General features: G+C 59.2%; 193 protein-coding genes, 4 tRNA genes, 3 rRNA genes and 3 pseudogenes (1 of these 203 running past the window's edge). 61 read left to right on the plus strand and 142 right to left on the minus strand.

Features of this window, described 5'->3' with window-relative positions:
* Positions 1-2,756, plus strand: partial view of a hypothetical protein gene (locus PMI27_RS15420; RefSeq protein WP_008151208.1) — the 3' portion only. The gene continues 1,387 nt to the left of window position 1, outside the view; the window shows 2,756 of its 4,143 coding nt (coding positions 1,388-4,143); its start codon lies off the left edge, out of view; the stop codon is at positions 2,754-2,756.
* 1 nt (position 2,757) lies between these two features.
* Here the strand turns inward: PMI27_RS15420 and PMI27_RS15415 are convergent, their stop codons facing one another.
* From PMI27_RS15415 to PMI27_RS15395, 5 genes are all read right to left on the minus strand, one after another.
* Positions 2,758-4,575 (minus strand): ABC transporter ATP-binding protein, encoded by a 1,818-nt coding sequence (locus PMI27_RS15415; RefSeq protein ID WP_008151210.1) that lies wholly within the window; start codon positions 4,573-4,575, stop codon positions 2,758-2,760.
* Positions 4,568-5,170, minus strand: a complete 603-nt coding sequence (locus PMI27_RS15410; protein WP_177327861.1) for a DsbA family protein — start codon at positions 5,168-5,170, stop codon at positions 4,568-4,570. Before PMI27_RS15410 ends, PMI27_RS15415 begins: the two co-directional genes overlap by 8 nt.
* A gap of 39 nt (positions 5,171-5,209) precedes the next feature.
* On the minus strand, positions 5,210-6,151 hold the full coding sequence (gene trhO, locus PMI27_RS15405) for an oxygen-dependent tRNA uridine(34) hydroxylase TrhO (RefSeq protein WP_008151214.1): 942 nt from the start codon (positions 6,149-6,151) through the stop codon (positions 5,210-5,212).
* 313 nt (positions 6,152-6,464) lie between these two features.
* A complete protein-coding gene (locus PMI27_RS15400; RefSeq protein ID WP_008151216.1) occupies positions 6,465-6,764 on the minus strand; it encodes a BolA family protein in 300 nt (99 codons plus the stop codon).
* Positions 6,765-6,776: 12 nt separating this feature from the next.
* Positions 6,777-7,301, minus strand: coding sequence for a DUF2059 domain-containing protein (locus tag PMI27_RS15395; RefSeq protein ID WP_008151219.1), 525 nt, complete (start codon positions 7,299-7,301; stop codon positions 6,777-6,779).
* 192 nt (positions 7,302-7,493) lie between these two features.
* Between PMI27_RS15395 and PMI27_RS15390 the strand changes: the two genes are divergently transcribed.
* The gene (locus PMI27_RS15390; protein WP_033053219.1) at positions 7,494-8,888 is read left to right on the plus strand and encodes a class II fumarate hydratase; all 1,395 of its coding nucleotides are present in this window, start codon (positions 7,494-7,496) and stop codon (positions 8,886-8,888) included.
* 145 nt (positions 8,889-9,033) lie between these two features.
* On the opposite strand, the gene PMI27_RS15385 is transcribed toward PMI27_RS15390, so the two are convergent.
* Positions 9,034-9,993 carry a DMT family transporter gene (locus PMI27_RS15385; RefSeq protein ID WP_008151223.1) on the minus strand — a complete coding sequence of 320 codons (960 nt, stop codon included), beginning with the start codon at positions 9,991-9,993 and terminating at the stop codon, positions 9,034-9,036.
* A 211-nt stretch (positions 9,994-10,204) separates the two neighbouring features.
* Between PMI27_RS15385 and PMI27_RS15380 the strand changes: the two genes are divergently transcribed.
* Entirely contained in the window at positions 10,205-10,399 is a 195-nt protein-coding gene (locus PMI27_RS15380; protein WP_008151226.1) for a DUF6316 family protein, read from the plus strand.
* A 136-nt stretch (positions 10,400-10,535) separates the two neighbouring features.
* On the opposite strand, the gene PMI27_RS15375 is transcribed toward PMI27_RS15380, so the two are convergent.
* Both PMI27_RS15375 and pap read right to left on the minus strand, forming a co-directional pair.
* Positions 10,536-11,720: a thiolase family protein gene (locus PMI27_RS15375; RefSeq protein WP_008151229.1), complete on the minus strand. Its 1,185-nt coding sequence runs from the start codon at positions 11,718-11,720 to the stop codon at positions 10,536-10,538.
* A 101-nt stretch (positions 11,721-11,821) separates the two neighbouring features.
* A complete protein-coding gene (pap, locus tag PMI27_RS15370; RefSeq protein WP_008151231.1) occupies positions 11,822-13,345 on the minus strand; it encodes a polyphosphate:AMP phosphotransferase in 1,524 nt (507 codons plus the stop codon).
* Between the two features lie 253 nt (positions 13,346-13,598).
* On the opposite strand from pap, the gene mnmC reads away from it, so the two are divergent.
* The 5 genes from mnmC to PMI27_RS15345 all read left to right on the plus strand — a co-directional run bounded on the left by mnmC (position 13,599) and on the right by PMI27_RS15345 (position 20,971).
* Positions 13,599-15,581 carry a bifunctional tRNA (5-methylaminomethyl-2-thiouridine)(34)-methyltransferase MnmD/FAD-dependent 5-carboxymethylaminomethyl-2-thiouridine(34) oxidoreductase MnmC gene (gene mnmC / locus PMI27_RS15365; RefSeq protein ID WP_008151234.1) on the plus strand — a complete coding sequence of 661 codons (1,983 nt, stop codon included), beginning with the start codon at positions 13,599-13,601 and terminating at the stop codon, positions 15,579-15,581.
* A 124-nt stretch (positions 15,582-15,705) separates the two neighbouring features.
* Positions 15,706-17,478 carry an N-acetylglutaminylglutamine amidotransferase gene (locus PMI27_RS15360; protein ID WP_008151236.1) on the plus strand — a complete coding sequence of 591 codons (1,773 nt, stop codon included), beginning with the start codon at positions 15,706-15,708 and terminating at the stop codon, positions 17,476-17,478.
* 3 nt (positions 17,479-17,481) lie between these two features.
* The gene (gene ngg, locus PMI27_RS15355) at positions 17,482-19,230 is read left to right on the plus strand and encodes an N-acetylglutaminylglutamine synthetase (protein ID WP_008151238.1); all 1,749 of its coding nucleotides are present in this window, start codon (positions 17,482-17,484) and stop codon (positions 19,228-19,230) included.
* Positions 19,231-19,392: 162 nt separating this feature from the next.
* Entirely contained in the window at positions 19,393-20,583 is a 1,191-nt protein-coding gene (locus PMI27_RS15350) for an osmoprotectant NAGGN system M42 family peptidase (protein ID WP_008151241.1), read from the plus strand.
* 160 nt (positions 20,584-20,743) lie between these two features.
* Complete coding sequence (locus PMI27_RS15345) at positions 20,744-20,971, plus strand: YheU family protein (protein ID WP_003199186.1); 228 nt, start codon at positions 20,744-20,746, stop codon at positions 20,969-20,971.
* Positions 20,972-20,975: 4 nt separating this feature from the next.
* Here the strand turns inward: PMI27_RS15345 and csrA are convergent, their stop codons facing one another.
* The 3 genes from csrA to PMI27_RS15330 all read right to left on the minus strand — a co-directional run bounded on the left by csrA (position 20,976) and on the right by PMI27_RS15330 (position 22,527).
* Positions 20,976-21,161 (minus strand): carbon storage regulator CsrA, encoded by a 186-nt coding sequence (csrA, locus tag PMI27_RS15340; protein ID WP_008151243.1) that lies wholly within the window; start codon positions 21,159-21,161, stop codon positions 20,976-20,978.
* Positions 21,162-21,314: 153 nt separating this feature from the next.
* Complete coding sequence (locus PMI27_RS15335; RefSeq protein WP_008151244.1) at positions 21,315-21,647, minus strand: YnfA family protein; 333 nt, start codon at positions 21,645-21,647, stop codon at positions 21,315-21,317.
* Between the two features lie 64 nt (positions 21,648-21,711).
* Entirely contained in the window at positions 21,712-22,527 is an 816-nt protein-coding gene (locus PMI27_RS15330; protein WP_008151246.1) for an SDR family oxidoreductase, read from the minus strand.
* Positions 22,528-22,807: 280 nt separating this feature from the next.
* Between PMI27_RS15330 and PMI27_RS30460 the strand changes: the two genes are divergently transcribed.
* A complete protein-coding gene (locus PMI27_RS30460) occupies positions 22,808-22,966 on the plus strand; it encodes a DUF3309 family protein (protein WP_174602692.1) in 159 nt (52 codons plus the stop codon).
* A gap of 61 nt (positions 22,967-23,027) precedes the next feature.
* Here the strand turns inward: PMI27_RS30460 and PMI27_RS15320 are convergent, their stop codons facing one another.
* The 10 genes from PMI27_RS15320 to PMI27_RS15275 all read right to left on the minus strand — a co-directional run bounded on the left by PMI27_RS15320 (position 23,028) and on the right by PMI27_RS15275 (position 33,483).
* The gene (locus PMI27_RS15320) at positions 23,028-25,121 is read right to left on the minus strand and encodes an LTA synthase family protein (protein WP_008151248.1); all 2,094 of its coding nucleotides are present in this window, start codon (positions 25,119-25,121) and stop codon (positions 23,028-23,030) included.
* Between the two features lie 1,057 nt (positions 25,122-26,178).
* Positions 26,179-26,784 carry an START domain-containing protein gene (locus tag PMI27_RS15315; RefSeq protein WP_008146976.1) on the minus strand — a complete coding sequence of 202 codons (606 nt, stop codon included), beginning with the start codon at positions 26,782-26,784 and terminating at the stop codon, positions 26,179-26,181.
* A 41-nt stretch (positions 26,785-26,825) separates the two neighbouring features.
* Positions 26,826-27,080, minus strand: coding sequence for a YkgJ family cysteine cluster protein (locus tag PMI27_RS15310; RefSeq protein WP_008146977.1), 255 nt, complete (start codon positions 27,078-27,080; stop codon positions 26,826-26,828).
* 163 nt (positions 27,081-27,243) lie between these two features.
* Positions 27,244-27,711 (minus strand): hypothetical protein, encoded by a 468-nt coding sequence (locus PMI27_RS15305; RefSeq protein WP_033053222.1) that lies wholly within the window; start codon positions 27,709-27,711, stop codon positions 27,244-27,246.
* Positions 27,712-27,799: 88 nt separating this feature from the next.
* Positions 27,800-29,239, minus strand: coding sequence for an aminotransferase-like domain-containing protein (locus PMI27_RS15300; protein ID WP_008146981.1), 1,440 nt, complete (start codon positions 29,237-29,239; stop codon positions 27,800-27,802).
* A 354-nt stretch (positions 29,240-29,593) separates the two neighbouring features.
* Positions 29,594-30,406 (minus strand): OmpA family protein, encoded by an 813-nt coding sequence (locus tag PMI27_RS15295; protein WP_008147009.1) that lies wholly within the window; start codon positions 30,404-30,406, stop codon positions 29,594-29,596.
* Positions 30,403-30,759, minus strand: a complete 357-nt coding sequence (locus PMI27_RS15290; protein ID WP_008147008.1) for a DUF4398 domain-containing protein — start codon at positions 30,757-30,759, stop codon at positions 30,403-30,405. The genes PMI27_RS15295 and PMI27_RS15290 overlap by 4 nt, the downstream gene beginning before the upstream one ends.
* A gap of 9 nt (positions 30,760-30,768) precedes the next feature.
* Complete coding sequence (locus PMI27_RS15285; protein WP_008147005.1) at positions 30,769-31,605, minus strand: substrate-binding periplasmic protein; 837 nt, start codon at positions 31,603-31,605, stop codon at positions 30,769-30,771.
* Between the two features lie 198 nt (positions 31,606-31,803).
* Positions 31,804-32,733 (minus strand): electron transfer flavoprotein subunit alpha/FixB family protein, encoded by a 930-nt coding sequence (locus PMI27_RS15280; protein WP_024164569.1) that lies wholly within the window; start codon positions 32,731-32,733, stop codon positions 31,804-31,806.
* Positions 32,734-33,483, minus strand: a complete 750-nt coding sequence (locus PMI27_RS15275; protein ID WP_024164570.1) for an electron transfer flavoprotein subunit beta/FixA family protein — start codon at positions 33,481-33,483, stop codon at positions 32,734-32,736.
* Between the two features lie 550 nt (positions 33,484-34,033).
* On the opposite strand from PMI27_RS15275, the gene PMI27_RS15270 reads away from it, so the two are divergent.
* Positions 34,034-35,698 carry an electron transfer flavoprotein-ubiquinone oxidoreductase gene (locus PMI27_RS15270; protein ID WP_008152265.1) on the plus strand — a complete coding sequence of 555 codons (1,665 nt, stop codon included), beginning with the start codon at positions 34,034-34,036 and terminating at the stop codon, positions 35,696-35,698.
* A 164-nt stretch (positions 35,699-35,862) separates the two neighbouring features.
* Here the strand turns inward: PMI27_RS15270 and PMI27_RS15265 are convergent, their stop codons facing one another.
* Positions 35,863-36,753, minus strand: a complete 891-nt coding sequence (locus tag PMI27_RS15265; protein ID WP_008152267.1) for an AraC family transcriptional regulator — start codon at positions 36,751-36,753, stop codon at positions 35,863-35,865.
* A 190-nt stretch (positions 36,754-36,943) separates the two neighbouring features.
* On the opposite strand from PMI27_RS15265, the gene PMI27_RS15260 reads away from it, so the two are divergent.
* Complete coding sequence (locus PMI27_RS15260) at positions 36,944-37,996, plus strand: NAD(P)-dependent alcohol dehydrogenase (RefSeq protein WP_008152269.1); 1,053 nt, start codon at positions 36,944-36,946, stop codon at positions 37,994-37,996.
* Here the strand turns inward: PMI27_RS15260 and PMI27_RS15255 are convergent.
* The 6 genes from PMI27_RS15255 to PMI27_RS15230 all read right to left on the minus strand — a co-directional run bounded on the left by PMI27_RS15255 (position 37,993) and on the right by PMI27_RS15230 (position 43,870).
* On the minus strand, positions 37,993-38,796 hold the full coding sequence (locus PMI27_RS15255; protein ID WP_008152270.1) for an IclR family transcriptional regulator: 804 nt from the start codon (positions 38,794-38,796) through the stop codon (positions 37,993-37,995). The genes PMI27_RS15260 and PMI27_RS15255 overlap by 4 nt on opposite strands.
* 60 nt (positions 38,797-38,856) lie before the next feature.
* On the minus strand, positions 38,857-40,167 hold the full coding sequence (locus PMI27_RS15250; RefSeq protein WP_008152272.1) for an MFS transporter: 1,311 nt from the start codon (positions 40,165-40,167) through the stop codon (positions 38,857-38,859).
* Positions 40,168-40,354: 187 nt separating this feature from the next.
* Positions 40,355-41,503 carry a galactonate dehydratase gene (dgoD, locus tag PMI27_RS15245; protein ID WP_008152275.1) on the minus strand — a complete coding sequence of 383 codons (1,149 nt, stop codon included), beginning with the start codon at positions 41,501-41,503 and terminating at the stop codon, positions 40,355-40,357.
* 62 nt (positions 41,504-41,565) lie between these two features.
* Entirely contained in the window at positions 41,566-42,186 is a 621-nt protein-coding gene (locus PMI27_RS15240; protein ID WP_008152276.1) for a 2-dehydro-3-deoxy-6-phosphogalactonate aldolase, read from the minus strand.
* A 19-nt stretch (positions 42,187-42,205) separates the two neighbouring features.
* Positions 42,206-43,198, minus strand: coding sequence for a 2-dehydro-3-deoxygalactonokinase (locus tag PMI27_RS15235; RefSeq protein WP_008152277.1), 993 nt, complete (start codon positions 43,196-43,198; stop codon positions 42,206-42,208).
* 192 nt (positions 43,199-43,390) lie between these two features.
* Positions 43,391-43,870 carry a GNAT family N-acetyltransferase gene (locus PMI27_RS15230; protein ID WP_008152279.1) on the minus strand — a complete coding sequence of 160 codons (480 nt, stop codon included), beginning with the start codon at positions 43,868-43,870 and terminating at the stop codon, positions 43,391-43,393.
* A gap of 142 nt (positions 43,871-44,012) precedes the next feature.
* Between PMI27_RS15230 and PMI27_RS15225 the strand changes: the two genes are divergently transcribed.
* The 4 genes from PMI27_RS15225 (at position 44,013) to PMI27_RS15210 (ending at position 46,827) form a co-directional block, all read left to right on the plus strand.
* Positions 44,013-44,666 (plus strand): HD domain-containing protein, encoded by a 654-nt coding sequence (locus PMI27_RS15225; RefSeq protein WP_008152280.1) that lies wholly within the window; start codon positions 44,013-44,015, stop codon positions 44,664-44,666.
* 112 nt (positions 44,667-44,778) lie between these two features.
* Positions 44,779-46,041 carry an MFS transporter gene (locus tag PMI27_RS15220; RefSeq protein ID WP_008152283.1) on the plus strand — a complete coding sequence of 421 codons (1,263 nt, stop codon included), beginning with the start codon at positions 44,779-44,781 and terminating at the stop codon, positions 46,039-46,041.
* A gap of 45 nt (positions 46,042-46,086) precedes the next feature.
* Positions 46,087-46,341 carry a hypothetical protein gene (locus tag PMI27_RS15215; protein WP_008152285.1) on the plus strand — a complete coding sequence of 85 codons (255 nt, stop codon included), beginning with the start codon at positions 46,087-46,089 and terminating at the stop codon, positions 46,339-46,341.
* A gap of 105 nt (positions 46,342-46,446) precedes the next feature.
* A complete protein-coding gene (locus PMI27_RS15210) occupies positions 46,447-46,827 on the plus strand; it encodes a Rho termination factor N-terminal domain-containing protein (protein ID WP_008152286.1) in 381 nt (126 codons plus the stop codon).
* Positions 46,828-46,942: 115 nt separating this feature from the next.
* Here the strand turns inward: PMI27_RS15210 and PMI27_RS15205 are convergent, their stop codons facing one another.
* The 10 genes from PMI27_RS15205 to PMI27_RS15160 form a co-directional block, all read right to left on the minus strand.
* Entirely contained in the window at positions 46,943-47,872 is a 930-nt protein-coding gene (locus PMI27_RS15205; RefSeq protein ID WP_008152288.1) for a PfkB family carbohydrate kinase, read from the minus strand.
* Entirely contained in the window at positions 47,865-49,331 is a 1,467-nt protein-coding gene (locus tag PMI27_RS15200) for a purine-cytosine permease family protein (RefSeq protein WP_008152290.1), read from the minus strand. Before PMI27_RS15200 ends, PMI27_RS15205 begins: the two co-directional genes overlap by 8 nt.
* Positions 49,332-49,545: 214 nt before the next feature.
* Positions 49,546-50,544, minus strand: a complete 999-nt coding sequence (locus PMI27_RS15195) for an ADP-ribosylglycohydrolase family protein (RefSeq protein ID WP_008152293.1) — start codon at positions 50,542-50,544, stop codon at positions 49,546-49,548.
* Positions 50,541-51,254 carry a GntR family transcriptional regulator gene (locus tag PMI27_RS15190; RefSeq protein ID WP_008152295.1) on the minus strand — a complete coding sequence of 238 codons (714 nt, stop codon included), beginning with the start codon at positions 51,252-51,254 and terminating at the stop codon, positions 50,541-50,543. Before PMI27_RS15190 ends, PMI27_RS15195 begins: the two co-directional genes overlap by 4 nt.
* Before the next feature lie 273 nt (positions 51,255-51,527).
* Entirely contained in the window at positions 51,528-52,496 is a 969-nt protein-coding gene (araH, locus tag PMI27_RS15185; RefSeq protein WP_008152297.1) for an L-arabinose ABC transporter permease AraH, read from the minus strand.
* A 9-nt stretch (positions 52,497-52,505) separates the two neighbouring features.
* Positions 52,506-54,062: an L-arabinose ABC transporter ATP-binding protein AraG gene (gene araG / locus PMI27_RS15180; RefSeq protein ID WP_008152301.1), complete on the minus strand. Its 1,557-nt coding sequence runs from the start codon at positions 54,060-54,062 to the stop codon at positions 52,506-52,508.
* Between the two features lie 64 nt (positions 54,063-54,126).
* Positions 54,127-55,131, minus strand: coding sequence for a substrate-binding domain-containing protein (locus PMI27_RS15175; protein ID WP_008152303.1), 1,005 nt, complete (start codon positions 55,129-55,131; stop codon positions 54,127-54,129).
* Between the two features lie 122 nt (positions 55,132-55,253).
* A complete protein-coding gene (locus tag PMI27_RS15170; protein WP_008152305.1) occupies positions 55,254-56,072 on the minus strand; it encodes an SDR family oxidoreductase in 819 nt (272 codons plus the stop codon).
* 198 nt (positions 56,073-56,270) lie between these two features.
* Positions 56,271-57,146 carry an SMP-30/gluconolactonase/LRE family protein gene (locus PMI27_RS15165; RefSeq protein ID WP_008152306.1) on the minus strand — a complete coding sequence of 292 codons (876 nt, stop codon included), beginning with the start codon at positions 57,144-57,146 and terminating at the stop codon, positions 56,271-56,273.
* A 132-nt stretch (positions 57,147-57,278) separates the two neighbouring features.
* The gene (locus PMI27_RS15160) at positions 57,279-57,995 is read right to left on the minus strand and encodes a FadR/GntR family transcriptional regulator (protein WP_008152308.1); all 717 of its coding nucleotides are present in this window, start codon (positions 57,993-57,995) and stop codon (positions 57,279-57,281) included.
* 211 nt (positions 57,996-58,206) lie between these two features.
* Between PMI27_RS15160 and PMI27_RS15155 the strand changes: the two genes are divergently transcribed.
* The gene (locus PMI27_RS15155; protein ID WP_008152310.1) at positions 58,207-59,079 is read left to right on the plus strand and encodes an esterase/lipase family protein; all 873 of its coding nucleotides are present in this window, start codon (positions 58,207-58,209) and stop codon (positions 59,077-59,079) included.
* A gap of 58 nt (positions 59,080-59,137) precedes the next feature.
* On the opposite strand, the gene PMI27_RS15150 is transcribed toward PMI27_RS15155, so the two are convergent.
* From PMI27_RS15150 to PMI27_RS15070, 17 genes are all read right to left on the minus strand, one after another.
* Complete coding sequence (locus PMI27_RS15150; RefSeq protein ID WP_008152312.1) at positions 59,138-59,698, minus strand: DUF1285 domain-containing protein; 561 nt, start codon at positions 59,696-59,698, stop codon at positions 59,138-59,140.
* Between the two features lie 17 nt (positions 59,699-59,715).
* Positions 59,716-60,324, minus strand: coding sequence for a DUF4823 domain-containing protein (locus PMI27_RS15145; RefSeq protein WP_008152315.1), 609 nt, complete (start codon positions 60,322-60,324; stop codon positions 59,716-59,718).
* A 193-nt stretch (positions 60,325-60,517) separates the two neighbouring features.
* Positions 60,518-61,486, minus strand: coding sequence for a GTP 3',8-cyclase MoaA (locus PMI27_RS15140; protein ID WP_008152316.1), 969 nt, complete (start codon positions 61,484-61,486; stop codon positions 60,518-60,520).
* A 139-nt stretch (positions 61,487-61,625) separates the two neighbouring features.
* On the minus strand, positions 61,626-62,264 hold the full coding sequence (locus PMI27_RS15135) for a TetR/AcrR family transcriptional regulator (RefSeq protein ID WP_008152317.1): 639 nt from the start codon (positions 62,262-62,264) through the stop codon (positions 61,626-61,628).
* A gap of 342 nt (positions 62,265-62,606) precedes the next feature.
* Complete coding sequence (locus PMI27_RS15130; RefSeq protein WP_008152319.1) at positions 62,607-63,392, minus strand: TatD family hydrolase; 786 nt, start codon at positions 63,390-63,392, stop codon at positions 62,607-62,609.
* 14 nt (positions 63,393-63,406) lie between these two features.
* Positions 63,407-63,763, minus strand: a complete 357-nt coding sequence (locus PMI27_RS15125; protein WP_008152321.1) for a PilZ domain-containing protein — start codon at positions 63,761-63,763, stop codon at positions 63,407-63,409.
* A 42-nt stretch (positions 63,764-63,805) separates the two neighbouring features.
* A complete protein-coding gene (locus PMI27_RS15120; protein ID WP_008152323.1) occupies positions 63,806-64,795 on the minus strand; it encodes a DNA polymerase III subunit delta' in 990 nt (329 codons plus the stop codon).
* The gene (gene tmk, locus PMI27_RS15115; protein WP_008152325.1) at positions 64,788-65,420 is read right to left on the minus strand and encodes a dTMP kinase; all 633 of its coding nucleotides are present in this window, start codon (positions 65,418-65,420) and stop codon (positions 64,788-64,790) included. The genes PMI27_RS15120 and tmk overlap by 8 nt, the downstream gene beginning before the upstream one ends.
* A 19-nt stretch (positions 65,421-65,439) precedes the next feature.
* A complete protein-coding gene (mltG, locus tag PMI27_RS15110) occupies positions 65,440-66,699 on the minus strand; it encodes an endolytic transglycosylase MltG (protein WP_008152327.1) in 1,260 nt (419 codons plus the stop codon).
* A gap of 3 nt (positions 66,700-66,702) precedes the next feature.
* Positions 66,703-67,518 carry an aminodeoxychorismate lyase gene (gene pabC / locus PMI27_RS15105; protein ID WP_008152329.1) on the minus strand — a complete coding sequence of 272 codons (816 nt, stop codon included), beginning with the start codon at positions 67,516-67,518 and terminating at the stop codon, positions 66,703-66,705.
* Entirely contained in the window at positions 67,518-68,762 is a 1,245-nt protein-coding gene (gene fabF / locus PMI27_RS15100; protein ID WP_008152330.1) for a beta-ketoacyl-ACP synthase II, read from the minus strand. The genes pabC and fabF overlap by 1 nt, the downstream gene beginning before the upstream one ends.
* Before the next feature lie 109 nt (positions 68,763-68,871).
* Positions 68,872-69,108 (minus strand): acyl carrier protein, encoded by a 237-nt coding sequence (acpP, locus tag PMI27_RS15095; protein WP_003442511.1) that lies wholly within the window; start codon positions 69,106-69,108, stop codon positions 68,872-68,874.
* Between the two features lie 191 nt (positions 69,109-69,299).
* Complete coding sequence (gene fabG, locus PMI27_RS15090; protein ID WP_008152333.1) at positions 69,300-70,043, minus strand: 3-oxoacyl-ACP reductase FabG; 744 nt, start codon at positions 70,041-70,043, stop codon at positions 69,300-69,302.
* A gap of 16 nt (positions 70,044-70,059) precedes the next feature.
* The gene (fabD, locus tag PMI27_RS15085; RefSeq protein ID WP_008152335.1) at positions 70,060-70,998 is read right to left on the minus strand and encodes an ACP S-malonyltransferase; all 939 of its coding nucleotides are present in this window, start codon (positions 70,996-70,998) and stop codon (positions 70,060-70,062) included.
* Between the two features lie 125 nt (positions 70,999-71,123).
* Positions 71,124-72,134 (minus strand): phosphate acyltransferase PlsX, encoded by a 1,011-nt coding sequence (plsX, locus tag PMI27_RS15080; protein WP_081757410.1) that lies wholly within the window; start codon positions 72,132-72,134, stop codon positions 71,124-71,126.
* 4 nt (positions 72,135-72,138) lie between these two features.
* Positions 72,139-72,321 (minus strand): 50S ribosomal protein L32, encoded by a 183-nt coding sequence (gene rpmF, locus PMI27_RS15075; protein WP_008152339.1) that lies wholly within the window; start codon positions 72,319-72,321, stop codon positions 72,139-72,141.
* Positions 72,322-72,334: 13 nt separating this feature from the next.
* Positions 72,335-72,862, minus strand: coding sequence for a YceD family protein (locus PMI27_RS15070; RefSeq protein ID WP_008152342.1), 528 nt, complete (start codon positions 72,860-72,862; stop codon positions 72,335-72,337).
* Positions 72,863-72,968: 106 nt separating this feature from the next.
* Between PMI27_RS15070 and PMI27_RS15065 the strand changes: the two genes are divergently transcribed.
* On the plus strand, positions 72,969-73,547 hold the full coding sequence (locus PMI27_RS15065) for a Maf family protein (RefSeq protein ID WP_008152344.1): 579 nt from the start codon (positions 72,969-72,971) through the stop codon (positions 73,545-73,547).
* Positions 73,548-73,592: 45 nt separating this feature from the next.
* Here PMI27_RS15065 and PMI27_RS15060 read toward each other — a convergent pair whose 3' ends face one another.
* From PMI27_RS15060 to rluC, 3 genes are read right to left on the minus strand one after another with little or no spacing between them, the layout of a single operon-like run.
* Positions 73,593-74,582 carry a S49 family peptidase gene (locus PMI27_RS15060; RefSeq protein ID WP_008152346.1) on the minus strand — a complete coding sequence of 330 codons (990 nt, stop codon included), beginning with the start codon at positions 74,580-74,582 and terminating at the stop codon, positions 73,593-73,595.
* Between the two features lie 24 nt (positions 74,583-74,606).
* Positions 74,607-75,269: an HAD-IA family hydrolase gene (locus PMI27_RS15055; protein ID WP_008152348.1), complete on the minus strand. Its 663-nt coding sequence runs from the start codon at positions 75,267-75,269 to the stop codon at positions 74,607-74,609.
* Positions 75,256-76,218 (minus strand): 23S rRNA pseudouridine(955/2504/2580) synthase RluC, encoded by a 963-nt coding sequence (gene rluC / locus PMI27_RS15050; RefSeq protein WP_008152351.1) that lies wholly within the window; start codon positions 76,216-76,218, stop codon positions 75,256-75,258. Before rluC ends, PMI27_RS15055 begins: the two co-directional genes overlap by 14 nt.
* A 700-nt stretch (positions 76,219-76,918) precedes the next feature.
* Between rluC and rne the strand changes: the two genes are divergently transcribed.
* Entirely contained in the window at positions 76,919-80,149 is a 3,231-nt protein-coding gene (rne, locus tag PMI27_RS15045; protein ID WP_008152353.1) for a ribonuclease E, read from the plus strand.
* A gap of 244 nt (positions 80,150-80,393) precedes the next feature.
* Entirely contained in the window at positions 80,394-81,293 is a 900-nt protein-coding gene (locus tag PMI27_RS15040) for a LysR family transcriptional regulator (protein WP_008152356.1), read from the plus strand.
* A 15-nt stretch (positions 81,294-81,308) separates the two neighbouring features.
* Here PMI27_RS15040 and PMI27_RS15035 read toward each other — a convergent pair whose 3' ends face one another.
* The 15 genes from PMI27_RS15035 to PMI27_RS14965 form a co-directional block, all read right to left on the minus strand.
* Entirely contained in the window at positions 81,309-82,205 is an 897-nt protein-coding gene (locus PMI27_RS15035) for a hypothetical protein (RefSeq protein ID WP_008152358.1), read from the minus strand.
* Entirely contained in the window at positions 82,205-83,122 is a 918-nt protein-coding gene (locus tag PMI27_RS15030; protein WP_008152359.1) for a DMT family transporter, read from the minus strand. The genes PMI27_RS15035 and PMI27_RS15030 overlap by 1 nt, the downstream gene beginning before the upstream one ends.
* A gap of 11 nt (positions 83,123-83,133) precedes the next feature.
* Positions 83,134-84,495 (minus strand): acyltransferase, encoded by a 1,362-nt coding sequence (locus tag PMI27_RS15025; RefSeq protein WP_008152361.1) that lies wholly within the window; start codon positions 84,493-84,495, stop codon positions 83,134-83,136.
* A 193-nt stretch (positions 84,496-84,688) separates the two neighbouring features.
* Positions 84,689-85,279, minus strand: a complete 591-nt coding sequence (locus tag PMI27_RS15020; RefSeq protein WP_008152363.1) for a nucleotidyltransferase family protein — start codon at positions 85,277-85,279, stop codon at positions 84,689-84,691.
* A complete protein-coding gene (locus PMI27_RS15015; protein WP_008152365.1) occupies positions 85,276-86,259 on the minus strand; it encodes an XdhC family protein in 984 nt (327 codons plus the stop codon). The genes PMI27_RS15020 and PMI27_RS15015 overlap by 4 nt, the downstream gene beginning before the upstream one ends.
* Positions 86,259-88,580, minus strand: coding sequence for a xanthine dehydrogenase family protein molybdopterin-binding subunit (locus PMI27_RS15010; protein WP_008152367.1), 2,322 nt, complete (start codon positions 88,578-88,580; stop codon positions 86,259-86,261). Before PMI27_RS15010 ends, PMI27_RS15015 begins: the two co-directional genes overlap by 1 nt.
* Positions 88,577-89,047, minus strand: coding sequence for a (2Fe-2S)-binding protein (locus PMI27_RS15005; RefSeq protein ID WP_008152370.1), 471 nt, complete (start codon positions 89,045-89,047; stop codon positions 88,577-88,579). Before PMI27_RS15005 ends, PMI27_RS15010 begins: the two co-directional genes overlap by 4 nt.
* A 243-nt stretch (positions 89,048-89,290) precedes the next feature.
* Entirely contained in the window at positions 89,291-90,310 is a 1,020-nt protein-coding gene (gene murB, locus PMI27_RS15000) for a UDP-N-acetylmuramate dehydrogenase (protein WP_008152373.1), read from the minus strand.
* On the minus strand, positions 90,307-90,771 hold the full coding sequence (locus PMI27_RS14995) for a low molecular weight protein-tyrosine-phosphatase (protein WP_008152375.1): 465 nt from the start codon (positions 90,769-90,771) through the stop codon (positions 90,307-90,309). The genes murB and PMI27_RS14995 overlap by 4 nt, the downstream gene beginning before the upstream one ends.
* The gene (gene kdsB, locus PMI27_RS14990; RefSeq protein ID WP_008152377.1) at positions 90,771-91,535 is read right to left on the minus strand and encodes a 3-deoxy-manno-octulosonate cytidylyltransferase; all 765 of its coding nucleotides are present in this window, start codon (positions 91,533-91,535) and stop codon (positions 90,771-90,773) included. Before kdsB ends, PMI27_RS14995 begins: the two co-directional genes overlap by 1 nt.
* Positions 91,532-91,717, minus strand: coding sequence for a Trm112 family protein (locus tag PMI27_RS14985; protein ID WP_007945752.1), 186 nt, complete (start codon positions 91,715-91,717; stop codon positions 91,532-91,534). The genes kdsB and PMI27_RS14985 overlap by 4 nt, the downstream gene beginning before the upstream one ends.
* Before the next feature lie 23 nt (positions 91,718-91,740).
* Positions 91,741-92,751, minus strand: a complete 1,011-nt coding sequence (gene lpxK / locus PMI27_RS14980) for a tetraacyldisaccharide 4'-kinase (RefSeq protein ID WP_008152380.1) — start codon at positions 92,749-92,751, stop codon at positions 91,741-91,743.
* A complete protein-coding gene (locus PMI27_RS14975; RefSeq protein ID WP_008152382.1) occupies positions 92,751-93,182 on the minus strand; it encodes an ExbD/TolR family protein in 432 nt (143 codons plus the stop codon). Before PMI27_RS14975 ends, lpxK begins: the two co-directional genes overlap by 1 nt.
* The gene (locus tag PMI27_RS14970) at positions 93,179-93,814 is read right to left on the minus strand and encodes a MotA/TolQ/ExbB proton channel family protein (RefSeq protein WP_166675897.1); all 636 of its coding nucleotides are present in this window, start codon (positions 93,812-93,814) and stop codon (positions 93,179-93,181) included. The genes PMI27_RS14975 and PMI27_RS14970 overlap by 4 nt, the downstream gene beginning before the upstream one ends.
* A 98-nt stretch (positions 93,815-93,912) precedes the next feature.
* The gene (locus tag PMI27_RS14965; protein WP_008152386.1) at positions 93,913-96,135 is read right to left on the minus strand and encodes a DNA internalization-related competence protein ComEC/Rec2; all 2,223 of its coding nucleotides are present in this window, start codon (positions 96,133-96,135) and stop codon (positions 93,913-93,915) included.
* Between the two features lie 135 nt (positions 96,136-96,270).
* On the opposite strand from PMI27_RS14965, the gene PMI27_RS14960 reads away from it, so the two are divergent.
* Positions 96,271-96,789 (plus strand): DUF2062 domain-containing protein, encoded by a 519-nt coding sequence (locus PMI27_RS14960; RefSeq protein WP_008152388.1) that lies wholly within the window; start codon positions 96,271-96,273, stop codon positions 96,787-96,789.
* Positions 96,790-96,932: 143 nt separating this feature from the next.
* On the opposite strand, the gene PMI27_RS14955 is transcribed toward PMI27_RS14960, so the two are convergent.
* The 4 genes from PMI27_RS14955 to PMI27_RS14940 form a co-directional block, all read right to left on the minus strand.
* The gene (locus PMI27_RS14955) at positions 96,933-97,712 is read right to left on the minus strand and encodes an ABC transporter permease (protein WP_008152390.1); all 780 of its coding nucleotides are present in this window, start codon (positions 97,710-97,712) and stop codon (positions 96,933-96,935) included.
* Positions 97,709-98,641: an ABC transporter ATP-binding protein gene (locus PMI27_RS14950; RefSeq protein WP_008152392.1), complete on the minus strand. Its 933-nt coding sequence runs from the start codon at positions 98,639-98,641 to the stop codon at positions 97,709-97,711. The genes PMI27_RS14955 and PMI27_RS14950 overlap by 4 nt, the downstream gene beginning before the upstream one ends.
* Before the next feature lie 133 nt (positions 98,642-98,774).
* On the minus strand, positions 98,775-99,398 hold the full coding sequence (locus PMI27_RS14945; RefSeq protein WP_008152394.1) for a glutathione S-transferase family protein: 624 nt from the start codon (positions 99,396-99,398) through the stop codon (positions 98,775-98,777).
* A gap of 43 nt (positions 99,399-99,441) precedes the next feature.
* Positions 99,442-100,101, minus strand: a complete 660-nt coding sequence (locus PMI27_RS14940; RefSeq protein WP_008152396.1) for a transglutaminase-like domain-containing protein — start codon at positions 100,099-100,101, stop codon at positions 99,442-99,444.
* 249 nt (positions 100,102-100,350) lie between these two features.
* Between PMI27_RS14940 and PMI27_RS14935 the strand changes: the two genes are divergently transcribed.
* Positions 100,351-102,798, plus strand: a complete 2,448-nt coding sequence (locus PMI27_RS14935; RefSeq protein ID WP_008152398.1) for an acyl-CoA dehydrogenase — start codon at positions 100,351-100,353, stop codon at positions 102,796-102,798.
* A gap of 87 nt (positions 102,799-102,885) precedes the next feature.
* The gene (locus PMI27_RS14930; RefSeq protein ID WP_008152400.1) at positions 102,886-103,293 is read left to right on the plus strand and encodes a PA2817 family protein; all 408 of its coding nucleotides are present in this window, start codon (positions 102,886-102,888) and stop codon (positions 103,291-103,293) included.
* Between the two features lie 148 nt (positions 103,294-103,441).
* Here the strand turns inward: PMI27_RS14930 and PMI27_RS14925 are convergent, their stop codons facing one another.
* A complete protein-coding gene (locus PMI27_RS14925) occupies positions 103,442-104,440 on the minus strand; it encodes a LysR family transcriptional regulator (protein ID WP_008152401.1) in 999 nt (332 codons plus the stop codon).
* Between the two features lie 91 nt (positions 104,441-104,531).
* Here PMI27_RS14925 and PMI27_RS14920 point away from each other — a divergent pair, with 91 nt between their 5' ends.
* The 6 genes from PMI27_RS14920 to PMI27_RS14895 all read left to right on the plus strand — a co-directional run bounded on the left by PMI27_RS14920 (position 104,532) and on the right by PMI27_RS14895 (position 109,651).
* Positions 104,532-105,158 carry a hypothetical protein gene (locus PMI27_RS14920; RefSeq protein ID WP_008152402.1) on the plus strand — a complete coding sequence of 209 codons (627 nt, stop codon included), beginning with the start codon at positions 104,532-104,534 and terminating at the stop codon, positions 105,156-105,158.
* 92 nt (positions 105,159-105,250) lie between these two features.
* Positions 105,251-106,021, plus strand: coding sequence for a 2OG-Fe(II) oxygenase (locus PMI27_RS14915; protein WP_008152404.1), 771 nt, complete (start codon positions 105,251-105,253; stop codon positions 106,019-106,021).
* A gap of 1 nt (position 106,022) precedes the next feature.
* On the plus strand, positions 106,023-106,664 hold the full coding sequence (locus PMI27_RS14910) for a LysE family translocator (RefSeq protein ID WP_008152406.1): 642 nt from the start codon (positions 106,023-106,025) through the stop codon (positions 106,662-106,664).
* A 636-nt stretch (positions 106,665-107,300) separates the two neighbouring features.
* The gene (locus PMI27_RS14905) at positions 107,301-108,533 is read left to right on the plus strand and encodes a type II and III secretion system protein family protein (protein WP_008152410.1); all 1,233 of its coding nucleotides are present in this window, start codon (positions 107,301-107,303) and stop codon (positions 108,531-108,533) included.
* A gap of 119 nt (positions 108,534-108,652) precedes the next feature.
* Entirely contained in the window at positions 108,653-109,363 is a 711-nt protein-coding gene (locus PMI27_RS14900) for a hypothetical protein (protein WP_008152413.1), read from the plus strand.
* A gap of 18 nt (positions 109,364-109,381) precedes the next feature.
* Complete coding sequence (locus tag PMI27_RS14895; RefSeq protein WP_008152415.1) at positions 109,382-109,651, plus strand: DUF3613 domain-containing protein; 270 nt, start codon at positions 109,382-109,384, stop codon at positions 109,649-109,651.
* A gap of 299 nt (positions 109,652-109,950) precedes the next feature.
* Here PMI27_RS14895 and PMI27_RS14890 read toward each other — a convergent pair whose 3' ends face one another.
* The 12 genes from PMI27_RS14890 to PMI27_RS14840 all read right to left on the minus strand — a co-directional run bounded on the left by PMI27_RS14890 (position 109,951) and on the right by PMI27_RS14840 (position 120,231).
* Positions 109,951-110,913: a type II secretion system F family protein gene (locus PMI27_RS14890; protein WP_008152417.1), complete on the minus strand. Its 963-nt coding sequence runs from the start codon at positions 110,911-110,913 to the stop codon at positions 109,951-109,953.
* A 29-nt stretch (positions 110,914-110,942) separates the two neighbouring features.
* Positions 110,943-111,929 (minus strand): type II secretion system F family protein, encoded by a 987-nt coding sequence (locus PMI27_RS14885; RefSeq protein WP_008152419.1) that lies wholly within the window; start codon positions 111,927-111,929, stop codon positions 110,943-110,945.
* Entirely contained in the window at positions 111,926-113,359 is a 1,434-nt protein-coding gene (locus PMI27_RS14880) for a CpaF family protein (RefSeq protein ID WP_008152421.1), read from the minus strand. Before PMI27_RS14880 ends, PMI27_RS14885 begins: the two co-directional genes overlap by 4 nt.
* A 3-nt stretch (positions 113,360-113,362) precedes the next feature.
* Entirely contained in the window at positions 113,363-114,583 is a 1,221-nt protein-coding gene (locus PMI27_RS14875) for an AAA family ATPase (protein ID WP_008152423.1), read from the minus strand.
* Positions 114,577-115,071, minus strand: a complete 495-nt coding sequence (locus PMI27_RS14870; RefSeq protein WP_008152425.1) for a TadE/TadG family type IV pilus assembly protein — start codon at positions 115,069-115,071, stop codon at positions 114,577-114,579. Before PMI27_RS14870 ends, PMI27_RS14875 begins: the two co-directional genes overlap by 7 nt.
* Complete coding sequence (locus PMI27_RS14865; RefSeq protein ID WP_008152427.1) at positions 115,071-115,550, minus strand: TadE/TadG family type IV pilus assembly protein; 480 nt, start codon at positions 115,548-115,550, stop codon at positions 115,071-115,073. The genes PMI27_RS14870 and PMI27_RS14865 overlap by 1 nt, the downstream gene beginning before the upstream one ends.
* An 8-nt stretch (positions 115,551-115,558) precedes the next feature.
* On the minus strand, positions 115,559-116,899 hold the full coding sequence (locus tag PMI27_RS14860; protein ID WP_008152429.1) for a TadE/TadG family type IV pilus assembly protein: 1,341 nt from the start codon (positions 116,897-116,899) through the stop codon (positions 115,559-115,561).
* Between the two features lie 78 nt (positions 116,900-116,977).
* Positions 116,978-117,793 carry a Flp pilus assembly protein CpaB gene (gene cpaB, locus PMI27_RS14855; protein ID WP_008152432.1) on the minus strand — a complete coding sequence of 272 codons (816 nt, stop codon included), beginning with the start codon at positions 117,791-117,793 and terminating at the stop codon, positions 116,978-116,980.
* 15 nt (positions 117,794-117,808) lie between these two features.
* Positions 117,809-119,137, minus strand: coding sequence for a hypothetical protein (locus tag PMI27_RS14850; protein ID WP_008152433.1), 1,329 nt, complete (start codon positions 119,135-119,137; stop codon positions 117,809-117,811).
* Positions 119,138-119,139: 2 nt separating this feature from the next.
* On the minus strand, positions 119,140-119,670 hold the full coding sequence (locus PMI27_RS14845) for an A24 family peptidase (RefSeq protein ID WP_008152435.1): 531 nt from the start codon (positions 119,668-119,670) through the stop codon (positions 119,140-119,142).
* Positions 119,671-119,696: 26 nt separating this feature from the next.
* Positions 119,697-119,894 carry a Flp family type IVb pilin gene (locus PMI27_RS0229450; protein ID WP_033053370.1) on the minus strand — a complete coding sequence of 66 codons (198 nt, stop codon included), beginning with the start codon at positions 119,892-119,894 and terminating at the stop codon, positions 119,697-119,699.
* A 142-nt stretch (positions 119,895-120,036) separates the two neighbouring features.
* Complete coding sequence (locus PMI27_RS14840; protein ID WP_008152440.1) at positions 120,037-120,231, minus strand: Flp family type IVb pilin; 195 nt, start codon at positions 120,229-120,231, stop codon at positions 120,037-120,039.
* A gap of 410 nt (positions 120,232-120,641) precedes the next feature.
* Here PMI27_RS14840 and PMI27_RS14835 point away from each other — a divergent pair, with 410 nt between their 5' ends.
* Positions 120,642-121,511, plus strand: a complete 870-nt coding sequence (locus PMI27_RS14835) for a helix-turn-helix transcriptional regulator (RefSeq protein ID WP_008152443.1) — start codon at positions 120,642-120,644, stop codon at positions 121,509-121,511.
* A 57-nt stretch (positions 121,512-121,568) separates the two neighbouring features.
* Here PMI27_RS14835 and PMI27_RS0229455 read toward each other — a convergent pair.
* The 4 genes from PMI27_RS0229455 to PMI27_RS0229470 all read right to left on the minus strand — a co-directional run bounded on the left by PMI27_RS0229455 (position 121,569) and on the right by PMI27_RS0229470 (position 121,983).
* Positions 121,569-121,644 (minus strand) — tRNA-Gly (locus tag PMI27_RS0229455).
* Positions 121,645-121,647: 3 nt separating this feature from the next.
* Positions 121,648-121,723, minus strand: a tRNA-Glu gene (locus tag PMI27_RS0229460).
* Positions 121,724-121,828: 105 nt separating this feature from the next.
* Positions 121,829-121,904: transfer RNA gene (locus PMI27_RS0229465), tRNA-Gly, on the minus strand.
* A gap of 3 nt (positions 121,905-121,907) precedes the next feature.
* Positions 121,908-121,983, minus strand: a tRNA-Glu gene (locus PMI27_RS0229470).
* Between the two features lie 393 nt (positions 121,984-122,376).
* On the opposite strand from PMI27_RS0229470, the gene PMI27_RS14830 reads away from it, so the two are divergent.
* Positions 122,377-123,135 (plus strand): hypothetical protein, encoded by a 759-nt coding sequence (locus PMI27_RS14830; RefSeq protein ID WP_033053231.1) that lies wholly within the window; start codon positions 122,377-122,379, stop codon positions 123,133-123,135.
* Between the two features lie 730 nt (positions 123,136-123,865).
* On the opposite strand, the gene PMI27_RS14825 is transcribed toward PMI27_RS14830, so the two are convergent.
* The 5 genes and pseudogenes from PMI27_RS14825 to PMI27_RS14810 all read right to left on the minus strand — a co-directional run bounded on the left by PMI27_RS14825 (position 123,866) and on the right by PMI27_RS14810 (position 130,362).
* Positions 123,866-125,044, minus strand: a complete 1,179-nt coding sequence (locus PMI27_RS14825; protein ID WP_024164571.1) for an integrase core domain-containing protein — start codon at positions 125,042-125,044, stop codon at positions 123,866-123,868.
* A gap of 216 nt (positions 125,045-125,260) precedes the next feature.
* A complete protein-coding gene (locus tag PMI27_RS32485) occupies positions 125,261-126,142 on the minus strand; it encodes a methyl-accepting chemotaxis protein (RefSeq protein WP_443200786.1) in 882 nt (293 codons plus the stop codon).
* Positions 126,122-127,225: pseudogene (locus tag PMI27_RS32490) on the minus strand (HAMP domain-containing protein); the annotation flags it as partial. The pseudogene PMI27_RS32490 and the gene PMI27_RS32485, both read right to left, overlap by 21 nt.
* A 108-nt stretch (positions 127,226-127,333) precedes the next feature.
* Entirely contained in the window at positions 127,334-128,725 is a 1,392-nt protein-coding gene (locus PMI27_RS14815; protein WP_008154606.1) for an aminotransferase-like domain-containing protein, read from the minus strand.
* Between the two features lie 875 nt (positions 128,726-129,600).
* Positions 129,601-130,362: an SDR family oxidoreductase gene (locus tag PMI27_RS14810; protein ID WP_008148064.1), complete on the minus strand. Its 762-nt coding sequence runs from the start codon at positions 130,360-130,362 to the stop codon at positions 129,601-129,603.
* A gap of 235 nt (positions 130,363-130,597) precedes the next feature.
* On the opposite strand from PMI27_RS14810, the gene PMI27_RS14805 reads away from it, so the two are divergent.
* Positions 130,598-131,602, plus strand: a complete 1,005-nt coding sequence (locus tag PMI27_RS14805) for an NADP-dependent oxidoreductase (protein WP_008148062.1) — start codon at positions 130,598-130,600, stop codon at positions 131,600-131,602.
* 84 nt (positions 131,603-131,686) lie between these two features.
* Here PMI27_RS14805 and pyrF read toward each other — a convergent pair whose 3' ends face one another.
* Entirely contained in the window at positions 131,687-132,385 is a 699-nt protein-coding gene (gene pyrF / locus PMI27_RS14800; protein ID WP_008148060.1) for an orotidine-5'-phosphate decarboxylase, read from the minus strand.
* Between the two features lie 292 nt (positions 132,386-132,677).
* On the opposite strand from pyrF, the gene PMI27_RS14795 reads away from it, so the two are divergent.
* The 3 genes from PMI27_RS14795 to xopAW all read left to right on the plus strand — a co-directional run bounded on the left by PMI27_RS14795 (position 132,678) and on the right by xopAW (position 135,453).
* Positions 132,678-133,436 (plus strand): response regulator, encoded by a 759-nt coding sequence (locus PMI27_RS14795; protein WP_033053235.1) that lies wholly within the window; start codon positions 132,678-132,680, stop codon positions 133,434-133,436.
* Positions 133,436-134,485 carry a sensor histidine kinase gene (locus PMI27_RS14790; protein ID WP_008148055.1) on the plus strand — a complete coding sequence of 350 codons (1,050 nt, stop codon included), beginning with the start codon at positions 133,436-133,438 and terminating at the stop codon, positions 134,483-134,485. The genes PMI27_RS14795 and PMI27_RS14790 overlap by 1 nt, the downstream gene beginning before the upstream one ends.
* A gap of 113 nt (positions 134,486-134,598) precedes the next feature.
* Positions 134,599-135,453 carry a XopAW family type III secretion system calcium-binding effector gene (gene xopAW / locus PMI27_RS14785; RefSeq protein ID WP_008148053.1) on the plus strand — a complete coding sequence of 285 codons (855 nt, stop codon included), beginning with the start codon at positions 134,599-134,601 and terminating at the stop codon, positions 135,451-135,453.
* Positions 135,454-135,579: 126 nt separating this feature from the next.
* On the opposite strand, the gene PMI27_RS14780 is transcribed toward xopAW, so the two are convergent.
* The 10 genes from PMI27_RS14780 to PMI27_RS14735 form a co-directional block, all read right to left on the minus strand.
* On the minus strand, positions 135,580-136,635 hold the full coding sequence (locus PMI27_RS14780) for an AI-2E family transporter (protein WP_008148051.1): 1,056 nt from the start codon (positions 136,633-136,635) through the stop codon (positions 135,580-135,582).
* A 69-nt stretch (positions 136,636-136,704) separates the two neighbouring features.
* A complete protein-coding gene (locus PMI27_RS14775; RefSeq protein WP_008148049.1) occupies positions 136,705-137,511 on the minus strand; it encodes a DUF4892 domain-containing protein in 807 nt (268 codons plus the stop codon).
* A gap of 8 nt (positions 137,512-137,519) precedes the next feature.
* Positions 137,520-138,179, minus strand: coding sequence for a glutathione S-transferase family protein (locus tag PMI27_RS14770; protein WP_008148047.1), 660 nt, complete (start codon positions 138,177-138,179; stop codon positions 137,520-137,522).
* A gap of 50 nt (positions 138,180-138,229) precedes the next feature.
* Entirely contained in the window at positions 138,230-139,084 is an 855-nt protein-coding gene (locus tag PMI27_RS14765; RefSeq protein WP_008148045.1) for an alpha/beta hydrolase, read from the minus strand.
* Positions 139,081-139,887, minus strand: a complete 807-nt coding sequence (locus tag PMI27_RS14760; RefSeq protein ID WP_008148042.1) for an alpha/beta fold hydrolase — start codon at positions 139,885-139,887, stop codon at positions 139,081-139,083. The genes PMI27_RS14765 and PMI27_RS14760 overlap by 4 nt, the downstream gene beginning before the upstream one ends.
* Positions 139,888-140,219: 332 nt before the next feature.
* The gene (locus PMI27_RS14755; RefSeq protein WP_008148040.1) at positions 140,220-140,663 is read right to left on the minus strand and encodes a hotdog fold thioesterase; all 444 of its coding nucleotides are present in this window, start codon (positions 140,661-140,663) and stop codon (positions 140,220-140,222) included.
* A gap of 32 nt (positions 140,664-140,695) precedes the next feature.
* Positions 140,696-142,363 carry an AMP-binding protein gene (locus tag PMI27_RS14750; RefSeq protein WP_008148038.1) on the minus strand — a complete coding sequence of 556 codons (1,668 nt, stop codon included), beginning with the start codon at positions 142,361-142,363 and terminating at the stop codon, positions 140,696-140,698.
* 198 nt (positions 142,364-142,561) lie between these two features.
* On the minus strand, positions 142,562-143,014 hold the full coding sequence (sixA, locus tag PMI27_RS14745; protein ID WP_008148035.1) for a phosphohistidine phosphatase SixA: 453 nt from the start codon (positions 143,012-143,014) through the stop codon (positions 142,562-142,564).
* Complete coding sequence (locus PMI27_RS14740; RefSeq protein WP_008148033.1) at positions 143,011-143,358, minus strand: DUF4389 domain-containing protein; 348 nt, start codon at positions 143,356-143,358, stop codon at positions 143,011-143,013. The genes sixA and PMI27_RS14740 overlap by 4 nt, the downstream gene beginning before the upstream one ends.
* Before the next feature lie 19 nt (positions 143,359-143,377).
* A complete protein-coding gene (locus PMI27_RS14735) occupies positions 143,378-144,403 on the minus strand; it encodes an NAD(P)H-dependent glycerol-3-phosphate dehydrogenase (protein ID WP_008148031.1) in 1,026 nt (341 codons plus the stop codon).
* Between the two features lie 196 nt (positions 144,404-144,599).
* On the opposite strand from PMI27_RS14735, the gene PMI27_RS14730 reads away from it, so the two are divergent.
* The 6 genes from PMI27_RS14730 (at position 144,600) to PMI27_RS14705 (ending at position 152,134) form a co-directional block, all read left to right on the plus strand.
* On the plus strand, positions 144,600-146,723 hold the full coding sequence (locus PMI27_RS14730) for a TonB-dependent receptor plug domain-containing protein (RefSeq protein ID WP_008148029.1): 2,124 nt from the start codon (positions 144,600-144,602) through the stop codon (positions 146,721-146,723).
* A gap of 1 nt (position 146,724) precedes the next feature.
* The gene (locus PMI27_RS14725; RefSeq protein ID WP_008148026.1) at positions 146,725-147,657 is read left to right on the plus strand and encodes an ABC transporter substrate-binding protein; all 933 of its coding nucleotides are present in this window, start codon (positions 146,725-146,727) and stop codon (positions 147,655-147,657) included.
* On the plus strand, positions 147,654-149,555 hold the full coding sequence (locus PMI27_RS14720) for an ATP-binding protein (protein WP_008148024.1): 1,902 nt from the start codon (positions 147,654-147,656) through the stop codon (positions 149,553-149,555). The genes PMI27_RS14725 and PMI27_RS14720 overlap by 4 nt, the downstream gene beginning before the upstream one ends.
* A gap of 247 nt (positions 149,556-149,802) precedes the next feature.
* Positions 149,803-150,318: a 3-hydroxyacyl-[acyl-carrier-protein] dehydratase FabA gene (fabA, locus tag PMI27_RS14715; RefSeq protein ID WP_008148022.1), complete on the plus strand. Its 516-nt coding sequence runs from the start codon at positions 149,803-149,805 to the stop codon at positions 150,316-150,318.
* Positions 150,319-150,329: 11 nt separating this feature from the next.
* The gene (gene fabB / locus PMI27_RS14710; RefSeq protein ID WP_008148020.1) at positions 150,330-151,550 is read left to right on the plus strand and encodes a beta-ketoacyl-ACP synthase I; all 1,221 of its coding nucleotides are present in this window, start codon (positions 150,330-150,332) and stop codon (positions 151,548-151,550) included.
* 395 nt (positions 151,551-151,945) lie between these two features.
* The gene (locus PMI27_RS14705) at positions 151,946-152,134 is read left to right on the plus strand and encodes a hypothetical protein (RefSeq protein ID WP_008148017.1); all 189 of its coding nucleotides are present in this window, start codon (positions 151,946-151,948) and stop codon (positions 152,132-152,134) included.
* A gap of 70 nt (positions 152,135-152,204) precedes the next feature.
* Here PMI27_RS14705 and PMI27_RS14700 read toward each other — a convergent pair whose 3' ends face one another.
* From PMI27_RS14700 to PMI27_RS14665, 8 genes and pseudogenes are all read right to left on the minus strand, one after another.
* Complete coding sequence (locus tag PMI27_RS14700; RefSeq protein ID WP_008148015.1) at positions 152,205-152,747, minus strand: DUF2058 domain-containing protein; 543 nt, start codon at positions 152,745-152,747, stop codon at positions 152,205-152,207.
* A gap of 28 nt (positions 152,748-152,775) precedes the next feature.
* Positions 152,776-153,609: a nucleoside triphosphate pyrophosphohydrolase gene (gene mazG, locus PMI27_RS14695; RefSeq protein WP_008148014.1), complete on the minus strand. Its 834-nt coding sequence runs from the start codon at positions 153,607-153,609 to the stop codon at positions 152,776-152,778.
* A 149-nt stretch (positions 153,610-153,758) separates the two neighbouring features.
* Entirely contained in the window at positions 153,759-156,002 is a 2,244-nt protein-coding gene (gene relA / locus PMI27_RS14690; protein WP_008148011.1) for a GTP diphosphokinase, read from the minus strand.
* Between the two features lie 123 nt (positions 156,003-156,125).
* On the minus strand, positions 156,126-157,478 hold the full coding sequence (gene rlmD / locus PMI27_RS14685) for a 23S rRNA (uracil(1939)-C(5))-methyltransferase RlmD (RefSeq protein ID WP_008148009.1): 1,353 nt from the start codon (positions 157,476-157,478) through the stop codon (positions 156,126-156,128).
* Positions 157,478-158,380 (minus strand): cysteine synthase CysM, encoded by a 903-nt coding sequence (gene cysM / locus PMI27_RS14680; RefSeq protein WP_008148007.1) that lies wholly within the window; start codon positions 158,378-158,380, stop codon positions 157,478-157,480. Before cysM ends, rlmD begins: the two co-directional genes overlap by 1 nt.
* Before the next feature lie 140 nt (positions 158,381-158,520).
* Positions 158,521-158,868, minus strand: a pseudogene (locus PMI27_RS14675) (DUF1016 N-terminal domain-containing protein); the annotation flags it as partial.
* A 116-nt stretch (positions 158,869-158,984) separates the two neighbouring features.
* The gene (locus tag PMI27_RS14670; protein ID WP_008148003.1) at positions 158,985-160,481 is read right to left on the minus strand and encodes a sensor histidine kinase; all 1,497 of its coding nucleotides are present in this window, start codon (positions 160,479-160,481) and stop codon (positions 158,985-158,987) included.
* Positions 160,468-161,190, minus strand: a complete 723-nt coding sequence (locus PMI27_RS14665) for a response regulator transcription factor (protein ID WP_008148001.1) — start codon at positions 161,188-161,190, stop codon at positions 160,468-160,470. The genes PMI27_RS14670 and PMI27_RS14665 overlap by 14 nt, the downstream gene beginning before the upstream one ends.
* 214 nt (positions 161,191-161,404) lie before the next feature.
* On the opposite strand from PMI27_RS14665, the gene PMI27_RS14660 reads away from it, so the two are divergent.
* The 4 genes from PMI27_RS14660 to PMI27_RS14645 all read left to right on the plus strand — a co-directional run bounded on the left by PMI27_RS14660 (position 161,405) and on the right by PMI27_RS14645 (position 166,292).
* Positions 161,405-164,158, plus strand: coding sequence for a response regulator (locus tag PMI27_RS14660; RefSeq protein WP_008147998.1), 2,754 nt, complete (start codon positions 161,405-161,407; stop codon positions 164,156-164,158).
* Positions 164,159-164,383: 225 nt separating this feature from the next.
* Entirely contained in the window at positions 164,384-165,376 is a 993-nt protein-coding gene (locus PMI27_RS14655) for a 2-hydroxyacid dehydrogenase (RefSeq protein ID WP_008147996.1), read from the plus strand.
* 77 nt (positions 165,377-165,453) lie between these two features.
* Positions 165,454-165,888: a hypothetical protein gene (locus PMI27_RS14650; RefSeq protein WP_008147995.1), complete on the plus strand. Its 435-nt coding sequence runs from the start codon at positions 165,454-165,456 to the stop codon at positions 165,886-165,888.
* Positions 165,888-166,292, plus strand: coding sequence for an META domain-containing protein (locus PMI27_RS14645; RefSeq protein ID WP_008147994.1), 405 nt, complete (start codon positions 165,888-165,890; stop codon positions 166,290-166,292). Before PMI27_RS14650 ends, PMI27_RS14645 begins: the two co-directional genes overlap by 1 nt.
* 240 nt (positions 166,293-166,532) lie before the next feature.
* Here the strand turns inward: PMI27_RS14645 and PMI27_RS14640 are convergent, their stop codons facing one another.
* The gene (locus PMI27_RS14640) at positions 166,533-167,000 is read right to left on the minus strand and encodes a TlpA disulfide reductase family protein (RefSeq protein WP_008147992.1); all 468 of its coding nucleotides are present in this window, start codon (positions 166,998-167,000) and stop codon (positions 166,533-166,535) included.
* Positions 167,001-167,114: 114 nt separating this feature from the next.
* Here PMI27_RS14640 and arsC point away from each other — a divergent pair, with 114 nt between their 5' ends.
* From arsC to PMI27_RS14625, 3 genes are read left to right on the plus strand one after another with little or no spacing between them, the layout of a single operon-like run.
* Complete coding sequence (gene arsC / locus PMI27_RS14635) at positions 167,115-167,468, plus strand: arsenate reductase (glutaredoxin) (protein ID WP_008147991.1); 354 nt, start codon at positions 167,115-167,117, stop codon at positions 167,466-167,468.
* On the plus strand, positions 167,465-168,061 hold the full coding sequence (gene wrbA, locus PMI27_RS14630; RefSeq protein WP_008147989.1) for an NAD(P)H:quinone oxidoreductase: 597 nt from the start codon (positions 167,465-167,467) through the stop codon (positions 168,059-168,061). Before arsC ends, wrbA begins: the two co-directional genes overlap by 4 nt.
* Before the next feature lies 1 nt (position 168,062).
* Positions 168,063-168,488, plus strand: a complete 426-nt coding sequence (locus PMI27_RS14625) for a DUF2069 domain-containing protein (RefSeq protein WP_008147986.1) — start codon at positions 168,063-168,065, stop codon at positions 168,486-168,488.
* 88 nt (positions 168,489-168,576) lie between these two features.
* Here PMI27_RS14625 and PMI27_RS14620 read toward each other — a convergent pair whose 3' ends face one another.
* Together PMI27_RS14620 and ttcA are read right to left on the minus strand one after the other, a co-directional pair.
* Positions 168,577-169,251 (minus strand): DNA-3-methyladenine glycosylase I, encoded by a 675-nt coding sequence (locus PMI27_RS14620; RefSeq protein ID WP_008147984.1) that lies wholly within the window; start codon positions 169,249-169,251, stop codon positions 168,577-168,579.
* Between the two features lie 131 nt (positions 169,252-169,382).
* Positions 169,383-170,207, minus strand: a complete 825-nt coding sequence (gene ttcA, locus PMI27_RS14615) for a tRNA 2-thiocytidine(32) synthetase TtcA (RefSeq protein WP_008147982.1) — start codon at positions 170,205-170,207, stop codon at positions 169,383-169,385.
* A 426-nt stretch (positions 170,208-170,633) separates the two neighbouring features.
* Here ttcA and PMI27_RS14610 point away from each other — a divergent pair, with 426 nt between their 5' ends.
* Both PMI27_RS14610 and PMI27_RS14605 read left to right on the plus strand, forming a co-directional pair.
* Entirely contained in the window at positions 170,634-171,236 is a 603-nt protein-coding gene (locus tag PMI27_RS14610; protein ID WP_008147981.1) for a Yip1 family protein, read from the plus strand.
* Between the two features lie 158 nt (positions 171,237-171,394).
* Positions 171,395-171,889: a SprT family zinc-dependent metalloprotease gene (locus tag PMI27_RS14605; protein WP_008147979.1), complete on the plus strand. Its 495-nt coding sequence runs from the start codon at positions 171,395-171,397 to the stop codon at positions 171,887-171,889.
* A 119-nt stretch (positions 171,890-172,008) separates the two neighbouring features.
* On the opposite strand, the gene PMI27_RS14600 is transcribed toward PMI27_RS14605, so the two are convergent.
* Together PMI27_RS14600 and PMI27_RS14595 are read right to left on the minus strand one after the other, a co-directional pair.
* Positions 172,009-173,190: a CaiB/BaiF CoA transferase family protein gene (locus PMI27_RS14600; protein WP_008147977.1), complete on the minus strand. Its 1,182-nt coding sequence runs from the start codon at positions 173,188-173,190 to the stop codon at positions 172,009-172,011.
* Positions 173,191-173,334: 144 nt separating this feature from the next.
* Positions 173,335-174,669 carry a dicarboxylate/amino acid:cation symporter gene (locus PMI27_RS14595; protein WP_008147976.1) on the minus strand — a complete coding sequence of 445 codons (1,335 nt, stop codon included), beginning with the start codon at positions 174,667-174,669 and terminating at the stop codon, positions 173,335-173,337.
* 339 nt (positions 174,670-175,008) lie between these two features.
* On the opposite strand from PMI27_RS14595, the gene PMI27_RS14590 reads away from it, so the two are divergent.
* A complete protein-coding gene (locus tag PMI27_RS14590; protein ID WP_008147975.1) occupies positions 175,009-176,007 on the plus strand; it encodes an AraC family transcriptional regulator in 999 nt (332 codons plus the stop codon).
* A gap of 164 nt (positions 176,008-176,171) precedes the next feature.
* On the opposite strand, the gene PMI27_RS14585 is transcribed toward PMI27_RS14590, so the two are convergent.
* The 3 genes from PMI27_RS14585 to PMI27_RS14575 form a co-directional block, all read right to left on the minus strand.
* Positions 176,172-177,518 carry an ATP-binding protein gene (locus PMI27_RS14585; RefSeq protein ID WP_008147974.1) on the minus strand — a complete coding sequence of 449 codons (1,347 nt, stop codon included), beginning with the start codon at positions 177,516-177,518 and terminating at the stop codon, positions 176,172-176,174.
* A complete protein-coding gene (locus tag PMI27_RS14580; RefSeq protein WP_008147973.1) occupies positions 177,515-178,192 on the minus strand; it encodes a response regulator in 678 nt (225 codons plus the stop codon). Before PMI27_RS14580 ends, PMI27_RS14585 begins: the two co-directional genes overlap by 4 nt.
* A 189-nt stretch (positions 178,193-178,381) precedes the next feature.
* Positions 178,382-178,984: a hypothetical protein gene (locus tag PMI27_RS14575; protein ID WP_008147972.1), complete on the minus strand. Its 603-nt coding sequence runs from the start codon at positions 178,982-178,984 to the stop codon at positions 178,382-178,384.
* Between the two features lie 148 nt (positions 178,985-179,132).
* Here PMI27_RS14575 and PMI27_RS14570 point away from each other — a divergent pair, with 148 nt between their 5' ends.
* Both PMI27_RS14570 and PMI27_RS14565 read left to right on the plus strand, forming a co-directional pair.
* Positions 179,133-179,924, plus strand: a complete 792-nt coding sequence (locus PMI27_RS14570; protein WP_008147971.1) for a dienelactone hydrolase family protein — start codon at positions 179,133-179,135, stop codon at positions 179,922-179,924.
* A 55-nt stretch (positions 179,925-179,979) separates the two neighbouring features.
* On the plus strand, positions 179,980-180,705 hold the full coding sequence (locus PMI27_RS14565; RefSeq protein ID WP_202962620.1) for a 4'-phosphopantetheinyl transferase family protein: 726 nt from the start codon (positions 179,980-179,982) through the stop codon (positions 180,703-180,705).
* Positions 180,706-180,834: 129 nt separating this feature from the next.
* Here the strand turns inward: PMI27_RS14565 and PMI27_RS14560 are convergent, their stop codons facing one another.
* Both PMI27_RS14560 and PMI27_RS14555 read right to left on the minus strand, forming a co-directional pair.
* Positions 180,835-182,445, minus strand: coding sequence for an ATP-binding protein (locus tag PMI27_RS14560; protein ID WP_008147969.1), 1,611 nt, complete (start codon positions 182,443-182,445; stop codon positions 180,835-180,837).
* Positions 182,442-183,155 (minus strand): winged helix-turn-helix domain-containing protein, encoded by a 714-nt coding sequence (locus PMI27_RS14555; RefSeq protein WP_008147968.1) that lies wholly within the window; start codon positions 183,153-183,155, stop codon positions 182,442-182,444. Before PMI27_RS14555 ends, PMI27_RS14560 begins: the two co-directional genes overlap by 4 nt.
* A gap of 739 nt (positions 183,156-183,894) precedes the next feature.
* Here PMI27_RS14555 and PMI27_RS14550 point away from each other — a divergent pair.
* Positions 183,895-186,789 (plus strand): ribonucleoside-diphosphate reductase subunit alpha, encoded by a 2,895-nt coding sequence (locus tag PMI27_RS14550; protein ID WP_008147967.1) that lies wholly within the window; start codon positions 183,895-183,897, stop codon positions 186,787-186,789.
* 260 nt (positions 186,790-187,049) lie between these two features.
* Here PMI27_RS14550 and flgE read toward each other — a convergent pair whose 3' ends face one another.
* The 6 genes from flgE to PMI27_RS14520 all read right to left on the minus strand — a co-directional run bounded on the left by flgE (position 187,050) and on the right by PMI27_RS14520 (position 192,133).
* Positions 187,050-188,342 (minus strand): flagellar hook protein FlgE, encoded by a 1,293-nt coding sequence (flgE, locus tag PMI27_RS14545; RefSeq protein WP_008147964.1) that lies wholly within the window; start codon positions 188,340-188,342, stop codon positions 187,050-187,052.
* A 31-nt stretch (positions 188,343-188,373) separates the two neighbouring features.
* The gene (gene flgD, locus PMI27_RS14540; protein ID WP_008147962.1) at positions 188,374-189,096 is read right to left on the minus strand and encodes a flagellar hook assembly protein FlgD; all 723 of its coding nucleotides are present in this window, start codon (positions 189,094-189,096) and stop codon (positions 188,374-188,376) included.
* 15 nt (positions 189,097-189,111) lie between these two features.
* Positions 189,112-189,555: a flagellar basal body rod protein FlgC gene (flgC, locus tag PMI27_RS14535; protein ID WP_007937507.1), complete on the minus strand. Its 444-nt coding sequence runs from the start codon at positions 189,553-189,555 to the stop codon at positions 189,112-189,114.
* A 3-nt stretch (positions 189,556-189,558) separates the two neighbouring features.
* Positions 189,559-189,966, minus strand: coding sequence for a flagellar basal body rod protein FlgB (flgB, locus tag PMI27_RS14530; protein ID WP_008147960.1), 408 nt, complete (start codon positions 189,964-189,966; stop codon positions 189,559-189,561).
* A gap of 360 nt (positions 189,967-190,326) precedes the next feature.
* Positions 190,327-191,154 carry a protein-glutamate O-methyltransferase CheR gene (cheR, locus tag PMI27_RS14525; RefSeq protein ID WP_008147958.1) on the minus strand — a complete coding sequence of 276 codons (828 nt, stop codon included), beginning with the start codon at positions 191,152-191,154 and terminating at the stop codon, positions 190,327-190,329.
* A 46-nt stretch (positions 191,155-191,200) separates the two neighbouring features.
* Complete coding sequence (locus tag PMI27_RS14520; RefSeq protein ID WP_008147956.1) at positions 191,201-192,133, minus strand: chemotaxis protein CheV; 933 nt, start codon at positions 192,131-192,133, stop codon at positions 191,201-191,203.
* A gap of 82 nt (positions 192,134-192,215) precedes the next feature.
* Here PMI27_RS14520 and flgA point away from each other — a divergent pair, with 82 nt between their 5' ends.
* The 4 genes from flgA (at position 192,216) to PMI27_RS14500 (ending at position 194,809) form a co-directional block, all read left to right on the plus strand.
* Positions 192,216-192,977 carry a flagellar basal body P-ring formation chaperone FlgA gene (flgA, locus tag PMI27_RS14515; RefSeq protein ID WP_033053239.1) on the plus strand — a complete coding sequence of 254 codons (762 nt, stop codon included), beginning with the start codon at positions 192,216-192,218 and terminating at the stop codon, positions 192,975-192,977.
* A gap of 150 nt (positions 192,978-193,127) precedes the next feature.
* Complete coding sequence (gene flgM, locus PMI27_RS14510) at positions 193,128-193,454, plus strand: flagellar biosynthesis anti-sigma factor FlgM (RefSeq protein WP_008147951.1); 327 nt, start codon at positions 193,128-193,130, stop codon at positions 193,452-193,454.
* A gap of 48 nt (positions 193,455-193,502) precedes the next feature.
* Positions 193,503-193,970, plus strand: coding sequence for a flagella synthesis protein FlgN (locus tag PMI27_RS14505; RefSeq protein WP_008147949.1), 468 nt, complete (start codon positions 193,503-193,505; stop codon positions 193,968-193,970).
* A 92-nt stretch (positions 193,971-194,062) separates the two neighbouring features.
* Entirely contained in the window at positions 194,063-194,809 is a 747-nt protein-coding gene (locus tag PMI27_RS14500; RefSeq protein ID WP_008147947.1) for a flagellar brake protein, read from the plus strand.
* Between the two features lie 72 nt (positions 194,810-194,881).
* Here PMI27_RS14500 and PMI27_RS14495 read toward each other — a convergent pair whose 3' ends face one another.
* The 4 genes from PMI27_RS14495 to PMI27_RS14480 form a co-directional block, all read right to left on the minus strand.
* Positions 194,882-196,246, minus strand: a complete 1,365-nt coding sequence (locus PMI27_RS14495) for an MFS transporter (protein WP_008147946.1) — start codon at positions 196,244-196,246, stop codon at positions 194,882-194,884.
* 71 nt (positions 196,247-196,317) lie between these two features.
* Positions 196,318-197,559 carry a glutamine synthetase family protein gene (locus PMI27_RS14490; RefSeq protein ID WP_177327862.1) on the minus strand — a complete coding sequence of 414 codons (1,242 nt, stop codon included), beginning with the start codon at positions 197,557-197,559 and terminating at the stop codon, positions 196,318-196,320.
* Between the two features lie 201 nt (positions 197,560-197,760).
* Positions 197,761-198,453 carry a sensor histidine kinase gene (locus PMI27_RS14485; RefSeq protein WP_008147944.1) on the minus strand — a complete coding sequence of 231 codons (693 nt, stop codon included), beginning with the start codon at positions 198,451-198,453 and terminating at the stop codon, positions 197,761-197,763.
* A complete protein-coding gene (locus tag PMI27_RS14480) occupies positions 198,450-200,054 on the minus strand; it encodes a tetratricopeptide repeat-containing response regulator (RefSeq protein ID WP_008147943.1) in 1,605 nt (534 codons plus the stop codon). The genes PMI27_RS14485 and PMI27_RS14480 overlap by 4 nt, the downstream gene beginning before the upstream one ends.
* A gap of 380 nt (positions 200,055-200,434) precedes the next feature.
* Here PMI27_RS14480 and PMI27_RS32260 point away from each other — a divergent pair, with 380 nt between their 5' ends.
* A complete protein-coding gene (locus tag PMI27_RS32260) occupies positions 200,435-205,450 on the plus strand; it encodes a calcium-binding protein (RefSeq protein WP_008147942.1) in 5,016 nt (1,671 codons plus the stop codon).
* 259 nt (positions 205,451-205,709) lie between these two features.
* A complete protein-coding gene (locus PMI27_RS14475) occupies positions 205,710-209,846 on the plus strand; it encodes a CheR family methyltransferase (protein ID WP_008147940.1) in 4,137 nt (1,378 codons plus the stop codon).
* A 7-nt stretch (positions 209,847-209,853) separates the two neighbouring features.
* Here the strand turns inward: PMI27_RS14475 and PMI27_RS14470 are convergent, their stop codons facing one another.
* The 4 genes from PMI27_RS14470 to PMI27_RS0229490 all read right to left on the minus strand — a co-directional run bounded on the left by PMI27_RS14470 (position 209,854) and on the right by PMI27_RS0229490 (position 215,560).
* A complete protein-coding gene (locus PMI27_RS14470; protein WP_024164573.1) occupies positions 209,854-210,393 on the minus strand; it encodes a hypothetical protein in 540 nt (179 codons plus the stop codon).
* Positions 210,394-210,541: 148 nt separating this feature from the next.
* Positions 210,542-210,657: ribosomal RNA gene (gene rrf / locus PMI27_RS0229480) — 5S ribosomal RNA — on the minus strand.
* A gap of 157 nt (positions 210,658-210,814) precedes the next feature.
* A 23S ribosomal RNA gene (locus PMI27_RS0229485) occupies positions 210,815-213,706 on the minus strand.
* 315 nt (positions 213,707-214,021) lie between these two features.
* Positions 214,022-215,560: ribosomal RNA gene (locus tag PMI27_RS0229490) — 16S ribosomal RNA — on the minus strand.
* The 16S, 23S and 5S rRNA genes sit together here, the layout of an rRNA operon.
* Positions 215,561-216,312: 752 nt before the next feature.
* Between PMI27_RS0229490 and PMI27_RS32495 the strand changes: the two are divergent.
* Both PMI27_RS32495 and PMI27_RS14465 read left to right on the plus strand, forming a co-directional pair.
* Positions 216,313-216,519: pseudogene (locus PMI27_RS32495) on the plus strand (chemotaxis protein CheB); the annotation flags it as partial.
* Positions 216,520-217,160: 641 nt separating this feature from the next.
* A partial coding sequence (locus tag PMI27_RS14465; RefSeq protein ID WP_024164574.1) for a beta strand repeat-containing protein occupies positions 217,161-220,275 on the plus strand: 3,115 nt, incomplete at its 3' end.

Genomic DNA, 220,275 nt, shown 5'->3' on the forward strand with positions numbered 1-220,275 from the left:
AGTTTGCAACCGACTTCACAAACTACCTCTCGAAAATCAGGACGGCCTATCAGACTCTGATCGTCAGTCTGCTGACCTCGCTGCCACTGGCCGACCGCCAGGCCCTTGAGTGGGGTGACGTCCGCTTGCTGAGCCTGCGCCTGGAAGAAACACACATCCAATTATCGGGAGACATCCGGCCAAGAAAAGGCTTCGTTCTACAGGTGACACACAATCGTGAAATCACCTATTACGAACTGATCCCGAGTGCTGGCGTCATTCGTTGCCGACCCCACTTGAGGTACTCAACAGTCAACGGGGTTCGCACCACGTTTCCCTTGCACGCTTCAATCCCCGGACAAACATATACGGCTGAAGTCAGCACTTCTCTGCTTCTCGATTGGTCAGCGCACTTAAACGGCACGCGGCCTGCTGACAGGGCGTACTGCATAGCGATCCTCGGCGTGGTAGGTAACGTGCCCGCTGCTGTATCGCCAAGCGGAACGGACCGGGTATCCCGTTTGAATGCAGTGGCCCACTACATTGCAACGAACTTTCTGTACATAGATGAACGGCAGTTGCATACCCAAGCCCGCGGCATGACGGTATTCGACACCATCAGGGCCAGAAACCAACAACGGCGGGATACGTTCGTAGAATTGGCCAAAGGGTTTGTGCCCTTCTGGGGCAGTATTGAGGACCTTTTGTCGGGCAAAACCGACCGGATCCTCCTAGGCGCGATCGGACTCGTATTCGACCTTGCTTCATTCCTCAGTCCTATCGGGAAATTCATGTCGGGTTCGGTGCGTTTGATCAGGGCCGGGGCCACGGCCTCACGCATGACCGTCAAAGCAAGTCTGCCCTCCTTTTCAACGTTGACCCGAAAGCTGCTGACCGCCTCGCTGAAAAACCTGAACCCGCTGGACGGGGTTCCGACACTGCTCAAGACAATGGGCACCGGTGCGTGGAAAGGACTGTACACGGTGGGCCGCATGGGTGTTGGCGGGTTCAAAAAACTGACAGGACACGCCGACAGCTACCGACTGGTCCGCAACCTGCCCCAGACAACCGATCCGGGGCGCTGGAAACCGCTGACAAACAGCGATCGACTGGCAACGGTCAACGGCGTCGATGATGTACTTGTGCGCAATACCAACCCGTCGGACCTGACCCGATTCCACCCCGTCGACCCGGTGACGTCCTTGCCTTATGGCCCGCGCCTGAGCAATAACCACAGAAACTTCATGCGGGGCCGGTCAACCTTCAAGACGTTACCGCCTACCGAATCGCACACCCTGGTAGAACTCCCGGAATACGCCAAAATCCGTGAAGTACTTGAGGTCGATGGTCGAACCACACTGTTCGTCGATGACATTCCCTATCGTCTGGACGGCAACCAACTGCGCCGTGCCGACTTGATTGATGATCAGGCGATGTTCAGATCCTTGCCTTGCCGGGTACGGCGTAGCCCGCCGGTTGCCGATAAATGCATGACCACATTCGTCACCGCTGATCCGGCACCGACGCCGGCCATTGGCAGTTTTGATGAAAACAAAGGTTGGGCACCGTGGTTCGGAGACAGTATCTATACGCCAGCCACTGCGGATCGGGCGATGTTGCTTAATACCCTGAAGAATAAAAGACGGCTCCCGGCTACGGTGGCGTTCCAAAAAGGGATTTATGGGAGGATCAACGTGAGTATTCCCTACGGGACCCAGAATCAATTTGATACCTTCGAGGCCGGTGCCATCATCATCCCGGCGATAGACGATTCAAAGCACTATGTGTTCACCCGACTGGATGCCGGCAATTTTTATGTTGCCGAACTGGCACAAGGTCAAAGCATAAGAGACACGCTGAATCTCAAGAAAGCTTCCACATTGCCGGAAGATCTCAAAGCAGAATTGATGACTGTCTACACCGGATCGTTGAATGCCAACAATATGGCGAGGATTCACGGTACGGAAGCGGTGGAACGTGCGTTGAAAACAATGGAAGACATTGCCATTCCGATTGGCGGCCACGTGAACCCGCCCGATACGCTCAAGTTGCTCAAGGTCGATACCAGTCCAGGCGAAGCGGTGCTGTTCGATCACTCGACCCGAATGATTGTCACGGAGCTGCCGAAAGGTGCGACAAGCTGGTCGCGCAGCAAGGTCGCACCAGAAGCGCTCCGTCAAAGAACAGTGGAAATTTTCGATACATTGTTCCTTGAGCCGACCATTGTGCTGAACAAAGCCGACAGCGCATTGAGGATCGACAGGACGATGAAAAAGCTTCACAAGCTTATCCCTCGTGACCAGCGCTCGTTCAATCCTAGAAACATCGCCTATGCCGAGGTCGTTACCGCCACCGGGAAGCGGGAGGTTTATGTCAGTGTTTCGGGAGCGCAGGGGGCGACCGGACATCTGCCTTTGTTCAAGAAACATCCTGACGCAGATCAGGTCAAGGTAGGCGAAACGACCTACTTCAATGTTGACAAGAACGAAGTTTTTCCCAGCACATCACTACTTGTGTCTGATCAAGGCAAATTACTCGCTGTGCCAGCGACAATAAAAGATATTGATAACTATCGCCCGGCACTGACTCTCAAACCCACGTCACTGGACAGCGAAAGCAAGTTGATCAGCGTGATTCGCAAAAAATACCCCGATCCCGCATCGATCGAAACAGTTAATGTCGCCACCACCATGCCACCCTGCGAATCCTGTTCGGTTGCGGTCAAGGGATTCGGTTACGACGGTGGTGAAAATGCTCTGCACGTCACATGGCACTGATCTAATGTTGCTGCAAATGCCCATATAGTTTGGCGTACAAACCACCCTCGGCAATCAATTGCTGGTGGTCGCCATCCTCGGCAATTTGTCCGCCGTCGAACACTAGCACCCTGTCGGCCTGTTTCACGGCCGATAATCTGTGCGCAATGATCAGCGTGGTGCGGTTGCTCAGGAACCGCACCAGCGCCTGGTGCAGGTTGTATTCGGTGGCGGCATCCAGTGCCGAGGTGGCTTCGTCGAGGATCACTACCTTGGGCTCGGCCAACACCATCCGCGCAATGGCCAGGCGTTGGCGCTGCCCGCCGGACAAACGCACGCCGGAACGTCCGACGATGCTGTCCAGGCCATTGGGCAACTCACGAATCGTGGCGTGCAATTGCGCGATTTCCAGCGCTTGCCAGCAGGCTTCGTCACTGCGTTCACGGCCCATGGTCAGGTTGGCGCGCACGGTATCGTTGAACAGCGCCGGATGTTGCAGGACCACGGCGACGTTCTCCCGCACGGTTTCCAGGCCGATCTCTTGCTGGGTCGAACCACCGAAGCGGATCGTCCCGGCAAGCGGCGTGTACAGGCCCAGCAGCAACTGCACCAAGGTGCTTTTTCCGCCACCGCTGGCGCCGACAATCGCGACTTTTTCGCCGGGGGCGATCGACAGGTTCATCTGGTTCAACACCAGCTCGTCGCCGTAACCGAAACTCAATCCCTGGACTTCGATGCCCACGGTTTCGCGACCGTTGAACGGGTCGACACCGCCCGGGTATTCAGGCTCATCGGCCCGGGCCAGCAACTCGTTGATCCGCGATAGCGCGCCGCCGGCCGCGTAATAGGCGTACTGCAGATTCAGCAGCTGTTCCACCGGACCGATCATGAACCACAGGTAGCTGAACACCGCGAGCATCTGGCCGATGGACAGGTCGGAAAACAGCACGGTGAGCATCGCCGCCGCACGGAAAATATCGATGCCGAACTGGAACAGCAAGCCGCTGGCACGGTTCGACGCATCGGTTTTCCACTGCGAGTTCACCGCGTAATCGCGCACTTCCCGGGCGCGCTGACCCAAGCGCCCGAGGAAAAAACCCTGACGGTTGCCGGCACGCACTTCCTGAATGGAATCGAGGGTTTCGGTGAGTGCCTGGGTGAAACGCGAAGTGCTGTCGTTCTCGAGTTTCTTCAGGTGCTTGACCCGCTTGCCCAGCAGTACCGTGGCGTAGATCACCAGCGGGTTGAACAGCATGATCAGCAGCGCCAGCTTCCAGTGCATCCAGATCAGAATGCTCGCGGTGCCGACCAGGGTCAGCATGGCGACCAGGAAACGGCTGAGGGTTTCGCCGACGAATTTGTCCACCGTGTCCAGGTCGGTGACCAGATGCGTGGTCACTGTGCCGCTGCCCAGGCTTTCGTATTCGCCCAGGGAAATGCGCTTGAGCCGTTCGATCAGCCGTGTGCGAATTCGATACACGATGTCCTTGGCCAGTGCCGCAAACAACTTTGCCTGAACCACGTTGAAGAACAAGGCGCCACAACGTAGCAACAAGGTCACCAACAGCATCAGGCCGATGTAGCCCACCGCTTTCTGCCAGTCGTCGGGCAACGCGTGGTTCATGACTTTCAGTGCGGCGTCACCGTGGCCCAGCAGCACTTCGTCCACCAGCAACGGCAAGAGCAAGGGAATTGGCACGCTACACAAGGTTGCCAGCACGGCCACGCCGTTGGCGATCCACAGGGATTTTTTGTGATGCAGCGCCAGGCGACGGATTTCCGCCCAGCTCAGACGGTCGACACGTGTAGCGGTTGCGGTGTCGTCAGGCTGGTCATGCACAGGCAGCGCGCTCCAGCCAGCGGCCGAGCAACGGAGACAGTACGCTGAGCGGCTGATAGCCATTGGTCAACAGCGCCAATTGACCATTACGCTCAGCCAGCAAGGTAGGGAAACCGGCAATGCCCAGGTCCTGGACCCAGGTGAAATCGGCCGCCGTCGCGGCGTGCTGATCGGCACGGTCGAACGCGGCGGCGAACTCGATGCGCGGCAGACCGGCCTGCTCCGCCAGCTCCACCAGAACACTGGCGTGGGTGACGTCGCGCCCTTCGGCGTAAAACGCGTGCTGAATCAGCCCGAGCAGTTTCCACGCGCAATCCGGCGCCAGGCTGCGTGCGGTCACCAACGCCCGACAGGCAGGTTCGGTGTCGTAGACAAACCCGTCGGGCAACGCGCCTTCCAGCTTGAACGGTTGACCCGTGGCTTCGGTGACTGCTTGCCAATGCTCAAGGATGTAGCGCCGGGTGGTCGGTTCCAGCGCGGAACCGCTGCCGGTACGCAAACCGCCCACCACTAGGTGCACGTCCACCCCCGCTGCTTGCGCCTGCTCGACCAGCGCGTTGGCCACCGGCGCGAAGCCCCAGCACCAGGAACACATCGGGTCCATCACATAGAGCAGGCGTTGCGCAGACATGGTTCAAGCCTCGGAAGGAGTTTGCTTGTAGTTGTAGCCGATCGGGTGAGGCAGGTTGCGAGCCTTGGCCAGTTCGATCTGCTTTTGCCGGTCGATGGCACTGCGACGGGTCTTCTCGCTCAGCTTATCCCAGCAATGCGGGCAACTGATGCCGGCCACGTAGTGCTCGGATGTGCGGTCTTCGATGCTGATCGGGGTACGACAGGCATGACATTGATCGTAGTCGCCTTCGCTGAGGTCGTGGCGCACGGTCACGCGGTTATCGAACACGAAGCAGTCGCCCTGCCATTTGGTTTCTTCCTGCGGCACCTCTTCGAGGTACTTCAGAATGCCGCCCTTGAGGTGATAGACCTCGTCGAAACCCTGGCTGAGCATGTAGCTCGAGGCCTTTTCACAACGAATGCCGCCGGTGCAGAACATCGCGACTTTTTTGTGCACAGCCGGGTCGAAATTGGCTTTGATGTAGTCGGGGAATTCGCGAAAACTGGTGGTCTTCGGGTCGATGGCGCCTTCGAAGGTGCCGATCGAGACTTCGTAGTCGTTGCGGGTGTCGATCAACAGCACTTCCGGATCGCTGATCAGCGCGTTCCAGTTCTCTGGATCGACGTAGGTGCCGACCTTTTTGTTCGGGTCTACGCCTTCGACGCCGAGGGTGACGATTTCTTTCTTGAGTTTGACTTTGGTGCGATAGAACGGCTGGTCGTCGCAGTACGACTCTTTGTGGTCGATGTCGTCCATGCGCGGGTCGTTCTTGAGCCAGGCCATCAGCCCGTCAATGCCTTCGCGGCTGCCGGACACGGTGCCGTTGATGCCTTCTTCGGCGATCAGCAGCGTGCCTTTGATGCCGTTGTCGACCATCGCTTGCAGCAGTGGCTCGCGCAGGGCGACGTAATCTTCCAGGGTGACGAACTTATACAGTGCCGCCACGACAATCTGTTGTGTCATGGGTGATTCTCCAGGTGGCTACCCTCGTAAGGGGTGAACCGGATGCGAAAAAAAACGCGCCGGGTGAGCGGCGCGTTGCGGATTCTAGCAAAAACCGTGTGGTTTTAGGACTGCGATCTGTAAGGTCTGGCACAAACCCTGTGGTGAGGGGATTTATCCCCGTTGGGCTGCGAAGCAGCCCTGAAATATCAGCATCTACGAGGCGTGCCAGGCAAACCGAGTTGTCTGGTTTTACGACTGCTTCGCAGCCGAACGGGGATAAATCCCCTCGCCACAACAGCCCATCAGCCCATCAGCCCATCAGCCCTTCACATTAATGTTTGCTGCCACCGGCACAGGTCGGCGAGGCCGGAGCCGCGTCGATCTGTGCCCATTCCTCTGGCGTGTAGGTATGCAGCGCCAACGCATGGAACTCGCCCATCAGCTCGCCGAGCGTGCCGTAGACTTTCTGGTGACGCTTGACGCGGTTGAGCCCTTCGAACTGCTGGCTGACCACCACGGCCTTGAAGTGGGTCTGCAACCCACGGCTGTGCATGTGGCTTTCATCCAGCACTTGCAGATGCTGCGGCTGCAACAGGCCCAGCGTCGATTCGATGCGTTGTTGCATGGTCATACCGAACTCCGCTTAAGGCTTTTTCTTGGCAGGAGCGGCGGCGCCTTTAGGCTCCAGCTCGGCGGTCATATCAGCCAGCAGTTTGTTGACCACAGGCACGGCGCTTTCCAGCTTGGCTTGAGTCATCTGGGCCGATTGCTGAGTCAGCTGCGGCATTTTTTCCAGGACTTTCTTGCCCAGTGGCGACTGGTAGAACGCGACCAGGTCTTTCAGCTCGGATTCGCTGAAGTTGGTGGTGTAGAGCTTGACCATGTCTGGCTTCAGCTTGTCCCAGCCAATGGCTCGGTCCAGCGCGGCGTTGGCTTTGGCCTGGTAGGTTTCCAGCAAGGCCTTCTTCGATTCAGGGGCTTTGGTTTGTACAAAGCGCTGAGCGAACATTTGCTGCACTTGCATGTACACCGGAGTGCCCAATTTGTCAGCGTGCGCCAGAGTCAGGAAAGCTTCGGCACTGGCGTTGTGGCTGGCGGTATCGGCAAAAACAGGGCCGCTGGCGCAAACCAGTGCAACCGCGGTACAGATGGCACGAAGACGAGTCATCGAGTTTCCTTTTCTAGCAGGCGAGGTCATTACCCCAAGGGCGACCATTCTGCACCTAAAAAAGTGTGTCGCTCAACCCCAAGCCTTGTCTGGCCTGATTTAGAGGGGTTGAATGGTCAAAAAACAGACTGATGGAACCACGGCCGGCGATCACGGCCTAAACTGCGCTATCGACCTACAGGAGTGTGCATGATGAGCCGTATCGAAACCGACAGCCTTGGCCAGGTGGAAGTCCCGGATGAAGCCTACTGGGGCGCTCAGACGCAACGCTCACTGATTAACTTCGCCATCGGCAACGAAAAAATGCCGCTGGCGGTGCTGCATGCCCTGGCGCTGATCAAGAAAGCCGCGGCGCGGGTCAATGACCGCAACGGTGACCTGCCCGCCGACATCGCCCGGCTGATCGAGCAGGCCGCCGACGAAGTGCTCGACGGCAGCCATGACGACCAGTTCCCGCTGGTGGTCTGGCAGACCGGCAGCGGCACCCAGAGCAACATGAACGTCAACGAAGTGATCGCCGGTCGCGCCAACGAACTGGCCGGTAATGCTCGCGGTGGCAAGTCGCCCGTTCACCCTAACGATCACGTCAACCGCTCCCAGAGCTCCAACGACTGTTTCCCGACCGCCATGCACATCGCGGCAGCCCAGGCGGTGCAACAGCAATTGCTGCCGGCGATCAGCGAACTGTCGGGCGGATTGGCCGAGCTGTCCGCGCGGCACATGAAACTGGTCAAGACCGGCCGCACCCACATGATGGACGCGACGCCGATCACCTTCGGTCAGGAACTGTCGGCATTCATCGCGCAACTGGATTACGCCGAACGGGCGATCCGTAGCGCGCTGCCGGCCGTCTGTGAACTGGCCCAGGGCGGCACCGCGGTCGGCACAGGGCTGAATTCGCCCCACGGTTTTGGCGAAGCCATCGCTGCCGAGCTGGCCGCCCTCTCCGGCTTGCCGTTCGTCACCGCCCCCAACAAATTCGCCGCCCTGGCCGGCCATGAGCCGCTGACCACGCTGTCCGGCGCGCTGAAAACCCTCGCCGTGACCCTGATGAAAATCGCCAACGACCTGCGCCTGCTGGGCTCCGGGCCGCGAGCAGGCTTCGCCGAAGTCAAACTGCCGGCCAACGAACCAGGTAGTTCGATCATGCCGGGCAAGGTCAATCCGACTCAGTGCGAAGCCCTGTCGATGCTGGCGTGTCAGGTATTGGGCAACGACGTCGCCATCGGGTTTGCCGCGAGTCAGGGGCACCTGCAACTGAACGTGTTCAAACCGGTGATCATCCACAACCTGCTGCAATCAATTCGCTTGCTCGGCGATGGCTGCAGCAACTTCCAGCAGCATTGCATCGCCGGCCTGGAACCGGATGCAGAGAAAATGGCTGAACATCTGGAGCGTGGGTTGATGCTGGTGACAGCGCTGAATCCGCACATTGGTTATGACAAGTCGGCGGAAATCGCCAAAAAGGCTTACGCAGAAGGGCTGACCTTGCGTGAGGCGGCGTTGCAGTTGGGGTATCTGACGGATGAAGAGTTTGATGCGTGGGTAAGGCCGGAGAATATGCTTGAGGCCGGTGCCAAGGGCTGAGTTTTGTAGCGCCTGACAGTCAGCCATCGCGGGCAAGTCGGATCGCCGCACCGCTTGCTCCTACGGGTTTTGTGTCGATACCGGATATTTTGATCGACGCAAAACCTGTAGGAGCGAGCCTGCTCGCGATGAACGATAACGCGGTCTAACTGGCCGCCACCCGAACCCGCCGAGCCCTGAGCCCCGCAATCAACGACGGCCCCAACGCCACCAGCGCCGATCCCAGCACCACCAGCACCGCTCCGCCATAACCCAGACCATTGATCGTCTCGGCATGCACATACTCCGGCCACAACCACGCAGCCACTGCCACCGCAGCAAACGTCACCAACGGCGTAATCGCCAGTGTCGCACTGACCCGCGACGCCTCCCAATGCGCCAGAGCCTCAGCAAACGCGCCATAGGCGATCAGGGTGTTCATGCAGCACGCCAGCAATAGCCAGCCTTGCAGCGGGCTCAGTTGCAGCGCTTCCAGCGGATGCACCCACGGCGTCAGCAACAGCGCGCAGAACAGGTAGATCACCATCATTACCTGCAACGAATTCCACACCGTGAGCAATTGCTTCTGGCCCAAGGCGTAGAACGTCCAGACTGTGGACGCCAACAGCACCAGCAACACGCCGGCGGTGTAATCGCTCAGCGAGGTCAGCAACTCGGCCAGCCGCTGATTGAAAAACAGGCCAAAGCCGATCAACAGCACCAGCAGGCCAACCCCCTGCCCCACGCTGAACCGTTCCTTGAACACAAACAGACTGGCGATCAGCAACATGATCGGGCCCATCTGCACCACCAGTTGCGCGGTGCCGGGGCTCAGCAGGTTCAGGCCCATCAGGTACAACACGTAGTTGCCCACCAGGCCGAGCACCGCCATCACCACTAACCAGCCACCACGCGGCCCGAGCACCTTGCGGCTCGGCAGGCGTTTGGTCGCCGCCAGATAAATGAACAGGCAGCCGCCGGATACGATCAGGCGAAACCAGGTCACCGTGACCGGGTCCATCACCAGCAGCACTTGCTTGAGTTTGATTGGCAGGATTCCCCACAGCAGCGCGGTCACCAAGGCCAGGAACAGACCGTAAACCCAGCGACCCGATGAAATGTGCATTGCGAACCCCGCAGCCAAGTAGCAAGAACGGTCATTCTAGGCTTAGAGCTGTTCGGCACACAGGGACAGTTGGGCGTTGGCCGCGAATGAAACTGTGCAGGTCGCACCATTAAATTGGCGCTATGCCGTCGATCGGTTGGCCAGGCGTTACAAGTGGTTCATGCATAAGCTCATGGGATTCGCCAACAGGTACATTCCTCAGGAGATCGCCATGTACGGCAAGCGCGCCCAGGACAATGCCCCCGCCACTCACTTTCGCTGTGACCGGGTGTGTCGCGTGAATGGAGATTTATATTTCAGCACCCGGGAAAACACCCTTGAGGGGCCGTTTGAAAATCCGGAGAAGTTGGCGCGGGAGGTACAGGCTTACATTGAGCGGATGCTGGTTTTGCGGATGAGCCTGTAGACCGCGGCGCTGCCATCGCGAGCAGGCTCACTCCCACAGGGATCTGGTGTGCGACATAGATCCAATGTGGGAGTGAGCCAGCTCCGGGCGGCGATCCGACGATAGCGGTTAACCAGACAACACAATTCTTGCAGTCTTAACGCACCGCTTCAAACAACCCGGTCGCCCCCATCCCGCCACCCACACACATGGTGACGATGCCGTAACGCACGTTGCGGCGTTGCAATTCACGCACCAGATGCCCGACCTGACGCGAGCCGGTCATGCCGAACGGATGGCCGATGGAAATCGAGCCGCCATTGACGTTGTACTTGTCGTTATCGATCTCCAACCGAATGCGGCTGTACAGGCACTGGGATGCAAACGCTTCGTTGAGTTCCCACAGATCAATGTCGGAAATCCGCAAACCCTTGGCCTTGAGCAGCTTCGGCACCGAGAACACCGGGCCGATGCCCATTTCATCCGGCTCGCAACCGGCCACGGTGAAACCACGGAAGAACGCCTTGGGCTTCAACCCCAGTTGCAGTGCTTTTTCCAGGCTCATCACCAGCGTCATCGACGCGCCATCGGACAGCTGCGAAGAATTGCCCGCCGTCACCGAACCGTCTTCGGCAAACACCGGTTTCAATCCCGCCAGGCTTTCCAGAGTGGTGCCCGGGCGGTTGCAGTCATCGTGATCGACGATGCCGTCAAGGATCTGCACCTGACCGGTGGCCTTGTCTTCAACCCGATACTTCACCGCCATCGGCACGATTTCATCGTCAAACAATCTATCGGCCTGTGCCTGAGCGGTACGTTGCTGACTTTGCAGCGCGTACAGATCCTGTTCTTCACGAGTAACGTCGTAACGACGAGCGACGATTTCGGCGGTCTGCCCCATCGGGAAATAGATACCGGGCACCTGCTCTTTCAGCAGCGGGTTGATCAGGTTGTCGGTGTTGATGCTTTTCATGGTCAGGCTGATCGACTCGACGCCACCGGCGACGATGATGTCGCTGCAACCCGAGGCGATCTGATTGGCCGCAATGGCGATCGCTTGCAAGCCCGACGAGCAAAAGCGGTTGAGGGTCATGCCGGCAGTGCCGGTGCCCAGGCGCGACAGCACCGCGATGTTGCGTCCGATGTTGAAGCCCTGGCCCCCTTCGTTGGAACCGGCACCGACGATGCAGTCCTCGACGCTGGCCGGGTCGATGCCCGAGCGCGCCAGCAGTGCATTGACGCAATGGGCCGCCATGTCGTCCGGGCGGGTCAGGTTGAACTTGCCGCGAAAGGATTTGGCCAGGCCGGTCCGCACGCTGTCGACGATCACCACTTCACGCATGGCATACCTCATTGTTGTTGTCGGTTGGGAGTGGACCGAGCATAAGTCCACTGCATTACCGACCGCGACAATCATTCACCCCGCGTATGCGTAACCATCGCTCACTTCTTGTGCTGTTTCACTTTTCTGTCGTGCTTGTCGGACTTTTCGAAAGCCTCTTCCAGCGCCAGATTGATGGTGCGCAGGACTTTGACCCGCGCCCAGCGCTTGTCATTGGCTTCCACCAGCGTCCAGGGCGAGATCTCGGTGCTGGTGCGATCGACCATGTCACCAACCGCCGCGCGGTAGTCATCCCATTTATCACGATTGCGCCAGTCATCTTCAGTGATCTTGAAACGCTTGAAGGGAATTTCTTCCCGCGCCTGGAAGCGCTCCAGTTGTGTCTGCTTGTCGATGGCCAGCCAGAACTTGACCACGATCACCCCGGCCTCGGCGATCAGCTCTTCAAAGTCATTGATTTCACTGTAGGCCCGCAACCAGTCAGCCGGCGGGCAGAAGCCTTCGACGCGTTCCACCAGCACCCGCCCGTACCACGAACGATCGAACACCGTGAACTTGCCCTTGGCCGGGATGTGCCGCCAGAACCGCCACAGATAAGGCTGCGCACGTTCCTCTTCGGTGGGCGCGGCAATCGGCACGATGTTGTACTGGCGTGGATCGAGGGCTGCCGCAACCCGGCGGATCGCCCCGCCCTTGCCGGCCGCATCATTGCCCTCGAACACCGCCACCAAGGCGTGTCGACGCATACGTTTGTCGCGCATCAGGCCGGAGAATCGTGCCTGTTCGGTAATCAATTGTTCTTCGTAATCGTCCTTGTCCAGGTGCTGGGTCAAATCCAGGCTGTCGAGCAGGTTCAACTGATCGACATGGATGGGCAACGGCGCGGCATTGACCTTGGAAGGATTGACCTTGTGTCGCTTCAGGGCACTTTGCAGGCCTTCGAGCAGGATCTTGCCCACCGCCAGGCTGCGGTAATGAGGGTCCACCCCTTCGATCACATGCCAAGGCGCGTAGTCGCGGCTGGTACGGCGCAACACGCGTTCGCCGTATTTCACGAATTTGTCGTAGGTTTGCGATTGTTGCCAGTCCAGCGGACTGATGCGCCAACTGTGCAGCGGGTCATCCGCCAGGGCCTTGAGCCGCGCCTTCATTTGCTTCTTGGAGAGGTGGAACCAGAACTTGAAGATCAGCGCGCCTTCGTCGCAGAGCATTTTTTCAAAGCGCTCGGACTGGTTGATGACCTGATCCAGCACCGGGTCCTTGAACAAGCCATGAACCCGGCCTTGCAGCATCTGGCTGTACCAGTTGCCGAAGAAAATCCCCATGCGGCCCTTGGCCGGAAGCATCCGCCAGTAGCGCCAGGCCGGTGGCCGCGCCAGCTCTTCGTCGGTCTGCTGATCGAATGTGCGGACCTCGATCAGGCGTGGGTCCATCCATTCGTTGAGCAACTTGACCGTCTCGCCCTTGCCGGCGCCTTCGATGCCATTGATCAGAATGATCACCGGAAAGCGGCGCTGCTGGTGAAGTTCGAACTGCGCTTCGAGCAAGGCTTCGCGCAGGACCGGTTCTTCGGCGTCGTAGGTTTCTTTGTCGATGGCGTGACCGATTTCGGCGGATTCGAACATGGGACGGCTCCTTCCAGGGTTGAGCAAGACTAGCGGAAGTTAAAGGTTTGCGGTGATGCAAAAATGGCCGAAAGATCGCAGCCTGCGGCAGCTCCTACGTGGGATTGGCGTACAACCGTAGGAGCTGCCGCAGGCTGCGATCTTTTGCGGTCACCACCATTTTGAACAAGCACGCCATCCTGAGGCTTGCCTTGGATCAAGCACCGCTCCGGCGATCGGCTAGAATGGCCGCCTTGCCGTTGCCGAGCCAGCCATGAAACCTGTATTGCCCCACGCCCAGCTCGACTGGGACGACCAAGGGCTCCCGCGTTCGCGGGTGTTCGATGATGTGTATTTCTCCGACCTGTCGGGGCTGGACGAAACCCGCTACGTATTCCTCGAACAGAACGCTTTGCGTGAACGCTTTGCCGCGTTGCCTGTGGGCGGTCGATTGGTGATTGGCGAGACCGGTTTCGGCACCGGGCTGAATTTCCTTTGCGCCTGGCAGCTGTTCGAACAGCACGCGGTGGCCGGGGCGCGGCTGCATTTTGTCAGTGTCGAAAAGTACCCGCTGAGCCTGCCCGATCTGCAGCGCGCCTTGGCCTTGTGGCCGGAGCTCAAGCCGTTTGCCGATCAACTGCTGACGCAATACGTCGCGATCCACCCAGGCTTCCAGCGCCTGGTGCTGGACAACGGCCGCGTGACCCTGACCCTGCTGATCGGCGATGCGCTGGAGCAATTGCCACAACTCGACGCGCAGATCGACGCCTGGTTTCTCGACGGTTTCGCCCCGGCGAAAAACCCTGATATGTGGACCGCCGAGCTGTTTGCCGAACTGGCACGTCTGGCGGCCCCCGGCTCGACCATCAGCACCTTCACCAGCACCGGTTGGGTGCGCCGTCTGCTGAATGCGGCGGGCTTCAAGATGAAGCGCACGCCCGGCATTGGCCACAAATGGGAAATCCTGCGGGGCGTGTTTCTCGGCTGGCCTGAAGAAGTCCCGGCGCCCGCCGCGGCCAAACCATGGTTCACGCGCCCGACGCCACTGACCGGCGAACGTCGGGCACTGGTGATTGGCGCCGGCCTGGCCGGTTGCGCCACGGCCGCCAGTCTCGCGGCGCGGGGTTGGCACGTCAGCCTTCTGGAGCGTCACAATGCACTGGCGCAGGAAGCCTCGGGCAATCCACAGGGCGTGCTGTACCTCAAGCTTTCGGCCCATGGCACTGCGTTGTCGCAGTTGATTGTCAGTGGTTTCGGTCACACCCGGCGTTTGCTCGAACATTTGCAACGGGGCGTCGACTGGGACGATTGCGGGGTCTTGCAACTGGCCTTCAACGCCAAGGAAGCCGAGCGCCAAGCGCAATTGGCCGCCGCCTTTTCGCCAGACCTGGTGCACTTGCTCGATCAACCGCAAGCCCAGGTTCAGGCCGGCATCGCCCTGGAGCACGGCGGATTATTCTTCCCGGAGGGCGGCTGGGTTCATCCGCCGGCGTTGTGCCATTGGCAGGCATCTTCGGCGAACATCCAGTGGCTGCCCCATCGCGATGTCCTGGAACTGCGCAAGGTTGATGATCAATGGCAGGCCTGGGACGGTGATGATTTGCTGGCCAGTGCCCCCGTGGTGATCCTGGCCGGCGCCGCCGAGATCAAGCGTTTCCCTCAAAGCGCCGAGCTGCCCCTCAAACGCATTCGTGGCCAGATCACCCGACTGGCGCAAACCCCTGAAAGCCAGAGCCTGGCCACCGTCGTCTGCGCCGAAGGCTATGTGGCGCCGGCTCGACTGGGCGAACACACCCTCGGCGCCAGCTTCGACTTCAAGAGCGATGACCTGACCCCGACCCTCGCCGAACACCTCGGCAACCTGGCCTTGCTCGAGGAAATCTCCCCCGACCTGGCCACGCGACTGCATGCACAGGCACTGGACCCGCAACAGCTTGAAGGACGCGCCGCGTTCCGCTGCACCAGCCCGGACTACCTGCCGATCGTTGGCCCGTTGGCCGAACCAGCGGCCTTCGCCGAGGCCTACGCCGTACTGAGCAAGGACGCCCGGCAAGTACCGGATATTCCCTGCCCCTGGCTTGAGGGTTTTTACGTCAACAGCGGCCACGGCTCTCGCGGTTTGATCACCGCGCCGCTATCGGGTGAATTGCTCGCGGCATGGATCGAAAACGAACCGCTGCCCCTGCCCAGAACGGTCGCCGAGGCCTGCCATCCCAACCGTTTCGCCGTGCGCCAGTTGGTCCGCGGAAAAGTCTGACGGCGCGACTTATAACTTATCGGTCTAAAACTCCGGGGATTCAGCCGGGTCAGTTTCTGAGTACCCGCCGTTTTTGGCGCGGTATCGATTGACCCTCCCCAACGGAAAAACCGGTAAGGAATTTATGTGCGGATTAGCTGGCGAGTTACGTTTTGATCATCAACCTGCAGACCTTGCAGCCATCGAGCGAATCACCCATCACCTGGCCCCTCGCGGCCCTGACGCATGGGGCTTTCATGCCCAAGGGCCGATTGCCCTGGGCCACCGTCGCCTGAAAATCATGGACCTGTCGGACGGCTCGGCGCAGCCGATGGTCGACAACCAACTGGGCTTGTCCCTGGCCTTCAACGGCGCGATCTACAACTTCCCGGAACTGCGCACTGAGCTTGAAAGCCTCGGTTATGCCTTCTATTCCGGTGGTGACACCGAAGTGCTGCTCAAGGGTTATCACGCCTGGGGCGAAGCCTTGCTGCCCAAGCTCAACGGCATGTTCGCCTTCGCCATCTGGGAGCGCGATGCCCAGCGTCTGTTCATCGCCCGTGACCGCCTCGGCGTGAAGCCGCTGTACCTGTCGCGCACCGGCCAGCGCCTGCGCTTTGCCTCGGCACTGCCGGCATTGCTCAAGGGCGGCGATATCAATCCGATCCTCGACCCGGTGGCACTCAATCATTATCTGAATTTCCACGCCGTGGTCCCGGCACCTCGCACCTTGCTGGCCGGCATCGAAAAACTGCCACCGGCGACCTGGATGCGCATCGAAGCGGACGGCACCACCGAGCAGAAAACCTGGTGGACCCTGCCCTACGGCCCACACGCCGACGAGATGAATCTGACACTCGAAGACTGGCGTGACCGTGTACTCGACAGCACCCGTGACGCGGTGGCGATCCGTCAACGTGCGGCAGTCGATGTCGGTGTGCTGCTGTCGGGCGGTGTCGATTCGAGTTTGCTGGTCGGTCTGTTGCGTGAGGTCGGTGTTGAAAACCTGTCGACCTTCTCCATCGGTTTCCAGGATGCCGGCGGCGAGCGCGGCGACGAATTCCAGTATTCAGACCTGATCGCCAAGCACTACGGCACGCAGCATCACCAATTGCGCATCGACGAAAAAGAGATCATCGAGCAATTGCCCGCAGCGTTCCGCGCCATGAGCGAACCGATGGTCAGTCATGACTGCATCGCCTTCTATCTGCTGTCCCGCGAAGTGGCCAAGCATTGCAAAGTGGTGCAGAGCGGCCAGGGTGCCGACGAGTTGTTCGCCGGTTATCACTGGTACCCACAAGTCGACGGTGCCGAAGATCCGTACGCCGCCTATCGCGATGCGTTTTTCGACCGCAGTTACGACGACTACGCCGCCACCGTGCAGCCGAAATGGCTGACAGCGAATGACGCCGCTGGTGACTTCGTGAAGGAACATTTCGCACAGCCCGGCGCTGATGCAGCGGTAGACAAAGCCTTGCGTCTGGACAGCACGATCATGCTGGTGGACGACCCGGTCAAACGCGTCGACAACATGACCATGGCCTGGGGCCTGGAAGCGCGCACACCGTTTCTCGACTATCGCCTGGTGGAATTGTCGGCGCGCGTGCCGGGCAAATTCAAACTGCCGGATGGCGGCAAGCAAGTCTTGAAAGAAGCGGCGCGGCTGGTGATTCCGAGTGAAGTGATCGATCGCAAGAAAGGTTACTTCCCGGTCCCCGGCCTGAAGCATTTGCAGGGCGACACGCTGAACTGGGTGCGCGAACTGCTGCTCGATCCGAGTCAGGATCGCGGCCTGTTCAAGCCTGAGATGCTCGACCGCCTGCTGACCGATCCACAAGGTCAATTGACCCCGTTGCGCGGTTCCAAGCTGTGGCAATTGGCTGCCCTGAACCTGTGGCTCAGCGAACAAGGAATCTGATCGATGAAACCCCACGCCACGGCCTACAGCCAACGCTTGTTGCGCGGTCAGGCGCCCTCTTACGAACGCTTGCAGGCCCGCCTGGCCGAAGACGGCAGTGAATTGGGCGCCGCACCGATTGCCGTGCATTGCGGTTGGGGCCGGTTGCTGATCGGCCACACCTTTCCGGATGCGGCGAGCCTGGCCCAAGAGCTGCTCAATGAGCACACCGGTGAACGCGACATCGCCCTGTACGTGGCGGCGCCTCAGCAAGTGCTGGGGCTGGAGCCGGCACAGTTGTTTCTTGACCCGTCCGACACCTTGCGCCTGTGGTTCAGCGATTACCGCCAGTCCACTCGGGTGTTTCGCGGCTTTCGCATCCGTCGCGCCCAGAGCGACGCGGACTGGCAGGCGATCAATCAGCTGTATCAGTTGCGCGGCATGTTGCCGATCGACGCGAGTCTGCTGACTCCGCGTCATCAGGGCGGGCCCGTCTATTGGCTGGCCGAAGATGAGGACAGCGGCGCGATCATCGGCAGCGTCATGGGCCTCAATCACCACAAGGCGTTCAACGATCCGGAAAATGGCAGCAGCCTGTGGTGCCTGGCGGTCGATCCGCAATGTTCGCGTCCGGGTGTCGGTGAAGTGCTGGTGCGACATTTGATCGAGCACTTCATGAGCCGTGGGCTGAGTTACCTGGACCTGTCCGTGCTGCACGACAACCGTCAGGCGAAAAGTCTTTACGCCAAGCTGGGGTTTCGCAACCTGTCGACCTTCGCGATCAAGCGCAAAAACTGCATCAATCAACCGCTGTTTCTGGGCCCGGGTCCCGAAGCCGAGTTCAATCCTTATGCACGGATCATCGTCGAGGAAGCTCACCGTCGCGGCATCGAAGTGCAAGTCGATGACGCCGATGCCGGCCTGTTCACCTTGATCCATGGCAGTCGCCGCGTACGTTGCCGTGAATCCCTCAGCGACCTGACAAGCGCCATCAGCATGACGTTGTGCCAGGACAAAAGCCTGACGCACAAAGTGCTCAAGGCCGCCGGTTTGAACTTGCCGTCGCAGCAACTGGCCGGCAATGCCGATGACAATCTGGCGTTTCTCGACGAGCACGAACGGGTGGTGGTCAAACCGCTGGATGGCGAACAGGGCCAAGGCGTCGCGGTGGATCTACAGACCATCGAAGAGGTCCAGCAAGCCATCGAGTCCGCTCGCCAGTTCGACAGTCGAGCACTGCTGGAGAGCTTTCACGAAGGCCTCGACTTGCGGATTCTGGTGATCGGTTTTGAGGTGGTCGCCGCGGCGATTCGCCGTCCGGCAGAAGTGGTCGGTGATGGTCAGCATTCCATCGGTGCGCTGATCGAAGCGCAGAGCCGGCGTCGTCAGGCGGCGACCAGCGGTGAAAGCAAGATTCCGTTGGATCATGAGACCGAGCGCACCTTGCAGGCGGCGGGTTATGACTACAGCAGCATTCTGCCGGCGGGCGAGCATCTGTTCGTACGCAAGACGGCGAACCTTCATACCGGCGGGATTCTTGAGGATGTGACGGCGATCCTGCATCCGACGCTGGTGGATGCGGCGGTGCGCGCGGCGCGGGCGCTGGACATTCCAATGGTCGGGCTCGACCTGATGGTGCCTGCTGCCGATCAACCGGAGTATGTGTTTATCGAAGCCAATGAGCGCGCCGGGCTGGCCAACCATGAACCGCAGCCGACGGCTGAGCGGTTTGTGGATTTGTTGTTTCCGCACAGTCAGCCGGCGGTTTCTTAGTGATGTAGTGCCTGGGCTGGCGCCTTCGCGAGCAAACCCGCTCCCACATTTGACCGCACTCCACTGTGGGAGCGAGCCTGCTCGCGATGGGGCCCTGACAGACAACGACGATTCTTTCCCTTCATCGAAACCATCGATAGCCTCGACTCATCAGGAGTTTCCATGACCAGCAACATTCCCGAACCGGATCTGAACTACCTGCAAAAAGTCCTGCTGGAAATGCTCGCCATTCCCAGCCCGACCGGGTTCACCGACACCATCGTGCGTTACGTCGCCGAGCGGCTTGAAGAGCTGGGCATTCCCTTTGAGATGACCCGCCGCGGCACTATCCGCGCCACCCTCAAGGGCAAGAAGAACAGTCCCGACCGCGCGGTCTCCGCTCACCTCGACACCATCGGCGCGGCGGTTCGCGCGATCAAGGACAACGGTCGTCTGACCCTGGCGCCTGTCGGCTGCTGGTCCAGCCGTTTTGCCGAGGGCAGCCGGGTCAGCCTGTTTACCGACAACGGTGTGATCCGTGGCAGCGTGCTGCCGTTGATGGCTTCCGGGCATGCGTTCAATACCGCCGTGGATGAAATGCCGATCAGTTGGGATCACATTGAACTGCGCCTGGACGCCTATTGCGCCACCCGCGCCGATTGCGACTCGCTGGGGATCAGTGTCGGTGATTTTGTCGCCTTCGACCCTTTGCCGGAATTCACCGAAAGCGGCCACATCAGCGCCCGACATCTCGACGACAAGGCCGGCGTTGCCGCATTGCTGGCGGCGCTGAAAGCGATCGTCGACAGCGGCCAAGAGCTGATGATCGACTGTCATCCGCTGTTCACCATTACCGAGGAAACCGGCAGTGGCGCGGCGGCGGCGTTACCGTGGGACGTCAGCGAATTCGTCGGCATCGACATTGCCCCGGTCGCGCCGGGTCAGCATTCCAGCGAACACGCGGTGAGCGTGGCCATGCAGGATTCCGGTGGACCTTACGACTATCACCTGTCGCGGCATCTGCTGCGCCTGGCCAGTGACAACGAGTTACCGGTGCGCCGTGACCTGTTCCGCTATTACTTCAGCGATGCCCATTCGGCGGTCACTGCCGGGCATGACATTCGCACCGCCCTGCTCGCCTTCGGCTGCGACGCCACGCACGGCTACGAACGCACCCACATCGACAGCCTCGCAGCACTCAGTCGCCTGCTCGGCGCCTACATTCTGAGCCCGCCGGTGTTTGCCAGCGATGCACAACCGGCCAAGGGGTCGCTGGACCGGTTCAGTCATCAGCTCGAACATGAGACGCAGATGGAAAGCGATACGCGGGTGCCGTCGGTGGATAGTCTCGTAGGGCAGCGGTCGGAGGGCTAAAGCGAACGTAAAACCGTAGGAGCTGCCGCAGGCTGCGATCTTTTGATTTTCAGCGATGCAACTAACACCAAAGATCAAAAGATCGCAGCCTGCGGCAGCTCCTACTGGTCCTGTGCGTTCAACCGCCGTAGCATCGCGCCATTGTTTAGCCGAGGTGCCTATGCTGATCCCCCACGACCAACTTGAAGTCGACACCCTCACCCGCCTGATCGAGGATTTCGTGACCCGTGACGGTACGGACAACGGCGATGACACGCCGCTGGAAACCCGTGTTCTGCGTGTTCGCCAGGCATTGACCAAGGGCCAGGCGCTGATTGTCTTCGACCCGGAAAGCGAGCAATGCCAGTTGATGCTCAAGCACGATGTGCCCAAGCACCTGTTCGACTGAGACCTCAGCGTCCTTTGTTTTTCGCCAGTTTGACCTGGATGCGGTCGTAGACCTCGGAGCGGTGCACGTTGACGTTTTGCGGCGCTTCGACACCGAAGCGCACACTGCCTCCGTTGACGGCAAGAATGCGCACGGAAATGTTGTCACCGATGGAAATCAATTCGCCCACAACGCGACTGAGTACAAGCATGGCATTCGTCCTTCAGGGTTATCGAACCCTGAAGATGCCCTGCACTGAGTAGGGCTTCAATGCGACAGCGGCAAATCAGTCCCGCCCTACAGCGCCGTCCGAACAGTTCCTATGGAAACGTCTGACAAACCCGTTAAATGAAGGACCGATCCTTCAGGAAGCGGAGAAGCGCGGGCCGAAAAGGATGACGCTGGCCCCGGTTACACACAGCGCCACGCCGAGCCAGTCCGAGCCCAGCGGACGAATCCGCTCGACCACTGCCAGCCAGCCGATCGACGCGATGATGTAGATGCCACCGTAAGCGGCATAGGCGCGGCCGGCGTAGGTCGCTTCGATGCGGGTCAGCAGCAGCGCGAACAAGGTCAGACTGAGCAGAGCGGGCACGACCCACCAGGCGCTTTTACCCTGGCGCAGCCACATCCAGAAGGCAAAGCAGCCGGCGATTTCGAACAGCGCGGCGAGGAAAAACCACAGGTAATTGAGCATGCATACATCTCGCGAGGATGGCCGATGGCGGCCACCCTAACGACGGTGTTGCGTACGGGCAAGTTCAACCTGCGGTTTGTTTGGCCTTGGCGCGCATTTTGTCGGCCATGACGGTCATTTCGTCGTAGAGCAGTTGCGGGTTCTTCTGCTTGAGCGCCCAGGCCATGCGGCCCTGTTCGTGCGGCAGGATCAAGAATTCGCCAGCGGCGACGTGCTGATAGATGTAATCGGCAATGTCGGCTGCGGTGATCGGCGAGCTTTCCAGCAACTTGCCGACCTGGGCTTTCATGGCCGGCGTCGGGCCACGGAACGAGTCCAGCAGGTTGGTCTGGAAGAACGACGGGCACACCACATGCACGCCGACTTCCTGATGCGCCAGCTCGACCAACAAGCTTTCGGACAACGCCACCACGCCAGCCTTGGCCACGTTGTAGTTGCTCATGGCCGGGCCTTGCATCAGGGCGGCCATCGACGCGATGTTGATGATCTTGCCTTTGCTTTTTTCCAGCAGCGGCAGGAAGGCTTTGCAGCCCTTGACCACGCCCATCAGGTTGATCGCGATCTGCCAGTCCCAGTCTTCCAGCGACAGTTCACTGAAGAACCCGCCCGAGGCAACGCCGGCGTTGTTGACGATGACATCGATGCCACCGAGTTTCTCTTCGCAGGCCTGGGCGAAAGCGGTCAGCTGGCTGTAATCGCGCACGTCGCAACGCTGGATAAAACCGTCGCCACCGGCTTCGCGAACCAGTTTCAGGGTTTCCTGCAGACCGGGTTCGCTGACATCCGACAAGGCCAGCTGCCAGCCTTCACGCGCCCAGCGCAGCGCGATTTCGCGACCCAAGCCCGAGCCCGCACCAGTGATCATCATGCGATTTTGCATAGCAAACAGCCTTGTTGTTCCGGGGAAGATGCATCGAGTGTAGCGAAGGACAATGCCCGACCCACGCTCCATCAGATTGCTGAATGGCCCGAGCAAACCATGGCAGCGCCTGAACCAACTAGACTCATTAAAAACGAAATAAGCCTTTCTTCGAAAAACATTAAAAAAACTTGGAATTTTCTTTCATACGCCACAGTCGGATTTTGTAAGCAGCCCGGTTTTATAGCAGTCCGGCTGACCGTTAAACGCCAGGTAATTCCAGAACACTTCCAACAAGGAAATAGACATGGGCACAATTCTTATCATTATTCTGATCCTCCTGCTGGTAGGTGGTTTACCGGTCTTCCCGCACTCCAGAAGTTGGGGTTATGGCCCGTCGGGTATCATCGGCGTGGTGTTGGTGGTGCTGTTGATCCTGCTGTTGCTCGGCAAGATATAAAGGTTTAACAGGCAAAAAAAAGAGGCCCTTTTCAAGGGCCTCTTTTTTATTGCATCAAGACTTAGTCCGGCTTGCCATCAACCACACCGGCGGTGTTGTCGATCAGGCTCTTGGTCGCCGTTTGCAGGAACGCTTCGAGCTTGAGTTTCAGCTCAGCGGTACGCGGTGCATCCGGAACGATCTCGGCGTGAGGTGTCGCGCCCAGTTCGTACTGGTACATCTTCGGCGCCATTTCCTTTTCCTTCGGCAGCACCAGAATCTGATCAGCCGTGATGATGGCGGTGGTCTGCTCGCTACCCGACGGCTTGATCACGCCGAAACCAGTGTCGCCTTCAGGCAGGTTGAGCAAATCGCGGCCCCAGCACTGATGACGTACTTCACCACCAATACGGCCCATGATGGTTGGCACGATGTCGATCTGCGTGCCCACGGTATGGTCACGCTCGCCGAACTTTTCCTGGATGCCCGGTGCGATCATCAGCATCGGCACGTTGAAGCGGCCCAGGTCCATTTCGGTGATCTGACGCTCGTTGCCAAAACCGTGGTCGCCGACGATCACAAACAGGGTTTCCTTGAAATACGGCTCCTTGCGGGCCTTTTCAAAGAACTGGCCCAGCGCCCAGTCCGCATAACGCATGGCGGTCAAATGCTCGTTCAGGCTACCGCGATCGGTCACGCGCTCAACCGGCAATGGGGTCGGCAAGGCGTAAGGCGTGTGGTTGGACAGGGTTTGCAGCAGCGCATAGAACGGCTTGCCGTTTTCCCGTGCCTTGAGCTCTACCAGACCACGGTCGAACATGTCCTGGTCGGACACGCCCCAGGTCGGATCGGAGAACACCGGGTTCACGAAGTCGTTACGACCAATGAAGTTGGTCATGCCCTGGTTGCTGAAGAAACCCGACTGGTTATCCCAGGCGAAGTCGCCATTATAGACGTACACGTCGTCATAGGCACGGGCACTGAGCAATTGCGGCAGGCCGGACAACTTGTGGCTGCCTTCCGGCGTCTGCATCAGATATTCGAAACCCGGCAGGTTCGGGAAGCAGGCCATGGTGGCGAACATACCCTGGTGGGTATGGGTCCCGTTGGAGAAGAAGCGGTCGAACATCAGGCCTTCCTTCGACAGTTTGTCGAGGTACGGCGTGATGTTGCCCGGTGCGCCCAAGGCGCCCACCGAGTGACCGGCCATGCTTTCCATCAGGATCACGACGACGTTCTTGATCGGCAGGGTCTTGTCGGCGGGTGGCGTGTAGTCACGACGCACGGCTGCGGTTTCGGCATCCACCAGTTTGTCGTCCGGCATCACCAGCATGTCACGCACGATTTTCTGCGCTTCAGGCTGTGGCAACGTGGCCTTCCAGACATTGTCGCGATCTTCGGACATGCGGCTCTTGGCCGCGGCGACCAGCGACAAGGTGCCGTTGAGGCCCAACTGGTTGGCGAAGTTCGAGTTGGTGGTGTAAACGTCACCCCAACGCAGTGGCGGGCCCTGACGCAGGGTGCCACGAGCGGCGACTACGCAGACCAGCAGGCAGACGACAAACACCGCGATGCGTGCGTACCACGGGGCGACCTTGCGCGTGCCGATGCTGCCGCCGCTGAAGGGGCCACGAGGCCGGGTGGCGCGGTCGGCGCCCTTGAACGCCAGGGTCAGGATCAACGTGCCCACGGCCCAGGCCAGCAGGTAGCGAACTACCGGAAAACCGTACCAGAGCATGCTCATCACGGTTTTCGGGTCTTCCTTTACATATTGGAAGACCAGGCCGTTGAGGCGCTGGTGGAACTCGCGGTAGAAGTCCATCTCCATCAGGCCGAGGAACAGGGCGATACTCGAGGCAATGGTCAGCCAGAACCGGAAGAATCCACGTGCGGCCATCGCCCGGGCGCTGAACAACGCCAGCAGCAATGGAATGCTGAGGTAGACCACCAGGCGCAGGTCGAAACGCAGACCGTTGGCGAACGCTTCGAGAAAGGTCGAGGCCGGGGTGTCGAGGATCATCTCGCGGTTGTAAACCAGCAGCGCAACGCGCAGCAGGCTGAACATGACCATCATGACCAGGGCACACAGCAGCGTGTAGGCCAGATGCGATTTGACGGTCGGTTGCAGCAGGCGACTAGAAGCTCGCTGCTGACTCAGGGCGTCCGGGTTTGCCATGTCGTTTTAGGACCCATTGGAAGTTGAAGTTGCAAAAATACAGCGGCGCCTTGCCCTCTGTTGGCCAGTACTCGGCCCCGGGGCTTGCACGGTGCGCAAATGTTGCACGATCACTCGCGGCATTGCTATTGATTACTGTCCGGCATGTTTGGCGCGGGCGAATTGTCTTGGAGGCTTTGTGAAAATTTCGTGCAACGCATATTCGGAAACAAAATAAAGTCCCCCTGATTCGAATGACCGTTAGTTTGGGGCGTATTCGTTTCAGTTGTGCTCTTTGATCGGGGGCATATCCGTTTCTGCGGTAATGGCGGCTGGCGGTTTCGCTTTTACAGCGAGTCACTTGGAAAAGCCCCAAGTAACCAAGGGCTCTTGCCCCGCCATTCGGTGCCTCGCCCAGGCTCGGCATGCCCTCACTCCGGCATTGCTCCGGGGGCCCGCCGCCATCGGCCATCCATGGCCGGGGGCGGCTACCGCGGCATCCTTGCCGCGGTGCCCCCTGCGCAACGCCTGCGTTCGGCCTCTGGGAAAGGGGCAAGCAGATCAAGATCAAGATCAAGATCAAGATCAAAAGCCAAAGCAACGGCAACAGCAAGATCAACAGCTTCGCGAGCAAGTCGAATCGTCGCACCGCCGCTCCCACATAAAGCAGATCGGCGTACAGCTTTTGCTTCTCACCACTCATCAGGCCGAGCGTTAGCTCGCCTCCAGCTTTTGATCTTGAGTTGTACGCCCCATCGGGAGGCCGAGTGGAGGTTCTGCGCAGTGGGCAACCCGGCATGGATGCCGGGTTAGCCGCCCCCGGCCATGGATGGCCGATGGCGGCGGGCCCACGGAGCAGGACCGGAGCGAGGGCATGCCGAGCCTAGGCGAGGCACCGAACGAAAGGGGCAAAAGCCCTTTGGTTACTTTGGGGCTTTTCCAAAGTGACTCGCTGTAAAAGCGAAACCGCCAGCAGCCGTGACCGCAGAAACGGATATGCCCCCGATCAAATAAACCGCCCTACCAAATAGCAAACGCCCCGAACAAAGTCAGGGCGCATTATCAAAAAACGGAGCGATTACTTCTCAGCGCGTGCCTTCAGGGCTTTCAAAGTATTAAACGGCGCATCCACCACAAACTTGTTGGCCACCATCGGCGGAATGCTACCGCCCGGCTCGGTATGCACCTGATAGGTCACTTCAACCTGATCGCCCTTGGGCACAAACTTCCAGAAACCGTCGACCTTGGTCACCCGGACGAAGCCTTTTTCTTCAGGAAGGTACTTCGGCACACCTTCGAGTTTGCGGGTCAGGCTGCCATCAGCACCCTCGGTGGTGGTGACATGCAACACCGAGTCACGCGCGGTAACCGGCCAAGGCGTATTGAACTGGGTGTAAGTCCAGCTTTGGTCGCCTTCGTGCTTGAGCAGCTTCTGGGTTTTGCATTCGTGAATCCAGGTGCAAGCGCCTGACACGTCTTCCTGCAGCGCGCGCAGTTTGGCGATGGTGGTTTTCATCAGCGTGACGCCCTGGTAAGCCTTGTAATCGGAGCCAGCCACTTCACTCAAGGAAACCTTGATGCCGTCTTCGTTCTTGGCGACTTTCCAGTCTTCTGCCTGAGCGGCCGTGGAAGCCAGCAAAACCGTCAAACCACACAGCACAGCCATACGTTGCAGCGAACCCATAGTCTTATTCCTTATTGTTGAAGATCCGTTCGTTGAACACATCACGCCGCCGTCATTTGCTCCCACCAACCCAACAATTTGATCGCTTCGTCACGGCTGCTTCCGCAGACTTCGATGTCGGCTTCGAACGCCGAACACACTGCAGGACGTTCCGGTTTGCCGAAAATGCCGCACAGGTTATCGACAGAGAGTTGTACGCAACGTTCTCCCGCGGGCTTGCCATTGGGCATGCCTGGAATCGGTGAACTGATGGAAGGGGCAATGCAACAGGCGCCACAGCCTTCACGGCATTTCATGACGACGAGCTCCTCGACGGGCGATGTGTTAAAGGACGTGGCACAGAGTAACCGCTAAAACGCTTGTTTAAAATTGTCTGGACCCGGGTTTTTTCGCTTAACCGAGCGTGACTGACCAGTCTCCGACAAAGCGTCTGGCCAGCGGGTCACGGACGGGAAGAAATTATCGTTTGAACTCGAATTCCAGGGCTGCACCTTCGACTTCACGGCGCTCTTCGTTGCGCAGTTGCAACTTCATTTCGTTGCTGATCAGCCTCCCGTTGAGCTGAAACGGACCAGCCTTGTCACCAAACATTTGCGGCAATACTGCATCGTGCCGTGGCAACGCCACCGTACCGATCGGTTTCAGCTCCTCGGCCATGTCTTGGGGCAGGCTCAAATCCAGGTCGACCGAAGGAAGCTTGGTTTTCGCGATTTCACTGGCGGATTTGGACTTGGAGGCAATCGGCGGTCGCTTTTTCACCTTGGCCGCTTTCTTTTTGACCGGCGCGGCTTTCTTGACCAGTGCCGGTTTTTTCGAAGTGGCGCTGGCTGCCGGTTTTTCTTGAACGGAAGCCGCTAATACACCTTCGGCCTGGAAGGTCATCAGCAGGCAGATCGATAGCCATACGGCGGGAAAAATCGGCTTCATGGACCCAACGGTACAAACGGCAGGAGCCATATGCTCGCCTGTTGCAGGCGACATGACAAGCTCGGGCAGGAATATCCTGCCCGCCCCCTCAAAAGCCGCCGACCATCTCCTGACAGAGTTGGGTGGCGAGCATGCCCAGGGTCATCAATGCACGCTCGGCTTCACGGTTCCAGGGTGTGCCGCAGTTCAGTCGAATGCAGTGGTTGAACTGCTCGGTGTTACTGAAAATCAGCCCCGGCGCGATGCTGATGCCCTGTTGCAACGCACGAACGTGCAGCTCCTGCGTGTTGACCCGCCCCGGCAGGCTGACCCACAGAATGAAGCCGCCGGTCGGCCGGGTCATCTGCGTGCCTTCCGGGAAGTATTGCTGCACCGCCAGCTGGAAAGCGCTGAGGTTCTTGCGGTACTCCTGACGGATGTAGCGCAAATGCCGGTCGTAACCACCGTTCTCCAGGTACGCCGCAATGCCCATCTGCGTGACGCTACAGGCCGAATGGGTGCTGAAGGTCTGCAAACGCTGGATTTCCTGCTGGTACTTGCCGGCAATCATCCAGCCGATCCGCACGCCCGGCGACAGGGTTTTGGAAAAGCTTGAGCAATAGATCACCCGATCCAGCCGATCGTAGGCTTTAAGTGATTTGGTGCGACCCTGCTCGAACATCAGTTCGCCGTAGATATCGTCTTCGACAATCTGGATATCAAAATCCGAGGCCAGGCGAAGCAGTTGCTTCTGCCGCTCTTCGGGCATGGTGCCGCCCAATGGATTGCTCAGACGCGTGGTCAGCACCAGCGCCTTGATCGACCACTGGTTGGCCGCCAGTTGCAGGGCTTCGAGGCTCATACCGGTGGCCGGATCGCTCGGGATCTCGATGACCTTGAGGCCCAGCAGGTCAGCCAGTTGCAGCAAACCGTAGTAGGTCGGCGACTCGGCGGCGATCAGGTCGCCCGGGCGAGTCAGCACACGCAGGGACATCTGCAAGGCATCAACGCAGCCGTGGGTAATGACCACTTCCGACGGATCGACCACCACGCCGGCGTCGCGCATGCGGATCGCCACTTGTCGGCGCAACGGTTCGAAACCCGGGCTGAACATGTAGCTGAACGCCCGCGGGCTATGGAAACGGGTGACTTTGGCCAGTTGCTGATGCAGCGCCCGCACCGGCAGATAATCAACGCTCGGTACCGCCGCGCCCAAGGGAAACACACCCTCGCGGCGGGATTCGACCAGGACTTGTTGGATGATGCTGCTGCGAGTGACCAGACCTGGACGCTCGACCCGGGCGATGTCCGGTGTCGGCGCGGTCAGGGCCGGAGTCTGGTGCACGTAGTAACCCGACTGCGGCCGGGCGCGGATCAGCCCCTGATCCTCGAGGTTGGCGTAAGCCTGCAACACCGTCGCATGGCTGACGTTGAGCTGCGAACTCATCTTGCGCACCGAAGGCACGCGCTCCCCCGGTTGATAGACGCCACGGCGGATGTCTTCGGCCAGTTGTTGAGCAATACGTTGGTAGAGCAAGAGATTGGTCATGACGCAGCACTCGATTTCACGGGCATTTTATTCTTGTGTGAAACAATACCGGAACAGTTTAGAAGTGTACTGGGACAGTTGCCACAATAGTCGACCGTACAGTGCAGTGTCAGCAAAAACTGTACTGTTTTTTGGAGTTGATCAGCAGGCGTAAAAAAACCCGGCGCTGACGGGCAGGCCGGGTTGTAGGAGCTGGGTAGGAGCTGTCGAGTGAAACGAGGCTGCGATCTTTTCGAGTTCACTTGAGTATCAAGAGCAAGATCAAAAGATCGCAGCCTCGTTTCACTCGACAGCTCCTACAGGATTTCTGGCGTCACCCGTTTTCGTAGGGTGTCTTGTCCAGTGACGTAGCCCTTAACGGGCAGCGCCGAGCTGGCCTTTTTCGTCAGAAAACACAATTTCCACCCGACGGTTCTGTGCACGTCCCCGTTCGGAGGCGTTCACGTCGACCGGATATTCATCGCCGTAGCCTTCGACCTGAATGCGTTTATCGTCGATGCCCAAATCCATCAGCACGTCTGCCACCGATTGCGCACGGTCACGGGACAGCTTGAGGTTTTCCTGCTTGCCGCCGGTACTGTCGGCATAACCTTCGATGCGCACCACGCGCTTGGGGTTGAGCTGCAGGAACTGCACGATCTTCAACACCACGCGGTTCGCCGAGTTTTTCAACTCCGCTTCGCCCGTGTCGAACAGCACGTCGCCCAAGGTCATCACCAGGCCGCGATCGGTCTGGGTGGTCGCCAGCGCGACAATCTGTTCTTCGAGCCACTTGCCCTGCTGCTGCACGCTGAGCAGTTTGGATTCGCGCAAGGCCAGTTGCAGGCGCTGACGCTCCAGTTCGAGCTTCGCCGCACGTTCTTCGTTGAGCACCTGATTGGTGTGTTCGCGCGCGATTTTGCTATAGCGTTCACTCAGGTAAGCGTAATGCAGCACGTCCGATCCACTGCCCCAATAGGTGGACAGACGATCGGCACGGGCTAGCGACTCACCGGCGCGAATCACATCCTTGGGCGCGATTCGCAGCACGCTGGAATCTTCCTTGACCTTCTGGAAGTCAGTACTGGCCTGCTGCAACGCGGCCTCGCTGTGCTGACCGGCACAACCATAGAGGCTGGCGCAACCTGCCAGGATCAAACCGCCCAGGGCTTTGGTCTTGAGGCTCATTGGGCATCTCCCAGTTGCTTGCGCAGGCGAGTGATGCGGGTGTTTAGCACGTTCAACTGCTCCTCGCTCTTGAGGGTCAGAACCCGGGCTTCGGCCAGTCGCGCGTCCAGCTCGGCCTGCTCGGCCCGCATGCGCGCGTTCTTGAAGGATTGGTCGTTCATGCTGCCCTTGGCGCGGTTGAACTTGTCTTCGGCCAGTTTCATTTCCGGCACGTCGGCGGCGGTGGCGCCCACGGCCTTGGCCTGCTCGAGTGCCTGTTCGGTCAGGCGCATTTGTTCATTCGGCGCCGGATCGGCTGCACAACCCGCCAGAGCCAGAACGGCCAGGGCAGCGAAAAGAGGTCGAATACTCACTAAAAATCCCTACTGTTTTGGGGTACTGACAGGTGGTTGCTGCGGCTGTGAGCGCTGCGCCTTCCAGCGCTCGATATTGCGTTGCAGCACGGCTTCCGTCAGTCCGGACGCGGGCAATTCTGTCATCTTTTTGGCCAGCTGTCCGCGCAACCACGGATCGTTGCAGGCGGAGTTGTGGGAAACCGCGAGGAACAGGCCGGGTTTGTCGATCGGTTGTGGACGGGCGACCAGGTCGTTGGCCAGGTTAAGTGTCTGCGCGGCCGCCATGCCCGAGTAGCGTCCGGCAAGGACAAATTCCACCTCACCCAGCAGCAATTTCTGAAAGGCCTGGGTCAGATTTGGCGTGCGTGCGAGGGACAATTGCTGCTCGGCGAACACGCCAAATGCCTGGGTCATACGAGACTTTTCCGACAACGCGCCGGGATGACCGTGAAGGTCCTGCGCTTCGTTGTAGACCAGCGTCGAGTCTTTGCGGGTCCAGACCAGGTAATCGTTTTCCAGTAACGGAGGATGAATGTAATCCAGAGTGTCCAGTTCACTGACCGTCAATGACGCATCCGCCAGCATGTCCATTCGCCCACTGCGCACTTCGTCCAGGGCCTGGGAGCGTTTGCCGGCGTAAAGCAGTTCGACCTTGATCCCCAGCTCCCCCGCCACCTGCTGCAACAGGTCAGCACTGGCGCCGATCAGGTGCTTGGGGTGTTGCGGGTCTTGCCACAGGTACGGCGGCGCATCCGGGCTGCCGGTCACCACCAGGCGTTCGCACTTGCCCGCGGCGACTGACAGCGCCGGCAACACCGTCAGACCCAGCAGCAATGACCAGCCGTAAACGCGGTGCAGATCCATGGCGACACTCTCCACTCAAACCCGGTTATACCCTGTAGGAGCTGTCGAGTGAAACGAGGCTGCGATCTTTTCGAGTTCACTTGAGTATCAAGAGCAAGATCAAAAGATCGCAGCCTCGTTGCACTCGACAGCTCCTACAGAAGAACAAAAAAAAAGCCCGACCAAAAGGTCGGGCTCTTTATAAGTCAGGCCGCTGGATTAGACTAGCTTCTCGAACTCAGGGATGGCTTCAAACAAGTCCGCCACCAGGCCGTAATCGGCCACCTGGAAGATCGGCGCTTCTTCGTCCTTGTTGATCGCAACGATCACTTTGGAGTCTTTCATGCCGGCCAGGTGCTGGATCGCGCCAGAGATACCGACGGCGATGTACAGCTGTGGAGCAACGATCTTGCCGGTCTGACCGACCTGCATATCGTTGGGTACGAAACCTGCGTCGACCGCGGCGCGGGAAGCACCGACAGCAGCGCCCAGCTTGTCAGCCAGGGCGTACAGGTGTTTGAAGTTGTCACCGTTCTGCATGCCACGGCCGCCGGAAACGACGATCTTGGCAGCGGTCAGTTCCGGACGATCGGACTTGGCCAGTTCTTCGCCGACGAAGCTGGAGATGCCAGCGTCGTGTGCAGCGCCAACGGCTTCAATCAAAGCAGATCCACCTTCAGCCGCCACCGGATCGAAACCGGTAGCACGCACGGTGATCACTTTGACCGCAGCGTTCGATTGAACGGTTGCGATGGCGTTACCGGCGTAGATTGGGCGCTTGAAAGTGTCAGCGCTTTCGACCGAGATGATCTCAGAGATCTGGTCAACGTCCAGCTGAGCGGCAACGCGCGGCAGGATGTTTTTGCCGTTGGAAGTGGCAGCCGCCAGGATGTGGCTGTAGCCCTTGCCCAACTCGGCAACCAGAGGAGCAACGTTTTCCGGCAGTTGATGCGAGTAAGCAGCATTGTCAGCCGACAGTACTTTGCTCACGCCAGCGATTTTCGCCGCGGCTTCAGCCACGGCGCCAGCGCCCTGACCTGCAACCAGAACGTGGATGTCACCACCGATTTTAACGGCGGCAGCCACAGTGTTCAGCGTGGCCGGGGCCAGCACTTTGTTGTCGTGTTCAGCAATAACCAAGATAGTCATTTAGATTACCTTCGCTTCGTTTTTCAGTTTCTCGACCAGTTCAGCCACCGACTTGACCTTGATGCCTGCGCTGCGTGCAGCCGGCGCTTCGACTTTCACGGTCTTGTTGGTGGAGGCGGTGGAAACGCCCAAAGCGTCCGGAGTCAGCACTTCGAGAGGCTTCTTCTTGGCTTTCATGATGTTTGGCAGGGACGCGTAGCGCGGCTCGTTCAAACGCAGGTCAGTGGTGACGATGGCTGGCAGTTTCAGGGAAACCGTCTGCGCGCCGCCGTCGACTTCGCGAGTCACGGCAACGCTGTCGCCGCTGATTTCGACTTTGGACGCGAACGTGCCCTGACCATAGCCGCTCAATGCTGCGAGCATCTGGCCAGTCTGGTTGTTGTCGCTGTCGATGGCTTGTTTGCCAAGGATCACCAGCTGAGGCTGTTCCTTGTCGACAACAGCCTTGAGCAGCTTGGCAACGGCCAGCGAAGTCAGGTCTTCAGCGGATTCGACGAGGATGGCGCGGTCGGCACCCAGAGCCAGCGCGGTGCGCAGTTGCTCTTGAGCGGTGGACGGGCCGATGGAGACGACGACGATTTCAGTCGCAACACCTTTCTCTTTCAGGCGTACGGCTTCTTCCACTGCGATTTCGCAGAACGGGTTCATCGACATCTTGACGTTGGCGAGGTCGACGCCGGAATTGTCCGCCTTGACGCGAACCTTGACGTTGTAATCCACAACGCGTTTGACAGCTACAAGAACCTTCATGGATTCCTCGTTACTCTCCGGTGAAAAGAAAGTCGCCTAGGCGAACCTGGCGGTTTGATGCTCATCGGCGCAAGGGCACCTCTAAAAACGCTGGCAAAGGTGTCAAGTGACAAGCGCTCACGATGAAGATGACCGTTCGTCAGTGGTGACTGACGAGTCATTCATTATCGCGGCGTGTAAACTGCGCGCCGGAACCTGCGCTGCGCATCACCTTGTACTGCCATCGCCCTGTCTTTAGAGGTGCTCTTGAAACCAACAGTCAGCCTACGGCGAGCGCAAAACCGACCGTATCTTGACCGGAACGCCTATTCCGGTCAATACGGCAAAATGGCCAGTCATAAGCCGCGTGACTTTGATTTCTCTGGCTTTGAGCCGATTCAAACAAACGTTTGTATTGGACGCTAGGAGTGGTGTAGATATAATGCGCCACCTTAGAGAGAAAGGTGGCTCATCGATTGTCCTCTTCCTGCATTGCGCAGGAATTCATGGATGCGACACCAAACCTCCAATTAGAAAAAAAAACTGTTGAGCCTTGAGTAGGAGATAACCTGTGGAACGCGAATACATGGAATTCGACGTGGTCATCGTCGGTGCCGGCCCCGCTGGTCTTTCCGCCGCCTGCCGATTGAAGCAGAAGGCCGCCGAAGCCGGTAAGGAAATCAGCGTCTGCGTGGTCGAAAAAGGCTCCGAAGTCGGTGCTCACATCCTGTCCGGCGCCGTGTTCGAACCACGCGCCCTGAACGAATTGTTCCCTGACTGGAAAGAACTCGGCGCCCCGCTGAATACGCCAGTCACCCGCGACGACATCTTCGTTCTCAAGAACGCCGACAGCGCGCAAAAGATTCCTGACCTTTTTGTGCCCAAGACCATGCACAACGAAGGCAACTACATCATCTCCCTGGGCAACCTGTGCCGCTGGCTGGCCCAGCAGGCCGAGAACCTGGGCGTGGAGATTTATCCAGGCTTCGCCGCTCAGGAAGCACTGTTCGACGAAAACGGCGTGGTTCGCGGGATCATCACCGGCGACCTGGGCGTTGACCGCGAAGGTAACCCGAAAGAAGGCCTGTACACCCCGGGCATGGAACTGCGTGGCAAGTACACGCTGTTCGCCGAAGGTTGCCGTGGCCACATCGGCAAGCAACTGATCAAGCGCTTCAACCTCGACAGCGATGCCGACGCCCAGCACTACGGCATCGGCCTGAAAGAAATCTGGGAAATCGACCCGGCCAAGCATCAACCAGGCCTGGTGGTCCACACCGCCGGCTGGCCGCTGGACATCATGGGCACCGAGAACACCGGTGGCTCGTTCCTCTATCACCTGGAAAACAACCAGGTCGTAGTCGGTCTGATCGTCGATCTTTCCTACAGCAACACCTTCCTGTCGCCGTTCGACGAGTTCCAGCGCCTCAAGCATCACCCGGTGCTCAAGCAGTACCTGGAAGGCGGCAAGCGCATCAGCTACGGCGCTCGCGCCATCTGCAAAGGCGGCCTGAACTCGCTGCCGAAAATGGTCTTCAAGGGCGGCGCGCTGATCGGTTGCGACCTCGGCACCCTGAACTTCGCCAAGATCAAAGGCAGCCACACCGCGATGAAGTCCGGCATGCTCGCCGCTGAATCCGTGGCCGAGGCGCTGTTCGCTGAAAAGGACGGCACCGAAGAGCTGACCACTTACGTCGACGCGTTCAAGAAGAGCTGGCTCTACGACGAACTGTTCGCCAGCCGCAACTTCGGCCCGGCGATCCACAAGTTCGGCGCCATCGTCGGCGGCGGTTTCAACTGGCTCGACCAGAACATCTTCGGCGGCAAACTGCCGTTCACCTTGCACGACACCAAGCCGGATTACGCTTGCCTCAAGCTTGCGGCCGACTGCAAGAAGATCGATTACCCGAAACCGGACGGCAAGATCAGCTTCGACAAACTCAGCTCGGTGTTCATCTCGGGTACCAACCACGAAGAAGAGCAGCCGTGCCACCTGAAGCTGACCGATCCGAGCATCCCGATCGCCAAGAACCTGCCGCTCTACGATGAGCCTGCCCAGCGTTACTGCCCGGCCGGCGTGTACGAAGTGGTGACCATGGAAGACGGCGAGAAGCGCTTCCAGATCAACGCCCAGAACTGCGTTCACTGCAAGACCTGCGACATCAAGGACCCTGCACAGAACATCACCTGGGTGGCGCCGGAAGGCTCTGGCGGCCCGACCTACCCGAACATGTAAGTCGAATGCCTGAACATCAAGGCTCCCGAAATGGGGGCCTTTTTGTTGCCTGCAATTGTAGGAGCCGAGCTTGCTCGCGATGGCGGTGTGTCAAACAACGATGATGTCGGATGATAAACCGCTATCGCGAGCAAGCTTTGCTCCTACAGGGGATCAGTGGTGTATCAGGCAGCGCGTTCGTCACCGGGATTACGCTCGAAGTAGCGCTTGTACTCGCGACTGAACTGCGACGTACTTTGATACCCGACCCGATGCGCCACCTGCGCCACGCCCAAACCTTCGGCCACCAGCAACGTCTGCGCCTTGAGCAAGCGCAAGCGCTTCAAGTACTGCACCGGCGACAACAACGTGCTGCGTTTGAAATGCTCGTGAAAGGTCGACGCACTCATGTTCGCGCAACTGGCCAGGGTTTCGACGTTCAGCGGCTCGGTGTAATGCGCATGCAGATGGCTGAGCGACGCCGCGATCCGGGCGAACTGCCCCTGCTGCTCGACCAGCGCCCGCAGCACATCGGCTTGCGGCCCGCGCAAGGCGACGAACAACAACTCACGCAACCGCGCCTGCCCCATGACCTGGCATTCCAGCGGATCGTGCAGGCAACGCAGCAGCCGTTCAACACAACCACGCATCGCATCGTCGAGCACCGCCGAGGTCATGGACGCTGGCGTTTGCGCCGCAATACTACGCCCCGGCGCCAGCCCCATGGCCAAGACCAACTCACCGAGCAACACCCGGTCAATGGCGATGGAAACACCCAGCATCGGGCCATCGGGGGCTGAAAACGTCTCGCATTCAAACGGCACCGGCAATGCCTGAATCAAATAATGCCCGGCACCGTACTCCAGCGTACGCGGCCCCAGATACGCCAGTTTGCTGCCCTGGGCGATGATGACCAGACTCGGCTCGTAAATCTGCGGACCACGCGCCACATCACAACTGGCCCGCAAAACCTGCACACCCGGCAACGCCGTGGAAACGAAACCGTCGCGATTAGTCAAAGGCTGAATCAGCGAAACCAGCGTGGCATTGGCATCCAGATGACGGGTCAACAACATGAGGGCTCTTCACAAAAAAGTCGCGGAAATAGGGATGAAAGCATCATCGCAGGTCTGATGGCCAATGCGACCCATTGAAGGCTGATGCCGGAGGATTAGGCATGACACCCGGAGGAATCGCCATGGCCGGTGGCCGGTGCGGCGCCCAGAATGCGCCACCTCACCCGTCACAGCTTTTGCGAGGTTCATCATGTACACCGCCATCGGATACGCCGCCCAGTCGGCCACCACTCCCCTCGCCCCCGTGAAATTCGAGCGCCGCAGCCCACGGCCCGACGACGTAGCGATCGATATTCTCTACTGCGGCGTCTGCCATTCCGACATCCATCAAGCACGCAACGAGTGGGGCATTGCCGTTTACCCACTGATGCCCGGCCACGAGATCGTAGGCAAAGTTACCGCCGTCGGTGCGAACGTCACCCAACATAAAGTCGGCGATCTGGTCGGTGTCGGCTGCATGGTCGATTCGTGCCGCAGCTGCGAAGCCTGCCAATCGAACCTCGAGCAATACTGCCTCGAAGGTCCGACCATGACCTACGCCACCCCGGATCGCGTTGATGGCAGCAACACCATGGGCGGCTATTCCGACAGCATCGTGGTCAGCGAACACTTCGTGGTGCGCATCCCCGAGAAACTCGATCTGGCCAGCGCTGCGCCAATCCTCTGCGCCGGCATCACCACCTATTCACCGCTCAAGCACTATGGTGTGAAGGCGGGTGACAAGGTCGGGATTCTCGGCATGGGTGGCCTCGGCCACATGGGCATCAAGTTCGCCAAGGCGATGGGCGCCGAAGTCACGCTGTTCACTCGCTCGGCGAGCAAGGCTGAAGAAGGTCGTCGCCAGGGTGCGGACCACGTGATCGTGTCCACCGATGCCGAACAGATGAAGGCCGCCGCAGGACATTTCGACTTCCTGCTGGACACCATTCCGGTGCAGCACGACCTCAATCCCTACCTCGATACGTTGCGTTTCGACGGCGTGCACATTCTGGTGGGCTTGATTGAACCGATCGACCCACCGGTCCACGCTGCGAAACTGGTATTGGGCCGTCGTGTGCTGGCCGGCTCGCTGATCGGCGGCATCGCAGAAACCCAGGAAGTGCTGGACTTCTGCGCCGAACACAACATCACCTGCGACATCGAAATGCTCGACATCCGCCAGATCAACGAGGCTTACGCCCGCATGATCGCCGGTGATGTGAAGTATCGTTTCGTGATCGACATGGCAACGCTGAAGGTCTAAACCTTAGCGCCAAGCTCCGCCGAAAGCCGAGCCGTGACCCCTTTGATCAGGGGAATCAGCTCGGCCATTTTCTCCAGCGGCATGTACGGCACGGTGCTGGCGATGCTGATGCCGGCAACGATGCGCTTGCTGGCATCACGGATCGGCGCCGCCACGCAGCGGATCGACGGTTCGTTGTCTTCCAGATCGAACGCATAACCGCCCGCCACATACTCGACCATGCGCTGCTGAAACTGCTCCCAGGACTGCTCCGGGTGCTGCGGCCAGAACTGATTTTTCCCACCCGCCGGCAAGCTGACTTCGTACAGCCGCTGCCATTCTTCCTGCGTGTCATCGAGCATCAGCGCCTTGCCGATCCCGGTGCGCGCCAACGGCATGCGATGGCCGACCCGCGAACGCATTTCCGGGCCATTGCGCCCCGGATTCTTGTGCAGGTACAGCACCTCGTCACCTTCACGAATCGCCAGGTGAATGGTGTCGCCGGTCAACGCCGACAACTCATCCAGATAAGGCCCGGCCAATGTGACCAGCGGCAATTCTTCACGCGCCTGGAAGCCCAGCTCGATCAACTTCGGCCCCAACAGATAACCGACTTGCGGCACCACACGCAGATAACGCTCGTCCACCAGGCAACTGGCCAGACGATGAGTGGTGCTGCGCGTCGTGCCGATCAGCCGGGCGATCTCCTTGAGATCGCGGGCACCACTGGCCACGGCCTGAACCACACCCAAACCACGAAGCAGTGTCTGGGTGCCGGTCGGGGCGGCGTCCTTGGCGATTTTTGGGGCGTCTTCCTGCATATCCAGCCTTTACCGTTGAGCGAGTGAACGGGCGGCATTATGGTCGCCCGCATGCCGCAACTACAACTTGATACGCTCGACTTTGCCGACCAGCAAGATGTAGGAAAGCGCACCAATCAACGCCAGAACCGAGATATAGGTGATCGCGGGAGCGAACGAATCACCGGTAGCCAGGAAACCGATGACGATCGGCGTGGTAATCGCCGACAGGTTGCCGATGAAATTGAACACCCCGCCGGTTAACCCGAGCAATCGCGCCGGGGCCAACGTTGACACCAGCGACCAGGTGATCGAAGCCAACCCGTTACCGAAGAACGCCAACGCGAGGAAGGCAATCACCAGCGGTGTCGACTCGACGAAGTTGGCGCCGATGATCGAGGTGGAAATCAGCAGGCCGCCAATGATCGGCAACTTGCGGGCGAAACCCACGGTGTAGCCGCGGCGGATCAGCCAGTCGGAAAAGAACCCCGAACACAGCACACCGACGAAGGCGGCGAGAAACGGCAGCGACGCCAACAGGCCGGACTTGATGAAGTCCATGCCGCGATATTTCACCAGGTAGGTCGGGAACCATGTCAGAAAAAACCACAACGTCGAGTTGAGGCAGAACTGGCCAAGGTAGATGCCCCATAACTTGCGCTTGGTCAGAACGATGCCGAGGTCGACCCAGCTGAATTTGGCTTTGACTTTGGCTTGTTCAGCCTGGATATCCACCAGCCCGCCGCCCTCGCGGATCAGGTCGATTTCGGCGTCATTGGCGCCTTTGAAATCCCGTGGCTCGCGATACACCGCGTACCAGATCACGGCCCAGAGAATGCCCACCGCACCGGTGCTGACAAACACCATGTGCCAGCCATATTGATGCTGCAGCCAGGCCAATACCGGCGTCAGGAACGCCAGGCCGACGAATTGCCCGGAGGTATAGAAACCGATGGCCGTGGCGCGTTCGCGCTCGGGGAACCAGGTGGTGACCACACGGCTGTTGATCGGGTACGCCGGCGCTTCCAGCGCACCGACTGCCATGCGCAACACGAACAGTGCGATGAAGCTGGCGGCGAAGCCGAGCATGACGGTGGCGATCGACCACAGCAGCAGTGCGACGCTGTAGAGGATACGCGGTGGAACCCGATCCACCAGCCAGCCGCCGGGGATTTGCATGGCGGCGTAGGTCCAGCCGAATGCCGAGAAAATCAGCCCGACGTGGATCGGGTCGATGCCCAGTTCGCTGGTGAGTGCCGGGGCGGCGATGGACAGGTTGCTACGGTCCAGGTAGTTGATCACCACGGTGATGAACAGCAGCACCATGATGAAAAAACGCTTGCGACTGGGCGTCACCAACGACGCCTGCCCGGTGAGGGTTTGCGGTTGCATGAGGAATGCCTCTTCTTATGTTTATTGAGGTCGATGTGAAACGCAGATCTCGCTAACCATGGAGATCAAACTGTGGGAGTGAGCCTGCTCGCGATTGCGGTATTTCAGTCGACTGCGATATTGGCCGATAGATTGCTATCGCGAGCAGGCTCGCTCCCACAGGGGATTGGGGTGGATTAGAGATCACTCACCACTCAGCAAAACTGCCATCGGCATGGCGCCAGATCGGGTTGCGCCAGCGGTGGCCGACGGCCGCGCGTTCGATGACGTATTCCTCGTTGATCTCGATCCCCAGGCCCGGGCCATTGGGGATTTTCACGAAGCCTTTGTCGTAGTCGAACACCCGCGGATCCTTGACGTAATCCAGCAGGTCATTGCTCTCGTTGTAATGAATGCCCAGGCTCTGTTCCTGGATGAACGCGTTGTAGCAAACAGCATCCAGCTGCAAACACGCCGCCAGTGCAATCGGGCCCAACGGGCAATGCAGCGCCAGCGCCACGTCGTAGGCTTCGGCCATGTTGGCGATCTTGCGGGTTTCGGTGATGCCGCCGGCGTGAGACGCGTCCGGCTGGATGATGTCGACGTAACCTTCGCTGAGCACACGCTTGAAATCCCAGCGCGAGAACAGCCGCTCACCGAGGGCAATCGGGGTGCTGGTCAGCGGCGCCAGTTCTTTCAGCGCTTCGTAGTTTTCGCTGAGCACCGGCTCTTCGATGAACATCAGTTTGTACGGATCGAGTTCCTTCATCAGCACCTTGGCCATGGGCTTGTGCACCCGACCATGGAAGTCGACGCCGATGCCGACGTTCGGGCCCACCGCATCACGCACGGCAGCGACGTTGGCCAGGGCCAGGTCGACTTTTTCGAAGGAATCGAGGAATTGCAGCTCTTCGGTGCCATTCATTTTCACCGCAGTGAAACCACGCTCGACCGCCTCTTTCGCGGCGCGAGCCGTGTCCGCTGGCCGGTCGCCGCCAATCCACGAATAGACGCGAATCTTGTCCCGCACCTGCCCACCGAGCAGATCGCTGACCGACACACCCAGCGCTTTGCCCTTGATGTCCCACAACGCCTGGTCGATACCGGCCAGCGCACTCATGTGGATCGCGCCGCCCCGGTAGAAGCCGCCGCGGTAAAGCACGGTCCAGATGTCTTCGATGTTGCGTGGGTCTTTGCCGATCAGGTAGTCGGACAATTCTTCAACGGCGGCAGCAACGGTGTGAGCGCGGCCTTCGACCACGGGCTCGCCCCAACCGGTCACGCCCTCGTCGGTTTCGACCTTGAGGAAGCACCAGCGCGGCGGAACGATGAAGGTGGTCAGTTTGGTGATTTTCATCTTGTGCTCTCTTTTTATAAATGCAGCTCTTATAGATGTAGCGCGCTCGGCGCCAAAAAGTCTTAACGCAGAGCGTTCCATACAGCGACATATGCCTTGGCGTTTACGGCCACTTCCTCAGGTGTCATGCCCGGTTTGAACAACCCGGAACCGAGGCCGAAACCTTTGACGCCCGCGTCGATAAACACCTGCATGTTGTCCGGCGTGATCCCACCGACCGGCGCCAGAATCGTTCCCGCAGGCAGCACCGCGAGCCAGGCTTTGACGACTGCCGGGCCCATCTGCTCGGCCGGGAACATCTTCAGCACGTCCGCCCCCTCGGCCAATGCCGCAAAGGCTTCAGTCGGCGTCGCCACACCCGGCGACAGGAACAACCCCGCCGCTTTCGCTGCGCGCAACACCTTGGCATCACTGTGCGGCATGACGATCACCTGACCGCCCGCCGCTTTCACTTGCTCGACCTGCTCCGGCGTCAACACTGTGCCGGCACCGATCAGGCAATCGGCGGGCAAGGTACTGCGCAGGATGCGGATACTTTCGTACGGCTCAGGGGAATTGAGCGGCACTTCGATGACGCGAAATCCGGCGGCGTAAAGGACTTCGCCGATGGCTGCCGCTTCTTGCGGGCGCAGGCCACGCAAAATCGCGATCAGACCGTTTTGCGCCAATGCTTGCTTGAGCATGTCAGACCTCCAGTCAGGTTTAACGGGATGAGTTGGGTGTGATCAGTCCGGCGGCAACCGCCAACTGCCACAAGCCGCGTTCGGTGGCCTGCTCGGCCAGGGTCACCCGGGCAAAACCACAGGCGTCGAGCGCCCGGCTGTAGCGGGCACAGAGTTGGGCATTACCGATGAGGACGATCGAAGGCAGATGAACGCTGTTGCGTCGGCGTCGCTGAACAGTCGCCAACGCTGACAGTTCATGGCCGATCAACAGACCGGACAAGTAATCCGGTTGAGCGGTGGCGCTGAGCTCGCCAGTCAACCCGAGGCTGCGGGCACTGAACAATGTCGACAACGGCCCGATCTCGCCATCCGCCGACAGGGCCACCTGCACACCACGATCAAAGGCTTGGCCATCGAAGGTCGCGCCCTTTTGCTGGGTGCGCCCCAAAATGCTGTGTTCGCTGAGCACGGCAAAGACTTCGCCGGTCATGAAGGTATCGAAATGCACGATGCAGCCGTCGGCCACTTCCACCCATTTCGAATGACTGCCCGGCAGGCCGATCAACAGATCGTTGCCCGCCTCACCCGGCAGATTGTGCAGAACGCCGAGCACTTGGGTTTCTTCGCCGCGCATCACGTTCGGCAAACGAGACCGCTGAATCACGCCCGGCACGATGTGCACATCGACACCGCGAAGACTGCGAACCGTTTGTAGGGAGATTCCGAGATTGGCGACGTTCGCCGGCGTATCGCGGTAAGCCGCTTCACGCCAGCCTTGGGCGCTGCCGACCATGCCGCAAGCAATCACCGGCAAATCGGGCTGCGCGTCGAGCCAGTCACCGCAGGCCTCATCGAAGGCCAGTTCAAAACCGTCGGTACATTCCTGACCCGCGATCATTCGCGGCGTCCTGGGCAGCTGCATGATCCCCGACGACAGCGAACGCTGTTCGAGCACCTGGCCACCCGCGGCGAGTTTGTAAGCACGTAATGAGGTTGTCCCCCAATCGAGCGCGATCAATTGCGCCAGCATCGCTTCACCTGTTTTGTTTATTGGCAGTGAGTGAGCTGGACTATAAACCCGGACGCAGTAAAATCTCAATATATAAATATAGATCCCATATATTGAGATGAAGTCAAAAAAAGATCGCAGCCTTCGGCAGCTCCTACGGATAGGTGTAGGAGCTGCCGAAGGCTGCGATCTTTAGTAGAGGCTGGTTGCGATCTAGCCCTCGGCAAACTCCCGCAACACAGCCCCATCCATCCGATACCGCACCCACTCTTCCTGCGGCTGCGCACCCAAGGATTTGTAGAACTCGATCGCCGGTTTGTTCCAGTCCAGCACGCTCCACTCAAATCGACCGCAATCATTGGCGCAGGCGATTTTCGCCAAGTGGCGCAGCAAGGTTTTACCGGCGCCGCCACCACGCTGATCGGGGGTGATGTAGAGGTCTTCGAGGTACAGGCAGTTGCTGCCAAGCCACGTGGAATAACTGAAGAAGAACACCGCGAAGCCAATCGGCAAGCCGTCGCGCAAACAGATCAGGCCGTGGGCGGTGGCGCCTTCGCTGAACAGGCTGCGCTCGATGTCGGCGACGCTGGCGATGACTTCGTGGCGGGCACGTTCGTAGTCGGCCAATTCGGTGATGAACCCGAGGATTTGCAGTGCATCGCTCGGGGTCGCCGGGCGGATCTCGATCGTCATGGACGTGCCTTCGTCAAAAGTTGAAAACGCCATACTAAGTCGGCAAGCAGCGCTCGTCACACTGGAAATTCAAAGCTGATCCATGGAGCATGTGTAGCAGGGCTATGTCGCTGCAAAGACGCTTTCACTTAACAGGATGTTTATGAACACTGATGCTTTCGCGCCACTGCAACTTCTCGCTGCGCAACTGCTGCCCCACGCGCTGGAACCGTCGGAAGATGGTGCCCATGATCTGTCGCACTTGCAGCGGGTCTGGCACAACGTGCGCACGCTTCACGCTGAAGAAGGTGGCGATCTTGAGGTGCTGCTCGCGGCCGTGCTTTTGCATGATTGCGTGGCGGTAGAGAAGAACTCGCCGTTGCGTTCTCAGGCGTCCCGGCTGGCTGCCGAGAAGGCATCGAAATTGTTGGCGGACATGGCCTGGCCAGACGCAAAAGTCAGCGCGGTTGCCCATGCCATCGAAGCGCACAGTTTTTCCGCCAACATCGCGCCAACCACGCTCGAAGCCAAAATCATGCAGGACGCCGACCGCCTCGATTCCCTCGGCATGCTCGGTGTGGCGCGGACCTTTTACATCGCCGGACGTATGGGCAGCGCGTTGTACGACCCAGAGGATCCCGAGGCGAAGGCACGGGAATACGATGACAAACGTTTTTGCCTCGACCATTTCCAGACCAAGCTGCTGCACCTGGCGGATGGATTCCAGACGACCACCGGCCAACGTCTGGCGCGGATTCGTCACGAGCGCCTGAAGGGCTTCATGGAGCTGTTCAAGGAAGAAATAGGCGTCTGCTAAACGCATTACTCCGGCCAGCGCTAACCCTGAAATCAATAACCTCAGACCTAACATCGACGCCTTGCGTGATAGATAGATGAAGCTCTCTTCTATCGGGTCAAGGAACCGCGTCATGCCTAGCGCAACACCCCACGTCTCAAGCAGGTTGTTCGGCCTGTTTTGCCTGGCCAGCTATTTGCTGTCGCTGTCCTATGGCTCGACCTTTTTGCTGTCGCTGTTGATCGGTTCCCGCGGCGGTAACGAGCACGATGCCGGCAGTGTGATTTCGGCGGCGATGCTCAGTACGTTTGCAGCGGTGATCGTCTCCGGGCACTTGTCCGATTTGCTCGGCGCGGCGCGCTCGATTGCGCTGTTCGGCATTCTGCTGGTGGCCGCCAGCCTGGGTTTCGCCTTGGCACCAGGCTTCGGCAATTTGCTGTTGTTTTTCGGACTCTTGCTGGGGCTGGGTTGGGGCGTGTTCTACACCCTAGGGCCGATCATCGTGGCGAGTCTGGTAACGCCTGCCCAACGCGCGAAATACTTTGCGCTGTTGTCGGGCAGCATGATGACCGGGATCGGCAGCGGTCCCTTGTTAGGCCGCGCTGCCAGTGCCCTCGGCTATCCGGTCACCGCGGCGTTTTACCTTGCGGCGCTGGCCAGCCTGATCGGCGTGTTGCTGTTCTGGCGGCTGGATTCGCAGCTGAAAAAAGCGCCCGCCCACTCGGCAGCGGTGTCGAGAATTTCCTGGCGTGCAGCGGCGCAAGTGCTGTCGTCCAGAGCGGTATTCCCGATCATCATGGTCGGGCTTGGTGGTTGCGTTTTCGGCGGTCTGTCGAGTTTTCAAACCAGCTACGCGGCGGCGCGTTCACTCGACTATTCACTGTTCTTCCTCGGTTTCATGAGCGCAGCGATCAGCAGCCGCATGCTGATCGCCGGTTTCGTGGTCAAGCGCGACCCGTTCCGGGCGTCCTGCCTGCTGTCGGGCTTGATGATGGGCTCGATCCTGATGTTCGGGTTTGTCGTCGACGACGGGTTCAGCTACGTGCTGGCGGCGGTGATGCTCGGGGTCGGTTACGGGCTGACCTATTCGGTGATCAACGGCCTGGCGGCCAACGAGGCGCCGAACGGCACCACCGCGCAGTCCTTGCTGCTGTTCAGCCTGTCCTACTTTATCGGCGTGTTCGGTTTTCCGTTGCTGGCCGGGAAAATCATCGTGGAACAGGGGATGGCGACGCTGTTGCTCACGGTATTGGCGGTTGCGGTACTGAATTGGCTGATCAGCGTCGGCCGGCTGGTCTGGCGTCGAGCCGTTACCCACAAAGCGTTGCAGCAGGCCTGGACCATTCGTCGTTCATCAGGCACCAATCCAAATCGGGGGCGGACCAATATCAGATAAGGAGTCTAATTAAATGGACCTGTCCACACCCATGAAGAGGTAACCATGGACGTCGATAACAACCTTGAGAAAGAAGTCCTGACCCGTCTGCTACATGCCCATCCAAGCGGTTTGGGCAAAGAGGTCCTGGACAATTACCGGGGGGAGAGAGTCGTGGCCAGCACCCTTGCCACGCTGCAGGATCGTGGATTGATCCAGCATGGTCATGTGACCTGCAACGAGGCCGGTGAGCACTCGTTGAACTTGCCGATCAAACTCAGTGCCGCAGGGGTTGAGGCGGCGCGCAAGCTGGACGTTTAACAGCGGATGTAGGAGCTGGCGAAGCCTGCGATCTTTTGATCTTCAAGCATTCAAAGCAAAAGATCGCAGCCTGCGGCAGCTCCTACGAGCAGAAGGAGAAATCCCATGCCTCGTGGAAGCAAAGACAAGTACACCGCCGAGCAGAAACGCAAGGCCGAACACATCGAAGAGAGCTACGAGCACAAGGGTGTCTCGAAAGAAGAGGCCGAAGCTCGGGCCTGGGCGACCGTCAACAAGCAGTCGGGTGGCGGTGAGCGCAAAGGTGGTTCCGGACGCAAGAAACCGGCGAGTGCCAAGGCCGAAGATCGCAAGGAATCAGCTCGTCGTGCGGTGGCCAGCCGTGAAGGTCATTCGCGTAACAGCAAGGCTTCGCGTGAAACCCAGACCGTCGACAGTTTGATGAAAGAAGCCCGGGCGAAGAAGATTCCGGGACGGTCGGGCATGCGCAAGCAGGAGTTGATCGAGGCGTTGCGCAAGGTTGGGTAAGGCCAGGATTTGTGTTGAATTTGATGGCCCCATCGCGAGCAGGCTTACTCCCACACTGGATCTGTGAACGACACAAATCCCCTGTGGGAGCGAGCCTGCTCGCGATGGCGGCCGATCAGGCGCCGCAGCTCTTGCGGATCAAATCATCCACCTCAGCCGTTCCCGGCGAAGTCGCCGGCCCCCATCGAGTCACCGCCAACGCAGCCGCCGCATTAGCCCGCCGCGCCGCCTCACTCGCCGACAATCCTTGCGCCAACCCGGCCACAAACACCCCGGCATGCGCATCCCCCGCGCCATTACTGTCCACCGCCTCAACCTTGAAACCCGGCACATGCCGAAGGTCTCCACGCTGGCTGATCCAGCACCCCTGCGGGCCGTCACGCACCACCATCAACACATCGGCCGGCAGATGATCGGCCAACCGGTTCAATGCCTCGGCAATGTCCGTCGCACCGGTAAACTTCAGCGCCTCGACGCTGTTGCTGGTCCACAAATCGATGCGCGCCAGCAAGGCTTGCATCAACGGCTCATCCGGCGAATCCACCAGCGGGCCAGGATCGAACACCACGTTGATTCCTCGCGGCAAATCCACCACCCAATCCACCAGCGCCTGGGCTTTGCCACCATGCAGCAGGCTGTAGCCGCTGACGTAGACATAGTCACCCGCCTCGGCCGGCACGCTGGCCAAGTCCTCGGCCGTCAGCTCACCTTCGGCACCGATATAGGAAATGAAACTGCGCTCGGCCGACGCCTCGGTCAACGCGACGCACAATCCCGTATCCCGTTCGGCACGACGAGTGATGCCAATCCGAATGCCTTCAGCGTTCATCGCTTCACGGGCAAGATCACCGAAACGCCCAGTGCCGTGGCGCCCGAGGTAAACCACCGGCAAACCATTGCGCTGGGCGGCAGCCATCACATTGAAGCCGCCGCCAGCCTCGAAACTGGCGGATTGCGCCAGCACGTCACCGCCCGAATGCGGCAGTTTGTTCACGGCCATGACCAGGTCGATCATGACCTGGCCGGTGTGCAGCAATCTAGGCATGAGCGTTCTCGGTCAACGCGGCGCGGCGATCCTTGGCGCCACCGAGTACAAAATAAATCCCGCCCGCCACCAGGAACGTCACGATCCAGCCGAGGCCGTTATGACCCAGCCAGGAGTCGGACAGGAAGCCGCGGAACCACACGGTTTGTTCGGTCGTGCCGATGGTGGTGAAGCTGAAGCCCAGCACGATCGCCAACGCCCACGCACCGAAGGCGCGCCACTCGACACCGCCGCTGTACCAGTAAGCGCTGCTCGGGCTGACGTCCAGCAGGTCTTTGGGGCTGTAGTAATGACGATGGATCAGGTCAACAACGAAGATCCCGACCCACGCAGTGATCGGCACCGCCAGCAGCGAAATGAAGGTAATGAACGGGCCGTAGAAACTGTCGGCGATCAGCATGAAATAGATCGAACCGGCGAAGATCGCGACGATGTCCACCACCACCGCGTAGACGCGTTTGACCTTCAAGCCGAGTGTCAGCGTGGTCAAACCGGCGGAGTACACCGACAGATTGTTCGACAGCAGCAGCCCACCGAACGCGGTGATCAGGTACGGCACGGCCATCCAGGTCGGCAGCATGTCTCGGATCGCGATGATCGGGTCGGTGGCCGAGGCCAGGTCGTTGTTGCCCACTGACAGCAAGCCGCCGAGGGTGATCAGCAGCACCAGTGGAATCCCCGCACCAAACGCCGCCGACGCCACCAGGCGTGCGGCTTTGACGCTGCGGTGCTGGTAGCGCGACATGTCGGCACCGGCGTTGGCCCAACCAATCCCGGTGCCCGCGGCCATGGTGCCGACGCCGATGATCATCGCGCTAAGCGGCGCCGGCGTGGCGTTGAACACCGCGCTCCAATCGATGGTGGCGCAGAGGAAACCGCCGACCAGAATGTTCAGCGCACCGAACACGTAGGTGGCCCACTTCTGGATCACCAGCAAGGTGGCGTGACCGAGACCCGACACCGACAGGGTCAGCAGCACGAAAATCGCAATGAAGATCAACGTCAGCACGGGTGCGCTTTTGGCTTCCACCGGCGAGCCGAACAAGATCGAGCACAGCGACAACAACACGAACGCGGCGGTGGTGGTGTTGACGGTTTCCCAGCCCAGACGCGACATCAGCGAGACCAGGGTCGGGCCGATGTTGCCGCGTACACCGAAGATCGCTCGCGACAACGTCAGGCTCGGGGCGCGACCACGGCGACCGGCAATGGAAATGATCCCGACCACTGCGAAGGAGCCGGCAGCACCCAGGATGGCGACGATGATCGCCTGCCAGATCGCCAAGCCGCGAAAGGCTACAAGGGTCGCGCCCAGCGGCAGGCCGAGGATGGAGATGTTGGCAGCAAACCAGACCCAGAACAGCTGCAGCGGATGACCGTTGCACTCCGCTTCCGGCACGGGCTCGATGCCTCGGGTTTCCAGTTGCCCGGCGCTTTGCCCGGCGTTTGATGAACTCATGTGAAATGCTCCTGTTGCCTTTGTTGTGGTTGTGGGCAATTGCGGAAGTCGACATAACATCCCGGCGGTCCTGGCCGTGTTTGTGCTTTCCGTTGCGGGTTATCAAATCAAGTAGGCGGCGCGCCCTTCGCGAGCAAGCCCGCTCCCACACTGGATCTGTGAACGACATGGATTCCCTGTGGGAGCGAGCCTGCTCGCGATAGCGTCAGTCCGATCAACGCAAAGCCAGGAGTCCTTTCACTAGGGGTTCCAGCTCCAGATCATTGACAGCTTTGACCTTGTCGATCATCGCCGCCGGCCAACTCTCAAGGCCCAGGCAGGCCCCGAGCATGGCGCCGAGAATCGCCGCGATGGTGTCCGTGTCGCCACCAAGGCTCGCGGCCATGCACAGCGCTTCGAACGCGTTCATTTCACCAATGGCCACTTGCTGGGCCAAGGCAAACGAGACCACCACCGATTCCTGTGAAGCCACCGAAGTGCCGATCACGTCGTACATCAAATCCGCCAACAATGCGTTGTTACTGTCGACGCTGATGGTCCGCGCCCAACTGATGCGCGAGGCAATGCGTCCGCCGGCCACCCAGTTACCGTGGCCTTCAGCTTGCAGAGCGATTTGCTGGCCTAGGTTCAACGCTTCGCCCAGGTCCATGCCGTTGATACCGGCCGAGACCACCGCCGCCACCGCCGCCGCGCTGGAAATGCCCAACGTGGTGTTGTGGGTGACCTGGCAAGCTTGCACGACAGCGTTGATGAATCGCTCAGGATCGGCGACATCCGCCGCGATCCCTACCGGCGTGATGCGCATCGCCGCGCCATTGGTGGTGCCGTAGCGCCCCGCTTCTTCCGGCGAGTGGCCGGCGAGGATCATTTCGATGGCACGTTTGGTCGAAGGGCCGAGCAAGTCTTGCGAGCCCTTGGCCTGCATCGCGGCTTCCCATTCAATCAACCGTTGGGCTAACAGCGACGGTTCGATCCGGCCCTCGCCTTCAACCAGCAATTGGCCGACCAGAATCGCCTGTTCGGTGTCATCGGTGATCGAGCCTTTGAGCATGTTGGCGGCGATCGGTTGATCGGGGCCTGCGTCTTCCAGGCCAGTGATTTCGCCGAAGCGCGCCTTGATCTCGGCGCGGCTCAGGGATTGGGTCGGCATGCCCAGGGCATCGCCCAGAGCCAGTCCGTAGAACGCGCCCAATGCACGGTTGAGCGCGGTCATTTTGACTCTCCAAACTGCAGGTGCAGACGAAAATGCACCGGATCGAGCAAGCTTTCGACCTGCTCCATGAAGCGGTTTTGCCGGTCGTAAGTGGTGCGCAAGGCCTTGAGGAACACCGTGCCTTCCGGACGGCCGAGCAGTTCGGCGTCTTCGGCGTTCAAGGGTTCAGCGCCGATCCATTGATCGCCGCGCTCGCCGATATAGCCGTAGGCGGCCAGGGTGATGGTCAGGGAGTTGTCGATAAGGCCGACCCGCGGCAGGCTTTCCAGGCCTCCGGTGGCGGGCATCAATGAGCGTTCAAGGGAGACCAGCTTGCCTTCGTTGGAACGGCGGCGGCGGTCGAGGGTGATGAATTGGTCGGTGCCGAAACGTGGCAGCAGGTCAGGACGGGTGACCGCCTCCAGCCGCAGCACTTCGGTATTGATCAGCGCCCCGCTGTCGGCCAGGGCCTGGGCCCAGCCGCTGCGTTGATCGAGCACCACGCCGTCGAAGGTGACGATGGAACCCACCCCGCTTTGCGTCGCGATGTAGTTGCGCCGTTTCAACTCAGCCAGGGCTTCGCGCAGCGTGCCGCGGCTGACTTTGAATTCTTGAGCCAATTGATGCTCGCCCGGCAACAGAAAGCCGTCCTCCATGAGGCCGCTTTCGATGCGCCGGATGAGTTCGTCGACCACCCGTTGTTTCTTGTCAAATCGTACCTGTCTAATCATGTACAAAGAGATACCCGAAACGGGCTACAGCGGGCAAGGAATATTTAGGGGAAGTGACGGGAGGTGGGATGTTCGAAAGCGTGTGGTGTCAGGTGAATCCACCCCTCACCCCAACCCTCTCCCCAAGGGGTAGAGGGGGCTGACCGAGGAGTTTGGAGGATTTACTGCGACCTGAAATACCAAGTCGAACTCAGGTTTTGAAAGCGATAGATATCTGCTCCCTTTCCCCCTCTCCCCACTGGGGAGAGGGTTGGGGTGAGGGGGCTCTTGATCTCAGCGTTGTTTGAGGCGGTCGATCACGACGGCCAACAGCAAGATCGAGCCGCGAATCACATACTGATAAAACGTATCGATATTCTTCAGGTTCATCGCATTCTCGATGATCGCCAAAATCAGCACCCCGGCAATCACATGCCGGATCATGCCGATCCCGCCGCTCAACGACACCCCGCCCAACACACACGCCGAGATCACCGTCAGCTCAAAACCCTGGCCAATCATCGGCTGTCCGGACGTCATGCGCGAAGCCAGGATTACCCCGGCCAACGCCCCGATCACGCCGTGCACGGCAAAGATAATGATCTTGGTCCGGTCAACGTTCACCCCGGCCAGCAACGCTGCTTCCTGGTTACCGCCGATGGCCATGGTGTTGCGCCCGTAGGTGGTGTAGTTCAGCAGCCAGCCGAAAAACAGGAAGCACACGATGGTGATCAGGATCGGCACCGGCACACCCAGCAACTGGCCGTTACCGAAGACGAAGAACTGCTCTTGCGACACGCCCACCGCTTTGCCGTTGGCGAAGATGTAAGCCAGGCCGCGAACGATCTGCATGGTCGCCAGAGTGGTGATCAACGCATTGACCCGCAACTTGGCGATCACGATGCCGTTGATCAACCCGACGATCAGCCCCATGAACAGCGCCGCCACCACACCGAGAAACACGCTATCGGTGTCGCGCATCACCACCGCCGCAACCACGCCGGCGCAGGCAATCACCGAGCCCACCGACAAATCGAAGTGCCCGGACGCCAGGCAATACAACATGGTGCACGCGGCAATCCCCGTCGTCGAAATCGCCAGGCCCAGGCCGCGCATGTTCAGCGGCGAGAGGAAGTTGTCGATCAGCAAGGTGCAGAGCACGAAGATCCCGACGGCCGCCAGCAGCATCACCCAGTCATCGAGAAAGCGCCGCAGGTCCAGAGGTTTGTGCTGGGTGGGCAAAGCGTTGTTTTGGATTGTCATAGTCACCTCTCAGTTCGCCACGCCGTCAGCGCGTTGGCGCGGCAAAGCCAGTTGCAGCAGGTTGGATTCATTGGCCTCTGCGCGAGACAACTCGCCGCGCATCGCGCCTTCGCAGAGCACCAGGATGCGGTCGGAAATACCCATCACTTCCATCAGGTCGCTGGAGACCACAATCACCGCGATGCCGCTGGCGGCCAGGTTGTGGATGATCTGGTAGATCTCGGCTTTGGCGCCGATGTCGATGCCGCGAGTCGGTTCGTCGAGCAGCAGCACTTTCATCGGCATCGACAGCCAGCGGCCGAGAATGGCCTTCTGCTGATTGCCGCCGGACAGGTACATGATTTTCTGCGCCGCGTTGGGGGTCTTCACTTTCAGCGCCTTGATCTGCTTGTCGGCGTTGTCTTTCTCCCACAGGCCACGCAACAGGCAGCCGAAGGTGGAATGAGCGCCGCGGGCGCTGATGTTGATGTTTTCGGCGACGCTGGCGAGCGGCAGGATCCCCTCTTTCTTGCGGTCCTCGGGGCACAGCAGAATCCCGGCGGCAATCGCATCGCGGGGTGAACGCAACTTCAGTTCATGGCCGCGCAATTCCAGGCGTCCGGCGGTGTTGCGCTCAAGCCCGCTGAGCATGCGGAACAGCTCGGTGCGACCGGCGCCGACCAAACCGAACAGCCCGAGAATCTCGCCTTTGTGCACCTCGAAACTCACCGGTTCACGCAAACCCGGCCCCAGCAAACCGTCGACCTTGAGCGCCACCGCGCCACGCTGACGTTGGCGGTAATCGTAGATGTCCTGAATGTCGCGACCGACCATGCAGGTCACCAACTGATCGTGAGTCAGTTCGCTCATGTCTTCGAACGTGCGCACAAAGCGACCGTCCTTGAACACCGTCACCGCGTTGCAGATGCGGAACACTTCTTCCATGCGATGGGAGACGTAAAGCACCACTTTGCCTTCGTCGCGCAGGCGACCGATGATCGCCATCAAACGATCAATCTCCCGTGCCGACAGGCTGCTGGTCGGTTCGTCAAACGCGATCACATGCGCACCACGGGACAAGGCCTTGGCGATTTCCACCAGTTGCCGCTGACCGAGGGACAGACGCCCTACTTTCTCTTGCGGATCGATTTCATCGGCCAGGCCTTTGAGACAGGCCAATGCTTGTTGGCGCAACGCGCCGCGATTGATCAGGCCGAAACTGGCCGGCAGATGACCGAGGAACAGGTTCTCTGCCACGGTCATTTCCGGGACCAGATGCAACTCTTGATGGATCACGGCGACGCCACTGCCGATGCTGTCGGCGGTGGATTTGAAGACCCTCGTCTGCTCGCCGATCTGCAGGTCGCCGCTGCTCGGGGTGTAAGCCCCGCCGAGGATTTTCAGCAGGGTCGATTTACCGGCGCCGTTCTCGCCCATCAAGGCGTGAACCTGGCCCGGGTGGGCGACGAAGCTGATGCCATCCAGCGCCTTCACCCCGGGAAAGGTCTTGCCGATCCCGTTGAAGCGCAAGCTGCCACTGCCACTAAAAGAACAGCTGTTGTGTTGTTGTGTTGTTGTTTGCGCCATAACCACCTCATCACACAGATCAGGCAGCCCCGTCGCCAGGGCCACCGATGAAATCAACCGTGCCTCAGTTCCAGAGGCCGATCTTTTCCAGTTCCTGCTTGAAGTTCTCGCGAGTGATCAGCGTTACGTCGTCCATCGCGGTGTACTTCGGCGGCTCTTTGCCGGTGGTGACCCACTCGTGCATCATGCTGGCGGTGTTGTAGCCCTCGATGTGCGGGCTCGGCAGCATCGAGCCGAAGAAGCCGCTGTTGGCCTTCTTCAATTCGCCGATGGCGTCAGTGCCGTTGATGCCGATGCCGATCACGTTGGCCGCGGCAAAACCGGCGCTTTCGGTGGCGCGCACGCCGCCCAGCACGGTGTTGTCGTTCATGCCGCCGATGATCAGGTTTTTCGCCGCGCTCGGCAGCTTCACCAGCGCCGAATTGGTGGCGTCCATGCTGCCGGGTACGTCGAGGGTTTTCAGCGCCGAGAACAGGATGTGGTCTTTCGGCATGCCGGCGTCTTCCAGCGCTTTGACCGAACCGTCTGTGCGTTTCTTGCCGGTGTCGAGTTCGTTGAAGGTGTTGATCACCGCGTAGGTGTCTTTCCAGTCCCAGCCACGTTTCTTCGCTTCGGTGGCCATGGCGCTGCCCTGTTTCTGGCCGACTTCGAACGCGGCCATGCCGAGGTACGGAACGTCTTCCATGAACTTGCCGCCGGCATCAACGAAGCGGTCATCGACGGCGATGACTTTCAAACCGTTGAGCTTGGCCTTGGCCATGATTGCAGGGCCGAGGGATACGTCTGGCGGGCAGATCACAAAGCCCTTGGCACCGTTGGCGGCGAGGCTGTCGATGGCCGAGAGGGTTTTCTCGCCGTCCGGCACGGCGATCTTGATGACGGTGAAGCCCTTCTCTTTCCCGGCCTTTTCGGCAAATGCCCATTCGGTCTGGAACCAGGGCTCTTCCGCCTGCTTGACCAGAAAACCGATCTTCACTTCCTCGGCCGCCAGCAACGAACTGCTCAGGCTGACCGCGGTGACCGCCAAAGCGGCACAGCACAGGGAACGGATCCCACGACGACGATTCATAAGCTGACTCCTTGTTATTTTTTTTGAGCGTTATTTGAAAGCCAATCAAACGGTGCAGCTAATAGTCATATCGTATGATGATTGGATTTCAGGCGTAGTTGCGCGCCTGAAACCCGATTGACTCAGTCGTGGTACATGACCGAGCGACCGCCATCGATGGTGATGCACGAGGCATTGATAAACGGCGCTTCATCGCTGGCCAGGAAAACGGCGGTCATGGCGACTTCGATCGGCTGGCCGATACGACGTGGCGGGTGCAGATCGAAAGCGCGCTGACGCTCGGCATGAGGGTCGGCAAAACCGTTCCAGTAATCGACGTTCAGTTGGGTTTCGATGTAACCCGGCGCGATGGCGTTGACGCGAATGCCCTTCGGCGCATATTCGATGCCCAGGGCGCGGGTCAGGCCGAGCAAACCGTGTTTGGCCACCGGGTACGGGAAGCAGCCGGGAATGATGTGCGTGGAATGGGTCGAGGCGATGTTGATGATGCTGCCGATGCCCTGCTCGATCATCTGCGGCAGTACCGCTTTGCAGCCATACCAGGCGCCGTCCAGGTCGATGGCGAAGCAACGACGCCAGTCTTCCTCGGTCATTTCCAGCGGATCGCGGAACACGTTGACCCCGGCGCAGTTGACCAGCACATCGATGCGACCGTGAAGTTCGATCGCCAGTCTGGCCATGGCGTGCAGGTCTTGCTGGTTGGAAACGTCAGCCTTGATTGCCTGCACGTCGAAGCCTTTGTCCCGCCAGTGCGCCGCGACCTTTTCGACTTTCTCACCCTGGATATCGCTGATGATCAGCTTGGCCTGCTGGGAAGCGAAGGTCGCGACAATCGCCTCGCCGATACCCTGAGCAGCACCGGTCAGCAGCACGACCTTGTTTTTCAGGCGCTCACCCTTCGGCGGTTCGGGCACCGGTGGCAAGGAAAGAGGTTCAGCCATGGATCAAGACTCCTTTTCGAAGGCACGACAAAAACCGGGCATCTGTCGATGTCCGGTCAAAAGGCTTTTTGGAAAATCGCTGCATCACTTCACCTGTTTTGTTTTTTTAAGTGTGAGTGCGTGTAACTGATGGAGCCGACTATAAACCCGACTACCAAATAATCTCAATATATAATTTTACATCCCATATTTTGGGATTCATCCCGCAAACCGCGTACAGGTTTTTCCGGACACATCGACTTGAATCGACAGTAACGCACCGTCCAACGGATGGTTGAGCGGGCTCGCGGCGCTGGTGATGTACAGGGTTTTGAGGTCTTCACCGCCGAATACGCAACTGGTGGGGCGGCTGATGGGCAGTTCGAGCACGCGATCAACCTGCCCGTCCGGGGTCAGCCTGAGCAGACAGCTACCATCCCAGCGAGCATTCCAGATGTAACCCTCGGCATCCATCGCCGAGCCATCGGGGCCGCCACGTTTATGCGGCCCAAACCAGATGTGGGCCGGGTCGAGGTTGCCGTCGGTGCGGATGAAGTACTGGTAGAGCGTGTTGTCGAGGCTGTCGGCGAAATACACGGTGGTCGCGTCGTCGCTCCACAGCAATGTGTTCGGGATGCCCAACCCGCGAAGCAACGGCGTGACCCGAGCATCGCGATCGATGCGAAACAGGCCACCGGAACGCCGGACGATGGGCACGTCTTCACCCTGCTCCCCGATGTTGTTCTGCATGGTGCCGAGCCAGAGCCGGCCCTGAGCATCGCAGCGGGCTTCATTGGCGCGATTGCCGGGTTGCGGATCGGCGACGCAGAGCAAGGTCAATCGTGGTTCCAGGCCGGGGGAGTCCAGATCGAGTCGATACACGCCGCTGTTCAACGTCACCAGCGCATCACCGCTTTCGCAAGGGATGAAGGCAGACACGTGCTCGGGCATTTGCCAGATTTGCACGTTGGCGCCAATCAGCCGCAGCGCCTGTTGACCGGCGATATCAACCCAGTACAGCGCCTGGGTCGGCGCGTCCCAGAACGGGCCTTCGCCCAGTCGTGCCCGGTGTTCGGTAACCGCGGTCCATTCCATGAAACCTCCTGCGTTGTTCTTGTTTTTTATGTGGGAGCGAGCCTGCTCGCGATAGCGGTGTAACAGTCAACATTGATGCTGAATGTAATGCCCCCATCGCGAGCAGGCTCACTCCTACAGGCTTTTGTATTGTCAGCTGGCCTTCTTGTCGGCCATGACTTGCGGGTAGAAGCGCTTGATGGCCAGGTCGGCGTTATCGATCAGGGTCATGCAGGCCCAGACTCCCCGCGCGGCATCCCGGGCGGCGATGGCCTCAGCCATGTCTTTGTGAATCGGTAGCGTGCGGCGCAGTTCGTCCGGGTCGGCGGCGGACACTTCGAACGACACGGCCAGCAGCGCGCCGAGGGCCGGGACCATTTGTTCGATAAATTGATTGTGGCTGGCAGCGAGGATGCACTCGTGGAAGAACTGGTCGGCACGGTTGTAATCGATGCCGCTGTCCACTGCCCGCTCCAATGCGTTGTAAGCCTGAAGGATGGCGTGAACCTGCTCGACGGTAGCGCGCTCGCAAGCCCAGCGTACGGCCATGGGTTCGATGGTGCGGCGCAGGTCGAGCAAGTCGTCGACGAAGTTTTCCGGCAAGCCGCTGCGTGACAGCCAGCCTACGACTTGCGGATCGAAGAGGTTCCAGCGGCGCACCGGCAACACCCGCGTACCGACCTTCGGCCCGACTTCGAGCATGCCCTTGGCGACCAGGGTTTTGATAGCCTCGCGGATAACCGTGCGACTGACACCGAGCTGCTCGCCCAGGTCGGCTTCGACCTTGAGCGTCTCACCCGGTTTGACTTGTCCCGTGGCGATCCAGCAACCCAGCCAATCGACCGTCGACGCATGAAAACTGCTGGACATGGACACCTCAATTCAGAGACGGTACAAAGCCGTTCGCGATGGGTGTCCACGCTAATCATCATACGATTGGGTGTCAATTTGAATTTTTCTGTCTGATGGCGTTCAGGCGAACAATTTGAACGAACCCACATTGTGACCTACGGTTAGCCGCGACAGATCAAGCAGTCAATAGCATCTGTTCCACTCAAGTCCGCTATCGACAGGTATAAGCATGAACATGGATGCGTCTACGCAATACCCGATTGTTTTGGTCCACGGTCTTTTTGGCTTCGATAAAATTGCCGGTTTTCCCTACTTCTTCGAGATCAAGGAAGCTCTGGAACATGCTGGGGCCACGGTGTTTGCCGTTAACATTCCAGCCGTTAACGGAAACGAGGAGCGCGGTAAAAAACTGCTCGAACACGTCAATCGCATATTGCGGGAAACGGGAGCTGCCAAGGTCAATCTGATCGGCCACAGCCAAGGTCCGTTGGCGGCACGTTACGTAGCGGCGCTACACCCGGAAAAGGTCGCCTCAGTCACTTCTGTCAGTTGCCCCAATCATGGCTCCGAGATTGCCGACCAGTTGCATAAGGCGCTGACGCCTGGCGAGTTGCCCGAAGCGCTCGTACTCGCCCTGTTCAAAGCAGTCGGCACCTTCATTTCGTTGATCAGCGACCATCCGGAAAACCCTCAGGACCCTCAAGCAGCCTTCGAGTCCCTGACTAGCGCGGGGTTGGCTGCTTTCAATCGCAAGTACCCGCAAGGGGTACCGAAACAATGGGGCGGGGAAGGTAACGAAATTGAAAACGGCGTGTACTACTACTCCTGGAGCGGGATCGTACAAAAATTTCAAAGTCTGCAACCTCTCGATCCGTCCCACTTGAACTGTATCGTGCTGTCGAAGTTATTTTATAAAGAGAAACACGCCAACGACGGGCTCGTCGGACAGTACAGCTCGCACTTGGGCAAAGTCATTCGTTCGGATTATCCGATGGACCATTTCGACGCAGTCAATCAAATGGCCGGGATCACGAGTTGGAACGTAAGCCCGGTCCACCTCTATCTTGAACATGCTGCTCGGCTTAAGGAAAAAGGTTTGTAGGCAAAAAAATGGCCCGCTTAATAGCGGGCCATTTTCCAGAACACAACAACCCGGCGAATTACGGCTCAAGCCCGATAGGGAAGAACTCGCCAGCGCTCCACACGCCTAACCAGCGTTGCCCGTCGATTTCGCGGGTGACGGCCAGCTCCACCAGTTGGTAGAACACGTTACGGTGGATCAGGGCTTCAAGGTTGGTGCGCACATGCACGTAGGGCGCAGGCTCCTGCGTGACCGGGTCGATCACCACGCGCATGGGGTGTTCGGGGCCGGCCTCGGCGGTCTCGTCAACATTGGTGGTAAAGCGCAAGACCTGGGTTTCACCCTCGCCTTCGACATCCACGGCAATCGCCACGAAGGGCGCATCGTCGACCTTGATGCCAACCTTCTCGACCGGGGTGATGAGGAAGTAATCGTCACCATCGCGACGGATGATGGTGGAGAACAGCTTGACCATCGGCTTGCGCCCGATCGGCGTGCCCAGGTAGTACCAGGTGCCGTCACGGGCGATACGCATGTCGATGTCGCCGCAGAAATCGGGGTTCCACAGGTGGACCGGCGGCAAGCCTTTGGTTTTGGGGATTTGCCCCAACAGATCGTTGGCTTTTTGCGGGCCACTCATGGCGTTCTCCTTTTGAATTACTGGTCGCTGAGCCCCAGCAGGCTGCGCGCGTATTGCTCCAGCGGCGGGCCCATCAGGTCTTCTGGCTTTTTGTCGTGGAACGTCAGTAAACCGCCACGACCCTTGATACGTGCAGTATCAATCAAATACTGGGTGCTGGTCTCGATCAACATGATCTGAATCACGCCGCCATCGATACCGAGTCGATCCAGGGCTTCCTGATCAAGCCACTCGTCCAAGTTGCCGATACGGTCATCAGACTTGGCGAACCGGGTATAGAGCAGGTAATGGGCACCGGCGGCACGGGCTTCGCCCATGGCTTGATCAAGACCTTCCGGGGCACGGGCGCGGCGGACCATGGGGAAGTATTCGACAAAGCCATCGAAGGCGACTTCGGCAATCACGTTAGGTCGTGGGTAGACAGCACTGCCTGGCGGCACAAAGGCGCCCTGGGCGATATAGACGAATGAGTCCGGCTGGATGCGCAGGTTATTCACACGGCGGCTGTCGCTATGGTCGAGCAACCCCACGTCGCTCATGTGGTAGCGAGTCCCTTCAGCCAGATCGCTGACATTCATGCAGCCACCAAGCGCCAAAACGGCCAGCAGCAAAACCAGGCTACGCATCCTACCCTCCAGAGGCCGGTGACGGAAAACCGGCGAATGGCCATGGGATGCAGCTTCCGCGCCAGCTCATACTCATCGTCACCTGATGGAATGCAATCGTGGGCAAGCCTTGCTCCTACGGTTTTGTATCGCTCACAAAATGGTGGTCGCCACCCAACCCGTAGGAGCAAGGCTTGCCCGCGATGAGGCCCGATCAGCCGCCAATGATTTTCATGATGGTCGCGCCACCGGAAAATGCCACTTCCTGCTTATCGCCCAAGGCTTTCACCAAGAGTCTCTGCAAAGCGGGCAACGCTTGATGACGGGGCTTGTCCAGCAGGTCGCCGACATAGTGGCGGTTGCTCGACGACAGGCAGCCATGCAACCAGCCCGTGGAGGACAGACGCAGCCGCGAACAGGTGCGGCAGAAAGGAACGCTTTCGTTGGCGATAATGCCAAAGTAGCCCTGCCCCGGAATCTGGTAACGCACGGCGGTGGCGTCTACCGGCGCATCGGCCTGAAGGTATTCGTAGCGCTCGCCGATCAGGCTGAGCAACTGCTGAAGGCTGACAAACTGCTGCAGGAAAGCATTGGAGTCGCTGGCCAGGTGGCCCATGCGCATCAACTCGATGAAGCGAAGCTCATAGCCGCGCTCCAGACAGTAATCGAGTAGCGGCATCACTTGATCGAGGTTCTGCCCACGCAGCGGCACCATATTGACCTTGATCTTCAGGCCGGCGGCGCTGGCCTGATCCATACCGTCGAGCACAGTCGCCAGATCGCCGCCACGGGCAATGCTGCGAAAAGCGCTGGCATCCAGGGTATCGAGGGAAACGTTGATGCGACGAATGCCGGCATCCACCAGCAGTGGCAGCTTTTTCGCCAGCAGCTGACCGTTGGTGGTCAGGCTGATGTCCGCCAGGCCCATCTGCCCGACAGCGGTCATGAAGGTTTCGAGTTTAGGGCTGACCAGCGGCTCGCCGCCGGTGATGCGCAAACGCTCAATGCCCGCTGCTTCGATCAGATAGGCCACGCCACGCGCCATGGCCTCGGCCGACAATTCATCCTGCGCAGCGACCAATCGCTTGCCGTTGGGCACGCAGTAGGTACAAGCGTAATTGCAGGCTGAAGTCAGACTGATTCGCAAATTGCGAAAACGCCTGCCTTGACGGTCAACGATCATGGACTACTCCGGCGGAAGAATATTCGGACCGCTAAAACTTGACTCACAAATCAAGTTTTAGCAAGTCCTATGCCTGAGTATATTCCTGCGGTACTGCACCACGTAGCGAAATCATGGCGCAATAAGGCAACTGAATGGTTCAGCTGCTCGGGGTGTCGGTATCGCGCTTGCGCTTGTTGCCCATGCGCACGCCGATATCCATCAGGAACTGGAAGAAACCTTCCTGATCTTCCAGCACATTGCTCCAGAACGGCGAGTGATACAGCGCCACGGCGCCGTGCACCAGCGCCCAGGATGCGCAGTAATGGAAGTAAGGCGGCACGTCTTCGAGTTTGCCTTCGCTGATCCGGCCCTTGATCAGCAGGGTCAGACGTTCGAAGTTCGAGGCACGAATCTTGTGCAGTTCCTCGACCATCTCCGGCACCTGATTGCCCTTGACCACCTTTTCTTCCAGGCGATCGAACAACCGATAGCGTTGAGGGTCGCGCATGCGGAATTCGAAGTAGGCCCGGGACAGGGCTTCCTTGTCCTTGTCGACATCGGCCGAATGCAACAGCTCGTTCAAATCGCGCTCGTAATCGAGCATCAGGCGCAGATAGATCTCGGCCTTGGATTTGAAGTGCTTGTAGATCGTGCCTTTGCCGATACCGACGGCATCAGCAATCATCTCGACGGTGACACTGTCTTCACCTTGATCGAGGAACAGCTTGAGCGCGGTATCGAGAATTTCTTGCTCGCGGCGACGAAACTCACGGACCTTACGAGGTTCTTTATGCATAAGAAAAGGTCTGTAGGGGTCAAAATTCGAAGCCGCGTATTATGCCTAACTTGCGCAAAAATGCACGGATCATCCGACCATATATGTGTTTCTTGATGAATTCCGGCAGCCTCGCAGATGAATGAGAACTCAACCGAAGCGCCCGTATTCCAAATTTGTTTAAAAATCGGCGCCGGTAAACTGGACTCGGCGCAATACTGATCAATACTTCAACTGTCGGCGGGACATCTCCCCCAAGTGTTGCGCCGATATAGGTACCAACGGACCGCGTGCCTTTGTTTTACTCCTAATGGTCTTAACCCGGATTCACCCCCCAGAACCCGGGTTTTTTTTGCCTGCGATTTAACCTTTCACATGGGCCAGCGGAAACAGTCGCTTGAAATTCTCAGTGGTTTGCTCGGCAAACCGCTCGTAGGGCTCACCTCGCAACATTGCCAGAAATTCCGCTACGTCTCGCACGTACTGCGGCAGGTTCGGCTTGCCGCGATGAGGGATCGGCGCCAGGTAAGGCGAGTCGGTTTCCACCAGCAATCGATCAGCCGGTACTTTACTGGCGACGTCACGCAGAGCGTCGGCATTGCGGAAAGTGACAATCCCGGACAAGGAAATGTAGTACCCCATGTCCAGCGCCGCTTTGGCCATGTCCCAGTCTTCGGTAAAGCAATGCAGCACGCCCGCCTGGGGCAACGCCGCTTCACGCAGGAGGTTCAACGTATCGGCGCGGGCACCACGGGTGTGGATGATCACCGGTTTGCCCGTCTGCTGTGCCGCTTGCAGATGCAGGCGAAACGACTCCTGCTGCAACTCTGCCGCTTCCGGCTCGTAGTAATAATCCAGGCCCGTCTCACCGATCGCGATCACACGCGGGTGGTTGAGCTCGCGCAACAGCCAATCCAGTGCTGGCGCGGCGCCCGGTTGCACGTCCAGCGGATGCACGCCAACCGAACAGTCGACGTCGTCGTAACGTTCGGCCAGGGCTTTGACGTCGGCGGCATTCTCGACGCTGACGCCGATACACAGAAAGTGCCCTACCCCGCGCAGACGGGCGGCATCAAGTGCAGCATCCAGGGAGCCGTCGTGGGCGGCGAGGTCGAGGCGATCAAGGTGGCAATGGGAATCTACGAGCATAAAAGGGCTGCAACTTACATCGTATGAGTGGGACGGTCGGACTTCAGGGCTCCGGCCAGATGGGTTTCGATTCGACTGCGCGCGGTATTGTCGCCTTCGTTGAATTGTACGCCGACCCCAGCGGCCCGGTTGCCCTGCGCACCTTTGGGGGTGATCCAGGTGACCTTGCCGGCGACCGGAATCTTCTCCGGCTCGTCCATCAGGTGCAACAGCATGAATACCTCATCGCCCAACTTGTAACTCTTGTTGGTCGGGATAAACAGGCCACCGTTCTTGATGAACGGCATGTAGGCCGCGTAAAGCACGGACTTGTCCTTGATCGTCAGGGACAAAATGCCGTTGCGCGGCCCCGGATTGACGAGTTCATTCATGCTGACCTCCGTTGCTGATGCTCAGAGTCTAGGCACAGACGGTCACTTCTGGGTAGGCAAACCCACCCATTGCACCAACAGCGCCTCCAGCAACAACACCCGATTGAGGTTGGCTTTGCTCATCACTTTCTGGCGCTGGGCGAGGATCCAGTCCTGAATATTCAGGACTTTGTCCTGGCCGGCTTTCTGCGCCAGGTACTGAACCACCTTGCGCATGTCCGCCAGCCCCAGCCCTTCTTCATCCTGAGTCAGCTGATAGCGCAGGATCAGGCTCGACCAGTCGCAGAACCAGTCGAACAACAGCAACAGCGGAATCGCATTCCAGCCTTCGGCCAGTTGCGTCGGCGACTGTTGTTGCTTGAGCAACTTTTTCACGCCATCGACCACCAGCGCCCGCTGCTCGCGCACGCCCTGGGCCTGCAAGTTGACGGCGGCCAGTGGCGAACCGGCGGCCAGGGTCAGCAACTCGATACGCTCTTCTTCCGAGCAGTCCGGCAAACTTTTCGCCAGCCATGCAAGACTCATGGCTTCGCTCGGCAGCGGACAGGCCTGCTGCTGGCAGCGGCTCTTGATCGTCGGCAGCAAACGACTGGTCTGGTGACTGACCAGCAGCAACACCGTATCACCGGACGGTTCTTCAAGACTTTTGAGCAAAGCGTTGGCGGCGTTGACGTTCATCGACTCGGCCGGCTCGATCAGCACCACTTTGCGGCCGCCCATCTGCGCGGTCTGAACCACGAAGCTGACCAGATCACGAACCTGATCGACCTTGATCGCCTTGTCGGCTTCTTCCGGTTCCAGAATGTAGTTGTCAGGATGACTGCCGGCCTTGAGCAACAGACAGGATTTGCATTCGCCGCAAGCTTCGTGGGCGGCGCTCGGACGCTGGCACAGCAAACTGGCCATCAAGCGTTCGGCCAGTGCACGCTTGCCGATTCCGGCCGGGCCATGCAACAGATAGGCGTGAGCATGTTGCTTGCGACCGGCCAAATGCTGCCAGAGACTGTCCTGCCACGGATAGGCTTCAGCCACGGGTCAACTCCAGCAGACGCGGCAGCAAGGCATCCAGTGACTGCTGAACCTGCGCCAGCGGCTGTGCAGCATCGACCAGGACATAACGCGCAGGATCCGCTTCAGCACGCTTGAGGAAAGCACTGCGCACCGCATCAAAAAAGGTTCGGCCTTCGAGTTCGAAGCGATCCAGACGACCGCGAGCGCTGGCGCGGGCCAGACCCACTTCCACCGGCAGATCGAAAATCAACGTCAGGTCCGGGCGCAGATCACCCTGGACGAAGGTTTCCAGCGTCGCGATGCGCTCCAGCGACAGGCCGCGACCGCCACCCTGATAGGCATAGGTCGAATCGGTAAAGCGATCACACAGGACCACCGCACCGCGGGCCAGTGCCGGACGAATCACCTCGGCCAGATGCTGGGCTCGCGCGGCGAACACCAACAGCAACTCGGTGTCGGGGTTCATGACTTCGTCAACCGGCGCCAGCAACACTTCGCGAATCCGCTCGGCCAACGGCGTACCGCCTGGTTCGCGAGTCAGCACGACCTCGATACCCGCGGCGCGCAGGCGCTCGGCCAGGTATTCGCGATTGGTGCTCTTGCCGGCCCCTTCCGGGCCTTCCAGGGTAATAAACAAGCCAGTCACAGGCAGTCCTTAGTCAGAGTCATTGCGGGCTTTGCGGCGCGGCTGCATTCGGTTCGGGCGCGGCTGCGGGTTCTTGAGCGGGTGCTTGCGCCGGCTCCGGTGATGGCGACGGGTCAGGCGCTTGTGGCTCTGGTGGCGCCGCCTGAGCAGGCTCTTGCGACGGCACTTGCGGCACGGCCTCCAGGACTGTGTCGGGCGAAGCCGCCGGAATCGGTGCCTGCTCATCCGTCGCTTCTGGCGCCGTAGCCGGCGCCGGGCTGGAGCGGTAGTCGGCACGGCGCTTGATCTGGAACTCACGCACAGCGTTATTGTGCGCGTCCAGATCATCGGAGAACACGTGGCTGCCATCACCACGCGCAACAAAATAGAGGCTATTGCCTGCCACCGGATTCAGCGCTGCATGAATCGCTTCGCGGCCGACCATGGCGATCGGGGTCGGCGGCAGTCCGGAAATCATGTAGGTGTTGTACGGCGTCGGTTCCTTGAGGTGGGCGCGAGTCAATTTGCCGTTGTAACGATCACCGAGGCCGTAGATCACGGTCGGATCAGTCTGCAACAACATGCCCATTTCCATGCGCCGCACAAACACGCCAGCGATTTGCCCGCGCTCCTGCGGCACGCCGGTTTCCTTCTCCACCAGCGAGGCCATGATCAGCGCCTGATAGGGTTCGGTGTACGGCACATCAGCGGCGCGCTGGCTCCACTCCTTGGCGAGGACTTCATCGAGACGGTCGTAGGCTTTTTTCAGCAGCTCGACATCGGTCATGCCGCGCACGAAGCGATAGGTGTCAGGGAAGAATCGCCCTTCCGGAAAAATCCCGCGGTGGCCGAGTTTGTCCATCACCTCGCTATCACTCAAACCGTCGAGGGTCTTTTCGAGTTTTTCATCCTTGGCCAGAGCAGCGCGGACCTGATGGAAATTCCAGCCCTCGACCAAAGTCAGGCTGTACTGAACCATTTCCCCGCGTTTCCACAGGTCAATCAGGCCTTCGACGGTCATGCCGGGCTGCATGCGGTACTCGCCCTTGTGCAACGGTTGCTTGGCGAGATTGAAGCGCCAATACACCCGCAGCCAGAAAGCGTCCTTGATGACGCCATCGGCTTCGAGTCGATAGAAGGTGCGGGTCGGTGTCGTGCCTTTGGGCACTTCCAGCAGCTCTTCCTGGGTGATGTTCAGCGGCTGTTCCAGCGCCGAATGGATTTTCCAGGCAGAAGCGCCCAGACACAGCCCTGCCAGAACCAATCCGGTTTCCAGCAGCAGCAAGAATTTACGTCTCACGTATCAAGCATCCAGTAGCGCGCGGGCAATGGTTTGGAGTTTACGGGTGAGCGGACCAACCGGCCAGCTCAGTGCGGCATAGGCGCGCACCGGCCAAACGCCATACACGCTGTTGCAGACAAAGACTTCATCAGCCCATTGCAGCTGATCGAGGGTGATATCGGTGATTTGCGTGGGGATCCCCAATGACTCGGCTTGAAACAATAATTCGGCACGCATCACGCCGGCCACGCCGCAGCGCTTCAAATCAGCCGTGATCAGCACACCATCGCGAATCAGGAACAGATTGCTGAACACGCCTTCAATGACGCGCCCGGCCTGATCGAGCATCAAGCCTTCGGCATGATCGGTGTCTTGCCATTCGGAGCGGGCGATAACCTGCTCAAGACGGTTCAGGTGCTTGAGTCCGGCGAGCAGCGGTTGCCTGGAAAGCCGCGTCGCACAGGGAAACAGGCGAACGCCCTGCTCCGCATTGGCAGCAGGATAAACCGCAGGAGGGTTGCCCAGCATGATGCGGCGCGCCTGAGCCGAAGGATCGGGCGCATAACCGCGCGCACTCTCGCCACGGGTGACGATGAGTTTGAGCACACCTTCGCCCAACGCTTGGGCATAGGTCAGTAACTCAGTGCAGACAGCCGCATGGTCGAGGTTAATTGCCAACCGCTGGCAGCCCTTGACCAAACGCACCATATGCCGATCCAGCAGCACAGGACTGCCGTTGTGTACGGCGATGGTCTCGAACAGACCATCACCGTAAGCCAGGCCGCGATCCTTCAGCGACAAAGCGTCAGCCGGTTGACCGTCGACCCAGCTGTCCATCAGTCAGCGAACCGGCGGAATACCAGCGAGCCATTGGTACCGCCAAAACCGAAGGAGTTGGACAGCACCACATCGATATCCATATTGCGCGCGGTATGCGGTACGAAATCGAGGTCGCAACCTTCGTCCGGCTCATCAAGGTTGATGGTCGGTGGCGCTACCTGACTGTTGATCGCCAGCACACTGAAGATCGCCTCGACCGCGCCCGCCGCACCCAGCAAGTGACCGGTCATGGACTTGGTCGAACTGACCGCCAGTTTGTAAGCGTGATCGCCGAATACCGACTTGATCGCACAGGCTTCAGCAAGGTCGCCGGCCGACGTCGAGGTGCCGTGGGCGTTGATGTACTGAACCTGATCGCCATTGATCCTGGCATCGCGCAGCGCATTGGTGATGCAACGTGCAGCACCTGCACCATCGGCCGGAGGCGAAGTCATGTGGTAGGCATCGCCACTGGTGCCAAAGCCGATCAGCTCGGCGTAGATCGTCGCGCCACGGGCCTTGGCGTGTTCCAGTTCTTCCAGAACCAGAGCACCGGCACCGTCGGACAGTACGAAGCCATCACGGCCCTTGTCCCATGGACGGCTGGCGCGGGTCGGTTCGTCGTTGCGGGTCGACAGTGCTCGGGAGGCGCCGAAGCCGCCCATGCCCAGACCGCAAGCTGCCATTTCAGCGCCGCCGGCAATCATCACGTCGGCTTCGTCGTACATGATGTTGCGTGCCGCCATGCCGATGCAGTGCGTACCGGTGGTACACGCAGTGGCGATGGCGTAGTTAGGTCCCTGTGCGCCCAGATGGATGGACAGGAAGCCGGAAATCATATTGATGATCGAGCCAGGCACGAAAAACGGAGAAATCCGTCGTGGGCCGGAATCATGCAGCGTGCGGCTGGTTTCTTCGATATTGGTCAGTCCGCCAATACCCGACCCCATGGCCACGCCGATGCGCTCACGGTTGGCGTCGGTGACTTCCAGACCGGCGTTACGAACTGCCTGAAAACCTGCGGCCAGACCGTACTGAATGAACAGGTCGAGCTTGCGAGCTTCCTTGACCGACAGGTATTCCTCGACATTGAAGCCCTTTACCGAGCCGCCAAAACGGGTGGAATAGGCAGAAAGGTCGGTGTGTTCGATCAGACCAATGCCACTGCGGCCAGCCAGAATGCCCTGCCAACTGCTCGGCACATCCGTGCCCAGTGGCGACAACATACCCATACCGGTGACTACGACGCGTCTACGCGACACAGCACTCTCCTTTTTTCAAATGACGACTTTGCATCAGGCCTAAAGAAAAAACCGCACGCCGTGATGGCAGTGCGGTTTTTCCATGACAGCAAGCAACGATTACAAGCTATTAAGCCTGGTGGTTAGTAACGTAATCGATTGCAGCTTGTACAGTAGTGATCTTCTCAGCTTCTTCGTCAGGGATTTCGGTCTCGAATTCCTCTTCCAGAGCCATCACCAGCTCAACGGTGTCAAGGGAGTCGGCACCCAGGTCTTCAACGAAGGAAGCAGTGTTGACCACTTCTTCTTCTTTAACGCCCAGTTGCTCAGCAACGATTTTCTTGACGCGCTCTTCGATGGTGCTCATACCTTGTTTTCACTCCTAATGGACAAATTCAGGCAGCTGGCCAGTGGGTAAGTGTATAGAAAGACTTTTCAGTTTTTCAACTGAAAGCTTCACTCCTCAAACCCGACGACCCTCTGCCTATAAATAGATTGCAGCTTTATAACGGATTTTAGACAGCTCGTATGACATTTTTTTGAAGCGATCCGTCACATTTAACTCATGTACATCCCGCCGTTCACCGGGATTGTAGCCCCAGTAACGTAAGCCGCACCGTCGGATGCAAGAAAAGCGACCACAGACGCGATCTCTTGAGCTTGTCCCAGACGGCCCAGCGGAATCTGCGTCTGCAAGGCTTCACGCTGTGCCTCAGGCAGTTCGCGGGTCATATCGGTGTCGATGAACCCAGGGGTCACCGAGTTTACCGTAATCGAACGCGAACCGACTTCACGCGCCAGTGAACGGCTGAAACCTTCCAGACCGGCCTTGGCGGCTGCGTAGTTTACTTGGCCTGCGTTGCCCATGGCACCCACAACCGAGCCAATACTGATAATTCGTCCCCAACGGGCTTTGGTCATACCGCGCAAAACGCCCTTGGACAGGCGGAACAGACTGTTCAGATTGGTATCGACGACGTCATGCCATTCGTCATTTTTCATGCGCATCATCAGATTATCGCGGGTGATGCCGGCATTATTGACCAGGATCGCCGGCGCACCGAACTGCGATGTAATGCTCGCCAGTACTGCCGCAACGGATTCGTCGCTGGTGACATTGAGTTCCAGGCCAGTGCCTTGAATCCCGTTTTCCGCCAGGGTTGCGGCAATGCGCTCAGCACCCGAGGCAGACGTCGCGGTGCCAATAACGGTGGCGCCCTGACGACCCAGTTCCAGGGCGATAGCCTGGCCGATACCGCGGCTCGCGCCAGTGACCAATGCAACTTTACCTTGCAGACTCATGCAGGCTTCTCCTGATTCAGGCCAACGCTGCGCGAGCGGCAGCGAAGGCGTCGGGGGTATTGAGGTTGGATGTCGACACGCCTTCGGCGCAACGCTTGTTCAGACCAGCCAGCACTTTGCCTGGGCCGCATTCGACCAACTGGGTAGCACCTTTGGCGGCCAGCGCCTGAACCGATTCGACCCAGCGTACAGGCTTGTAAAGCTGCTCGAGCAGATCGCGCTTGAGGGTTTCCAGATCGGCCGGCACAGTGGCGCTGACGTTCTGAACCACCGGGATCTGTGGCGCCTGCCAGTCGATCGCTGCGATCGACTCTGCGAAACGCTCGGCCGCCGGACGCATCAGCTCGCAATGGGACGGCACGCTGACCGGCAACGGCATGGCGCGTTTGGCACCACGGGCCTTGCAGCCTTCGATGGCGCGCTCGACCGCTGCCTTGGCACCGGCGATGACCACCTGGCCAGGGGAGTTGAAGTTGACCGCACTGACCACTTCGCCTTGCGCCGCTTCGGCACAGGCTGCCAGCACATCAGCATCGTCCAGACCGAGAATGGCGGCCATGCCACCCTGCCCGGCCGGAACGGCTTCCTGCATCAACTGACCACGGCGCTCAACGAGCTTCACCGCGTCGCCGAGGCTCAGGCTGCCCGCGGCAACCAGAGCGCTGTATTCGCCCAGGCTGTGACCGGCGACATAAGCCGGACGCGCGCCGCCTTCAGCCAGCCACAGACGCCACAAGGCAATCGAGGCGGTCAGAATGGCCGGCTGGGTTTTATCGGTTTGATTGAGTTGCTCTTCCGGCCCTTGCTGGGTCAGTGCCCACAGGTCGTAACCCAGAGCATCGGAAGCTTCTTTGAATGTTTCGAGGACAACCGGATGTTGTGCGCCCAACTCGGCCAGCATGCCGAGGGACTGCGAACCCTGTCCCGGAAAGACGAATGCGAGGGAAGCAGACATGTAACAAGCCCCTAATGATCTTGTCGTCGGAGAATTGACGTCCCGCTTGGGGGACGCAAGAAACTGACAGTTGGATGGCAAATTGAACTGAGCGGTCACATTTAAGCATTGTCCGACGAAAACGCCTAAAGCAACAAATCCTCCAGGCGACCGTGAATACGTTCCGGCAAGTTTTCCTGGATCTCGATCAAGGCACGCTGAATCGCACTCTGGAAGCCCTGAACCCCCGCCGAACCATGGCTTTTCACCACAATCCCCTGCAACCCGAGGAAGCTTGCGCCGTTATGCCGCGCAGGCGCCAGATCAGCCTGCAAGCGTTTCATCAGCGGCAATGCCAGAGCACCGACCACTTTCGACGCAAGGTTTTTCTTGAACAAGGCTTCGATGCGCGCGGCAATCATGGTCGCCAGGCCTTCGCTGGACTTAAGCAGGATATTGCCGACAAAACCGTCACAGACCACCACATCCGCCTCGCCACGGTACACACCGTCACCCTCGACAAAGCCGATGTAGTTGATACCACGAGCACTTTGCAACAATGTTGCAGCCAGCTTGACCTGCTGATTGCCCTTGATGTCTTCGGTGCCGATATTCAGCAGCGCCACTCGCGGACGAACGATACCCAGGGTTTCCGCCGCCACCGACCCCATCACAGCGAACTGCAATAGATGCTCGGCGCTGCAATCGACATTGGCGCCCAGGTCGAGCAACTGGCAATAGCCCTTCTGCGTCGGAATCGCCGCCACCATCGCCGGCCGATCAATACCCGGCAAGGTCTTGAGCACAAACCGCGACAACGCCATCAACGCACCGGTATTGCCGGCACTGACACAGGCCTGAACCTTGCCATCGCGCAGCAACTCCAGCGCCACACGCATCGACGAGTCGGGCTTGCCGCGCAGGGCCTGGGCAGGTTTTTCGTCCATGGTGATGACTTCGGACGCCGGCGCGATCGACAGGCGCGAGCGATCCACAGCCGATTGGCCAGAGAGCAATTCTTCAAGAAGGGAGGGTTGACCGACGAGGGTCAGGTGCAGCGAGGGCGTAGCAGACAGGCAAGCAAGGCTGGCCTGAACAATGCTGCGGGGACCGAAGTCCCCGCCCATTGCGTCAATCGCGATGACTTGAGCAGACAAGTGATTACTCGTCAGCGCCCTTGTCGATCACTTTACGGCCACGGTATACGCCTTCTGGCGATACGTGGTGACGCAGGTGAATTTCACCGGTGGTTTTTTCTACAGACAGAGTGCTTGCCGTCAGGGCGTCGTGCGAACGACGCATGTCACGGGCAGAGCGGGATTTTTTGTTCTGCTGAACAGCCATAATTGATTAACTCCTAAACGTTTGGGTCACGCTTTAACTGCGCCAATACACTGAACGGGTTGGACCGCGTTACCTCGTCCTCGCTCGGTTCGGGCTCATCGAGACCCGCCGGCTGCTGGCATTCTTCCGGATGATGAGCAGGCACAATGGGCAAGGCGAGCAGAAGCTCCTCCTCGATCAGTGACTGCAGATCCAAAGGATCTTCGCCCAGTTCCAGCACGTCATAACCTTTCGGCAACGACTGGGTATTCGCACCCTCCTTCACCACAGCATAACTGCATTCGCTGTGGATCGGCAGGGTGACCAGCTCAAGACAACGCTGGCAAACCATTTTGACTTCGGTGTCGATAAAACTGTGGATTACCACAGACTTACGTTCATCTCGTTCAAAAACGAATTTAGCCTGCACCGTACCGACAGTATCGGAAAGCGGGTCGCAGAGTCTCTCCAAATCGGCCAGCAGCATTTCACCTTGAAGGGTGGTGCCACGATCAGCCAATTTGCGCGGGTCAACGTGAGGTGGAATCGGGTCATTCAACATAGGCGCAGCATTATAGGGATGCCCCCAGCCATGTCAAAGGAAATTCAGCCCTGTCCGTCACTTGCACGCCTCCGCTAGAATTCGCTCCTGCCTTTTGGAGACGCGCATGCTGCCTTTATTACTCGCTTCAAGCTCGGTTTATCGTCGGGAATTGCTGGCCCGCTTGCAACTTCCGTTTACCTGCAGCTCGCCGGATATCGACGAAAGCCACCGATCGGGTGAGTCTGCCGTCGAGTTGGTAAAGCGCCTCGCCGAGGAAAAAGCACGCGCGCTGGCCAGCAGTCACCCCGCTCACCTGATCATCGGCTCCGACCAGGTCGCCGTACTTGGCGATCGGATTATCGGCAAACCGCACACCTTCGAAAAAGCCCGCGAACAATTGCTGGCCTCGAGCGGTGCCAGCGTGACCTTCCTTACCGGCCTGGCCCTGCTCAACAGCCAGACTGGTGAATGCCAGGTCGACTGCGTGCCGTTTACCGTACACATGCGCTCGCTCGATCAGGCGCGCATCGAACGCTACCTGCGCGCCGAACAGCCCTACGACTGCGCTGGCAGCTTCAAAGCCGAAGGTTTGGGGGTGAGCCTGTTTCAAAGCACCGAAGGCCCTGACGCCACCAGCCTGATCGGCCTGCCGTTGATTCGCCTGGTGGACATGCTGCTGGCCGAAGGCGTGCAGATACCTTGACTTAAAAAAACCGGCAAAAGCCGGTTTTTTTATGTAGCCAGAAAATCAGCGCAACGAAGGCCCCTGGAAGCCCATCCACATCGCCAGATGCTCAGCTACGCTGGCACCGAGTTTTTTCGAGAAGCGGTCGAACGGCGACTCCTGAACGGTGAAATCCACCAGCTCTTTCTCGCCGATCACGTCACGCGCCACCGAACTGGCATTCCCCAGACCATCGATCAAGCCCAGCGTCAGTGCCTGCTCGCCCGACCAGACCAACCCGGAGAACAACTCCGGATGTTCCTTGTCCTTGAGGCGGTCGCCACGGCCTTTCTTGACGCTGCCGATGAACTGCTGATGAGTGGTATCGAGCACGCCCTGCCAGAACTGAGTTTCTTCAGGCTTCTGCGGCTGGAACGGATCGAGGAACGATTTGTGCTCGCCGGAGGTGTAAGTGCGACGCTCGACACCCAGCTTCTCCATCGTCCCGACAAAGCCATAACCGGCCGCCGTCACACCAATGGAACCCACCAGGCTCGCCTTGTCGGCGTAGATCTGATCCGCCGCACTGGCGATGTAGTAAGCACCGGAAGCACCCAAATCCGAGATCACCGCGTAAACCCTGGTGTCTGGATGCAGGCCGCGCAAACGGCCGATCTCGTCATAGACGTAGCCCGACTGCACCGGACTGCCGCCCGGACTGTTGATTCGCAGGATGACACCCTTGACCTTCTTGTCCTCGAACGCTGCACGCAGGCTGCCGACGATGTTGTCAGCGCTGGCAGGCTCCTTGTCGGCGATCATGCCGGTCACGTCGATCAGCGCGGTGTAGTTGCCACTGAGGGTGGCAGCTTTTTCCATGTCCATCAGCGGCGTGAACAGGATCAACGCGCCAAACAGGTACACAAAGGTCAGCAGCTTGAAGAAGATCCCCCAGCGCCGGGATCGGCGCTGCTCTTGCACGCTGGCCAGCAAGGTTTTTTCCAGCAGCTTCCAGCTTTTCTCGTCACCGCTCTCTGCGCTCGCCTTGGCGGGCGCTTTCCATTCGTCGGACATGACATTTACCCCAGAAAAAACCTATTAAGCCCGCTGACTCAGCCAGGCATGCAATTCTGAAAAACGATCAATAGCCAGCGCCGGCCCGAACAATTTCAACGCTTCGATCGATTGCGCGCCATAGCTGACAGCCACCGAACCCATGCCAGCGTTGCGTGCCATCTGCAAATCGAAGGACGAATCGCCCACCATCAGTGCCTGCTCCGGGCGAACCTCGCAGTGAGCGAGGATCTGCTCGAGCATCAGCGGATGGGGTTTGCTGGCGGTTTCATCGGCCGCGCGGGTGATATCGAAATAATCTTCCCAGCCGTGAGACTTCAGCACCCGATCCAGCCCGCGACGAGCCTTGCCGGTCGCGACCGCCAAGTGATAACCCTCGGCACGAAACGCTTCCATCGACTCGATCACACCTTCGAACAATGGCGAAGGAACAGCTTCCGAGGCAATGTAGTGATCAGCATAGTGCTGACGAAAAGCTACCAATTCGTCGTCGCCGATTTCCGGATACAACGTGCGGATCGCTTCCGGTAAGCCTAGACCGATGATGCCCTTGACAGCAAAATCATCGCGCAACTGAAAACCGGAGCGCTCGGATGCGACATGCATCGACTCGACAATCCGACCAATGGAGTCGGCGAGCGTGCCGTCCCAGTCGAAAATCAGCAGCTTGTAATCAGATGGGTGCACTCAGGCGCTCCACGGTTTTGGCCCACATCTCGTCGACCGGCGCCTGCAACTTCAGCTCACCACCATCCGGCAGCGGCACGGTCAGCAGGTAGGCGTGCAGGAACAGGCGCTTTCCGCCCAGGTCACGAATCTCTTTGCTGAAGCCTTCATCGCCGTACTTGGTGTCACCGGCGATGCAATGCCCGGCGTGCAGAGTATGGACGCGGATCTGGTGAGTCCGGCCAGTAATCGGTTTGGCTTCGATCAGGGTGGCAAAGTCGCCAAAACGACGCAGGACCTTGAACACGGTCACGGACTCCTTGCCCTCCTCCTCGTCGACCTCGACCATACGCTCGCCGGAGCGCAGATTGCTCTTGCCGAGCGACGCCCGGACTTGCTTGATCGAGGCCGCCCAATTGCCGCGAACCAGCGCCATGTAGCGCTTGTCGACGCCATCGCCGCGCAATGCCGTGTGCAAGTGACGCAGCATGCTGCGCTTCTTGGCGATCATCAGCAGGCCGGAGGTGTCACGGTCGAGACGGTGAACCAGCTCAAGCTCCTTGCAATCGGGACGCAACTGACGAAAGGCTTCGATCACCCCGTAAGTCAAGCCGCTACCACCGTGAACCGCAATGCCGCAAGGCTTGTTGATCACGATCAACGCCTTGTCCTCGAATACAATCGAGGCTTCGAGGCGCTGCAGCAGGCCTTGTGCCAGTGGCACCGGCTCGTCGCGCTCAGGCACGCGAACCGGCGGCACGCGCACGATATCGCCCGCCTGCAGCTTGTATTCGGGCTTGATCCGACCTTTGTTCACTCGCACTTCGCCTTTGCGCAAAATGCGGTAAATCAAGGTCTTGGGCACGCCTTTGAGCCGAGCGAGAAGGAAGTTATCAATACGTTGGCCGGCATATTCCGGCGAGACCTCCAGCAGTTGTACGGCTGGGGTCGAAGGGGCAGTAGTCGTCATGGTGCGGATGATAACAATTTTTTATGGAATTGAAGCACTTAATCATTGCTGCTATAGTCGCGAACGCCGCCAAAAGTGGCCTGGACAGCGGACTAACGGTCAAAAACCGGCCCTGACCAACGCAATTCACGAGGACGAGAGGCCGTCCTACGGGGCTTTCGCTACGAAACGGTAGAGTTTGCAGTTGTAACGAGCGCAGGTGACATGAGGCCTGAAGCATGCCGCAAAGCAGAGTTTTCACTCGCCTTGCGAGCAAATATTCACGGCCAGTTCACAAAGTGCAGTCAGCTACGAACAACCCCGAGCGAACGCTTCGGAAACAACGCCTAAATTAGCCATGATGCGTGACCTCCCCTTTCGGAGCTCACGGTAAATGCCAACCCGCTGCGGATTCTGCGCGCGGCAGCACCCGAATTATCAGGGATACGTGTAGGGTGGAGATGCACAACCGCTGGACTGTGTAGCAATAGGCTTTATCAAGACGCTTCATCTCGTCCACAGCCGCTGGTTGATTCCTCCTCCTGACTGAGTGCTTAAGTAGCCACAGCAAGCAGGACGCGTACGTCGCGACGCCGGCCCAATTGGTCGGGGTTCGCTAGACACTGGAGTGTCCAACCACTCCTGACGCACCTGACACCGACCATGAGAAGTCGTGTGTGCCGAACGCCGTTTCCGGCAGCCCGGAAACCGACGGTACTACATGAAAAGAATGCTGATTAACGCAACTCAACCCGAAGAGTTGCGTGTTGCACTGGTAGATGGCCAACGCCTCTACGACCTGGACATCGAATCCGGTGCACGCGAGCAGAAAAAGGCCAACATCTATAAAGGCCGGATTACTCGCATCGAACCAAGCCTTGAGGCTGCCTTTGTCGATTTCGGCTCTGAGCGCCACGGCTTCCTGCCCCTCAAAGAAATCTCCCGCGAATACTTCAAGAAAGCCCCCGAAGGCCGCGTCAACATCAAGGATGTCCTGAGCGAAGGCCAGGAAGTCATCGTTCAGGTCGAAAAAGAAGAACGTGGCAACAAGGGCGCAGCCCTGACCACCTTCATCAGCCTGGCCGGTCGTTACCTGGTTCTGATGCCGAACAACCCGCGTGCCGGCGGTATTTCCCGTCGCATCGAAGGTGAAGAGCGCAACGAACTGCGTGAAGCCCTGAACGGCCTGGTTGCTCCAGCCGACATGGGCCTGATCGTTCGCACTGCCGGCCTGGGCCGCAGCAGCGAAGAAATGCAGTGGGACCTCGACTACCTGCTGCAACTCTGGACCGCCATCAAAGAAGCCTCGCTGGATCGCTCCGCGCCGTTCCTGATCTACCAGGAAAGCAACGTGATCATCCGCGCCATCCGCGATTACCTGCGCCAGGACATCGGCGAAGTGCTGATCGACAGCGTTGAAGCCCAGGACGAAGCCCTGACCTTCATCCGCCAGGTGATGCCGCAGTACGCCAGCAAGATCAAGCTGTACGAAGACAGCGTTCCGCTGTTCAACCGTTTCCAGATCGAAAGCCAGATCGAGACCGCTTTCCAGCGCGTCGTTGAACTGCCTTCCGGTGGTTCCATCGTTATCGATCCGACCGAAGCCCTGGTGTCCATCGACATCAACTCGGCGCGCGCCACCAAAGGCAGCGACATCGAAGAAACCGCTCTGCAGACCAACCTTGAAGCCGCCGAAGAAATCGCCCGTCAGTTGCGCCTGCGCGACATCGGCGGCCTGATCGTCATCGACTTCATTGACATGACCCCTGCCAAGAACCAGCGCGCCGTGGAAGAGAAAGTCCGCGAATGCCTGGAAGCTGACCGCGCTCGCGTGCAAGTCGGTCGCATCTCGCGCTTCGGCCTGCTGGAAATGTCCCGTCAGCGCCTGCGTCCATCGCTGGGCGAAAGCAGTGGCATCGTTTGCCCGCGTTGCAACGGCACCGGCATCATCCGTGACGTTGAATCGCTGTCGCTGGCGATTCTGCGCCTGATCGAAGAAGAAGCCCTGAAAGACCGCACTGCCGAAGTTCGCGCCCAGGTGCCGATCCCGGTCGCCGCGTTCCTGCTCAACGAAAAACGCAACTCGATCACCAAGATCGAGCTGCGCACCCGTGCCCGCATCGTCATTCTGCCGAACGATCACCTCGAAACGCCGCACTTCGAAGTGCAGCGTTTGCGCGATGACAGCCCGGAAGCCGCGGTCGGCCAGTCCAGCTACGAAATCGCTGCTGCCGCTGCCGAAGTCGAAGAAGTCCAGCCAGCCGCTGCGACCCGCACCCTGGTTCGCCAGGAAGCCGCGGTCAAGACGGCCCCGGCCCGCGCCAACGCTCCGGTTCCGACCGAAGTCGTCGCTGCCGCCCCTGTTGTCGCACCGGTCGCCGCGCCAGAGCCAAGCCTGTTCAAAGGCCTGGTGAAGTCGCTGGTCAGCCTGTTCGCGACCAAGGAAGAGCCTGCTGCTCCGGTTGTGGTTGAAAAACCGGCGACCACCGAGCGTCCGGCCCGCAACGAAGAGCGTCGCAACGGTCGTCAGCAGAGCCGCAACCGTAACGGTCGCCGCGATGAAGAACGCAAGCCTCGCGAGGAACGTGCACCGCGTGAAGAGCGCGCACCACGTGAGCCACGCGAAGCCCGCGAAGAAACGCCAGCAGTAGCCGTCGCCCGCGAAGAACGCGCTCCACGTGAAGAGCGCGCACCACGCGCACCTCGTGAAGAACGTGCACCGCGCGCTCCTCGCGAAGATCGCAAGCCACGTGGCGATCGTGAAGAGCGTCCGGTTCGTGAACTGCGCGAGCCTCTGGATGCCGCTCCGGCCGCCGCTGCTACCGCTGCTACCGCCGCCGCTGAAGAGCGTCCAGCTCGTCAGCCACGTGAAGAACGTGCTCCACGCCCACCGCGTGAAGAACGTCAGCCACGTGCCGAGCAAGCCGCTGCCGCAGTAGCTGAAGAAGAACTGGTTACCAACGAAGAGCAACTGCAGGAAGACGGTCAGGACGGCGCCGAAGGCGATCGTCCACGCCGCCGCTCCCGTGGCCAGCGTCGTCGCAGCAACCGTCGCGAGCGTCAACGCGATGCCAACGGTAACGTGATCGAAGGTTCGGAAGAATCCGAGTCCGCCGAAGGTAACGAAGCCGCTGAAACCAGCGAAGCGCCAAGCGCTGCCGATCTGGCCGCCGGCCTGGCTGTTACCGCAGCCGTTGCCAGCACCGTGATCAGCGCTCCAGCTGAAGCACAGGCTAACGAGCAAGCCGAACGCGCAACTGCCGCCACCCTGGAAGCTGCTCCAGTGGAAGCGCCAGTGGTTGAAGCAACGACTCCGGTCGAAGCCACCGCCGCTCCGGAAATCGAAGTGGCCCCGGTTCGTGAAGCACAGCCTGTATTCGAAGCTGCCGCTGAGCCAGTAGTTGCCGCAGAACCGGCTGCCGAAACAGCCAGCGAAACAGTAACCGAAGCTGTCCGTGAAGTTCGCGAAGAGCAAACCGCGTTCAACTGGGTTGCCGAGCCAGCCGCTGCCGAAGCGCCAGAAGCGCCAGAAGCGCCAGAAGCCGAGGCCATGGTGTCCGAGCCAGTGGTTGCTGCTGCCGAGCCTGCTCCGGTGGTTGAAGCGCCGGTTGTTGCCGAAGTGGCCGCACCGGAAGTCGAAGCCGCCCCTGTCAGCGCCCTGACGCCAAGTGGCCGTGCGCCGAACGATCCACGTGAAGTGCGTCGTCGCAAGCGTGAAGAGGAGCGTCTGCAGAAGGAAGCCGAACTGGCTGCCGCTGCTGCTCCGGTTGCTGTCGAACCAGCACCGGTTGTCGCTGAAGTCGTCGAGGCAGCACCTGCCCCGGCTGCTGAAGTCGCTGCTGCCGAACCCGCTGAGTCGGCGATCGACGAAGCACCGCGCTCCGTTCAGGAAGCGGTAGAGCAACACGAGCAAGCCCTGGAAAAAGAACACGAGCCTAAACCTCTCGTCTGATTCCATCGGCCACTAAAAAGCCCCGCCTGGTGATCCAGGCGGGGCTTTTTTTTGCCGATGAATATCAAGGCTAACGATGGCTTACAGCCAAATCAGTTGGGCGCCACGCCAAACACTCAACCAAATATTTGTAAGTAAGTATTACGAACGAGTCGTGCAACGTGCAGAATAGAGCGGTTGCAGGGCTCAAGGCAGGCCCTGCCACGGTCCGAAAGCCTTCGGCCCGTTATGGAGTAAAGGGTGCATGACTATGGAATTTGCTGAACTGGACGCCTTCAAGGCGATTGTTGACTATGGCAGCGTCACGCAGGCCGCGATCAGGTTGAATCGCGCTCAATCCAGCATCTCCTTCCGCATCAAGACCCTCGAATCACGGCTCGATACCAAGCTGTTCGAACGATCCGGCCGCGGCATCACGATGACGGCGCAAGGCAAGGAGCTGTATGCCTACGCCTCGCAAATCCTCGATCTGGTGGCGCGTGCCCAAGCCAGTCTAACCCAGGCAAAAACCGAAACACGGGTACGCCTGGGCGTCATCGAAAACCTCACTATCACGCGACAAAACCTGCTGCAAAGCATCGTTGCCAATCCCGATGGCTTGGCGGTGGATGTCAGCATTGGCAACACGCAATCACTGCTCAAGGACCTTGAGGCCGGCAAGCTGGACGCAGTGATTGTCGGCGCCGGTTTTGCCCCCGCGCATTATCGTCGGGTGACGCTGTTCAACGATCCGCTGGCGCTGATCTACAGCGCGACGCAACCTGCCATCCACGACCTGAAGGCCTTTAGCGGCCAAGTATTCCTGGTCAACAGTCGGCGCAGCGCTTCGCAACGCAATCTCGACGAACTGTTTCTGATGGGCAACATCACCCCGGAAAAAATCATCGAATGCGGCTCGTATCCGCTGCTGTTTTCAAATGTGATCAACGGCGTGGGCGTGGCCCTGGTGCCGTTGTCATTGGTCGATTCGTGTTGTCGCAGTGAGCAGGTGCAAACCTATTTCCTCAATGGCTCATATGCTTCGCTGACCACCGAGTTCGTGTTTTTCGATCATCCCGGCAAACCGGCGCCCAGGGCGCTGGCCCAATGGGTGCTGGACTTCGAGAAACCGGCCCGTCTGCCGTTGACGGCAACAGCGGTGTAACGGGCCGGGCACTCGTCAGCAGTTACACGATTGGCGCACCAGCTCATCCTCGAACAGGTTGGACAATCGCAGCCCCTCCTCCTCGCTGCTTGCTTGAATGATGTCACCGTGTTGCAACTCGAAGCCGTCCTTGTCGGTACTCAAGGAAGCACCGAGCAAAACGTAGTGAACCGTGCCGGGCTCGCAGAGTTCTTCATGCTGGAACAGCAAGGCTTCGAGTTCGCTTTTGGCAAACATCAACTGGTCCAGTCCCAGCAGCGACTGTTTATCCCACACTGTTTGCCCACGCCGCACAATCGAACTCCTGACCACCGAGTGGCGCGGCGGTTCGGCGATGACCAGTTCGTGGCACAACGCGGTATTGCGCAACTTGGACAGACCGGCCAGCCCCGGTTGAGCATGACGTAGCACCGGGTCGGAGAAATCCACCGCCAAGGTGTAGCCGATGTAACGCGGGTTCCGGCAATCGTCGATCAGGTACACGCAGGCGTATTCGATCTCGATGCCAGCACCGCTGGCATGACACGGCGATTTGATCGCCCGGGACGCGGCCACCAGGCCCTTGCCGTTACCTTTGTAGTACCAGTCCGGCGAAGAGCGCTCGGGCATGGGCAAACCATTGACCGTGCGATGGGTATAGCCAAAGCCGCTGACCATGCACACCGCATCCATTACCGGCCGCAGCGGCACACTGAAGGTCACCGATGAAAGCGCCTCAAGCGCCAGCGCCGTCAGGGACAAGCCGCTTTTGAAGTCCTCCCAGGATTGTTTGCTGCGCACGAACCGTACCGCCAGCGCCTGAGAACTCTCGACCGCTTCCACCCGCCACAGTGACGTGGATGTCCCTTTTCCCTGCAAAAGTCCCACCCAGCGCACACCGTGACGATCGACCGCATCGACGATTCTGTCCATCAAGCAGCCTCCGTGCGCAGTGCCAGCGGTGCCCGACGTTTAATGGAGCAGAGGATCACCCCGAACACGATCAGCACCAGGCTGACCAAGTGATAGGCATGTAACTGCACGTCGAGAAACACGATACTGAACAAGCCACCGGACAACGGCACCAGGTGAGTGAAGATCTCACCACGGGTCGCGCCGATTTCACCGATACCTTTGCTCCAGAACAGATAGGACAGCCAGGACGGGAAGATCACCAGGTACGCCAGGCCCAGCCACGGTACCGCGCCCTGCCCCAGGTTGAACGTCAGGTCAGGGTGCAAGGCCAAAACCCCGAGGCTGAACGGAATCAGGCACAACGCCCCCACCACCGCGCAATAGGTCACGAACGCGTTGCCGGCGATGGTCTTGGGCTTGGTTCGCAAAAAGGAACAATAGACAGCCCAACTGGCGGCCGAAGCCATGGTCCAGAAATCGCCCTTGTTGAAACCTTCCAGGAAGCTCAAATCGGACAAATGCCCCATGGTCACCAGCCAGAACACACCGACTGTGCTGATGACCACACCCAGCATATTCGACCGGGAGATGAAATCACCAAACACGAAACGATTGAGGGCCAGTACCAGGCAAGGCGTGGCCGACAAATAGATCGCCGCATTCAAGGAGCTGGTGTATTGCAAACCGATATATAAAGTCAGGGGGAAAATAACTTGCCCGCAGACTGCCAACATCACCAGGGTCAACCATGACTTGCGCGCGGCCGGCAAACTGGCGACCACCGCTTTATAGTTGATCAAGAGAAGTAACGCACTGGTAATCAGCCATCGAAGTTGCGACAACAGTACCGGATCTACATCCACCACCATCAATTTTCCGACAACATAGTTCCCGCCCCAGAACACGGCAGCGAGTGAAAGCAACAAGTACGGCATGTAAGCCTCCGTCAGATCTTCTTCATTAACATGAAAGAGGCACCGTCGAATTCGACTTCCCCACGCAGATGGAACAAGTCTTGGTACACGGATAATTGCGCCTGCAACACATCGGTGATCGGCAACAACAACATGGCCTCCGGCGCCAGCACCCGGGCCAGTTCATTGACATAGACCCGACAAGGCTCGGCATCAACCGGTGAACTGTTGGCGACAATCAACGAGTAGCCCAAGCGGCGGCGATAGTGGAAATCACCCGCCGAGGCAAACGGCAACTTGGCAAAATCCAGGTCGGCACGCAGCCTGAGCTGTTTGTGGCCTTGGTCCTGCGCCCATTGCAAGTGGTGGGCGAACGGCTGCCGGGAACCGGAGATGACATCGAGGCTGTGCCGGGCGAACGCCTGAAGCTGGGCGTTATCCGGCGGCGCAATCAACAGCACGGATTTCTTGCCCGGCGTATCGAGGTACTCCGCCAATGGCGCCGGCAACGTCGGCGTCTCACGCTTCGGGCTGTCCCGGTAGATCATCAACCAGTCGGAATTGATCGCGGCCCAGTCGCTGACTTGCAGCGTTTGCTCGATCGACGGCTGGTAGGTTTCCATCAGGTGAGCCTTGAACGGCAGGTATTGCAGGACTTTCCCCTGGTCGCCAACGATGGAGTAGTCGCCAACCCAGGTATTGAGAAAGGAGCGGATCCCGACAATGCTGGCCTTGCCCAGATAGTCCGCGTTCCAGCCCACGATCGCTTCACGCCCAACCCACGCGTAATCGCACAACTTCACCGGCGGCAGACGCGTCATCGCCACGGTCCGCGAACCGATGGAGAGCCGGCCGTAGGGATCATGGTCCTGGCGCAGCAATTGACTCCCCGGCGACAGCCAGACACCGTCGCCAATCGCCACATCGCCGCCGGCGTTGACCGCAGCGTTGCGACCAAAACGCACATACTGGCCAATCTTGATCGACGGCAACTCATCCGCCGAGTGATCGAGTTGATGATCGGCATGGGGGTGGCTGAAATACGCTCCGTTTTCAAAGTGCGTAGGGGAAATCAGGTGTTCCCCGAACTGCTCCTTGACGAGCAGCGGCGAACCACTGGTATTGACCGAAAAGTGCTGCGGGGACAAACCGAAGTCGTCGCCCAGCTCTTTTAAACGTTCACCAAACGTGACTCCGAACTTGATTTCATCGCGATGACAACTGATGGTCTGCGAGGCTTTTCTAAGTTGTCGAAGTGTTTTTACATAACGAGGTACAGGTTGAAAAACATCTGCAGAACTTAACGCCCGCTCCAATGCCCCCAACTCCTGAATATCACTGTTCAGTTCCAAAGGACTGACACTGACCGACGCATCCATATAGTGCTTTATCATGTAGGCTCTTTTTTTAATGAGTACTGACCGGACGTTCACCCCAACTGTGAACATCACACGCCACATGATCGTATGTCGGATAAAACCCGCTGAATAACGAGTTTTATATCTGGCACCCATCGATAAATACGAATGGGTAAAAGCAAGGGCCGATTACTCCGGGGAAGTGCGAATGCGATCCCGCCGATAACCGTTATTGAAAAACCAGCGACGCTGGCACATCCACATCCCAGAGCACACCGGGATCGTCCACCGCCACCTCAACCACCCTCGCCTGGGCGAACAATGGCTTGGCACCTCGATCACCTGCCAGCTCCATCAACCCCGGGCCAAAACTACGACCAAACCCCACCGGGTGCCCAAACTCGCCTTCATGCACCGGCACACTGATGCAATCGTCGGCCATCCCCGCCACCACACGCTCAATACTCGACGGAAGGATGAACGGCATATCCCCCAGCACAATCAGCCAGCCACTGAGCTGCGGACACGCCGCCACCCCGGCTGCGATGCTGTCGCCCATGCCGGTCGATTCGATCAGCACAATCTCACAACCATAAGCCTTGGCCATGCGGATCACTTGTGGTCGGTCCACAGTGGTCACCAGGACGCGCTTCTCAAGGGACGCCGGCAAATTCACCAGCACTTGCTCGATCATCGAATGAACAGCACCCTCGCGCCCCGTACAATCCGCCACCAGCTTGTCCCTTTCGGCACCGGCCTCCTGTCGAAACCGACTGCCCTGCCCCGCTGCCAGCACAATGACGCCGATGGGTTCGCTCATACGCCCTCCTGCAACAGCTTCTTCTGCTTGAGCTCTACACCGTTCTTGATCGCGACAATTTCGGCCAGCAGCGACAAAGCAATTTCCGCCGGTGTGTGGCTGCCAATGTGCAAACCGATCGGACCGTGCAGCCGAGCGATAGCCTCTTGTGACAAGCCTAGCTGAGCCAGGTTTTCCCGGCGCTTCAAGCTGTTGACCCGCGACCCCAGCGCACCGACATAAAACGCCCTGGAATCCAGCGCCGTCAGCAGCGCCATGTCATCGAGTCGAGGATCGTGGGTCAGCGCGACGATGGCCGTTCGCTCGTCAGTCTGGATGCTGAGCACCGCGTCATCGGGCATGCCCGAGACAAAGCGCCCGTGCTGCTCTTCCCAGCCGTACACGAACTCGGTGCGCGGATCGCAGATCAGCACTTCGAAATCCAGCAGCCGCGCCATCTCGGCGACATAACGGGACAACTGCCCCGCACCGATCAGCAGCAGCCGCCAACGCGGACCGTAAATGGCCCGCAACGTCTTGCCATCGAACGTCAGGACATCCGTCTTGTCAGCCGGTTGCAGCGTGACTTCACCCGTCTCGACACTGAGCGAGCGAGCGACGATTTCATGCGCCTCGCAGCGCGCCAGCAACTCGGCGACCCAAGCCGGATCGCCGACCCGCTCCTCGGTCAGGCGCAAGGTGCCGCCGCACGGCAAACCGAAGCGTGCCGCCTCCTCACGGGTGACGCCGTAAGTAATCAATTGCACCGGCGGCCCATCGGCGGGAATACGACCGTCATGCAGCCGGGCAATCAAATCGTCTTCGACACAACCACCGGACACCGAGCCAATCACCACGCCATCTTCACGCAAGGCCAGCATGGCGCCAGGCGCCCGAGGCGCGGTGCCCCAGGTCTGGACCACGCTGTACAACACCACCCGCTGACCGGCGCGACGCCATTCAAGCACGCTGCGCAGGACGTTCAGATCGACGCTGTCCATCAGGCTTGCGCCTTCTGCCAGCCTTGCAGCTGATAGCGAACCGGCAGGTTGCGGATGCGCTTGCCGGTGGCGGCAAAGATTGCGTTGCACAGCGCTGGCGCAATCGGTGGCACGCCCGGTTCACCGACACCGCCCAATGGCACATTGCCTGGAGGTGTAACGAGATGAACCGCGACTTCCTTCGGCGCCAGGGACATGCGCGCCACTTCGTACATGTGGAAGTTGTCCTGCTGGACCTTGCCGTCCTTGAAGCTGATTTCCCCCAGCACAGCGTTGCCCAACCCCATGACACAGGCGCCTTCGAACTGCGAGCGAATCCGCTCGGGGTTGATCTGCGGTCCGCAATCCACCGCGATGTCAGCCTTGTGCACGATCAGCGTGCCGTCGTCTTTGACTTCAACCTCAATCACCGCCGCCACATAGGTCACGAAGCTGTAATGCACCGCCAGCCCCAGACCTCGGCCTTTGGGTAACTCACGCCCCCAACCGGCGGCTTTGGCAGCGGTTTCCAGTACCGTGCGCATCCGCGCGGTGTCGATCGGATAACGCTCGGGGGATTCGCCGTAGTTCCACTCTTCACTCAAGGTGCGCGGATCGATCTGCCGGTCCGGGCCGAGCAATTTGATCTGGTACTTGAGCGGATCCTGGCCGGCCTTGTGCGCCAGTTCATCGACAAAGCTCTGAATCGCAAAACCGTGAGGAATGTTCGACACCGAGCGATACCAGCCGACGCGTGTGTGAATCGCCGCTTCCGGGTTTTCCAGGCGCACGTTGGGGATCGCGTAAGCCATGTTGGTGAAACCCATGCCCAATTCGAAGGCCGCCTCGTGGTTCATGCCCGGCGCAAACAACGCGGTGATGCTCGGCGCCACGGTGCGGTGCAACCAGCCGGACGGCAGGCCGTCCTTGTTCAGGCCGGCTTTCAGGTACTCGGCCGACACCGTGTGGAAATAGGAGCAGTGGATGTCGTCTTCACGGGTCCATTGCACCCGCACCGCCTTGCCGGGGAATTCCTTGGCAAGGATGGCCGCTTCGATGATGAAGTCCGGTTTGGATTTACGCCCGAAACCGCCGCCCAGCAAAGTGACGTTGAAGGTGACGTTATCGAACGGAATGCCGAGGCGCTCGCCAATGCGTTCGCGGGTGACTTGGGGGGCCTGGCTTGGGGCCCAGGCTTGGCACACACCGTCCTTGAAGCGGGCGATGGCGACCATCGGCTCCATGGGTGCTTGCGTCAGGTGCGGCAGGTAATAGGACGCTTCGAGCGTGCTGTCAGCGCTGCCCATCGCTTCGTCGATGTTGCCGGTATTGCGCACCACTTTGCCGGGTTTGAGGGAGGCTGCCTCAATTTCCTTGCGGTAGGCGATCGAGTCGTAACTGGCGTTGGGGCCATCGTCCCACTCGATTTTCAGCGCTTCGCGGCCCTTGATCGCCGCCCAGGTATTACTGGCGACCACGGCCACGCCGCCCAATGGCTGAAACTCCGACGGCAGCGGATGGCCTTCGATCTGCACGACCTTGATCACGCCCGGGACTTTCATCGCGGCGCTGGAGTCGACGGACTTGACCTTGCCGCCATACACCGCAGGGCGTGCAATGGTGGCGTAGAGCATGCCATCGAAATGCACGTCTGCACCGTAAATGGCGCGACCATTGACGATGTCGGCACCGTCGATAGCCTTGGTGCCTTCCTTGCCGATATAGCGGAATTCCGACGGCTGTTTGAGCCGCAGGCTGTCACGCGCCGGCACTGCCAACGCACCGGCTGCGGCGGCCAAGGCGCCGTAACCCAATTCACGACCGGATGGTTTATGGATGACTTTATGCAGTTGCGCATGGCATTCGCTGACCGGTACTTTCCACTGTTCGGCAGCGGCCTGTTCAAGCATGGTCCGCGCGGCAGCACCGCAGCGACGCATCGGCTCGTACCAGTGGCGCATGCTGCGCGAGCCATCGGTGTCCTGGTTACCGAAGCGCACTTCGTCGCCCGGCGCCTGTTGCACCTTCATCATCGCCCAGTCGGCTTCCAGTTCATCAGCCACCACCATCGTCAGGCTGGTGCGCACACCCTGGCCCATTTCCGAACGGTTGCAGACCACGGTCACCATGCCGTCAGCGCCAATGCTGACGTAAACCTTGGGATCGTCGATCCAGCCGTTGGGCATGCCATCGGCGCCGAATTTTTTCTCTTTCTCCGCAGCGAAAGCCTCTTGCCAGCCCCAGCTCGCCACCAAAACCAAGGCACTGGTGGCGCCCACGCCTTTGAGGAAACCGCGGCGACTGAGGTTGCTCAGCGCGAAATCATTCGGTAACTGGCTCATGCCTTGGCCTCCTTCAGGTGAGTGGATGCCTGGCGGATGGCGGTCTTGATGCGGTTGTACGTGCCGCAGCGGCAAATGTTGCCGACCATCGCCTCTTCGATCTGTTCGTCGCTGGGGTTCGGGTTGGTCTTGAGCAGCGCTGTCGCCGACATGATCTGCCCGCCCTGACAGAAACCGCACTGGGCCACGGCGGTGTCGAGCCAGGCTTGCTGGACGACTTGCCCGACCGGGTCGGCGTGCAGGTTATCGATGGTGGTGACGTTCTGGCCGACCACCGAACCGATCGGCGTGATGCAACTGCGCGCCGGGGCGCCTTCGATATGAATGGTGCAGGCACCGCAGAGGCCCATACCGCAGCCGAATTTGGTACCGTTGTAACCGGCCACGTCGCGGATCGCCCAGAGCAGCGGCATGTCCTCGGTGACGTCGAGTTGATGGTCTTGACCATTGAGCTTCAGGGTAATCATGGGCACGCCCGCATATTATTGGTTATGGGGTCGAGCAATCTGCCGCCAAAGGCTGGCGGTTGGCATCACGCAGATCGGCTCAGGCTAAATGGGCTCTCTTATGCGGACGGCAGGGTCCGCATCGGGCCTTTGGTGGAGCAAACGTTTGCATCGTTAGGTGGCTAAGTTAACCCAGCATTAACAAAAAAGCCCTGCACCGTTAAACGTGTGCAGGGCTTTTAGATCCGTCTTGAAAGCGTAGCCTCAATACCGATTGGGCTCCATTTCCAGGTCGACATGAAAACGTTCCGAAATGTCTTTCTGAATGCGTTGCGCCAGGTTCAGCAATTGCAGACCGGTCGCGTTGCCATAGTTGACCAGCACCAACGCCTGCAATTTATGCACGCCGGCATCGGCGTCACGGAACCCTTTCCAGCCGGCCCTCTCGATCAGCCACCCCGCCGCCAGTTTCATCTGCCCGTCGGGTTGCGCGTAGGCCACCAGATCCGGGTATTCACCTTTGAGTTGCGCGACAAGCGCCGCTGGCACCAACGGATTCTTGAAGAAGCTACCGGCATTGCCGAGCACTGCCGGGTCCGGAAGCTTTTCATTGCGGATGCTGCAAATCGCCTGGCTGACATCGGTGGCGGTCGGGTGATCGATACCTTGCTCGGTCAGGCGCTGACGCACCGGGCCGTACTCCAGATGCAGGTGCGCGGCGCGGTCCAGGATGAAACGAACCCGCAGGATCAACCAACGCCCCGGTTCCTGTTTGAACAGGCTGTCGCGGTAGGCGAAGTTGCATTCTTCCAGGGTGAAGTCCCGCAAGTCGCCGGTCTGGCGATCCAGCGCGGTCAGGCCGGCGAACACGTCCTTGATCTCCACACCATAGGCGCCGATGTTCTGCATCGGTGCCGCACCGACGGTGCCGGGAATCAGGCTGAGGTTTTCCAGGCCCGACAAACCTTGCACCAGGGTGTGCTGCACGAACGGATGCCAAGGCTCGCCGGCCTCGGCTTCGATCACGACCTTGCTGCCATCATCGCTCAGGATGCGAATCCCACGGGTGGCCATGCGCAGCACCAGCGACTGGATATCGGCCGTCAGCAGCAGGTTGCTGCCACCGCCAATCACCAGCAACGGCACGTCATGCTCCACCGCATAAGCCAGGGCTTCACGCACGTCGGCATCGTTATGAGCCTCGGCAAACAGCCGGGCCTGAACATCGACGCCAAAGGTGTTGAACGGCTTGAGCGAAACCCGGGGTTGGACCTGCAAACTCATAACCGTCCCTTCAATTCGATCACCAGCAAATCACTAGCGCGCTCGATCAGGTCCAGCACCTGCTCAAAGCCTTGGTCGCCGTCGTAGTACGGATCCGGCACTTCATCGATTTCCGACTGGTAGCGACGCAGGAACAGGTCCAGCTCGGCCTTGCCCTTGGCCGGTTGCAAGGCCTCGAGGTTGCGCAGGTTGCTGTGGTCCATCGCCAGAATCAGGTCGTAGGTGGCGAAATCGGCGCGGGACACTTGCTGGGCGCGCTGGGCGGACAGGTCATAACCGCGCAGCCTGGCCGCCGCCTGGCTGCGCTTGTCCGGGGCCTTGCCGACGTGCCAGTCACCGGTACCCGCGGAGGCGACTTCGATTTGATCGGCCAGCCCCGCTTCACGCAGTTTTTGTCGCAACACGCCTTCAGCCGTGGGTGAACGGCAGATGTTGCCCAGACAGACAAACAAAACCCGCATCAGGCCTCCAGCAGGCGACGAACGCGCTCAAGGTCTTCGACGGTATCGACGCCGGTCGGCGGTGCGATCAGCGCATCGGCAACGTGAATCCGCACGCCGTGCCACAAGGCACGGAGCTGTTCCAGGGACTCGGTATTTTCCAGCCAGCACGGGCCCCAGCTGACGAAGTCATGCAGGAAACCGGCACGGTAGGCATAGATGCCAATGTGGCGGCGATACGGCACGCCTTCCGGCAATTGCTCGCGGCTTTTGGCGAATGCGTCCCGGGCCCACGGCAACGTGGCACGACTGAAGGTCAACGCCAAGCCATTAAGGTCGCTGACAACCTTGACCACGTTGGGATTGAACAGGGTTTCCACGTCTTCGATCGGCTCGGCCAGCGTGGCCATGCGAGCTTCGGTGTGGGCGGCCAGGTTGGCAGCCACCTGATCGATCACACTCGGCGGGATCAACGGTTCGTCACCCTGAACGTTGACCACAATGGCATCGGGCGCCAGGCCCAGTTTCGCGGCGACTTCCGCCAAACGGTCGGTGCCGGAATTGTGATCTTCGCGGGTCAGCACCACTTCAGCGCCAAACCCTTTGCAGGCCTCGACGATGCGCGCATCGTCAGTGGCAACCACCACGCGCTGAGCACTACTTTTGCTCGCCTGTTCCCAGACGTGCTGGATCATCGGCTTGCCGGCGATCAGCAGCAGCGGTTTGCCCGGCAAGCGGGTGGAGGCGTAACGCGATGGAATGACAACGGTAAAGGCTGTGGTCATTTATCCAGACGCTCGTCAGTGGTCAGGGTGCGGGCTTCGGTTTCGAGCATCACCGGGATGCCGTCGCGAATCGGGTAAGCCAGGCCTGCGCCCTTGCTGATCAGCTCGGTTTTGTCGGCGCTGAGCTTGAGCGGGCCTTTGCAGACCGGGCAAGCGAGGATATCGAGCAATTTGGTGTCCATGAGCATTCCCTGGATAAATGGATTTAAGGCAAAAGACGAGCCGGCAACAGGCGCATCAGCTGCGTATCGAACCAGGCCACGAAGGCCGGCGATGGCGCAGCATCGACCGCCAGGTACCACCAATCGGCGGCGGCAAAGGCACGGCACTTCACCGCGTCCTTTTCGGTCATCACCAACGGCAATGACGGTGTGAAATTCAAGGCCTGCACGCTGTATTCGGCGTGGTCGGCAAACGCATGTGGGACTGGCTGCCAGTGTAACGTTTCGAGGGTTGTGAAGAAACGCTGCGGATTGCCGATCCCGGCCACGGCGTGCAGCGCCTGGCCAGCAGGAAAGTGGTCGAGGGGACGCCGCTCACCGCTGTGCAGATTGATCAATTCGGTGGGTTGAAGCTGGAAGGCAAAACCGCCGTCGCGATCGGCATCGGCACCGTTATAGAGCACCGCATCGACGCTTTGCAGACGCTCGACCGGCTCACGCAACGGCCCGGCGGGCAGGCAACGCTGGTTGCCCAGGCCGCGGGCGGCGTCGATCAACACCAGTTCAAGGTCGCGGGCCAGTCGATAATGCTGCATGCCGTCGTCGGACAGGATCAAGTCCAGTGGTTCACTCGCCAGCAGGGCTTTGACGGCGCTGCTGCGGTCCGGGTCGATCATCAACGGAACGCCGGTGCGCTGGACGATCAACAGCGGTTCGTCGCCGGCGATCTCGGCGCTTTGATCCGCCTCGACTCGCCACGGCAATTGCGGCGGCTTGGCGCCATAACCCCGACTGACCACGCCGACCCGCAAACCGCTGCGCTGGCAGTGCTGGATCATCCACAGAATCAGCGGCGTCTTGCCAGTGCCGCCGACGGTGATATTACCCACGACGATCAGCGGCACCGGCGGTTGATAGATCTCGCCCTCTCCCGCCAGAAAACGCCTGCGCTTGTTCATGACCACGCGCCGATACAGCCACTCCAGCGGCTGTAACAGCTTCAGGGCCGGATGGCCTTGGTACCACGCGGCGAGCAAGCGATCGGACATGGCCATCAGGGCGCGGGCGGCGCCGCCTCGACAGTGGTCATGCGCAGGTGGCTGAAACCGAGTTTACCGGCGGCGTCCATGGCGGTGATGACGGACTGATGCTGGGTCTTGCCGTCGGCGCTGATGGACAGCGGCAGGTTGGTGTCGCCACTGGATTCTTTCTGCAGCGCGTCCATCAGGGTCGCCAGGTCGTTCTTGGGCAATACCTGATTATTCACCGAGAAGGCGCCTTCGGCACTGATGGCAACGTCCAGGTGTTTGACTTGCTGGTCTTCGGCAGGGGAACCACTGACCGCTTCCGGCAGATCAACGCGCAACTGGGTTTCACGGGTAAACGTGGTGGTGACCACGAAAAACAGCAGCAGGATGAACACCACGTCAATGAGCGACGCGAGGTTGATGTCTACCGTTTCCCGCGGTTTACGGCGGAATTTCACACTTTGCCCCCATTCAGGTCGACATCACGGTCACCCTGTACCACCTCGACCAGTTTGATCGCTTCCTGCTCCATGCCCACCACCAGTTCATCGATCCGGCGTTGCAGGAACCGGTGGAAGAATACCGCCGGGATACCGACCATCAGGCCCGCGGCCGTGGTGATCAACGCTTTGGAAATACCGCCAGCCAGCACCGCAGCATTGGTACCCATGCCCGTGCCCATGAACGCGCTGAAAATGTCGATCATGCCCAGCACCGTACCCAGCAGACCCAGCAACGGGGCCATGGCGGCGATGGTGCCCAACGCGTTGATGTAGCGTTCGAGCTCGTGGATGACCCGCGCGGCGGCCTCTTCGATGCACTCTTTCATGATCTCGCGACCATGCCTGGAGTTGGCCAGGCCAGCGGCCAGGATCTCGCCCAACGGCGAGTTGGCGCGCAGTTCCTTGAGTTTGTCTTTATTGAGTTGTTTGTCCTTGATCCAGACCCAGACCTGCCCGAGCAAATGCTCCGGGGTCACACGGCTGGCTCGCAGGGTCCAGAGACGTTCGGCGACGATCGCCATGGCTGCGATGGAACTCAGAATGATCGGTATCATCATCCATCCGCCGGATTTGACCAATTCCCACACAGTGACAGTCCCCTCGAAAAAGTGCGCCACTCTAACATAGGGGGTGAGCGCACCGAAGACCGCGATGTCGCATCCAGTCGGTGTTTAATCACTCCGGGTTACTGCGCAGAGCGCCAGAAACGCCGTTCTTGACGCATCGTCCATGGCGGCTTGAAGCGTCCCAGTTGCAGACGGATGGCACCCTGCTCGGCGCTGTCATGGATCGATATGCCGCGTTTTCGATAGCGCGCCATGATCGTGGGATGGGGATGACCGAATGAATTTCCCTGACCGCGGGAGATCAACACTGCTTTGGGTTGCAGCCCGGCAAGCAGCGCCATGGAAGATGAACTGCGACTGCCGTGGTGCGGTGCCTGCAACCAATCAGTGGTGACGGCCAGTGGACTGTCGAGCAGTGCCCGCTCGGCTACGGCGTCTATATCACCGGTCAATAACAGACGCTCACCGTTGGCTTCTATCTGCAGGACGCAGGATTTTTGATTGCTGTCGCTGGCCGAAGACCATTGCCAGAGCTGGAACCTCACATCATCCCAGACCCATTGCTTGCCGCTCTCGCAGCCTTCTGCCTGCAACTCGGCCGGCAGCGCCAGGGGATCGCCACTGACCACCCGTTTCACCGGCAGGCCATTGGCAACGGCCCGGGCGCCGCCCGCATGATCGGCGTCGGCATGGCTGATCAACATCAAATCGAGCCCCTCCACCCCCAGTTTGCGTAATGTTGGCAGCACCACCCGCTCGCCCAGGTCGAAATCGCCGAAACGTGGCCCGGTGTCATACAACAGTGCGTGATGACGGGTACGCACCAGGATGGCCAAACCCTGACCGACATCCAGCTGCCAGACTTCGGCGATGCCTTCAGGCAAGACTTGCCGGGGCGGAAAAACCAGCAACAGCAGCATCGGCCAACCCAACGCGCGAAACGGCACACCTCGAGGCATTAATAGTAGAAAGGCACCGAGTGTGCCGAGTGCCCATATCCACAACGGGATGGCCACCGGCACCCACGCGGGCAAGTACCCGGCCATCAGCGTCAGGCCCTTGAACAAAAGGTCGATCAAACCTCCTGCCAGCCACAGCAACCCTTCGCCCACGTAAGGAAGGGGTAAAAACAACGTCCCCAGCAATGCCGGAGGCAGCACGACCAGGCTGATCCACGGCACGGCGAGCAAATTGGCCACCGGCCCGCTGAGACTGATCGGCAACCCGAGCACCAGCAGCAACGGGCACAGGCCAATAGCGATCAGCCATTGGGCGCGAGTCCAGGTTTGCCACCAACGCCAGGGGCCCAGCCGACCACCGAAAGTGAAGATCAACACCGCCACCGCCGCGAACGACAGCCAGAAACCCGGTTGCAGACTCGCCAGCGGATCCAGCAGCAAAACACCGTCGAGCGCCAGCAACAGCGGCCACCAGGCGCCGAGGTGACGAAATCGCAGGCGCCACAACAGCACCAGACCGATCATCACGCAGGCCCGCCGCACCGGCACCTCGAAACCGGCCAGCAGCCCATAACCGAGAGCCGCCGCGAACGCGAGTCCACAGGCCCACGGCAGCCAAGGCAAGCGTTTGGGCCACAGGCCATAACGGGCCAACCCGGCGATCAACAGATACACCAGCCCCGCCAACAACCCGATGTGCTGTCCGGAAATCACCAACAGATGGACGGTGCCGGTGTCTTGCAGCACCTGCCAGTCTTCGCGACTCAGTCCGGCGCCATCCCCCAGCACCAACGCCGTCAGCGCTCCCGTTCGCCCCTGGGCATCCACGGACTGCAAGCGCTGACGGATGCCGTCGCGCCAGGCCCATTGGGCTTCCTTGAGCCGCTCGCCAGCCTTGACCGTCCCGGTCGCGCCGATGCGTTGCGCCAACAGCCAGGCGTCGTAATCGAAGGCATGGGGGTTGAGCAGCCCCGCAGGACGCTTCAACTTGACCGCCAGTCGCCAATGTTCGCCGCTGTTGACCGGCGGCCCGTCATACCAGGCCAGGCGCATCAATTGCGGCACCTTGCCGTGTCGCGACCGGGCGTTCGCCAACTCGAAACGCACGACGGCCTCATTGTTCTGGGGCAATCCCGTCACCCGACCTTCGACCCAACGGGTTTCGCCATCAAGGCTCATCGGCAGCCGATCATCCAGCGCCCACTGCGCATTCGCGCCTGCCCAACTGAAGCCGAACAGCAAAAATGCCAGTGGATAGCTGCGAAACGGCAGCAACATCAAACCGATGACCGGCAGCAACATCCATAACCAGACCGGCGGTAATACCGGTAAAAAACGCAGGATCAACAGACCCAACGCCAGCGCCATCATCCCTGTGCGCATACGCCCGTCCTTGAGAGTCCCCTCCTAGGCATAGCCGGCTAATCGCACAGGCATCGTTATTAATTGTCACAAAGTCTGAATAGGCGGCTCATAGAATCCAGACATACTTGCCGCCTTAACCGACCGAGAAGCCTTATGCCCCGGCGCTTATTCAAACGTTACATGCCAGACCCGACCAGCATCAGGGAACACAAGTCCTTACGCTTTCTCGGCACCCTGCTGCATGACCCGAACCTCTGGCACCTCAACCGCCATTCCGTCGCACGGGCCATGGCGGTGGGTCTGTTCGCGGCGTTCCTGCCGATTCCGTTGCAGATGCTGGTCGCCGCCATTCTCGCCATCATGGTGCGCGGCAACATGCCGATTGCGGTCAGCCTGGTCTGGCTGACCAATCCGATCACCATGCCGGCGGTGTTCTTCTGCACTTACCAGACCGGTGCCTGGCTGATGGACGTTCCCACCCGCCATTTGCCGGACGAGCTGACCTGGGAATGGATCAGCGGCGAACTCTCGACGCTTTGGCAGCCGTTTTTACTCGGCTCGGTGGTGACAGGCCTGGTGCTCGGCGCGCTCGCCTATTGCCTGACCATGATGTATTGGCGCTGGTGGGTAGGACGGCAGTGGCGGCGGCGCCAGAAAAAACGGATGCAGTAAACGCAAAACGGCCTCCACAGTGGGAGGCCGTTCATTTTGCGGTGTCGGGGCTTACGTCATCGCGAGCAAGCTTTGCTCCTACAAGGGCGCTACCGTACCTGTAGGAGCAAGGCTTGCCCGCGATGAAAGCGACTCGGTCTCCCTTAGGTACGCATCCCGCGGCCACTGACCAGCAGCCGTGCGCAACCGATGTACAACACCACGGTCGCCACCAGCATGAAGGTGATCGCCACGCTGATCCTGATGTCCGAAACGCCAAGAATGCCGTAACGGAAGGCGTTGACCATGTGCAGCACCGGGTTGGCCAGGGACACGGTCTGCCAGAACGGTGGCAGCAAGGAGATCGAGTAGAACACCCCGCCCAGGTAGGTCAGCGGTGTCAGCACAAACGTCGGGATGATCGAGATGTCATCGAAGTTGCGCGCAAACACGGCGTTGATGAAGCCCAGCAGCGAGAAGATCGTCGCCGTCAGCACCACCACCAGAATGGTCACGCCCAGGTGATGCACCTGCAATTGGGTGAAGAACAGCGACAGCAGGGTCACGATGAGCCCGACCATCAAGCCGCGCAGCACGCCGCCCAGGGTGTAGCCGATCAGAATCGTATGCGGCGACACCGGCGACACCATCAATTCTTCGATGGAACGCTGGAACTTGCTGCCGAAGAAACTCGAGACCACGTTGCCGTAGGAGTTGGTGATCACCGACATCATGATCAGCCCCGGCACGATGTACTCCATGTAGGTGAATCCACCCATGTCGCCGATCTGCCGGCCAATCAGATTGCCGAAGATCACGAAGTACAAAACCATGGTGATGGCCGGCGGCAGCAGCGTCTGCGGCCAGATCCGGGTAAAGCGTTTGACCTCTCGGTAAACGATGGTGTTGAGGGCAACGAGGTTGGGTTGCAGCTCGGAACTCATACCGCCACCTTCGACAGATTTTTCTCCACCAGGGACACGAACAACTCCTCGAGGCGATTGGTTTTGTTACGCAGGCTCAACACTTCGATGTTCTGCTGCGCCAATTGGGTGAACAGCGCGGTGATGCCCATGGCCTTGTCGACCTGAACTTCAAGGGTGTGGCTGTCGAGCAGCTTGGTCGGGTAACCGAGCAACTGCGGCGCGGTTTGCACAGTGTTTTTGAGGTCGAGCAGGAACGTTTCCACATGCAGTTGGCCGAGCAACTGTTTCATGCTGGTGTTCTCGACGATGGTGCCGTGATCGATGATGCCGATGTTGCGGCACAACTGCTCAGCCTCTTCCAGGTAGTGGGTGGTGAGGATGATGGTGATGCCTTTCTTGTTCAGCTCGGTGAGGAACGTCCACATCGAGCGACGCAGTTCGATGTCCACACCCGCCGTCGGTTCGTCGAGGATCAGCAGGCGCGGTTCGTGAACCAGCGCACGGGCGATCATCAGTCGACGCTTCATGCCGCCGGACAGTGAACGCGACGGCGTATCGCGCTTGTCCCACAGGCCCAGTTGGGTCAGGTACTGCTCGGCACGCTCCTTGGCGATTTTCGGCGGGATGCCGTAATAACCGGCCTGGGTCACGACGATATCGAAGGTTTTCTCGAACTGGTTGAAGTTGAATTCCTGAGGCACTACGCCGATGGAGCGCTTGAGCTGCGCAGGATTCTTGTCCAGGTCGTGACCGAAAATATTCACCGTCCCACTGGTCTTGTTTACCAGGGTCGAGAGAATGCCGATGGTTGTGGATTTGCCGGCACCGTTGGGGCCGAGCAAGGCGAAAAAGTCACCTTCGGCGACGTCCAGATCGATACCACTCAAGGCCTGGAAACCGTTGCCGTAGGTTTTGGTTAGCTGCCGGATGGACAGAGCGGAACTCATATCGGATTTACGCACCAAGAAGGGAAGAAAGAGACAAATAAGGGCGGGCGGCGACGAATACAACCGCGGCGCACGAGCGCAATGGTGCTTGTCGCCGCCACACAAGTACAGTCAAGTGTGTCGATAGTGAGTATTAAGTCAACGCGGTCATAACCGCTTTTTGATACGCCGGACGCTGTTTCAAGCGTGCATACCAGGCTTGCAGATTAGGCTGCGGTGCGCGCTTGATCGGCATCTCGAACCAGGCATAAATGAAACTGCCCAGAGGTATGTCGCCCATGCCGATCTCATTGCCGGACAGGTACGGTTGGGTCGCCAGCGCCTGATTGGCCATGGACAGCAGGCCATCGCACTCCTTGATCGCGGCATTGATTGCGGGCCAGTCCTGTTGACTTTCCGGGGTACGCAAAACGCCCCAGAACACCGTGCGGAACGGTCCGGCAAAACTTGAAGTGGTCCAGTCCATCCACTTGTCGGCAGAAGCCCGAGCCTGAAGATCCTCTGGATACCAGGCCGTGCCGTTGGCGTGGCGAGCCATCAGGTAACGCACGATGGCGTTGGATTCCCACAGCACGAAACCCTCGTCTTCAATTACCGGCACGCGGCCATTAGGGTTCATCGCGCGGTACTGCGGCGTATCGACTACACCAAAGGCGCCGCCGGCATCGATGGCTTCATAAGCCAGGCCCAGCTCCTCGGCGGCCCACAAAGGTTTTCTGACATTCGACGAGTTTTTCCGACCCCAGATCTTCAGCATGACCGCCTCTTTATGGATGAATGCGCAGGCAGCATACGCCGGATCAGGCGCGACTCAAATCGCTCTGCATGTCACCCAGCAGCACGGGCGATTGGTCGCGGAACAGATGCGGATAGCACTTCTCCAGGTGCTCGAAAAAGAACGCTTCAGGCACGTCGGTGAACTGGCCGTGGTCGATCAGGTATTCCATCAACTGCTCGCCGTCGCGATTGAACGGATGGAAAACGCTGTCGTTGATTCCGTCGAATTCCAGTGGTGCGACATTGAACAGTTCGCACAAGCCTTGGTTGAACGCTGGCGTGGCTTTGACCCAGCGGCCGTTCAGGTGAAGCTCTGTATAACCGTGCATGGCGAACACGTCACTCTTGAGCAACTCGAGCAACCGTGGCGTTGACAAATGATTGCGCACATCCGCCAGACCGATCCGCGCAGGAATCCCGCAATGCCGGGCGGCACCGGCCAGCAGCGTGGCTTTGGGTACGCAATAACTCTCCCCCGCTGCCAGCGCATAACTGCCGCGCAAGGTATTCGGGTCGAGACTGAAGGTGTAAGGGTTGTAACGCACGGCTTCGCGCACGGCGTAATAGAGATTGATCGCCTGCTCTAGAGGATCGCGACTGTTGCCGCGATGTTTTTCGGCGAACTCCACCACCGACAGGTGGTCACTATCGATGAAGCGGCCGGGACTCAGATACTCGTGCATGAGAACAATCTCCTGGAGAAGCCACGAGTCTAGCGACACGTTCAGCACAGAGATAACGACGTTTCGGCCAAACATGGGCGCTTTGCCGCCCGCCCAACGAACGATTTCCCCGGCCTGTTGCCCACCGGGCCTACAAAACTCATCCATGGTTTCCCACGATTTCAATCACATCGCTCTGACCACCCTGTTTTGCGGATGCCGTCTAAGCTCTGAAAGTTGGTTTTGCCTTGGTTTCACGGAGGATTAAATATGCTGCTGTTGTGGATACTGGTTCTGGTTGTCGGGATTGCTTATTTAGCCCACCGTCGTGTCGCCCCGCTGCCGGCCCTGTGCGTCGTTGCCGTTTACGTGGTGGCGATGGGCGCTTTCAGCCGCGCGCCAGGCTGGTTGCTGCTGATTCTCTGGGTGTTGATCGCGGCCGTGGCTGCGCCCTTGTTGTTGCCCGACCTGCGCCGCAAATTTTTCAGCGCGCCGCTGTTCAACTGGTTCCAGAAAACCCTGCCACCGATGTCGCAAACCGAACGCGATGCAATCGATGCCGGCACGGTGTGGTGGGACGGCGAACTGTTCAGCGGTCGCCCGGACTGGAACAAACTGCTGTCCTATCCAAAAGCACAGCTGAGCGAAGAGGAACAGGCCTTCATCGACGGCCCGACCGAAGAACTCTGCGCCATGGTCAGCGACTGGCAGATCGGTCAAACCATGGACCTGCCTCCCGAAGCCTGGGCCTACATCAAGGAAAACGGCTTCTTTGCCCTGATCATTCCCAAGGAGTTTGGCGGCAAAGGTTTCTCCGCCTATGCCCACTCCCAGGTGGCGATGAAACTGGCGACCCGCAGCGGCGACCTTGCCTCTACCGTGATGGTCCCCAACTCCCTCGGCCCGGCCGAACTGCTGCTGCATTACGGCACCGACGAGCAACGCAACCACTACCTGCCACGACTGGCGAGCGGCGATGACATCCCGTGCTTCGCACTGACCGGCCCACTGGCCGGCTCTGATGCGGGCTCCATGCCCGACACCGGGGTGATCTGCAAAGGTGAATGGGAAGGAAAGGAAACCCTGGGCCTGCGTCTGAACTGGGAAAAGCGTTACATCACCCTGGGTCCTGTCGCCACTCTGCTCGGCCTCGCGTTCAAGGCCTACGACCCGGATCACTTGCTGGGTGAGGAGGAAGACCTGGGGATCAGCCTGGCGTTGATCCCGACCGATACCGCCGGTGTCGAAATCGGTCGCCGACACTTGCCGTTGGGCGCGTCATTCATGAACGGCCCGAACTCCGGTAAGGATGTGTTCGTACCGCTGGAGTACCTCATCGGCGGCCAGGAAATGCTCGGCAAAGGCTGGATGATGCTGATGAACTGCCTGTCGGTCGGGCGTTCGATTTCGTTGCCAGCGGTCGGCACTGGCGCTGCCAAGTTCACCAGTCTGGTGACCGGCCAGTACGCTCAGATCCGTGAACAATTCAACGTTCCTCTGTCGGCCTTCGAAGGTATTCAGGAAGCGATGGCCCGTATCGGCGGCAACGCCTGGATGATGGACGCCGCGCGGATGCTCACGGCCAATGCGGTGGATTTGGGCGAGAAGCCATCGGTGCTGTCGGCGATTCTCAAGTATCACCTCACCGAACGCGGCCGCGAGTGCATCAGCCACGCCATGGATGTTCATGGCGGCAAGGCAATCATCATGGGGCCGAACAACTACCTCGGTCGCAGCTGGAACGGCGCACCGATTTTCATCACGGTGGAAGGCGCGAACATTCTCTCGCGCAACTTGATGATCTTCGGCCAGGGTGCGATTCGCTGCCATCCCTTCGTACTTAAGGAAATGGCCCTCGCCGGTCGTGAAGACAAGGATCAGGCACTCACCGAATTTGATGGTCTGCTGCTCAAGCACATCGGTTTCGCCGTGAGTAACGCCGCCAGCACGCTGGTGCTGAACCTTGGTTTCGGTCACTTCGAACACGCGCCAGGCGACAAGCTCAGCCAGGGTTACTTCCGCGCCCTCAATCGCCAGGCTGCTGCGTTCGCCCTGCTCGCCGACCTGAGCATGATGCTGCTGGGCGGCGAATTGAAACGACGCGAACGTCTGTCGGCACGTCTGGGGGATGTGCTCAGCAACATGTACCTCGCCTCCGCCGCACTCAAGCGTTACCACGACCTCGATTCGCCGGAGCACATGGCACCGCTGTTTACCTGGGCCATGGAAGAAAGCCTGGGGCAGTCGGAACGAGCACTGGATGAGCTGCTGAGCAACTTCCCGAACAAAGTGTTGGGTTGCCTGTTGCGGGTGATCGTGTTCCCGTTCGGTCGTCGTCACAAAGGGCCATCGGACAAACTCGGCGCCGAAGTGGCGACGGTGATCGGCCGCGCCAAGGGCGATCCGACCCTGGAAGAGTTGCTCGGCGGTTGCTACCGGCCGCAATCCATTGATGACCCGGTTGGCGCCCTGCAACATGCGTGTAACCTGCTGAGTGCCACGCAACCGCTGCGCAAAAAGCTTCATGTCGCGCTCAAAAGCGGCCAGGTCAAACCGGTCGCCGGGGAACACGTCATCGATGCAGCGCTTGAAGCTGGCGTGTTGCAGCCCAGGGAAGCGCAGACCCTGCGTGACGCCGAAGCGGCGCGGCGCAAGGTGATTGATGTCGATGATTTCGACAAAAAGGAACTGGCGCTGGGCGAAGGAAAGGTCCGCTGATCCCGCTTACCATGTGCCTTCCACCTGTAAAAATGGGCGCGGGCGCTTTATACTCCCGCGCCCGTTTTGCTCTTGAGGACTTATCTCGTGTCCAATGTCGTTGCCGATCATCTTGTCTTGCTCGACCACCTGCGCAGCATCCTGGTCGCCGTAGGTGAGGCCGAACAGGTTCCCGAAGAAAGCCATGCCTTGTTCCTGGAGCGCTTCGACGAACTGCGTGCGTTGCTGCCGGTCGACCCGATCGAAAGCCAATACCTGGGCCAGGACATTCTGTGCCAGGTGATCACCCGCTACCCGCAAATCGCCCACCTGGTCCCGCGCGACCTGCTGTGGTACTTCGCCGGTGACTGCCTGCATTACATGCCCGACGATGAAATCGACTTGTATCAGGCGCTGGAAGAACGTCGTTTCGAAGCTGAACAAAACGACGAACCGTTTGACTGGAACCAGGAAAAACAGCTGCTGGCGATGTCGAAAGACGACAGCAAGCACTGATCCTCGGTCAGAAATGCAAAAGGCCCGCATGGTTGAACATGCGGGCCTTTTTTGTGACATTGCCGAGGACGCCTTCGCGGGCAAGCCTCGCTCCTACAGGTTGTCCACAATCCCCTGTAGGAGCGAGGCTTGCCCGCGAAGAGGCCAGTTAAAATAACCCATCACTCTCGGGCAACTCATACTCTGCAGCGCCCCTGCCCAACGCATTTGGCTTACCCGGCTTGCTCAGCGTTGGTTCCTTCTCCAGGCACTCCACCAGATAGTCGATCAACACCCGTAACTTCGGTGGCAAATACCGGGTTGGCGAATGCAGCAACCAGGCACCGCCGTGGTAGGACGCCAGAAAGGTCCAGTCCGGCAGCACCTGCACGATCAGCCCCTGCTCCAGCGCATAACGCGCGGTGAAGTACGGCAGGCTGCCAATTCCGATGTGCTGCAACACTGCGCCCAACCGCACGCCAGTGTGATTGGCTGCATAACGTCCGCGCACGCCAACGGTGACAGCCTTGGTGCCTTTCTTGAATTTCCAGCGTGCATCGCTCGGCGTTTCGCCCAGATAAATGCAGCTGTGGTTGAGCAAGTCATGGGGATGGGTCGGTGTGCCGTGTTCGGCCAGGTATTGCGGCGTTGCACAGAGCATGTGATCGATGGTGAGCAATTGCCGACCGACCAGTCCAGCAGGTGGCCGATCTGTAATACGAATCGCCAGATCAACGTTGTCGTCGATCAAATCCACCTCGCGGTCCTCAAGTAACAGCTCTACATCCACTTTGGGATAGCGACGCAAAAATTCCGGCATATGCGGATGAATCACGAAACGCCCCACCGCCTTCGGCACACTGACGCGTACCCGTCCTTCCGCTTCATGGGTGAACTGACCGCTGATCTCCATCACCGACTTGGCGGCGCTGACCATCTCCTGGCAACGCTTGAACACCTCTTCGCCACCATCGCTCAAACGCAGCTTGCGCGTGGTTCGCTGCAGCAAACGGGTGGCGAGCGCCTTCTCCAGACGCGAAATGCTGCGACTGACCGCCGAGGGAGAAGAACCCAACTGTCGAGCAGCCTCGGAGAAGCTGCCGGTCTCGACAACCTTGACGAAGATCGCCATTTCACCGAGCAGCGGTAGTGGAAGATTTATGCTCACAGCGCAATAGTCCTTTGATGTTTGAACGGATTATCACGCAATTCCACGCTTCATATAATAAAAAATAGAATTGTTAATAAGGGCATGGAATATGACGCTTCGCCTCTTTTTCCATAGTGATGACCTCAAGGCCAATGTGGAAGTCCAGGATTGCACGCCCCACGAGAACGAATTTGCCGTGGTGCTACGCGCCACGTTGTTTCACCCCCAGGGCGGTGGACAGCCCTTTGACACCGGCTGGATTGGCGAAAGTCGAGTCCTGCGGGTTGTTCAGGATCCGGACCGGATCATTCATTTCGTCGACCATCCGGTAAAACCGGGCATGACTCAGATTCGGGTCGACGAACAACGCCGCCAGTTCAATTCACGCATGCATTCCGCCGGCCACCTGATCGGCCACTTCGTCCAGGCCATGGGCTGGATGCCGATCAAGGCTCATCACTGGCCGGGCGAAGGACGCGTGCAATTCAAACCGGCAGAGTCGGCAAAAGAGGTTGATGCCGAGATGATTCAGCACGGCATCGAGCAGTGGATCGCCCATGATCTGCCGCGCCTGACGTCGATGCGTGAAGGCGCCCGGGAAATCGGTTTCGGTGAACTGCCCGCCTACGGCTGTGGCGGCACCCATGTACGCAGCCTGAAGGATTTGGGCACGGTCACGATCGCTTCCCTTTCACTGAAGAAGGGAACGCTGTCAGTCCACTACAGCGTGGATTGAGCATTTGGGCGATGCCGTTCCTGTCATCGCCTGACGCCGGGGGAACCTGCGTTCGCGGGTTCTGTTGACTATCTGATAGATGGACCTAAGACATGATGCTTGACGTCGAGCGTCTCGATGAGACGTGCATAAAAAAACTGGCCAACGAAGAAGTCCTCGCCGTCCGCGTCAAAGGCTTTCTGCCCCGACCGCTGGCGATTCAGATTGGCGACAAGATCCTCGCCCCTGGCTTCGAGGGTTACATCAACGCGCCGAGTATCGGTCGCATCGGCATGGCGTTTTATGAAGCGGAAAACCAGCCGCTCCTGATCGAAGATTACTTCGAGCGTGCCACCCGCAACATCGCGGAGTTGCGCAGTCGCTGTGCGCCCTACTCGTCCCCGGTAGACACCCTGCGCTGCATGCTCGACGAGTCCTGGCCGGCGGGTGCGCACCTGGAAAATCTCTACGGTCGCAAGATGTACGTCGGGCTTTCACGGGTAGTGAAACCCGGTGTGTGCTTTCTGGCCCATCACGACATTTTCGCCAAGGATGCCCCGGACAGTTTCCAGGCGCGAAGTCTGGAGTCGCAGTTCGCCTGCAATGTTTACCTCAACATGCCGATCGAGGGCGGCGCGCTGCAGATGTGGGACGACGATATTTCCCCGGAGCAGTTCGACGACATGCGCGGCGACAGTTACGGCATCGATCCGTCCCTGCTCGGCCCGCCGACTCTGGAGATTCGTCCAGATCCGGGAGATTTCATCATGTTCAATTCACGCTGCATGCACTCGGTGACACCGGGCGTGGCCGATCCTCGCTTGAGCCTTTCATTCTTTGTCGGCTATCGCGGCAATGCATCACCCCTTACCTTCTGGAGTTGAGATGCAACTTTCGAATTACCTGGGCGAGTTCCTGGCGCTGGCAACTATCCACTTTCTGGCCGTCGTCGCCCCCGGACCGGATTTTGCGGTCACCATCCGCCAGAGCGTGCGTTTCGGTCGATGGGTGGGGATCTGTACCGCGCTGGGCATCGGTGCGGGCATTTCCGTGCATGTGCTTTACACCCTGTTCGGCGTCGGCGCATTGATGCACACCACGCCTTGGCTGTTGACCGTGGCCAAGGTTGTGGGCGGCGCCTACATTCTGTACCTCGGCGTAAGCCTGCTGCGCAGCCAACCCAAATCCATGCCGGAGGGTGAAAAAAATACAGACGAACCGATGGTCGAGCAAACACTGCTAAAAGCGTTTACCACCGGGTTTCTGACCAATGCCACCAACCCCAAGGCGACACTGTTTTTCCTGGCAATCTTCACCACGATCATCAGCACCACCACACCACTCAAGATTCAGGCGCTATACGGTCTCTGGATGTGTTTCGTGAACGCACTGTGGTTTGTCATCGTTGCGCTGTTCTTTTCAAGCAGCAGGGTGCGGTTGCTGTTCATGCGCCTGGGGCACTGGTTCGAGCGGAGCATGGGGGTGATCCTGATCCTGTTTGCCGGTCGGTTGATTTTGTCGATGTAAATACGCGTGAATCGAGCAGGAGGCGGCTTCATAGCCGCCGTCCTCTCACACCACCGAACGTACGGTTCTACGGACTGGACACTCAGCATAACCCGTCAATATCGGGCAACCGCACTGCGCTACGACCTTGCCCGCACCGCTCACCCGCCCGCCTTTCTCCAGCCTTTGCACCCGTGGTTTTTTTAAAAAATCATGGCACTTTGGTTTGATTGAACTAACGTCAAGCAATAAGAAGTCATAACGGCTCGAGTTTTCACGTTAGCTTCAGTGATCAGATGGTGAATAGGCAAAAGGAGTTACCTCTCTATGATCCTGTCAGGCGTTTTCCGGCTCTGTACCTTCATTGCCGATTACTTTCCGGGGGAGCCAGGTCGGCGGACAGTACCGTCCATAGCCGCACGTTTCGCTCAGGCGGGCAGTCCAGGTAACCGGATCACTAAAAACCGTATTAGCAAAGGTCGCTCGCTGTCCAGGCAGATCAGCGAATTGCGCCCGCTCGTGTGTAGCACTTAAGGAATAACACCAAGGCCATGGACAAGTGGCCTGACGCATTGGGGGGGATAGTCCGGTCCCCGTGAAGTGATCCGTGACAAATCAGTCAGCCTAAAGATGGCCTATCCAGTGAGGATGTATTAAATGAGCCTTCGTCCCGTGCCCGCTTTCAAGCGAATCATCCATGGCCTGTTCTGGACAGGCCTCAGCGTGAATGCGGCTCAGGCCGCGCCGAACAATTGTTCGCAACTGGACAGTTGGCCGACAACGTATGAGGTCGGCCAGGGGCTGCAAAGTGAATTGCGCAGCCCCGTTCCGATAACACAACTGGCGGTGGGTGACCCGAAAATTGCCGACGTGCAATCCAGTGCAAACAGTAGCAACAACGCCTTCATACTCACGGGCGTTGCACCGGGGACCACCAGCCTGATGGTCTGGACCGCCTGTTCGAAAACGCCGCGCCAAAGCATGGTGTTCGTCAAGGGTAAGGCCACCGCGGCGCTGACCAGCGTCTCGACAATACCTTCAGAAGACCCGCTGTTGCCGATCCAGGTACAAACCGACATCCGCTTCGTTGAAGTCAGCCGGACCAAACTCAAGGAAGCCAATGCCTCGATTTTTGGTCGCCAAGGCAACTTCCTGTTCGGCTCGCCGAGGACCTTGCCCACCATCGACGGCATTGTCAGGCCGTCGTTGCCGGTGAACAACGACATGTTCAACCTCTCCTTTTTGTCCAGCGATACTCTAGTGTCGATCAACGCGCTGGAAGGCAGCGGTTTCGCCTACACCCTGGCACGACCAAGCCTGGTAGCGCTCAGTGGGCAGAGTGCGAGCTTCCTCGCTGGTGGTGAAGTGCCGATTCCCGTGCCCAGTTCAGGCAGCGATAACGTGTCCATCGAGTACAAGGAATTCGGTATCCGCCTGACCCTGACACCTACCATCGTCGGGAAAAACCGTATCGCGCTGAAGGTGGCACCGGAAGTCAGTGAACTGGACTTCACCAACGCTGTGAGCATCGCCGGCACCATCGTTCCGGCGCTGACCATACGCCGTACCGACACCAGCATCTCCCTGGCCGACGGCGAAAGCTTCGTCATCAGCGGCCTGATCAGCACCCGCAACAGTTCCCAGATAAACAAGTTTCCGGGGTTGGGTGATATCCCGATTCTGGGGGCGTTCTTTCGCGACAACTCCATCAATCGTGAAGAGCGTGAACTGTTGATGATCGTCACCCCTCACCTGGTCCAGCCACTGGCTGTCAACGCAAAACTGCCGTCGTTGCCAGGAGAGCAACTGCGTAATTACGACCCGAACTTCTACCGCATGTTCTTCCTCGAAAATGGTGACTTCGACAGTCTCAGCGGGCTCTCGCAATGAGCCATGACCTGAACCAGACGCGTCTCGCCCTCACTCGTAACGGTGACCTTGAACGCTTGTCGGGCCAGATTTATTGCCATTGGCCGGGCGTTCAAAGTGTTGTAGCCAGAGGACATTCGATGAAAGCAGTCATTGCAATAACAGCGACATTGATGCTCGCGGGCTGTGCGTCCAACGGTGTGTCTTCGCGACCGCCTGAATGTGCCAAGCCCGCTTCGGAGCAAGAGCTGGCCCTAAACCTGGCCGACAACATGGCCAACGAAGGTCGTTTGTATGCCAGTCTGGCGAATCTTGAAGGTTTGCCTGACAGTCTGGTCCAGGTTCGCCTGCGCAAGGCCCGGGTGTTGCGCTTGATGGGGCGTAGCGAGGCGGCGCCGTTGTACGAAAGCTTGCTTCGCACCTGCCTGGCGGCTGATGGGGAACATGGTCTGGGCCAGTTGGCCGCAGCCAAAAATGATAACGCCGCCGCAACCCTTCACCTTGAGCGTGCGGTGAAGATGGCCCCCACCGACGACAAGATGCGCAATGACCTGGGGGTCGTCTACCTCAATCAGCGACGGATCCCGGAAGCGCGTTTTGAGTTCATGACCGCCATGGAACTCAAGCAGGCAAACACACTGGCGGCACTCAATATGGTGACGTTGCTGATCTACCAGGATAACTGGAAGGCGGCTTCCGAACTCGTGACCCGCGCCGACTTGAGCCCCAAGCAAGTTGCGGAGGCTCAGGCCCGCGCGGAAAAACTCAAGGCCTCCGCCAACAAGGTGGTGGCTTCCGAGGGGAATCGCCGGACTGAGGTAGCCGATGCCTCTTCCAGTGCAATCAAGTAGAACGTACGAGGAGTCGAGATGAAGACCAAAAGACTTTTGATCGTGTGCATGGCGTGCCTGTCCACCACTGCCTGGGCCATTGAGCCGGGCCCCTCTTCGCCGTATCAACAAGGCACCGAGCAGTGGTTGCAACTGCAGATTCGCGGTGTGGTTGCCTCCCCTCACCTGCAAACCGCTTCGGCCACTGAACGTGACCTGGCCATGCAGCGCTGGCTGAACAGCTTCAACCACCCGATTCCGGAATTTTTTGACCAGGATGCAGCGGGAGAAATGAGCACCAGCAACTGAGGCATGTCGATGGGTGATCAGCCTCTGGCGTAGTCCAGAGTAGCCTGGCTGCAAAGCCGGGCTTAATGTCGTGTGCAGGAAAGCAGTGGTCTCTACACATTATTCAACCCTGGCCGGACTACCCCGGAACGGTCGCAGGCTGCGATGATTTGATTCCGAGGACCCAGGCAACGAATTGCCTGGGTCCTCGGAATCAAATCATCGCAGCCTGCGGGAAATGTGTAGATCCATGACAGGAAAGTGCAGATCAGGCTCGGGGGGAAAAGGCCATCGCGCTCGACAGCCTCCGGTCGTTTACCTCACCCGAATGCTCTCAACACCCCGATCATGGCAGGGCCGATAGCGACCAGGAAGAAGCTCGGCCACAGACAGAAAATCAGTGGGAATATCAGCTTGGTGCCGATTTTCGCCCCCATCTCTTCGGCGGCCTGCGTACGCCGGTCACGGAACTCGTCGGCATAGATGCGCAGGGTATCGGCCACACTGGTACCAAAGCGGATACTCTGCGCCAAAAGGCTGACCAGCCCTTGTACATCATCCAGACCAGTGCGCAGGGCCAGTTGCTTGAGCGCCTCGGTACTGGAAATGCCCGCACGGATTTGCGCATTGACCAGGGCCAGTTCTTCAGCCAGTTCGACCTGGCTGACCGACATCTCCTCAGCCACCCGTTCGATGGTCGAGGGCAGGGCCAGGCCCGACTCCACGCACACCACCATCAGATCCAGCGCATCCGGAAACGCGGCACGCAACCGACCTTGTAGCAACTGCTTACGCTTGGCGACATACAGCGCTGGCACCAACCATCCGATACCGGCCGCCATGGCCACCAACAGCAGCCCCATGATCAGGGACATCTTGGGAATCATCGGCAATAGCAGCAACGTAATACCGATCAATAACAGCGGCAACATCAAGCGCACTGCCCAGTACATCTGCACCGCCGACGAGGAACGGTACCCCGCATGTATCAACAGGGTCTGGGTGACAGACGTCTGAGCCGATTCGGCCGAGCCAAAGCGCTGTCCGACCCGCTCCAGCAACAGTTGCAGATTACCCGGAGCCTCCTGCCCTGCGGTGTTGCCTAAATGTCCACGCTTGATCAGCGCCAGACGACGCTGCACCGGATCCTGAAGCCCCATCATCAGCAAGATCACGGCGACGACCGCAAGCACCGTACTCAAACCGATCGAGGCGATGAACAACAGACGCGCCAGCTCCTCGTTCCCCGTGACCCTACTGAACAACCCGAGCAAAAAGTCCATGATCTGTACCTCCTGGTAGCGAATACCGCTTAAACCTGAATCCGGATGATTTTGCGTATCCAGAGAATCCCGAGCAACATGGCGCTGAACGCCCCGATGATCAGCTTATGGCCTATGGGATCATTGACCAGCACAGGCAGGTAACTGGGGCTGGTGACTATGATCGCGATCGCCAGCACGAAGGGAATCGCCACCAGTATCCAGGCCGACATCCGTCCTTCCGCCGACAGGGTCTTGACCTTGCGCTGAAAGCGAAAGCGCCCGCGAATCAGCCGACTCAGACGCTCCAGCACTTCCGTCAGATTACCGCCGGTCTCGCGATGGATGAGGATCGAGGTCACCAGCATCATCACCGTCATGCTCGGCATCCTTTCAAGCAGGCCGAGCATGGCCCGACGTACATCGTTGCCATAGTTGATATCGGCGAAGGTCAGACCGAACTCCTGAGCGACCGGCCCCTTATGCTCCTCGGCGACCAGGCGCAGGGTTTCGTTGAACGGGTGTCCAGCGCGCAGGGCACGGCACATGGCATCCAGTGCATCCGGCAGGCCCTCCTCAAACGCAGCGAAGCGTTTGCCACGGTCACGAGATATTTTCAGCAGTGGTACGCAGAACACTCCGACGCCCGCCAGCAGCGCCATCCACCAGACTGACGAGATCATCAAGACCGAGATGCCTGCACAGGCGCCCAGGAACAGCCCGAGCAACAGCACGCGATAAGCACGATACTCATGACCGGACTGCTCGATCACCTGGGTCAGGCTCGCCATAAAGGGCAACTGCTCGAGCATGGCCTCCAGTGGCGATAAGCGCGTCAGGTATTTCTGCCGCAACACCGTCTGCATGTTGGGCAGATTGTTGGCTTTCTCCAGAACATGCAAACGGCCGCGGATGCGCTTGCGCATCTTGCCGGCCTCGCCGAACACCGGCACCACCACCCCCTGGGACAGGAGGAACACAGCGATAAACACCATGCCGAGAAACATCAGAATGAATTCACCAGGAATATGGCTCATGACTGCCGTGCCTCCATCCACTCAGGCCTGAACATCGTAAGCGGCAACTCGATGCCGCGCTTGGCCAGCACATCGCGGAAGGCCGGGATCATGCCGCTGGGACGATAATCGCCGAGCACCTCGCCGTTTTCGCCCATGCCTTGGCGCGCAAAGGAGAATATTTCGGTCATGGTGATGATCTCGCCCTCCATGCCGTTGATTTCCTGCACGCTGACCAGCCGGCGCTTGCCGTCCTCCTGGCGTTCCAGCTGGATCACCACATCGATGGCCGAAGCGATCTGCTGACGCATGGCCTTGATCGGGAAGGTCGCCCCGGTCATCGACACCATATTCTCGACCCGCCCCAACGCATCGCGCGCGGTGTTGGCGTGGATCGTGGTCAATGAGCCGTCGTGGCCGGTGTTCATCGCTGTCAGCATGTCCAGCGCCTCGACGCCGCGCACTTCGCCGATCACAATGCGGTCCGGACGCATCCGCAGACTGTTGCGCACCAACTCCCGCTGACTCACCTCACCACGCCCCTCGATATTCGAAGGCCGGGTTTCCAGGCGTACCACGTGGGGCTGCTGCAGTTGCAGTTCAGCCGAGTCTTCGATGGTGACGATCCGCTCGTTTTGCGGAATGAAACTGGACAGCACATTGAGCATGGTGGTTTTGCCGCTACCGGTACCGCCGGAAATCAGTACGTTCAAGCGTCCACGGACAATCGCCTTGAGCAGCAGGGCAATGGCCGGGGTCAACGTCCCCACCTGGATCAGGCTGTCGGTATTGAGCAGGTCCACCGCAAAGCGCCGGATCGACATGCTCGGGCCGTCGATGGCCAGCGGCGGGATAATCGCGTTGACCCGCGAACCGTCCTTGAGCCGGGCATCCACCAACGGCGAGGACTCGTCGATACGCCGCCCCAGGCTGGAGACGATGCGGTCGATGATGTTCAGCAAATGCTGATCATCGCGAAAGCGCACATCGGTCCGTTGCAGTTTACCGAAGCGCTCGACATAGACCGAGGCAAAGCCGTTGACCAGAATGTCGGACACGCTGTGATCGGCCAGCAACGGTTCCAGAGGACCCAGGCCGAGCACCTCGTCGGTGATCTGCTTGATGATTAACTGGCGGCTGGCGGTACTCACCGGTGCCGTATGCTCATCGAGCAGGCGCAAGCAAATATCGCGAATCTGCCGAGTAGCCTCGGCCTGCTCAAGGGAGTCCAGCAAGGACAGGTCCATGACCTTGAGCAACTGCTGGTAGATCTTTTCCCGCCATTCGGCCTCCACCGGGGTGACCTGGCTTCTGGTTTCGTAAAGAACGTCTGGCACTGTACGCTCCCACGCCATGATTTCCTCTACCGGGTCCAACAGGTCGTCGCCCGGTTGGGCAGCGGCGGGTTTACCGGACTGTTTGCGCAAGCGGTTACGAAAGTCGCTGATCATGGGTCATCCCCCGAAAAAACGGTTGAAGGCACGTTTGAGCAAGCCTTTGTTGCCGGCCACCTGTTGACCGATCAGGTCCTCGGTCATGTTGCGCAGTGCAGCAGTGATCGCTGCCCTCGGCGCATGCAGCCCCAACGGCACGCCAGTGTTCTGACTCTGGCTGACCAGATTGAAGTCGTTGGGTAACTTCGACAGATTGGTGCAGCGCAGCGCCTCGCCGATATCTTTGAGGCTGACTGCTGCCGCCTTGTCATAGCGGTTGACCACTATCTGTAATTGATCCCCACGCACGCCCAGGTCATCGCGAAGAATCCGCACCAGGGAGCTGGCATCGCGCAGATGGCTGACGCTCTGTTGCACCACCACGTACACCCGATCCACCTGCTCCAGCACAGAGCCGGTGAGGTGATCGATTTGCCGCGGCAGGTCGATCACCACCCAGCCATAGCTGGCGCGGGCCAACTGCAACAGGGTGTCAAGTTGCTCGGGTTGGGTATCCTGCGGCAAACACAGCTCACCGGCCCGACCGCCCAGCACATGCAGGGTCGGGCTGAAGTGACTGCAAAAACCGCGTAACGCGACGCTGTCCATGCCGTCGATCTGGTGCAACACCTCCAGATGGCTGTGCGTCTGCGCCACATCCAGATAATGCGTCACGCTGCCAAATTGCAGGTCCATATCCAGCAACAGGGTGCTGCCACCCTTGATGCTGAGTTGCTGAGCCAGGTTGCAGGCCAGCAGGGTTCCGCCAGAGCCGCCCTTGGCGCTTATCACGGCGATCAATTTTCCTTCTGCCCCACTGCCGGTCCGAACTTCCGTGACCAGGCGATTCAAGGCGGCGACCAGTTCGGTCTCGGCTATGGGCTCCGGCAGCACGTCCCGGGCACCGGCCTGCATCGCCAGGCGCATGGCTTCCTGTTCGCTCAGCAGTCCGCACACCAGCATCGGCGGACGCTCATGGGCCGGGCGCTGCAACAGTGCCGACAGCTCTTCACGCCACAGGTCGCTAACGCGCAACAGCAACAGATCGGGCATCCGGTCCAGACCGTAGAGCGGGTCGACATGCCCATTGCTTACCAGGCGAGTACTCACCTCCAGGCTGGGCATGCGTTGGCAGACGCTCTGCAGGTCGCGCAAAGAGCTGGCGTCACGGCTACTGATCAGCAACCTGAGCCCGGCTTTGCCGGTCGAACTGGAGACTGGAGTTTCCTTGGTATTCAGCATGGCGTGATCTCCCCGGAACCGGAATGACGCCCGAGGCTTTCGCGTGGCAACGTTGCCCTGAATGGGGGCAAGGTAATGGGCACGCTGAGCCCGGGAATAAGCAGATTGAATACGAAGTTTTGCAGACTCAACTGGACATAGCGGATGGCACGAAAACCATTGACGCTGACCAGGTCAGCGGGGTTGGCCACCAGAGCACCATTGACGTCCAGATAGGTCAACGTCAGGTTGGTGGTGGCCAGATTGCCGATCAGCTGGCTCGTACCTGCATTGGTCGCGGCATTGAATATCGCCCGCCGCAGAACCACCGGATCGCTGATATTGCACACCGAAGCCAGGCGCGTACCACGCCGTACGGCTTCATCCAGTGCATTGACCGTGAAGTACAGGCGGCCCATTTCCAACACGCCGAACAACAGCGTGAACATCAGCAGGCCAATGAAGGCGAACTCCACCGTATAGGTGCCGCGCATGTGTTTTCTATTCATCACAGTGCCCTCATCACGGTAGTGGCAACCAGCGGAATGCTCAGCGCAATCTGATTACCAAAGAAACCCGGAATCGAGCCGCCACAATTGCCACCGCCAATCACCGGGCAGAACGTATAAGTGATGGTGACCCGCACATGGTCGGTACCCACTGCGGCGACGACCACGTTGCCTGTCGTCAGCCCTGACACCACAGCGGTCCCGGTATTGGCCGGCACGCCATAGACCGCAACGTTTTTCGTCTGGGTCAGTAGCGTACTGCTCAGAGCGACCTGACCAAGCGTCGAGTTCCAGGCCTGGCTAGCGACGAAACGGTCGGCATCGCGGCTGGCCTGCAGCAGCACGTTGTATTGATAGAGCATGCGGCCGAATTCACCGAAGGCCAGCAACAGCAACAGCAACACCGGCAGGACGAGGGTGAACTCCACCATGGCCAGGCCTTGCTGGCGCTGCGGATGTTTAAACCCGTGAAGTCTCATGACGCCTCCTACGAGTCAGTGCTCGGAGTGCTGCTGCCGGTGAGATAGGTTTTGTAGAGCTGAATGATCTGCGGCCCGGAATCGGTTGACGGCGAGGGGCCTGCCACGTTATCGCCCTCGCACTCCTTCACGAACTGTCCGAAGATCTGCGCGTCCCCACCACCGCCGTCCATTGGCTGCACCACGTAATAGCAGCCGAAACCCAGGACGGGGATCAAGGTTGAACCGCCCTGCTTCCCGGTGCAGTTACCCACCACGATTTTCATCATCCGGCGCTCGAACACCCCATTGCTGGGACAGCCACTGCCCCCTGCCACACACGCGGCAGTGCTTGCACGCCAGTCGTTGTAGTCGAATATCGCGTTGCTGCCCGCGGTGAGATTGCCGTTGCTCGAGGTGACGGTTTGCCCCTTGTATTTCGCTTGTGGCGGGGAGACTGAGTCGTCGTAAGTGATTGCGGGGTTGCTGGACGTGGTCACAAGGTCCGGTGGATAGTCCGAGGCGCTGACCGGGCCGTTGTAGATGCCGAAGCGCGTATTCAGGCCTTGAGAGGTAGGGCCGACCTTGTTACCAGGGGCGGTCAGGACATTGTCCCCCACATTGCGGCATTCTTTGCCACCTCCGGCCAGGTCCTCCCTGACGGTACTGCCGCCCGAGCCAAAGTCGAGCAACTGAAAGTTGCCTGGACCAATGGGCGACGAATTGCCGGCAGCCGTCTTCAATACCTTCAAATCACCAAACTGGAAGCCCCAGAACATGCCAGCGCCCGGGTTGTATTGAGTCGGGTCGCCACAGACCATCAAAGGTGAGAGATCACAAGGACTGGTAGGGCTGGGTCCAGCGGTGGCGATCGCCGCCACCGCTTTGGCCCCCAGGCCGCCAGAGCCGAATACCTGAGCGAAGTTCCAGAAAAATCCCGTCAGGCTATAGTTCGATACCGATACCCGAACGTACTTGGCACCCGAAGGCCCAGGAAAGGAGAAAGGTCCATAGACGCTCGTTGCCAGTTCCACCGTTGCAAATGTGCCTGCGTTGCCGCCAATAGCCGTTGCCAATTCCTTGTTGCCCGTGGCATTGGCATTTTGCATCAGCGTATTGAGCGCGGCAGCCTGCGTCACGGTGTCAATGTTGGTACCACCTACCACCTGACTCAAGGTTTTGGCGCCACTCAGGGCGGCGGCGTCCACCGCATTCTGCAGGCGCGTTTTGTTCAGCATCATATGCCCGCCGTCCAAAGCCAGCGCCGCCATCATGCCAATCACCGCCAACGCAAACACCATCAATACACTCACCGATCCTTCCTGGCGCCATGGCGTCGCAGTGAACGGCCGCTGAATACGATTATTCATCTTCAAGCCCTCGTTTGCCGATACTGATCCGGATCGGCTCCGCCAATACTTTGGTGCCCAGGCACCCCTACCGCCCTGTCAACGTTTGACTACACTGGATTCGGTCCCGCGGATAACGGTAATAGACCCGCCATCCTCGCCATTGCTGCGCTGTACCACGCGTTTTGGCGCCGCGACGGCGGCCACAACCATGGCCGGCGCAACAGGCGCAACAGGCGCAACGGCTGCGGTTTTCTTCTCGAGGTTCAGTGGGTTACGCAGCGCCAGTTGCAACTTGCCTTCCGTCTGCGCCGTGACCAGGGCTTCCGCTTCAGAGGCCGACATCTCCAGCGTCACTGCGCGCACCACCACTGGTTGGGTCTTGTCGGTACCCGCCGTCTGATCCACCGCCAACACCCGCAAGTTCTCGAGGATGGTCCTGGACGTGGCGCTGTTACTGCCGGCACTGGTGGTTTTGGTCGCCAGGACATCGACCCGGTTACCCGGCAACAGGAATCCGCCGACACCGACCACATCGTCCACACGTACCGATATGGCGCGCTTGTCGGGGGCAATCAAAGAGGCCAGGGTGCTGCCACCCAGGTGCTCACTCAGACGCGCACCGCGCACAATGTCGCCCCGCAAAATGTCGAACGTAGCGATCTTGCCCACTGCTTTTTCGCTGGAATCGAAGGCATCGTCCGGGATCGTGTCCATGGGCATGCGTACGGTCGTGACCTGCTGGGCCTCGACCATCTGCCCGAATGGAATCTCTACCGTGGCGACCACCACGCTTCGAAGGTGGTCGTCCGGGCTGGCGTTGAGACGTGCGCTCAGCCAAGTGTCGGCCATCCATGCAGCGCCAAGGCCCATGACCAGGGAAACGCCTATCAGGGAAAGAGTACGAGAGCTCATGTCAGTATCTCCGTATCAAAGAAAGTTGAGCTGGACGAAGTAGTTGTGCCAGGCCCATTCCAAATCTTGCGGTGACAGTGGTCCGGAACCGCCCATATAACGCTGACGATCGAGCGCCATATTCAGGAGATCACGGGGATGGCAAGGCACCAGGGGCATGCCTTCACTTGCATAGAGCCTTTGCAGCACATAACGCACCAGCAGCTGGTCATAAGGCATGCCCAGACGCTCGCTTTCCTGGCGCCAGATCTTTTCGTACTCCTCGGGCTTCAGGTAACCGAACTGCAGCTTGTAGCCAATCCGGCGAAGGAAGGCCTCATCGGCCAGTTCCAGAGGATTGAGGTTGGTGGAAAACACCAGAATCAGATCGAACGGCAGTTCGCAATGCCGACCGCCGCCCAGGTTGAGGAAATCGCGTTTCTCTTCCATCGGGACGATCCAGCGATTCAACAGCTCGGCGGGTGCCATGCGCTGGCGCCCCATGTCGTCAATGATGAACAGGCCATTGCTGGCCTTGAGCTGCAAGGCAGCCTGGTACTGACGGGTGAAAGGGTCATAGCGAACGTCCAGCTGCTCCATGCTCAATTCACCGCCGGTAATGACGATCGGGCGCTTGCAGCACAGCAGTCGACGGTCGATCCCTTCGTTGAGCATCAGATTGTTCTGCTGAGTGTTGTCATCGAGCCGCTGATGCACCTGCGGGTCATAGATCTCGATCACCGCCTCGTTGATGACGATGGCATGAGGCACCCAGATGGCCTCGTCAAACAGACGAATCAGCCGACTGCTGACATAGGTCTTGCCGGTACCCGCAGGGCCATAAATCATGATCGCGCGCCCGGAGTTCATCGCCACACCCAACTGATCGAGCATCCCCTCCGTAAGCACTACGCCCGTGAGGGCATTGCGCATATCGTTGGCATTGATGCGACCATGGTGAATGGTCTGTATTTTGAGCAGGGAACGGTAGGTACTCACCGGGAAAGGTGCCGCACCGATATAGCCGCTGCGCGACAGGGCATCGCGGGCGGCACTGCGACCGCGCTCGGTCAAGCCATAACGCAACATCTGCCCGCCCGTTTGACTTACCTGGCCAAGCACTTCGACACGACCGTCCTTGCGCAGAAACGCCAGGACCTCTTCAAGTACCGCGCCAGTCAGCGCCAGGCGTTCCACCAGCCGCGACATGTCCAGCACGCCGGCATCAAACAAATGCTTGCACACCAACTCACCGAGAAAACTGTCGGTCAGACCCGTCTCGCGGATTGTGCATGGCTGAGGAGCCAGTCGTTGCACCGCGTCCCGATCGCAGGGGTAGGCATCACTATCGACGATGACGTGCATGACTAAGCTCCCAATCCACCGGCAACCAGTTGCCAGTAGACGCTGTTTAAAGTGCCGATCAGGATTGCAATCGAATAAGGGAAAGGCTTGCCGGCTACTTCATCGGAAGTCGGCGCCAGATAAGCCTGCGCCCTCACAATCAGCCAATAACGCCCCAGGGTTTGAAGTAATTGACCGCGGAACAGCACGATCAGGAAACCGCATACGCCGCCGGCAATCAGGCTGAACATGGCAGCCCACAATGCGTAATGAACCGGTAAAAAACTGCCGACCATGGCCATTAACTTGACGTCACCGGCGGCCATGCCACCCACGGCGTACATCGGCAGAAACATCCCAAAACAGATCAGCATACCCAACAGGCTGTCACCCAATCCGCTGACACCGCCTGAATAGACTTGACCAGCCATTCCCAGGGCAAGGCCCAACAGGACCAGCATGTTGGGAATACGGTGGCGAAGCAGATCGCTCACCACCGCGACGCCCAGCAGTCCTAGCAGTAAAACAGTCGAGACCAGCAATTCCATGGACATGGTGCGTCTCCCGATGCGACTTATTGTTATGGGCAAGCGGCCCCACCATTGACCGCGGTGCACAGCGCCGTGATCTTGGTATTTACCTGGCCCCCAAGCGTTACGAACGCTGCGGCGACAGCCACCGTAATCAGCCCACCCGCCACCGCGTATTCCACAATGGTCAGGCCGTCTTCGTCTTTGGCGAACTTCAGTACTGAAGCCTTGATTGTTTGTAGAGTCATTTTGATCACTCCAGCGGCCATGCCGCTCATAACGTAAGTTGGCAGGGACAACGCGAAATCCATTAAGAAAGTTGCCCGGCGCCCTATCAGAAATAGAGGCAGCCGGTTATTCCATGGACATCGACGCGTCCCCCGGCGGGAATTAGCAGGCGACGCCACCTTTAACCGCGGTGCACAGCGCTGTGATCTTGGTATTTACCTGGCCACCAAGCGTCACGAACGCTGTGGCGACAGCCACCGTAATCAGCCCACCCGCCACCGCGTATTCCACAATGGTCAGACCATCTTCGTCTTTGGCGAACTTCACTACCGAAGCCTTGATTGTTTGCATGTTCATTTTGCCCACCTCACTCGAATGTTGTTTTTCCGGAAGCAGTACTTTCTGTGCTGCCTGATGCAACCCTAGTCAGTGTGAAGGCATAGGCGTTAGGAGGATTTTGCACATCGCTAGGACTTTTTTGCGGAGCGGCCAAATAGGGGTCATTGGCCTTTGCAGAAGTAACGGGAGGGGTAAACAAGGCATGGCAGGGCAAATGCGATTGTCATTAATTCACAAGCGATAAGCGGTTCAACCCGGGCTCATCGACAACACACGAACAAACAGTCGCCCGCGGCTGCTTTTCAGGAAATACATATAGCGAATAGAACTAAAACTCGTCTTTCTTATCGAGATTAAATCTGCAAGGTGATGGCACATTGTCGATACTGCTTAGCGTAAAGAGTCACTAAGAATCCAAGAGTAGAGACATGACGTCCAACTTGACCAGAAGGCCAACGCTCCTATGGTTCGATCTGACTCATGATCGATCCACGAAAGAACTCATCGCGCAGTTCGAGGGTACCTGCGACTGCAAACTGGCGAAAAACTCCGTGCTGCCCATCGGGGAACACGCAGACATGATCTGCATCCATTTCGATCGCCCCGACACACCAGGCCTGAGGCTGTTGCTGGAGATCAAACGCAGCGCACCGGCCATCCCAATCACCATGTTCACCGTACAGCACTCAGAAGAACTGGCCGTCTGGGCCATGCGTTCCAGCGTCTGGGAATACATAGTGCTCCCCCTCTCGGTCTCCGAGAGGAGTCGCTACCTGACGGCTGTAGTTCAGCTCTGCGAGCTGCGCCGGAATGTCATCGACCACCGCAAGACACCGCTGATCGATCACTCCCCGACCCTGCCGGACAGCATCCGGCTGACCTCCGGGCACCAAAAACATCAGGCGCTGAGCAACATCATGCTGTACATCGAGCAGCACTTTCGGGACAGCATTGATCAGAGGGATTTGGCGCAGCGCTGCGGTATGACGACATTTCGCTTCAGCCGCCTGTTCAAGGAAGCCAATGGACTTGGTTTCACGGATTACATCTTGAACAAGCGCATGAACTTCGCCAAAGAACTACTCGACAACAGCCAGATGCCTATTACCAGCATCGGCTATGAGGCCGGCTTCAAGGATCCTTCCTACTTCGCACGTGCCTTCAAACAGTTCGCAAACTGCACGCCCAGTGAATACCGCTTGGCACGCCAACTCAGAGCGACTGCAGCTGCGCAAATGGTGCTAGATGAAAAAACCACTGAAGCGCTCGAAAGCCTGGTTCAAAGCCTCAGCGGTTGATGCGGTTTATACGCGCACACAAAAACGCCGCTCATTGAGCGGCGTTTTTGTTAAATATGGAGCGGGAAACGAGACTCGAACTCGCGACCCCGACCTTGGCAAGGTCGTGCTCTACCAACTGAGCTATTCCCGCAAATGGCGTCCCCTAGGGGACTCGAACCCCTGTTACCGCCGTGAAAGGGCGGTGTCCTAGGCCACTAGACGAAGGGGACACGCTAACTGAAACACATGGTGTGTATTTCAGTGCCCAAATCCGCATCCGAAGATGCTGGTTCTGGTTTCACTCAGCCCTGCCCGAAAGCAACGCTGTTTAAAATTGGAGCGGGAAACGAGACTCGAACTCGCGACCCCGACCTTGGCAAGGTCGTGCTCTACCAACTGAGCTATTCCCGCATATGGCGTCCCCTAGGGGACTCGAACCCCTGTTACCGCCGTGAAAGGGCGGTGTCCTAGGCCACTAGACGAAGGGGACACACGTACAACATTCACTTCCTACCGCGTTTCGCTGTGTGCTTTACGCTGTAAGTGGCGCGCATTCTATGGATGGATTGAGGGGTCGTCAACCCCCAGATATAAATTTATTTAAATCAATGACTTCGCCCTGCTTTGAGACACTAATCGGGCTTTTCCGTCGCCCGGGGTTTGACGCCTATATTCTGGCACCCGCCAAGACGTTATAGTCCACCCACGCCCAAGATGATGGCAATGTGCACCTCGCACGCTATTACTTATATAAGCAGGAACGCGGCCGATACAGGCAGTGCAGTCGCCGATTCAACTCGCCGAGCGGCGCTATGCGTCCCAATGCCAAGCCACTACACTCGCACGCGAACCCCATAAAGAGGTCTTACCGGTGACACCACTCATGATCACCCTGCTAGTCGTAGCCGGGATCGCACTATTGATCGCCATTGGCTACATGAACCATGTGGTGGAAAACAATAAGCTGGAAAAGGCCCGCGCCAAAGTTGAGCTCAACGATCGTCTGCGTCGTTGCGGCGAAATCACCGAGACCTTTCCCGGCCAATTGATGACACCGGGCCTCAAGCTGTTGTTGACCCGTCTGGAATTGAACGTCTGTCAACGCCTGCTCAATCTGGAAAAAACCAGCTCCAACCTCAAGGCACGGATTGGCGAACTGAGCGCCTTGGTCGGCCAGGGCGAATCGATCCCGGTCAACAACCCGCCGGCACCGATCCAGACCGAAGCCAAAGCCAAAGACGTACGCTTCCTGCTCGAAGCCCTGCACGGCCAAATCACCCGCGCCGCACAGGACGGCTTCCTGCCAACCAACGAAGCCAAACGCTGGATCCGCGAAGTTCGCCACATCCTGGTCCTGCTGCACATCGAATTCTTCAACAACCTCGGCCAGCACGCCCTGCAACAGAACCAGCCCGGCCAGGCCCGCCTTGCGTTCGAACGCGGCGTGCAATACCTGCGCAAACAACAGGAACCCCAGGTCTACGCCGAACAGCTGGAATACCTGGAAAAACTCCTGGCTCGCGCCAACGCACAAGTCATGGACAACATCGCCCCGGTAGAAGGCGAAGTGAACCAGCTGACCGAAGGCCTCAAAGACGTCGAGGCCGATGCGGACTGGAAGAAAAAAGTGATCTACGACTGATCAGAGAAAGCAGAAAAGAGAGCCACCTGAACAGGTGGCTTTTTTTGCGTTGAGTTTGGCGTGTACATCCAGGAAAGACAGGCCGGCTGTCAGGCCGTCATCGCGAGCAGGCTCACTCCCACAGGGGAATGGTGTACATCTGCGACTAATTGGTCGGCTGTCAGGTCGCCTTCGCGAGCAGGCTCGCTCCCACAGGGGAATGGTGTACATCTGCGAGTAATTGGTCGGCTGTCAGGCCGCCATCGCGAGCAGGCTCGCTCCCACAGGGGAATGGTGTACATCTGCGACTAATTGGTCGGCTGTCAGGTCGCCTTCGCGAGCAGGCTCGCTCCCACAGGGGAATGGTGTACATCTGCGACTAATTGGTCGGCTGTCAGGCCGCCATCGCGGGCAAGCCATGCTCCTACAGAAGCAAAGCGGCGTACATCATCCGCTTTTTCACCACTCAACAGGCCGAGCGTTAGCTCGCCTGCAGCTCTTGATCTTGATCCACCCGCCCCTTCGGCAGGCTGAGTGGAGGTGTTCATCTGGGGGGTAGGCGCGAAGCGCCGTGCGGCGAAGCCGCACACATCGAGAGGAGGTCGAAGCGAAGCCGACCGGAGGCGATGCCCCCAGATGAATGCCGGAGCGAAGGAACGCCGAGCCTAAGCGAGGGGCCGGACGCTCGGGGCGAGTGAAGGGATCAACCACATAGGTAACAAAACAGTTCAGTCACATAGGTAACACCTGATCACTTATTTCTGATTACTTTGAGCGTCAGATAAGCATCTTTGGCGTCCCTTTCATCAACGCGGCCTAGTACTACCGGCCCAAAAATGATGTCCCAAACACCCTCGCTGACGCTCTCCAATCCGACCATTTCATGTTTAAGCACATAGCCAACATAGATTCTAAGCCTTCCTTTGTTCACCACCCCGTTTGAGTCCGTCCGGTAAGCCTCAACATGGCTTGGGTATCTCATCTCCGGCAGCTTTTCCGGATAAGCTCGTAAAGAGCTTGTGTAGCACGATCCCGGTGTTTTCTGCCCCAGAGCCTCATGAAGACGTTCATGATTGTAGTGCTGCATGAACAGGTCAAAATGCTTCTGCTGGGCTCCCCACTCAATTTCCGGCGGTCTTGGCAGTGTACTTTTCAGCGTGCGGTGCATGCGTTCATGCCGCCCGTTCTGCTCTGGTCGACCAGGTTGAATCCTTTCATGGATGATGCCCAGATGGGCCCACCAGATGGATAGCTGTGATAAACCAGCACGTCCTCCGCTGGCAAAAGGAACGCCATTGTCCGTGCGAATACGTTCAGGCATCCCGTAAGTCCTGAACAGCCTTTCAAAGGTCGCCTTAGCGGCCTTGAAGGTCGTGCTGGGCATGCTTTCGCAGGCCAACAAGAATCGGCTGGAGTGATCCATTACCGTCAACGGGTAACACCAGACACCGTCTCCCGTCAGGTATTGACCTTTGTAATCAGCGCTCCAGAGCTGGTTTGGGCGATCGGCCTTCTGAAGCGGTTTGGGATAGACAGCGACACGCTGACGTAAACGCCGCGGCGTCACCAGCCCCGCCTTTTTTAGCACGTTGTAGATCGTGGTTTTCGAGGGCGGGGGCTGATCCGGAAAACGCTCACTTAAGGCCGTCTGAATTTTCTTCGGGCCCGGAGTGGTTTGTCCTTGGGCGCGTAGCTCAAGAATGGCCTCCTTGACCGCAAACGGCACCGCCTGAGCTTGGGAATGCCGCTTGCGACTGCATTCCGCCAAGCCATTAACGCTGTCCGCGTTGTAGCGCGCCACCCACTTGTAACCGGTTTTGCGACTGATGCTGTGAGCCGCACAGAGTTGGCTGAAGTTGAGTCGCCCGGACAAATAGTCGGCGATGAACATCACTTTCAGGTCCATAGGTTTCAGCTCTCGCCACGGCATGGTCAGATCCTCGGAATCGACCAGTACCAGTTAAAAACTGTTACCTATGTGCTTGAACTGTTTTGTTACCTATGTGGGTGAGTCATACCCGAGCGTTTTTTTGCTTACTTTTTTTAGGCGCTTGTAAAAAAAGTGAGTCGCCGTAAGGGCGAAACCCTAAGTAGCCGTTACCGCAGCAACGGATATGTACTCAGTCAACAAAACACAGCTCCAAAATCAGAGCCGAAAGTGCCCCACCATCCCCTTCAACTCAATCCCCAACTGCGCCAACTCAATACTGGAAGCCGCATTCCCCTGCATCGCCAACGAAGACTGATCCGCACTGGCCCGAATACTCGTGACACTGCGATTAATCTCCTCAGCCACTGAACTCTGCTCCTCGGCAGCTGCTGCGATCTGCTGGTTCATCTGCTGAATCAAAGACACTGCCGCTGCAATACTCCCCAGCGCACTCTCAGTCTGCAACGCATCACTCACCGCCAGTTTCACCAGCTCGCCACTGTTCTGAATCTGCTGAACAGAAGACTGAGCCGCCGAACGCAAGGCGCTCACCAGTCGTTCAATCTCCTCGGTCGATTGCTGAGTGCGCTTGGCCAGGGCCCGCACTTCATCGGCTACCACCGCAAAGCCCCTGCCCTGCTCGCCGGCTCGAGCCGCCTCGATCGCGGCGTTGAGGGCCAACAGATTGGTCTGCTCGGCCACACTCTTGATGACGCTCAGCACTGTGCCAATGTTCTGGATCTCGGCACTCAAGCTTTCGATGCTCGAACTGGCCGAGGTGGCTGAATCCGCCAACTGTTCGATCCGCGCCATGCTCTGGCGCACCACCTGCTGACCACTTTCAACCTTGCCGTCCGCCGTCTGCGCTGCCTGAGCGGCCTCCTCCGCATTACGCGCAACGTCGTGCACGGTGGCGGTCATCTGATTCATCGCGGTAGCAACCTGTTCGGTTTCTTCCTTCTGGCTGCTGACTTCAAGATTGGTCTGCTCGGTCACCGCTGACAGCGACTGCGCTGAACTGGCCAACTGTTCGATACCCGCCTGCAAACCGCTGACAATACTGCTAAGCCCTGCGCCCATCTGCTGCATGGCCTGCATCAGTTGCCCGATCTCATCACGACGGGTCACTTCAATCGTCGCACTCAAATCGCCAGCAGCAATCTGTTGAGCAACACGGATCACACTGCGCAGCGGTGCCACGATCAACCGGGTAATCACCCAGGCCGCAATCAGCCCGACCAGCAGCGCCAGCGCCGAGGAACCAATGATCAGCAGCGAGTTCTTTTTCAGCTCCGCCTGCATCGACTGGTCTTCGGCGACATAAGCCTGATCCACCCGCTCCACCACCTGAGAAGCGCGCTGATGGAGTTGCTCATAGACGGTTTTTTCCTGCGCCAGCAGGCCGGTGTACTCGGCGAGTTTTTCGCTGAATCCGCCAATGTGCCCGACCACTTCATTGAGGACAGTTTGGTAACCCTCATCCTTGACCGTGGTTTTCAGCTGCTCGGCCTGGGTCAGTGCCTGGTCGGCCTGCTCGATCTTGCCCTGCCCTGCGCTGTCGTCGCCCTTGCGGCTCTGGTCCAGGCGCACACGCGCTTCGTTCATGGCTTGCAACATCAACCGCGACACCTGGCTAACCTGATTGGCTTGTTCGATGAACTGCCCACCGTCCTTGCCTTCGGACTCCTTCAAGGCATAAGCGCCGTCATCGGCCAGCCCGGCCTGCAGCACATCGAGGTTGTTGGCTACGCTGGACACCGACCAACTGGCCATCTCCAGTGCCAGGTCCTTGGCCTGGCTGAGCGAGACGAACTCGTCGAAGGCCTTGCGGTAAGCCCCCAGGGACTGCTCGACGTCATTCATCACCGGCACGTTGGCCGCAGACGCCGCTTTCAGTTGGGTTGCCAGGGCAATCAGGCCGTCAACGCCCTCGCGCAGCGCATCAGCGGTTTTCGGATTGCCGTGCAAGGCGTATTCCTGCTCGAGCAGTCTCACCTTGAGCAAACCGCTGTTGAGCGACGACATCTGCTTGAGCCCGTCGAAGCGCTGGCTGATGGTTTGCAGGGACCATACGCCGATGGCTGCCACCAAGGCTGTCAACAGCAGCACCAGTACAAACCCGACACCCAGTTTTTTCGCCATACCGAGGTTGGCAAAACGTCCTTGCACGGCCGAAATCATTGCACTTAGTCCCCTGACATAGTCTGTTGACGCAGATTCGCAACGGGCCTGTATCAACACAAGTCTCTGGCGTCGGAATAATGGCAAAAAGCTACGCCGCCGTCGTTTTCAGAACGCTTGAGGTCGATCCGGAGCGGTGGCCTGAAAAAACGCCCGGGCTCGCGGATCACAGGCATAGGCCACATTGATTCGCTGCCAGTCACCGGCCTGTGCGGTGGGGCTGAATGCCGTCGCAGAAGACAACAGGACACCGAAGCGCTGGGCTTGTTTGCGCACCAGAGCGTAGTCGGACATCCTCGATCGCGCCCAGATGAACAAGCCTCCGACCGGCTTGCCGAACACCTCCCACTCGGCGTCTTCAAGCACCTGTAACGCCGCCTCCCTGTCATTGCTCAAACGCTGGCGCTGGCGCTGGACCAGTTTGCGGTAGGCACCGCTGGCTAAAAGGCTTGCCAGCACCGACTCGCAAAACCGTGAAGCGCCCATGCTGCTGATCATCTTGACCTCGGCCAGCCGCGAAATAACCTCGGCGCCGGCCACTACAAAACCGACCCGCAACGAACTGCTGAGGGTTTTGGAGTAGCTGCCGACGTAGATCACGTTGTCATCGACACCCAAGGCAGCGAGGCGCGTACCGGGGCCGCTGTGAAAATCCGCATAGACATCGTCTTCGATTACCAGAACGCCATAGGTTTTGGCCAGTTGCACAACCCCCTGCGCCACCGCCGACGCCAGGCTGCTGCCAGTGGGATTGTGATAGAAGCTATTGATGAAGATCCCGCAGGGCCTGTACTTCACCAGCAGCGCCTCGAGCACTTCAATGTCCGGTCCGCGCGGGGTTCGCGGCACCTCGATCATGCTGACCCCGTGCAACCTGAGCAAATCGAACAGCAAGGAATAACCGGGATTCTCCACCACCACGCAATCACCCGGCTTGAACAAGGTCCGCACGATCAGGTCCAGCCCCTGACTGGCCCCCGCCGTTGTCAGGATCCGGCTTTCCTCCACCACGATATCCAGATGTTTCAGGCGTTTGTGGATCTGCTGGCGCAGGGCTGGCAGGCCCAGCGGCGTGCTGTAGTTGAACAGGCCGGTCATGTCGGTGCGACTGACCTGTCGGATCGCGTAGCTCAGGTCGTCAGTTTCGCGCCAGCTCTCTGGCAGTCCGCCACACCCCAGCTTGAGCTCGCCCGAGGTGCCGCCCTGTTTCATTTCTGCCCCCTCGAACCAGGGGCAATCCTGTTGCCCCTGAGCGGCCAGTGCAGGCATGGCGACAATGAATCCGGCGCCATGACGCGACGCCAGCACCCCTTGAGCCACCAGACGCTCACAGGCCTCAACGACACTGGACTGACTGAGCAAATTGATCCGGGCGATTTGCCGCACAGAAGGCAAACGCGTCCCCGGCGGCACCTCGCCACGGCAAAGCCAGCAGGCTAGCGCGTCGACGATTTGCTGTACGACCGGCACCAATGCCTGTCGATCGATTCTCAACTCCATGAGCAAGCAAACTCCTGTCCGTTTTGCGGGAAACAGTTAATCACAGGAGCGCTCGATCAGTTGTGCGACAACGCCGCTAAAACCGTCGATTCTAACTATTTGAAACACATTGTCCGGCGCCTTTAAGGAACCGAAAAAACCTGCACAAATGCGTAATGCTGTTTACTAAAGCTCGGTGTTTCCAGGTACACACCTGCGTAGTGAGGGGGCGGTGGATCGAGGGTCGACCAGTTTTTTTTGTGTGCATATCCGTTTTTGTGGTCACGGCGGCTTAGGGTTCCGCCCTTACGGCGGGTCACTTGGAAAAGCCCCAAGTAACCAAGGGCTCTTGCCCCTTTCGTTCGGTGCCTCGCTAAGGCTCGGCATGCCCTCGCTCCGGTCCTGCTCCGTGGGCGAGCTAACGCTCGGCCTGATGAGTGGTGAAAAGCAAAAGCTGTACACCGATCTGCTGTATGTGGGAGCGGCGGTGCGACGATTCGACTTGCTCGCGAAGCTGTTGACCTGCCGTTGCCGTTGCCGTTGCTTTGGCTTTTGATCTTGATCTTGATCTTGATCTGCTTGCCCCTTTCCCAGAGGCCGAACGCAGGTATTGCGCAGGGGGCACCGCGGCAAGGATGCCGCGGTAGCCGCCCCCGGCCATGGATGGCCGATGGCGGCGGGCCCCCGGAGCAATGCCGGAGTGAGGGCATGCCGAGCCTAAGCGAGGCACCGAATGGCGGGGCAAGAGCCCTTGGTTACTTGGGGCTTTTCCAAGTGACTCGCTGTAAAAGCGAAACCGCCAGCCGCCATCACCGCAGAAACGGATATGCCCCCGACCTTAAGCGAACAGCATCACGCACAAATGCGGTCTTTTTCCTACGTTGCAGTGCCTGGTTTCAAAACGCCGTAACGCCACCGTCCACCGCAAGCGAATGCCCCGTGGTGAACGCTGCGCCGTCGCTGCACAGGTACAGCACCGCGCTGGCGATTTCCTCGACCTTGCCGATGCGCCCGACCGGGTGCATGGCATTGGCGAACTCGCCTTTCTTCAGGTCAGCTTCATAGGCACGGCGGAACATGTCGGTGTCGATCACTGCCGGACACACCGCGTTCACCCGAATCTTTTTCTTGGCGTATTCGATGGCCGCCGATTTGGTCAGGCCGATCACCGCATGTTTCGACGCCGCGTAAATACTCATCTTCGGCGCAGCCCCGAGGCCGGCTACCGATGCGGTGTTGACGATTGCACCGCCGCCCTGAGCCAGCAGTAATGGCAACTGGTACTTCATGCACAACCAGACGCCTTTGACGTTGACGCCCATGATCGCATCGAATTCATCGACCGTGCCTTCGGCCAGTTTGCCTTTCTCGATCTCGATGCCGGCGTTGTTGAAGGCATAGTCGAGACGGCCGTAGGTATTGACCACTTCATCCATCAGATTTTTTACATCGCTTTCCAGCGTGACGTTGCAGCGTACGAAGGTGGCTTCACCGCCAGCAGTACGAATCAGCTCTACCGTGCCCTCACCACCTGCCGCGTCCAGGTCGGCCACTACCACTTTCAAGCCTTCAGCAGCGAATGCCTGGGCAGTCGCGCGGCCAATACCATTGGCAGCGCCCGTCACAACGGCAACCTGGCCAGAAAACGTCATGCTCATTGTTATGTCCTCGAAGAGAAGATGCGGGGGATCGCGTGTTCTCAATCTAGCCACAAGGGCCTGCGGCGCGGCAGCACTATCAGAAGGCCGGTTGGGCGCCCATGAGTGACAGTGATAAAACCGCGGGCTCGACTATCACTGCACTGGATCGATGTGCATTCGCCGCATCAGCCAAACTTGCGGCATCGTTCATGAAGGTCTATCAACAAGTCTTCATTCATCTTGAGTGCCTGTCATGACTACCCAGACCAATCGCCAGTTCCTGCTTGCCAAACGTCCGGTGGGCGCGGCGACCCGCGAGACCTTCACCTATCAAGAAGTACCGGTCGGCGAACCGGCTGCGGGTCAGATCCTGGTCAAAAACGAATACCTGTCCCTGGACCCGGCCATGCGTGGCTGGATGAACGAGGGCAAGTCCTACATCCCGCCGGTCGGCATCGGCGAAGTAATGCGCGCATTGGGCGTAGGCAAAGTCGTTGCATCGAGTAATCCGGGCTTCGCGGTCGGGGACTACGTCAATGGTGCCTTGGGTGTGCAGGATTACTTCCTCGGCGAGCCACGAGGTTTCTACAAGGTCGATCCGAAACTGGCGCCTCTGCCGCGCTATCTGTCGGCGCTGGGCATGACCGGAATGACCGCCTATTTCGCCCTGCTCGATGTCGGCGCGCCAAAGGCTGGCGACACCGTGGTGCTGTCGGGCGCGGCCGGTGCGGTGGGCAGCATTGCCGGGCAGATCGCCAAGATCAAAGGTTGCCGGGTCGTCGGCATTGCCGGGGGCGCAGACAAATGCCAGTTCCTGATCGACGAACTGGGTTTTGACGGTGCCATCGATTACAAAAACGAAGACGTCCAGGCCGGCCTCAAGCGCGAATGCCCGAAAGGTGTCGATGTGTATTTCGATAACGTCGGCGGCGATATCCTCGACGCGGTGTTGAGTCGCCTGGCCATGAAGGCGCGGGTGGTGATCTGTGGCGCCATCAGCCAGTACAACAACAAGGAAGCGGTCAAAGGCCCGGCCAACTACCTGTCGCTGCTGGTCAACCGCGCGCGAATGGAAGGTTTTGTGGTGATGGACTATGCCGCGCAGTTCGCCGCCGCCGGACAGGAAATGGCCGGCTGGATGGCCAAGGGGCAACTCAAGAGCAAGGAAGATATTGTTGAAGGACTGGAGACGTTCCCGGAAACGCTGATGAAGTTGTTCAGCGGCGAGAATTTCGGGAAGTTGGTGCTGAAGGTATAAAAGCATCGCGGGCAAGCCATGCTCCTACAGACGGTGAAATCTGTAGGAGCAAGGCTTGCCCGCGATTGATTTTGCAGTCGCCGCTTAAGCCAGCTCTGCCACCACAGCGGCCAACGCCTTCGCCGGATCCGCGGCCTGGCTGATCGGACGGCCAATCACCAGATAATCGGAACCGGCATCCAGCGCCTGACGCGGGGTCAGAATGCGGCGCTGATCGTCCTGGGCGCTGCCCGCTGGACGAATCCCCGGAGTGACCAGTTGCAGCGACGGGTGCGCCGATTTCAGGGCCTGGGCTTCCAGGGCCGAGCACACCAGACCGTCCATCCCGGCTTTTTCCGCCAACGCGGCCAGGCGCAACACTTGCTCCTGCGGCTCGATATCCAGACCGATACCCGCCAGGTCTTCACGCTCCATGCTGGTCAGCACGGTCACGCCGATCAGCAATGGTTTCGGACCGGTGCGCTGGTCAAGCACTTCGCGGCATGCGGCCATCATGCGCAAGCCACCGGAGCAGTGCACATTGACCATCCACACGCCCATCTCCGCAGCCGCCTTGACGGCCATGGCGGTGGTGTTCGGAATGTCGTGGAACTTGAGGTCCAGGAACACTTCGAACCCCTTGTCACGCAGGGTGCCAACGATTTCCGAAGCGCAGCTGGTGAACAGTTCTTTACCGACCTTGACCCGGCACAGCTTCGGGTCCAACTGATCGGCCAGCTTCAGTGCGGCGTCACGGGTGGGAAAATCCAGGGCGACGATGATAGGAGTCTGGCAGGCGGACATGAGTGGGCTCTCAGGCAGGTCGAAATCGGCGCGCATTGTAGCGGAACCAGCGCCTCTGCGGGACCCGATGATCGGTAATTCGTCGAGACGGCTCAAGCAAGACTAGCCCTTGCACCCATTGTGTCGAGTCAGATACACACATGACATGCCTGCAACACCCTTCAACGTTACCTTCGGCAGCCGCAACACGTCCTACAGCACTTCCCGCCTCCGGGCCGGACGCCTATGCTGAAACCACAACCTCGCAGCCCATCTTTGTGGTTGGCAGCCTACCTGGCAGATGAACGCACGCATGCACAACCTCCACGCACCTGTGAACGACGATCAAAAAGCGCCCGGCGACGACAAACGCTGGAGCATTCGCGCCCTGATCGTCGACGATGACGTCCCGATCCGCGAACTGATGATCGACTATCTGGCCCGGTTCAACATTCACGCCAGCGGCGTCACCGATGGCGCCGCGATGCGCCTGGCGCTGCAAGCGGAGCATTTCGACGTGGTGGTGCTCGACCTGATGCTGCCCGGCGAAGACGGTTTGTCACTGTGCCGCTGGCTACGCGCCGAATCGGACATCCCGATTCTGATGCTCACTGCCCGCTGCGAACCCACCGACCGGATCATCGGCCTGGAACTGGGCGCCGACGACTACATGGCCAAGCCGTTCGAGCCTCGCGAACTGGTCGCGCGGATCCAGACGATCCTGCGCCGGGTGCGCGACGACCGCACTGAACAACGGGCGAACATCCGTTTCGACAACTGGCGCCTGAACAGCGTGCTGCGCCAATTGATCGCCGCTGATGGCCTGGTGGTGCCGCTGTCCAACGCCGAGTTCCGTTTGCTCTGGGTGTTCATCGAACGTCCGCGCCGGGTACTCAGCCGCGAACAACTGCTGGATGCCGCTCGCGGTCGCTCGATCGAAGCCTTTGATCGCAGCATCGACTTGTTGGTCTCGCGCCTGCGCCAAAAACTCGGTGACGACCCGAAAGCCCCGCAACTGATCAAAACCGTTCGCGGTGAGGGTTATCTGTTCGACGCCAGAGACATCGGCTGATGCGTGCGCGCTTCGATACGCTCTTCGGCCGCCTGTTTGGCATGCTGCTGGTGGCGATCATCCTGGCGCACGTGTTGGCGTTTTTCTGGTTTCACTATTACGGCCCGCCGCCGCCCCCTCCGCCGCCGGGTTTTTCCGAAAACTTCGACGGACAGCGCCCACCGATGGACCCGCGCTTCGGAAATCGGCCACCGCGGCCGTGGTTCGGCGGTCCCTTGGTGCCGCTGACCTTTCAGCTGGTCTCGCTGATCATCGCCGCCTGGTACGGTGCCAAACTGCTGAGCCGGCCGATTCAGCGCCTGAGCGATGCTGCCGAGCGACTGAGCGAAAACCTCGACAGCCCGCCTCTGGATGAGTCCGGCCCACGGGAAGCACGGCAAGCGGCACACACCTTCAACAAGATGCAGCAACGCATTCGTGAACAAGTGCAGCAACGCTCGCGGATGCTTGGCGCCGTCTCCCACGACCTGCGTACGCCGCTGTCGCGGCTCAAGCTGCGACTGGAGCAGATCGACGACAACAAATTGCAAGGCCAGATGCGTCAGGATCTGAACGACATGATCGGCATGCTCGACGCCACGCTCACCTACCTGCACGAGCAGCGCACCAGTGAGGCCCTGCAATGGATGGACGTGCAGGCGCTGGTCGAATCCCTGAGTGAAAACGCCCAGGACCAGGGCGCCGATGTTCTCACCAGCGGCCACTGCGCACCGTTGCAAGTGCAGCCGATGGCCTTGCGCTCGTGCATCAACAACCTGCTGGACAATGCCCTGCGTTATGCCGGGCAAGCACTGATTACGCTCGACGACACGCGCGAAACCCTGGTGATCCGGGTCATCGATCATGGGCCGGGTATTGCGGCGGATAAACGTGAAGCCGTGTTCGAGCCATTCTTTCGTCTGGAAGGATCGCGCAACCGCAACTCCGGTGGCGTCGGACTGGGCATGACCATCGCCCGCGAGGCGGCCGAACGCCAGGGCGGACACTTGAGCCTGGAGGAAACGCCCGGTGGTGGCCTGACAGCAGTGATTCGCCTGCCCCGAGCCTGATTACCCGCTCTGTGTACCGCTCGGTACAAACTTCACATACCCACGACAACTTGCCCCTTGAGGCTGCATAAGCCGGTGCACCCACCGGTTATCCATTCCAAGGAGTGAGCACAATGATTGGTAGCGTCAGCAGTTACACGAGCTATTCCAGCACCAGCAGCACCACAACCAGCTCCGCACGCAGTCAGCAATTTCAGAAAGATCTGCTCGCCAAACTCGACAGCAACAGCGACGGCGCGGTGGATCAGGATGAACTCAAGAGCGCACTGTCGCAGAAAACCGACGACGGTCTGCTGGTCAGCCTGAGCAAGAATTTCGCCGACCTGGACAGCGACGAAAGCGGCAGCCTGAGCAGTGAAGAAATGGCCGCGATGGCCCCTCCGCCGCCACCGCCACCGCCACGGGACCAGGCACCGAATACCGAACTGGCTGACGCGCTGATCAGCGCCCTGGACGCCGACGGTGACGGCGCCATCAGCAGCGATGAACTGAGCAACGGCCTGGCCAACGCCGGTAGCAGCGCCGACAGCACAGAAATCTTCTCGGCCCTGGACAAGAACGAAGACGGCTCCGTCAGCCAGGACGAACTCGCCGCCAGCCTCGCCCCGCCTCCGCCGCCACCTCAACAAATGTCCAGCGAAGAACTGTTCAGCCAGCTCGATGCGGACAGCGACGGCAGTGTCAGCGCCACCGAGCTGACCAGCGCGTTGCAGACCAGCAGCACCTCATCGACCAACACCGACACCAGCGCCGCGTTGCTCAAAGTGCTGGATAGCGACAGCAGTGGCGGCGTCAGCAGCGACGAATTGAACGCGGCGTTGCAAGCCGGCCGCGAGCGAAACACCAACAGCTCCACCGATCAGTCGAACGTGACCGAAGCCCTGAACAAAATGATCGCCAACCTGAGCAAGCAGTATTCGCTCGACAACGTGGCGACCGTGGGCAAATACCTGAACGTCGCGACCTGAGTCAAAAGCATCGCGAGCAGGCTCGCTCCCACATTGACTTGTATCGATAACAAATTATGTGATCAATGCAGATCAACTGTGGGAGCGAGCCTGCTCGCGATGAGGCCCTAAGCCCCAACGAAAATCTCAGGGCCGGCGATCCTCAACCCGGGCCTGACTCTTGCTCCAGTCGTTCAGCAGGCTGTAGGCCACCGCCAACAACGTCGGGCCGATGAACAAGCCTATAAACCCGAAGGCAATCAGCCCGCCAAACACCCCGAGCAGGACAATCACCAACGGCAAATTCCCGCCCCGGCTGATCAGGTACGGTTTGAGCACGTTGTCGACGCCACTGATGATGAACATCCCCCAAATCCCGAGAAACACCGCCATCCCGTACTCGCCCTTCCAGGCCAGCCAGGCCGTGGCCGGAATCCACACCAGCGGCGGTCCCATCGGAATCAGGCTCAACAAAAACGTGACGATCCCCAGCACCAGCGCCCCGGGTACCCCGGCAATCAGAAACCCGATCAACGCCAGAACCGCCTGGGCCGCTGCCGTCCCGATCACACCGTTCACCACCCGCTGCACCGAGCCCGCTACCAACTCAATGTAATACCCGGCACGCTCACCAATCAGACGTTCCAGCAACCCGTGAACAAACGCTGCCAGGCGCGGCCCGTCACGGTAGAAAAAGAACACGAAGACGATACTCAACGTCAGCTCAAGTATCCCGCCGCCAATCTGCGCACTGCGCGCCAGCAACCAATTGCCGACCTGACCCAGATAAGGTTTGACCGCCAGCATCATCGCCGCGCCCTGCTGATCGATGCTGTTCCAGACCCCCACCAGCCGCTCGCCCACCAAGGGAATACTGCCCAGCCAGGCCGGCGCTTCCGGCAGCCCGTCGACCTGCACATCCTTGATGAATGCCGTGGCATCGCGCACATGGTCCGCGAGGTTGAACCCCAGCCAGACCAACGGCAATGCCACCAGCAACATCCAGCCCAGCGTCAGCATTGCGGCCGCCAGGGATTCGCGACCATTGAGCAAACGCGTCAGCAAACGCATCAACGGCCAACTGGCAAACGCCAGCACTGCGCCCCAGAACAGCGCCGACCAGAACGGCGCCATCACCCAGAAACTCGCGCCAAACAGCACCAGGAGCAGGATCTGCACCAACAGCCGATCGTTATTGATCATCTAAATCTCGAAAAAAGTCAGTCCGCAAAAGAGTGGGCGAACGCAGTGTGTACGTTCGCCTGATAAAGCTTACCGCAACAGTTCGATGTGCAAACCAGCGCCGTCGATGCTGCCGGCTTCCATCCTGGCGGTACGCACCCCCTGTCCGATCAGTGCCTGACGCCAGGCTTCGGCCTTCGGCCCGGAAACACTGACCCGCAACGTGGTGTCCAGATTCAGCCCACGAGAGATCAGGCGTAGCCAGGACTCGTCAGGATCGCCGGTCAGTTTGGGGAAATCGAGTTCACCGGTGCTTTTGAGCTCTCGAAGCAAGGTTGCAGAAGTCGGCAGCAAATCACCCAGCGGCGCGGCGGCGTCAAACTGTTCGACATGCAGATAAGCTTTGCGATTGCCGCGCGTGATGCTGTAAAGCGCCACCAGCGTGTTGTCCTGTGGGGCCGCCAGACGCAACAGCAAAAACGCTTGCTGATCATCTGCGCCATAAAGCTTGGCATTGCCGAAGACGTCATTGGCCCACAGGCTGCTCTCGCCGCAATCACGGGCCTGGCACCAGAACAGCAACTGGGCCTCCTGCTTCTGCAAGGCTTCACGAGCAGCGGTGAAGGCCTCGGTGGAGGAATGCTCCGGTGGCAACTCGTAGGTTACCGAAGTGGTTTGCCCTCTGGCAGCGACCTGGCCGTCGAAGCGCAACTGGCCGCTGATTTTGCGGATCGAACCCAATGGATAGATCCGCTCAAGTTCGGCGACCGGACGATAGTCAACGATCTGCGCATCGGCCATACGCGGCACGATCGGCAGGTCATGGCTGCCCGGGACATCGGCGGCAAATAACAGGGGACTGAAGCAATACAGCGCCAGCAGACTGAATGAACGCATGGATAGACTCATCGGATCAGCATGGCCTGGGCACCCTTGATGATACTGGCGTCATCGATGCGCTCAGGCACCAGCAAACCGCGCTGTACCGCCGGACGCGCCTCCATGGTTGCCATCCAGCGCTGCAGGGCCGGCAAACCGTCGACCGCGACACCCGACCACTCATGGCCACGGACCCACGGATAAGTGGCGATGTCGGCAATGCTGTATTCACCGGCCAGAAACTCCACGGCTTGCAGGCGCGTGTCGAGCACTTCATAGAGGCGGCGGGTTTCATGTTGATAGCGATCGATGGCGCCCTGGAGCTTCTCCGGGAAGTAACGGAAAAACACGTTGGCCTGGCCTTGCATCGGGCCGATCCCACCCATCTGGAACATCAGCCATTGCAGGACCACTGAACGCCCCTTGGGGTCTTTTGGCAGCAGTTTGCCGCTCAGTTCAGCCAGGTAAATCAGGATCGCGCCGGATTCAAACACGGCGAAATCGCCGTTGGCGCGGTCGACAATCGCCGGAATCCGGCCATTGGGATTGATCTTGAGGAAGCCCTCGGACTTCTGTTCCTTTTTGTCGAAACTCAAGGCGTGCACCGTGTAGGGCAGGCCGAGTTCCTCGAGCACGATAGAGACCTTGTGGCCATTCGGGGTCGCAGCGGTGTAGAGATCTATCATGGTTGTCTCCCATTTCAACCCGCCCAGCCTCGACAGTTGCCCGGCGCAAGTCAAGGAACGGCGAAGAACCGATTGAAACAGTCTGCGACAAGGTCGGCACCGGGTTCGTCATTCAGGTGCAAATGATGACCGCCAGGCAGCTGTTCACGGCTAAAGGGTAGACGCTCCAGCAACTCGGGATGTTTGGCGAGCATGCCGTCGGCAGCCACCACCAGTTTTGCAGGACAACTGACTCGCAGGACGAAGGCCATCGCCTGTTCGGTGGTCAGACGCAGCGGCGACGGCAAGGTCAGGCGGTTATCGGTGCGCCAGGTATAACCGCCCGGCACTGGCATCAATCCACGTTGGGCCAGCAGCTCTGCGGCTTCGCGACTGACAGCGACCAAGCCTTTCATCCGCGCTTCGATGGCCCGGTCGAGGGTGTTGTAGACCGGTTTGCGCTTCTCCCGCAAATCCAGCTGCGCTTGCAGGGCCATGCCCATCCGTTCGGCAGCGTTTTCGCCCTTGTCTGTAGGAGGAATGACTCCGTCGATCAACGCCAGATGGGTTACGCGTTCCGGCAACGAACCGGCCAGCACCAGCGAAACGATCGCACCCATGGAATGCCCCAGCAGCCCAAAGCGCTTCCAGCCCAATTGCTCGGCCACTTGCAGCACGTCATGGGCGTAGTCCCACAGCGCGTAACCGGCACCGCTCGGCCGATGCCCGGAATGACCGTGACCGGCCATGTCCAGCGCGATGATGCGCAAGCCTTTGAGCTTCGGCGCCAGCCGGGCGAAGCTGTTGGCGTTGTCCAGCCAGCCATGCAAGGCAATCACCGGCAGGCCGTCTTCGGGGCCGAACAAGTGCGCTGCCAACTCGATGTGCGGCAGGCTCAGGCGAACTTCTTCAACGACGTTGCTCATGCGCAATCCTGTTGGCGGCGACCGTCCCAACGGCTGAGCAGGTTCTTCAGCAGCGTGGCCGTGTCTTGGGGACGTTCGAGGGGAAACATGTGGCCGCCTGGCATGGTCAGGGACTCGCCCAGCGGCAAGCGCCCCACGAGGCTTGCGTGATGACGCATCACCACCCGGCTCTTGTGCCCGCGAACCACCGCCAGCGGCACTTTCAGTTGCCGCGTGCGGCCGGGGCTGGTGTGCGGCACGCCACGGTAGATACTGATTTCCGTGGCCGGGTCGAAGCGCAGGCGCAACCTGTCGCCCACCTTGTGCAAGCCGTGTTGCAGGTAAGCGTCGAAGCATTCCGGATCGAAACCGCGAAACAGGGTTTTGCCCGCGAAATAGAGTCGGGCCGCGTCCAGATCGGTGAACTCTTCCCGGCGTCCCAACGTACGGCCGGCCGGGGTCAGGCGATCGATGAAACCGAAGCGTTTGGCGGCGCGGATCACCCATTGATCGGCGCGGGTCAGCACCGGCGAATCAAGCATCACCACGCCGCGATAGAGCTCGGGGCACCGCAACGCCGCGTGCAGATGCAGCACGCCACCGAAGGAATGGCCGACCCCCCACACGGGTTCCGGTTGCTGCTTGAGGTGATGAATCAGCTCATCGACCAGGTTGTACCAGTTGTCGTCCGCCGGAAAACGCGGGTCATGGGCGTGCTGCTGCAGATGCGTCACCTGATACTCGGGCGCCAGCGCCGCGAACAGCTTGCCGTAGGTGCCCGAGGGGAACCCGTTGGCGTGGGCGAAAAATATCTGTTGCGACATACCGGTGATCCATCAACGAAAACAAGGGTTGATTGTCCGTAAGACGACGTCCTACAGCAATGACCGTAAGTGCCAGGAATGATGACAGTCCGGTCATGGGGATACGGGTCTGTGGATGTTCTGAGTTTGTTGTAAGCCTCAAGATCCACCCCTCCCCCCAGCCCTCTCCCCATGGGGGAGAGGGGAAAGGGAGCAGACCGGGGGCTTTTCAAGACCGGAGTTCGACTCGGACTTTCAGGTCGATGTAGCGCCAAGAACACCTCGGTCAGTCCCCTCGCCCCCGTGGGGAGAGGGTTAGGGTGAGGGGTGCATCTAATTGAAGAAACACACTCTCAGCGGGCGGGCGGATTCTCACCCAACGGCACCACCGCCATGGTCAACCGCGACACACAACTGGCCTTGCCCTCATCGCTGGTCAAACGGATATCCCAGACATGCGTCGTGCGGCCGATGTGAATCGGTTTGGCCACCGCCGTGACCCGCCCGCTGCGCAAGCCGCGCAAATGGTTGGCGTTGACTTCCAGGCCCACGCAGTAAAACTTGCTGGCGTCGATGCACAGGTAACTGGCCATCGAGCCGACCGTTTCGGCCAGCACCACCGAGGCGCCGCCGTGCAGCAAGCCGTAAGGCTGGTGAGTGCGATGGTCGATGACCATGCTCGCGGTCAGGGACTCGTCGTCGAAGGCTTCGAAGCGAATATCCAGCACGTCGCCGATGGTGTTTTTCTGAATTGCGTTCAACTGTTCAATGTTGGGATGGGTACGCCACAAGCTCATTGCTGACATCCTTTGTTGGTTTTATTCGTGACTCAATCCTGCCACAGCACCGCTTCGCTGCGCGCGCTCCATTCTTCGAAGCGGGCACCGTAAGCCGCTTCGATCACGTTGCGCTTGATCTTCAGGGTCGGCGTCAGAAAGCCGTTTTCCACCGCCCAGCTGTCCTTGACCACCACCAATCGATGCAAGCGTTCGTGTTTGTCGAGGACGCCATTGACCTCCTCCAACAGTTTTTCCAAGCTTGAATGCAGGCCCGCCCGCGCCGTTCCGCTGGCGTCCTGCTGACCGACCGCCGAGAGCACGCACAACCCCAGCGGCGCACTCAGGCCATCGCCCACCACGCACACTTGCTCGATGCGCGAATGCTCCGCCAGACGATTCTCGATCGGTGCCGGGGCGACGTATTTGCCTTTGCTGGTCTTGAATATTTCCTTCAGTCGACCGGTCAGGCGCAGGTTGCCTTCGGCGTCCTCCTCGCCCTTGTCGCCGGTGCGCAGGAAGCCGTCCTCGGTGATGGTTTCGGCGGTTTTCTCAGGCTCCTTGAAATACCCGAGCATGGTCGCGCCGCTGCGCACCATGACCTCGCCCGACTCGGCGATCCGCACCTCGACCTCCGGGCAGGGCTTGCCGATCCAGCCGGGTTTGTTCTGGCCCGGCCGGCAAACGTGCGAATAGCCGCAACTTTCGGTCATGCCGTAGACCTCCAGCACATCCAGCCCCAGTTTGCGGTACCACAGCAGCAAGGTCTGCGGCACTGGCGCGGCGCCGGACAGGGCGATGCGCAAGGCATCCAGCCCAAGCCCGGCCAGGACTTTGTGGCCGACCCGCTTGCCGATGATCGGCAGACCGAGCAGGAAGTCGAGGCGCTTTGCCGGGATCTTGCTGTACACGCCCATCTGGAATTTGGTCCAGATCCTCGGCACACCGAACAGCGCGGTCGGTCGTGCACGGCGCAAATCAGTCAGGAAGGTGTCGAGGCTTTCGGCAAAGAACACCGTTTGCCCGGTGTAGATCGACGCCAGCTCGACGAACATCCGCTCGGCGACATGGCACAGCGGCAGGTAGGACAGCAGCCGATCCGACTCATTCAAGCCAAACAGCTGCGTGCCGCGAGTGGTGGCAAACCCCAGATTGGCGAAACTGTGCATCACGCCTTTGGGCATGCCGGTGGTACCGGAGGTGTAAATGATGGTCGCCAACTGGTCGGCGGCCGGCTTGGGATCGTCCTGGATCGGTGAGCTCTTTTGCAGGTCGGCCCAGCTGTAGTCGAAAGTACCAGGCGGATGCAACGGCAGGCTGATCGTCGGCAGATCGGGGCTGATCCCGCGAGACATGCCTGGCCAGTCATCGAGTTTGCCGATGAACACCAGGACCGCTTCGGAGTGTTCAAGGACCTGGGCCACGGTCTCGGCGGTGAGGTTCGGGTAGAGCGGCACCGACACGTGGCCCGCCATCCAGATCGCCAGGTCGGCGATGATCCAGTGCGCGCAGTTTTTCGAGATCAGGGCGATGTGGCTGCCTTGGGGCAGTTCGCGTGCGCGCAGCCAATGCGCGGCGCAGCGCGCCTGATGACCGACGTCGGCCCAGCTCAGGGTCTCGACCTGTCCGCCGCCCGTGGGCTGGACCAGAAAGCGCTGGCGGGGATGACGGGCCTCGCGCTCGTAGAAGACGTCCAGCGGCAAACGAAAAGCAGCAGGCATGCGACTCGCTCCTTTATTTTTGGTCTGGAGCAAGCGTAGCCAACCAAGCAGTTGCTCGGTTGACTATTTCAAACAAAATCAGGAGTCACCGCCCCACCCTGTAGGAGCATGGCTTGCCCGCGATGAGGCCTTCGAAAACGCAAAAGCTTCGCGGGCAAGCCATGCTCCTACAAAAAGCAAAAGCAAAGGCAAAAGCGGTTACGGGTGCTTGATGGCGTTGAGTTTCATCCCGCCGGCCAGCGGCAAATCGCCTTCAAGTTCTGCAAGGCCGGCGGTTTTCACCGCTTCCGGATCTTGCACGTGGCCGTGCTGCAAGTATCCCAACAGGTTGCCCACCAGCGGGTTATGACTGACCAGCAACGCGTGATCCACAGACACCAACTGCTCCGCCACCGCTTGCGGGCGGTTGTCGGGAGTCAGCCAGTCGACGGTGCGAATCTCCGGCGCGAAATTCAGCGCTGTACGCACAATTTCTGCGGTCTCCTGCGCTCGCAGGTAAGGACTGGCGTAGATCGCGGTCAGCGGCTTGCCCGCCAACTCGGCGGCAGTGCGCAGCACTTCTTCACGACCATGGGCGGTCAGTGCCCTTTCCGAATCAGGACGTTTGCCGTGTGGCTCGGCTTCCCCATGACGCAGTATCCAGAGTTTCATAGCTTGGGTTCCTCATCTCGGGCCGGGTGTGGTGCCGGCGCCACAGTGTGCGGCGCTTCACCTTCCGGTGTACGCGGCGTTGGCCAGTCGGCGAATGGCCAGGGCTTCTGGTCACTGTGGAAGCTGCCGAAACGACCGATCTGCGCCAGGAACTGGCTCAGACTGTCGCCGAAGTTCATCAGGCTGGCGCTCGGGGCTCCATATATCAAACGATAGATCAACTGCACCAGCACCACGGCGCCAAGGATGAACTGCGCCACTTGCCAGACCAGCACATAGACGATCATCCACAACACTCGCAGCAGGATGGATTCGTACTTGTCCTCTGTTTTCGGATCGTTCATGTCTCGCTCTCCCTGATGCTTAGTTGAAACCACTGGTGGAAATAAAATCGACGTCGGTTTTCGGCTCGGCACGCATCAATAGACCGATCACCTGCTCCAGCGTGCGCCCTTCGAACAGGATGGCATGCAGCCCGGCGACCAGCGGCATGTACACGCCCACCTCCTGAGCCTTGGTCTTGAGCACCTTGAGGGTGTTCACCCCTTCAGCGACTTCGCCCAGGCGCGTCACTGCATCTTCCAGGCTCAAGCCCTGACCGAGGGCGAACCCGACCTGGTAGTTACGGCTTTTCGGCGACGAGCAGGTGACGATCAGATCGCCGACGCCCGCCAAACCGAGGAAGGTCATCGGGTTGGCGCCCTGATTCACCGCAAAGCGGGTCATTTCCGCCAGCGCCCGGGTGATCAGCATGCTCTTGGTGTTTTCGCCCATGCCCATCGCCACGGCCATGCCGGCAATGATCGCGTAGACGTTTTTCAACGCGCCACCCAACTCCACGCCAAAACGGTCGGCGCTGGCGTACACGCGAAAGGTCCGGCCATGCAACGCTTCCTGGACCCGCTGGCAGAGTTCTTCGTCTTCGCTGGCGACCACCGTGGCGGTCAGCGCGTGCTCGGCGATTTCACGGGCCAGGTTCGGCCCGGACAGCACGCCGATGCGCGCTTGCGGGGCGATCTCTTCGAGGATTTCGCTCATCAGTTTGAAGGTGTGGGCTTCGATGCCTTTGGTCAGGCTCACCAGCAACTTGCCGCTCAAACGCTCGGCGTGCGGCATCAATACCGAGCGCAGCGCGCTGGACGGCAGTGCGACGAAGCACAGGTCGCAGGCTTGCAGCGTGGCCAGCAGGTCGGTGACCGCTTCCACGGCCGGCAGAATCTTGATGCCTTTGAGGTAACGCGGGTTCTCGCGATTGACCCGAATGGCCTCGGCCTGCTCGGGGTCACGCATCCACAGCCGGACCTGATGCCCATTCTCGGCCAGCAGATTAGCCACGGCGGTACCAAAACTTCCGCCTCCCAGGACCGCAATTGGGCGCTGTTCAGTCATATGCAATCCGTTAATCCATACCAGTGGCGATGTCGGCATTATACGGAGCGGCCCAGTGGCGGCCAGCCCCCGCATCAATTACCGACACTTGTAGGAAGAAGACCAAGAAAACCGAGGAAAATGCCCACAACGTGACTGGAAAAGTCATTGCGCTCGGTTAACATGCGCGCCAATTGTTCGCTATCAAGGATGTGTTGTGTCGTTTGGCTCTCCATCACCTCGCTCGCCGCTGGTACTGGCGCTGATGTTCAGCTCGCCATTGCTTGCCGACGACTTGTTCCTCGACAGCGAGCCGCTGCCGCAAGTATTGACCGCTACGCGGCTCAAGCAGTCGCCGGCTGCGGTACCGGGGAGCATGACGGTGATCGACAGCGAACTGATCAACGCCAGTGGCGCCCGGGACATCAGTGAGTTGTTGCGACTGGTGCCGGGAATGATGGTCGGCAACATCAACGGCAACCAGGCGGCGGTGAACTATCACGGCACCAATGCGACCGAAGCGCGACGCATGCAAGTGTTGATCGACGGCCGCTCGGTGTACCGCGCAGGCCTGGCCACGGTGGACTGGAGTGACATTCCGGTGGCCCTGGAAGACATCGAACGCATCGAAGTTTTTCGCGGCCCGAACACCGTCAGCTATGGCGCCAATGCGCTGATGGCGGTGGTCAACATCATCACACGCAGCCCGGCCGACAGCCACGGCACGCGAATGAAAGTCACCCGTGGGCAGCGCGGCATCGACGACTTTTACGCCAGCCAGGGCGTGGGCTGGGACGGCGGCGACCTGCGTCTGTCACTGTCCGGCCAGCAAGACGACGGCTTCGACTCGGACCGTAACGGCGCCGATTACCGCGACAGCCGCCGCTTGAACCGCTTCAACCTCGCCGTCAGCCAGACGCTCACTGAAAACCAGAGCATCGACTGGCAATTGAATGCCAAGGACGGGAGCAACCAGCGGCCGTATACCTACCGCCCGGTCTTCTCGGGGATTACCGCTTCCGGGAACAATTCCGACGTCGTCGCCAAGGACTACGCCGGCTCGCTGCGCTGGAACCTCGACATCAATCCCGATCACAGCCTTTACATCCAGGGCTCGGCGCAGCATTGGGATCGTCAGCAGACCTGGCGCGCCTGCGATGCCGAGGTTTCGTTCAGCCCGCAGCTGACCGAACTCTGGCAGCTCAACCCGAATTACACCGAACGCCTGGCGCGCAACATGGAGCGCTACACCGGCCCCGGCGCGCCCGCAGGTGACCCGGCCCAGCGCGCACTGGCCAATCAAGTGCTCGATCAATGGCGAAACGGCGCCCGGCAAACCCTCTGTGGCGATATTGACCAGAGCACCCGGGAATCGCGCTACGACCTTGAATTGCAGGACACCCTCAGCCTGTCCGACAGTCTGCGGCTGGTCAGCGGCATGAACTATCGTTACGACCGGGCAGATTCCGAGACCTACTTCAATGGCACCCTCGACGACACCACCTGGCGGGCGTTCGGCCAGCTCGAGTGGCGCGCCACCGAGCATTGGTTGCTGCAGGGCGGTGCGATGTTCGAAGACACGCAATTGATCGGCAGTTCGCTCACCCCACGGGTGGCGGTCAACTACCTGATCAACCCGCGTCATGGCCTACGGGCGGTGTATTCGGAAGCCATCCGCTCGCCGGACATGTTCGAGAACAACGTCAACTGGAGCTATCAGGTAAAGAACCTGCGACCCAGCGCCTATGGCCAGTCCAGTGCCCGTTATTTCGTCAAGACCCGTGGCCCCGGCAACCTCGAACAGGAATACATGCGCTCCCGGGAGCTGGGCTATAACGGCTACTTTGCCGAAGTGGGGCTGGCGGTCGATGTGAAACTGTTCTACGACGAAATCACCGGGATGATCAGCGAACCGCTGCGCAACAATCAGTACATCGCCAGCAACTCAAACAGTGCGCGCTTCTCCGGGGCAGAAACCCAGCTCGACTGGAGAATCAGCAGCGCCGATCGCCTGCGCCTGACGTATGCCTACGTCGATGCCGAGGCGAGTAACCCGCAGGATGCCCAACAGACCGCTCGAAACAGCGGTTCCGCCGGTTGGCTGCATAACTGGGGCCACGGCTGGAACAGCGCGCTCTTCTACTATGGTGACGATGCCCTGAACGGCTACCGCTTCGAACGGGTCGACACGCGCATCGCCAAACGCATCGGCCTGGGTAAGGCCAGCCTGGAACTGGCCGGTGTGCTCCAGCAACGCCTCGACCACCAGCCCACAACCTTCGTCGACAACAACTACGACGAGCGCCGGGTGCTTTACTTCAGCGCAGAGCTGGCGTTCTAAGATGCTGTATAGCCCGTCACGCAAGACGCCAATCCTTGGCCGCCTGCTGGCCGGGTTGTGCCTGGTGTTTGCCGGACTGCTGAGCAGCCTGGCGGCCAGCGCCGCGGACATTTTGCTGACCGGCGTCGAGGACAGCCCCGGCGCGCAATCCTTCGCCCAGGCCCTGCGCGAGATGCGCCCTGACGACAGCGTGCGTTTCCAGACACTGGCCAGTCTGCCGGCGCCAGGCAAACTGCCCGCCGGTACCCGTCTGATTCTGCTCGACCTGCCAAGCCTCGACTGGCGCCTGCAAGACCCCCAGGGCCCGGCGACGTTGGTCCTGCGCATCAGCCGCCTGCAAGCCCGCCAGCGTCTGGGGACCACCCTACCCTCACACCTCAGCCTGCTTTGGAGCGATCAGCCTCTGGACCGGCAATTACGCCTGACCCGGCTCCTCCTGCCCCATGCCAAACGCGTGGGTGTGCTCTTCGACAGCCACAGCGAATTCCTGTTGAAAGAATTGCATCAGGCCGCCCACTCCCTGGGCCTTGAGGTGGTTACCGAGCGTTGGGATAACACCAACGACAGCCGGCCGCTGCAGACCTTGCTGAAGAACAGCGATGTGTTGCTGGGCCTCGACGACCCCGATTTATACAACCCGAAAACCGCGAAGAACCTGCTGCTTAGCAGCTACGCGCGGCAAATGGCGCTGATCGGTCCCAATCCCGGATTCGTCAAGGCTGGCAGCCTGGCCAGCACCTACAGCGATCAGAGTGATTGGCTGGAGATTCTCAATGAGCTGCTCGACCGACCACCAACGACATGGCCACGCGCGCATTATCCGCAACATTTCAAAGTCTTGAGTAACCCGCAGGTGGCTCGTTCATTAGGTATTGAACAGATGTCTGATGCGTTTGTCGCAACACAGTTGGCCGCAGGAGAACGCCACCCATGACTTTCCGTCGTCGTTGGGACATCAACACCCGCACGCAAATTATCAGCCTCGGCCCTGCCCTGTTGCTGACGTTGCTGTTGATCAGCTTCTTCACCTTCGTGCGGATCCAGGACCTGCGTCAGGAGCTCAATCACACCGGGCAACTGATCGCCAACCAACTGGCGCCGGCCACCGAGTACGGGGTGATCTCGGGCAACAACGAGGTGCTCGACAGTTTGCTCAAGGCCACCCTGGCCACGCCCAATGTGCGTTTTCTGGAAGTCCAGGACAGCGCCAACCGGATTCTGGTGTACGTCGAGCAACCGTCGGAAACCCACAACCGCTCGCACCAGGTCGAAGTGTTCCAGGCCCCGGTGCGGCTGCAACGCATCCAGCTGCACAATGATTTCCTGCAGGGCAGCCGCGTCGCCAACACGGCGCCCAGCGAGGATTATCTGGGGCGGGTGATCGTCGGCCTGTCCAATGACGCCTTCAGCCAGCGTCAGCAGGAAATCCTGCTCAAGGCCGGGATCCTGGCGCTGTTCGCCCTGCTGTTTACTTTTCTGCTCGCCCGGCGCCTGGCGGGCAGTCTGTCGCAACCGATCCGCGACATCGGCAACGCGGTCAAGGCGATTCAGGACGGCGACTACAAAACGCCGCTGCCGATCGTCGATGACACCGAACTGGGGGCGCTGTCGCAACACATCAACAACCTCGCCAACGGGCTCGAACAAGCCAGTCGTGAACAGCATCAAGCGATGGCGCAGTTGATTCAGACTCGCGAGGAAGCGGAAAAGGCCAACAACGCCAAATCCGATTTCCTTGCGATGATGAGCCACGAACTGCGCACGCCGATGAATGGCGTGCTAGGCATGCTGCAACTGCTGGAAACCACCGAGATGACCGAGGAGCAGGTCGAATACGCGGCGCTCGCCTCGGAGTCCACCGAACACCTGCTCAAAGTCATCAACGACATTCTGGATTTCTCGCGCATCGAGCGTTCGGAACTGGAGCTGGAACACATTCCGTTCAACCTCGCAGACCTGATCGGCAGTTGCGCCCAGTCGTTCTCGCACGGCGCCATGCAACGCGGGCTCGACCTGGCGCTGTCGATTCCGGACGGCATGCGCGCGTTGCAGGTGCAGGGCGACCCGACGCGGATCCGGCAGATCCTGGTCAACCTGATCGGCAATGCGCTGAAATTCACCGAACAGGGCCGCGTCAGCATCGAACCGCAATGGCAGTCGCTGGATCACGAATTGCTGTGGTTCACCTGCACGGTGCGCGACAGCGGGATTGGTATCTCGGCTGAAAGCCTGGAATTGATGTTCAACGCCTTCCAGCAGGCCGACAGCTCTATTTCGAGGCGATACGGTGGCACCGGGCTGGGCTTGCCGATTGCTCGCACGCTGGCTGAACGCATGGGCGGCACGTTGCGAGCCCAGAGCGAGGAAGGTCGCGGCTCGGTGTTCACCCTGGAAATCCCGCTGGCGCTCTATAAACAGACGCTGCCTGTGCCAGTACCGCGTATACCGACCGGCAGCGGTGATGGCGAAGGGCGCAACGTGTTGCTGGTGGAAGACAATCCGGTCAATCAGACGGTCATCGAAGCAATGTTGCGCAGTCTGGGCTTTACTGTCAGCGTCGTCACCGATGGCGCCCAGGCAGTGCGCAGTGCGGAGAGTCTGATTTTTGAAGCGATTCTGATGGACTGCCGGCTACCGATCATCGACGGCTACGAGGCCACCCGACAGATTCGCCAATTACCCGGCTGCACAGACTTGCCGATCATCGCGCTGACCGCCAACGCCTTGCAGGGTGACCGCGAAGCCTGTTTATCGGCGGGAATGAACGATTACCTGGCCAAGCCCTTCAAACGCACAGATTTGCAGCAAATTCTGCAACGCTGGGTGCAGTAGTGCAGGCCTTTCGGCTATCTGCGACTGGCGTGAAAGGCGAAAGTGCGGCAGTCTTAGGCACCCGAACAGGCCCGAAAAGGGGCTTGAATAATAATTTCAGTGCACAAGTGTACATTCATGTCCTTGGTGCTGTGACTTTCACCACAACGCAATAGTCTATGAGTAGGCTGCTGACTCGAGGCATGAACGCTTCGATCGGCCGGGAAGATTTGCCCCACCTGCCGCATGGGACTATTGAGGAGCTCGCATGACCCAACAAAACGCCTTTACTCGGGAAGACCTGCTGCGCTGCAGTCGCGGTGAGCTGTTCGGCCCAGGTAACGCACAACTGCCCGCCCCGAACATGTTGATGGTGGATCGCATCACCCATATCAGCGCCGAGGGTGGCAAGTACGGCAAGGGTGAATTGGTCGCCGAGCTGGATATCACTCCGGACCTGTGGTTCTTCGCCTGCCACTTCGAAGGTGATCCGGTGATGCCAGGCTGCCTGGGCCTCGACGCCATGTGGCAATTGGTCGGTTTCTTCCTCGGCTGGCAAGGTCTGCCGGGCCGCGGTCGCGCCCTGGGTTCGGGCGAAGTGAAATTCTTTGGTCAGGTTCTGCCGACCGCCAAGAAAGTAACCTATAACATTCAGATCAAGCGCGTACTGAAGGGCAAGCTGAACCTGGCCATCGCCGATGGTTCGGTCAGCGTCGACGGCCGCGAGATCTACACCGCCGAAGGCCTTCGGGTCGGCGTTTTCACCTCCACTGACAACTTCTAAGGGTTATCCGCATGCGCCGCGTCGTTATCACTGGTCTGGGCATCGTTTCGTGCCTGGGCAATGACAAAGAGACCGTCTCCGCTAACCTGCGTGCAAGCCGCCCTGGCATCCGGTTCAACCCGGAATATGCCGAAATGGGTCTGCGTAGCCAGGTTTCCGGCTCCATTGACCTTCCCCTCGAAGAGCTGATCGATCGCAAGATCTTCCGCTTCGTCGGCCACGCGGCGGCTTACGCCTACCTGGCCATGAAAGATGCCATCGCAGACTCCGGTCTGACCGATGAGCAGGTTTCCAACGTGCGTACCGGCCTGATCGCCGGTTCCGGTGGCGCGTCGACCTTGAACCAGATGGAAGCGCTGGACATCCTGCGCGAAAAAGGCGTCAAACGTGTAGGCCCGTACCGCGTCACGCGGACCATGGGCAGCACCGTTTCGGCTTGCCTGGCCACGCCGTTCAAGATCAAGGGTGTGAATTACTCGATCTCCTCCGCGTGCGCCACCAGTGCTCACTGCATCGGTAACGCTGTGGAGCAGATCCAGTTGGGCAAGCAGGACATCGTGTTCGCCGGCGGCGGTGAAGAAGAACACTGGAGCCAATCGTTCCTGTTCGACGCCATGGGCGCACTGTCCAGCCAGTACAACGAAACCCCGGAAAAAGCTTCCCGTGCCTACGACGCCAAGCGTGACGGTTTCGTCATCGCCGGCGGTGGCGGCATGGTCGTGGTCGAAGAGCTGGAACACGCTCTGGCCCGCGGCGCGAAGATCTACGCGGAAATCGTTGGCTACGGCGCGACCTCCGACGGCTACGACATGGTCGCCCCAAGCGGCGAAGGCGCCATCCGCTGCATGCAGATGGCGATGGCCACCGTCGACACTCCGATCGACTACCTGAACACCCACGGCACCTCGACTCCGGTCGGCGACGTCATGGAAATGAAAGGTGTGCGTGAAGTGTTCGGCGACAAGGCCCCAGCCATCAGCTCCACCAAGAGCCTGTCGGGTCACTCCCTGGGCGCCGCCGGCGTTCACGAAGCGATCTACTGCCTGCTGATGATGGAAGGCAACTTCATGGCGGGTTCCGCCAACATCGACGAACTGGACCCGGAAGTGGCTGACATGCCGATCCTGACCAAGACTCGTGAAGACGCCACCATCAACACCGTGATGAGCAACAGCTTCGGTTTCGGCGGCACCAATGCCACGCTGGTACTGAAGCGCTGGGCCGGTAAGTAATACCCCGCCCCGCTGCACACAAAAACGCCCCGACTGGTTCGGGGCGTTTTTTTGTGCCTGAAAGATTGAACACCGCAATCCCTGTGGGAGCGAGCCTGCTCGCGATGACGGCACCACATTCAACATTTCTGTATGAATAAGACCGCTATCGCGAGCAGGCTCGCTCCCACAGGTTTTGTGTGAAGCCAGACATTTTCTTCAATGTGAACATGAAGCTTTTGTCATGAAACTCAGCGGCCTGCGACCAAATGCCGCGTGTTTCAAGGGCTGCAGGATTTTCTCTGATTTTGCAAAAGTCCGTTACCAAACTCAGTCGTTTACTTAGCAGGCTAACCAAACATATAACGGAGTCCTGCACACGCCTTGCTGCAGATAACAGAGATTGGAGCTAGCAGATGACTGTAAAAGTAACTGAACGCGACGATTCACATAAATCCCATGAGGGTGTAGCCGCCGGTATCCGGATCTGGGACGTGCACCAACAAGACATGCTGGTGGGGATGTTCCACTCCGAAACCGATGCCCACAGCTACAAGGCCGAACTGGAAAAACTGGAGCAGCAACGAGCGCTCCAATCCGCATAAGCAATGACAGCATTGAAAACGACAAACCCCGCCATGAGCGGGGTTTGTCGTTGCTGCAGCCTTTAACGGCTTACCACATCAGATCGTCCGGGATCTGATAGGCCGCGTACGGATCGTCCTCGGCTGCCACTTCTTCAGTCTTCACGTTCATCTGCACGATACGCTGAGGATCGCGCTCCTGGATCTTCAGGGCCGCCTCACGCGGGATCACTTCATAACCGCCGGCGTGGTGCACGATGGCCAGCGAACCGCTGCTGAGCTTGTTGCGCATCAGGGTGTTGACGCAGATGCGCTTGACCTTCTTGTCGTCGACGAAGTTGTAGTAGTCCTCGGTTGTCAGCTTCGGCAGACGCGAGACTTCGATCAACTGTTTGACCTGAGCAGCGCGAGCCTTGGCCTCGGCCTTCTCCTGTTGCTGACGGTTCAGCTCCTGATCGCGCTTGACCTTCTCGGCCATGGCTTCCTGAGCCGCCCGCTGCTGCGAGTCATCGAGTTCGATCTGACCTTTGTGGGCCAGACGCTGCTGTTTCTGCTTCTCTTTGCCGACCTGTTTGGCCTGCTTCTGGTTGACCAGCCCTGCTTTGAGCAACTGGTCGCGAAGGGAAATGCTCATGGTGCTTATTACTCACTTAGGCAACTGCTCAACCGCAGCTGGGCAAATTCTTTTCCTGACGTTTGGCTTCGCCCCACAAGGCGTCCAACTCTTCGAGGGTGCAATCTTCTATGGGACGGTGGGTGTCGCGCAATGCCTGTTCGATAAAACGGAAGCGTCTTTCGAACTTGCTGTTGGCGCCACGCAATGCAGTTTCGGGATCGACCTTGAGATGACGCGCCAGATTGACCACGGAAAACAACAAATCACCGACTTCATCGGCAATCGCTACCGAGTCATTATCGGCCATGGCTTCGAGCACTTCATCGAGCTCTTCGCGTACTTTGTCGAGCACCGGCAAGGCGTCAGGCCAGTCGAACCCGACCTGCCCTGCGCGCTTCTGCAACTTCGCCGAACGGGACAATGCCGGCAGTGCTGCGGGTACGTCGTCGAGCAAGGACAGCTGCGTTGGCGCGGATGATTTCTCGGCGCGTTCTTCAGCCTTGATCTCTTCCCAACGCTGCTTGACCTGATCTTCATTCAGACGCGGAACATCCAGCGGTGCGTACAGATCACCGGTAGGAAACACGTGAGGATGACGGCGAATCAATTTGCGGGTGATGCTGTCGATGACGCCGGCGAATTCGAAGCGCCCTTCTTCCCGTGCCAGCTGGCTGTAATAAACCACCTGGAACAGCAAATCCCCCAACTCACCCTGCAAGTGATCGAAGTCACCGCGCTCGATGGCGTCGGCGACTTCGTAGGCTTCCTCAAGGGTGTGCGGGACGATGGTTTCGTAGGTTTGCTTGATGTCCCACGGGCAGCCGTACTGCGGGTCGCGCAGACGGCTCATCAGGTGCAGCAAGTCTTCAAGTGAATACATCAATCAGTCTCTACATCAGGCAAACCACAAACCTGTGGGAGCTGAGCTTGCTCCGGGCGGCGATCCGACGATGGCGGACTGCCAGCCAACACAGGTGTTGAATGTTCAATCGCCATCGCGAGCAAGCTCGGCTCCTACAGGGATCGGTTTCACGGCGTCCGGTTACGACGGGTTTCGATGATGTTTGGCAACTGGGAAATCCGCCCCAGCAACCGCCCCAGTGCATCCAGCCCCGGAATCTCGATGGTCAGGGACATCAACGCGGTGTTGTCCTCTTTGTTCGAGCGGGTGTTGACCGCCAGCACATTGATCCGCTCGTTGAGCAGCACTTGCGAAACGTCACGCAGCAGACCGGACCGGTCGTAGGCGCGGATGATGATGTCCACCGGGTAGGTGAGCACCGGCACCGGGCCCCAGCTGACCTGGATGATCCGCTCGGGCTCGCGCCCGCCCAGTTGCAGCACCGAGGCGCAGTCCTGGCGGTGAATGCTCACGCCGCGGCCCACGGTGATGTAACCGACGATCGCATCCCCCGGCAGCGGCTGGCAGCAGCCGGCCATCTGAGTCATGAGGTTGCCGACGCCCTGGATCTGGATGTCGCCGCGCTTGCCCGGTTTGTAACCGGTGGCCTTGCGCGGAATCAGTTCCAGCTGTTCGTTGCCGCGCTCCGGCTCGACCAGTTGCTGCGCCAGGTTCACCAGTTGTGCCAAGCGCAAATCACCGGCACCCAACGCGGCGTACATGTCCTCGGCGGTCTTCATGTTGGCCTTGTCGGCCAGCTTGTCGAAGTCTACCGCTGGCAGGCCGAGGCGACTGAGTTCGCGTTCGAGCAACGTTTTACCGGCGGCGACGTTCTGATCGCGCGCCTGCAATTTGAACCAGTGAACGATCTTCGCCCGTGCCCGCGAGGTGGTGATGTAACCCAGGTTCGGGTTCAGCCAGTCGCGGCTCGGAGTGCCGTGCTTGCTGGTGATGATCTCGACCTGTTCACCGGTTTGCAGGCTGTAGTTGAGCGGCACGATGCGCCCGTTGATCTTCGCGCCACGGCAGTTGTGACCGATTTCGGTGTGCACGCGGTAGGCGAAGTCCAGCGGCGTCGCGCCCTTCGGCAAGTCGATGGCGTGACCGTCCGGGGTGAAAATGTAGACCCGGTCCGGCTCGATATCGACTCGCAGTTGTTCAGCCAGGCCGCCGATGTCGCCCAATTCTTCATGCCACTCGAGGACCTGACGCAGCCAGGAAATTTTCTCTTCGTAGTGGTTGGAGCCGGATTTGACGTCGGTGCCCTTGTAGCGCCAGTGCGCGCAAACGCCCAGCTCGGCTTCTTCGTGCATGGCGTGGGTGCGGATCTGCACTTCCAGCACCTTGCCCTCGGGGCCGATCACCGCGGTGTGCAGCGACCGGTAGCCGTTTTCTTTCGGGTTGGCGATGTAGTCGTCGAATTCTTTCGGGATGTGCCGCCACAGGGTGTGGACGATACCGAGCGCGGTGTAGCAGTCGCGCATTTCCGGCACCAGCACGCGAACGGCGCGCACGTCGTAGATCTGGCTGAACTCCAGCCCCTTGCGCTGCATTTTGCGCCAGATCGAATAGATGTGTTTGGCCCGGCCGCTGATGTCGGCGTCGACGCCGGTGGCGGTCAGCTCATTCTTCAGTTGGCTCATCACGTCGGCGATGAAGCGCTCGCGATCCAGACGCCGCTCATGAAGCAGCTTGGCGATCTGCTTGTACTGATCGGGCTCAAGGTAACGGAAGGACAAGTCCTCCAGTTCCCACTTGATGTGACCGATACCGAGACGGTGAGCCAAAGGCGCGTAGATGTCGAAGACTTCACGGGCGACGCGGTTGCGTTTTTCGTCATCGGCGGTTTTCACCGCACGGATGGCGCAGGTGCGTTCGGCCAGTTTGATCAGCGCAACGCGAACGTCGTCGACCATGGCGACCAGCATCTTGCGCAGGTTTTCGACCTGGCCCTGCGTGCCCAGCACGAGGGATTGACGGGGGCTGAGGCTGGCGCTGATCGCCGCCATGCGCAACACACCGTCGATGAGCTTGGCGACCACCGGACCGAAGCGCTGGCTGACCGCCGGCAACTCAATCTGGCCTTCGCGCACGCCGCGATACAGGATCGCGGCAACCAACGAATCCTGATCGAGTTTGAGGTCGGCGAGAATCTCGGCGATCTCAAGGCCCGTGCGGAAACTCGAGGTCCCTTCGGACCACAGGTTTTTCGCCGCATTGGCTTGTTGTTCAGACGCACGAGCAAACTCGCACGCTTCCTTCAAGGCTTCGCGATCCAGTGCCGGATCGACACTGACCGCATGATCGAGCCAAGCCTCGAGATTGATACTGCCGTCGGTGTTGATCGGCTGGTGTGCTCTCACCTGTACCATCTTGCTTACCTTCCCTACGACGCAGATTCAATGCGTCAAATCGCTGACCTTCGTTGCCCGTGTGCCCACGTAAGGGCTAGTACGCGGCTGCACGGGCGGGCCAGTCGGACCAGACGAGCCGTCCTAGCTCGCTTCAAATAACGCCATGGCCTCGACATGTGCCGTCTGAGGAAACATATCGAGAATCCCGGCACGTTTTAACCGGTAGCCCTGCTTGATCAATTCGACCGTATCGCGCGCCAGCGTTGCCGGATTGCACGACACATACACCAACCGTTTGGCGCCCAGGGACGCAAGCTTGCGCACTGCCTCGAAAGCACCGTCACGCGGTGGGTCCAAGAGTACCGCACAAAAGCCTTCGCGCGCCCATTCGGCATCGGTCAAAGGCTGGGATAAATCGGCCTGAAAAAACTTCGCATTATGAAGATTGTTGCTAGCAGCGTTCGCGGCTGCCCGCTCGACCATCGCCTGCACACCTTCCACCGCCACCACTTCGCGAACGACCTTGGCCAGCGGCAACGCAAAGTTACCCAAGCCACAGAATAGATCGAGAACCCGTTCATCCGCCGTCGGCTTCAGCCACTCCAACGCCTGGGCGATCATCGCTTCGTTGACCCCCGCGTTGACCTGGATGAAATCTCCCGGTCGGTACGCCAGGTTCAAGTCCCACTGTTCAAGTCGATAACCCAACGACTGGTCAGCCTCGACCGGTTGCGGTTCACCGTCACCGTGCAGCCACAATTGGGCTTCATGGAACGCGCAGAAATCCTTGAGGATCGTCATGTCGGCGTCGGACAGCGGCGCCATGTGCCGCAGCAAAACCGCCAACGACGAACCGCTGAACAATTCCACATGCCCCAGCGCCTGAGGTTTGCTCAAGCGCCGAAGCATTTCCGGCAAGCGGGTCATGATCGGTTGCAAAGGCTGTACCAGCACCGTGCATTCGTTGATCGCAACGATGTCCTGACTGCCAGCGGCGCGGAAACCGACTTCGAGTTTTTTCGCTTTCATGTCCCAACGCACCGCCACTCGGGCGCGACGCCGGTAACCGAATTCCGGACCGCTCAACGGCGCGGCCCATTCTTCGGGCTCGACACCGGCGACCTTCGACAACTGCTCGGCGAGCATGCGCTGTTTCAGGGCGAGTTGTTCGTTGTGCGGCAAATGTTGCACGCTGCAACCACCACAGCGACCGGCATGCGGGCACGGTGCCGGGCGACGCAGTTCACTGGCCTGGAACACCCGTTCGGTGCGCGCCTCGACCACTTTGCCGTGGGCACCCAACACGCGGGCTTCGACTTCTTCACCGGCCAATGCGCCGATGACGAACCAGGTGCGACCTTCAAAAAACGCGATACCGCGACCGTCATTAGCCAGGCGCTCGATACTCAAGCGCTGCTTTTTTCCAGTCGGAATTTGCGGGGCCTTGCTGCCGCCGGTGGGCTGGAAGCGCAGGCCTCTCTCTTGCTTGGCCATCAGTTGGGCGCGTCGAAAATGCCGGTCGACAAGTAACGGTCGCCACGGTCGCAGATGATCGCGACGATCACCGCGTTTTCAACTTCTTTGGACAGGCGCAGCATCGCTGCCACCGCACCGCCCGAGGACACGCCGCAGAAGATGCCTTCTTCGCGGGCCAGACGACGGGTCACGTCTTCGGCTTCGCTTTGCGCCATGTCGACGATCCGGTCCACGCGCTCGGCCTGGTAGATCTTCGGCAGGTATTCCTGCGGCCAGCGACGGATGCCCGGAATCGCCGAGCCTTCCATCGGTTGCAGACCGATGATCTGCACGCTCTCGTTCTGCTCTTTCAAGTAGCGCGAGACGCCCATGATGGTACCGGTGGTGCCCATGGAGCTGACGAAATGGGTGATGGTGCCTTCGGTCTGACGCCAGATTTCCGGGCCGGTGGTGGTGTAGTGCGCTTCGGGGTTGTCCCCGTTGGCGAACTGATCCAGCACCTTGCCGCGGCCTTCGGCTTCCATTCGCTGGGCGAGGTCGCGGGCGCCTTCCATGCCCTCTTCCTGGGTGACCAGGATCAGCTCGGCGCCATACGCCGTCATGGCGGCTTTACGCTCGGCGCTGGAGTTGTCCGGCATGATCAGGATCATCTTGTAACCCTTGATCGCGGCGGCCATCGCCAGGGCGATCCCGGTGTTACCCGAGGTCGCTTCGATCAACGTATCGCCGACGTGGATCTGCCCGCGCAATTCAGCGCGGGTGATCATCGACAGCGCCGGACGGTCCTTGACCGAACCCGCCGGGTTATTCCCTTCGAGCTTGAGCAAAAGGGTATTGCTGGTGGCGCCAGGCAGGCGCTGCAAACGGACCAGCGGAGTGTTGCCGACGCAATCGGCGATGGTTGGGTACTGCAAGGTCATGGCGTATTCGCAATCCAGACTGCGGGGGCGCCTATCATACCGGCAAACGTCGGCAGGCCATATCACGCAAAGTACGGTGCTTATGGTTTATGGGAATAAGGGGCTGGATCAGTACTCTTCGCCTTGCGCGAGATTCAATGAAAAATGATCAGGTTGTGCGACCAGGACAATTGTCGCACCAGTGGTGCGACTTTCTCTTCAGCGTGATAAGTCTCATAGAACTGGCGCATGCGAAACAAGTTCGACCGGGTAAACCCGCGCAACCCCGGTTGAGTCTGAGCCAGATGCTCGGCCAACTGGCTGACCACAGAATCGCCCCATTCGGCTTTTTCCAGCTTGCGACTGATGTAAGCACCCACCTGCCAATACAGCTCGATCAACTGGGTATTCACCGCCTGCATGGCCTGCTGCTTGGCACTTTGAATCAGCGCAAGCACTTCATTGAAACGGTCGTCGGTTGTGCTGCCGGGGACACTGGATGCATTCATGCCGAACTCCTGAAGGACGAGGGAAAACGCGAGTCTATTCCGTCAAGTCAGGCTTAAGGTGTCGGCAATACCCTTTAGGAAAGGTCGTACAAAATAACGGGAACGCTCCGGCAAAATCAGAATGGTGGTGTCAGTGACGACGCTATCGCGAGCAGGCTCGCTCCCACAGGGTTAAGGGGTGATAACACCATTTGTGGCCGACACACCTCCACTGTGGGAGCGAGCCTGCTCGCGATAGCGTCGTCACTGACACCAACGTCATCAGCCACCAACCGCATATTCAGCCGCAACCCGGTCTCAGTGTTCTCAGCCCAAAGCCGCCCGCCCTGACGCTGCACCGCATTCCTCGCAATGCTCAACCCCAACCCAAATCCACCATCCCCCGGCCGCGAGCCGTCAAGCCGGATGAACGGCGAGAAGATCCGCTCCAGATCTTCATCAGCCACCCCGCCGCCCTCATCCTCCAGCCACACCTGCCAGAAGTCACCATCGCGCTGCCCACCCAGACGCACAACGCCACCCTGCGGTGAATGACGAATGGCATTGCGCAGGATGTTTTCCAGCGCCTGAGCCAACGTATTGAGATGGCCGCGCACCCAGCAGGAAGAATCCACCGCACACTGCAACTGGCTCGCCGGCCAGCCACTTTCATAGCAGGCATTTTCCGTGAGCATTTCCCACAACGCCTGAACCTGGATCGATTCGTCGGGCAACCGAGTGCGCTCGGTGTCGAGCCAGGCCAGTTGCAGAGTGTCTTCGACCAGCCGCTGCATGCCATCGACCTCTCGGCCAATGCGCTCGCGCAATTGGGTCAACCCCTGCTCGCTTTCGCTGGCCACCCGCAGGCGACTCAGTGGCGTGCGCAATTCGTGGGACAGGTCGCGCAGCAGTTGTTGTTGCAGGGCCACCGTGCTTTGCAGGCGCTCGGACATGTGATCGAAGGCCCGGCCCAATTCACCCAGCTCATCCGGGCGATGGGTGATGCGGCTCGACAACCGCACGTTCAACTGGTCGGCACGCCAGGCATTGGCCTGTTCGCGCAGACTGTTCAAAGGCACGACCAGCAACCGATACAGACCGACGCACAGCAGTAAGGTGAACAACCCGGGAATCACCCCGTTGGTGATCACCCGCCAGAACACCCGGTAACGGCCGGGCACGAAACGCTGGGGCAGTTCGATCACCAGACTGCCAGCGGACGGATCCTTGGGAAAAGGCACTCTCAACCACGGCAAACCTTTGGTATGGCGACTCGTCGGCCAATCCAGACCGCGTAAAAAGGTCAGGCGCCGGGTTTCTTTTTCGGTCAGCGGGTAACTGCTCAATGACTGCAAATCGCCGCCAATCACACCGACCCAGGTCGACTCGCGATGGCCGACGCTGTGCAACCAGGCATCGACGCCTGCACTCTGACGCTTATTCCATGCCTGCTCGGCCTCGGCGGCGTAGCGCATCAGCGTGCCCCGTGCCTCGTTGGACAGGAACAGGTTTTTCTGTTCCATGTAGCGCCCCCAGGACCAACTGAGCCAGATCATCAGCAGACAGAACGCCACCAACAAACACGCCAGTTTCCAGAACAGCGAATGCCTGCCCGGCAGGTCAGTCCACTTCATCGACAGCACTCAATACGTAACCCTTGCCCCACACCGTGCGCACTTCGCGCTCGAGGTAACCGACGGCCTTGAGCTTGCGGCGGATCTGGCTGATATGCATGTCGAGGCTGCGGTCATGGGGCGCGTAACCGCGCTGCAGCACATGCTGGTAAAGGAAGGCTTTGCTCAGGACTTCATCGCCATTGCGGTTCAGCGTTTCCAGCAATCGGTATTCGCTGCGGGTCAGGCCGGCAGCGTGTTCGCCATAAAAGACATCACAGCATTCATCGTCGAAACGCAGGCTGTCCGCCGAAGGCGCAATCGGTGCCGGCGCTGGCCGGCGGTCGAGCGCGACCCGTCGCAGGATCGCTTCGATGCGCACCCGCAACTCGACCATGCTGAACGGTTTGGGCAGGTAATCATCGGCGCCCAGGCGAAAACCACTGATGCGATCCGCCTCGGCACCGAGCGCCGACATCAGCACCACCGGAGTGGAATGGCTCTGGCGCAATTGCGTCAGTACATTCAGCCCGTCCAGGCCCGGCAGCAGAATATCCATCAGCACCACATCGAAGGCTTGCTGGCGGGCGATGGTCAAACCTTCCAGACCGTTCTGGCACCACGTCACCTGAAAGCCGCAACGTCCCAGGTGTTCATGAACATAAGCACCGAGTACGAGGTCGTCTTCTATAGACAGGATACGAGGGTGTCCAGCAGTGATGGGAGTCATGAGTATCTGCAAATAATTCTCAGTTGTGGATTATTCAAGATTGCCTCGCTGCGGGCAACACAAGGTTTGCCCGTGAGGTAAAAGTGGCGATCCAGCCGACGAATGCCGACATCAATTTTACGAAGATTGCCCGCCTGCAAATCGCTACACTGCGCAGGTGGCGCGTGCTGGACGTACGTGCAGGTCATTAAATCGCTGGATGCAGGAGAGATGCGTGCTCAAGAAACTGGGAATTAAAGGCCGCGTGCTATTGCTGACCCTGTTGCCGACCAGCCTGATGGCCTTGGTTCTGGGCGGCTATTTCACCTGGATGCAGCAATCCGACCTGCAAACCCAGCTCATGCAGCGTGGCGAGATGATCGCCGAACAACTGGCGCCTCTGGTGGCCCCGGCCATGGGCCACAAAAACACCGAGCTGTTGGAACGCATTGCCACCCAATCCCTCGAACAACCGGACGTGCGCGCCGTATCGTTCCTCGCCCCCGACCGTTCCCTGTTGGCCCATGCCGGCCCGACCATGCTCAATCAGGCGCCGATCGGCAACAGTTCGCAGATGCTGCGCCGCAGCGGCAATGACGCGACGCGTTACTTGCTGCCGGTGTTCGGCAAGCACCGCAATCTGGCCGGCGACTTGATTCCCGACGAAGCCGATCGCCTGTTGGGCTGGGTCGAACTTGAACTGTCCCACAACGGCATGCTGCTGCGCGGTTACCGCAGCCTGTTCGCCAGCCTGTTGCTGATCGGCGCCGGCCTGGCCGGTGCGGCGTTGCTGGCGTTGCGCATGGGCCGGAGCATCAATCGGCCGCTGAGCCAGATCAAGCAAGCGGTGGCGCAACTCAAGGACGGTCATCTGGAAACCCGACTGCCGCCCCTCGGCAGCCAGGAGCTGGACACACTGGCGTCCGGCATCAACCGTATGGCCGGCACCCTGCAGAACGCGCAGGAAGAATTGCAGCACAGCATCGACCAGGCCACCGAAGACGTGCGCCAGAACCTGGAAACCATCGAGATCCAGAACATCGAACTGGACCTGGCGCGCAAGGAAGCCCTTGAAGCCAGCCGGATCAAATCCGAGTTCCTGGCCAACATGAGCCATGAAATCCGCACGCCGCTCAACGGCATTCTTGGCTTCACGCACCTGCTGCAAAAAAGCGAGCTGACCCCGCGCCAGCTCGACTATCTGGGCACCATCGAAAAGTCCGCCGACAGCCTGCTGGGGATCATCAACGAGATTCTCGACTTCTCGAAAATCGAGGCCGGCAAACTGGTGCTCGACAATATTCCGTTCAACTTGCGCGACCTGCTCCAGGACACGCTGACCATCCTCGCCCCGGCCGCCCATGCCAAGCAACTGGAGCTGGTGAGCCTGGTTTATCGCGATACGCCGCTGTCGCTGGTGGGTGATCCGCTGCGGCTCAAGCAGATCCTCACCAACCTGGTCAGCAATGCGATCAAGTTCACCCGCGAAGGCACCATCGTCGCCCGCGCCATGCTCGAGGAAGAGCACGAAGACAGCGTGCAACTGCGCATCAGCATTCAGGACACCGGCATCGGACTGTCGAACCAGGACGTGCGCGCTTTGTTCCAGGCCTTCAGCCAGGCCGACAACTCCCTGTCCCGGCAACCGGGCGGCACCGGTTTGGGGCTGGTGATTTCCAAACGATTGATCGAACAGATGGGCGGCGAGATCGGTGTCGACAGTACGCCCGGCGAAGGCTCGGAATTCTGGATCAGCCTGAGCCTGCCCAAAACCCGCGACGACGCCGAAGACCTGCCCGGTCCGCCGTTGCTCGGGCGTCGGGTGGCCGTGCTGGAAAACCACGAACTGGCCCGTCAGGCGTTGCAGCATCAACTGGAAGACTGTGGCCTCGAAGTCACTCCGTTCAATACGCTGGAAAGCCTGACCAATGGCGTGACCGGCGCGCATCAGACCGATCAGGCGATCGACCTGGCGGTGCTCGGCATCACCAGCAACGACATGCCGCCAGAGCGCCTCAACCAGCACATCTGGGACCTCGAACACCTGGGCTGCAAGGTGCTGGTGTTGTGCCCGACCACCGAACAGACGCTGTTCCACCTCTCGGTGCCCAACCCGCACAGCCAGCTCCAGGCCAAACCGGCCTGCACCCGTAAGCTGCGGCGGGCCTTGTCCGACCTGGTCAACCCGCGCCAGCACCGCAGCGAACCCGGCGAACCGGTGTCCAGCCGCGCGCCAAAGGTGCTGTGTGTCGACGACAACCCGGCCAACTTGCTGCTGGTGCAAACCCTGCTCGAGGACATGGGCGCCAAAGTCCTCGCGGTGGAAAGCGGCTACGCGGCGGTCAAGGCGGTGCAGACCGAAACCTTCGACCTGGTACTGATGGACGTTCAGATGCCCGGCATGGACGGGCGGCAAAGCACTGAAGCGATTCGCCAGTGGGAAAGTGAACGGCATTGCACGCCGCTGCCGATCGTTGCGCTCACCGCTCACGCCATGGCCAACGAGAAACGCGCGCTGCTGCAAAGCGGCATGGACGATTACCTGACCAAACCGATCAGCGAACGGCAACTGGCTCAAGTAGTGCTGAAGTGGACCGGCCTGGCGCTGCGCAATCATGGGCCGGAGCGCTCCAGCGATAGCCACGGTGGCGGTCATGAGTTGCAGGTGCTCGATCACGAAGAAGGTTTGCGCCTGGCTGCCGGCAAGGCTGATCTGGCAGCGGACATGCTGGCAATGCTGCTGGCGTCGCTGGAAGCCGATCGGGAAGCGATTCGCTTCGCCCGGGAAAACAACGACCACAACGCCCTGATCGAGCGTGTCCATCGCCTCCACGGCGCGACCCGTTATTGCGGCGTCCCGCAACTGCGCGCCGCCTGCCAGCGCAGCGAAACCCTGCTCAAGCAACAGGACCCCAAAGCCCCCAGCGCACTGGAAGACCTCGACCGGGCCATCAATCGCCTGGCCGCTCATGCCCGTATAAATGCTTGATGTAGCGCAATGGCGCCGAAACCATAGCCGCTAAACTCATGACCTTGTAGCCGCTTCCGAAGGCTGCCCCCTCCCCTGTAGGAGCTGTCGAGCCTTGGCGAGGCTGCGATCTCATTAAACGTTGCCACGCAAGCGTGGCAAACAAAGCAAGATCAAAAGATCGCAGCCTCGCCAAGGCTCGACAGCTCCTACATATAGCGTGATCGAGTTTTGCAGGAGGACCGCATGCGTACGATTCTTTTCAGCAGCCAGACCTACGACCGCGACAGTTTTCTCAGTGCCGAGCTACCGGCTGGCATTGAACTGCACTTTCAATCGGCGCGACTGAGCCTTGATACGGTGGCGCTGGCGGAGCATCACGAAGTGGTCTGCGCCTTTATCAATGATGACCTCAGCGCGCCGGTGCTCGAACGCCTGGCCGCGGGCGGCACACGCCTGATCGCCCTGCGCTCGGCCGGTTACAACCATGTCGATCTGGCAGTGGCAAAGCGTCTGGGGCTGGCGATTGTGCGCGTCCCGGCCTACTCGCCCCACGCGGTGGCGGAACATGCGGTGGCGCTGATCCTGGCGCTCAACCGGCGCCTGCACCGCGCCTACAACCGCACGCGCGAAGGGGATTTCAGCCTGCACGGGCTGACCGGCTTCGACCTCGTGGGCAAGACCGTTGGCGTGGTCGGCACCGGGCAGATCGGCGCGACCTTCGCGAAAATCATGAACGGCTTTGGCTGCCAATTGCTGGCGTATGACCCCTTCCCCAACCCGCAAGTCGAAGCCCTCGGCGCCCGTTACCTGAGCCTGCCGGAACTGCTGGCCGAGTCGCAAATCATCAGCCTGCACTGCCCGCTCAACGAACAAAGCAAACACTTGATCAATCGCGAGTCACTGGCGCACATGCAAGCGGGTGCGATGCTGATCAACACCGGCCGCGGTGGTCTGGTGGACACACCGGCGCTGATCGACGCGTTGAAGGACGGTCAACTGGGTTATCTGGGGCTGGATGTGTATGAAGAGGAAGCACAGCTGTTCTTCGAGGACCGTTCCGACCTGCCGCTGCAGGACGATGTGCTGGCGCGGCTGCTGACCTTTCCGAACGTGATCGTCACCGCTCACCAGGCCTTCCTGACCCGCGAAGCCCTGGGCGCGATTGCCGCGACCACCCTGCAGAACATCGCCGCCTGGGCGGCGGGTGCGCCTGCGAATCTGGTAAAGGGTGACTGAACCAGATCGAAGGTCATACGCCCGCGCGATGCTGCGCTGATGTCCGTGCTAGCATGCCGCGCATATTTGGAGGACCCATGGTCGAACACGATTTCCGCTATAGCCTGATGAACCCGCAACACACCCTCACCGAATGCCGCGCCCTTGTGCCGGGGCGTTATCAAGTCACCGGCAACGGCGGCTCGATTCGTAACAACGACGTGCTGGTAGTGACCCTTAAAGGCGCCAAGGACTTGTCCATGCGCCTGACCGTCGAAACGGTTCGCCACTTGATCAATCCGCCTGGCCAATGGGTCGCGGTAGCCAGTGGTCCGGTGTTCGGTGAACTGGCGATCCACACCTGGAAAGTCAACTGCGACAGCTGCGCCAAAGAGCTGAACTTTGAGTTCGCGGTCGACGCCAAGCTGGGCAACAAGGCTGAAAAGCCTGCTGCCACCGCGCGGATTGCCGAGCTGGGCTGGACCACCGTTGGCGAGAAGCACCTGTGCCCGAAATGCCAGGAGCCCGCGTGATGAAACGCCTCGCTCTGACCACTATGGTTGGCGCCAGCCTGCTGGGCTGCGCCGCCGAGCCGGTGCAATTGCAACACAACCGCAGCTACATTCTGGAGTGGATTGGCGAACGTCCGTTGATGGATTACAGCCACCTGACCGTCACCCTCGGTGAAGACGGTCGGGCCTACGGCAACGGCGGCTGCAACCACTGGTTCGCGCCGTACACCCTGGAAGGCGACAAGTTGAGCTTCGGCAAGGTTGGCAGCACCCGCAAACTGTGTGCGCCGGCGCTGATGGAGCAGGAAAAACGTTTCCTCCAGGCGTTGGAAAACGTTCAGCGCTGGGACGTCTCGCCGATCGACCAGATGCGTTTCTGGCCGGCAGAAGGCAAGCCGTTGCGTTGGTGGCTTGAAGAGGGTTGATTGGCTGTTCAAATGTGTTTCGTCAGTTCGATCCACCCCTCACCCTAACCCTCTCCCCAGGGGGTAGAGGGGACTAACCGAGTTGTTCTTTCCAGTTACATCGACCTGAACGTCCGAGTCGAACTCCGGCTTTGAAAAGCCCCCGATCTGCTCCCTTTCCCCTCTCCCCCGTGGGGAGAGGGCTGGGGTGAGGGGCTGGATCTAAAGATCAACACAGCATTCAGATCCCTCTCCCCACCTTCAATTCTTCGCCTGCAACGCCTCAAGCTTCGCCATCACCCCCGCCGCCGTCTGCTCGCCCATCAACTGTTCCCGTACCTTGCCCCTGTTATCGATGATGTAAGTCACCGGCAACGCCTCACTGCGCGGCAACTCGAAAAGATCGGCCGGATCAGAAGCCAGCACGGTGAACTTGATGCCCAGTTTTTCACTGGCGCTTTTCAGCTCTTCACCCTGCACATTGTCGAAGTTGACCCCGAACACACCAATCTTCCTGGCCTTGAGCTGATCGGCCAGGGTGTTCAATTCCGGGATCTCGGTCCGGCACGGCCCGCACCATTCAGCCCAGTAATTGAGCACCAGCCATTGTTTGTCCAGACGTTCGGCGGCGACTTTCTGGCCGCTCTGGTCGATGCCATAGTCGTTACCACAGCCCCCCAGCAATAACGCACCGATGATCGCCAATGCTGCTGCCAGTCGCCTAGTCATGTCGTATTCCTTGTTCAAAATTGAATGCGCCTGCGACCCATCGCCTCCCAAGGTTCTGGATTACGCGCGGCACAGTTAGAATAGCCGTCACCTTACGCAAGATGCGAACCGCACATGACCGATCTGACGCTTTATCACAACCCGCGCTGCTCGAAATCCCGCGGTGCGCTCGAACTGCTCGAAGCCCGTGGCCTGACCCCGACGGTGGTCCGCTACCTGGACACCCCGCTGGACGCTGCGCAAATCCAGAGCCTGCTGACCAAGCTCGGCATCAGCGCCCGGCAACTGCTGCGCACCGGTGAGGACGAGTACAAAACCCTCAACCTGGCCGACAGCAACCTGAGCGAGGCGCAATTGATCGCCGCCATCGCCGCCAACCCGAAACTGATGGAGCGACCGATTCTCGAAGTCGGCGACAAAGCCATCATCGGCCGTCCGCCGGAGAATGTGCTGGAGCTGCTGCCGTGAGTGCGCCGTACATTCTGGTTCTGTATTACAGCCGCAGCGGCTCGACCAATGAAATGGCCCGGCAGATCGCCCGAGGTGTCGAGCAGGCCGGCCTTGAAGCCCGGTTGCGCACGGTTCCGGCGATATCCAGCGAATGCGAAGCCGTGTCGCCGGACATCCCGGACGAAGGCGCGCTGTACGCCAGCCTCGACGATTTGAAGAACTGCGCGGGCCTGGCCATGGGCAGCCCGACCCGGTTCGGCAACATGGCGGCGCCGCTCAAGTACTTCCTCGACGGCACCAGCAACCTGTGGCTGACCGGCGCTCTGGTGGGCAAGCCGGCCGGCGTTTTCACCTCCACCGCGAGCCTGCACGGTGGCCAGGAAACCACGCTGCTGTCGATGATGTTGCCGTTGCTGCACCACGGCATGCTGATCACCGGCCTGCCTTACAGCGAATCGGCCCTGCTGGAAACCCGTGGCGGCGGCACGCCTTACGGCGCCAGCCATCACGCCGGGGCGGATGGCAAAAGCGGTTTGAATGAACATGAAGTTGCGCTGTGTCGGGCCTTGGGCCTGCGCTTGGCGAAGACTGCACAGAAACTGGGGAACTGACGTGGCCAAAAAGCCGAAGATTTTGCCCTCCATCGAATGGCTCGAACCCCGGGTCCGAGCGATGCGCGTCATCAGCCTGCTGTGCTACTTCGGTTTGGTGGGTTTGCTGTGCGCCTACTACCTGGTGGTCGCCGACCTGCACGGCGCCCGGCCGTGGGTGATTCTGCTGATCGAACTGGTGCCGCTGCTGTTGCTGGCGCCGGGGATGATTATCGGCAGTGCGCGCGGGCATTCATGGATGTGTTTTGTGGTGAACCTGTATTTCATCAAGGGCGCATTGGCGGCGTATGACCCGAACCGGCAGTTGTTTGGCTTGCTGGAAATGGGCGCGAGCCTGGCGGTGTTCTGCTCGGCGCTGTTGTATGTGCGGTGGCGGTTTCAGTTGAACCGCAAGTTGGCGGGTGAAGGCGAAACCTCCGTCGCCTGACACACCGCCTTCGCGAGCAAGCCCGCTCCCACACTGGAATGCATTCCAATGTGGGAGCGGGCTTGCTCGCGAAGGGATCGACTCGGTCTTAATGATTCACTGTGTAGGCCAGCATCATCGATATCTGGCTCATCGGCCGCCCGCCACTCTGTTCATGCCACTGGTTAAACACATCCTGTACCAACGCCAGGTCCCGCAGGCTGGTTGGCACCTTGTCGACGATCTTCTGCGCATTCAACGCCGCGACCACGTCGTAGCTCGGCACAAACGTATCCTTGCCCACCATCCGCAAGAACCGCGGTGCCGACAACCCGCCCAATTGATGACCGCGCTTTTTCAGGTAGGTCCACAACCCAACGATATCCGTGACCGGCCAATCGGCGATCAACGCGCCGAAGCTGCCCTTCTCATGCGCCACATCCAGAATGAACTGCGCGTTGCGCGGCACGCTCTTGAGTTTGCCCAGGTGGCGAATGATCCGCGCGTCCTGCATCAAACGCTCAAGGTGTTCGGCACTCATCAGCACGACTTTCTCAGGGTCGAACTTGAAGAACACTTCTTCGAACGCCGGCCATTTGGCGTCCACCAGACTGTGCTTGAGCCCGGCGCGGAAGACGCGCAGCGCCATGGTCGAGAGGTAGCGGTCGTCGCTGATCTTGCGCAATTGCGCCGGGGTTTTCGGAACGGGCAGATGGGCTTCCAGTTCAGCTGCCGAACCGAAGCGGTTCAGACAGTATTCGTGCAGCCACTTGTAATCGCGCATGCCCTTTCCTGATGAGTAAGTGATCAGATTCATGTGGGAGCCAGCCTGCTGGCGATAGCGGTGGGTCAGTCAACAATGATGTGTCTGACCCACCGCTATCGCCAGCAGGCTGGCTCCCACAGTGATTGTGTTTAGAGGTTTACGACGTTGACGAAGCGCGACGCGGCGGTTTCATCGATACGCAGGTTGGTGAAGTCGAACAGATTACGGTCCGCCAATTGCGACGGGATCACGTTCTGCAAGCTGCGGAAAATGCTTTCGGTCCGGCCTGGCGTCTTGCGTTCCCATTCCTGAAGCATGTCCTTGACCACCTGGCGTTGCAGGTTTTCCTGGGAGCCGCAGAGGTTGCACGGGATGATCGGGAATTGCTTGAAGTCCGAGTAGGCCTGGATGTCTTTTTCGTTGCAGTAGGCCAGCGGGCGGATCACCACGTTGCGGCCATCGTCGGCGCGCAGCTTCGGCGGCATGGCTTTGAGCGAACCGTTGAAGAACATGTTCAGGAAAAAGGTCTCGACGATGTCGTCGCGGTGATGACCGAGGGCCATCTTGGTCGCGCCGATTTGGTCGGCAAAGGTGTAGAGCGTGCCGCGACGCAGGCGCGAGCACAGCGAACAGGTGGTCTTGCCTTCCGGGATCAGCTCCTTGACCACCGAATAAGTGTCTTTCTCGACGATGTGGTACTCGATGCCCAGCTCTTTGAGGTAGGCCGGCAGCACATGCTCAGGGAAACCCGGCTGTTTCTGGTCCATGTTCACGGCCACGATCTCGAACTTGATCGGGGCGACCTTCTGCAAGTGCAACAGCACGTCGAGCATGGTGTAGCTGTCCTTGCCACCGGACAGACAGACCATGACCTTGTCGCCGTCTTCAATCATGTTGAAATCGGCAACAGCCTCGCCGGCCTGGCGGCGAAGGCGCTTTTGCAGTTTGTTCTGGTTGACCGTAAGAGTGCCCATGACGCGAAATCCGTGAGGTGTGACGAAAGGCCCGCATTTTACGCAAAAACTTTGCACTTGTGGCGAGGGGCTCTTGTGGTGAGGGGGCTTGCCCCCGTTGGGCCACGAAGTGGCCCCGAACAGGCGACTAAGCTCTACAGGTAAACCGCAGCGACTGTTTTACGACTGCTTCGCAGCCGAACGGGGGCAAGCCCCCTCGCCACAAGAGCCCCCTCGCCACAGTTTTCACAAGGCACAGACCCTGCGGCGATTAACAGGCGTGTTTACAGCGCAATTTGCTCTAAAGCCCTGCAACCCGCGCCGTTAAGACCTTTCTATACTGCGACATAAGGTCGCACACATAATCCAGACCTTTCCTTACTCGGCCACTTTGGCCTGTAGGCGCTCCAATGGGGGGCGATGGTAAAAACAAGAGGAGTGACTGGCATGATCCATCACGTAGTGGGGCTCTTCACCCACCCTGACCAAGAATGGAAAGAGATTCGTGGCGATCAGGAGGAAAGCATCAGCCACATGTATCTCACTCATACCCTGATTCTGGCGGCGATCCCTGCTGTGTCGGCGTTTATTGGCACCACACAGGTCGGCTGGGTCATTGGCAGTCGCGCACCGGTGATGCTGACGGTGGAAAGCGCGATATGGATGACGGTCATGTCGTACCTGGCGATGCTCGGCGGTGTGGCGGTAATGGGCGCGTTCATCCACTGGATGGCTCGCACCTATGATGCCAATCCGAGCCTGGCACGCTGCGTTGCATTTGCGACCTACACCGCGACACCGCTGTTTATCGGCGGTCTGGCGGCGCTGTACCCACACATGTGGCTTGGGATGATCGTCGGCACCGCGGCCATCTGCTACACGGTGTACCTGCTGTATGTGGGGCTACCCACTTTCATGAATATTCCATCAGACGAGGGATTTCTGTTTTCGAGTTCGGTGCTTGCGGTAGGCCTGGTGGTGCTGGTAGCCATCATGGCGTTCACGGTCATTGTCTGGGGACTCGGCGTGGGGCCGGTCTATACGAATTAGCAACACTTCACCCAAAAACAAGATCTGCCAACACAGGCCGCCGCAAGGCGGCCTTCTAATGTTCAAGGATAGAAAACGGTGACGACCATTCGGCGCCTCGGCGATTCGCAACTCTCGAACGTTGCGGCATACTCGACGTCTCTGGAGATCCATCAAGCATGCCCGAGCAACTCAATACCCGCGTCGAAGACTGTTACCAACAAGCCGAATCCTTTTTCAAACGACCTTTCAAACGCCCCGTGGTGAGCCTCAAGCTGCGCGGGCAAAAAGCCGGTGTCGCGCATTTGCACGAGAACCTGCTGCGCTTCAATCCACAGTTGTACCGGGAAAATACCGAAGACTTCCTCAAACAAACCGTGGCCCACGAGGTTGCGCACCTGATCGCTCATCAACTGTTCGGCGACCGCATCCAGCCCCATGGCGAAGAGTGGCAACTGATCATGCGCGGCGTGTACGAACTGCCGCCCAATCGTTGCCACACCTATGACGTCAAACGCCGCAGCGTGACCCGTTACATCTACAAATGCCCGTGTGTGGACAGCGACTTTCCGTTTTCCGCCCAGCGCCATGGTTTGGTGAGACAGGGGCGGCGGTATCTGTGCCGGCGGTGCCGGAGCACGTTGGTGTTCAGTGGGGAAATGCGGGTCGAGTAGTTAGATTTTCGTGTTTGTGCTGTCCTCATCGCGAGCAGGCTCACTCCCACACTGGATTTATGTCACACCGAAGATCCCCTGTGGGAGTGAGCCTGCTCGCGATGGCGTCTGACCAGGCGCTACACAACCACCTTGGCACGGCGCAACTCTGCGATCCGCTCAGCGCTATACCCCAACTCCCCCAACACCTGATCCGTATGCTGCCCTATGGCCGCACCGATATGCCGTGGCTCAGGCAACCCATCTGAAAACTTCAACGGACACGCCATCTGCGCCTGAGTCGTCCCGTCACCACGCGGCACTTCGGTCACCAGCGCCCGAGCCTTCAACTGCGGATGCCGCACCGCTTCGCTCAAACTCAACACCGGCTCGACACACGCATCCAACGTGGCAAACAGCGCGCACAACTCGGCGAAATCGTGGGTCTCGAACTCAATCCTCAGCGCGTTCTTCAGCGCCTTTTGCAAGGCCGGTTCCGGCGATAAGCCCAAGGTTTCCAGCTCCTCCAGCCCCAGCGCCGCGCACAGTTGTTTCATGAACGCAGGCTCCAGACTGCCCACCGAGAACCAGCGACCATCGCGGGAACGGTAATAGTCATAGAAACTGCCACCGTTGAGCATCTGCTCCTCCCTTCCCGGCTCTTCGCCACAGGCCAGATACCCGGCGCCGGCCATGGCGTTCAGGCTGAATACGCAGTCGGTCATGCTCACATCCAGATGCTGCCCCTGTCCGGTTTGCTGCCGGGCGATGACCGCCGCCAGCAACCCGATCACCCCGTGCAACGAGCCGCCGGCGATATCCGCCACTTGCATGCCCAACGGCAACGGCCCGCTGTCGGCGTGGCCGGTGTAGCTCGCCAGCCCCGCCAGCGCCAGGTAGTTGATGTCGTGGCCGGCGCGGTCCTTGTAGGGGCCGGTCTGGCCGTAACCGGTGATCGACACGTAAATCAGTTTCGGATTGATCGCCTTCAAGGCTTCATAACCCAGGCCCAATCGTTCCATCACGCCGGGGCGGAACTGCTCCAGCACGATGTCGTAGTCCTGCAGCAACTGCTTGATCACCTCCAGCGCCTCAGGCTGCTTGAGGTCCAGCGCCAGGCTGCGCTTGTTGCGATTGAGGTAGGCGTGGCTGGCGGAAACGCCCTGATCGTGAGGCGGCAAAACCCGCAGCAGGTCCATGCGCGTTGGCGATTCGATGCGCAGCACCTCGGCGCCCATGTCCGCCAGCAACAACGAGGCGAACGGCCCCGGCAGCAGTGTCGAGAAATCCAGAACCTTGAGTGATGCCAGTGGACCGAGCATGGGCGTTCTCCGTAAACGATGCCTCCAGACTAGGCAGCCAGCGCCCTTGCAGCAATCACCTTATGCGTCAGATGCGCTGACCGTTGCGCTCAAATCCCAGGCATGAAAAAACCCGCCGAAGCGGGTTTTTTCAGTGCAGCCGTCTTATTTGACGCTGCTTGGGGTTGCCTCTTCGACGTGGCCCAGAACATCGTCTTTAGGCTCGTCGGAGATACCGCGACCGCCAGAAGCCAGTTCGGCGTGCATCACGTCGGTGTCCAGCTCCTTGACCCACTTGGCCACAACCAGGGTGGCAACAGCGTTACCGACCAGGTTGGTGAGGGCACGGGCTTCGGACATGAAGCGGTCGATACCGAGGATCAGCGCCAGGCCGGCAACCGGCAAGTGGCCAACGGCGGACAAGGTGGCCGCCAACACGATGAAGCCACTACCGGTCACGCCCGCAGCGCCTTTAGAGGACAGCAGCAACACCACCAGCAGGGTGATCTGGTGAGTGATGTCCATATGGGTGTCGGTTGCCTGAGCAATGAACACCGCGGCCATGGTCAGGTAGATCGCCGTACCGTCGAGGTTGAACGAGTAACCGGTCGGGATCACCAGACCCACAACGGATTTCTGCGCGCCCAGGCGTTCCATCTTGATCAGCATGCGTGGCAGCACCGATTCCGAAGAGGAAGTACCCAGCACGATCAGCAGCTCTTCACGGATGTAGCGGATCACTTTCAGCACGCTGAAGCCGTGAGCGCGAGCGATACCGCCCAGCACCACCAGAACGAACAACAGGCAAGTGATGTAGAAGCAGGCCATCAACTGACCCAGTTGCACCAGCGAACCGACACCGTAGGCACCGATGGTAAAGGCCATGGCACCGAAGGCACCGATTGGCGCGAGCTTCATGATCATGTTGATGATGTTGAACATCACGTGGGCGAAGCGATCGATGAAGTCCAGGATCGGCTTGCCATAGGCACCCAGGCGATGCAGGGCGAAACCAAAGATCACCGAGAACATCAGCACTTGCAGGATGTCGCCAGTGGCGAACGCGCCGACGATGGTGGACGGGATCACGTTCAACAGGAAGCCAACAACGCTTTGATCAGCACCGGCCGCTACATAAGCAGCGACTTTGGAGGCATCCAGCGTAGTGACGTCGATGTGCATGCCGGCACCCGGCTGCACGATGTTGACCACCACCAGACCCACCAGCAAAGCGATGGTCGAAACGATTTCGAAGTAGAGCAGCGCGTAACCGCCGGTCTTGCCGACCGACTTCATGTCCTGCATGCCCGCGATCCCGCTAACGACGGTGCAGAAGATGATCGGGGCGATGATCATTTTGATCAGTTTGATGAACCCGTCACCCAGCGGCTTGAGGGCTACACCGGTCTGCGGGTAGAAGTGACCGAGCAGGATGCCGATGGCAATAGCAACGATCACCTGGAAATACAGGGATTTGTACAGTGGCTGACGAGTCGTCATTGCAAAGTTCCTCAAGAGTGCCCGGTGACAACATCCATCTGTTGCCAAAGACACTTCAATTGCGAACCCTCCTGCACTGGAGGGATTTGTTTTGTCGAGCTGCGCAACGGCAGGCATCTGCAGGTTGTATCGCAAGGCCCGTGCCACCTTCGCCAAATCGCCATCAAGCCTTTTGACATCAAGGGTTGCAGGTTTTTCTTTGTCACCAAGCGGTTACGGTAAAGTGGCGGATTTCCGCCCATCGACCAAACCTCGTCCTACAAATTGGCGGATATCCGCCTTGTCCATCATCAGGCACCACGGCTACCATCCGCCGTTCAATGGACGGACTTGCCTTCTATGCGCGAACGCACCATCGCCAGTCATTTCGCCCGTGCCGCCCTCGGTGGCGCACGCCGGCTGGGTTATGACTATTCAAACCTGCTGCAACAACTGGGCATCAGCCCCGAGTTGCTTGAAGAGCCACGAGCGAGAATCGCGCCTGAACAGTTCACCCGATTGATCCAGGGACTGTGGTTGGCACTGGACGACGAATACCTGGGCTTCGGGCCGGTCCCGAGCAAAACCGGGAGTTTCGCGATGATGTGCCATGCGGTGATCCACTGCCGCAATCTGGAGAAAGCACTTCATCGCGGCTTATTGTTTTATAGCTTATTCCCCGACGGTCCGCGTCTGACCCTGACCCGCGAAGACGACATGATTCGCCTGAGCCTCGACGATTCGCAGTTCCGCGACCCGGACCACTTCCTCACCGAGAGCCAGTTGATGGTGTGGCATCGACTCGGCAGCTGGCTGATCGGCCAGCGCATTCGGCTGGAACAGGCGACGTTCAGCTACCCGAAACCCGAGCACGGCGCCGAATACGATTTGCTGTTCCCCTGCCCTCTGGAGTTTTCCACCGATCAGAGCAGCCTGCTGTTTCACAGTCGTTACTTGGACATGCCGCTGTTGCAGGACGAACGGACGCTCAAACATTTCCTCGAACACTCCCCCGCCGACCTGTTGTCGCGCCCGGATGACGGCGACAGTTTGAGCAGCCAGTTGCGAAGGTTGCTCAGCCGCGACAGTTCACACTGGCCGGACCTGGAAGCGGTCGCCGCGCACTTGCACATCAGCCCGCAGACGTTGCGTCGGCATTTGCGGGAGGAAGGGTCGAGTTTTCAGGAATTGAAGGATCAACTGCGCCGGGACATTGCGATTTATCACCTGGGGCGGGCGGATTTGTCGTTGCAGCAAATTGCCGAGCAGTTGGGGTTTTCAGAGCCGTCGGCGTTTCACCGGGCGTTCAAGAAATGGACCGGGCTGACGCCGGGCGCTTATCGGGCTCAAGAAAATTGAGTTCTTGCGCTGGTTTTTTCTGGCGTAGCCACTGACCCCATCGCGAGCAGGCTCGCTCCCACAGGGGATCTGCGGGGTATCCACTTTTCGCGAACGACGCAGATCCAATTGTGGGAGCGAGCCTGCTCGCGATGAGGCCCGAAAGAACACAATCAACCTTTCGGTCAAACCACCGGAAAATGAATCCGGAACGCCGCCCCGCCCATCGGCGAATCCCCCAGCGTCAACTTGGCGCTGTAGCTCTCGATAATGTCCTTGACCACCGCGAGGCCAATCCCCTGCCCCGGATGCTGGCGATCCAGCCGCTCTCCCCTTTGCAGAATTCGCGCTCGCTGATCCGGTGGCACGCCCGGCCCGTCATCCTCAACGCACAACTCAATCCCGCTCAGGCTTTCGCGCACGCTGATACGTACTTCGCCGAGGCACAGGCGATAGGCGTTTTCCAGCAGGTTGCCCATCATTTCCAGCAACGCTCCCTGCTCGATCGGCACGTAACACTGCGCCGGCAGATCGAAGGCGACCCGCACGCGTTTGTCGCGGTAGACCTTATCCAGCGTGTCGCACAGGCTTTGCAGCACGGGTTGCAGGCGCACTTGGTGACGCACCAGGCCGCTTTTGCGCAGGCTGGCGCGTTGCAGTTGATAGCTGATCTGCTGACTCATGCGTTCGATCTGGGTTTGCAGCACCCAGGCCTGATCACGATCGGCCGGGCGCCGGGCCATGTCTTCGCTGACGCCTTGCAGCACGGCCAGCGGGGTTTTCAGGCTGTGGGCCAGGTCGTCGAGGGAATCGCGATAGCGGCTGCGTTGTTCGCGCTCGCTGTGCAGCAAGCGGTTGAGGGAGCCGGTCAGGCGCAGCAGTTCGCGCGGGTGTTGTTCGCTGAGGCTTTCGCGGGTGCCGCTTTCGATCTCGTCCAGTTCCTGACTGAGCCGGCGCAACGCCTGCAAGCCCCAGGTCAGGCCGATCCACAGCAGCGCGAGCAACACCAGCAAGGCGGCACCGAATCCGAGGTAGAGGTTTTCCCGCAGGCCTTCGAGGGTGGCTTCGTACTCACGCACCGGTTGCAGCGCGACGATGCTGAACGCCGCACTCTTGCCGCCGAGCAGTTTGACCTCGACGTCATAGACGAAGAATTCCTGGCCATCGGCCTCACGAATTCGGGCGAACTCGTTGCCGCGTCCGTCGTAACGCGGTTTGTAGTTGATCTTCTCTTCGCGGGTGGCTTTCGAGCGCCACACCAGGTGAGCTTCGCGGTCGTAGATGTAGCCGAGTAAACGGCTGTCGGTCAAGTTGAAGCGCTCATCGGGCAACTGCGCTGGCATTTGCAGGCTGTTGTTTTCCACTCGCGCGGCAGAGATCAGCGTGGTGACGTCCGACGCCAGGCGCTGCTCAATGGAATCCTGCAACGCCAGGCTGAACGCGCCCTGCATCGCCGGCAGCAACGCCAGCATGAACAACACCGCCAGGATCGTGGCGGCGAGCATCAAACGGACACGAAGGGAACGAATCAAGTGCAGCGCTCATTGAACAGGTAGCCGAGGCCACGCACGGTATCGATCGGTTTGAAGCCGGACGGGCCTTCAAGTTTACGGCGCAGACGGCCGACCAACACTTCGATCACGTTCGGATCGCGCTCGTCGTCGTCCGGGTAGAGCTGCTCCATCAAGCGATCCTTGGCCACCACTTGCTGGTGATGCCGCATCAGGTACTCGAGGATCCGATACTCGTAAGCGGTCAGCGCCAGCGGTTGATCGTCGAGGGACGCCTGTTTGCGATTGAGGTCCAGCAGCAACGGCCCGGCGACGATGGTCGACTGGGTGAAACCGCTGGAGCGGCGCAGTAACGCGTTCAGCCGGGCATCAAGTTCTTCGAACTGGAACGGCTTGACCACGTAATCGTCGGCGCCGGCGGCGAGGCCTTCGACCTTGTCCTGCCAGTTGCCGCGGGCGGTGAGGATCAGGATCGGGAAGGTCTTGCCGCGCGAGCGCAGCTGACGGATCAGGTCGAGACCACCCATGCCCGGCAGGCCGAGGTCGATCACCGCCAAGTCATGGTTGAACTGCTCGGTCTGGTACAGCGCCTCTTCGGCGTTGGCCACGGACTCGACCACGTGGCCACTGTCCGTCAGGCGGGTTTGCAGGTGATGGCGCAACAGCGCTTCATCTTCGACGACCAGCAGTTTCATAACGCTCTCCCAGGCAAAATCATCATCTCCAAAAACAAACTTCAATGGCTGACAGGGCGACCTGTGGGAGCGAGCCTGCTCGCGATAGCGGTGGGTCAGCCAATATTAATGCTGAATGTACCGCCGTCATCGCGAGCAGGCTCGCTCCCACAGGTTGTGCGGCTTGATCGACTGGCCGCGAAATGCTTTTTAGAAAGCGTAGTTCGCCGACAGGTAGGTCTGGGCGCTGCTGGTCAGGTCCAGCGAACCCTGTTTGCTGCCACCGCGCTCGCTCATCTCGGTGCTGGCGTTGCTGCGCAGGTAACGGTAACCCAGTTCCACCGAGGTGTTTTGCGAAACCTGTTGCAGGACACCCAACTGGCCGCCGATGGCGTAACCGATGTCGCTGTCGCGGCTGAAACCTGGCGATTCCTGAGTCATTTTGGTCAAACCGGCCGTGGCGCCCCCGAACAGCTTGGTGCTGCCGCCCACCGGGTAGAACAGATCGTAGCTGCCCAGGAGGTTTTCCTGACGCAGTTTAATGCCATTGTGCGAGCCCGACACGTTGTCGTAAGTGGCGTAGTAGCGGCCCTGGCTGTTTTGCTGGCCCAGACGCACACCCCAGGTGTTGTCCTTGCCGATCACGCCATCGGCGTTCGGGCGGTTGAGGTTGTCGTTCAGGGCGTGGGACTTTTTGACCTTGTCGCTGGTCTGTCCAAAAGTAAGGCTGGCGAAATTGTCGTCGGAAGCGAAAGCCGCGGTGCTCGCGCTCAGGACAGTGAAAGCCAGAAGCAGTTTTTTGAAGCCAGTCATAGGGGCGTTCCTTATGCGCTATATGCTATTTGGGTACGGGGCAAGGTTACTCACCCGGCCCTGAACTCCCCCTGAACGCTCTCTGAACCTAAGCTGAACCAGATCGACCCAGCTGTTTTTGACGACTTTTCTGTCAGGAGATCCGACCATGCGCATGTTTCTCGCTTTCGTCTTGCTGGCCTTGAACGGGCTGACTCAAGCCGCCATCAAGACTCAGGAAATCCCCTATCAAAGTACTGACGGCACCAAAATGATCGGCTATTTCGCCTATGACGACGCCATCAAAGGCGCACGCCCTGGCGTTGTGGTGGTGCACGAATGGTGGGGGCTCAACGAGTACACCAAGCGCCGCGCCCGTGATCTCGCCGGTCTGGGCTACAGCGCACTGGCCATCGACATGTATGGCGATGGCAAAAACACTGAGCATCCCAAGGACGCCATGGCCTTCATGCAGGCCGCGTTGAAAGACAGTGCCGCGTCCAGTGCCCGCTTTCAGGCCGGGCTCGATCTGCTGAAGAAGCAACCGCAAACCGATCCGGACAAAATCGCCGCTATCGGTTATTGCTTCGGCGGTGGCGTGGTGCTGAATGCGGCACGTCAGGGTTTGCCGCTGGCGGGCGTGGTGAGTTTTCACGGTGCGCTGGCGACCAAGACGCCTGCCACACCGGGTAGCGTGAAAGCCAAGATTCTGGTCGAACATGGCGCTCTGGATAGCATGGTAACGGCGGATAACGTTGCGGCCTTCAAGGCCGAGATGGATAAAGCCGGGGCTGACTATAAGTTTGTCAGCCTTGAAGGTGCCAAGCATGGGTTCAGTAATCCTGATGCGGATCGTCTGAGCCATGGCGATCATGCCGGGCCGGATATTGGCTATAACAAAGCAGCGGATGAAAAATCCTGGGCGGACATGCAGGCGTTCTTCAAGAAAATCTTTGGCTGACGCCGTGATCGTGTGGGGCTACCCAGCCTGAGAGCAACCCGGCAAAATGCCCCACATGAATCGCGCCCCCGCCCTACCCGTCTGTTGTACCCCACTCGATGCCCATTGGCCGCTGCCGTTTGCGCTGCCCGATACGGTGCTGTTGAGCACTCACTTCGATACCTCGCAACTGGCCAGCGATGATTTCCAACGCAGCGCCATCGAGCCACCACCCACCATCCAGCGTTCGGTCGCCAAGCGTCAGGCGGAGTTCCTCGCCGGGCGGGTTTGCGCTCGGGCGGCGTTGCAACAGTTGGAAGGGCTGAACTTCATCCCGGCTATCGGCGAGGACCGGGCACCGGTATGGCCGACGCACATCACGGGCTCGATTACCCACAGCACCGGCCGGGCCTCGGCGATTGTCGCGAAGAAAACCCACTGGCGCGGCTTGGGGATGGACCTGGAAAACCTGCTTAACCCTGAACGGGCCGAGCGACTGGCCGGGGAAATCCTCACCCCGCCAGAGTTGCAACGCATGACCGCCGGCCGTCGCGATCAGTTGGCGATGCTGGTAACCCTGACGTTTTCGGTGAAGGAAAGCCTGTTCAAGGCGCTGTATCCGATCGTTCAGCAGCGCTTCTATTTCGAGCACGCTGAAGTGCTGGAGTGGACCGAGAGCGGTGAAGTGCGGCTGCGGTTGCTGACTGATCTGTCCAGTGAGTGGTGCAATGGCACTGAGCTGGATGCGCAGTTTGGGGTCTTTGATGGGCAGTTGTTGAGTCTGGTCAGTATCAAGGCCTGAAGGCTTTTAGCGTCTCCAATGACGCCATCGCGGGCAAGCCTTGCTCCTACATCACACACTCCGCATTCGCCACAAAACCCGTAGGAGCAAAGCTTGCTCGCGATGAGGCCAGAACAGACACCAACAATCTCAACGCTTCTCCTGATTCCTCGGCCAACTCAAACTGAAACACGCCCCGCCCAGGCTTTTGCTCTTGCTGATCAACGCCCGGCCATCATGCCAATGGATGATTCGCCGCACGATGGACAACCCCAACCCATGCCCACCGGAGGCGCGGGTACGGCTGTCGTCGAGGCGCAGGAATGGCGTGAAGATCTTCTCCCAGGCCGTTTCCGGCACGCCCGGTCCGTCATCCTCGACATCCACTCGACAGCGCTGCTGCCCGACCTGATAGCTGACGGTCACCCGTGATTGAGCGTGGCGCATGGCGTTGCTCACCAGGTTCTGCAACGCCCGGTGCAGGTAACGCGGCTCGGCCTCGACCCACGCGTCGTCGTTGTCCGCGGCGGACAGGCACAAACCGCGCTGCACCGTGACCTCGGCGCGTAACGGCGCCAGTTCTTCGATCACCTGATTGACCAACGCATCCAGATCGATCCACTGAAAATTCAATGCCGGTGAACCCTGCTCCAGCCGTGCGTAGGTGAGCATCTCGTCCACCAGGCGATCGAGATCTTCGATGTCGTGGTCCATGCCTTCACAGTATTTTTCCAACGCCTGCGGCGTGGTGGCCGAGCCGATCATTTCCAGACCAAAACGCAACCGCGCCACGGGTGTGCGCAGCTCATGAGACACGGCGCGCACCAGCTCACGCTGAATCGCCAGCAACTGCTGCAAGTGCTCGGCCATGCCGTTGAACGCCGACGCCAGCCGTCCCACCGAGTCCGCACCGCGTGCCGGCACGCGGGTTTCCAGGCTGCCCTTGGCGATGCGCGTGGCGGCCGCTTCCAGGCCACGCAAGCGGCGCTCAAGTTGCCGTACCAACAAATAGACGATCAAACCGATCAGGCTCAAACCCAAGGCGGCGATCAGCACCAGCCACTCCGGCGGATAAGGATTCATCTGATACAACGGGCCGATTTCCAGCACCCACGGCGTACCGACCATGCCGGCAAACACCCGGATCGAATCGCCGCCCTTGCCCAGCGCCATCACCGTGTCACCCTCGGACACCCGGCGACTCTGGTCCTCGTCCATGTCCGCCTGTTCGATCGTCACCAGCCGCAAGTCGAAACCAAACCCTTTATCGCGCTTCAACTGCGCCAGGCGCTCGGGTTGCTCGGCCACCGGGTAGCGCACCAGTTCATCGGCCAGCAGGTAAATAGTCGCCCGGGCCAGTTGTTCGCTGATTTGCTGGACTTCGCCGGTCAGCACCAGCTGTTCCTTGTCGCTGACCAACCGGTAAACCTTCGCCGCGTGCGGACCGGTCTGTTCCACCAGCGCCTGACCGCGCAGCACGCGGGTGCGCTGGGTGAGGTCGAGGTCGGTCTGGGCAAAGGTCTTCAGCGCCAGAGGAATCCCCAACAACCGCTCCCACACCAGCAAGGCACGGTGGCGCTCGGTTTCGTTCATCGGGTTCAGATTGTCGGCCATCAGCGAGAACGTGCCGTGGGCCAGGCGTTCGCGGTATTGCTCGCCGCGCACCTGGTTAAGCAGGTGCAAGGCCAGTACGCCGAGAACCGCCACCAGAATCAGCGCCGCGCACATGCCACCGTAAATGCGCAGGAAGATAGAGTTCACAGCGCGCAGGCTTCCGGAACGAACAGATAACCTTTGCTGCGGATGGTCTTGATCAGCCGTGGATGCTCCGGGTCATCGCCGATTTTGGGGCGAATGCGCGAGATGCGCACGTCGATGGAACGGTCCTGGCCGTCATAGCCAATGCCGCGCAGCGCGGTGAAAATCTCTTCCCGGGACAGGATGCGCCCGGCGTTGGCCACCAGCAGCCAGAGCAGGTCGAACTCGGCGCTGGTCAGTTCGATGCCGTTGTCGTTCAGCCAGGCTTCGCGCAATGCGTTGTCGACCACCAAGGGACCGAACTGCAGACGCCGTTGTTTTTCCGGCGCCACTTCCGGGGCTTCACTGCGTCGCAACAGGGCCTGGATGCGCGCCAGCAAAAGACGGGGGCGAACCGGCTTGCACACGTAGTCGTCGGCGCCCAGGTCAAGGCCAAGAATCTGATCGGTGTCGTCGGTGCGGGCGGTGAGCATCAGGATCGGGCCGTCATACTTGTCACGGACCTTGCGGCAGATGCTCAGGCCATCTTCGCCCGGCAACATGAGGTCGAGGATCACCAGGTCCGGCTTCTCCTTGATGATCCGTGCCGCGGCCAAGGCGCCGTTACCCTCGATCGATACGCACAGACCATTGGCTTCCAGGTAGTCGCGGGTCAGTTCGGCCAGACGCTGGTCGTCCTCGACAATCAATACCTGCCAGTTGTCTTGCTCCACGGTGACCTCTGCTTGCCAACAACACTTAATAAGGAAGGATCCGCCCGTCTTTTTGTAATGATTGGGGAGGATAAGAATGCGTACGCATTGGCCGATTGTATAAACGCCACTCGCCAAGAACACAAGCCGGTAAATGCGTTCGGACAACGCGGTTTTTTGTGATAGGGTTCGCGCCCTTAAAAACCCGAGCGACTGTTTTCAATCAGCGAAAATCAGTGAAAAACGGTCCGCTCCAGCTAGGTCGCGGCCTACACGCTCGTTCCACGTTTCACACACAATTTACGCACAGGTTTATCCACAGGTAGTACGTTGCAACACCCCCCAAAACGCATTATCTTGTACCCCGGCGCCAAAAAAACCCTACATGTAGGGTTTTGCACCAAAAACCAAACACAAACCGGATACCGATTTCAAGCGCTTTTATTGCCTCTTTCCGGTTGAACCAAACGTATTTTCGAAAGACCAAACCGCGCGTGCGGATGGCTACTGTTTTTGAGCCCGAAACGGCGATAACGGTACGGGTGTTGCAGTCAATTACTGTCACCCAACAGGATCCCGGTTTCAGGTTCAAGGCCTGGGACCAAAGACTTCGGCATGGAAGCGGCGCCCCAATAGCCCCTTCCTGATCTGTCCCGAAGTTGGTATGCCCGGCCCCTCGCCGGTTGTAGTGCTTCAGGACGGAACGGTGGGCACCCAGATGGTGCCCAAACAAACATAGAGAATGTGGAGACAACCCCCCATGCAAACCGACACAACTCGCGAGAACCCGCAGGGCACCTTGCCGCAGGCCGCAGATTCGACTTCGGATCTGTCCGCCACCGCGCCTGGTCAACTGCGCGTGATCAAGCGTAACGGCACTGTCGTTCCTTACACCGATGACAAGATCACCGTCGCCATCACCAAAGCGTTTCTCGCAGTTGAGGGCGGCACCGCTGCCGCTTCGTCGCGAATCCACGACACCGTTGCCCGTCTGACCGAACAAGTCACCGCGACCTTCAAGCGCCGCATGCCCTCGGGCGGCACGATCCACATCGAAGAAATCCAGGACCAGGTCGAACTGGCCCTGATGCGTGCCGGCGAGCAGAAAGTGGCGCGCGACTACGTGATCTACCGTGACGGTCGCTCGAAAGAACGCGCCGCCCACGCACCGGCAGAGGAAGCAGTCAACGCTCACCCGTCGATCCGCATCACCCGCGCCGATGGCACCTTTGCTCCTCTGGACATGGGCCGCCTGAACACCATCGTCACCGAAGCGTGCGAAGGCCTTGCAGAAGTCGACGGCGACCTGATCCAGCGCGAAACCCTGAAAAACCTGTACGACGGCGTGGCCCTGACCGACGTCAACACCGCGTTGGTGATGACCGCCCGTACGCTGGTCGAGCGTGAGCCGAACTACTCGTTCGTGACCGCCCGCCTGCTGATGGACACCCTGCGTGCCGAAGGCCTGAGCTTCCTGGAAGTCGCCGAAAGCGCGACCCACCACGAAATGGTCGACCTGTACGCCAAGGCCCTGCCTGCCTACATCGCCAAGGGCATCGAATTCGAATTGCTGAACCCGGTCCTGGCGACCTTCGACCTGGAAAAACTCGGCAAGGCAATCAACCACGAGCGCGATCAGCAGTTCACGTACCTGGGCCTGCAAACCCTGTACGACCGTTACTTCATCCACAAGGACGGTATCCGCTTCGAACTGCCGCAAATCTTCTTCATGCGCGTGGCCATGGGCCTGGCGATCGAAGAGAAGAACAAAGAAGACCGTGCGATCGAGTTCTACAACCTGTTGTCGTCCTTCGACTACATGTCGTCGACCCCGACCCTGTTCAACGCCGGTACTCTGCGTCCACAGCTGTCGAGCTGCTACCTGACCACCGTTCCGGATGACCTGTCGGGCATCTACCACGCGATCCACGACAACGCCATGTTGTCGAAATTTGCGGGCGGCCTGGGCAACGACTGGACTCCGGTTCGTGCACTCGGTTCGTACATCAAGGGCACCAACGGCAAATCCCAGGGCGTTGTTCCGTTCCTGAAAGTAGTGAACGACACCGCCGTCGCCGTTAACCAGGGTGGCAAGCGCAAAGGCGCTGTCTGTGCCTACCTGGAAACCTGGCACATGGACATCGAAGAGTTCATCGAACTCCGTAAGAACACCGGTGATGATCGTCGTCGTACCCACGACATGAACACAGCCAACTGGATCCCTGACCTGTTCATGAAGCGCGTCTTCGATGACGGCAAGTGGACCTTGTTCTCGCCGTCCGAAGTGCCGGACCTGCACGACCTGACTGGCAAGGCCTTCGAAGAGCGTTACGAGTACTACGAAGCCCTGTCCGAGTACCCGGGCAAGATCAAGCTGTTCAAGACCATCCAGGCCAAAGACCTGTGGCGCAAAATGCTGTCCATGCTGTTTGAAACCGGCCACCCATGGCTGACCTTCAAAGACCCGTGCAACCTGCGCAGCCCGCAGCAGCACGTCGGCGTGGTTCACAGCTCGAACCTGTGCACCGAGATCACCTTGAACACCAACAAGGACGAGATCGCCGTTTGCAACCTGGGCTCGATCAACCTGCCGAACCACATCACCAACGGCAAGCTGGACACCGCCAAGCTGGAACGCACCGTGAACACCGCCGTTCGCATGCTCGATAACGTTATCGACATCAACTACTACTCGGTGCCACAAGCGAAGAACTCCAACTTCAAGCACCGTCCGGTCGGCCTTGGCATCATGGGCTTCCAGGACGCGCTGTACCTGCAGCACATTCCTTACGGTTCCGACGCTGCCGTCGAGTTCGCCGACAAGTCGATGGAAGCGGTCAGCTACTACGCGATCCAGGCTTCCTGCGACCTGGCTGACGAGCGCGGCGCCTACGAGACGTTCCAGGGTTCGCTGTGGTCCAAAGGCATCCTGCCGCTGGATTCGCAACAGATCCTGATCGAGCAGCGCGGCCAGAAGTACATCGACGTTGACCTGAACGAATCCCTGGACTGGGCACCGGTTCGTGCCCGTGTGCAGAAAGGCATTCGTAACTCCAACATCATGGCCATCGCACCGACCGCGACCATCGCCAACATCACCGGCGTATCGCAGTCGATCGAACCGACCTACCAGAACCTCTATGTGAAATCGAACCTGTCGGGCGAATTCACCGTGATCAACCCGTACCTGGTTCGTGACCTGAAGGCTCGCGGTCTGTGGGACTCGGTCATGATCAACGACCTGAAGTACTACGACGGTTCGGTGCAACAGATCGAGCGCATCCCGCAAGAACTCAAAGAGCTCTACGCGACTGCCTTCGAAGTGGACACCAAGTGGATCGTTGACGCGGCAAGCCGTCGTCAGAAGTGGATCGACCAGGCTCAATCGCTGAACCTGTACATCGCTGGTGCATCGGGCAAGAAGCTGGACGTGACCTACCGCATGGCCTGGTACCGTGGTCTGAAAACCACTTACTACCTCCGTGCCCTGGCCGCGACCAGCACCGAGAAGTCGACCATCAACACCGGCAAGCTGAACGCTGTTTCCAGCGGCGGCAACCACGGTGAAGATTCGGTCCTGGCAGCACCTGCCGGCCCTGCTCCAGTGCCGAAGGCTTGCGCCATCGACGAGCCGGATTGCGAAGCTTGCCAATAAGCTGAGCCGGTAGGCGCCGCAAGGCGCTTACTTGAAAACCCCCGATCAGTCCTCTGGATTGTCGGGGGTTTTCTTTTGCCTGCCTTTAAGGTCAAAAGATCGCAGCCTCGTTTCACTCGACAGCTCCTACAGGAAATTGTGATCCCCTGTAGGAGCTGTCGAGTGAAACGAGGCTGCGATCTTTTGATATTGATTCTGTCCGGTACAAAAAAGCCCCTCGATCGAGGGGCTCTTTGTGCAGCGCTTTCAGCCAACCCGCATCAGGTCATCTGAATGATGGTCTGCATGATGGTGCTTTGGGTGGAGATGGTCTTGGCGTTCGCCTGGTAGTTGCTCTGCGCCTTGATCAGGTCGACCAGTTCATTGGTCAGGTTGACGTTGGACTCTTCCAGGGAGTTGGAGTTGATCTCGCCCAAGGTACCGGTGTTCGGCGCATCGTAGCCCGGGATACCCGACGCATAGGTTTCTTTCCAGCTGGTGCCGCCTACCGGTTGCAAACCTTGTTCGTTGGTAAAGCTGGCGAGCGAGATCTGGCCGATGGGCTTGGTCTGGCTGTTGCTGAAGTTGGCCAGCATGACACCGCTGGTGTCGATGGTCAGGTTGGTGATCTGGCCGGTGGCGTAGCCGTTCTGCGAAGGAATCGAACGCGCGGTGTCAGCGTTGTATTGCGTGGTTTTGTCCATGGAGACCGTGATGACGCCGGAGGTCGCGCCGTTGCCTTTCCACACGCCATTGGTCACGGTACCCGGAACCCAACCAGTGACCTTCAAGTCAGGGCTGACAACCCCCGCAGTGGTGACGGAAACCAGTTTGCCTGACGAATCGAACGCCATGGTCGACGCGACAGGAGGTGTAACGGTTGGATCGCTACCATCCGGGTTGCGACCCTCGATCAGGGTGTAGGTGTTCCAGGTGTTGTCACCCGTCTTGACCATGTATTGATCCATGACGTGCTTGTTACCCTGGGTATCGTAAATCGGGGTACTGAACTGCTTGGTGAAAGATGCTTCCTTGGACGGGTCAAACGGATTGACAGTCTGGTCGATGATGGGAGCTGTGGAGTTCAGGTTGATCGTCGACGAAACCGTAGAGGTGTTTTTTGGCGCCAGGTTCGAAGTATCGATGCGCAGGTCAGTCAAAACGCCATTGAGGATCTTGCCATTGGCATCCACGCCATAACCCTGCAGACGCGCAGAGCCATCGCTATTGGTGACGTAACCGTCCTTGTCGACCTTGAACGTTCCGGAACGGGTGTAGGACATCGACCCGTTCTCGCTCAGCACGAAGAAGCCGGAACCGTTGATACCCATGTCCAGCACGTTACCGGTGTTGTTGATGTCGCCCTGGGTGAACTGCTGGGAAACGTTGGCCAGGCGCACGCCGTTACCGATGGTTTTGCTGCCCGAACCCAGCTTGGTGGCCGAGTAAACGTCTTCGAATTCCGCACGGGACGATTTGAAACCGGTGGTCGCGACGTTGGCGATGTTGTTGCCGGTCACGTCCAGTTGTTTGTTGGCTGCATAGAGACCGCTAAGGCCGATATTGAAAGACATATTCCACTCCTTTGTGCCGTGTTAGTCGGCTCTACATACCAATAGTTTGTACTTTGGACAGGGCGATGCTGCCGAGCCCGGCCAGGTTGAGCATCAACTCACCGCCCGTCTGGCTGATGGTCACGCTGTTGACGGTTGCTGGCAGGTACGTCACCAGCGAGGTCGCCTTGCCGTCGTAGGTCGCCGTAGCGCCGAAGGTATAGGTACCCGCCTTGGCCACTTCGCCTGCATCGTTTTTGCCGTCCCAGATGAAACTGGAAGTACCGGCGTTCTGGCTGCCCAGGCCGATGGTGCGGACAACCTTGCCATCGGCATCGGTGATCTTGACCGTGACCGGGTCCACCGACGCCGGTACGGCAATGGTGCCGTTGAAACTCTTGGAGGTATCGACCACCGCCGATCCGGCCGGTGCAATGACCGAACGCCCGACCAGCGACGACGCCTGCAATGCCTGGGACGAGTTGTAATTGCTCGCCAGGCCACTGACGGTGTCGTTGAGCGTGGTGATGCCTTCCAGGCTACTGAACTGCGCCAACTGGGCGACAAACGCACCGTTGTCTTGCGGCTCCAGCGGGTTCTGGTTTTTCAGTTGCGTTACCAGCAACTGCAGGAACGCGTCCTTGCCCAGGGCCTTGTTGCCGGTGGCGCTGTTCGTCGCCGACGCCAGGCCGTCGGCACTGGTGCTGGTCTTGATCGAGGAGTTGGCCAGGATGTCCTTGAGGCTCAAACTACTGGTGGTATCAGTAACACTCATCTGAGTCGCCCCTTATCACTGACCGAGGGTCAGGACCTTCTGCATCATGGTTTTGGCGGTGTTCATCATTTCGGCGTTGGTCTGGAACGAACGGCTCGCGGAAATCATGTCAGCCATTTCTTCCACCACGTTGACGTTCGGGTAGTAGACGTAGCCCTTGGCGTCGGCCGCCGGATGGTTCGGCTCGTAGCGCGCCTCAAGGTTGCTCTGGTCTTCGACCACGCCCAGCACTTGCACGCCTTGACCGGCGGCGTCCTGGTTCTGGAACAGCGAGTCGCTGCCGCCGCTCTGGCCGCCCTGGAACATGGTGGCGAATACCGGGTGCCGTGCACGGTAGGTCTGGTCGATGCTCGACGAGACGGTCTCGGCGTTGGCGATGTTACTGGCGACGGTGTTCAAGCGAGTGGTCTGGGCACTCATGCCGCTACCGGCAATGTTGAAAACACTGGATAGAGACATGACTTACTCTCCACGAAGGGCTGACACCAGCCCTTTGAATTTGCTGTTGAGCAGGGTGAAGCTGGCCTGGAAGTTGACCGCGTTTTCCGCGTAGTTCGACTGTTCCAGCTGGGCGTCCACGGTGTTCTGGTCGATCGACGGTTGCATCGGCGTGCGATACATCAGCGACTCGTCACCATTGCCCAGGCCTTCGGCTTCGATATGACGGCTGTTGGTCATGTTCAAGGCGAAAGATCCGCTCTTGGTCTTCTCGTTCTGTGCGGCGAGCACTTTGGAGAAGTCCAGATCCCGAGCCTTGTAGTTCGGGGTGTCGGCGTTGGCGATGTTGTTGGCCAGGACTTCAGCACGCTGGGCGCGGAAGCCCAAGGCTTGTTCGTGGATACCGAGCGCTTTATCGAAGCTGATGCTCATGTCGGAAACCTTTGGGTGACCTGATTTTTCGTAACAGGGACATAGCAAGCGTCGTGCCAATTCAAAAAAGCCCATAAACCGGGGCTTTGCGGGCAGTGGCAATGTGGCAATGCCAGAAAAGCGGCAACCGATTTCCGCCGCCTGCCGCTTTTCTGCCGCTTTCCCCTGGGCAACACCTATCCCCTGTAGGAGCATGGCTTGCCCGCGATGGCGGTGTGTCAGACAACATCATCATTGACTGACACACCGCCATCGCGGGCAAGCCATGCTCCTACAGGTGTTGCAGCGCCTATGAGGAATGAGCAGGCATAAAAAAACGGGAGCCCCTGAGGTCTCCCGTTTTTTGATGACGCCAACGAATCACTTCGCCTGGTAAATGATCCCCGGGCTGCACTGGACCATCTGGTAATGATCCGGCAAACCGTTCAGCGCCTCGGAAGCACCGAGGAACAGATAACCGCCCGGCTTCAATGTGCTGTGAATACGCAACAGGATGTCTTTCTTCACCTCCGCGGAGAAGTAGATCAGCACGTTGCGGCAGAACACGATGTCGAACTTGCCGAGGCTCGCGTAGCTGTCCAGCAGGTTGAACGAGCGAAACTCCACCCGGCTCTTGATCGGCGCCTTGATGGCCCAGCGCCCCGGCCCTTTCGGGTCGAAGTATCGTTGAAGGCGCTCGGGCGACAGGCCACGGCCGATGGCCAGGCTGTCGTACTCGCCGGTCTTGCAGTTGGTCAGCATGGTACCGGACAGGTCGGTGGCAACGATCTGCACGCCCATCTTCAACTGGCCCATGTTCACGCGCTCGAACTCATCGATCGACATCGACAGCGAATACGGTTCCTGACCCGACGAACAGGCCGCCGACCAGATCCGCAGACGCTGGCCAGGGGCGGCCTTGATCGCTGCGGGCAGCACCTTGTTCTTCAAGACTTCAAACGGATAGGTGTCACGAAACCACAGGGTTTCGTTAGTGGTCATGGCATCCACCACCATCTCGCGCAAACCGCTGCGCGGCTGGGTCTGGATGCGCTGGACCAGCTCACCCAGGGACTTGATGCCTTGCTGTTCCATCAGTTTGTTGAGACGGCTCGAGACCAGGTATTGCTTGTTTTCACCGAGCAAAATGCCACAGGCTTTTTCCAGGAAGACCCGGAACTGTTCGAAATCCAAATTACCCGTAGACAAAGATACCGCCTCTTAAATCGTATTAACCGTTAGGGGCAAAAGGCCCCTAGCTGATGTCTGCTGCTTTGATCCGGTTGACTACCCGGGATGCCAGGTCATCAGGACGGAATTTGGCAAGGAAGTCATCGGCACCGACCTTCTTGACCATCGCCTGATTGAACACACCCGACAACGAAGTATGCAGGATGATGTGAAGCTTTTGCATGCGAGGGTCGTTGCGGATCTCGGCCGTGAGGGTGTACCCGTCCATCTCCGGCATCTCGATGTCGGAAATCATCATCAGGAACTCTTCTTCCGGCTTCTTGCCCTCGTCGACCAGCTTGCGCAAGTAATCCAGCGCTTGCCGACCGTCGTTCAACGCCACCACTTCGACACCGACCGTCTGCAGGCAACGGGTCACCTGCTTGCGCGCCACCGACGAGTCATCGACCGTCAGTACTCGCAAAGAGAGCGCCTTGTGCTGGGTTTCGACATCCACCACGCCGACGGAAATCGCTTCCGGTGTTGGCGCCACTTCTGCCAGCACTTTCTCGACGTCGATGATTTCGACTAACTGATTGTCGACCCGAGTCACAGCCGTCAGGTAATGATCGCGTCCCGTGCCCTTGGGTGGCGGATGAATCTCCTCCCAGTTCATGTTGACGATGCGTTCCACTGACCGCACCAGGAAACCCTGGGTCTTGGTGTTGTACTCCGTGATGATCACGAAGGGATTGCTTTGATCTTTCAGCGCGCCGGAGCCGGTCGCCATCGCCAGATCAAGAATCGGAATGGTCGCCCCCCGAATATTTGCCACACCGCACACGACAGGACTGGATTTTGGCATCAGCGTCAGTTTGGGGCATTGCAGCACCTCCCGAACCTTGAACACGTTGATCCCATACAGCTGCTGGCCGTCGAGACGGAACAACAACAGCTCAAGGCGATTCTGCCCTACCAGTTGCGTGCGCTGGTTTACCGCATCCATTACACCAGCCATGCACAGACTCCTACACCAACGCTTAAGTGTGTTGCGACGCGCATTCATCACTAAACGGCACGGCGCTTGCTTTTTAACTCTTATGAACACAGAACCGACATTTTTCCGACGCCTGACATCAAACGCCCGCAAATTGCTTTGCGCGGTGTCGGCTGTCTGCCTGTTCAACGCTGGCTGCCCTGCCCTTGCTGACGCGGTTACCTTGCCTGACATGCTTATCGGCGTCACCCAGGGCTTTCTTGAATTCACCGTAGAAGACTATCTGGCCACCAGTCAAACGGAAGGCCGCTACGAAATCGAGGTCAAGCAGCTCGATCCGCGGCTGCGCATGCCCATGTGCGACAAGGAATTGACAGCGTCCCTGGAGAGCCCCGCCACGCCGCTCGGCCGGGTTACGGTCAAGGTTCGCTGCGAGGGCGCGTCACCCTGGATGGTCTTCGTACCCGCTCAAGTGCGCCTGTTTCGCGACATTGTGACCACCACGCGCCCGCTGCGACGCGCCGGTATCGTCGAGCCCCAGGATGTGACCCTGCGCGAGCGTGACATCAGCCTGATCAGCCAGGGTTACCTGACTTCCGTCGACCAGGCGATCGGGCAGAAACTTACCCGACCAATGGTCGCCAACCAGGTCATGACCCAGGTGCACATGGAACAGGCAGAAGTCATCAGCAAGGGCGACCAGGTGGTGATTACCGCCCGCAGTGGAACGCTGAGCGTGCGCATGCCGGGTGAAGCGCTGTCCAACGGCGGCTTGCGCGAACAGATCCGGGTGAAAAACCTCAACTCCCAGCGGGTCATCAAGGCGCAAGTCATCGCGCCCGGCCAGGTGGAAGTCGCCATGTAGAACACTGGCGCGCCACTCGACTGTTCCCTAGACTGTGCCCTATGCAGGGCAAGCGTTGACGCGCGCAAGCTCATTGATAATTGGGCCTAAAGTTTTTCCGGGTATGGCCGAAAACATGGCAAGCGTCCAAATACCCAGAGGTTTTTTGTCATGGTCATCGATTTCAGCCGTTTAAACAGTTCCTCGTCACTTACCGGTAGTACACGTACCAGCACCGCGAAGGAAACCGCCGAAGCCGGCAAGCCCGCACCGCTGAATACCCCGGCCGAACAGGCCAGTACCGTCAAAAGCGGGGAATCGGTACATCTCAGCAATGAGGCTCAACAGTTGCAGAAGGTCACTGACAAGCTGCGCGATCAGCCTGCCGTCGACAACGCCCGCGTGGCCGAGTTGAAAGCAGCGATTGCCGATGGCAGCTACAAAGTCGACAGCAACCGTGTAGCCAGCAAACTGCTCAACTTCGAAGCCCAGCGCTAGGCCAACGCCTGCGCCAGGCTTTTGGACGCTTAAAACCCAAGGCCAGCCATGCACGACACTAATTTACTGCAACTGATCACCGACGATTTCGCTCCGGCACAGCACTTGCTGGAGTTACTGCAAACCGAGTCCCTCGCCTTGCACGGTCGCGACATGCCACTGCTCGAAGAGATTCTGGCGCAGAAACAGGCATTGATCATTTTGCTCGATCAGCATGGCCGCAAGCGCAGTGAAATCCTCGCCAGCCTCAACCTGCCGACCAATCGCAACGGCCTGGAGCAACTTGCCAGCCATTCGAGCATTGGTGATCAGCTGTTGGAGCAGAGCGACGTATTGACCGACCTTCTGGATCAGTGCCAGGCAGCCAACATCAAGAATGGCCAGTCAATCCTGGTGCAACAGGCCGCGACGGCCAATCAGCTGAAAATCCTCAACGGCGGCGAGCCGCCAGCGCTCTACGATGCGCGCGGATCAACCTCCACGCTTGCGAAGCCACGCCCGCTCAGTCAGGCTTGAGCCTGCTGAAAAGCGCGCACTATCAAGACGCGTAACATACTGGCAATATGCTGGCCAGTCGTAGTCATATTTTGCCTGGAGATTGATGAACCGTGTTCAATGCCTTAAGCGCGGAAGATGCTCCGCAGCCACCCAAGGTGCTCACCACGCCGTTGGAGATCTCCGGCAACCTGCGCCAGCTGCAAGACAGCCATGATCCGCTGATCATCACGTTCCATGAGCGCAACCAGCGCTTCCAGAGTTATCTGGTGGACATTGACCGTGACAGCAACATGATTGCCCTGGACGAAATGATTCCCCGCGATGGTGAACGCTTTCTGCTCGCCGGCGAACCGTTCAAGGTCGAAGGCTTTCACGACGGCGTACGTATTGCCTGGGAAAGCAACGGCCCGTTGACCATCGACGAATCCGGTGGCGGTCGCTGCTACCGTGGCGCCCTGCCTACCGAGGTGGTTTACCACCAGCGTCGTAATGCATTCCGCGCAGCATTGAAGCTGGCACAACTGGTCAACGTCGATCTGGGCGGTGAAAAGCTCAAGTCGCCGATCAGCGGCAAGCTATTGGACATCTCCGCCACCGGCTGCAAGTTGCGCTTCGAAGGCGACATCACGGGCAGCCTGCAACTGGGCCAGGTCTATGACCGCTTCATCGCCGCCCTGCCCTTTGGCAACATGACGGCGCCGGTCGAGCTGCGCTACCTGCACTTCGAAGAAAGGATCTCCACCACCTTCGCCGGCGTGCGCTTTCACAACATGAGCGGGCTGGTGCAGCGGCAGGTCGAACGGTTCGTCTATCAGCTTCAGCGCGAAGCGCGGCGCTTCGACAAAGACGACATGTAATAAGACGCTTCAATAGAAAACGGGCAGTCCCTTGCGGTGACTGCCCGTTTTTTTATGCGTTGTTTTTATGCGTTATGGCCTGGCCTCGGTAAAACTTTGTTCGCGAGGTGCATCAGGGTCTTCGGGTGTCGGATCGGTTTCGGGCTCTGATTCAGGTTCCGGCTCAGGGTTGATCGGGTTCTGCATCTGATCCTGAACCACCTGCTCATCGACCCGTGGGTCAAGGCAAGCCACCAACGGCGAACTCGACATACTGTCCGGCATGGCGACGTGATGCAGCGGTGCATCGTCCACCACATGCAGGTTGGTCACCGCTTTCGGGCGAATCCGCCACACCAGCACCAACGCGAAGAAACTGAAGAAGGCATAGAGCATGTGGCTGCCGAACAGCTTCATCAGCACCCCGGCCACCAGCGGTCCGATACTGGCGCCAACACCGTAGGTCACCAACAGCATCGCCGTCAGGGACACCCGGCGATCACCCTCGACGTGGTCGTTGGAGAATGCCACCGCCAGCGGATACAGGCAGAACATCACCAGAGAACAGCAGAACCCAGTGATAAACAAAATCTCCAGCGGTACCTGTTGCATGATTGCCAGCGGCAACGCGGTCAGCGCCAGGACCAACGCAAAACAGCGGATCAACAGCGCCCGGTCATAACGGTCGGACAGCCAGCCCAACGGCCATTGCACAAGCAAGCCCGCAAAAATGCAGCTACCCATGAACAGACCGACCTGCTCCGTGGACAATCCCTGCTGTGAGGCATACAGCGGAGCCAGACCGTAGAACGAACCGATGATCAGCCCCGCTCCCAGCACCGTGCTCAACGACTGCGGCACGCGCTTGATGAAGAACCGCGGTTCCATCGGTGCCGGGTGCAACGGCGCCGGGTGAATCCGCCGGGTCAGGGCCACCGGCACCAGGCACAGCGCGAAGCACAAGGCGACCAGCATCAGCAGCTCAAGACCCAGGCCCGGGTGCATGACCAGAATCAACTGACCCAGCACCAGCCCCAGGTACGAGGCGATCATGTAGCCGCTGAATACCGTCCCGCGCTGCGAGGCTTCAGCCTGCTCATTGAGCCAGCTTTCGATGACCATGTATTGGCACATCATGCCGAGGCCGACGATGACCCGCAGGAAGATCCAGGCGGGCAACCAGTCCACCAGGCCATGGCCCAGCACCGCCGCACCGACAATCCCGGCGCAGGCCGAATAGGCGCGAATATGCCCGACCCGGGCGATCAACCGGTGGCCGATCTTGCCACCCAGCACCAGGCCGCAATAGTTGGCTGCCATCAACGCACCGACCCACAGGCTGTCGACATGGTCGGCGGCCAGGCGCAAGGCCAGGTAAGTACTCAACAGGCCAGAGCCGATCAACATCATCAGCGAGGCAAAATAAAGCGCTCGAAAGGGTTTCCAGATTTGGCGCATCGGCGTTCCGAGCGGCTCCTTGCAGTGAGTTTCAGGCTACCGACAAACGATAGCCTGATGTCGACGGATCGTCAGGCCTGGGCCGCTAAAACACGCCGCTCCCAGGGAGTAATTTCATCAAAGAAGCTGGTCAACTCCATGGTCTTCGAGGCGATGTAGCCTTCGATGAACTCCTTGCCAAACAGTTCCTTTGCCAATTGACTACGTTTCAGACGTTCAAGAGCCGCATGCAAGGTACACGGCAACGAAAGATTGTCCGGTACTTCAAATTCGCCCTGGATCGGCTCGCTCGGCTCCAGTTTGTGTTCAATGCCATACAACCCTGCGGCAAGGCTGGCGGCGATCGCCAGGTAAGGATTTGCATCAGCCCCCGGCAAGCGGTTCTCGACCCGACGAGCGGCGGGCGAACTCGCCGGAATACGCAATCCGGCCGCACGGTTGTCGTGGGACCAGCAGGCATTATTCGGTGATGCGAAGGGATGGCACAAGCGCTGATACGAGTTCACGTTCGGTGCGAACAACGCAGTGAAATCCGCCATGCCGGCCTGCTGACCCGCGATGAAATGACGGAAGGTCGCGGTCGGCTCACCCGCCTTGTCGCTGAACACGTTACGCCCGCTGCCGATCTCGATGATGCTCTGGTGAATATGCATCGAACTGCCCGGCGTGTGCGCCAGTGGCTTGGCCATGCAAACCACGCTCAAGCCATGCTTGAGCGCGACTTCTTTAAGCAGATGTTTGAACAGGAGTGTCTGGTCGGCCAGCAGCAGTGGGTCGCCGTGCAGCAGGTTGATCTCGAACTGGCTGACGCCCATCTCGTGCATGAAGGTATCGCGCGGCAAGCCCAGGGCCGCCATGCAGGCGTAGACTTCAGTGAAGAACGGCCGCAAACCATTATTGGAACTGATACTGAACGCCGAATGACCATCCTCCCGACGACCGTCCAGGCCCAGCGGCGGCTGGAACGGTTGAGTCGGGTCGGTATTGGGCGCGAAGACAAAAAATTCCAGCTCGGTCGCCACCACCGGTGCCAGGCCGAGGGCCGCGTAACGCGCGATCACGGCTTTGAGTTGGCCGCGGGTCGACAGAGACGAGCTTTCGCCGGTCAGCTCCTCAGCATCGCAAATGGCCAAGGCTCGCGGTTGCTGGCTCCACGGCAAGCGATGGATCTGTGCCGGGTCGGGCACCAGCGCCAGGTCGCCATCATCGCTGCCGTAAAAGCGCGCTGGCGGATATCCGCCCATGATGCATTGCAGCAGCACCCCCCGCGCCATCTGCAAACGCCGCCCCTCGAGAAAGCCTTCGGCGGTCATTACCTTGCCACGGGGTACGCCATTCAAATCCGGCGTGACACATTCGATCTCATCAATGCCCGTCAATCGCTCCGCGAATGAACTATGGCCATCGGTTGTCATGACGCAATCCTTTGTTGTTGTGCGAGCCGCGAACGGCGACCCGTACAAAATAGGCTCCACCTGTTCGGAATATCAAGCAGCAGCCAACAAAAAGACCCGTCAGGGGAGGTAAAGGCTGAACACCCCGCCGCCCAGCGGGCCGCCATTGCTGATTTCGGTGCGTCCGCCTACGCCGTTGCGCTGATGAAGTGCGGCAATCCGCCCGGCAAAGTACAGACCCAGGCCAGTGCTTCCGCTGCTGTGGTTGATGCCCTGCACGTAATCGGCCTGACGCTCGATCATCTCGGGTGGATAACCCTCGCCATCGTCGTTGACGGTCAGCACCAATTGCCCGGCTTCATCGCTGACGCTGATCAACACCGCGTGGCGGGCGTAACGAATGGCGTTGTTGATGCTGTTGCCCAGCACCGAAGCAATCAGCTCCCGGTCGAAGAAACCCAGAGGGCTCAGCGGGTCCACTTCATAGGTCGCCATGATGCCGCGACTGGCGAACACGTCCTGGTGGCAGGCCAATTGCGCTTCGATGAAGTCATCCAGTTCATGGTAGGCCGGTTGCAACGGCATCTGGTTGACGCCGAGTTTGTACAGCCCCAGCAACTGCACCAGCATGCTATTGAGGTGCGCGAACTCGAATTCGATTACACCCTGCTCCGGAGTGTGCTGCTGCGGATCCGGCAGGCGCGCCAACCATTGGCTGTGGGCCTGCATCACCATCGCCAGGGAATTCTTCATGTCGTGCACGGTGGAGGCAATCACCGTGGAAAAATCGAGTGCCTGTTCGCTGTTGTTCATTCGCCAAACGCCTTGCTTCGCAACTTCTGATAACGGGGAAAGCGCGCATCGGTGTCGGGCATCAGGCCGACCATTTTCAGACACGTCCGACATTCTTCCAGCTCCGCCGAAGGGACATTGGTGTCGGTGCCGTGCAGCAGCGACTGCGCCATGTTCAGCGCGATACTGATGTTCTTCGGTTGCAGCGCCAGGGCTTTGCGGAACACCTGCCGCGCCTCCACCAGGTTGCCGGTCTTGTACACCCGCACGCCCTGACGGTTGAGGTCCGCAGCGGCGTTGCCGGAGTTGAGGATGGTCGGATCGTCGGTCAACTTGGCGATGCCCTTCATCACCGTCGGGTCGTCGCCGTAGATTTCCGCGCAGTTTTTCAGCATCGAGGCACCGGCACTGGCCTGGCCGAGCATCTGCAGTTGCTTGGCCACCAGCAGCGCCGCTTCGGCGCTCATGAACTGTTCCATGCCATCGAGGCGCATCATCGCCTGCTCGGTAAGCTTCTCGGCGGTTTCGGCATCGTTGAGCAGCAGGCTGGTGGCTTTCATCAATCGCGCACGAATCTGCAGACCCGGGTCGGAAGGGTTTTCCTTGGCCACGGCACTCAGCGTCGTGTTGATTTCCAGTCGAGTCCGGGTATCCAGACCTTTTTCGCTACCTTTACTGATCAAGGCATGGGCCAGGCCGAGGTTGCTTTCCGCATCCTTGAAGCGCGACTGGGCACCTTGGGCCACCGCCTGGCGATAGGCCTTTGAAGCTGTTTCAAAATCTTCGTTGGTCATGGCCAACTTGCCCAACTGCGCTTGCCGGCGCACCGCCAGCGGCGACAAGCGAATCGCCTCTTCCAACACACTCTGCGCAGCCTTGGTGTCCCCTTCGGCGACCAGCACATCGGCCATGCCGTCGTAGAGCGCCGGCATCATCGGGAACACTTTCAGGGCTTTTTCGTAGACGCCTTTGGCTTGAGCGACCTGGCCACGCTTGAACAGCAATTGGCCCAGGCCGGCAAACGCCCACGGCAACGGTCGATCGGCAATGATGCTGTCATAGAGACGCTCCAGCGCCTCGTTCTGATTCAGGTCGCGCAAGGCATCGGCGCGGTAGCGCAGGCACAACGGCGAGTAGCGGATATCTTGCTTGCACAGGGCGATGCAGGCATTGAGTACTTCAACCGGTTTACCCCGGTCAAGGGCCTGCAGAATCGGCTTGAGCAAGGTCTTGCGTTGCTCCAGCCGCTCCAGGCGTTGAGCCAGGCCGGAACGGTTGAACGGTTTGGTCAGGTACGCATCGGGTTCGTGTTCCAACGCACTGAGCACCATCGCCTGACTGGTCTCGGCGGTGACCATGACGAACACGGCCTCATGGCTGATCAGCTTCTCGATCATCAGGTCTTCAAGCACCTGCTGGCCGTTCTTCTTGCCATCGCCCAGGTGAAAGTCCTGCAGGATGAAATCGTAGGCCTTCTGCGAACACATACGCAGCGCCTGTTCACCGGTGTCGGCGGTGTCGACATCCTTGACGCCCAGCTCGCGCAGCATGGACCTGACGGAACTGCGGAAATCCGAAAAATCATCGACGATCAAAAAACGCTTTTGGTGATACGACAGCATCGAAGATTTCCAGGCAATTTAAGAAGAAGAACCCAAAGGCAAATACACGGACGAGATCAGCTTCGCAGCCCCTTTCGGCGCGCAGATGATAGCCACAGCACAGCACGCGACCAAGCGTCGAGGCAGCCTCTTACGCTATCGCTTGCACAGTTATCGGCCGCAGCGCCATTCCCTGAAGGTTCAGCGAGCAATTGTCTGCTGGAGCTTTAGCACGGGCGCTGAAACAAAAAAATGGCTCATTGCCATTAATTGGCCATCTTGGTAAAAAGCTGAGCTTTTACTCGATTCTCCACTGCCCTTTTCATGCCGAGACGGGTAACCCCCAAAGAATTCGACAGTCGCGCGCACCTGTCGCGCCTGGTATTGCAAGGAAAAGGACTATGAGCACTTCGACCCCGGTCAATGGAAATCAAAAGGATTACACCTTCAGCAACGACGGTGAAAATCTCGTCGTCAGCCAAATCAGTGACAGCACACTCATTGCCAGTGGCAGTGAAGAACAAATCCTGACGTTTGACGACGGCACACTCACCGCCACCCGTGAGGTCGATACGGTCGTCGCCAGCGGCGAGGTCGGTGACGCTTATGTGACCGCGATGAGCGACGGGGGTTACGTGAGCGTCTGGTCGGTGAATAGCGACGATTTCGAAGGCATGGTGGTCAAGCGCTATAGCGCCGATGGCGAACTGCTGCAACGTACCAACATTGCTTCCACCGAGGTCGACGACCCCTCGGTAACGGCCCTGGCCAACGGCCAGTTCATCCTGGCCTGGACAACCGAAAACGACGCGACGGACGTGTCCACGGTGTTCACTCAGCTGTTCACCGCCAGCGGCGTGCAAAGCGGCAGCGCGGTCAAGGTCGCGTCCGCCAAACTCGAGCTTGAAGATGCCAAGGTCACCCTGCTCAGCGACACCAAGTACATTGTGACCTGGAATGAAACCCATGAAAGCGCTTCGGGTGACGAACTCGAAGACATCGCCGATATCAAGGCCGTGGTGTACACCAACGGCAAGGCAGGCGTGGTGCAAACCCTGGTCAAGGGCAATGCCGCCGACGGTGAGGCCGACGACATCAGCATCCTGCCGACGGGCAATGGCGGTTACTGGATGACCTACACCGTCGAGCATGCCCAAAAGAATGTCCAAGGCATCTACGAGTACACCTCCAAATTCCAGATCAGCCAGATCGGTGCAGATGGCAAAGTGGTCGCAGATTCCGCCCACACGCTGGACTCCATTACAAGCCTCTACAGCAACGCCTCGTACTTTGGCGTGACGGCGGTAACGGGCGGGTATGTCGTCAGTTGGGTAGACCAGAGCACAACCGGCATGAACCGCGTCACCTACACCCAGCATTACGACAGCCAGTTCAATGCAGTGGGTGATGAGGTTCAGATCGGCAGCAGCAACTCGGTTAATGGCTCCACGCTCACCGCACTGCCGGACGGAGGCTACCTGGTGGCCTGGAATGAATATGCCATGGGCGGCGCCCAGGTCTTGATTCAGCGTTTTGCCGCCGACGGCACGGCCAAGGATGTATCACCGATTCTGGTGGGCACCACTGGCGTAAGCGAACAACTCTGGGACAGCCCTGCGGTGACCGTTCGCCCCAATGGCACGATCGTTGTCAGCTGGGAAACCAATCAGCAAGGCATCGCTGACATTCACGTACAAAAAGTCAACGATGCCGGGCATCTGGTGGGCGCCAGCGACACCATGATCAGTGGCGATGATGGTAACAACACCCTGAACTGGAGCGGCACCGACGACGTCACCCTGGACGGTCGGGGCGGTACTGACACTGCGGTCCTGTCCGGCACGCTGGCGGAGCACACCTTTACTCTGGACGCGACGGGCAAACTGGTGGTCGACGCGGATCAATCCACCACGCTGGTCAGCGTGGAAAAAGTCAGCTTCGCCGACGGCAGCACTGTGACCCTCAGCGACGGCAAGGTTGCCAACGAAGACGGCGATGCGGTTTCCATGGAACCGGCTTCGACGGCATTAAGTGATGGCGGTTACGTGATTGCCTGGGAACAGGCCGGGCAGATCCACCTGCAGCAATACGACAAAAACCACAACCTGCTCAACGACCGCCTGCTCACTGATGTCACCGGTAGCAACCCAATCGTTGCCGCCTCCGCTGACGGTGGTTTCGTGCTGGGCTGGACGACCCCGGACCACACCTTGGTCGTACAGCCATTCGATAGCGAAAGCATTGCGCTTGGCAGCCCGTTGACGATCACTCCCACTGACAGCGACAACCCTAACGTCCACATTGACGATGCCGGTCTGACCGTACTGGGGAACGGCAATTACGTCGTGAGCTGGTCGGAGGAAATGCTCGAACAACTTGGCAACGGGACCAACGAGATTGGCTCGGAGCTGTTCGTACAGCTCTTCGACGGTAACACTCACCTGCCGATGGGTAATCCGGTCAAGGTCGATACAACCGTTCAGGACCGGGCCATTTATGCGTCCGAGCCGAGCGTATCGACCCTGGCCAACGGCGGCTTCGTCATTGCCTGGGAACGCGAGTACGACGCTGCCGACAACGTGGATGTCTACCTGCAACGCTTCAAGGCCGATGGCAGCAAGGATGGCGCCGCCGTACGGGTCAACACCACGGTAGCGGGCGAGCAATACGGCGCCGACGTGGCAACCCTCAACGATGGTAGCTACGTTGTGACCTGGGTCAGCGTCCAGTACGACAAGAACGAGAACCCCACCAGCGGCAACGTTTACCTGCAAAAATTCAACGCCAACGGCGTGAAAGTGGGCGGCGAAACCCTGGTCAACACTGCGACCAAGGAAATTCAGGGCGAGCCCGCGATCACAGCCCTCAAGGGCGGCGGTTTTGTCATCACGTGGGCCACCTCCGATGAAACGTCGCATGCGGCTGACGCCAATCTCTACGCGCAGATCTACGACAAGAATGGCGTTAAAATTGGCAGCCAGATGCTGATCACCAGCGATGATGATCGTGACCTGTTCCCAGTGGTCAATGCGACCGACGACGGCGGTTTCCTCGTGACTTGGGAAGAGTTGTCGCCCAACAATAGCAACAACTTCCAGGGTGATATCTACAGCCAACGCTTCGACGCCAACGGCAATTCCACCACGGTCACCGGCGATGCCAACGACAACACCCTGATCTGGAAAGGCGCGAAAGCCGTCCTGCTCAATGGCGAAGAGGGCAATGACAGCCTTCAGGGCGGTGCCGGCAACGACATCCTGCAAGGTGGCGCGGGCAATGACCGCCTCGATGGCGGCATTGGTGCCGACACACTGGTCGGCGGTAGCGGCGACGACGCCTACGTGGTCGACAACCTCAAAGATCAAATCATCGAAAATGTCAGCGAAGGGACCGATAAGGTCGAGTCGTCGATCAGCTGGACCCTGGGCAACAACCTGGAAAACCTGACCCTCACCGGTAACGCGGCAATCAATGGCACCGGTAACGCACAAGCCAACATTCTGAGCGGCAACAGTGGCAAAAACATCCTGACCGGCGGTGCCGGTGACGACACGATGGACGGTGCTGCCGGGGTCGACACGCTGATCGGCGGCAAGGATAACGACACTTACCTCGCCGACCTGATCACTCAGGGCCTCGGCAGCAAAGCCATCGCCGCCCTGCAAGACACCGTCACCGAAAACCTCAATGAAGGCACCGACACCGTGGTGCTGCGCATGGACCCGACAGTGGTCACTGCCTTCCAGGGCACCGCCACCGTGACCCTCGGCGCCAACCTGGAAATCCTCGACGCTCGCAACACCGGCGCACTGAACATCAACCTCAACGGCAATGCCGCGGCCAACGTTCTGACCGGCAATGACGGCAGCAACATCCTCAACGGCGGCGTGGGGATCGACACCCTGATCGGTGGCAAAGGCAACGACACTTACGTGCTCGACAACGTGGCGGAGCTGGCGCTGATTCAGGAACAGGCCAGCGAAGGCAACGACACGCTGCAAATCACCTACCGCAACGCCACCACCGTCGCGCAGACCCTCAACCTGACCGATTCCTCGCTGCACAACATCGAGAACATCACCGTCACCGGCACCGGCCTGTTCGACCTGGTGGGTAACGACCTGGGCAACACTCTGATCGGCAATGCTTCACGCAACGTCATCACCGGCGGTAGCGGCAATGACATCCTCAACGGCAAGGCCGGCGGCGACCTGCTGAGCGGTGGCGCGGGCAACGACACCTACTCCGTCTACAGCGACAAGGACGCGGTCGTCGAAACGGCTGACAGCGGCAACGACACCGTGCGGGTGGTGTCCTACGCCAAGAACAGCTACACCCTGGCCGACCATGTCGAAAACGCGATGGCCGATAACCTGCTGGCCTTCAACCTGACCGGCAACGCGCTGGACAACACCCTCACCGGCAATGTGGCCGCCAACCTGCTCGACGGTGGCCTGGGCGCCGACACCCTGATCGGCGGCAAAGGCAATGATGTCTATATCGTCGACAACCTCGACGACGTGGTGACTGAACTGCTCAACGAAGGCGTCGACACCGTCCGCTCATCCGTCGACTACACCCTGGCCGCCAACGTCGAAAACCTGACCCTGCTCGACGGTGCCACCCACGGCACCGGTAACGCGCTGAACAACCTCATCACCGGTAACCTGGCCGACAACACCCTCGACGGCGCTGCCGGCGTGGACACGCTGATCGGCGGCAAAGGCAACGACACTTACCTCGTCGACCTGATCACAAAGGGCCTCGGCAGCAAAGCCATCGTCGCCCTGCAAGACACCATCACCGAAAACCTCAATGAAGGCACCGACACCCTGGTGCTGCGCATGGACCCGACAGCGGTCACTGCCTTCCAGGGCACCGCCACCATGACCCTCGGCGCCAACCTGGAAAACCTCGACGCTCGCAACACCGGCGCACTGAACATCAACCTCAACGGCAATGCCGCAAACAATGAAATCTGGGGGAGCACGGGTAACAACACGATAAACGGTGGGGTCGGCAACGACGTCTTGCATGCCGGCAATGGCGGCAACAACGTGCTGATCGGTGGCGCAGGCTCGGACACCCTGTGGGGTGGCAGCGGCAACGACACCTTCAAGTTCAACGCGTTGACCGAGTTGGGCCTGGGAGAAAAACAGGACGTCATTTATGACTTTACCAGCGGCTCCGACAAGCTGGATTTCTCCGCTCTCAAGGGCTACACGCTTGTGTATGGCGAAGATTTCAGTGGCGCTGCCAACGAGCTTCGTTATGTAGCTGGTTCGGATGAGGGTGGCGACTACGTAACGCTCTACGGCAACAACAACGCCGATAACATTGCGGACTTCTCGATCAAGCTGGTCGGTATTTCAGCGGTGCATGGTGGTGATTTCATCGGCGTAGCCCTGGGGGACTAAGGGGTCACCCCCTCCAGAGGTCGGGTAAGAGTGCAACGCTCATGACCCTTTGATCCCGCCACCGTCCCATAGACGGTGGCGGGATTGCCTTCTCCGGGACTGCAGGTTTGACCGAGGTTGTATTCGGGTCATTCTGCTGTCGGTCCGGGTAAATAATTGAAGGGGTTATCGAAAAACGGGATTATCCTGACCTATTGAAGCGCGCCTTGACCCTCATTTGAATTTGAGGCGTTTACCCTCGCCGCCAAAGGCAAACGTTATGACCAAAACCTCCACTCATTCACCTCCTGCTCCTGAGCGACAGGCCTTGCGCCCGAGCACCCTGGACTTTCCGGTGGTGGGCATCGGTGCGTCGGCGGGCGGGCTGCAAGCGATCAAATTGTTCTTTGAAAACATGCCTCAAGACAATGGCATGGCGTTCGTGATCATTCTCCATCTGTCGCCCGATCACCAGAGCATCGCTGACAAGATCATCCAGGAATCGACCAAGATGCCGGTTCTGCAGGTGACCGAAACGGTGGCCATCGAGAAAAACCGGGTGTACGTCATTTCACCGGCGCAACGGCTGGCAATGAACGATGGTTTTCTGGAGGTTAGCACCACAGACCCGCGCGAAGGTCGCCACGCGTCCATTGATCTGTTTTTCCGCGATCTGGCCGATGTGCACCGCGAGCGCGCCTTCTGTCTGGTGTTGTCGGGCACAGGCTCCGACGGCGCGGTTGGCTTGTCACGGATCAAGGAACAAGGTGGCATCACCCTGGCCCAGGCACCGGAAGACGCCGAATTCGATGGCATGCCTTGCGCCGCCATCGAAACCCGAATGGTTGACCTAGTGCTGCCCGTGGTGGAAATGCCGCAAAAACTGTTGGAGTTATGGCGCAACTCCAGGGAAATCACTTTACCCATCGCCAACGATCCGGAACTGCAAACCCTTGCTGCGGTGTCCGAGCGTGAGGCGGTACTTGCCGAACAGGTGCTGCGCGACATCCTGATTCAGTTGCGCACCGGCACAGGCCATGACTTCAAACACTACAAACGCGCCACCGTGTTGCGCCGGATCGAACGCCGGATGCAGGTCACCGGCCAGTCGGACCTGAGTGCCTATTACCTGTATCTGCAGAACAATCCCGAAGAAACCAAGGCACTACTGGGCGACATGCTGATCGGGGTGACCAACTTCTTCCGTGACAGAGAGGCTTTCGAAGCCCTGGAGCGGGATGTCGTGCCGCAACTGGTCAGCGCCGCCGTGTCCGCATACCCCGAGAAAGAAGAAATCCGGGTCTGGTCCGCAGGTTGCTCCACGGGCGAAGAAGCCTACAGCCTGGCCATGCTGCTCCAAGATCAATTGCAACTGGACGCCAGCGCGGCCTCGATGCAGCTGTTCGCCACCGACATCGACGAACGCGCGATCAGCGTCGGCCGGGCCGGCCTGTATCCACAAGCGATCATCACTGATGTGCCACCCTCGCGGCTGCGCCACTACTTCATCAAGGAAGACGATCATTATCGGATTCGCAAGGAAATCCGCGAAAAGGTCTTGTTCGCCAAGCACAGCCTGTTGTCCGACCCGCCCTTCTCGCAGATCGACCTGATCGTTTGCCGCAACCTGCTGATCTATCTGGATCGCGAAGTGCAACGCGAAATCCTCCAGATGTTCCACTTTGCCCTGCGTCCCGGCGGTTTCCTGTTCCTCGGTTCTTCCGAGAGCGCGGACGCGTGCCACGAATTGTTCGCGCCGGTGGATAAACGCAACCGGATTTTCCGCGCCAAGACCGGCACGGCCAACAGTCGACGCACACCGACCATGCCGCGTGGAGGCTATGTACGGACCAACACGTCCCAACAGGTCCCGCAAAGCAGCGCGCCGCGCAAATTATCATTTGCCGATATCCATCAACGCGCCCTCGAACAGTCCGCACCACCGAGCGTGATCGTCGATACCAACGCCGACATCCTGCACATGAGCGAGAGTGCCGGGCGTTTCCTGCGTCATGTTGGCGGCGAATTGTCGCGTAACTTGCTGACACTGATTCTTCCGGAACTGCGCCTGGAAATCCGCACCACGCTGTTCCAGGTCCAGCAGAGTGGCCTGCCGGTCAAGTCCCGCGAAGTGCCGATCAAGCGTGACAAGCGCAGTTACCTGATTGATCTGGTCGCGCATCCCTACAAGGATGAAGATTCGGACGGCGAATACGTCCTGGTGATTTTCGAGGAAGTCGAGGTCGACCCTGCCGAACGAGCCGCCACCACCGTGCTACAGACCGAAAGCCAGGTGCTGTCCAACCTTGAGCGCGAACTGCAACGCACCAAATTGCACCTGCAGGACACCATCGAACAATCGGAAGTCTCCAGCGAAGAGCTCAAGGCTTCCAACGAAGAAATGCAGGCCATCAACGAAGAACTGCGTTCGGCCACCGAAGAACTGGAAACCAGCAAGGAAGAGCTGCAGTCGATCAACGAAGAGCTGTTGACGGTCAACTACGAGCTGAAAACCAAAGTCGAAGAAACCGACAAGATCAACGACTACCTGACCAACCTGATTGCCTCCACCGACATCGCCACGGTGTTTGTCGATCGCAGCATGCGCATCAAGTGGTTCACCCCGCGTGCCACTGACATCTTCAGCATGTTACCGGTGGATACCGGGCGCTCCTTGCTCGATATTACCCATCGCCTGCATTACGAGGACCTGGTCGCAGACGCGGCGCAGGTGTTCGAATCGCTGAACATGATCGAACGCGAAGTCAGCAGCACCGACAACCGCTGGTACATCGCCCGCCTGCTGCCCTATCGCTCCAGCGAAGATCACATCGACGGCACCGTGCTGACGTTCATCGACATCACCAAACGTCGTGCGGCTGAAGAAGAGCTGCGACTGGGCGAAGAACGCATGCGCCTGGTCGCCGAAAGCACTCGCGACTACGCCATCATCACCCTCGATGAGCAGGGCGTGATCACCACCTGGAACAAGGGCGCCGAATTGATCTTCGGCTACAGCAAGGCCGAGGCCGAGGGCGCCTATTACGACTTCATTTTCTCGCCTGAAGATCGCGCGTCCGGCGTGCCTGAAAACGAACTGCTGGCGGTGCGCACCCATGGCCGCAGCGAAGATGAGCGCTGGCACGTGCGCAAGGACGGCAACCGCTTCTTTTGCAGCGGCGAGGTGACCTTGCTCAGCGGCGACAATCTCAAAGGCTACGTCAAAATCGCCCGCGACCTGACCGGCCATAAACGCCAGCATGAAGAACAGAGCCAACAACTGGCCGAAACGCGCAACACCAATTACCTCAAGGATGAGTTCTTCGCGGTCATGTCCCACGAACTCAAGCATCCGTTGAACCTGATTCAGCTCAATGCAGAACTGCTGCGTCGCTTGCCGGTGACCAAGTCGGTGGAGCCGGCCGCCAAGGCCGTCAACACCATCTGCGACGCCGTCAACAGCCAGGCAAGGATCATCGATGATCTGCTGGATGTCGCCCGGGTCCGTACCGGCAAACTGAAACTGAAACCAATCGCCGTGGATCTGGCCAGTGTGTTGCGCGATATTCATGCCGTCGTGCTCAGCGACCGACACGACGCCACCGTCGAGCTGCACGTGCCTTCAAGCGCATTGATGGTCCATGCCGACCCGACGCGCCTGGAGCAAATTATCTGGAACCTGGTGAATAACGCGCTGAAATTCACGCCCTCCAACGGCCACGTGCAATTGATTGCCAGCCAGGTTGGGAACATGGCGCGGCTGGACGTCAAAGACAACGGTGCAGGCATCGCACCCGAGAACCTCGATCACGTGTTCGACCTGTTCGGCCAGGCTGAAAAGCAGCACGTCAGCCACAACCGTGAAGGACTGGGAATCGGCTTGTCACTGGTCCGCCAGTTGACCGAGGCCCAACGGGGAACGGTTGAGGTGAACTCTGCCGGGGTGGGAACAGGTTGTACGTTCACCGTTTACCTGCCCTTGGCCCACACCAAAGATGAGCCGCAATCCCCGACTCAGGTCGAAGAATCCTCTGGCAGGCTGAGCGGTTTGACGATCCTGCTGGTCGACGACTCCGCCGATGTACTGGAAACCTTGAAAATGCTGCTGGAAATGGAAGATGCGCAAGTGATTGCGTTCGACCGTCCGGTGGCAGCTTTGGATGCCGCAAAAAGCACACGCTTCGACCTGATCATTTCTGACTTGGGCATGCCGGTCATGAATGGCCACGAGCTGATGAGCGCATTGCGTCAGTTGCCGTTGGTCAAGGATGTGCCGGCCATTGCACTGACGGGCTACGGCGCCCAAAGCGACATTCAAAAATCACGGCAATCGGGCTTTGACCAGCACATTGGAAAACCGGTGTCCTACGATGATCTGATCGAAACCATTGAGAATCTGCGACCCCCCCAGACCTGAGGCAGGGTCAGCGCAGATAGGCGCGTTGTACGCAGGTTCGTCGATCGATGGCCTGCCTGAGCCGCTCCTTGTGATCAGCCCAGACGCTGGGGTCGACTCTGGTTGAGCGCATCAGTACCAGCATGGCTGCCTTGGCAGCCAGGTACTCCGACCAGGCATCTTCGGACCGGAGTTTCAAAGACTCGCGCTCGGTCATTTCCATCCGCCGCAGGGCCAGTTCCGGCTCATCGGTAATCACTGGACTCAAGGTCACCTGCACCCGATGCGGCGCGACGAACTCCTGGGTATCCGCAACAATCTCCCTCGCGCGCTGAGCGCCCCACTTCAACGCCGCGCAGTAATGCTCACCGGCGTGCCGGTCATGAGACTCCTCGCAAACCGCCCAGCCATGGGTGCCATAGACGCCAATAAATACCTGGGTAATCCCCTCATGGCTGACCCGTGCCTGCACCTCAATGTGCAGGCCATTGCTGAGTACCTCTTCATGCGTATGGAGGGGTAACTGCGTGTTGGTCCATAACCAGAATTTTGCGCCTCTTCGCCGCATCGACGCCGCCCCATGAGTTGTGTCTGGAGTAAGGCACAACAATGCGAGACTTTCCATGTAGATCGTCGGGTGATATGTCCGCTCGCACTTTCCTGCGGGCAAAACAAAACCCCTACCTGCATACGCAGATAGGGGTTTCGGAATTTAATCTTGACGATGACCTACTCTCACATGGGGAAACCCCACACTACCATCGGCGATGCATCGTTTCACTGCTGAGTTCGGGATGGGATCAGGTGGTTCCAATGCTCTATGGTCGTCAAGAAATTCGGGTACTGAGTCGTAGCCAACTGGCTTCGCTTCAGCAAATTGGGTATGTGACAGCTTTCGGTGTTTGGTGAGATTCGAACTTTCGGTTCATTTCGTCTTCACACACCGCAATCTGATGCTCTTTCGAGTAGTCAAATTGCTTGGGTGTTATATGGTCAAGCCTCACGGGCAATTAGTATTGGTTAGCTCAACGCCTCACAGCGCTTACACACCCAACCTATCAACGTCGTAGTCTTCGACGGCCCTTCAGGGGACTCAAGGTCCCAGTGAGATCTCATCTTGAGGCTAGTTTCCCGCTTAGATGCTTTCAGCGGTTATCTATTCCGAACATAGCTACCCGGCAATGCCACTGGCGTGACAACCGGAACACCAGAGGTTCGTCCACTCCGGTCCTCTCGTACTAGGAGCAGCCCCTCTCAAATCTCAAACGTCCACGGCAGATAGGGACCGAACTGTCTCACGACGTTCTAAACCCAGCTCGCGTACCACTTTAAATGGCGAACAGCCATACCCTTGGGACCGGCTTCAGCCCCAGGATGTGATGAGCCGACATCGAGGTGCCAAACACCGCCGTCGATATGAACTCTTGGGCGGTATCAGCCTGTTATCCCCGGAGTACCTTTTATCCGTTGAGCGATGGCCCTTCCATACAGAACCACCGGATCACTAAGACCTACTTTCGTACCTGCTCGACGTGTCTGTCTCGCAGTCAAGCGCGCTTTTGCCTTTATACTCTACGACCGATTTCCGACCGGTCTGAGCGCACCTTCGTACTCCTCCGTTACTCTTTAGGAGGAGACCGCCCCAGTCAAACTACCCACCATACACTGTCCTCGATCCGGATAACGGACCTGAGTTAGAACCTCAAAGTTGCCAGGGTGGTATTTCAAGGTTGGCTCCACGCGAACTGGCGTCCACGCTTCAAAGCCTCCCACCTATCCTACACAAGCAAATTCAAAGTCCAGTGCAAAGCTATAGTAAAGGTTCACGGGGTCTTTCCGTCTAGCCGCGGATACACTGCATCTTCACAGCGATTTCAATTTCACTGAGTCTCGGGTGGAGACAGCGCCGCCATCGTTACGCCATTCGTGCAGGTCGGAACTTACCCGACAAGGAATTTCGCTACCTTAGGACCGTTATAGTTACGGCCGCCGTTTACCGGGGCTTCGATCAAGAGCTTCGCGTTAGCTAACCCCATCAATTAACCTTCCGGCACCGGGCAGGCGTCACACCCTATACGTCCACTTTCGTGTTTGCAGAGTGCTGTGTTTTTAATAAACAGTCGCAGCGGCCTGGTATCTTCGACCGGCATGGGCTTACGCAGTAAATGCTTCACCCTCACCGGCGCACCTTCTCCCGAAGTTACGGTGCCATTTTGCCTAGTTCCTTCACCCGAGTTCTCTCAAGCGCCTTGGTATTCTCTACCCAACCACCTGTGTCGGTTTGGGGTACGGTTCCTGGTTACCTGAAGCTTAGAAGCTTTTCTTGGAAGCATGGCATCAACCACTTCGTCACCCAAAGGGTAACTCGTCATCAGCTCTCGGCCTTGGAATCCCGGATTTACCTAAGATTCCAGCCTACCACCTTAAACTTGGACAACCAACGCCAAGCTGGCCTAGCCTTCTCCGTCCCTCCATCGCAATAACCAGAAGTACAGGAATATTAACCTGTTTTCCATCGACTACGCTTTTCAGCCTCGCCTTAGGGACCGACTAACCCTGCGTCGATTAACGTTGCGCAGGAAACCTTGGTCTTTCGGCGTGGGTGTTTTTCACACCCATTGTCGTTACTCATGTCAGCATTCGCACTTCTGATACCTCCAGCAAGCTTCTCAACTCACCTTCACAGGCTTACAGAACGCTCCTCTACCGCATCACCTAAGTGATACCCGTAGCTTCGGTGTATGGTTTGAGCCCCGTTACATCTTCCGCGCAGGCCGACTCGACTAGTGAGCTATTACGCTTTCTTTAAAGGGTGGCTGCTTCTAAGCCAACCTCCTAGCTGTCTAAGCCTTCCCACATCGTTTCCCACTTAACCATAACTTTGGGACCTTAGCTGACGGTCTGGGTTGTTTCCCTTTTCACGACGGACGTTAGCACCCGCCGTGTGTCTCCCATGCTCGGCACTTGTAGGTATTCGGAGTTTGCATCGGTTTGGTAAGTCGGGATGACCCCCTAGCCGAAACAGTGCTCTACCCCCTACAGTGATACATGAGGCGCTACCTAAATAGCTTTCGAGGAGAACCAGCTATCTCCGAGCTTGATTAGCCTTTCACTCCGATCCACAGGTCATCCGCTAACTTTTCAACGGTAGTCGGTTCGGTCCTCCAGTTAGTGTTACCCAACCTTCAACCTGCCCATGGATAGATCGCCCGGTTTCGGGTCTATTCCCAGCGACTAGACGCCCTATTAAGACTCGCTTTCGCTACGCCTCCCCTATTCGGTTAAGCTCGCCACTGAAAATAAGTCGCTGACCCATTATACAAAAGGTACGCAGTCACCCAACAAAGTGGGCTCCCACTGCTTGTACGCATACGGTTTCAGGATCTATTTCACTCCCCTCTCCGGGGTTCTTTTCGCCTTTCCCTCACGGTACTAGTTCACTATCGGTCAGTCAGTAGTATTTAGCCTTGGAGGATGGTCCCCCCATATTCAGACAAAGTTTCTCGTGCTCCGTCCTACTCGATTTCATGACTAAGAGATTTTCGCGTACAGGGCTATCACCCACTATGGCCGCACTTTCCAGAGCGTTCCGCTAATCTCAAAGCCACTTAAGGGCTAGTCCCCGTTCGCTCGCCACTACTAAGGGAATCTCGGTTGATTTCTTTTCCTCAGGGTACTTAGATGTTTCAGTTCCCCTGGTTCGCCTCTTAAGCCTATGTATTCAGCTTAAGATAACCATCTTATGATGGCTGGGTTCCCCCATTCAGACATCTCCGGATCAAAGTCTGTTTGCCGACTCCCCGAAGCTTTTCGCAGGCTACCACGTCTTTCATCGCCTCTGACTGCCAAGGCATCCACCGTATGCGCTTCTTCACTTGACCATATAACCCCAAGCAATCTGGTTATACTGTGAAGACGACATTCGCCGAAAATTCGATAATACTCAATTAAGAGCAACTCACAAATTTTACCTTAGCCTGATCCGTTACCAGTGAAAGTAACGTTCAGTCTATCTTTCTATCACATACCCAAATTTTTAAAGAACGATCTAATCAAAGACTAGAAATCAATATTCATCACTGAATATTCATTTCTAAACTCTAACGACAACCGCCACCGTGCTGGCTGGCTTCTCGTCTTCTTCAATGAATCAAGCAATTCGTGTGGGAGCTTATGGAGCAGCTGATGTCGTCGATTAAGGAGGTGATCCAGCCGCAGGTTCCCCTACGGCTACCTTGTTACGACTTCACCCCAGTCATGAATCACACCGTGGTAACCGTCCTCCCGAAGGTTAGACTAGCTACTTCTGGTGCAACCCACTCCCATGGTGTGACGGGCGGTGTGTACAAGGCCCGGGAACGTATTCACCGCGACATTCTGATTCGCGATTACTAGCGATTCCGACTTCACGCAGTCGAGTTGCAGACTGCGATCCGGACTACGATCGGTTTTCTGGGATTAGCTCCACCTCGCGGCTTGGCAACCCTCTGTACCGACCATTGTAGCACGTGTGTAGCCCAGGCCGTAAGGGCCATGATGACTTGACGTCATCCCCACCTTCCTCCGGTTTGTCACCGGCAGTCTCCTTAGAGTGCCCACCATTACGTGCTGGTAACTAAGGACAAGGGTTGCGCTCGTTACGGGACTTAACCCAACATCTCACGACACGAGCTGACGACAGCCATGCAGCACCTGTCTCAATGTTCCCGAAGGCACTCCGCTATCTCTAGCAGATTCATTGGATGTCAAGGCCTGGTAAGGTTCTTCGCGTTGCTTCGAATTAAACCACATGCTCCACCGCTTGTGCGGGCCCCCGTCAATTCATTTGAGTTTTAACCTTGCGGCCGTACTCCCCAGGCGGTCAACTTAATGCGTTAGCTGCGCCACTAAGAGCTCAAGGCTCCCAACGGCTAGTTGACATCGTTTACGGCGTGGACTACCAGGGTATCTAATCCTGTTTGCTCCCCACGCTTTCGCACCTCAGTGTCAGTATCAGTCCAGGTGGTCGCCTTCGCCACTGGTGTTCCTTCCTATATCTACGCATTTCACCGCTACACAGGAAATTCCACCACCCTCTACCATACTCTAGCTTGTCAGTTTTGAATGCAGTTCCCAGGTTGAGCCCGGGGATTTCACATCCAACTTAACAAACCACCTACGCGCGCTTTACGCCCAGTAATTCCGATTAACGCTTGCACCCTCTGTATTACCGCGGCTGCTGGCACAGAGTTAGCCGGTGCTTATTCTGTCGGTAACGTCAAGACACCAACGTATTAGGTTAATGCCCTTCCTCCCAACTTAAAGTGCTTTACAATCCGAAGACCTTCTTCACACACGCGGCATGGCTGGATCAGGCTTTCGCCCATTGTCCAATATTCCCCACTGCTGCCTCCCGTAGGAGTCTGGACCGTGTCTCAGTTCCAGTGTGACTGATCATCCTCTCAGACCAGTTACGGATCGTCGCCTTGGTGAGCCATTACCTCACCAACTAGCTAATCCGACCTAGGCTCATCTGATAGCGCAAGGCCCGAAGGTCCCCTGCTTTCTCCCGTAGGACGTATGCGGTATTAGCGTCCGTTTCCGAGCGTTATCCCCCACTACCAGGCAGATTCCTAGGCATTACTCACCCGTCCGCCGCTCGCCACCAGGTACAAGTACCCGTGCTGCCGCTCGACTTGCATGTGTTAGGCCTGCCGCCAGCGTTCAATCTGAGCCATGATCAAACTCTTCAGTTCAAACATCTTTGGGTTTTTAAGAAACCCTAAACTTGGCTCAGCAATCGTTGGTTACATCTTTGATTTCTCGCGGAGTAACTTGTGATGCTGATAATCTTGTTGACTATCAGTCTGACTCCACAAGCACCCACACGAATTGCTTGATTCAGTTGTTAAAGAGCGGTTGGTTAAGATCTTTCGTCTCAACCGAGGCGCGCACTCTACAGCACACATCCCTAAGTAGCAACCTTAAAAGTTTCTGATTTTCTAATCAAATCAATTACTTAGACTAGAAGCAACATCAAGTTGCTCGCTAGCGGGAGGCGAATAGTACAGTATTAAAATACGCGGTCAACCCCCGCCTGAAAATTCTTTTCCTTATAAAGGAGCCCAGGGTGCCTCTATGAAAACGTCCAAGGTCTGATGCTAACGTTGAGGCGTTTCCCTATCCAGGTCCTGAACAACCATCCAAGGGCGGCCAATAGAACAGCACTGCCCGCGGCAGGCACAATTGTGGCCAGAGCGAATTCATCCGCGTACTGCCCAGTGGGGCATATGAGCTATTAGGGTCACCTGGGCACGGAACAAGAACGTCACCCTTTGCCGTGTCGGTAAGATAACGCTCGAGCAGGCCCGCCAGGAAACCGCCCGCTATTTGGCCAATGCCCACGAGCACGGCGAACAACTGGCAGTCCCCCACGGCCGTAAAGGTGCGACCTCCCCTACCCTGCGCGCCTTCATATATGACACCTATCTACCGTGGTTCGAGGCCCGATCTGGCACAAGCGCACCTCGAGCGCCTTCTGCCTGGTGCTCTCGGGCAGCGGTTCCGACGTCGCGGTCGGCTTGTCGCATTAAGGAACAGGGCGGTATCACCCTGGCCCAGGTGCCGGAAGACGCCGAGTTCGACGGTATGCCACGAGCAGCCCTCGAGACCGGCATGGTCGATCTGGCGTTGCCTGATGGAGATACCGCAGAAGCAGAGGCTCCGGCGGGGCTTCTCTAACAGATGAACGATGAGATTTGATGGGTATCCCAACGTTTTATGACTCAGCCAGCCCACGTCCCATTGGGGTTTCAGCTCATTCAAGACACGCCATTATTGAGCGCCCGCGATCCATTCGCCAAAAACAAATCGACATAATATTGACACCAAAACATCCACCTGTCGGATTATTGGCACACCGCACTGTTAACTGCGGTTAACACCTTTACAAAGCCTGACCCCACAACTAAACACACATCAAACTGATATCAGGAAAGGCCGTATCCCTGAGTCGGTGCTACCCCAAAACACGGCCTCACCCAGCCTTTCTCCAGGAGACCCTTCCACATGGGTACTCTCAGTCTATTGCGTGCCATGCGCAGCGCAGCCCCAGGCTGGCGTCCACGTTCGCCCGACTTGTCCTGCGATCCGCGGCTCAAGCGCGGCGAACATTTCCACCCCCGCAATACCCACGCGCCTCTACCGGCAGCGCTTGTCCCGTCAGCTGGCCGACGATGTCCGACGGCCGCCTCGCACCGCCCCAGAACAACCTGAGCGGCGCAAGAACGGGACATCGTCCTGTTAGCAGTCCCTAGCGATTCTAAAAATAAAAAATGGCATTTTCGGGAGAAAGACATGGCTACCACCACAACTACCAGCGGCGGCACCGTTACTTCGTTTTCCAACACTCCGCAGGCGCAGGACGACATTTTCACTACCGGTGTTATTGGCGCGAGCACCGCGGCCATCACTGAAGACCTGCTGGGGGTCATTTACCTGGACGTCATGTCCAATGACCTTGGCGGCAACGCAAAGACACTTTGGTCACTCGATAACGCGACCAGTCTTTCTACTGCCACCAAGATTTATGCGCCGGCCGACCTCCTGATCCAGGACACGGGCAGAATTGAGGCGACGAGTACTGACACCAGTTTCAACGGGGCAAAGATCTGGATTTCGTCGGATGGCAAGGTCGGCTACGACGCCGCTACGTTGTCGACTGCTTTCAAGGCACAACTCCAGTCGCTTGCTGCCGGAGGCTCCCTGACAGACAGCTTTACCTATGCGATTCGTCTGGGCAACGGCACGCTCAGCTGGGCCACTGCGCAGGTGCAATTCGCTGGCGTGAATGACGCTGTGACAATAGGCATCGGCGCACAGTCCGGCACGGTAACCGAAGAAGCAGCTACGACGCTGAGCCTGACCGACTCGCTGAATGCGACAGGCACTATTGCTTTTAACGATGTCGACCTGAGCGACACACATACCGCCTCTTTCGTGGCTGCGGGAGGCAACACCACAGCGCTGGGCAACTTCGTCCTTGCGCCAGTGAGTGAAGCGGCCAACGCGGCAAACGGCACCGTTAACTGGACTTACACCCTGAATAATGCGGCAGCCCAGCACCTGGCCCAGGGTCAGACTGCTACCGAAACCTATGTGGTCACCCTCAATGATGGGCATGGCTCGACGACAACGCAGAATGTAACTATCACCATCACCGGCACCAACGACCAAGTGCAGATCACCAGCGGCGTGCAGGCCGGCGATGCCAAGGAAGACAGCGGCGACTACGCAGCCAACGGCAGCATTACCTTCACCGACGTCGACCGGATCGACACTCACAGCGTCAGCGTAACGCCTGGCGCTTCCGGCTATTTGGGCAGTTTCACCATCCATCCACTGAGCGACAGCACCGGTACGGGCAGTGGCTCGCTGGGTTGGAACTTCGCGGTGAGCAACACCGCCCTGCAGTTCCTCGGCCAAGGCCAGAGCGTCACTCAAACCTATAACGTGGTGATCGGCGACGGCGCGGTACAGACCGTGACCATTACGATTACCGGCACCAACGATCAGGTACAGATCACCAGCGGCGTGCAAGCCGGCGATGCCAAGGAAGACAGCGGCGACTACGCGGCCAACGGCAGCATCACCTTCACTGACGTTGACCTGATCGACACCCATAGCGTCAGCGTCACACCGGGCGCTTCCGGCTATTTGGGCAGCTTCACCACCCATCCATTGAGCGACAGCACTGGCACGGGCAGTGGTTCGCTGGGATGGAACTTCGCGGTGAGCAACACCGCCCTGCAGTTCCTCGGTCAAGGCCAGAGCGTCACTCAAACCTATAACGTGGTGATCGGCGACGGCGCGGTACAGACCGTGACCATTACGATTACCGGCACCAACGATCAGGTGCAGATCACCAGCGGCGTGCAGGCCGGCGATGCCAAGGAAGACAGCGGCGACTACGCGGCCAACGGCAGCATTACCTTCAGTGACGTCGACCGGATCGACACTCACAGTGTCAGCGTCACGCCGGGCGCTTCCGGCTATTTGGGCAGCTTCACCACCGATCCATTGAGCGACAGCACCGGAACGGGAAGTGGTTCGTTGGGATGGCACTTCGCGGTGAACAACGCCGCGTTGCAGTTCCTCGGCGAAGGCCAGACTCGCACCCAGACCTATAACGTGGCGATAGGCGACGGTACGGTGCAGACCGTGACCATTACGATTACCGGCACCAACGACCAGCCGACGCTGACGATTGTCGACAGCACTGGAGCGATGAACGAAGGCAACGGCACGGCCACCCTGAGTGACAGCGGTGCCCTGAGCTTTGCCGATCTGGACAGCACCGACACAGTGACCGTGTCGCAGACCGCTAACAACGACATCGTCTGGAGCGCCGGCGTGCTCAATGCGGGCGTGGCCTCGGTGCTGGTAGCCGGTTTCTCGGTCGACCAGAACAGCTGGGACTACAGCAGCAATCAGAACCTCGACTTCCTCGGTGCGGGTGAAACCATCACTTTCTCGTACGCGGTGGTCGCGACCGACGATAGCGGCGCGGCTAACGCTGCCTCGGCGACGCAGACTGTCACCATCACTATCACCGGCACTAACGACGCGCCCGTACTCAACTTCGCAACGGGCAACGATGCCGGCGCAGTGCAGGAAGACACCACGCTCAGCGTGAGTGGCCAGTTCAGCTCGGCCGACATCGATCACGCTGCCACGTCCACCTGGACCATCAATGGCTCGGCTTCGGGCACTTACGGTTCGATCGCGGTGGACAGCACCGGAAAATGGACTTACACCCTGGCCAATGGCACCGATGGCGTCGCCAGTGCGGTGCAGTCGCTGAAGGCGGGCGAAAGTCACGATGAAGTGTTCAGCGTGCAGGTCAGCGATGGCCTGGGTGGCGTGGACACTCAACTGGTGACCGTTACCGTCAGCGGCACTAACGACGCCGCCGTGCTGTCCTCGGCCAGCGTCACGCTGACCGAAACCGATGCCCCGCTGACCACCAACGGCACCCTGACCATCAGCGACGTCGACAGCGCCGCGACCTTCGTCGCCCAGTCTGGCACCGCCGGCAGTTATGGCCAGTTCTCCATCAACGCTGGCGGTGCCTGGAGCTACGTCGCCGACTCCGCGCACAACGAGTTCGCCGCCGGCACCACCTACACCGATACCTTCACGGTGAGCAGTGCCGACGGTACCCTCACGTCGGTCACCGTGCAGATCAACGGGACCAACGATGCCGCCGTGCTGTCCTCGGCCAGCGTCACGCTGACCGAAACCGATGCCCCACTGACCACCAACGGCACCTTGACCATCAGCGATGTCGACAGCGCCGCGACCTTCGTCGCCCAGTCCAACACCGCCGGCAGTTATGGCCAGTTCTCCCTCGGCACTGACGGTGCCTGGAGCTATGTCGCCGACTCCGCCCACAACGAGTTCGCCGCCGGCA

Source organism: Pseudomonas sp. GM41(2012) (assembly GCF_000282315.2).
Taxonomy (GTDB): domain Bacteria; phylum Pseudomonadota; class Gammaproteobacteria; order Pseudomonadales; family Pseudomonadaceae; genus Aquipseudomonas.

Bases quoted from the DNA above. Each gene is read 5' to 3' on its own strand.
- pyrF (WP_008148060.1), bottom strand. From the start codon at position 132,385: ATGTCCGCCTGCCAGACTCCTATCATCGTCGCCCTGGATTTTCCCACC.
- PMI27_RS15335 (WP_008151244.1), bottom strand. From the start codon at position 21,647: ATGCTCAATTACCTGTGGTTTTTCCTCGCCGCGCTGTTCGAAATCGCC.
- PMI27_RS15375 (WP_008151229.1), bottom strand. From the start codon at position 11,720: ATGCGTGAAGTGGTGATCGTCGACAGCGTGCGGACCGGCCTGGCCAAA.
- PMI27_RS32260 (WP_008147942.1), top strand. From the start codon at position 200,435: ATGAGCACTTCGACCCCGGTCAATGGAAATCAAAAGGATTACACCTTC.
- PMI27_RS15070 (WP_008152342.1), bottom strand. From the start codon at position 72,862: ATGTTGAATGACCCGATTCCACCTCACGTTGACCCGCGCAAATTGGCT.
- PMI27_RS14580 (WP_008147973.1), bottom strand. From the start codon at position 178,192: ATGAAACTGCTGGTCGTCGAAGATGAAGCGCTGTTGCGCCATCACCTG.
- rpmF (WP_008152339.1), bottom strand. From the start codon at position 72,321: ATGGCTGTTCAGCAGAACAAAAAATCCCGCTCTGCCCGTGACATGCGT.
- PMI27_RS15215 (WP_008152285.1), top strand. From the start codon at position 46,087: ATGGACGTCGATAACAACCTTGAGAAAGAAGTCCTGACCCGTCTGCTA.
- arsC (WP_008147991.1), top strand. From the start codon at position 167,115: ATGACCGATCTGACGCTTTATCACAACCCGCGCTGCTCGAAATCCCGC.
- PMI27_RS14550 (WP_008147967.1), top strand. From the start codon at position 183,895: ATGCAAACCGACACAACTCGCGAGAACCCGCAGGGCACCTTGCCGCAG.
- PMI27_RS14780 (WP_008148051.1), bottom strand. From the start codon at position 136,635: ATGATCAATAACGATCGGCTGTTGGTGCAGATCCTGCTCCTGGTGCTG.
- PMI27_RS15010 (WP_008152367.1), bottom strand. From the start codon at position 88,580: ATGAGCCAGTTACCGAATGATTTCGCGCTGAGCAACCTCAGTCGCCGC.
- PMI27_RS15360 (WP_008151236.1), top strand. From the start codon at position 15,706: ATGTGCGGATTAGCTGGCGAGTTACGTTTTGATCATCAACCTGCAGAC.
- fabG (WP_008152333.1), bottom strand. From the start codon at position 70,043: ATGAGTCTGCAAGGTAAAGTTGCATTGGTCACTGGCGCGAGCCGCGGT.
- PMI27_RS14620 (WP_008147984.1), bottom strand. From the start codon at position 169,251: ATGCGCGATTACAAGTGGCTGCACGAATACTGTCTGAACCGCTTCGGT.
- dgoD (WP_008152275.1), bottom strand. From the start codon at position 41,503: ATGAAAATCACCAAACTGACCACCTTCATCGTTCCGCCGCGCTGGTGC.
- PMI27_RS14995 (WP_008152375.1), bottom strand. From the start codon at position 90,771: ATGCGGGTTTTGTTTGTCTGTCTGGGCAACATCTGCCGTTCACCCACG.
- PMI27_RS14835 (WP_008152443.1), top strand. From the start codon at position 120,642: ATGACGTCCAACTTGACCAGAAGGCCAACGCTCCTATGGTTCGATCTG.
- PMI27_RS15345 (WP_003199186.1), top strand. From the start codon at position 20,744: ATGCTGATCCCCCACGACCAACTTGAAGTCGACACCCTCACCCGCCTG.
- PMI27_RS14760 (WP_008148042.1), bottom strand. From the start codon at position 139,887: ATGTCGCAACAGATATTTTTCGCCCACGCCAACGGGTTCCCCTCGGGC.
- PMI27_RS14885 (WP_008152419.1), bottom strand. From the start codon at position 111,929: ATGAGCCATATTCCTGGTGAATTCATTCTGATGTTTCTCGGCATGGTG.
- PMI27_RS15330 (WP_008151246.1), bottom strand. From the start codon at position 22,527: ATGCAAAATCGCATGATGATCACTGGTGCGGGCTCGGGCTTGGGTCGC.
- rluC (WP_008152351.1), bottom strand. From the start codon at position 76,218: ATGACGACTACTGCCCCTTCGACCCCAGCCGTACAACTGCTGGAGGTC.
- PMI27_RS15175 (WP_008152303.1), bottom strand. From the start codon at position 55,131: ATGAATCGTCGTCGTGGGATCCGTTCCCTGTGCTGTGCCGCTTTGGCG.
- PMI27_RS14840 (WP_008152440.1), bottom strand. From the start codon at position 120,231: ATGAACATGCAAACAATCAAGGCTTCGGTAGTGAAGTTCGCCAAAGAC.
- PMI27_RS15305 (WP_033053222.1), bottom strand. From the start codon at position 27,711: ATGAAGCCGATTTTTCCCGCCGTATGGCTATCGATCTGCCTGCTGATG.
- PMI27_RS14750 (WP_008148038.1), bottom strand. From the start codon at position 142,363: ATGCCTGCTGCTTTTCGTTTGCCGCTGGACGTCTTCTACGAGCGCGAG.
- PMI27_RS14575 (WP_008147972.1), bottom strand. From the start codon at position 178,984: ATGACTGGCTTCAAAAAACTGCTTCTGGCTTTCACTGTCCTGAGCGCG.
- PMI27_RS14860 (WP_008152429.1), bottom strand. From the start codon at position 116,899: ATGAATAATCGTATTCAGCGGCCGTTCACTGCGACGCCATGGCGCCAG.
- PMI27_RS15140 (WP_008152316.1), bottom strand. From the start codon at position 61,486: ATGATCGTTGACCGTCAAGGCAGGCGTTTTCGCAATTTGCGAATCAGT.
- PMI27_RS14490 (WP_177327862.1), bottom strand. From the start codon at position 197,559: ATGACCGCCGAAGGCTTTCTCGAGGGGCGGCGTTTGCAGATGGCGCGG.
- PMI27_RS0229450 (WP_033053370.1), bottom strand. From the start codon at position 119,894: ATGACTCTACAAACAATCAAGGCTTCAGTACTGAAGTTCGCCAAAGAC.
- trhO (WP_008151214.1), bottom strand. From the start codon at position 6,151: ATGACACAACAGATTGTCGTGGCGGCACTGTATAAGTTCGTCACCCTG.
- flgE (WP_008147964.1), bottom strand. From the start codon at position 188,342: ATGTCTTTCAATATCGGCCTTAGCGGTCTCTATGCAGCCAACAAACAA.
- PMI27_RS15025 (WP_008152361.1), bottom strand. From the start codon at position 84,495: ATGATAAAGCACTATATGGATGCGTCGGTCAGTGTCAGTCCTTTGGAA.
- PMI27_RS14470 (WP_024164573.1), bottom strand. From the start codon at position 210,393: ATGCGGCGAAGAGGCGCAAAATTCTGGTTATGGACCAACACGCAGTTA.
- PMI27_RS15040 (WP_008152356.1), top strand. From the start codon at position 80,394: ATGACTATGGAATTTGCTGAACTGGACGCCTTCAAGGCGATTGTTGAC.
- pabC (WP_008152329.1), bottom strand. From the start codon at position 67,518: ATGGACAGCTGGGTCGACGGTCAACCGGCTGACGCTTTGTCGCTGAAG.
- PMI27_RS14895 (WP_008152415.1), top strand. From the start codon at position 109,382: ATGAAGACCAAAAGACTTTTGATCGTGTGCATGGCGTGCCTGTCCACC.
- PMI27_RS14700 (WP_008148015.1), bottom strand. From the start codon at position 152,747: ATGAGCATTTCCCTTCGCGACCAGTTGCTCAAAGCAGGGCTGGTCAAC.
- araH (WP_008152297.1), bottom strand. From the start codon at position 52,496: ATGACAATCCAAAACAACGCTTTGCCCACCCAGCACAAACCTCTGGAC.
- PMI27_RS14590 (WP_008147975.1), top strand. From the start codon at position 175,009: ATGCGCGAACGCACCATCGCCAGTCATTTCGCCCGTGCCGCCCTCGGT.
- PMI27_RS14520 (WP_008147956.1), bottom strand. From the start codon at position 192,133: ATGGCTGGTGTAATGGATGCGGTAAACCAGCGCACGCAACTGGTAGGG.
- PMI27_RS14505 (WP_008147949.1), top strand. From the start codon at position 193,503: ATGCACGACACTAATTTACTGCAACTGATCACCGACGATTTCGCTCCG.
- PMI27_RS14945 (WP_008152394.1), bottom strand. From the start codon at position 99,398: ATGCTGAAGATCTGGGGTCGGAAAAACTCGTCGAATGTCAGAAAACCT.
- PMI27_RS15205 (WP_008152288.1), bottom strand. From the start codon at position 47,872: ATGCCTAGATTGCTGCACACCGGCCAGGTCATGATCGACCTGGTCATG.
- PMI27_RS15160 (WP_008152308.1), bottom strand. From the start codon at position 57,995: ATGTCCAGCAGTTTTCATGCGTCGACGGTCGATTGGCTGGGTTGCTGG.
- PMI27_RS14810 (WP_008148064.1), bottom strand. From the start codon at position 130,362: ATGAGCATGACGTTTTCTGGCCAGGTTGCCGTTGTGACGGGCGCTGCC.
- PMI27_RS14565 (WP_202962620.1), top strand. From the start codon at position 179,980: ATGAATCGCGCCCCCGCCCTACCCGTCTGTTGTACCCCACTCGATGCC.
- ngg (WP_008151238.1), top strand. From the start codon at position 17,482: ATGAAACCCCACGCCACGGCCTACAGCCAACGCTTGTTGCGCGGTCAG.
- PMI27_RS15020 (WP_008152363.1), bottom strand. From the start codon at position 85,279: ATGAGCGAACCCATCGGCGTCATTGTGCTGGCAGCGGGGCAGGGCAGT.
- mazG (WP_008148014.1), bottom strand. From the start codon at position 153,609: ATGTATTCACTTGAAGACTTGCTGCACCTGATGAGCCGTCTGCGCGAC.
- PMI27_RS15190 (WP_008152295.1), bottom strand. From the start codon at position 51,254: ATGATTAGACAGGTACGATTTGACAAGAAACAACGGGTGGTCGACGAA.
- PMI27_RS14495 (WP_008147946.1), bottom strand. From the start codon at position 196,246: ATGCGCCAAATCTGGAAACCCTTTCGAGCGCTTTATTTTGCCTCGCTG.
- cpaB (WP_008152432.1), bottom strand. From the start codon at position 117,793: ATGAGCTCTCGTACTCTTTCCCTGATAGGCGTTTCCCTGGTCATGGGC.
- fabA (WP_008148022.1), top strand. From the start codon at position 149,803: ATGACCCAACAAAACGCCTTTACTCGGGAAGACCTGCTGCGCTGCAGT.
- PMI27_RS15170 (WP_008152305.1), bottom strand. From the start codon at position 56,072: ATGGCTGAACCTCTTTCCTTGCCACCGGTGCCCGAACCGCCGAAGGGT.
- PMI27_RS14805 (WP_008148062.1), top strand. From the start codon at position 130,598: ATGACTACCCAGACCAATCGCCAGTTCCTGCTTGCCAAACGTCCGGTG.
- csrA (WP_008151243.1), bottom strand. From the start codon at position 21,161: ATGCTTGTACTCAGTCGCGTTGTGGGCGAATTGATTTCCATCGGTGAC.
- PMI27_RS14665 (WP_008148001.1), bottom strand. From the start codon at position 161,190: ATGACTCCCATCACTGCTGGACACCCTCGTATCCTGTCTATAGAAGAC.
- pap (WP_008151231.1), bottom strand. From the start codon at position 13,345: ATGTTCGAATCCGCCGAAATCGGTCACGCCATCGACAAAGAAACCTAC.
- PMI27_RS14480 (WP_008147943.1), bottom strand. From the start codon at position 200,054: ATGCTGTCGTATCACCAAAAGCGTTTTTTGATCGTCGATGATTTTTCG.
- PMI27_RS15400 (WP_008151216.1), bottom strand. From the start codon at position 6,764: ATGACCATGCAACAACGCATCGAATCGACGCTGGGCCTGTTGCAGCCG.
- PMI27_RS14755 (WP_008148040.1), bottom strand. From the start codon at position 140,663: ATGAGCTTGTGGCGTACCCATCCCAACATTGAACAGTTGAACGCAATT.
- PMI27_RS14570 (WP_008147971.1), top strand. From the start codon at position 179,133: ATGCGCATGTTTCTCGCTTTCGTCTTGCTGGCCTTGAACGGGCTGACT.
- PMI27_RS14900 (WP_008152413.1), top strand. From the start codon at position 108,653: ATGAAAGCAGTCATTGCAATAACAGCGACATTGATGCTCGCGGGCTGT.
- PMI27_RS14890 (WP_008152417.1), bottom strand. From the start codon at position 110,913: ATGGACTTTTTGCTCGGGTTGTTCAGTAGGGTCACGGGGAACGAGGAG.
- xopAW (WP_008148053.1), top strand. From the start codon at position 134,599: ATGATTGGTAGCGTCAGCAGTTACACGAGCTATTCCAGCACCAGCAGC.
- PMI27_RS15145 (WP_008152315.1), bottom strand. From the start codon at position 60,324: ATGCGTAGCCTGGTTTTGCTGCTGGCCGTTTTGGCGCTTGGTGGCTGC.
- PMI27_RS15155 (WP_008152310.1), top strand. From the start codon at position 58,207: ATGAACATGGATGCGTCTACGCAATACCCGATTGTTTTGGTCCACGGT.
- PMI27_RS15125 (WP_008152321.1), bottom strand. From the start codon at position 63,763: ATGAATGAACTCGTCAATCCGGGGCCGCGCAACGGCATTTTGTCCCTG.
- ttcA (WP_008147982.1), bottom strand. From the start codon at position 170,207: ATGGGCACTCTTACGGTCAACCAGAACAAACTGCAAAAGCGCCTTCGC.
- murB (WP_008152373.1), bottom strand. From the start codon at position 90,310: ATGAGTTTGCAGGTCCAACCCCGGGTTTCGCTCAAGCCGTTCAACACC.
- PMI27_RS14765 (WP_008148045.1), bottom strand. From the start codon at position 139,084: ATGAGCAACGTCGTTGAAGAAGTTCGCCTGAGCCTGCCGCACATCGAG.
- PMI27_RS14705 (WP_008148017.1), top strand. From the start codon at position 151,946: ATGACTGTAAAAGTAACTGAACGCGACGATTCACATAAATCCCATGAG.
- PMI27_RS14865 (WP_008152427.1), bottom strand. From the start codon at position 115,550: ATGAGACTTCACGGGTTTAAACATCCGCAGCGCCAGCAAGGCCTGGCC.
- lpxK (WP_008152380.1), bottom strand. From the start codon at position 92,751: ATGGCCATGTCCGATCGCTTGCTCGCCGCGTGGTACCAAGGCCATCCG.
- fabD (WP_008152335.1), bottom strand. From the start codon at position 70,998: ATGTCTGCTTCCCTCGCATTCGTCTTTCCGGGACAGGGTTCGCAGTCC.
- PMI27_RS15235 (WP_008152277.1), bottom strand. From the start codon at position 43,198: ATGCTGGCGCAATTGATCGCGCTCGATTGGGGGACAACCTCATTACGT.
- PMI27_RS15165 (WP_008152306.1), bottom strand. From the start codon at position 57,146: ATGGAATGGACCGCGGTTACCGAACACCGGGCACGACTGGGCGAAGGC.
- PMI27_RS14640 (WP_008147992.1), bottom strand. From the start codon at position 167,000: ATGACTAGGCGACTGGCAGCAGCATTGGCGATCATCGGTGCGTTATTG.
- PMI27_RS14670 (WP_008148003.1), bottom strand. From the start codon at position 160,481: ATGAAGTGGACTGACCTGCCGGGCAGGCATTCGCTGTTCTGGAAACTG.
- PMI27_RS14965 (WP_008152386.1), bottom strand. From the start codon at position 96,135: ATGCGCACAGGGATGATGGCGCTGGCGTTGGGTCTGTTGATCCTGCGT.
- PMI27_RS14610 (WP_008147981.1), top strand. From the start codon at position 170,634: ATGATCCATCACGTAGTGGGGCTCTTCACCCACCCTGACCAAGAATGG.
- PMI27_RS14605 (WP_008147979.1), top strand. From the start codon at position 171,395: ATGCCCGAGCAACTCAATACCCGCGTCGAAGACTGTTACCAACAAGCC.
- flgA (WP_033053239.1), top strand. From the start codon at position 192,216: ATGAACACAGAACCGACATTTTTCCGACGCCTGACATCAAACGCCCGC.
- PMI27_RS15065 (WP_008152344.1), top strand. From the start codon at position 72,969: ATGCTGCCTTTATTACTCGCTTCAAGCTCGGTTTATCGTCGGGAATTG.
- PMI27_RS14735 (WP_008148031.1), bottom strand. From the start codon at position 144,403: ATGACTGAACAGCGCCCAATTGCGGTCCTGGGAGGCGGAAGTTTTGGT.
- PMI27_RS14600 (WP_008147977.1), bottom strand. From the start codon at position 173,190: ATGCTCGGTCCACTGGCATCACTCAAGGTTCTGGATTTCTCGACACTG.
- PMI27_RS15410 (WP_177327861.1), bottom strand. From the start codon at position 5,170: ATGTGTTCCTGGTGCTGGGGCTTCGCGCCGGTGGCCAACGCGCTGGTC.
- PMI27_RS15250 (WP_008152272.1), bottom strand. From the start codon at position 40,167: ATGCAACCGCAAACCCTCACCGGGCAGGCGTCGTTGGTGACGCCCAGT.
- PMI27_RS15195 (WP_008152293.1), bottom strand. From the start codon at position 50,544: ATGACCGCGCTCAACCGTGCATTGGGCGCGTTCTACGGACTGGCTCTG.
- sixA (WP_008148035.1), bottom strand. From the start codon at position 143,014: ATGAAACTCTGGATACTGCGTCATGGGGAAGCCGAGCCACACGGCAAA.
- PMI27_RS15130 (WP_008152319.1), bottom strand. From the start codon at position 63,392: ATGCTCGTAGATTCCCATTGCCACCTTGATCGCCTCGACCTCGCCGCC.
- PMI27_RS14775 (WP_008148049.1), bottom strand. From the start codon at position 137,511: ATGCGTTCATTCAGTCTGCTGGCGCTGTATTGCTTCAGTCCCCTGTTA.
- PMI27_RS14875 (WP_008152423.1), bottom strand. From the start codon at position 114,583: ATGCTGAATACCAAGGAAACTCCAGTCTCCAGTTCGACCGGCAAAGCC.
- PMI27_RS14795 (WP_033053235.1), top strand. From the start codon at position 132,678: ATGCACAACCTCCACGCACCTGTGAACGACGATCAAAAAGCGCCCGGC.
- flgD (WP_008147962.1), bottom strand. From the start codon at position 189,096: ATGAGTGTTACTGATACCACCAGTAGTTTGAGCCTCAAGGACATCCTG.
- PMI27_RS15200 (WP_008152290.1), bottom strand. From the start codon at position 49,331: ATGAGTTCATCAAACGCCGGGCAAAGCGCCGGGCAACTGGAAACCCGA.
- PMI27_RS14725 (WP_008148026.1), top strand. From the start codon at position 146,725: ATGCTGTATAGCCCGTCACGCAAGACGCCAATCCTTGGCCGCCTGCTG.
- PMI27_RS14845 (WP_008152435.1), bottom strand. From the start codon at position 119,670: ATGTCCATGGAATTGCTGGTCTCGACTGTTTTACTGCTAGGACTGCTG.
- rne (WP_008152353.1), top strand. From the start codon at position 76,919: ATGAAAAGAATGCTGATTAACGCAACTCAACCCGAAGAGTTGCGTGTT.
- flgM (WP_008147951.1), top strand. From the start codon at position 193,128: ATGGTCATCGATTTCAGCCGTTTAAACAGTTCCTCGTCACTTACCGGT.
- PMI27_RS15280 (WP_024164569.1), bottom strand. From the start codon at position 32,733: ATGACTATCTTGGTTATTGCTGAACACGACAACAAAGTGCTGGCCCCG.
- PMI27_RS15035 (WP_008152358.1), bottom strand. From the start codon at position 82,205: ATGGACAGAATCGTCGATGCGGTCGATCGTCACGGTGTGCGCTGGGTG.
- PMI27_RS15060 (WP_008152346.1), bottom strand. From the start codon at position 74,582: ATGTCCGACGAATGGAAAGCGCCCGCCAAGGCGAGCGCAGAGAGCGGT.
- PMI27_RS14655 (WP_008147996.1), top strand. From the start codon at position 164,384: ATGCGTACGATTCTTTTCAGCAGCCAGACCTACGACCGCGACAGTTTT.
- PMI27_RS14955 (WP_008152390.1), bottom strand. From the start codon at position 97,712: ATGAGTTCCGAGCTGCAACCCAACCTCGTTGCCCTCAACACCATCGTT.
- PMI27_RS15285 (WP_008147005.1), bottom strand. From the start codon at position 31,605: ATGGATCTGCACCGCGTTTACGGCTGGTCATTGCTGCTGGGTCTGACG.
- PMI27_RS15030 (WP_008152359.1), bottom strand. From the start codon at position 83,122: ATGCCGTACTTGTTGCTTTCACTCGCTGCCGTGTTCTGGGGCGGGAAC.
- PMI27_RS14485 (WP_008147944.1), bottom strand. From the start codon at position 198,453: ATGAACAACAGCGAACAGGCACTCGATTTTTCCACGGTGATTGCCTCC.
- PMI27_RS14825 (WP_024164571.1), bottom strand. From the start codon at position 125,044: ATGCCGTGGCGAGAGCTGAAACCTATGGACCTGAAAGTGATGTTCATC.
- PMI27_RS15150 (WP_008152312.1), bottom strand. From the start codon at position 59,698: ATGAGTGGCCCGCAAAAAGCCAACGATCTGTTGGGGCAAATCCCCAAA.
- PMI27_RS14905 (WP_008152410.1), top strand. From the start codon at position 107,301: ATGAGCCTTCGTCCCGTGCCCGCTTTCAAGCGAATCATCCATGGCCTG.
- flgC (WP_007937507.1), bottom strand. From the start codon at position 189,555: ATGTCTCTATCCAGTGTTTTCAACATTGCCGGTAGCGGCATGAGTGCC.
- PMI27_RS14830 (WP_033053231.1), top strand. From the start codon at position 122,377: ATGATCACCCTGCTAGTCGTAGCCGGGATCGCACTATTGATCGCCATT.
- PMI27_RS15230 (WP_008152279.1), bottom strand. From the start codon at position 43,870: ATGACGATCGAGATCCGCCCGGCGACCCCGAGCGATGCACTGCAAATC.
- PMI27_RS15015 (WP_008152365.1), bottom strand. From the start codon at position 86,259: ATGGACAGCGTCGATCTGAACGTCCTGCGCAGCGTGCTTGAATGGCGT.
- PMI27_RS15265 (WP_008152267.1), bottom strand. From the start codon at position 36,753: ATGTTGTTGACCCGTCATCTGGATGCCAATGCCACGCTGGTTTCGCTG.
- PMI27_RS14910 (WP_008152406.1), top strand. From the start codon at position 106,023: ATGCAACTTTCGAATTACCTGGGCGAGTTCCTGGCGCTGGCAACTATC.
- PMI27_RS15310 (WP_008146977.1), bottom strand. From the start codon at position 27,080: ATGAAATGCCGTGAAGGCTGTGGCGCCTGTTGCATTGCCCCTTCCATC.
- PMI27_RS15240 (WP_008152276.1), bottom strand. From the start codon at position 42,186: ATGCTCAAGCAAGCATTGGCGCAAAACGGTCTGATCGCGATTTTGCGT.
- PMI27_RS14645 (WP_008147994.1), top strand. From the start codon at position 165,888: ATGAAACGCCTCGCTCTGACCACTATGGTTGGCGCCAGCCTGCTGGGC.
- PMI27_RS15275 (WP_024164570.1), bottom strand. From the start codon at position 33,483: ATGAAGGTTCTTGTAGCTGTCAAACGCGTTGTGGATTACAACGTCAAG.
- kdsB (WP_008152377.1), bottom strand. From the start codon at position 91,535: ATGACCACAGCCTTTACCGTTGTCATTCCATCGCGTTACGCCTCCACC.
- mnmC (WP_008151234.1), top strand. From the start codon at position 13,599: ATGAAACCTGTATTGCCCCACGCCCAGCTCGACTGGGACGACCAAGGG.
- PMI27_RS15385 (WP_008151223.1), bottom strand. From the start codon at position 9,993: ATGCACATTTCATCGGGTCGCTGGGTTTACGGTCTGTTCCTGGCCTTG.
- PMI27_RS14920 (WP_008152402.1), top strand. From the start codon at position 104,532: ATGACGCTTCGCCTCTTTTTCCATAGTGATGACCTCAAGGCCAATGTG.
- PMI27_RS14790 (WP_008148055.1), top strand. From the start codon at position 133,436: ATGCGTGCGCGCTTCGATACGCTCTTCGGCCGCCTGTTTGGCATGCTG.
- PMI27_RS15395 (WP_008151219.1), bottom strand. From the start codon at position 7,301: ATGACTCGTCTTCGTGCCATCTGTACCGCGGTTGCACTGGTTTGCGCC.
- PMI27_RS15220 (WP_008152283.1), top strand. From the start codon at position 44,779: ATGCCTAGCGCAACACCCCACGTCTCAAGCAGGTTGTTCGGCCTGTTT.
- PMI27_RS14935 (WP_008152398.1), top strand. From the start codon at position 100,351: ATGCTGCTGTTGTGGATACTGGTTCTGGTTGTCGGGATTGCTTATTTA.
- araG (WP_008152301.1), bottom strand. From the start codon at position 54,062: ATGGCGCAAACAACAACACAACAACACAACAGCTGTTCTTTTAGTGGC.
- PMI27_RS15380 (WP_008151226.1), top strand. From the start codon at position 10,205: ATGTACGGCAAGCGCGCCCAGGACAATGCCCCCGCCACTCACTTTCGC.
- PMI27_RS15255 (WP_008152270.1), bottom strand. From the start codon at position 38,796: ATGCAGGAAGACGCCCCAAAAATCGCCAAGGACGCCGCCCCGACCGGC.
- PMI27_RS14985 (WP_007945752.1), bottom strand. From the start codon at position 91,717: ATGGACACCAAATTGCTCGATATCCTCGCTTGCCCGGTCTGCAAAGGC.
- PMI27_RS14740 (WP_008148033.1), bottom strand. From the start codon at position 143,358: ATGAACGATCCGAAAACAGAGGACAAGTACGAATCCATCCTGCTGCGA.
- PMI27_RS15295 (WP_008147009.1), bottom strand. From the start codon at position 30,406: ATGAGCCTCAAGACCAAAGCCCTGGGCGGTTTGATCCTGGCAGGTTGC.
- PMI27_RS14770 (WP_008148047.1), bottom strand. From the start codon at position 138,179: ATGATAGATCTCTACACCGCTGCGACCCCGAATGGCCACAAGGTCTCT.
- relA (WP_008148011.1), bottom strand. From the start codon at position 156,002: ATGGTACAGGTGAGAGCACACCAGCCGATCAACACCGACGGCAGTATC.
- fabB (WP_008148020.1), top strand. From the start codon at position 150,330: ATGCGCCGCGTCGTTATCACTGGTCTGGGCATCGTTTCGTGCCTGGGC.
- PMI27_RS14720 (WP_008148024.1), top strand. From the start codon at position 147,654: ATGACTTTCCGTCGTCGTTGGGACATCAACACCCGCACGCAAATTATC.
- PMI27_RS15260 (WP_008152269.1), top strand. From the start codon at position 36,944: ATGTACACCGCCATCGGATACGCCGCCCAGTCGGCCACCACTCCCCTC.
- acpP (WP_003442511.1), bottom strand. From the start codon at position 69,108: ATGAGCACCATCGAAGAGCGCGTCAAGAAAATCGTTGCTGAGCAACTG.
- PMI27_RS15350 (WP_008151241.1), top strand. From the start codon at position 19,393: ATGACCAGCAACATTCCCGAACCGGATCTGAACTACCTGCAAAAAGTC.
- PMI27_RS15225 (WP_008152280.1), top strand. From the start codon at position 44,013: ATGAACACTGATGCTTTCGCGCCACTGCAACTTCTCGCTGCGCAACTG.
- flgB (WP_008147960.1), bottom strand. From the start codon at position 189,966: ATGAGCATCAGCTTCGATAAAGCGCTCGGTATCCACGAACAAGCCTTG.
- PMI27_RS15320 (WP_008151248.1), bottom strand. From the start codon at position 25,121: ATGGCAAACCCGGACGCCCTGAGTCAGCAGCGAGCTTCTAGTCGCCTG.
- PMI27_RS15300 (WP_008146981.1), bottom strand. From the start codon at position 29,239: ATGACCAATCTCTTGCTCTACCAACGTATTGCTCAACAACTGGCCGAA.
- PMI27_RS14595 (WP_008147976.1), bottom strand. From the start codon at position 174,669: ATGACGACTCGTCAGCCACTGTACAAATCCCTGTATTTCCAGGTGATC.
- PMI27_RS15210 (WP_008152286.1), top strand. From the start codon at position 46,447: ATGCCTCGTGGAAGCAAAGACAAGTACACCGCCGAGCAGAAACGCAAG.
- cysM (WP_008148007.1), bottom strand. From the start codon at position 158,380: ATGACCTTGCAGTACCCAACCATCGCCGATTGCGTCGGCAACACTCCG.
- PMI27_RS14880 (WP_008152421.1), bottom strand. From the start codon at position 113,359: ATGATCAGCGACTTTCGTAACCGCTTGCGCAAACAGTCCGGTAAACCC.
- PMI27_RS15005 (WP_008152370.1), bottom strand. From the start codon at position 89,047: ATGATTACCCTGAAGCTCAATGGTCAAGACCATCAACTCGACGTCACC.
- PMI27_RS32485 (WP_443200786.1), bottom strand. From the start codon at position 126,142: ATGCAGGCCATGCAGCAGATGGGCGCAGGGCTTAGCAGTATTGTCAGC.
- PMI27_RS14850 (WP_008152433.1), bottom strand. From the start codon at position 119,137: ATGCACGTCATCGTCGATAGTGATGCCTACCCCTGCGATCGGGACGCG.
- PMI27_RS14915 (WP_008152404.1), top strand. From the start codon at position 105,251: ATGATGCTTGACGTCGAGCGTCTCGATGAGACGTGCATAAAAAAACTG.
- PMI27_RS14950 (WP_008152392.1), bottom strand. From the start codon at position 98,641: ATGAGTTCCGCTCTGTCCATCCGGCAGCTAACCAAAACCTACGGCAAC.
- PMI27_RS15390 (WP_033053219.1), top strand. From the start codon at position 7,494: ATGAGCCGTATCGAAACCGACAGCCTTGGCCAGGTGGAAGTCCCGGAT.
- PMI27_RS15315 (WP_008146976.1), bottom strand. From the start codon at position 26,784: ATGGGTTCGCTGCAACGTATGGCTGTGCTGTGTGGTTTGACGGTTTTG.
- PMI27_RS14475 (WP_008147940.1), top strand. From the start codon at position 205,710: ATGACCAAAACCTCCACTCATTCACCTCCTGCTCCTGAGCGACAGGCC.
- PMI27_RS14815 (WP_008154606.1), bottom strand. From the start codon at position 128,725: ATGGAGTTGAGAATCGATCGACAGGCATTGGTGCCGGTCGTACAGCAA.
- PMI27_RS14940 (WP_008152396.1), bottom strand. From the start codon at position 100,101: ATGCACGAGTATCTGAGTCCCGGCCGCTTCATCGATAGTGACCACCTG.
- PMI27_RS14960 (WP_008152388.1), top strand. From the start codon at position 96,271: ATGCCCCGGCGCTTATTCAAACGTTACATGCCAGACCCGACCAGCATC.
- rlmD (WP_008148009.1), bottom strand. From the start codon at position 157,478: ATGGCCAAGCAAGAGAGAGGCCTGCGCTTCCAGCCCACCGGCGGCAGC.
- PMI27_RS14650 (WP_008147995.1), top strand. From the start codon at position 165,454: ATGGTCGAACACGATTTCCGCTATAGCCTGATGAACCCGCAACACACC.
- PMI27_RS15135 (WP_008152317.1), bottom strand. From the start codon at position 62,264: ATGCATAAAGAACCTCGTAAGGTCCGTGAGTTTCGTCGCCGCGAGCAA.
- PMI27_RS14870 (WP_008152425.1), bottom strand. From the start codon at position 115,071: ATGAATAGAAAACACATGCGCGGCACCTATACGGTGGAGTTCGCCTTC.